This is a genomic window from Thalassotalea sp. Sam97 (assembly GCF_041379765.1).
Lineage (GTDB): Bacteria > Pseudomonadota > Gammaproteobacteria > Enterobacterales > Alteromonadaceae > Thalassotalea_A > Thalassotalea_A maritima.
Window position 1 is genome coordinate 402,951 of the sequence record NZ_CP166919.1, and the last position, 230,686, is coordinate 633,636.

A 230,686-nucleotide genomic window follows, 5' to 3' on the forward strand; every position below is an offset into this window, starting at 1 on the left:
GTCAGGATATAACCCTTGCTGTCCATGATGACACCAGAGCCTAGCTTTACATAGGTACGGGCACTGCCTTGATAATAATTCCCTGTTTCTGTTTCTGAATAGATATTGACGACAGCAGGCGCAGCTCTTGCAACCGCTGGCGCAAAAGATAGCGGCTTGGGTTTATCGTTGTTGGCTTTGAAAATATTTAATGAGAGGTTGTTACCATCGCGCAACTCTGGCACTAACATGAGTAAGACAATGGCGGTAAGTAAGCCATAAAAAATCGCTCGTAGTACGTAAGAAAGCGCAGGGATGATTTTCATGTAAGTTAACGGCGTGATTATTTATTAGTGTTCAAATACTAGCACTTTTCTTTATGCTAACAAAGGTTTATAAGGTGGTGAGGATGAGAGAAGCTATCTTCTCCCATCCTTTATGGTGTTAACGGATCATCAAATACAGTTGATCATTTCCGCGTAACACTTGCAGAGCAATAACCCCGTCGATTTGGCTAAGGGTGTCTCGTAGCTGAGCCATGTTTTTAATTCGCTGGCGGTTTACGGCTACAATAATATCGCCTTGTTGCAATCTCGCTTGTGCTGCCGGCGAGTTGTCTGCCACTTCTTCGACTAGCACACCATTACCATTACTTTTGCTGATCAGCTTTGCACCGCGCAGTGCCGGATGTAGGTTAGCGGCAGCAATATTGCTTTCTGGCGCAGGCTTTAAAGTAACATCAAATGTTTTGCGTTTACCGTCTCGTAGTATGGTAATTTCTACTTCATTACCAGCTCCAATTGAGCCAATTTTTCCTCGCAATTCATTAAAGCTACGTACTGTTCGGCCATTCACTTCAACGATAATGTCGCCTGCTTTAATACCAGCTTCATCGGCTGCTGATTTTGGTGTAACTTGTGAGACAAAACCACCTTGGTTAATGTCCAGATCCATGGCTTTGGCAAGTTCAGCATTAATTGAGTTGCCGGTTACCCCCAGTACACCGCGTCGCACTTCACCAAATTCAATGATTTGTTTGACTAAGTTTTGCATCATGGTTGATGGGATAGCAAAGCCGATACCCACATTGCCACCATTGGGCCCTAATATAGCGGTGTTAATGCCAATTAACTCACCGTGAAGATTCACCAAAGCGCCACCTGAGTTACCACTGTTAATAGCCGCGTCAGTTTGAATGAAATCTTCGAGTTGTTCGACATTTAAACCACTGCGCCCTAGGGCACTAACGATACCCGAGGTGACTGTTTGCCCTAAACCAAAGGGGCTACCGATAGCCACGGCAAAATCACCGACGCGTAAATTATCTGAATCAGCGATTTTGATCTCTTGTATGTCATCGGCAGAGATTTGGATTAAGGCAATATCACTTTGTGCATCTGCGCCTATTTTTTTTGCCTGAAATTGACGACCATCTTTTAAATTAACCAATATTTCATCAGCTTCATCAATTACGTGGTTATTGGTGACGATATAGCCTTTGTCGGCATCGATAATAACCCCTGATCCTAAACCTCTAAATGGTCTTTCTTGGGGTTGTTGACCTGCACGAGGTCCAAAAAAGAATCGAAATGCGTCGGGTACTTGCTGTACTTGTTGAGTGCCTTCAACGCTGATACTGACAACGGCTGGTGTAGCTCGTTCCAGCATAGGTGCTAAAGATGGTAGCTGTTGACCATCAACGGCTACAGGCAGTGCCGCTGAGGCACTCATAGGTAAACACGATAAACAACCAATCAGTAACGCGACTGGGGTCAATGAATACTTCTTTTTCATACTTTATAAGACTCCAAATATCATTGCTTGCTTGACATAACCAGTCCATAGCTGAGCATAAAAACCATTAAAAATGATTCACACCCAGTTATTGACTGGCATATATAAAACCAGTTAACAAAGAAGACCTAAGCAATCAGGCAAAGTTCAAGGCCTGTTATGGGTTAGCTGGCGTTATTTGTAACAACTTGTTTCTCATCACCGAATAAGCCACTTGGATCGTCAGCATAGTCTCTTGGCGCTTCAGTTAAGTCGGTTACTGATGAACGCACTGTGCGTTTGCTTGCTTCTGGATTCGCACGTAAGTGAGCATCTGCTTCGGCTGAGAAAAAAGGCATATCACTGGTACGCTGATTAGCACGATCGAGTAGGCGCGTACTTTGTTCCATTTGTACCATAGCCGCACTGCATGCTTGCTGCATTTGCGATAATAATTGTGTTGAGTTTTCCAAATGTGAGGCAACGTCTTGTTGATATTGTTGCAGCGATTGCTCTGATTGCTCTACTTGTTGCTGCATTTGTTTTAGCTGCTGTTCTGATGCAGAAAGTTGCTTGCGCATCAATACACCGACTAATAAGCCGATAACTAAGCCAACGAAAAGATAAATGAATTCCATAGTGTTTCCTTAATACGGAGAATGACGACACGGTGAGCAATGCATTTCTAATTATCGTTTGATATATCAATGCCAAGAGTTTTCTAAGCGCTTTACAACGACAGACTTTGTTGCGGGTAAATCATCTGTTGTTATGCAAAGCAAAAGATGCCGTGGCAGTATTGATCACCTTCTTTTATAATAACCGCAATTTTGCCTTTTCACACCTCTGATCTGGTGATTAACGACAATAATTCAAGGATCTAGACAATAACAATAACGATAAATGTTTCGCATGGTTATCAGTACGCTGATGTTCGTTAAGCGGAGCTTTGTTATTATCTGGCAGAGCGTAGCAGTATTTTAGATTGACAACATTATGATTAAATTAAGCCCCTGGCAGCAATACCAAGAAGATTTAAACACACAAGGATTTAGTTACGACGCTGCGCAGGAAAATGCGGTAAAACATTTGCAGCGCCTTTATAACGATTTAGAAAATAAACCTCGTCCGGTTAGTGGTTTTAAAAAAGTCCTTAAGGGCTGGGTGAAAACGTTTGCGCCAGTAGAGCAAAAAAGCGTAAAAGGTTTGTATTTTTGGGGGGGCGTAGGTCGTGGCAAAACCTATTTAGTCGATACCTTCTATGATAGTTTGCCGTTTGATAACAAAATGCGTGTTCACTTTCACCGTTTTATGCATCGCGTACACGATGAATTAAAGCTGCTTAAAGGACAGGCCGACCCGCTTAAACTGATAGCGAAAAAATTCGCGAATGAAGCTTGTATTATTTGTTTCGACGAATTTTTTGTATCGGATATTACCGATGCGATGTTGCTTGGTACCTTATTTGAAGAGTTGTTCGCTCATAATGTCACATTAGTTGCAACATCGAATATTGTTCCTGATGAGCTTTATAAAAATGGCCTGCAACGGGCCCGCTTTCTTCCGGCTATTGAGTTAATCAATACCCACTGTGAAGTCGTTAATGTTGATAGCGGTATTGATTATCGACTGCGTACTTTAGAGCAAGCGGAAATTTATCACTGGCCGCTTGATAGCGCAGCAGATGCTAATATGCAGGTGTATTTTCGCCAGCTGGCGGCCGAACCTGGACAGCAAGAAAAACAGATTGAGATTAACAACCGCATGCTAACCACGATACGAGAGAGTGATGGTGTTGTACAATTTGATTTTCATCAGCTGTGTGAAACAGCGCGTAGTCAAGCTGACTATATGGAAATAAGTCGCGTGTATCACACGGTATTACTCGCTAATGTCAAGCAAATGGGCCGTGATAGCGATGACAGTGCACGTCGTTTTATTGCCCTCGTTGATGAGTTTTATGAACGCAAAGTGAAATTGATCATCTCGGCTGAAGTGGCAATGGAGCAGTTGTATTCTGACGGGGGGCTGGTCTTCGAATTCAAACGTTGCTTGTCGCGTCTACAAGAAATGCAATCGAAGGATTACCTTGCAGCCGAACATTTACCTTAGGGTAATAGTCATCGGCCAATCACATTTTTTAGTTAACCGATTGCGTCGCTTAGCAGGTATGTAGCGTAATGTCTTCATGGTTGCATCATGGCTTGCACCGGTTATTAAATCCGACTGTTTTTTTAGGTTTTTCAAAAAAATTCAAAAAAACAGTATTTGATTGAAAAATATACGTGATCTTTTGGAAAAAATTCTCTATAATTCGCGCCTCCCAACGTTACAATGCTTGTAAAAGCAACAGGCTCGATACTCGAAGGGGTAATAGCGAAGTCTTATTAACGGATTGTCTTTCTAGGCAATTTATTTATGTAACTTTAAATTTAATGGGTTTTTTTGATGAAAACTTTTGTAGCAAAACCAGAAAGCGTAACTCGCGAATGGTTTGTAGTGGACGCTGAAGGTAAAACTTTAGGTCGTATCGCTACTGAAATTGCTAGTCGTCTACGCGGCAAGCACAAGCCAGAATACACTCCTCACTGTGACACCGGTGATTACATCGTTGTTGTTAACGCTGAGAAAGTTAAAGTAACTGGTAACAAAGCGAAAGGTAAAATTTACTACTCGCACACAGAATTCCCTGGTGGTCTAAAATCAATTAGCTTCGAAAAGCTAATCGACAAAGCGCCAGAGCGTGTAATCGAATTCGCAGTTAAAGGTATGTTACCTAAAGGCCCTCTAGGTCGTGACATGTACCGTAAACTAAAAGTGTATGCTGGTCCTGAGCACAAGCATGCGGCACAACAACCTAAAGTATTGGAGTTGTAATCATGGCTGATACTCAATATTACGGCACTGGTCGTCGCAAGAGCTCAGTAGCTCGTGTGTTCATGAAAGCTGGTAACGGTGCTATCACCATTAACAATCGTGACATCGATACTTACTTTGGTCGTCCTACTGCTCGTATGGTTGTACGTCAACCTCTAGAGCTAGTTGACATGGTTGAAAAGTTTGACCTACACATCACCGTAGTTGGTGGTGGTATCTCTGGTCAAGCTGGTGCGATCCGTCACGGTATCACTCGTGCGCTAATGCAGTTCGACGAAACTCTACGTTCAGAGCTTCGTAAAGCTGGTTACGTTACTCGTGATGCTCGTAAAGTTGAACGTAAGAAAGTGGGTCTACACAAAGCGCGTAAGCGTCCACAATTCTCGAAGCGTTAATTTTACTCTTCTATATGCAAAAACCGGTCTATTGGCCGGTTTTTTTATGTCTGATCTATTTTAAATCTCATTCTCAGCTTGCATGTTTATTGTCTGTAGATGATAAATAAACGTACATGCAACAAGGTTTTATCTTGTAAAAAAACCTGCAATTCTTTATTATAAGCAAAATTTTTTAATGTGCATTTTGCTGTCTTTTTAAAGTCTCTTCTTATCGCCAGCGAGATGTAATAAAAACAATAACTTCCAGTAAGCTGTTGTTTGAAAATTACCCGTCAAATTTGATGTTCAGGTTTGGCAAGAAAATTAAGTGTCTAATAAAAGTATTGGAGAAATGAAATGAGCAATGCGCCCGTAGACAACGGCCGTCGACGCTTCCTAACAATCTCGACTTCGGTCGTTGGTGGTGTAGGCGTTGCTGGTGCAGCTGTGCCATTCATCGCTTCTTGGAACCCGAGTGCTCGCGCGAAAGCCGCTGGTGCCCCGGTAGAAGTGAATGTGAGCAAAATTGAAGCTGGCCAACTGGTACGTGCTGAGTATCGTGGTAAGCCAATTTATGTTGTGCGTCGTCCTAAAGAAGTAGTTGAAACCTTAGCGAATCACGATGACAAATTACGTGATCCAGAGTCGCAAGAACCACAACAACCAGCATACGCGCAAAATACACACCGCTCGATTAACCCTGAGTTTTTAGTAGCAGAAGGTGTATGTACTCACTTAGGTTGTGCTCCAACATACAAAAAAGGCGACTTTGCTGAACAAGTTGAAGGCGTAGATTACGGTTTCTTCTGTCCATGTCACGGTTCTAAATTTGATATGGCTGGCCGTGTATTTGCTGGTGTTCCTGCGCCACTAAATCTTGTTGTTCCTGAGTATTCTTTCCTAGGTGAAAACACCCTACTTATCGGTGTAAGCGAAGGAGAAGCCTAATGTTTGATAACTTTATGGCTTGGATTGACAAGCGTTTACCTGTTACCGATGCTTGGAACAAGCACGTTGGTCAATATCCAGCGCCTAAAAACTTTAACTTTTGGTACTTCTTTGGCTCGTTAGCTATGTTAGTACTTGTTAATCAAATTGTTACCGGTATTTGGTTAACCATGAACTACGAACCATCGGGTGCTGGTGCATTCGCATCGGTTGAATACATCATGCGTGATGTTGATTACGGTTGGTTATTGCGTTACATGCACTCAACTGGCGCATCAGCGTTCTTCGTAGTTGTATACCTACACATGTTCCGTGGTTTAATTTACGGTTCGTACCAAAAGCCTCGTGAGCTACTTTGGATCTTCGGTATGTTGATTTACTTAGTGCTTATGGCTGAAGCGTTTATGGGTTACTTATTGCCTTGGGGTAACATGAGTTACTGGGGTGCTCAGGTAATCATCTCGCTATTTGGTGCGATTCCAGTTATCGGTGATGACTTAACGACGTGGATCCGTGGTGACTATGTTATCTCTGGCGCAACACTAAACCGTTTCTTCGCATTACACGTTATTGCCCTACCATTAGTGCTATGTGCGTTAGTATTCTTACACATTCTTGCTCTTCACGAAGTAGGCTCTAATAACCCTGACGGTACTGATATTAAAAAGCCGAAAGGCAGTGTCCCTGAAGAAGAACAAAGCAAGTTTGAATTCCACGAGAGCTACACTAAGAAATACGACATCGTTGATGCGATTCCGTTCCACCCATACTACTCTGTTAAAGATATCATGGGCGTGGTTGGCTTCTTGTTACTATTCTGCTGGGTTATGTTCTTCTTCCCAGAAGGTGGTGGCTACTTCCTAGAGGCGCCAAACTTTGAACCGGCTAACGGTTTGAAAACACCTGAGCATATTGCACCTGTATGGTACTTCGGCCCGTTCTACACTATTTTACGTGTTGTTCCGGATAAGTTAGGTGGTATGATCTTAATGTTTGCGGCAATCGGTATGCTATTCGCACTACCTTGGTTTGACCGTGGCTCAGTTCGTTCATTCCGCTACCGTAGTAAGTTGCACTTAGCGAACCTTATTCAATTTGCCATCTGTTTTGTTGCATTGGGTGTATTAGGTACGAAACCTGCAAGTCCAATCAATAACTTCATTGGTACCGTTGCGACGATTGGTTACTTTGGTTTCTTCATTGTCCTTTGGTTCTACTCAAAAGGCGAAAACACTAAGCCAGTTCCAGAGAGAGTGACAAAATAATGAAAAAAACGATCATTGCATTATTAGCTCTAGTGCCTGTATTAGCGTTTGCTGCAGGTCCTAGCATCCCACTAGATAAGGCCAACAACGATTTAACGGATAAACAATCGTTACGTAATGGTGCAGAAACCTTTATGAACTACTGTTTAGGTTGTCACCAATTACAATATCAACGTTACAACCGTACGTTTGCTGATCTTGGTATTGATGAGAAAGAAGGTATCGCAACCTTAATGTTCACTGGTGAAAAGCCGGGTGATCACATCACCAATACCATGCCAGCTAAAGAGGCTGCGGCTTGGTTTGGTGCTGCGCCACCGGATTTAACATTGGTAACTCGTTATAAGAAGGATGGCGTAAACTGGTTATACACCTACCTACGCTCTTTCTATGTTGATCCAAACCGTCCGTTTGGTGTAAACAACGCAGTATTTAAAGATGTTGGTATGCCTCATGTATTCCAACAATTGCAAGGTGTGCAAGAGTTAACAGACGAAGCTAAAGCAATGTTACAGTTGCCAGCAACTGAACAACGTCCATTAACGACAGATGATTTGGTGTTAACTCAACCAGGTCAATTAACACCGCAAGAGTATGACGTACTGGTACGTGACCTTGTGAACTTCCTTGAATATACTGGTGAACCAGGTAAGGTGGAGCGCAAGCGTTTAGGTTACTGGGTAATGGGTTTCCTTGTGATCCTATTTATCTTCTCATACTTGTTGAAGAAAGAGTATTGGCGCGACGTTCACTAATACGGCTTTCTTAAGCTAACTTTTTGGGGCTATACTGATTACCTGCTAAGGTAATTAACGATAGCCCCTTTGTCGTACCTATAAGGTACATCATTGATGTCTCTCATCAATAACAAAATTGATACATTTGGAGGATATATGGCTGTAGCCGCCAACAAGCGTTCTGTAATGACTCTGTTTTCTTTAGCAGATGATATGTATTCACATCAGGCAAGAATCGTTCTTGCGGAGAAAGGTGTCGGTGTTGATATTCACTTGGTAGATCCTGACAATTTACCAGAAGATCTAATTGACCTAAACCCATATGGCACTGTACCTACCTTGATTGATCGCGAACTTGCTTTATATGAAGCGAAAATCATTATGGAATACCTGGATGAGCGTTTTCCGCATCCTCCTTTAATGCCGGTTTACCCTGTTTCTCGTGGTCGTTCACGTTTGATGATGCACCGTATTGAGCATGACTGGTATTCATTAGCGAAAGTTATTATGAATAGCGAAGGCGCAGAAGCTGACAAAGCTCGTCAAGAGTTACGTGAAAGCTTATTAAGTGTTGCTCCTATTTTAAATGAAGCGCCATACTTTATGAGCGAAGAGTTTAGCTTAGTTGATTGTTATTTAGCGCCGTTACTATGGCGTTTACCTGTGCTTGGTATTGAGTTATCAGGTCAAGGTAGTCGTGAACTGAAAACTTATATGTTACGTTTATTCGATCGTCAATCGTTCCAGGCATCATTAACTGAAGCTGAGCGCGAACTTCGCTTTGGTCATCCTGCGTAATTTCTGAGTTTTGGAACACGTCATGGACATAGAGATGACCTCGAATAAGCCATATCTGATCCGCGCATTTTATGATTGGATTTTAGATAATGAGCTTACACCATATATCGTGGTAGATACCGATTACCCTAATGTGATGGTACCGGTCAACTATATTGATAATGGCCAAATCGTCCTTAATATTGCCCCTGCCTCGGTTGGTTCAATCGCTATGGTGGGCGAGGTGATCGAGTTCACCGCGCGCTTTGGTGGTAAGGTTGAGCACTTGTATGTGCCATTTGAGGCCGTAGCAGCGATTTACGCACGAGAAAATGGTGTTGGTAGCTCTTTTGCTGTTGATTATCCTGAAGCCGAGGAAGTCGAGCCTGAGCCGCCTGCTAAGCCGCAAGTAAAAGGTAAGCCTAGCTTGTCGGTTGTAAAATAGATAAAAAACCAGCGCTACGCTGGTTTTTTTACCTCTACTGTTAACTGATGCCTTGTGCTTTAAACAAGCATTGATTAGCACCATCAGTGGCTTTGTACTAGCTCATCATGGTTGCAGATGATTAACCACATTGGTTAATAAAGCGATGCTCGGTCGACAGCTAATAAAAAACGGCTTACGCCGTTTTTTATCAGAGCGAAACGAGTGTCACGCTTATATTGCTTGAAATGCTTTATATACTCTAGCAACACCATTGATATTACGAACAATATCAACGGCAATGTTTGCTTCTTTGTTATTTACTAATCCCATCAAAAATACTTCAGAGTCTTCGGTTACCACTTTAATGGCGGTACCATCTATTTTGTCTGAGGCAAGTAATTCCGTTTTAACTTTAGTTGTTAACCACGTGTCGTTGGTACGTGTACCTAGACCGGTTTTTTGGGCAACGCGAATTTGGTTGTGAATTTTCTTAATACCTAAAATACCTTTAACGGTATCTTGAATTTGACGTCGAACTTGCTCACTCGGCGCCTGGCCCACCATTAGTACCGTACCATTGAGGCTGGTTACTTGGACTCGTGTTGCGTCTGTCACTAGCTTTTTATCGGCAAGTAATGCGTATGCTTTGACTTCGATGGCTTGATCATCGACTTGAGCGCCTATAGTGCGGCGGTCATTGATTGAGGCTGCGCCTGCACCAACGCCAGCGACTAATGCAACAGCACAGCCTTGAAGCAAAGACAGAGTTAGTAGCGCAATCGTTATTTTTTTCATTGGCCTTCCCAGTAGTTTAAAAAATTAATTATCAGCTTGCGGGAATAACGTAGTATCGATAATGTCACACAAGCAATGAATGGTTAATAAATGGACTTCTTGAATGCGACATGTACGTGCAGAAGGTACACGAATCTCGACGTCGCTTTCTCCCAATAACCCCGCAATTTCACCACCATCGTTACCCGTTAAAGCGATAATTTTCATATCTCTTGCAACGGCCGCTTCGATGGCTTTTATGACGTTTGCTGAATTGCCACTGGTTGAAATGGCTAATAAAATATCACCAGTATTACCCAAGGCGCGAACTTGTTTTGAAAATACTTCTTCGTAAGCGTAGTCATTGGCGATAGAGGTTAATGTAGAGCTATCTGTTGTTAACGCAATCGCTGGTAAACTTGGACGTTCTGTTTCGTAACGATTTAACAATTCTGATGAGAAATGCTGCGCATCACCAGCACTTCCACCGTTTCCACAACTTAAAATTTTATGGCCACCCAGTAGACACTCGACCATAGTCATGCCGGCACGTTCGATCGCTACTGGCAGTTCTTCGCTTGCTGCTATTTTGGTCTCAATACTTTCGCGAAAATTCTGTCTAACGCGTTCTAACATGTTTACTCTCCATAAAAGGCATTTTTATGCCAGTTGATATCGGGTGAATGCAAGTCGCCAGAGATGGTGATGACATCAAAACGACAGTCGCTATTATATTCACTCAAGTTATTCTTTTGCAGAAAAAATTGTGCTGTTTTGATGATTTTTGCCATCTTTCTCGAATCTACACTCGCTTCGGGTGCGGCAAATTGTCGATGGTGGCGATATTTAACTTCAACAAATACCCAACCATGTGGGGATTGCATAATTAAGTCAATCTCGCCCATCTTACATTGGAAGTTGGCCTGAATATATTTTAACCCTTGTTGCTTTAAATAGTTGAGGGCGACTTTTTCTGCTAATTGGCCAAGGCTGCGAGTTGAAGGCTTATTCCATATCAATCGGTACTATCCTAGACGCGCGAATTGTTGCCCATAATAAACTTCTATTAATCACACGGTTACGATTCATCTTCAGCTTTCCTGTTTCACCGGCAAATACCATGGAAGGTATCAGTGTCATCGGTTGCAATAGGTTACTAAGTTTAATACTGTCGATACCTAATGCATACAATCGCTCAGCTTGACTTGAACGGTTAGGCCAGATATCTCGCGCCTCGTTCACTAATCTAAGATTTTCGGCTTGCTCGGGCAGTAACCATGGCGCATCGGTGAAAGTGAGGCCACTTAAATCACGGCGACTGTTAGCATCAATGTTTTTATCATGACTTCTTGAGCTGGCGAACAATGGGATAACTTCAGCAGACGGACTTATATTCACGTCAATATAAGGCTTTATTAATCTCGCTTGGTCAGTATTGGCGATGATATAAATCATATCAATATCGCGACGATTGCGTGGCTGAACTTCAACCGGCGTATTAACGCCATTGCGTATTGCCTTAATACGCTCATCTGACAAATTCACATCTAAGCTGCGCTTCACCGCTGCTTGCATGCCTTTTCCTTCAGGGTAATAGACAACGGATGCTTTTTTTCCGCCTTGTTGCAACCACTCTTCGCTAAAGGTTTTCGCCATACGTTGACCTACGCTGCTGTCTTGGCTAAGCACCAAGGCATTTTCATAACCTTGTCTGCGCAAGGTAAATGCTGCTTGCCTAGCTTCCGCTTCAGGTAGCATGGAAATAGCGAATTGATCCGCTTGCAGTGATTGATTTTCTGGTAAATTTAGCAATAAGGTTTGCCAAGGAGAAGAGCGCTCACTATCAGCATGTGTTTGGTTGGCCATTAATCGTAAATAATCATCAACATGTTGCTTTAACAGCGGGCCGATAACCAGTTGCGGCGATAATTGTTGAAGTTGACTGATGATATCGGTCATTTGATACTTATTGGTATCAATAAAGTGCAATGTCGTGAACTCATCATTGCCTGCCAAGATCCCCGCTTGGATTGTTTGCCCTAAGCTTTTTTCACGATCTGATAGTGGTAAAAGTATCGCCACATCTTGGATCACGGATGGGTATTCCAAACGAGCAGCGATATCGAAAAAGTTAGAAACTAACCCATTTGCCAAATGGGTAGGGTAGTTATACTGCCATTGTGTAAGTAATTGGCGTACTTGACTGCCACTACCTTCGGATATCGACAAAGCTCTATCTAACGCTATCCAACCGTCAAGTTGAGGTATGTTTTGCCGCTTTAAATAATCCAACTGCCAAGGTTGTAGGCTAGCAATTAATTCATAGAGTTGCTGCAATTGTTCGATATCGTTGCTTGGATAAAGCGAAAAATATTCACTGTAAGCCATTACGGCATCAACGCTTAGGCCATATTGGTAGATAATTTCGGCACGTAATCTTAATAAACGACGTGAACGACTGCTGGTATCGATTTGCGCTATGTATTGGTAAGCCTTGTCGATTTCACCTAGCTCGAAAAGAGCATGAGCAAGGTTTAACTTGTTATAGGTTGCTTGGCTTTCGGTAAGAGGTAAGCGACTAAGTTGGTTAGATAAGTGTAAGCTTTTACTTAGTTGCTGTTCGTCAATATAACGCTTACTGGCTTGCAGCATATAGACAATTGCTAATTCATTGTCAGCGTCTGTTGCTAGCTCTAGTAAGTCATCGGCATCTTGCTGGCCATCTTCGATTATCGGTGGCTGCGGTGATGTTATTGGTGATTCAGGTTCTACGGGCTGTTGTGGCGTTGGCGTGTCAGGTTTGCTTGTACAACCTACGGCGAGTAGGGCAAGCAAGCTGATGAGCGCAAAATTCCTGCAATTTGAATACGTCGTTTTTATTGTCACTTGGTGCCAATTCCTAATAAGCTCGAAAGTTTGTGAGTATCGGGGAAAAGTCTACTCAACAAAAAATATTGGTATATAATAAACCGCTAGTTCAACTGTGAGCAACCACTTGTCCGGATACAGGCCGTTTTATATGCATCAATTTTCCGTTAATTCTAGCACTCTTTACATTGTTTCTACGCCAATCGGCAATTTACTTGATATTAGCCAAAGAGCGCTAGAGGTTCTTGCTCAGGTTGATCTTATTGCTTGTGAAGATACTCGTCACACCAATAAGCTACTTGCTTACTTTAATATTAAGAATAAAACCATTTCTTTGCATGATCATAATGAACGCCAGCGTCAAGTGCAGATCGCTAGTATGTTGCAAGAAGGCAAAACTATTGCCTTAGTAAGTGATGCCGGTACGCCACTCATATCTGATCCTGGATTTCATATTGTTCGCCATTTACGCTCGCTAAACTTGGATGTTGTGCCCGTTCCTGGTTGTTGTGCCGCTATCGCCGCGCTAAGTGTTTCGGGCTTACCGACCGACCGCTTTACTTTCGAAGGCTTCTTACCGTCTAAATCAGGCGCACGACAAGCAACACTCGCCGCGTTGGCAGGTGAAGCTCGCACTATGGTCTTTTATGATGCGCCCCGTCGCGCCATAGATACCGTGCAAGATATTCATGACGTATTAGGAGCGGATCGACATATTGTTATTGCCAGAGAAATAACCAAGACTTTTGAAACTGTACACAGTGATACGGCCGCCAATATGCTGACATGGCTGCAAGATGATCCAAATCAATTAAAAGGTGAAATGGTGCTGATGATCGAAGGTGCTAAGCACGATCCTGGAGCCATTGATGAGGCGGCCATAAAAACCTTAAAATTGTTACTGGTAGAAATGAAACCGAAAAAAGCGTGCGCTATTGCTGCTGAAATTCATGGTGTTAAGAAAAACGCCTTATATCAAGTGGCATTGCAAATGAAAGACTAGTTCGCTGAACTAGCTTAGGCCGACAGTTGCTATAAGTTTGGCTTCTTAATTATTTACGTTTTTTGGGTAATGGTTATCAGTTTGTTGATAAAAGCTTTAAGCGAGTCTTTATCATCAAATTCGATATCGTATTTGCCGTGAAACATTAACGTCATTAATACATCTTTGTAGCCCAAAAAACAGGTGTAACCGTCGAAGTCTTGCCAAGCAGCGATACCTTGGTACTCAAACTTATCATCGTGTTTGTCGCCTTTGTTAGTGATTTCTGCAAAGGCGGCAAGCGCTAATTTATTATCAATTAAATTTTCCATCTATAGCTCTTCGATATTTGCTAATACTGCGGCAGCGTGTTGCAATGTTTGTTGTTGATCTTTTTGCTTCTGCCAATTTTTGTATATTAGTGCCATTCTTGGATTGTTACTAAATTTATCGCTATGTTGGGCAATAAAATGCCAATAAAGGCTATTTAAAGGGCAAGCTTGGTCACCATGTTTTTGTTTGACGTTGTAATGGCAATGTTGACAATAATCGCTCATTTTATTGATATAATTGCCACAGGCAGCATAGGGCTTTGAAGCAATAAGGCCATCGTCAGCAAATTGACTCATGCCACGAGTATTTGCCAGCTCAACCCATTGCAACGCATCAACATAAATGCCTAAATACCACTCGTCAACCGCTTGAGGTTTAACACCAGCGATTAAGCAAAAGTTACCAGTTATCATCAAGCGCTGAATGTGATGTGCATAACCATATCGCAAGCTTTGTTGGATGGTGGTTGCCAAGCAATTCAACTTGGTATTGCCAGTCCAAAACCAAGAGGGCAATGAGCGTTTATGGTTTAACGCATTACGTCGCTCGTAATCGGGCATATTACGCCAATACATGCCCCGTACAAATTCGCGCCAACCAAGTATTTGGCGAACGAAACCTTCGATGCTGGCAATGCAGCAATCACCTTGTTGGTATACGTTTAACGCTTGAGCAATAACTTGCTGTGGCGATATCAGTTTGCTATTTAATGCAAACGATAGTCGGCAGTGGTATAAACTCCAACTTTTGTCTGCCAGCAAATCATTGCTGCTTTGAGTCATGGCATCTTGAAAACGACCGAAATTAGCTAATAGATTACGACAAAAGTAATCGAGCAACTGTTTTGCCTGTTGCTGTGATATCGGCCATAGTAGATTGTCACTTGAATTACCAAAGCTTGGAATAGCAAATTTGTCTAAACGCTGATTTATCGAGGTGACATCGTTGTTAAATAGCAAAGGCTCTGGAATCTCTGAAATGTCTTTGCCACTTAAGGCGTGTCGATTTTGCTTGTCATAATTCCACTGGCCCCCCTCGGGTTGGTCATTGCTCATCAGAATATTAAAGCGACGACGCATATTACGATAAAAATGCTCCATACGGTGTTTTACGTTTGGCTTAAACAGGGCTTTGAGATCTTGGTGATTTAAAAAGAAGTGCTCTGTATCGTCGCATTGATAAGGTATGGCTAATTGCTGACAAAAGTTTTGCATTTGCTTATGCAAGCGATATTCATCGGGTTGCATATAAAAAAACGCTTCAACCTGGTGTTTGCTTAGTAACTCATCAAGTAACGGTTCGATGCTCGGATAGTCGCCGGTTTGCTCAAGTGTTAAGTGCAGCACCTGAAAGCCTCGCTGGGAGAGTTCGGCTGCAAAGTTTTGCATTGCGGCTAAAAATGCTTGGATTTTTTGTTTATGGTGGTAGCAGTAACGCAATTCTTGTTGCAACTCAGCAATAACGAAAAGGTTGTCGTCGTTGCATTGTTTAAACCATGAGTGATCGATATTAAGTTGATCGCCGAATATCAAGTACAGACGTCTATATGATGAGTGCTGCATGGTTTTCCTTGTCTTGAAATCTGTGGCGTTGGTTGCGACAACGTCGTGAACAATAAACTATGTGGTGCCAGTTATTGCGCCAGTTATTGCGCCATTTTTTGCGCCAGGCAAATGGTCGTTGACAAACTGGACATTGTTTTTGAGGTAAGTCGCTCTTATTCAAAAGTATCACCACCAGCATTGGTTTTAGCATCTAGGCTGTCATCCTCATCAATCTTAGACGATGGAGCCGTTTGTGAGTGAGCATTCTCCACAGGCCAGTCAACGATATCGCTAAAATATGTCATTTGATGCGCCTTGCCCTGCCAACGCTGTACGAACTCACCATGTGGATCATAGAGCTGTTGTTGCTTGGCAATATTAAAGTGACGCCCACCGCGCGGATCGCTGCCAACGCCAGCAATATACTGCCAATTTCCCCAATTGTTTGCGACGTCGTAGTCAATCAAATGCATCTGAAAAAAGCGTGCGCCAAAGCGCCAATCTAGGGCAAACTCGTTAACAAAGAAGCTAGCAGCGATTTGCCTCGCACGGTTTGATATATAGCCAGTTTGCGTTAACTGGTTAATGATGGCGTTGACAAAAGCTGACGGTGTTTGTGCGCTACAATATGCCTTAAAGCGTTGTGGGTAAAAACTTGTTGCTGGACGCTTACCATTGATACCGGTAAAGCGAAAAAAATTGTCCTGAAATTTTAACAATAGCCAATGAAAATATTCTCGCCAAAGTAATTCAAACCCAATCCAGTAGGTAGATTGATTAGCACCATGCTCGTGTTCAAATGCTTTTAATGCCCACCAAACCTGCCTTGCAGATAATGCGCCTTGCGCTAACGCTGCGCTAAGTTTTGTTGATGACAGTGGCTTGTCTAGATCGTTACGAGTTTGCTTGTAGGTGAGTGCTCTATTTGAATTAAAGTAATTAGTAAGTTGTTGCTGCGAGTCGATCGCAGCACATGTATTATGGTGTGTAATCACTGGTTGATTAAGCAGTGGTGATGGGAGGCTTACTATTTGCAAGCACGGCTCGATGGGCGTAGCGTGCTTCTCGACAAGGCGTCTAAATTTACTAAAACTATCGGCAATGTCTTGTGGTGCAAATGGTAAATCACTCGCTGTGAACAACGTATGCTGATGGCTGGTGATGATGTTGATACCGCACATCTCTTTGAGCCGTCGCAATTTATTCTTTTCATAACTTGCAAGAGGCGCAGAACAAAACAAAGTATCTATGTTTAGTTCATTAATAAACTTTGCCAGTTGGTCAACACCGTCCGAGTCAATAATTTCAAGGTGTTGCCCAAAGTCGGCTAATTCTATTTGCAGTTGCCTTAGTAATCGCTGAATAAAATAGTATCGGTGGTTACCCATAAAGCGGCAATCACTGCTGTCGAGGCGTCGCTCGTTGGCATCAAACGCGTAAGCGAGACACAGTTTGCTCGAATGCCGCGCAGCGAGTTGTAAAGCTTTATTGTCTTGAATGCGTAAATCGTTACTAAACAAGAACATATTGTGTGTCATAGATTCACCTCAGCAAATTATACGTGACGAAACTTGTTCAGGTTTTCTTAGCTCACGTTGCTTACTTATAAAAATACATTTACCTCATAGGCCCATTCGATTAGAATGCTCGCTGAGTTGGCCAGACAATCGCTGCTCAATCGTTGTATGCTTGCATAGACGGATTGGGGGGAGGAAAGTCCGGGCTCCATAGAGCAGGGTGCCAGATAACGTCTGGGAGGCGAAAGCCTACGACAAGTGCAGCAGAGAGAAGACCGCCTAAGCACTTTACGTGCCGGTAAGGGTGAAAGGGTGCGGTAAGAGCGCACCGGGCCGCTGGTAACAGTTGGCAGCAGGGTAAACTCCACCCGGAGCAAGACCAAATAGGGTTCCGTACGGCGTGGCTCGCGTTGGAACCGGGTAGGTTGCTTGAGCCTTGGGGCGATCCAAGGCCTAGACGAATGATTGTCCACGACAGAACCCGGCTTATCGGCCAACTCAACAAATTCTCGAAAGCTCGGCTATAGCAATACAGTCGGGCTTTTCTTTTTTAAGCTGTCTAACAAGCTTGTAAAGACTGTCGGACAATCATCGTTTCGAAGGATTGTATTAATCCAAGCGCTAGAACCCGGCTTGTCAGCCAACTCAACAAATTCTCGAAAGCCTGATTATGGAAACATAGTCAGGCTTCTTTATCCGCCGGACAATCATCGTCTCGAATGATTGTATTAATCCAAGTGCCAGACCCCGGCTTGTCAGCCAACTCAATAAATTCTCGAAAGCCTGATTATGGAAACATAGTCAGGCTTTTCTTTTACAACATACAATTGCTACCAAGGACTAGAGGCCCGGTATAGCGACTTATTGTTGTAATGGATATACCGCTTTTAAATAATTATTTACATTTTATTTGAAGCTTGTGGTTGTTTATAAAACAGTAAAAACTTGCTAATCGGCTTTAGGTGTTTTAGCGTATCGTTAATAAAATCAACACTATAGTTTGAAGTTTTTAATCACGATTACAACGTTAGGGGAAATATTTATGAAAAAGTCATTAGTTGCTGTCGCATTGAGCACAGCATTGTTAGCTGCTTGTAGCGAGCAGCAAGTCGAACCAAAAGCTGCCTTAGCAGATACTAAACCGGCGGTAACTGAGTCAGCATCAACAGAAGTTGCGAGCACTGAGCAAGGTAAAGCTGAATTGGGTAGCTTTGGTGTAGATTTAACTGCACGAGATTTGAATGTAAAACCAGGTGATGACTTTTTCATGTACGCAAGCGGTACGTGGTATAACAATTATGAGATGCCTGCCGACAAAACGCGTTATGGTGCATTTACCGCACTCGCTGAAAAAAGTGAGGAGCAAGTCAAAGAAATTATCGATGATATTGTCAGCCGCAAAGATTTGAATGCTGAAGAGCAAATGATAGCTGATTTTTATCATGCCTACATGGATACCGAAACCATTAACAAAAAAGGTATTAAACCCATTCAGTCGCTACTTGATGATATTGCCGCTGTTGCATCTACGGATGATCTAACCAAAGTGTTTGGCAAATCGTGGCTAACCGGAGGGGCATCACCAATCGGTGGTGGTATGTGGTTTAACCGTCTTGATCCTGATAAATATGAAATGTCGCTATGGGCGGGTGGTCTTGGCTTACCAGATCGCTCGTATTATTTGGTAGATAGTGAGCGCTTTGCCAAAACACGTGATGCCTACGTTAAACACATTGCTGAAATGCTTAACTTTGCAGGCGTTGAAGCTACAGAACAAAAAGCGCAAGCTATTTTGGCACTAGAAACCAAAATTGCTGAAGGACACTGGCCACGTGAAAAACGTCGTAATCGCGACTTAACATTAAACCAAATTCAACGTGATGCGCTAGCAACGGAATACCCAAATTTTAATTGGGATCTGTATTTCGCACAGACGGGCTACCAGGTACCACAACTTAATGTATCGCAACCAGAGCCTATTAAAGCGATGATTGCTTTGATTAATAGCGAAGATCTTAGTGTTTGGAAAGACTACCTGACGTTCCATGCACTACGCGCGAATGCGGATTTGTTATCGGAAGATGTTTTTAATAGTTACTTTGCTTTCTATGGTAAAGAATTAAGCGGTCAGCAAGAGCCTCGTCCGCGCTGGAAACGCGCTATTTCAGAAATGTCAGGTACTCAATCACTGGGCTTTGCGATTGGTAAAGTATACGTTGATCGTTACTTCCCTGAGTCATCGAAGGCACAAATGTCAGAGCTTGTTGAAAATCTTCGTAAGGCACTGGGTGAGCGTATCGATAACCTTGGTTGGATGAGTGAAGAAACTAAGGTCAATGCAAAAGCAAAACTTGCAGCGTTTAATCCGAAAATTGGTTACCCAGATGTGTGGCAAGAATTTGACGGTCTAACCATTTCTAAAGATGACCTAGTTGGTAGTATTCATAACATGCGTGAATTTTTCCGAGCTGACAGTGTTGCTAAAGAGCTTGAGAAGACGGATCGAAACCGCTGGGGCATGACTCCGCAGCGAGTAAACGCTTACTATAATAGTTCGTTCAATGAAATCGTATTTCCTGCAGCCATTTTGCAACCGCCATTCTTTGATCCAAATGCCGACGCGGCAGTAAACTACGGCGCGATTGGCGCGGTAATCGGTCATGAAATGGGCCATGGCTTCGATGACCAAGGCTCTAAGTCTGATGCTAACGGTATCCAACGTAACTGGTGGACAGATGAAGATCGTGCTGCATTTGAAGCCAAAGCTGATAAGTTAGCCGAGCAATACAGTCAATACGAACCGATCCCTGAAAACTTTGTAAATGGTCGCAACAGTTTAGGTGAAAACATTGGTGACGTTGGTGGCCTGGCTATGGCATACCATGCTTATAAGCTGAGTTTAAATGGCAAAGAAGCCCCTGTGATTGATGGCTTAACCGGTGATCAACGCTTCTTCTTAGCTTGGGCACAGGTTTGGAAAGAAAAACGCACCGAGCAAAGCATGCTAAATCAACTGCGTGCAGGTACGCATGCGCCAGGTCGCTACCGAGCACTTGCGCCACGTAACCACGATGCGTGGTACAAAGCGTTTGATGTGAAACCAGGTGATGAGCTGTACTTACCAGAAGATCAGCGCGTACGTATTTGGTAGTGATATCCATACGTTAAATGACAATAAAAAAATCCAGTGCTAGTCACTGGATTTTTTTATTAAAAGAGCGGTGTGATGAATAACATAAGTCGTATGTTATTCATCCGTGTAATATTGTCAGCTACAAGTATTGTTTTACAAACTTATCTATTGCTTCCAGTGTAATTGCTCGGTTGTGCGGTTTTTCAATATCATGATTTTCGTTTTCTAATTCGATAAAGGTGACCTTTTTACCCGCATCACCTAATTCGTCGTACATTTCTTCAGATTGGCGAATCGGTACCACTAAGTCATGTTCACCATGAATAAGGAGTACCGGAATCTTGACTTTATCAACAAAATTTACCGGTGATATATTATGTAAGTGGTCATCGTCTAGCGTGCCGTTAGAAATAACTTTATCCCAATAGCTAACAACCCAGTGGTTACGGCCATATTGCTGCTTCTCAACACGCATCATGTGTTCAACATTTGCAACACCGTTTATCGATACGGCACACTGATATACATCAGGTGTAAATGTTGCACCGGCAAGAGCTGCATAACCGCCATAACTGGCGCCCACGATACACACTTTATCGGCATCGACTAAGCCTTGTTTGGCGAACTCTTGCACCGCATCGGTTAAATCATCTTGCATTTTACGACCCCACTCACCGCGACCTGCAAACAAGTGTTTGGTGCCAAAGCCTGTTGAACCTCGAAATTGCGGCTGAATAACCAGGTAACCTTGACTGGCAAAGTATTGCGCTAACCAATCAAATTGAATTTTATCATAGGCTTCTGGGCCGCCGTGTGGCAGCATAATGGTCGGCAGTTTCTCCGCAAGCTTGTTATTCGGAAGGGTTAGCAAGGTTGGAATAACTAGGCCATCTCGGGCGGTATAGGATGTTTCTTGTATATTGTGAACGTTATCGTCAGTGATATGTGGTCGCACCAGGCCGAGAGAAGATAAACCGCCTTGGCTATATTTTACAAATTGCCCAGAGCTACCTTCACCATCGATATGCAAGACGATATTAGACCAATCACTGGTGTAATCTGCGATCGTTATGGCGCTATTAGGTAGGGCTTTTTGGATCCCTTTTAAACGAGCATTAAGCTTTTTATCAAAAAATTCATAACTGGGTTTAAAGCCCGAGTATTGCACCCCGTAAACAACGCGATTAACGTCGCTAAGCACATGTTCAATGTCACGGTCTTCACGGCTAAATAAAGGCCCAGCTTCGGTACCGTCTGTTAATGACAAAGTATAGTAAGCCCAACGGCCATGCTCTTCATCTTGGCGGATCATCACGATGTGTTGGTAGTCAGCAGTAATTCCAGCGAAATTTACATGACGTATGTCGGTTTTTTCTTCAAAGATTATTTTCCATTCACCATCGTGCCATGCTTCGAGTCGATGCCTGTTTAAATTATTATTAAATCGTTCACGAGCTAGCAGTTCACCATTGGCATCAACAAAAAAATCTATGGTATCAGGTGTACCTTTTTTGTGGATTTTAGGTGAGCGTCTTTTGCTTATATCTACTTTAAACAGGCTGTATTTTTCTCTTTCATCCCAAGCAGGCATATAGGCATATTTTTTATCAGGTGATACACCAACGACCCGCCCTAAGGCCGTTTGTGGTGCGTAAATACCTTTTCCTGCTGTTAATAATTGATGCAAACCGCCTGTTTCTAAGTTGAAAGAAAAAGCCACACTCACATCATAACGACCAAACATGCCTAGTAAACGGCTACTCTTTGAGACCAATAAAATTATTTTATTTTCATCAACAAAGTAGGCAAAATCGGGATTAACACTGGCAACATCAACGGCGCGGATCATGTCACCTTTTTCAAGATCAACAACAATCAAATAATCTTTGTCATCTCCTGTTAGCCGATAGGCAATTTTGGTACCTGAGGGGGATATTGCCATTTTACTTTTTTCTGGCAGCTTGGCGTAATCGGCGTAAGTTAAACTGTATGCCTTTACGTGGGACGTGGTAAACAATAACAACATCCCGAGGCTTAATAATAAAGCGCGCATTTAAGTCCTTAATTTATAATTTTTTTTAGTTTCGTTGCCTTATGCTATGTTAACTGTAAATTAAGTCAATATTCTCTGTTGTTGATTTATAAAAGATCACAATTACAAGTCGCTGCATGACTAGAGGATTTACGGTATTGAAAAAGCAGGTGAAGGTTTAGTTGTTATCAATCGCTTGCCACTACCTCAATAAGATAATAAGGGGAATGTCATATGAAATTAGCTAAAAGCGCTGGTGTTGTTTTATTGTTACTGTCGACATCGGTACGTGCCGAAGAAGCCCTGTCTCCTTGGTCTGGAGATGTTGATTTTGGCTACACCAAATTAACGGGCAATAGTGATGATAGTACAATGACCGGCAAGATTGCCGCGGTATGGGAAAGTCAGCCTTGGAAATGGGGTGTTCAGGCTGATGCGTTAGGGTCTAAATCAGAGCAGCAGCGTACAGCCGAAAAATACGGTTTGCTAACGCGCTTATCCTATAACTTTACCGATAAAAACTATGTATTTGCGCGTGCGACTTACGAGTCGGATAAGTTTAGTGGCTACGATTATCAGGCAACGGCAACCGCAGGTTTAGGCTGGAATTTATATGATTTACCGACCTTTTCATGGGATGTGGAGTTGGGCGCAGGTTTTCGTACCTCCAAGGTAGATCAAAATGCCTTAGGCGAAGATGAAAACGAGCCTATTGTGACAGCGGGTACAGTCATTAATTACCAGCTTTCGGACAGTGCCGACTTTAATCAGTACCTAAGTTATGAAAAAGGCAGTGATATTGATATTTTTTATTCGTCCAGTGAATTAGCGGTTAAAATCATTGACGCTTTAGCAATGAAGTTAAGTTATAACTACAAATACACGTCTGATGTGCCTGTTGGCACGAATGACACTGATACCGAAACGATTGTGAGCCTAAGTTATAGCTTTTAAGTCGCTATATAGAACAAGTTCGAATTTTCAATGGTTTACTAAGCTTGGTGGCAAGGTTAGGTAATGTTGTTTATGAGTATTATTGGTTTTATCAGATAGGTGGTCTATGCGTTTGGCTCATGTTTATCAACTAAGCTACTGACGAACCTCTTAGGCGACAGGCTAAATCATTTTAGCTTGCCGTTGCAGGATGGAAGGTACCTAATACCAATCACATTAAGTTATTGCTCACCCGTAGAGAGTTTACCAGAGGCCCATTTACGGCCCTATATTTCATTAATATAGAATGACTATATCAATGAAATCTATGTTGTAACTGAACCTCTGCCCTAACTCTGAGTTGGGCACAAACTTAGTGTAATTGGTATAATTGTCGCCGATGTTAGCGAATGTACATTACGCTCAAGGTCGAATTTATGCTACCTTTTTTGCTCAATACAAACTTTACCAGCATATAGAAAAATTATGGCATATTGGCTTTTTAAAACCGAACCCGATGTATTTTCCATCAATGATTTGCACGCGCGCGGTGCCGATGGCGAAGTTTGGGATGGGGTGCGCAATTACCAGGCCCGCAATTTTATGCGTGATCAAGCAAAGATTGGCGATAAGGTATTTATCTACCATTCCAGTTGCAAACACGTTGGTATCGCCGGTATTGCCAGTATTATTGAAACTCAAGTTATCGATCCCAGTCAATTTGATCAAACTAGTCAATATTTCGATGAAAAGTCGACGCAAGATGAGCCGCGCTGGATTTGTGTTAAGGTTGCTTTTGAGCAAAAATTGCCGCGTTTAATATCACTTCAACGACTCAAAGCTCATCCTGACCTTGTTGATATGCCACTGTTGAAAAAGGGCAGCCGTTTGTCGGTGATGCCCATATCTGCTGAGCATTGGCAAGCAATATTGGCTATGGCATAGCAATGGCTAGCGTTGCTCATTATTGAGGTATGGCTGCAGTAGAGCAAGAGCTTGTTCAAAGTCATAGCTGTCGATTGCTTTATTTAAGGACTTGAACCAATTGCTGTCGGCTAAATGCTGCAAGGTTATCTCATGTTGCAGTAAATAGTCTGCTGCTGCACTGTCATAATCAGCCAACATGCTATAAAGGTGCTGAATAACAGAATGCTTATCTTGAACTTCGGCTTGGTTTTTCTCGGTTGTCTGTTCTGTGGCGGTTGGCGCTATCGTTTGCTTAACAATAGGAGATATCTCGGTAATAACTGCGGATAAGCAATGCTGCAGATGAACTACACTATCATGACTTACATTATTGTCTGAACTTTGCTTTTCAATGTCGGCAGCCGCATTTTGCAAGCTCTTGGCTGCAATATTACCTGCTAAGCCTTTTAAGGTATGAGCCAAACGATTAGCAAGTGCATAATCGTTATTGGCGAGGGCTTGGGTAATATCATTAGCTGCATTTAAGTGGCTATCGTGAAACTTTCTCAGTAATTTCAAATACAGATCTTTGTCGCCAAGCGTACGCCGTAAACCGTCACTGACGTCTAAGTTATCCATATGCTCAGGCAGGTAACGATTACTCGTGATTGGTTTTGTTGGTTCAATATCGGCCTGTTTATTACCTTTAATCCATTTTGCCATAGTTTTAAACATATGATTAACGTTTACGGGCTTGGCAATATGATCGTTCATACCGACAGCAATAGCTTTCTCTCTGTCACCAGTCATGGCATTTGCAGTCATGGCAATAATGGGAAGTGCTTCATATTTGCTCTGCTGCCTTATTTTTTTTGTTGCTGTATAGCCATCCATAACAGGCATCTGACAATCCATTAAAATACCATCATAATGTTGATGGGTGAGCTTTTCTAAAGCTTGTTGACCATCATCCGCCAAATCACAGGTCATGCCATTTTGGGTTAGTAAAGCAAAAATAAGCTCTTGATTAATTTCATTATCTTCAACCGCTAGGATATGGGCTCCTTGCAGTTGAGCTAACGCTTCTTGAGACTCGTTACGGCGACTAATTGACGCATCGTGTTCTATTGTGTGGCCAAAACTGTTACTGATGGCGTCATGTAAACTCGATGCCGTTACCGGTTTGGTTAATACATCATCAACGTGTATATCGCCGATGCGCATGTTGAGCTCTTCGCGACCATAAGCAGTAACCATAAAGACAATGGGTTGATGTTGTAACTTCAAGTCATTGCGTAATGCTCGCACCGCTTCGATGCCGTCCATTGATGGCATTTGCCAATCCATAAGGACCAATTGGTAGGGTTGCTCGGCATCAGCGCTTTTCAACATTTGTAGTGCCATGGTCGCATTGTCACAAACGCTGGCTTCGTAGCCAAGGTTATTAATAATCTTTTGAAAAATTTCCAGCGCGTATTGGTTGTCGTCGACAATTAAAACTCGACTGATCTTTTTGTGCGCTAACATAGGCTTGCGTGTTGCTGATTGTTGCCGTTGAAAGGTAAGTGCAAAAGAAAAGTTACTACCGACATTCAGCTCGCTGACAAGGCGAATTTCGCCGCCCATTAATTTCACTAACTTGTTGGATATCGCCAATCCTAAACCGGTACCACCATGCTTACGCGTTGTTGATGCATCAGCTTGTGTAAACGGTTGAAATAATCGGGCTTGTTGTTCGGGGCTAATACCAATACCAGAATCGATGACTTGAAACTCAAGCTCGGCATATTGTTGATTGGCAAATTTTCGAGTTATCTTAATAATCACCTCACCTTTGTGGGTGAATTTTACCGCGTTGTTACTTAGATTGATCAGTACTTGGGTTAATCGCAACGGATCACCGATCAGGTTCATAGGTAACTCAGGTTCAATATCAAATAATAACTCCAGATGTTTTTCTTCAGCTTTTATGCTGACAAAATTGGTTAGACTTTCAAGCACATCGCCAAGATTGAAGTCTATGGCTTCAACTTCTAACTTACCAGCTTCAATCTTGGAAAAATCGAGGATGTCATTGATGATCCCAAGTAAGGATTCGGCACTTCGGTGCACTTTATCAATATAATTACGTTGTTGGCGATCGAGTTCTGTTTCCAGTGCCAAATGTGACATACCAATAATGGCATTCATTGGCGTGCGTATTTCGTGCGACATATTGGCGAGGAAATCTGATTTGGCTCGATTAGCTTCTTCTGCCTGTTGCTGCGCTTGAATGTAATCAAGCTCAAGTTGTTTACGTTCGGTAATGTCGATATGAACGCCAGACACTCGGCTGGGTTTGCCCTCGTGATTGGTTTCAGTGATGCGGCCGATATCTAAAATCCATTTGGTACTTGCTGAACCTGATTCAATCCGCATTTCTTCTTTAAACTCGCTGCGCTGACCATGCAAGTACTCGAGCATATGCGACTCTATCGTTTCCCTGTCATCGGGATGCACATACTTAGTCCAGTTTTCTAAACTGTTGCGCAAGGTAAACCAGTCTTTTTCTTCCTCGACAAATTCACTGTCTTGGCCTAAACCGAGCATATTTGCACTGACACGATTAATTTTGATGACTTGCTGTTCAGGGAAAAACTCCCACAAGCCTATGCGAGCACCATAGGTTGCCGCGTCTAAACGCTCCTCACTTTGCTTAAGTCGCAGCTGTTGTTCATGTCGCTCAGTGATATCACGTAAAATGCCAATAAATACCATTTCATTATCGAGGACGCTTTCACGCACAGAAACCTCGAGCGGGAAAATATCGCCATTTTTTCGTTTACCATAAACCGTGCGTACGCTATCAACGGCATTGGCTTGATAATCACTAAGAATATTATTGTCTTGCTCGGCAAAATCATCGGCCTGAATGGTGGTAATGTGCTGTTCAATAATTTCGTTGCCAGCAAAGCCAAAAATGCGTTGTGCGGCACTGGAAAACTCTAAGATGTTACCGCTTTTATTAATGACAACAACACCATCGGCTACGCTGTCTAAAATTGTTCGATAACGACTTTCGCTGTCTAAAAGCTCTGCCTTTAAGGTTTCTTGCTTAGTGATATCAACCATGACGCCATCGAAATACTTACATTGGGCAATAGGATCTTTCACTGTGGTTGCTTTTAGTTGAACAATCTTTATTGAGTCATCACGGTGTTTGATTTTAAAGGTCGATAAAAACGGTTTAAGCTCTAGGTTGGAGCTTTTGATTTGTTTACGCAAAAGTTCAAGATCTTCAGCATCGATAATCTCGTAAAAGCGATTTAATGGCTGTTGCTGCTGAAATTCGTCTACATCAAAGCCAGTAATATCGGCAATTTTATCGCTGATAAATACCAACTCGGCATCACTATTGAAGCTTTTACTAAATTGAAAGCGAAACACAGCGCCAGGGATGTTGGTCACCATAGAACGAAACAACATTTCGTTTTGGGTGAGTTGAGACAGTGCTTTTTCACGTTCGGTAATGTCAATTAACGACAGTCTAACCTCATGACCGTCGCTGGATCTAATCGCCGAAGCGGCGATCCGTAACGGTGCACCATTAGCATTAACAAGGTCGATATTCACATCGCTTTGTTGCTCTCCAGCAAGTGCGTTTTCAAATAAACTAATGCCGGCTTTGTTGGCTGGTTCGGCAGGTAAGAGATTAGCCCAGCGCATATCTTCTAGCTCAAAAGATGAATAGCCGGTGAGTTGTAAAAAGACTTTGTTGTGCTTACCAATATAGCCGTCGGGAAGCAAGGTCGCATGAGCAACGGGAGAGTTTTGGTAGAGATCAGAAAGCCTGGCTTCTCTATCTGAGAGTTCTTTTGTTCGTTTTTTAACCCGGCTTTCCAGCTCATTATTGGTTTGTAGCAATCTGTCGTTCATGCGGGTCAACACATTAACAGCCATTTTTGCCAAAATCGCCATTAACAGAATAACGCTAATCAGCACCAGTAAAATAGTAAGCCGCAGTTGATCATAACCTGCTTTTATTTCATCTAAGTCTATTTCAGAGATGACGCCCACACCAAGCTCATCAAGCCAGCGCCACGCACCTAATACCTCAATGCCACGGTAGTCCGTGTAAGCTTTGCTGGTTTGTCCATCTTGTTGCGATAATACTTTCTCAGCACTGTAGGTTAATGGCAGTTGGTTTGGTGAGGTATCGTCATTAAATGGTATGTCAGCACTCAGTTGTCGACCGGGGTTGCGTAATTCAATGCTTAAGATACTCGACTGGCCGTCAGCTATTAGACCTATCTCTGCTAAACGTTTCTCAAAACGACTGGCAGAGACCATAACACCTTGTTTATTAACTAGATAGGTTTCGCCACTTTTACCAACTCGAGCACTGGCGATAATTGGATATAGTTCCTGGTAAGGGTCGATGCGCAGCGCCATCACCGCGATAATATTTCGTTGTTGGTCATAGACGGGACCAACAACAAACATTGTGGTGTTATGGGCGCCTAAGCCTTTTTGCACATCATGCAAGGAGACATCACTGCGCAAAGGACCAACGACAACATTCTTGCCAGCAAAGGCCTGAGCGAGTAATTCTGGTGCTTGTGTGCTAAGTAGGTTTGTTTCACCAAGGTTACTATCACGTAGAGAGCCATAGTTAATATGATCTTTACCAATCACGAAGAAACCAACATGGCGATTTTCAAGGGAGAGATCATTGTAGAGTTGGCGTAACTGTTGTAAATCACTGTTGGTAACTAACTGCTCAGCATTAGCCGTGAGTAAGCTTTCAATTAGCGTAGTGCTCAATGGGTCATCGGCAACAATACGCAAGGTGGCGATTTGTCCGTGATACCAGCTTTGTAATGATGAATGAGTGGTTTCAGCAACGGTTGCTAATGACTCACTGGCTTGGTGCTGCATCTGCTTGCGCATGGTATGCAAGCCATAATTAATCAAAATAGAGATGATTAATAGAAAAATCATCAATACGCCGGTGATCAACTGTTTGGCTTGGCTATTAGCGAGAAGTAGCGACAACTCCTGTTGCGTTTGCTGGCGCACTTTATAAACAACGAAAACTAGCAAGCCAATGAGCAGGACAACGGCAGCTAAAATAGATTCGTTATACATATAAACATTCTATCGTTAAGTTGTGCTTAATCATTTAAAATAAGCATAGCAGTAACAACTGTGAATGGTATTCGCAGCGACTTGCTTTAGGGGAGTTGCTTGATAGGTTGTTTAGTCGTCGAGTTGATAACAGAGCTGATGGCAAAAGTCGCACCGTAGATTGCACACCTTGCTTAGGCAAACGTGATAACTAGGCGAAAGTAAAAACGACGCCGTAGCGTCGTTTTTACTGGTCGGTCATAGATGATTTGCTTATGACGACTTATTGTGTCGATAGTAGTTTATTAAATGACGCGTCGAGCTGTCATGAGCAGTACTGTCGCTATCACTGATAATTTCTGCATGAATATTGTTTGCCAGTCCTTTGCCAAGTTCTACACCCCATTGATCAAACGAGCAAATGTTCAATAGTATCCCTTGGCTAAATATTTTGTGCTCATACAAAGCAACCAATTGGCCTAGCGCGTACGGGGTTATTTTATCGAATAAAAATGTTGAGCTTGGGCGATTGCCTTGATGTACTTTGTGCGGTGCAATCATATCAATGAACTCTGGTGATTTACCTTGTTTGGTTAAGGTGTCACGTACTTCTTGCTCGCTAACACCCGTCATAAACGCTTCCGCTTGCGCAAACATATTGGCCATTAAGATATCGTGGTGAGCAGCCATTTCGCGAATCGGTTGCACCGAGCCGATAAAGTCGGCAGGGACAATGTTATTGCCTTGATGTAGGTATTGATAAAAGGCGTGCTGACCATTAATACCTATTTCACCCCAAATGGTTGGAACGGTGTTGTAATCTACCACGTCACCTTGCATGCTGACATGCTTACCATTACTTTCCATTTCCGCTTGCTGCAAATAAGCGGTTAAGCGATGCAGGACTTGATCATACGGTAAGATGACCTGTGATCGAGCGTTTAAAAAGGTGCAATTCCATAAGCTTAAACACGCCATAATAAATGGGATATTCGTTTCTAACGGAGCGCTTTGAAAATGATCGTCCACTTCGCGCGCACCCAGTAACAAACTTTGGAAATGTTCAAAGCCTAAATACAGAGCAATCGGTAAACCTATGGTTGACCATAATGAGAAGCGGCCGCCTACCCAGTCCCACATGTCAAAAATGTTTTGCGCATCAATTCCAAATGCCGTTACTTTTTCAATATTGGTTGAAACCGCAACGAAGTGTTTGGCTACAGCCGCTTTATCACCAAGCTTGTCAACTAAATGACGCATTGCGGTATTCGCATTAGTCATGGTTTCTGATGTGGTAAAAGTTTTACTGGATATAACAAATAGTGCTGTTTCTGGGTCAATACGATCAAGCACGTCAGCAATTTGGTTGCCATCGACATTCGATACATAATGTACATTTAAACCTGTGGTGCTATAGGCCTTAAGTGCATTGGTGGCCATTTCTGGACCAAGATTTGAACCACCAACACCAATGCTGACAATATCGGTAATGGCTTTGCCAGTATGGCCGCGCCATTCTCCTGAATGGACGCTTAGGCAAAATTGTTGCATTTTATCAAGTTGCTGTTGAACTTGTTCGCTTACGTTAACCCCATCAACGACCAAAGGCTGTGTTGTATCACGACGCAATGCGACATGTAACACGCTGCGATCTTCGGTGACATTAATACGTTCGCCGGAGAACATTTTTTCACGCCAATCATTGAAGTTACATTGCTCGGCGAGTTGCAAGAACAAGTCCATGGTTTGTTCATCAATATTTTGTTTTGAATAATCAAAAAGCAAACCCGATAACGACGCACTGTATTTATCAAAGCGCTGTGGATCTTGTTCAAACATCGCTTTAATCGAACGATTAGGTGCAGATTTAGCCAGTTGATGCAGTTGTTGCCATGCAGGTAATGCAGAACGAGTCATAATATAATTCCTTTCATTGTAATCGATCAGTAAACAGCTATGGCGCAAATATTAGCAGAGCTACCTGCAAAATGCTGTAAATAACATTCACTTAGCCAGCTGTAGTGGTTATCCAAGAATATTCGTGTTGATAGTCGCATTCTTTCCCATAATCCCACTCGGCTTTACCTGTTATTTACAAAGGCTGACTTTATGTTGATTTGCTCCTGCTTTAGTGGTCGAGATAGGGTAAAATGCGCACGGATATCCACAAATCTCCACATCATTATAAAAATATCTGAGCGAGTTTCGTTGAGCCTTGATCCTTCTGCTTTTGCTTACTGTTGTTATCCTGTTACGGTGCTTGACAATGGTTGACACAAATCACTAAACTGTAGTTTGGTGGGAAAAAGTGGAGAATTGTGGATCATTACGCTATTGTTTAAAAATTATACAATGGCGTCTGTAGCAAACAACTGACAATAATTATGTTTATAGGTTCGAACAGCATTACTTTAGATAGCAAAAATCGGATCACGATACCCACCAAGTACCGTGACGGTTTGTTTGTTGATTATCAAGGTAAAATGGTCTGTACCGTACATACCGAAAGTCGCTGTTTATTGCTGTATCCACAGGCTGAATGGGAAGAGCTGGAACTTAAGCTCAGCCGTTTATCCGATATGCACCGCAGCGAGCGCATTATTAAGCGTTTGCTTTTAGGTAACGCCACAGAATGTGACCTCGACAAAAATGGTCGCCTGTTACTTAGCCCGGTATTAAGACAGCATGCCAACCTAGAAAAAAATGTCATGCTTGTCGGTTTGCATAATAAGTTTGAAATTTGGAACGAAGCCGATTGGTACGCGGAAACGCAACAAGGTATTGCTGACAATCAGCAAGGTAATTTAGAACCAACTGAAAGATTATCAGATCTATCGCTTTAGCTTTGCCTGATAGCGATAGGAGAATATATATGGCAACAGAATTTGCACACATATCGGTATTACTACAAGAAGCCGTTGACGGTCTGGATATAAAACCAGATGGCACCTACATCGATTGTACATTTGGTCGTGGTGGTCACTCTGGATTGATACTTAAAAGCCTAGGCGAAAACGGACGACTGATAGCCATTGATAGGGATCCGCAAGCAATAGAGTCTGCGCAAAAATTTGCTGACGATCCTCGATTTCAAATCGTACACAGTGGCTTTGCAGACCTGCAGGAAATTGCCGTCGACTTAGCATTAGTGGATAAGGTCGACGGTATCTTGCTTGATCTTGGCGTTTCTTCACCGCAACTTGACGATGCGAGCCGTGGTTTTAGCTTTATGAAAGACGGACCGCTGGATATGCGCATGGATACTAGCCGTGGGCAAACAGCTGCCGAATGGTTAAGCCGAGCCGATGTCGAGGATATCACGTGGGTATTACGTACCTTTGGCGAAGAAAAACAGGCATGGCGTATTGCTAATGCCATTGTTGCCGCCCGAGAGGAAGAAGAGCTTACCACAACAGGGCAGTTGGCGAGAGTGATTAAGCAAGCCGCCCCACAAAAAGAGATCAAAAAACATCCGGCGACGCGCAGCTTTCAGGCAATCCGCATGTATATCAACTCGGAACTTGAACAAATTGAAAAGGCCTTGGCGGCATCGCTTGACGTGCTCAGAGAAAATGGTCGTTTGGTGGTGATTAGTTTTCACTCTCTGGAAGATAGATTGGTAAAACAATTTATGAAAAAGCACAGTACCGCGAAAAAGGTGCCTCGTGGTATGCCGATTACCGAAGATGAGTTAGATAAAACCAAGAAGTTGACCTTAGTCGGTAAAAAGTTGAAACCGAGCAAGCAAGAGGTATCTGATAACGTGCGTTCACGCAGTTCGGTATTGCGTGTTGCTAGTCGGTTGGCAAAACAAAGCGACTAGCATAGCAAATTAGGGCAGTGAATTAGCATTTTGCTTCGACATGATGAGCGTAAAAGGATAACAGCATGGCTCTGCCGAAGTTTATATTGGCACAACAGATTTGGCAGGATATACGGCGCTATAGCTTCACCTATGTGCTAGCAATCGCGGTGCTTTTGTCCGCTTTTTCGGTTATTTATATGAGCCACTTAAACCGGCAAGCGACCATCCAACTTGAGCGCTTATACAGTGAGCGCGATGAGCTAGACGTTGAATGGCGTAATTTACGACTCGAACAGCACTCACTAGCAGAGCACAGTGACATTGAAATAAAAGCGAAACAACATTTAAACATGTATCGCCCTAAGGCGAGTGAAGAAATAATAATAAATGTACCATGACCAATAACCGCAACGCGCGCAATACAAGTAAGTCGAAACCCACAACCATCGCTTGGCGATTTTATACGGTTGTGGGTTTGATCTGCTTGGTGTTTAGTGGATTAGTTGCTCGCGCTGCCTATATTCAAGTGCTAGAACCCGAACAGTTAATAAAACGGGGTGATAACCGCACGATTCGTAATACATCAAAAGATTCTCATCGCGGTGCGATTGTTGACCGCAACGGTATTGAGCTAGCGATTTCCGTTCCTGTTCGCACGATTTACGCCGATCCGCGTGACTTTCTGCAAGGTGGCGGAGCATCGATGGAACGTAAGTTAAATGCATTGGCGCAAGCTCTTGAACAAAATGTTGCGGACATTAAAAAGCGCATTGGTACTAACGAAAAAAGACGTTTTGTTTATTTAGCACGACAGATTTCACCAGCAACGGCAGAATACGTTCAAAAGCTAAAAATTCCCGGTATTCGCACGCGTAAAGAGTCAAAACGCTTTTACCCAGCTGCGGAAATCAGTGCTCATCTTGTTGGCTTTACCAATGTTGATGACCAAGGTATCGAAGGCATTGAACGTCAATACAATGATGTATTAACCGGCGTTGATGGCAGTAAGAAGTACATAAAAGACGCTAAAGGCAATATTATCGAGGTGATTGAACGTCAAGAGCCTGTACCTCCACAAGATGTGCAGCTTTCTATTGATCAGCGTATTCAAGCGTTAGCTTATAAAGAATTAAAAGCAGCAATTACCTCGTTCCAAGCGACCTCAGGATCGGCTGTCGTTGTTGATATCCACACCGGTGAGGTGCTGGCAATGGTTAATGGCCCATCGTATAACCCAAATAACCGTAAAGGTACGGCCACGCATCGTTTTCGCAATCGTGCCATTACCGATATTTTTGAGCCTGGTTCAACCATGAAGCCGCTCACGGTGTTAACGGCATTGGAGCTTGGCTCAGTAGATAAAGACGCCGTTATTGATACATATCCGGGTTGGATGCGATTAGGTGGTAGACGTATTAGTGATGTGCGTAATCATGGTGAGTTAACGTTAACTGAGATTTTAATAAAATCGTCAAATATGGGCACCACTCGCCTTGCCCTTGATATCCCGAAGGATTTTTTACTTGGTAAGTTTTTCGAAATGGGCTTTTCGGAAGATACCGGTACCGGGTTACTTGGCGAATCATCAGGGCGATTATCCGATCGTAACCGTTGGTCGCAGTTTGAATTGGCGACTTTATCTTGGGGCTATGGCTTAGCAATTAGTCCGTTACAGTTAGCACGCTTTTATGCGACGATTGGTAATGGTGGCATAAAACGACCATTGTCTGTACTTAAAAATCCGCAATTTAACCATGGCGAACGCGTGCTTGATGAAAAAAATGCGCAAGCTGTATTAGCGATGATGGAACAAGTAGTGTTAGAAGGTGCTCCTAAAGCCAAAGTGGAAGGCTATCGTGTTGCCGGTAAAACGGGGACAGCCCGAAAAGCCGTCGCTGGTTCATACGGTAATGAATATGTTGGCTTATTTGCTGGCGTTGCACCGGTTTCAGATCCGAAGATAGCGGTTGTTGTTATTATTAACGAGCCCGGCGGTGACTTGTATCATGGTGGCGAAGTCGCCGCACCAGTATTTTCACGTATTATGGGAGGCAGTTTGCAGTATTTAAACATTGCCCCAGATGACCAAACGCAAATTACTCAAATTAATGGTAAAGGAGGCAATGGTGCCTAACTTTTCTATTAATAAAACACTCGCAAATTTTGCGATTAATTTAGCCGCAACGGGCTTTGATGATAGCCGTTGTGGTAACTTAGTAAACGATTCACGGCAAGTTCAGGCTAACGACGTATTTGCCGCTATTGTTGGTACTCAACAAGACGCCAGTCAATTTATTACCGCGGCGATAGCTCAAGGTGCTAGTGTTGTCATCCGTCAATGTGACGAAGCATCGATGCACGGCCATGTTGAATATCAGCAAAGTAACCGTGCTCCTGTGCCTGTGGTGAGCTTTTATCAACTGGCTGATAAATTGCATCAAGTGAGTGCTCACTATTATCAGATGCCAAGTAATGATTTGACAATGATTGGCGTAACGGGTACCAATGGTAAAACCAGTTGCTGTCATTTGTTGGCACAATTGTTTACTGCCAACCAGGCAAAAAGTGCCATCATTGGTACGTTAGGCGCGGGACCGTTAGATGACTTACAAGATGTAAATAACACCACACCAGGGCCGACGTTATTGCAACAACTGCTACTTGGCTTCAAGCAGCAAGGCATAAGCAACGTGGCGATGGAAGTATCGTCCCATGCACTTGCGCAAAAGCGTCTCGATGCCAATATGATCGATATTGCGGTATTTACTAACTTAAGCCGAGATCACCTTGATTATCATGGTGATATGCAATCTTATGCTCGTGCAAAGCAGAAGCTGTTTGTTAAAAATAGCGACCAGCGTTGGGTGATTAACGGTGATGATGCGGTTGGCAGACAGTGGCTTGAACAAGATGATGTCTGTAATGACACTTTGGTTTACGGCCTAGAACAAAGCATTAGCGCGCTGCCGGCGAAATTGTATGTTTGTGCCGATAACGTCAAATGCCATCAAGCAGGGATCAGCTTTAATGTTCATTCAAGCTTCGGGCACTGCCATATTGATAGCAGTTTGCTTGGTAAATTCAATGTTAGCAACTTACTGGCAGTGATCAGTGTCGCGTTGTCATCTGGGGTCGGTATTGATGAGATGCCTAGCCTTGTTCAACAACTTCAATCGGTGGCTGGCCGCATGGAATTATTTAGTGCTCATGGCAAAGCCAGTGCCGTTGTTGATTATGCGCATACACCTGATGGCCTAGAACAAGCGTTGCGCTCGGCGCGGCAACATTGTCAAGGTAAACTGTGGGTTGTGTTTGGTTGTGGCGGAGACCGTGATAAAGGTAAGCGACCGATGATGGGCGCCATTGCTGAACAATTCGCAGATCACATCGTGCTGACCAATGATAACCCGCGTAGCGAATCTGCTGAGCAAATTACTGATGACATTGCCGCAGGCATTAAAGATTTATCAAACACCCAAGTGATCATTGATCGCCAACAGGCGGTGCTCACGACCTTGGCTAAAGCCAACGCCAAAGATATGGTATTATTGGCGGGCAAAGGTCACGAAGATTATTTAATTATTGGCGAGCAAACCATCGCTTATAACGAGCGCGAAGTCGTACGTCAATTTTATACTCAAGGGGATGCTCGATGATCCCATTATCAATTAATATCATTGCTGATGTTGTCGACGGTGTGCTGAGCGACAGCAGTAAGGCTGAGCGCATAGTTACCAGTGTTAGTACTGATTCAAGGCAATTACAAGCCGATGACATGTTTATTGCCTTAAAAGGGCCTAACTTTGACGGTCACGGTTTTGTTGCACAAGCTGCAAGCCTTGGTTGTCCTGCAGCCATAGTCGAAGTCAAACAAGACGCCGATATCGCGCAAATTGTCGTTGCTGATTGTTATCAAGCGCTCGGCAAATTGGCGGCTTATGTGAAGCAGCAAGTTAATCCGAAAACTGTCGCTATTACCGGTAGTAGTGGTAAAACAACGGTGAAAGAAATGGTCGCGGCTATCTTATCACCATTAGGCTCTGTACTTGCAACGAAAGGTAACTTCAATAACGAAATTGGCGTACCGCTAACCCTATTGCGATTAGAACCACACCATCAATACGCTGTCGTTGAACTCGGTGCCAATCACCTTGGTGAAATTGCTTACACCACCTCGTTAACCAAGCCGGATGTTGCTCTGATTAATAATATTGCAGCAGCCCATTTAGAAGGATTTGGCGATTTAACTGGTGTTGCTCGTGCTAAAGGAGAGATTTTTTCAGGTCTCGGTGACAATGGTGTGGCTTTGTATAATCAAGATACACCGTTTACGGATAAATGGCAGTGGCGCCTACAAGATAAATCGGTACGTCGTTTTTCTTGTGTTAAACAAGCCGATTGTTATTGCACTGATGTCGAGTTAAGCGAGCAAGGCTTCTCGCGTTTTTGTTTAAATACCTACAAGGGCAATATTGATATTACCGTGCCAGTGCCGGGTCGTCATAACGTTTGTAATGCTGTCGCAGCAGCAGCCATTGCCCTAGAGTTTGGTGCCACATTAGAGCAAATTCGAGATGGCCTTGAGAATATGCGCCCCGTAAAAGGTCGTCTAAACATTACCCGTTTAGCGGGTACTGTTACCTTAATTGACGATACCTATAATGCCAATGTGGAATCGACTAAAGCAGCCGTTGATTTATTGGCGACTTACCAAGGGCACAAGATTTTCATCCTTGGTGATTTAGCTGAGCTTGGTGCTGATGCACGAGCCTATCACCAGCAAATTGGCGAGCACGCTTTAACGAGTAATATCGATAACATGGTTACCTTAGGGGTACTAAGTCAAAGTGCTTCTGATGTGTTTGCCGCTAATGGCCAACACTTTTCTAACCGCCAAGCATTATTAACAAAGCTAGCAGCATTGATTGATGAACTCGACTCTGCAACTGCCATAACCATTTTGGTAAAAGGTTCACGCAGTGCCCGCATGGAGTTGGTTGTCGAAGATATTAAACAGTGGCGAAAAGCCACACAAGAGGAACAGGGCACATGCTAGTTTGGCTAGGGCAGTACCTAACAGAGTTTTATTCCGGTTTTAACGTTTTTTCTTATTTAACGTTTCGCGCGATTGTATCAACGTTAACCGCATTGATTGCGTCATTGTATTTCGGTCCTAAGTTAATTAAATACTTACAGACCATGCAAATCGGCCAAACGGTTCGGGATGATGGCCCACAAAGCCATTTGTCAAAATCCGGTACCCCAACTATGGGCGGTCTCCTTATTCTCGGCACAATTTTGCTGAGCGTCTTGCTGTGGGCTGATTTATCAAATCATTACGTATTAATTGTGTTATTTGTGATTATCAGCTTCGGCCTAATTGGCTTTATCGATGATTATCGTAAAGTGATCCGCAAAGATCCCAAGGGCTTAATCGCTCGCTGGAAGTATTTTTGGCAAACCGTTGCCGGTTTAGCGGTCGCGTTTTATTTATACGCGGTATCGCAACCGCAAGACACCGCACTGTTAATCCCTTTTGTTAAAGATGTAATGCCGCAATTGGGCATTTTGTACATTGGTTTGGTGTATTTTGTCATTGTCGGTACGTCAAACGCGGTTAACCTAACAGATGGCCTTGATGGCCTGGCGATTGTGCCTACTATCTTGGTAGCCGCTGCCTTTGCTGTTTTTGCTTACGTTACTGGTAATGCCAACTTCTCTGATTACTTGCAGCTGCCGCACATTCGTGAAGCCAGTGAGTTAGTGATTGTTTGTACGGCGATCGTTGGCGCAGGTCTTGGCTTTTTATGGTTCAATACCTACCCTGCACAAGTTTTTATGGGCGATGTTGGTAGTTTAGCGTTAGGTGCGGTACTTGGTGTTATCGCGGTATTGGTTAAACAAGAACTTGTGCTGTTTATTATGGGTGGTGTTTTTGTTGCAGAAACATTATCGGTTATTTTACAGGTGGGCTCGTATAAATTACGAGCAAAGCGTATTTTCCGCATGGCACCTATTCATCACCACTATGAATTGAAAGGCTGGCCAGAGCCACGCGTCATTGTCCGCTTTTGGATAATTTCTGTGGTACTGGTGCTTATTGGCTTAGCGACCTTAAAGTTACGATAACGGTCAGAGAAAGTGATAATGCAAACACTATTTGAGCATAAAAAATATGTTGTTGTTCTGGGGCTAGGTGCTACAGGGCTATCATGTGCTCGCTACTTGGTTAGTCAAGGAATTGATTTTGTCGTTATCGATTCTCGCCCAGCGCCAAGTGGTCAACATCGTTTGCAGCGAATCGCACCAAACGCAACGTTATATAGTGGCGCTTGGCATAGCGATATCATCGCCAAGGCTGATCTTATTATTGCCAGTCCAGGGGTGGATATTAATCAGGCTGAAATCGCCGATTATGTACAAGCTGATGCTGAACTCATTGGTGATGTTGAACTTTATTGCCGTATTAATCGTTCGCCGAAATTAGCGGTCACGGGCTCAAATGGCAAGTCAACAGTGGTGAGCTTACTCGATCATATCGCTAAACATTTGCATATAGATTCTGTGTTAGCCGGTAATATTGGTGTTCCAGTACTCGATGTGATCGAGCAAGATTGTGACATGGTGATCCTTGAATTATCGAGTTTTCAATTAGAAACCATGACATCGCTGAACGCGGTGGCGGGCACCGTGCTAAACATTAGTGACGATCACCTTGACCGTCACAAAACAATGGATAATTACCAAGCAATAAAGCATCGGATTTATCAACAAAGCCAACGTCGAGTATATAACCGCCATCAATCTAACACTTATCCAACAGAATTACGTGTTGATGACATCAGTTTTGGCATTGATGCGCCGGCACACGGCCATCTAGGCATTATTAAAGACGAGCAGCACTGTTATTTAGCCTTTGGTGAGCAGCGCTTAATTAACTGTGACCAATTACCATTAGCTGGCCAGCATAACTATTTAAACTGTTTGGCCGCCTTAGCATTAGGTTATTGTGCAGGCTGGTCGATGACAATGATGGCTCGCGCATTATTGTCGTTTGAGGGGTTAGCGCATCGCTGTAAACAGGTTGACAGTGGTGATGACATTATTTGGATAAATGACTCTAAAGCCACCAATATTGGCGCAACCTTAGCCGCTATAGAGGGACTGGTGCACCCACGCCGACGTTTAATCTTAATTGCGGGCGGTGATGGTAAAGGTGCCGATTTTAGCGAATTACAGCCAGGCATTAGCATGGTCGATGAGCTCATCACACTAGGTAAAGACGGTCCTGAGATTGCTCAATTAAAAGCCAATAGTATTGAAGTACATAGTCTTGAACAAGCGGTACAACAAGCGCGCAATATAGCCGAGCCTGGTGACATGGTGCTATTGTCGCCGGCGTGTGCAAGCATCGATATGTTTAATAACTACATGCAGCGTGGCGATATGTTTATTGCGGCCATTCGAGGTGAGCAATAATGAGCTCGACCGTGCCTGAAACCATACGAGATAATATGCGTCAGTTATCGTTACCATCATGGCTGTTAAACTCGCATGAGCAGCAACGTCCGGCGATGTTTGACCGCGGCTTTGTGGTGATCGCACTGGCTTTGTATGCAATTGGCCTGGTTATGGTTGCCAGCGCTTCGTTACCTATTGGTGAGAAACTGCATAACAACCCGTTTCACTTTATGTTTCGCCATTGTTTTTATGTGGTTTTGAGCTTGACTCTTGCTGCCGGCGCACTGCAAGTAAGCATGGCGACGTGGCAAAGAGTGAGCTGGTTATTGTTACTGCTGGCGATTGCATTATTGGTGGCGGTACTCTTTATAGGGCGCACGGTTAATGGCTCGACACGCTGGATAGCTATCGGCCCTATTAACATTCAAGCGGCAGAACCTGCCAAATTATTTTTCTTTTGTTATTTATCTGCTTATTTAGTGCGCAGACGAGACGAAGTGATGGATAATTTATGGGGCTTTTCAAAACCGTTCTTGGTATTATTCGTGCTTGCTTTATTGTTATTAGCCGAGCCAGATTTAGGTACGGTTATTGTTATGGGCTGTACAGCGCTAGGCTTGTTATTTCTTGCTGGTGCTAAGCTATGGCAATTTGGTGCCATTGTAGTTGCGGTGTTTTCTGCGTTTTTCAGCTTGGCTTATTTTGAGCCATACCGATGGCGTCGAGTGACGTCGTTTTTACAACCATGGGCTGACGAATTTGGCAGTGGTTATCAATTAACCCAGTCGTTAATGGCATACGGACGTGGCGAAGTGTTCGGTATTGGCTTGGGTAATGGTATTCAAAAACTCGATTACTTACCTGAAGCGCATACCGATTTTGTGATGGCTGTGGTGGGTGAAGAATTTGGTTTTATGGGCATCGTATTATTGCTCGCGGTGATTTTGGCGCTGGTTATTAAAGCGCTGTTGTTAGGTAAGCGTGCGCTTGCCAATGAAAAATATTTTGAAGGATTTTTTGCTTACGCTATTGGTATCTGGCTGAGTTTTCAAGCGGCAGTTAATGTAGGAGCAAGCGCAGGGGTATTCCCAACCAAAGGTTTAACCATGCCTTTGATAAGCTACGGTGGTAGTTCAATGCTGGTTATGACACTGGCGATTGTGGTGTTAATCCGCATCGACCATGAGCTGAGACTGCAAACGATACAAGCGACAGTTAAAAACGACGCTGGCGGTAATAAAAGTCGGCGAGTGAAAACAACAAATAAGGAAGAGGGCGTCAGCAGTGAATAAACGTCCAACTATTTTAATTATGGCCGGTGGTACAGGCGGTCACATTTTTCCAGGACTTGCCGTTGCTGAATACCTTCAGCAGCAAGGCTGGCATGTGCACTGGTTAGGGACGGCAGATCGCATGGAAGCCGATATTATTCCCGCCCATGGCATCGATATTTCATTTATTAATATTGCTGGATTACGCGGCAAAGGCTTGAAATCTAAATTAACAATGCCATTTAAGGTGTTGCAATCGGTGATCCAATCACTACGCGTTGTGAACAAAGTGCGTCCTGATGTGGTTTTAGGCATGGGTGGCTATGCTAGCGCGCCGGGGGCAATTGCCGCTTGGTTAAAGCGTATACCTTTGGTGCTACACGAGCAAAATGCCGTTGCTGGTATGTCGAATCGCTACTTAGCGAATATCGCCAATAAAGTGCTGAGTGCATTTGCCGGAGCGTTTGCGAGCAATGTAAACGCCGAAGTCGTTGGTAACCCTGTGCGTGGCAATATTAATTTATTGGCAAACGACATTGAGCCAATGCGCAAACGTGTGCTTGTTGTTGGTGGTAGTCTGGGTGCCAAAGTGCTTAATGACACCGTACCTCAGGCAATTTCTCAGGTTAAGTTACTTGGTTTGGACGTATGGCATCAAACAGGCAAGGACAACGCTGAGGTTGTGGCGGCTGCATACGATAATTACAAGCTTGATGCAGAAAAAATTAAAGTTACTGAATTTATCGATGATATGGCCAGTGCTTATCAGTGGGCTGATGTGGTGATTTGCCGGGCAGGCGCATTAACGGTTTCTGAATTGGCGATGGCAGGCAAGCCGGCGATATTGGTGCCGCTACCACATGCGGTCGATGATCATCAAACGAAAAACGCCCAAGTTTTGGTAAATGCAGGCGCAGGCTTCTTGTTAGCGCAACAAGAGTTAAATGCGACCGTGTTATCGAGAAAGTTAAATATGTTATTTAGCTCTGAAAGTACCTTACAAAAAATGGCGAAAGCGGCAAAATCTGTTGCTCGCCCTGATGCAACCGAGCGAGTTGCTATGACATGCAGAGCGTTGGCGGACAAATGAAAAGAATAATGAATGTACCAGAAATGCGTCGAGTAAAGAATATCCATTTTGTCGGCATTGGTGGCGCAGGCATGGGTGGTATCGCTGAAGTGCTACTTAATGAAGGCTACCAGATCAGTGGTTCCGATATAAATGAAAATGCCGTGGTTCAGCGCTTACGAAAGTTGGGCGCCACTATTGCTATTGGTCACGACAGAGCTAATGTCACAAACGCCAGTGTGGTGGTTGTTTCAACCGCTATTGATTTGCAAAACGTTGAAATAAGCGAAGCCAAGCAACGTCGCATTCCAATCGTTCGCCGTGCAGAAATGCTGGCGGAATTAATGCGTTTTCGTCATGGCATTGCTATCGCTGGGACCCATGGTAAAACAACCACAACCAGCTTAATTGCCAGTATTATGGCAGAAGGTGAATTAGATCCAACGTTTGTGATTGGCGGTTTGCTTAATAGTGCGGGCACCAATGCCTATCTGGGCCAAAGTCGTTATTTAGTAGCCGAAGCCGATGAAAGTGATGCATCGTTTTTACACCTACAACCTATGGTCGCAGTGGTTACTAATATCGACGAAGATCATATGGATACCTATGACGGTGACTTTGAAAAATTAAAAGACACTTACGTCGACTTTTTGCACAATTTGCCATTTTACGGTTTAGCGGTTATGTGCATTGATAACCCTGTGGTTAAAGAAATTTTGCCACGTGTTGGTCGTCAAGTGATCACCTACGGTTTTAGTGATGATGCTGACGTGCGTGCCATAGACTATAAGCAGCACGCAGGCATGAGTGAATTTACCGTACAGCGCAAGGGTAAAGAAGACTTACATATTCGTTTAAATCTACCGGGTATGCACAATGCGGCCAATGCACTTGCGGCCATTGCGGTTGCATCTGACGAAGGTGTTGCCGATGAGGCGATTGTGTGTGCCTTGCATAAGTTTGCTGGTATTGGTCGTCGCTTTGAACATTTAGCGAATATTTCTACAGCGAATGGTGAGATGACGGTGATTGACGATTACGGCCATCACCCAAGCGAGGTGGATGCAACCATAAAGGCGATGCGCAATGGCTGGCCAGAGCGTCGTTTGGTGATGATGTTTCAACCTCATCGCTATTCACGTACTCGTGATTTATATGAAGAGTTTGTGCAAGTGCTGTCACAAGTTGATCAACTGATCTTATTGGATGTTTATGCTGCTGGCGAAGAGCGCATAAGCAATGCTGATTCGAAAGCGCTGGCGCGCAGTATTCGTTCGCGTGGCACCATGGAACCAATTTACGTCAGTGCGCCAGATGAGTTACCCGCTATTTTGGCCAATATCCTTGAAAATGACGATATGTTGATCAGCCAAGGCGCTGGCAATGTTGGCGCGATTGCAAGAAAGCTTGTTAGCGCTGATGAATTGAACGTAAAAGGGCAGAGCTAATGGGCATGTTAATTGATGTCGCTGAGTTAAAAAAACAACATGTTGCCGTACTTTATGGTGGCAACAGCGCTGAGCGCGAAGTATCGCTAAAGTCTGGGCAAGCAGTCACTGAGGCGCTGAGCCAAGCTGGATTTCAGGTAACTGCAATTGATACCGCCAAGCAACCTCTGTCAGCGCTAATCGAGCACGGTATAGACCGTGTATTCATTGCCCTGCACGGTCGTGGCGGTGAAGACGGTTGCGTGCAAGGTGCACTGGAGTATATGCAAATCCCTTACACCGGCTCTGGTGTTCTCGGCTCTGCATTAGCGATGGATAAGGTTAGAAGTAAACAAATTTTTGCCGCCAGTGGCTTAGCCACCGCTGATTTTGTGGTGCTATCAATAGAGCAGCAACATAGCGCCGATTATCAAGCGATTATTAATCAGCTTGGTGGCAAGGTTATGGTTAAGCCGGCGAAAGAAGGCTCAAGTATTGGTATGAGTATTGCGGATAATGCCGAGCAATTAACTCATGCTGTTAGCGAAGCGTTTAAGTTTGACCAACAAGTACTGGTTGAAGCTTGGCTTAGTGGCGCGGAATATACCGTGGCGATATTAGGTGATGAAGCATTGCCGCCTATTTCAATGGTAACGCCAAATGAATTTTATGACTATCAGGCAAAGTACCAAAGCAATACGACTCAATACTTATGTCCTTGTGGTCTAGAGCCAGCATTAGAACAACAGTTGCAAGAGTTAGCCCTTGCAGCGTTTAAAGCAACTGGCGCAAAAGGTTGGGGCCGTGTCGATGTGATGCAAGATGCATCTGGTAAGTTTAACCTGCTCGAAGTCAACACGGTACCGGGCATGACGCAAACGTCGTTAGTCCCTAAAGCCGCTAAGCAAGCCGGTTTAGACTTTGGCCAGCTTGTAGTGCGGGTATTGCAATTAAGTGGAGAGGGCGTCAGCTAATACAAAAATGAGCGAACGGCAAAACATAGACAGCAAGGTAAATAACGCTAACGGCACATATTGGGCTGGTTTGGTGTTTTTTGTGTTGGTCTGTGTGCTGATGGTTTATGGCGCAAATAAGGTTCATCACCTTATGCAGCAAGATAAAGCGTTGCCCGTGTCGCATCTGCTGATTGAAGGTAATACGCCTTATACCAATAAGGTTGATATTGTTACGGCGTTAAAGCAGACTCGCTTGGATAACTTTTTCCAACTCGATGTCAATAATGTGCAGCGCCAATTGGAAGCGTTACCCTGGGTGTATAGTGCATCGGTACGCAAACAATGGCCGAATACATTAAGTGTGTATGTGCAAGATCAAGTGCCTGTTGCGGTTTGGAATGGTGACGACTTAATCAACGAACATGGGCAAATATTTCGTGCTGATCAAGGGCGTTTAACATCAAGGTTACCGCAGTTGTTTGGTCCTGAAGGGCGTGAATTGACCGCACTTGAGAATTATAGAGATCTAAACAAGTTGCTTAAATTCATTGATGCTGAAATCGCTCAAATTGAATTAAGTGAGCGTAATGCATGGTTGTTAACGTTAACCAATGGCATCGCCCTTAACCTTGGTCAAGAAGATCGGGTGATGCGCATTCAGCGCTTTATGGATGCATATTCGCAAATCAAGGCGTTGGTTAAGCAACAGCAACAAGTAGATTATATTGACCTTCGCTATGACACAGGCATGGCAATTGGTTGGAAACCGCTAATAGAAGAAGAGCAAACAAATGTCTAAAGCAGTGGAAAGAAATTTGGTCATTGGCCTAGATATAGGCACCTCAGAAGTTGTCGCTGTGGTTGGTGAAGTGACTCCAGATGACAAATTATGCATTATTGGGGTTGGTACTAACCCAGCTCGAGGCATGGATAAAGGTGGCGTTAACGATTTGAATTTGGTCGTTAAGTCAATTCAACATGCCGTTAGCGAAGCTGAAATGATGGCTGACTGCAAAATTGGCTCGGTATATTTAGGCATTTCAGGTAAGCATATTCATTGTCAAAATGAAAATGGTATGGTGCCAATTAATGACCACGAAGTGACTCAGGTTGATGTAGATAATGTAATGCACACGGCGCGTTCAGTACCTATTTCAGCGGAGCGTAAAATGCTCCATGTCAGACCGCAAGAATTTAGTGTCGACGTGCAAGAGGGCATTAAAAGCCCAATTGGTATGTCGGGTGTACGCATGGAAGCTAAAGTGCATATTATTACCTGTGCTAATGATATGGCGAAAAATATCGTCAAATGCGTTGAGCGTTGTGACTTACATGCCGACCAACTGATTTTTTCAGCGTTGGCGTCAAGTTATGCGGTGTTGACACCTGATGAAAAAGAGCTTGGCGTTTGTGTCGTCGATATGGGCGCTGGCACCCTAGATATTTCTATATTCGCTAATGGTGCGATACGCCATAGCGCGGTTATTCCGGTAGGTGGTAACCAAGTGAGCAATGATATTGCCAAGATTTTCCGTACGCCATTAGCGCATGCTGAAGAAATTAAAGTGCAATATGCGTGCGCGTTGCGCCATATGGTCAGTATGGAAGAGAATATTGAAGTGCCAAGTGTTGGTGGTCGACCAGCACGCACTATGTCTCGTCATACATTGGCGGAGGTTGTTGAACCACGTTACCACGAATTGTTTGAGCTTATTCAAGAAGAAATCAAGCAAAGTGGTTGGGAAGATCAAATCGCCGCCGGTGTGGTCTTAACCGGCGGGACCTCGAAAATGGAAGGCGTGGTTGAATTTGCTGAAGAAGTATTCCAAATGCCAGTACGTATTGGTAAGCCTATCGATATTGAAGGCCTTACCGAGTATGTTGACGATCCAAGTTACGCAACCGCAGTTGGCTTATTGCGTTATGGCCTTGAGTTAAGAGCCGAGAAAAATAAAGAACAAGAACATCACGATGGCGTCGTAAGTATGTTGTCGCGAATGAAAAACTGGTTTCATAACCAGTTTTAATACCCAGATGAGTAAGTTTAAAAACAGATTTTTTGGTGGAACAAAAATACCTAGAACGGAGAGAAAATTATGTTTGAATTAATGGAAGAGCACAACGAAGAAGCGGTGATTAAAGTCATCGGTGTTGGTGGCGGTGGTGGTAATGCCGTTGAACACATGGTGGTACAAACCATTGAAGGTGTTGAATTTATTACTGCAAATACCGACTCGCAAGCGTTGCGTAATTCATCAGCAACAGTGACCCTACAAATCGGTGCTGATGTAACTAAAGGTTTAGGGGCTGGCGCTAACCCAGAAATCGGCCGTCGCAGTGCGGAAGAAGACAGAGAGACCATCCGTCAAACCCTACAAGGTGCTGACATGGTGTTTATCGCTGCCGGTATGGGCGGTGGTACAGGTACTGGTGCGGCACCTGTCGTGGCAGAAATTGCTAAAGAAATGGGTATATTAACGGTGGCGGTTGTTACCAAACCATTCCCATTTGAAGGCAAAAAGCGCATGAACTACGCCGAGCAAGGCATTGAGTTCTTATCAAATAATGTTGACTCATTAATTACGATTCCAAACGAAAAACTACTGAAAGTATTAGGCCCAGGTACGTCATTGCTTGATGCCTTCAAGGCTGCCAATAATGTTTTACTTGGTGCGGTACAAGGTATTGCGGAATTAATTACTCGCCCAGGTCTAATCAACGTTGACTTTGCAGACGTACGTACGGTTATGTCTGAAATGGGCACTGCAATGATGGGCTCAGGTTCAGCAACCGGTGAAGATCGCGCAGAAGAAGCAGCAGAAGCGGCGATTTCGAGCCCGTTACTTGAAGACGTTGATTTAGCAGGGGCACGTGGTATTTTGGTAAATATTACTGCAGGCCTAGATATCTCAATTGATGAGTTTGAAACAGTTGGTAATGCAGTGCGTGCATTTGCTTCAGAAAATGCCACGGTTGTGGTGGGTGCGGTAATTGATGCTGAAATGAGTGATGAATTGCGTGTTACTGTGGTCGCAACAGGTATCGGTCAACAGCAAAAACCTGAAATTTCAATTGTACCACCAGTTCAAAAGCCTGAGCCAATTGCGGTTAATGCACCATATACGCCAGAGCCAGAGCCGACGCTATATACGGAAGATCGCCCTGTTAGTAACCCTGCGACAGCGCCACAAACGGCACCCGATGCAGATTACTTAGATATCCCAGCGTTTTTACGTAAGCAAGCGGACTAATTGTTGTAACGCAAAGGTATCGATAGCATTTTCGATGTAATCAATCGGTTGTTACCGATTGTTATAATCGTGTTTAGATTTGTGGTTTTGTTAGGTTATTGGTTGGCGACAGGCTAAAATAGCTCGTTCATTCAAAGAATATTAGTCATATTTATGACGTGCTTTGTAAACGAGGTAGTAAAAGTGATAAACGGTCGTGACTATTTACCATCACGTAATCACTATGTAACCATAACATTGAGATTCGATGAGTTACGCAATTATCGGGCCAATAAGCTATGGTTTTGACCCGTAACGATATTTTTGCTAAGATCCTGCCGGTTTGAAGTAGTAATATGCTTTGAATTAGGTGGAAGAAGTTTTTTAAGGCGATATATGATCAAGCAACGTACATTAAAGCAAGCTGTAAATGCCACAGGCGTTGGCTTACACAAAGGTGAAAAAGTGCAGATTACTCTCCGTCCTGCACCGGCCAACACAGGCGTAGTTTTCCGCCGTGTTGATCTTGATCCTGTAGTTGATATCCCTGCAACTCCTGAAGCTGTGGGCGAAACAACCTTGTGTACATGTTTGGTTAACCAGCAAGGCGTTCAAGTATCCACCGTTGAACATTTGCTTGCTGCTGTTGCTGGCTTAGGTATTGATAACCTAATCGTAGAAGTCGATTCACCAGAGATCCCTATTATGGACGGTAGTTCACTGCCGTTCGTTTATCTGATTCAGTCAGTGGGCGTTGAAGAGCAAAACGTTGCTAAGAAGTTTTTACGTATCACCAAAACCGTTCGCGTTGAAGAAGGCGATAAGTGGGCTGAGTTACGCCCGCACGAAGGCTTCAAGGTAAACTTCGCCATTGACTTTGATCATCCGGTGATTGCCAATACAACACAAACGATGTCGCTCGATTTATCAAGTAATTCATTCGTTAAAGAAATCAGCCGTGCTCGCACGTTTGGTTTTATGAAAGATATTGAGTTTTTGCGTTCACATAACCTTGCCTTGGGCGGTAGCCTCGAAAACGCCATTGTGCTTGATGAATATAAAATGCTTAATAGTGAAGAACTACGTTACGATGACGAATTCGTTAAGCATAAAATTCTTGATGCTATTGGTGACTTATATATGGGGAGCTGCAGTATTCTCGGTGAGTTGCGCGCTTATAAGTCAGGGCACGGCTTAAATAACATGCTATTGCGTGAAGTATTTAAACGCCAAGACTGTTGGGAGTGGGTCACTTATCAAGACGAACAAGGTGCACCGATTACCTATCAAGACGCCGTTTTTGCCTAATGACTATATTTGTCTCATAAATTAGGCAAGCAGAAAATCAATGAAAAGGAGCTATAATGGCTCCTTTTTTAATGCGATTTGATGAGTGATTTAATCGAGTTGTGGTTGTTGATAATGGCCTGACTTATATCGCGTTGGCTAGGTAGCCGAACAATGCACGCGAACGAGCACTAATCATTATCTTTTTTCTTTACATGCGACGCCAACTTTAATAGCTTTTCTTTTAAACCTGGCGGTGCAGACTCGGCTACTTTAAGTAACTCATCGGCGCTTTGTTGTGACATACTTTTTTTCGGCTTTTCCACCTTCACAGGCTCAGCCTCACGTTTGACACCATGCGGATTGACTTTGATGTCAATGCGCTGAAATATCCCATGAGTTTGCAATTGCAGTTGCTTCGCAATATTATTGCGTTCAAATTGTAAACGCTGTCCCCAGACGGCAGATTTGGCTTCGATAACGACAAGGTCATCTCGGCAATTGGCTATTTGCCATGCTTTCTCTGGTAAATCGGGACAGGTTTGCCGTACAATCTGAGCCAAAATTTGCAATGATTGTGCTTTTACAGATATCGAAGCCATCGAGTTACTGGCATTTTGCAGTAAACTTTGCAGGTCTTGTGGCGCTTTAATGATGGGTTTCATAATACCTGTGTTAAATTTGTGTTTTTGTGATAAAGTGGCAAACGATCGCGTAATACGAAGTTGAGTATATGAGTTTAACATTAATATACCGCGGACAAAATGTTCGTTTTTCAATGAAGCTAACTAAACCAAAATGGCTTGCCATTGTTGGTGGCTTTGCCGTGGTATCTGGGTTGATCATGCATACCGCACTTACTGACAAAGAAGTGCCTGCTCACTTACAAGTAAACCAAGACAAACCTCAGCCGTCGTCGACATCGATAAGTGAACAGCAAGTCGTTGCGCTAACAGCGCGTATTGCCGAATTGCAGTCTCACGTATCACGATTAAATGCCTTGGGCGAGCGTTTAGCCGATGAAGTGGAGATCCCAAAAGACGAATTTAATATGGTCACTTTGCCATCGTCGGGTGGACCACTACACAATCAAGAGCTAACGCCAAGGGTATCGGTTTCTCAGTTAGAGCAACAGATTACTGATCTCGGTTTAAGCTTAAATCATAAAGAAAATCAGTTTAAACTCATCGAATCCCTGGCACTTGGTCAGCATATATCTAACAGTAGTTATTTATCAGGCCGACCGATAACCCGTGGTTGGCTGTCGTCGTATTACGGTGTCCGTAATGACCCGTTTACGGGTAAACCAGCCATGCACAAAGGTGTTGATTTCGCCGGTAAAGAAAATGCCGATGTGATAGCGACAGGCTCTGGTGTGGTTAGCTTTGTTGGTCAGCGTTATGGCTATGGCAATATGGTTGAGATTGACCATGGTAATGGCTATAAAACGCGCTACGCTCACAATAAAGAAAATTTGGTTGAGTTAGGCGAGGTGGTTAATAAAGGCCAAACAGTCGCCAAAATGGGCTCGACCGGTCGCTCGACAGGACCTCATGTTCATTATGAGGTGCTACGTAATGACAAACAACTTAATCCTGCAAAGTACGTTTATCGCAAGCCAAAAACGTAGCCTAGCCGCAATAATAATTTAAATCCTAATCCCTTATCTTAATCGCCACAACAGTTGAATAGTTGGTTAAATTAACATGTTTGTAAAATTAATGACGAAGCTGTTCGGTAGTCGCAATGATCGTCTACTGAAACAATTAAAAAAAGAAGTACAAAAAATTAACGCGCTTGAAGATACCATCAAGGCTTTGCCCGACGATGAACTAAAAGCAAAAACAACCGAGTTTAAAGAGCGTATTCAGGCTGGCAGCTCACTTAATGATATTTTAGTCGAAGCTTTCTCCGTCGTTCGTGAAGCCAGTGTACGTGTATTTGGTATGCGCCATTTCGATGTGCAAATGATCGGTGGTATGGTGTTACATCAAGGTAAAATTGCCGAGATGCGTACCGGTGAAGGTAAAACCCTTACCGCAACATTGCCAACTTACCTTAACGCCTTATCTGGTGAAAGCGTTCATGTTATTACCGTTAACGACTACTTAGCCAAACGTGATGCCGATTGGGCGCGTCCATTATTCGAATTTTTAGGGTTAACCGTTGGCTGTAACATTCCTGGCTTAAGTCCTGAAGAGAAACAAGCGGCCTATGCAGCGGATGTTACTTACGGCACCAACAATGAATTTGGCTTTGATTATCTACGTGACAACATGGCCTTTTCCCCTGAGCAACGTGTACAGCGTAAATTAAATTTTGCGGTAATCGATGAAGTGGACTCGATCTTAATCGATGAAGCGCGTACGCCGTTGATTATCTCAGGTGCAGCAGAGGATAGCTCTGAGCTATACCGTATGGTTGATCAAATCGTACCATTGTTAGAGCTACAAGATCGCGAAGATGAAGAAGGCGTAGAAAGTAGCGGCGACTTCACCATTGATGAAAAATCAAAGCAAGTTTACTTAACCGAGCGTGGTCAAGTTCGTGTTGAGGAAATCCTCACTGAGCGCGGCCTGTTAAAAGATGGTGACTCGTTATACGGTGCCAGCAATATTTCGTTATTGCACCATGTCATGGCGGCATTAAAAGCGCATAAGCTGTTCGTTAAAGATGTTGATTACATTGTTAAAGACGGTGAAATTGTTATCGTTGATGAGCACACTGGCCGTACTATGGAAGGCCGTCGCTGGTCTGAAGGTTTACACCAAGCGGTTGAAGCAAAAGAAGGCGTGAATATTCAAAATGAAAACCAAACGCTAGCCTCGATCACTTTCCAGAATTACTTCCGCTTGTACAATAAACTGTCGGGTATGACAGGTACCGCAGATACCGAAGCGTTCGAATTTAACCATATTTATGGTTTAGAAACGGTGGTTATTCCAACTAACCGTCCAATGGTACGTAAAGATTTACCGGATTTGGTATACCTTACTCAACAAGAAAAATTTGAAGCGATTTTAGCGGATATTAAAGATTGTGTTGAGCGTGGTCAGCCGGTGCTAGTCGGTACAATCAGCATCGAAACCTCAGAGTTTTTATCGCAATTCTTACGTAAAGAAAAAATCAAACACAAGGTTCTTAACGCTAAATTCCATGCTGAAGAAGCGGAAATTGTTGCTAATGCCGGTAAAATTGGCGCGGTAACCATTGCTACCAACATGGCCGGTCGTGGTACCGATATCGTGTTAGGTGGTAACTTGGCTGCGGAAATCGAAAAGCTAGCCAATCCTACAGCTGAACAAATTGAAGCGGCCAAAGTGAAATGGCAAGAAGAGCACGAGAAAGTGCTTGAGTTAGGTGGTTTACACATCGTTGCCACAGAGCGCCACGAATCGCGCCGTATTGATAACCAGTTACGTGGCCGAAGTGGTCGTCAGGGTGATCCTGGTTCAACGCGTTTCTACTTGTCGATGGAAGATGGCTTAATGCGCATTTTCGCTTCAGAGCGTATTGCCGGCATGATGCGTAAACTGGGTATGGAGCACGGTGAAGCGATTGAGCATCCGTGGGTAACCAAGTCGATTGAAAACGCCCAGCGTAAAGTTGAAGGTCGTAACTTTGATATTCGTAAGCAACTACTTGAATATGATGATGTTGCAAACGATCAACGTAAAGTGATTTACGAGCAACGCAACGAGCTATTAGACGAAGGCGATATTGGTGAAACCATCACCGCGATTCGCGAAGACGTTATCAATGGTATTATCGATGGTCACATCCCGCCACAATCACTTGAAGAAATGTGGGATATCAGCGGCCTAGAAGAGCGCTTAAAAGGCGATCTAGCATTAGAGTTACCTATCGCTAAGTGGTTAGAAGAAGACGACAAGCTTCATGAGGAGTCATTACGTGACAAGATCCTTAGCGAGGTAAACAATGCCTACAAAGCCAAAGAAGAGCAATTAGGTGCTGACGTACTGCGCCACTTTGAAAAAGCAGTAATGTTACAAACGCTTGATAACCTTTGGAAAGAGCACTTAGCGGCGATGGACCACTTGCGTCAAGGTATTCACTTACGTGGTTACGCACAGAAGAACCCTAAGCAAGAATACAAAAAAGAGTCGTTCGCATTATTCTCAGAAATGCTGGATAACTTGAAATACGAAGTGGTTAGTTTGCTATCTAAAGTTCGTATTCAACGTGAAAGCGAAGTTGAGCAAATGGAGCAGCAACAACAGCAAAAAGCTGAAGAAGCGTCAAAGCAGTTTACCCATCAAGGTAGCGGCGATGCGACACAAGAGAACGCTGTACCTCGCGTTGGCCGTAATGAACCGTGCCCATGTGGTTCGGGTAAAAAATACAAACAATGTCACGGTAAACTAACCTAATCGTTAGTAGCGTAATATTGTTTGCTATTGATAAGGGCGGTCTACCGCCCTTATTTGTATTTGTTGTTTCGTAAAATCATAATTTTCATAGGTAAGGTAATGATCATGAGTGAAGTCGTTCATGTCGCCGTTGGTGTTATTTATAAAGACCAACAGTACTTTTTAACTAGACGCCACCAAAATGTTCATCAGGGCGGTAAATGGGAGTTCCCTGGTGGAAAGGTAGAGCAAGGCGAAACCGTGCATCAAGCGTTGCACAGAGAGCTTCAGGAAGAGATTGCCATTGATACTCTAGCGATGATGCCATTGGTTGATATCAGCCATGACTATGGTGATAAGCAGGTCCGCTTAGAGGTATTTTTGGTCGATCAGTTTATTGGTGAGCCAAATGCACAAGAAGGCAATGAGCAAGGCTGGTTTAGTCTTGAGCAACTTCAGCAATTAGAGTTTCCTAAAGCCAATGTTGCGATTATTGAAGCACTGTTAAAACGTTAATAGCGATATCATACCCGTAGCGTTAACCTCTTGCTCGCTACAGTATATTGGCTTCAAGGAGCAAATAGCAGTGATTGAATTTTATTAAGCCATAAGCTGATTTTTTCTCGTTTGTCAGTAACACAATAAGCGATTACTGTTAACTTGCTTTTGTTGGTAACGATTCCCGTCGAAGTCAACAGCTCTCCCCAAGAGCACATACTAATGGCAGTGAATAATTGGTTGCTTCAGAGCTACAGCAGTGAAGCTATTACTTTGATGATGAGCTCCTTAAAGGCGAGTTTAAAAGACGAATTTACAAGGCTAATGAGCATAGATTTTGTGTTGTGTCTTGTCTTTTAGTCTCGCTGAATCAGCAATTATTTATTGGCACTGGTATAGAGTATCATTTGGTTATTTTAGGGCACCATTTTGGTGCCCATTTTTACTTTCTGTCGCCCACCAGTGGTGCACATCTTCCTGAATTACAGCATAAATACTCATAAATTGCCTTATCAGCTTAATGTATAAATTGGCGCATAACTTGCTTTTATTTAGATGTTTTCAGTTTTTTAGGGAAAGTTTATGGCAGTTCAAACTCCCATACGTGGTTTACGCTCATTTTGCATTGCCGCAAAATGTCTTAGCTTTAAACACGCGGCATCTAAGTTATTTTTAACCCCATCAGCGGTTAGCCATCAAATTAAACAACTCGAAGAGCAGCTCGGCTTTTCGTTGTTTAAACGTCAAACTCGTTCGATTGAATTAACACCCGCGGGTAAGCGCTTTTATATATCGGTAGAGCCGATAGTCACCAGTTTAGAGAATACCATTCGTGATTTTGCTAACAGCAAACAAAACAGCACCATAACCGTCAGTTTGCCAGAGTTCTTTGCAAGCGAGCTATTTGTTCCGAGCTTAAGCGAATGGACCGAGCAGCACCCGCACATTAATTTACAGCTTGATACGGTAAAAAGTGGCAGTGATCCATCGCCAGCTGCTGATTTATCGATAGTGCTGGCCAATAGCAAACCCAACCATCCGGTGATCAGTGAGTTGTTTGCTGTGCGCTATGTGGTTGCTTGTAATAAGTCTATGTACCGTAAATGGGTAAACCAAGGCTATAAAGCGTTACAGGCAGTACCGCTCATTTTGCATCAATCAAGGCCATGGGCATGGCACCAGTGGGCGGACAGAGTCAATATCGACGATTTTGATCCTAAGCAAATCATTCAATTTGATAGCATGTTTGGTGTTGCACGAGCGGCACAGCAAGGCATGGGTATTGCGCTTGTCCCTATGCCAATAAGCCAAACATGGTTTAAAGAGCAATCCTTGGTGCGTTTATTTGATCAAGAATTAGTGAGTAACGACAGGTATTACCTAGTACAACATGAGAATATTGAACAATCAGAAGAGTTAAGTTTGTTTGCTGATTGGGTACAAAACAAATTCAGTGATAGGTAATAGGCTCACCTAATACGACAGTACAACAAGTGTTGACTAGGTCTCTAAAGTTGTCAAAGATGGCAATACAGCGAGTTAGCAGATAATTAATGACAAGTGCGCAATACATGCGCACTCAAGTCATATTCAAATACCTTAAGCAAGGCGTGGGTTATTCCGAGTCAACAAAGAACTTATTGCTTTGTAAAAACTGCTCTTCTAAGGCATCGAGCATGTCTTCATTTAGGGCATCCGCCCCTTGAATTGGCTGAGATATCTTATGGTTCTCTTCCGCCCAATCGCCTAAGTCAATCATTTTACAGCGCTCAGAGCAAAATGGACGAAACTTAGCGTCTTGATTCCACACAACGTCTTTGTCACACGTTGGGCACTTTACTTTAGTAATCATAGCTTTTATAAAAATATTACTGTTACAATAGTTGGCATTATAACAATAAATGAGGTGTCGTTGTGGCTTTTACACCCTTTAACTTTTTTAAAATTTGCCTTTTCTTGTATTGTTTAATTGGGATGCACATAGCGCTACCGGGGCCTGGTGGCAGTGGGTTGTATTTAGCTCCTAATATTATTGGTTGGATGTTTATTTGCTTGCTTTGTATTAGTGGTATTTGGCAAGCAATGCGTAACGGATATATTCGTTTAATTAAGCCGATTTATTACTTGGGCCTCGCCCTGTTTTTTTTATCGATACCTGCTTTTTATCCTGATTCTAGTTTTGATGCGTCGCTACTTAGGTTATCGGCCCTGGTCATTATTCTATTATTTTGTATAACCTTACTGCAGTTTGAATGGACAAAAGAAAATAAAAAATTCGTGCTGTACTGTTTGTTTATAGCATTTTTTATAGAAGCATTAATTGGCGTCGTCCAATTTTTTGTCTTGATGCAGTTTGATGTTTACGTTGTCGCATATACGCCCGTTGCGAATAGGCCCTACGGAAGTTTTACTCAGCCAAATGTTATGGCGTCATTTATGGCTTGCCTAGTGTTACTTTCATTGTATATGAACTTCAAAAATAGCGATTGGCGCTTCAATCGGCATTTTCTTACTTTATCTAAGTTAGCAATTGTCTTAGCATCTTTGTTGGTTGTTGTGTTGCAATCGAAAACTGGTTATATCGGTTTTCTAGTGGGCACCTTGGGGTTCATGGCTCTTTATCGTAATAAGTTAGCGAAGCATAAAAAACTCATTATTATGCTGTTTGCTGGTATTTTGTTAGGTATCATATCGATAAGCACATTGAAAGTAGTCGACCGTGGTGAAGGTGTTTATACGGACAAAGGGGTAAGAACCGATATTATATTTGTTTCTTCACAATTATTTGCTGAGAATGCGATAACTGGTGTTGGTTACGGTAACTTTGAAAAAGCTTACCGCCAAAAACATCTAGAGTTATTGAATGAGCATCAATTCCTTAAAAAACCATTGTCTAGATTAGGACATCCGCATAATGAAACACTATTTTGGTTAGTTGAAGCAGGTATATTTTCAATATTGGCGATGTTAGCTATTTTTTACAGTGCTTGGATTGGCGTTAAGCATGCTCAAGCTAAGCATATTATGGCGCTTATTTTGTTAATGTTTCCAATTTTATTTCACACACAAACAGAATATCCATTTTATCATTCAATAGCGCATTTACTTGTACCTATTCTTCTTATCTTAGTCTGGTTTCAAGTGACCGAAGTTCGTATATTTAAAATGAATAAAGTGCTTGGTTTTACTGGTGCTGTGTGGCTTATTCCATGTTTTATCTATTGCGCTACCACATTACATACAATGCGGATTATTGGAGATTATCATCGCTTTAAAGAACCTCAGATATTGGATTCAATTATTAACGCACACTCATGGCAAGATTTTATAGAAGTCACGGTATATAACCAGTCACTGCAGAATGCTTTTAAAAACAGAAATTCAGATGCTGTCGAACGGTATGTATTATGGGGGCGCGAATTTGTACAAGACATGCCCAGACCAGGTTTATATCAAAACATGTTAGTCGCGTTAGGGGTACTAGAAAAAGTGAAACCTAGTTTTCGAGCTGTGTCTAAAGAAAATGTGTTGAAAGAAGCTGAATTACTTTATCCAGATCAGGATTGGAAACGGTTTAAAACATCGAAAGAAATTTAGATGACACTAGCACTTGGCTAGCTTAAATATCACGTTATCAGTGATATATTGCTGGCCTTTTTCTTGATCCAATTGCATAAAACGAATCGAATAACGGTAGCGATTACCGCTAACTGACGGGAAAAAGTCAGAAGAGGATTCTAGCTCTATTCTTAACAACAACAAGCCTTCGCCGGTATCTTGATAAAAGCTTTTATTGGCGGTAATGGTTTCAAAAGGCGACTTTTGGCGAATAAAGCGAAGTACTAAGGCAATGCTTTTTTCAATAACATTGACAGATGCTAGCCAGCGTTCGATATCTTGTTGTACAAATAACGGTGGCAGGCTTAGCCAATGTATTAATGATGGTAAATCAAAGCCGCAGTAGGCGCCAGATACGGAAAAGCGCTTACGAATCGCATCTAGAAACTTATCTTTTTTTAGCGCTCCCCACAGCGGTTGTTTAGAGCGTAGCTCGACAGATAGTTGCTTAGCTTGTTTTAAATTAACTTCTAACGCCTTGTTATTGACATCAGGCGACTTTGACCAATGAATAAGGTTGTTTTCCAGTTTTTCTAAATCTTTAATGATGTCACCGCGTACATCGGTTCTATCAAGGGTGTCTAATACCGAGAAAAAGGCATTAAAAAAACAGGTGTGATTGACGGCAAAATCATCATTGAGGCAGCTACGTGCTTGGGCAAATAATTGCTCAAGTCGTAAATAGTTGCGGATCCGCTCATTAAGCGGGTGCTCATATAAAATGCCAGTCATAATACCTTAATGCTTGAGTTGGTTATTATTGGATTTTTCTATACTATCAAAGTTATAGGTAAAGGCAACTAGCTAAGTGCAAGTAGAATGATGTCGCCATTGTAATGACGTTAAATTTCTAATTCAGCCACTAGTTTTAGAAATTGGCGATGCAATAATTCGACTTGGTTTTCGACAGATTGCAAATTACTATCGTTGTTATCAATCACAAAATCTGCGTGTATTAATCGATGATCGCGGTTGGCCTGTGCCGCCATGATCCTTTTTACCTGAGCAGGTGAGTTGTTATCACGTGATGTTGTGCGGGCCACTTGTGTTTCTGGCGAAACATCTACGACCAAGACTTTATCAACGTTTCGGTTAATACCGTTCTCAATAAGTAGCGGTGCCACCAATAAGCAATAAGCACTTTTAGCTTGCTTACATTGTAACTGCATTTGCTCGCGAATTAATGGGTGCAATAGGGCATTTAACCAAGTTTTATCATCATGGTTACTAAATACGCGTTGACGCAATTTGGCTCTATCTAAATTGCCATCGGGCAAGATAAAGTCGTGGCCAAAATGATTGGCTATGTCATTTAACGCTTGGCTACCAGGCGCAACGACTTCGCGAGCGACAATATCGGCATCGACAATGTCAATGCCGTACTTAGCAAACATATTCGCCACGGTGGTTTTACCGCTACCAATACCGCCGGTTAAACCGATAATAAGCTTTGCCACACGATAATTTCCTTGTTGCTTATTGGACTGTGCCATTAGCCTACTAGCCTATTAGACCTATATACCAAGCCCAAATACCTTCACCCCATAATGCGGTAATCCAACCAGCTACGGCTAAATAGGGACCAAAAGGAATTGGCTTTGAACGCTCATGATTACTTAATACCATCATACTAATGCCGACAATGGCGCCAACAAGTGATGCCATTAAAATCAATAACGGTAATAACTGCCAGCCAAACCATGCACCAAAAACGGCAAACAGCTTAAAGTCGCCATAGCCCATACCTTCTTTGCCAGTAATCAACTTAAACAGCCAAAATACTGACCATAAACTCATGTAGCCAACAATAGCGCCAATAACCGCTTGCTCAAGTGGAACGAAAACATTGAATAAGCCCAATATCAAGCCAAGCCACACCAGCGGTAGCGTGATTTGATCAGGCAAAATCATTTTATCAAAGTCGATCATGGTTAACGCGATTAAGCACCACGTTAATACTAGCATTACCGCTGCTTGTACACTCACACCGTAATAACTCACCACAATCAGTGAGGCAATGCCAGTTACGAGTTCAATAATAGGATAGCGTGCTGAGATTGGCTTAGCGCAAGAGGAGCATTTACCGCGTAAAAACAACCAAGAGATAACCGGAATATTTTCCCAAGCGCGAATTTTATGTCCACAGTGCGGGCAAGTTGATGCTGGTTTTGATAGGGTGACTTGCTCCGTAGGCTTAATTTTCTTCTTATCGATTTCATCGGCTAAAAATTCGCGACATTCACATGCCCATTCTTGTTCGAGCATTTTTGGTAAACGATAAATCACCACATTTAAAAATGAGCCAATAAGCAAACCTAAAATAGTGATGGTAGTATAATAAACAGCAGGTTGCTGTTCGAATAGAGATAAAACGTCAGTGAACACAGTAAAGTCCATTTAAATAAGAGCATTAAAGGTTATTATTTTAAGCGCATGTTAATATTTACTAAATTTTAACATGCGCTTGTTAGTGATCTAAACAACTGCGCCTAGTTCGAATATTGGCAAGTACATTGCGATGATCAGGCCACCGATGACAACACCAAGCACGGCCATAATAAGGGGCTCTAGCAGTGATGTTAAACCATCTACTGCATCGTCAACTTCTTGCTCATAGACGGTTGCAACCTTGGCAAGCATATCATCTAATGCACCAGACTCCTCACCTATAGTTACCATTTGCACTACCATATCAGGAAATACATCGGCGTTACGCATTGCCAAGTTCATTTGCATACCAGAGGACACCTCAACTCTTATATCTCGTATAGCATTGCGATAAACAGCATTACCAGCAGCGCCTGAGGCGGAATCTAGCGCGTCAATTAATGGGACACCGGCTGCAAAGGTGGTGGACAATGTCCGAGCAAAACGCGCAACGGCTGCCTTGTTTAGGATTTCGCCAATAACTGGGAGTTTTAAAACTGCCGTGTCAACTTTATCACGCAAGTCTTGGCTTTTTCCATGAGCTTGTTTAAACATCCACCCACCGCCGAAAATAGCTGCAAGCGCGATATACCAATAGGCCACCATAAAATCAGATATGCCTATAACAAACTGTGTAAAAGCAGGTAATTCAGCATCAAAGCTAGCAAAAATGTCAACAAAGGTTGGTACGACAAAAATCAATAGGATAGAAGTTACAATCGCAGCAACGACTAATACTGCCACAGGGTAAAACATCGCTTTTTTGATTTTTGATTTTAATGCTTCTGCTTTCTCCTTATAAAGAGCTATTCTATCGAATATTGCTTCTAGGGCACCAGATTGTTCACCAGATTGCACTAGGTCACAATATAGCTCATCAAAATATTTCGGATGTTCACGTAAACAAGTAGAAAGTGGTAAGCCAGATTGCACTTGGTTACCTATTTCTCCAAGCAGTTTGCGAATATTGCCATTATCATTACCCTTGCCAATCATTTCAATACTTTGTACTAAAGGAACACCCGCATTAAGCATTGTTGCTATTTGTCTCGTAACAATGGCCATATCTGCAGGTTTGATTGGTTTATCGCCACCACCAAGACCCAGAAATGGTTTGGGTTTTTTACGTGTTCTAGACGGTGTAATACCCTGTTTGCGAAGTTGTGCTTTAACTTCCATAACATTGCTGCCTGGCATTTCGCCTTTGACTTTTTTGCCTTTGGTATTCACCCCCTGCCATTCGAATAGGTCAAGCGGCTTTGCTTTAGCTACTTTTTTTGTTTGTTGCGCTAATGCCATAAAATTGCCCTTGTTAGTTATTTTGCTATGCCGTTACACGACTTACTTCTGCCAGTGAGGTAACGCCACTTTTTGCTTTCAATAACGCCGATTGTCGCAAGTTGTTGTAGCCTTCTTTTTGAGCTTGAGCAGCAATATCCAGTGAGCTACCACCATCCATAATGATGGTTGCAGTATCTTGACTGATTTTCATTACTTCATATATACCGACACGGCCTTTATAACCTTTAGTACATTCATCACAACCTATAGGCTTGTATATTTGTATATCGGCAACTTCGCTGGGCTCAAAGCCAAATTCTATAAGGGCTTGCTCCGATATGTCATCCACTTCTTTGCACTTATTGCAAAGTCTTCGAGCAAGACGTTGAGCGATTATTAAGCTTACCGAACTTGCAACGTTATAAGAGGGAACACCCATATTTAAAAGACGTGTAAGTGTTTCTGCCGCAGAGTTAGTGTGCAGTGTAGATAAAACCAAGTGACCTGTTTGTGCGGCTTTAATAGCGATTTCTGCGGTTTCTAAATCACGGATCTCACCAACCATGACAATGTCGGGATCTTGGCGTAGGAACGATTTCAGTGCTTCGGCAAACGTCAAACCCGCCTTATTGTTAATTTGAACCTGGTTAACGCCCTCAAGGTTAATCTCCACAGGGTCTTCGGCGGTTGATATATTGCGCTCTTCTGTATTTAGAATATTTAAGCCAGTATACAAGGATACGGTTTTACCAGAACCCGTTGGACCAGTAACTAGAATCATGCCTTGCGGTTTAGATAGCGCATCCATATAAAGTGCTTTTTGGTCGTCTTCATAACCTAAAATATCAATACCCAGTTTGGCACTTGAGGAGTCTAGTATACGCATTACCACTTTTTCGCCCCACATAGTTGGCAGGGTGGAAACACGAAAATCAATGGATTTGTTTTTAGTAACCGCTAATTTTATACGACCATCTTGTGGTACTCGGCGCTCGGCAATGTCTAGTTTTGACATTACTTTTAAGCGGGCTGTCATACGGCTCGCTAGGTTAACTGGCGGTGTGGCGATTTCGGTTAAAATACCATCGACACGAAAGCGAATTCTAAAGGTCTTTTCAAAAGGCTCAAAGTGTAAATCGGATGCGCCGCGTTTAATCGCATCTAATAGAATTTTATTGATGTAGACAACAATAGGCGCATCATTTTCTCCGCCATCTGCGTCGTCTTCTTTTTCGGTATCTTCAACATCGATGTTACCTAACTCAGCAGCATCTAAATCGGTTATTGCCAATGCGGAATGATCATCTTCAAGCAGTTGCTCAATCGTTTTTTGTAACTGCTCGTAATCAGCCAACACCATCTCGGTGTTGTAACCTGTATTAAATTGAAACTCTTCTAGTGCATCGATATTTGTAGGGTCAGCAACGGCAACGAATAAAATGCCACCACGCAAGTATATAGGTAACGCGTTGTGCTTCTTAATGAGTTTTTCGTCACGTAAACCATCGGGCAAGTTATCTAAGTCAATTGACTTGAGGCTAGTAATAGGCAATGCAAAAGACTTCGATAAAACTCTGGCAAGAGCTTCAGGTTTTATAATCTGCTCTTTATTGATATGCGACAATAAGCACACTTGTTGCTTTTGGCAAAGCTCGAAAATATCGGCAGCTTGCTCTTTGCTAATTAAGTTACTTTTTACTGCCGCAGACAAGATCGGTGATTGGCGGTGAATACCTTTCATAACACACTTTTTATTATTGCTATTATTCTCAGTCTACTCATTTAATTTGACAAATAAAAGCTAAAACCATACTAAAGTGAACAGGATTAACCAATCAACATAAATCGGATAGCTTACAGCCACTTGTTTTGTCGGACCATGTAACGGTTTTATTATTAACAACACCGGCTAAAATGTAGGTGTCGCTTGCTGTGATTGAGCCGATCGGTGTGGGCGTTACTCGAACGATAATATTGTTAGCGTCACCACTGATTGCCACGTTATCTACAAATGATGAAGTTGTCCAAATATCATGTGCGCTAATTTGAGAACAGTCACTTAACGCATTGGTTTGCACGCAAACATCAATGTGCTTTCTCGCAGGTCCTGCTGCCGAAATAATCGATACATAACGGGACTTGTCAGCATATTTTTGATAGCTAGGCAGTGCCATGCTTGCTAATAAAGCGACAATAGCTAAAACTATCATCAGCTCGATGATGGTAAAGGCTTTACTGTATTTCATATATAAAAAAGCCTCCTAAAGGAGGCTTTATGCACGTTGAATAATTAACAGATACCTTCGTTAAGGCACGTACTAATAGTTGTCGTTTGGTCTATATTCCAGTTAATCGCACCACCGCTAACAGGGCCATTAAATCGAATAGCAAGACCGCTAAGTTCAGAAGTAGCTGTAGCAGTAATATGGTATGCAGATGAGTTACCACCGATTACAACAGTGTTAACTAAATCTGCTGATTCCCATTTAGCACTGCTCGCGTTAAGTGCTGTACAATCTGCTGGAGTACCTGTTTGTACACACAATTCTACAGCTGTTTTTGCTGGGGTAGTTGCTAATACAACTTCTGAAAACTTAGCACGATCTGAGTATGTTTTGTATGCAGGTAAAGCTACAGAAGCTAGAATACCGATAATCGCAACAACGATCATCAATTCGATAAGGGTGAAACCCTTAGATGAGTTTAAGTTTTTCATAATGAACATCCATTAATGTTATTTTTGTTATGGGGGCTAACTGTTAATATGTAGCAGAATTTTACAAAAGTAAATGAAATTTTCAAAAATTGTACAAAAAATAGCAAGTCATTGATGTGTTTGCTGTTTTGTTAGTCGTTGTAAGCTAGATAAATACTAGCTTTGGGTATCCTGTGTTTACTGATTTAAACTTTATACAGGCAATGTGTTTTTAAAAATAACGTATTTTGCAAAGTCTTGGGATAACTCTAAGCGGAAAGGTCATTCCTACCTCGCGCGTAACAATAAATTTTAATGCCCCTCTTGTCAGGCTTCTTGAATATGACTATTAAATTGAAAATGCGCTCACAGAGAGGCAAATAGTAATAGCATGCGTGAACAAGTGCGATATTAAAAATTAAGCGGAAAGTGGTATCAACCTCTTCCGCATAATTAGATTAGTGAAATTGTTTAGATGACTTAATGGTGGGGGCTTTGGCGTTAATCAGGTGCTTTGGCGTTAAATAGCCCAGCGTTCATCTGCTTTTCTGCTTATTTAAATAAGCCCTTAAAAATTTGCGTTCACTATTTTTTAGCTTGCACTTGTTAGCTTGCAAAAATATTAAAGAATTAACTTTTAATTACTGAAAGCGCATCGACAAATCAATGGCTTGTACGTGCTTAGTTAATGCGCCTACGGAAATAAAATCAACTTTTGCTGCGGTATACGCTTTTAAGGTTTCTAGAGTCATATTGCCGCTGACTTCAAGCTTGGCTTTACCACGAGTTAATGCCACGGCGGTTTCAATCATTTGCGTGCTGAAGTTATCGAGCATAATGATATCGGCACCGGCTTCGATCGCTTGTTCTAGCTCATCTAGGCTTTCTACTTCTACTTCGACGGTTTTACCTGGGTTGATTTGCTTCGCTGTTGCTACCGCGTTGGCAATACCACCACAGGCATTAACGTGGTTTTCTTTAATCAAGTACGCATCAAATAAACCAATACGATGGTTATGGCCGCCACCACACGTAACGGCGTATTTTTGTGCGCTACGAAGCCCTGGTAGAGTTTTGCGGGTATCTAATAGTTTGGTGTGACCACCTTCAAGCTCGGCAACATATTTGCTGGTAATGGTTGCCGTGCCTGATAAGCTTTGTAAAAAGTTTAAGGCGGTACGCTCACCGGTTAGTAGTAAGCGGGCATTACCTTGCAGCTCACATAAGGTGGTGTTGGCTTTTACGGCTTGACCGTCTTGCACAAACCAAGTGATGTTTGTTGTTAAGCCACTGCTTGCATCAAGCTGCTTAAATACTTCGTTTACCCATGCGACACCTGAAATCACACAATCTTCGCGGCAAATAATGGTCGCTACCGCATGGTTTTCTGCCGGGATCAACTGCGCCGAAATATCATTTGCTGCATCTGCGGTATCACCTGGTCGTGCGCCTAAGTCTTCTGCCAACGCCCAAGCGATGGTCGCGGTGATGTCTTGTTGTAATTCAGGGCTAATAGTTAGCGTCGCGTTAGACATGGAGTTTCTTCTCTTTATATTTGTGTGTATTTGTGTGCCTACGATACGCATGCAGTATCGTGTGCTAATAATTGTAGCCAGAAATCAGCGTAACGAATACTACGTGGCCACGACAGTAATTATACTTATTTGCGATTAAGATCACGTTAGTCTTACCCAATTACCTTAAGGGTACAGCTAAATATAAGTTTAAAGGCAAGCCCAAGTGTAAAGAATGTAAAGCTATATCTAGGAGCAAAGCAGCTAGATACGCCATAGCTCAGGCGGTGCTGGCTATGTAAACTCTACAGCGTTGTTATATCAATTACTTATTGGGTTAGCGTTAGGTATTTACCACTTTGACTAAATTCTAATTGTTTTAGGGCGCTCATACCTAACAGTATTTCGTTACTTTGCATGCCTGGGTTTATATTCGCGGCAACATTATACAAAACAATGTTACCAATGCTCAATTGCTCTATTTCGGTGCGCTGCACTTTTACCGAACCGTTGGCTGTATTGACGTAATGGCTACCAAGTATAGGGAGATTTAAATTACGCGCAACAACGGCTGGGATGGATACATTGGTCGCGCCGGTGTCCAATAAAAACACCACGTCGTTGGCATTAATACTACCTGATGCCACATAGTGCCCCATGCGATTGCGCTCTAATATGACTTGGCTTCTGCCGTCTTCGGTTAATGCAAGCTCAGGACGTTGGTTTGGGTTGGCTTGCTTTTCTAGCGTGTTTTGAAAAAACATAAACGCTAAAATGAAAAACAGTAGCCATGCGATCCACATCATGGTTTTACCGATTTTTTTACTTTGGTCTATGTCATTCATAACTTTTGCTCGTTAACTTTTTGCCAGTTTCTCTTTAGCTTATTTCAGCTTATTTTCGGCTTGTTCTGGGGTTGTCTTTGGGTGGCTCGTCGCTTGCTCATTTAAGCAACTTTATACATTGCCTTGTATACAGATTATCACTGTGCGTTGTAGCTGTGCTAATCTAACGACCTGTTATTACACTATATGGTATTCAATTTGTGATTAACAATGGTTGGCTCCAACAACATGCGTGCCCAGTATATATCGAGCATATTGCCTCGCCTCATTATGATCAACGAGAAACCAACGATATAAGTTTACTGGTGATCCACAATATTTCGTTGCCGCCTGGCGAGTTCGGTGGTGATTATATTAGTGATTTATTTTTAGGGCGGTTAGATCCTAATGCACACCCATACTTTGAAGATATCTATCAACTGCGGGTGTCAGCGCACTGCTTAATTCGCCGTGATGGCGCTATTATTCAATATGTGCCTTTTAATAAACGCGCATGGCATGCTGGGGTGTCTCAATTTGATGGCCGAGATAAATGCAACGACTTCTCTATTGGTATTGAATTAGAAGGTAGCGATGATGTGCCCTATACAGAGGCTCAGTACCAAACTTTAAAATGGTTAACCAAAGCAATAAAGAGTGAATATCCCGGTATCACTAAGCAACGGGTTACTGGTCATTGTCATATTGCGCCCGGGCGTAAAACAGATCCAGGTGAAAGCTTTGATTGGCAAAGATATTTATCGTCTTTTGACTAAAATTATTGCAAAATGATATCGATTATTGAATAACAAAATAGCAAGGGTGTGCTAATGAGTCTTATCAGTTTGCTTATCGCGTTGGCGAGTGAGCGCATGGTAACGTCGAAAACATGGCGATTTAATCATTATTTTCTTCATTATTTGCAGTTCGCACTAAAATTTGTCAGTAAATACGAAATCAGCAAGAGTCGTGTCAATCTATTGGCCTTTGCGGCGATTCCCGCCATTGCTGTTTGGGCTTTATTAGCTTTTATTGACAGCAGTCTTGTAACTTTTGTTACCTCAACCTTGTTATTGGTTGTCTGTATTGGCTGCAGCAGTGCTAAAGAGTCATATAAAGGCTTTTTAAACGCCGCGATGCGTGGCGACGATGTTGCCCTTGACTATCACCAGTTGCAATTACAGCGCAATCAGCAATTTACTGGTGAGTCCTTTGGTCAAAGTCTGATTTGGGCTAACTTTCAATACTTTATGATGATTATTATGCTTTATATAGTCTTTGGTATTGTTGCTGTGGTGTTTTATCGCGTGCTACTGGCATTGCATTCACAGGTCAAAAATGACGACGAACAACCAGTGCTAGATGAATCCTGCAGTAAAAAAGTCACCAGTTTATTAGAAGTTATTGAATTTATACCGGCGCGCTTTGCTGCGTTTGGTTATATGTTGGTGGGCCATTTCTCTAAAGCGTCAACCTATTGGCTTGAAGGTTTATTAAATACCCAGATCAGCAGTCGCCAATATTTGTGTATGGTGGCTAAATCATCCGAAGAATACGAAATCGCGGAAGGCGATTTAACCGCCGAGCCGAGCTTGCTAGTACGCTTAGCAAAACGTAACTTATTGTTATTACTTGCCGCTATTGCGTTTATGACCTTAGCAGGTGTTATTTCATAAGCCATTTTTACGGCAATAGATAACGCCAATCACCTTTACTGATACTTAATTAAAAAGCTGGCTTGCCAGCTTTTTTTACATTTGTATGTTTATTGTAAGCTTGCTCGCTCTAACTGTATGTTGTTTTATTTCCGTTTTTGCTGTTTTTAAAGTGGCTTAGTGCTTGTTTATTCAACTGTTCTTTCATGTGATGAATCACGTTATTGGTCTTACCAATACGAATTTGGTCGCTTTCCCTTGCATTAATAGCGTAGCTGTCACCAGTGGTCTAATATGTAATTATTTTACATTATTGCTTAACTCTGTTATTTTAGAGCGTACTTTTATGAAATTGGTCATACCAATTTACCACTTTGTTTAAGTGCTTGTATTTACAAGTAAGGTTAAAATACAAACTCATGGCGTACAAAAAGATTCAGCAAGCGAAGTTATCCGATGTGATCACTGCCCGTCTAGAAGAAATGATTTTAGAGGGAAGCTTTGCCGCAGGACAAAAGTTACCAGCAGAGCGAGAGCTTGCTGCAGAGTTTAATGTATCACGACCATCGCTGCGTGAAGCCATTCAAAATCTTGAAGCAAAAGGCTTAGTAACCCGTCGCCAAGGTGGCGGTACCTTTGTTAGCGAGACATTATTAAGTGGTATGGCAGACCCGTTGTTTGCCTTAATGGCCAGCAAGCAAGAATCACAGTTTGATTTACTGGAGTTTCGTCACGGTATCGAAGGGATGGCTGCTTATTATGCGGCGATGCGCGGTACTCAGGCAGATTTTCAGGTGATCAAAGAAAAGTACGAAGCGATCAGCGTTGCACAAATTGAAAACACCTCATTGAGTGAGAATTTTCGCGCTGAAGCTGAAAGCGTATTTGAATTTTATCTATCTATTTGCCAAGCCTCGCATAATGCCGTGATTTTGCAACTTGCCAAAGCGATGAGCAGTTTATTAATAGATAATATTGAAAAGAATTTAAAGGTATTGGCTAAGCGTCCGGAAGTACCGGGACGTATCAGTCAGTACCGTAAAAAATTGTTAGAAAGCATTATCAGTGGTGAGCCGAACAAAGCATGGGGAGCAAGCCATAAAAACCTTTCTTATATAGAAGAGGTAATGCTTAATTTAGCAGATGAAAATTCACGAGTAACGCGCTCTTTACGCCGTTTGCAGATGCAATAAGCATTGCAAAGACAAATGCAAAGATAAATGCAACAAATGTTGCGTTAATCATTGCAGTAAAAAGAGCACAAAATCGTTACCCGTATTTATTAAATCTAGCCTTTAACAGTAAACGTTTTCCGCTAATTTGGACTACCTTTAAGGCTAACTCAAAATTAAAAGTACCTTCCACTATGGTAAGGTGCCAAAACTTGGAGATAAACATCGTCATGACTGAGCAAATCAATCACGATATCGATCCACAAGAAACGCAAGAATGGCTTGAGTCATTAGAAGCTATTCTTGAGCAAGATGGACCAGAGCGTGCGCATCAGATCCTTGAATCACTTATCGAAAGAGCTCGCCGTGGTGGTACTCATTTGCCATTTGAGGCAACGACCGCTTATGTGAACAGTATTCCTCCTGGGCAAGAGCCTAATATGCCAGCGGACCAAACCATTGAAGCACGCATTCGTGCGGCTATTCGTTGGAACGCGATGGCATTGGTACTGCGCGCGTCTAAAAAAGACTTAGAACTAGGTGGTCACATTGGTTCTTTCGCATCAAGTGCAACATTATACGATGTTGGTTTTAACCACTTCTTTAAAGCGGCCAGCCCTGCTGACGGCGGTGACTTTATCTTCGCTCAAGGTCATATCTCTCCAGGTATCTACGCTCGTGCGTTCCTTGAAGGCCGTTTAACTGAAAAGCAAATGGACAACTTCCGTCAGGAAGTTGATGGCGAAGGTTTATCGTCATACCCGCACCCACACTTAATGCAAGACTTCTGGCAGTTCCCAACTGTTTCGATGGGCTTAGGTCCATTGCAAGCGATTTACACTGCGCGTTTCCTTAAGTACTTAACTGACCGTGGTATTAAAGACTGTTCAGGTCAGCGCGTATACTGTTTTCTAGGTGACGGTGAAACCGATGAGCCAGAATCATTAGGTGCTATCGGCCTTGCTGCACGCGAAGGTCTAGACAACTTATGTTTCGTTATTAACTGTAACTTACAACGTCTTGACGGCCCGGTACGTGGTAACGGCAAGATCATTCAAGAGCTTGAAGGTACCTTCCGTGGTGCTGGCTGGGAAGTATGTAAAGTGATTTGGGGTTCTTACTGGGATCCACTTATTGCTCGTGATACTTCAGGCAAGCTTTTACAACTAATGAACGAAACCGTTGATGGTGAGTACCAAAACTGTAAAGCTAAAGGCGGTAAGTATACTCGCGAAAACTGGTTTGGTAAGTACCCAGAAACGGCACAGTTAGTTGCTAATATGTCAGACCATGACATCTGGCGCTTAAACCGTGGTGGTCACGATCCAGTAAAAGTATACGCAGCTTACGACAAAGCGATGAAGACCAAAGGTCGTCCAACGGTTATCTTAGCGAAAACGGTTAAAGGTTACGGTCTAGGTCAATCTGGCGAAGCACAAAACGTAGCTCATAACGTTAAGAAAATGGACATTGAATCAATTAAGCAATACCGCGATCGTTTCAATATGCCAATTTCTGATGATCAAATCGAAGATTTACCATTCTTCCGCTTTGCTGATGACAGCCCAGAAATGCAATACATGCGTGCTCGCCGTGAAGCATTAGGCGGTTCATTACCGGCACGCCGTGTGCAAGCTGATGAGCAATTAGAGATCCCATCATTAAAAGCGTTTGAAGCAATCACCAAAGGCAGTGGTGGTCGTGAAGTGTCTTCAACCATGACATTTGTACGTGTACTTAATGCACTACTGAAAGATAAGAAAATTGGTGATCGTATTGTACCTATCATTCCTGATGAAGCGCGTACTTTCGGTATGGAAGGTTTATTCCGTCAAGTAGGTATTTACGCGCACGAAGGTCAAAAATACGTACCACAAGATGCTGACCAAGTTGCTTACTACCGTGAAGACAAAAAGGGTCAAGTATTACAAGAAGGTATCAATGAGCTTGGTGCAATGGCATCATGGGTAGCGTCAGGTACCTCTTACTCAACCTGTAACGCGACAACCATTCCGTTCTACATCTACTACTCAATGTTTGGTTTCCAACGTGTTGGTGACTTAGCGTGGGCAGCAGGTGATAGCCAAGCGCGTGGTTTCTTATTAGGTGCAACAGCCGGTCGTACCACACTTAACGGTGAAGGTTTACAACACCAAGACGGTCATTCACACGTTCAAGCAGGTTTGATCCCGAACTGTTTAACCTACGATCCAACGTACGGTTACGAAGTTGCTGTGGTTGTTCGTGAAGGCTTACGTCGCATGTACCAAGAAAATGAAAACATTTTCTACTACTTAACGCTAATGAACGAAAACTACGAGCACCCAGCAATGCCAGAAGATGCAGAAGAAGGCATCATCAAAGGTATTTATAAACTAGATCGTGTTGAGCCAAGCAAAGACGCAGTGGCTAACGTACAGCTAATGGGTTCAGGTACTATCTTATTACAAGTACGTCAAGCAGCGCGTATTCTTGCTGAAGACTTCGGCATCTCGTCAGATGTTTACTCAGTAACATCATTTAACGAGCTAGCGCGTGACGGTCAAGAAGCAGCACGTTGGAACATGTTGCACCCTGAAAGCGATGCGAAAGTGCCGTACATCAGCACTGTGATCAGCAAAGGCGCAGGCCCTGCAATTGCCGCAACCGACTACGTTAAAGCATACTCAGATCAAGTTCGTGCCTTTATCGATACTGACTACCGTGTATTAGGTACTGACGGTTTTGGTCGCTCTGATAGCCGTGCAAACTTGCGTCGTCACTTTGAAGTAAACCAAAACTACATTGTAGTAGCGGCACTTTATGAATTAGCACAACGTGGCGAGATCAAAATGGACGTAGTTACTAAAGCGATTAGCGACTTTGGTATCGACGCTGACAAGATCAACCCGTTATACGCGTAAGCTAGCAAATTAAAGGATAAAAAGATGTCTGAAATGAAAGAAATTCTAGTTCCTGATGTTGGCGGTGATGCTGTAGAAGTTATCGAACTTGCTGTTGCAGTCGGTGATACTGTCGCAGTTGAAGACGCGTTAGTAAGCGTTGAAACCGATAAAGCATCGATGGATATCCCATCACCAGAAGCGGGTGTGGTTAAAGAAATTAAAGTTGCTGTTGGCGACAAAATTTCTGAAGGCGATCTGATCGTGATTATCGAAGTAGCGGGTGCAGCAGATGCTGCGCCTGCACAACAAGCAGCGACTGAAACTGCAGCACCCGTAGCGGCACCAGTGGCTACTCCGGCGGCAAGTGCAGCACAAGTTATTGAAGTAACCGTGCCAGATATTGGTCAAGACGGCGAAGTCGACGTTATCGATGTGCTTGTATCTGCTGGTGATGTCATTGAAGCCGAGGATGGCTTGATCACGCTTGAAACTGACAAAGCCACCATGGACGTTCCTGCGCCACAAGGCGGTAAAGTGGTTGAAGTAAAAGTTGCCAATGGTGACAAAGTTGGTGAAGGTTCATTAGTACTACTTCTTGAAGTTGGTGCATCAGCCGAGGCAACAGCTCCAGCAGTTGAAGCCGCGGCACCATCTGCATCTGTAGCGCCTGCAGCTAGTGCGCCTCAAGCGTCACAGATAGTTGAAGTAACCGTGCCTGATATTGGTCAAGACGGTGAAGTCGATGTTATTGACGTACTTGTTTCAGCCGGTGATGTGATTGCTGCTGAAGATGGTTTAATCACCCTTGAAACTGATAAAGCGACTATGGACGTACCAGCGCCACAAGGCGGTAAGGTTGTTGAAGTAAAAGTCGCTACTGGTGATAAAGTGGGTGAAGGCTCTCTTGTATTATTACTAGAAATTCAAGCAGCAGCGCCAGCAAGTGCTCCGGCACCAGCGCCAGCCGCTGTGGCAGCTGAAAAAACGGTTGTTGCAACACAAGCACCACAAGAGAAAAAAGCAGCACCAGTGCCACATCACCCAAGTGCGGGTACTAAGGCAAGCCAAGGTCATATCTATGCGTCACCAGCGATTCGCCGTTTAGCGCGCGAGTTTGGCGTTGACTTAACGTTAGTAAAAGGCACCGGCAAAAAAGGTCGTATCGTTAAAGAAGACGTACAGTCTTATGTTAAGTACGAATTATCGCGTCCAAAAGCTACGGCTAGCAGTTCAGTTTCTGGCGGTCAAGGTGGTTTACAAGTTATCGCTCAACCAAAAGTAGACTTTGCTAAGTTTGGTGAAGTAGAAACGGTACCACTAACGCGTATTCAAAAGATTTCGGGTCCAAACTTACACCGTAACTGGGTAACCATCCCACATGTTACCCAGTTTGATGAAGCCGATATCACCAATGTTGAAGCGTTCCGTAAAGAGCAAAACGTACTGGCTGAAAAGAGAAAGCTTGGCTTTAAGATCACACCATTGGTATTTATCTTGAAAGCCGCAGCAGCTGCGCTTAGAGAATACCCAGTATTCAACTCAAGCTTGAGTGAAGACGGCGAAAGCTTGATCATGAAGAAATACGTGCACATTGGTGTTGCCGTAGATACGCCAAACGGTTTGGTTGTACCTGTGGTTCGTGACGTTGATCAAAAAGGTATTTACGAACTATCAAAAGAGCTTCTTGAGATTTCAGCGAAAGCTCGCGATGGTAAGTTAACTGCGAAAGATATGCAGGGTAGCTGTTTTACCATTTCATCACTTGGTGGTATCGGTGGTACGGCATTTACACCAATCGTTAATGCCCCAGACGTTGCAATCTTAGGTGTATCTAAATCTGAGATGAAGCCGAAGTGGAACGGTAAGGAATTTGAACCTCGCCTAATGTTACCGCTAAGCTTGTCATACGATCACCGTGTGATTGATGGCGCGGTTGCGGCTCGCTTTAGCGTGTACTTGTCATCAATGATGACAGACATTCGTCAACTGATTTTATAATCAGAATAAACCGGTGGCTTTGCCGCCGGTTTTGTTTGTCTATTGGAACGTTTCTTATCAGCAATTAGTGTTACGCAAACACAGATGTTGCTGAGATTGTTGCTGACTTTGGGCAAACAATAAAAGTTATTAAGAAAACTTTACCAACCGTAGTCAAAATATGAGCGAAGTTGGTAATTTTTTACGGAATTATTGGCGATTTTTTGTTACACACTGTAAACTTGCCAACCGTTAAAAAAATAAAGTGCGTTACGGTGAATTTTTACGGTAACGACTATACAGAAATTGAATTTCAATGCATGCCCAAAGGCGACAATGGGGGTGCAAATGAGGGGTCAGTTACGGGCTCGTAACTGGCGCTAGATAAAAGTATTTGAGGTAAACATGAGCAACGAAATTAAAACACAAGTTGTGGTTTTAGGTTCTGGCCCTGGTGGTTATTCAGCGGCATTTCGCGCGGCTGACTTGGGTATGGATGTTGTATTAATTGAAAAATACAGCAATTTAGGTGGTGTATGTCTAAATGTTGGTTGTATTCCATCAAAAGCATTACTGCACGTTGCTAAAGTGCTTGATGATGCCAAAGATATGGCTGCTCACGGTGTTACCTTTGGTGAGCCACAAATCGATTTAGAAAAAATCCGCGAGTGGAAAAACAAAGACGTTGTTGGCAAGTTAACGCAAGGCGTTAGCGGCATGGCTAAAATGCGTAAAGTTAACGTTGTTACGGGTTACGGTAAGTTCACTGGCCCTAACTCAATTGCTGTTGAAGGTGAAAACGGCTCAACAACCGTTAACTTCGATAACGCTATCATCGCTTGTGGTTCATCAGTAGTCAACCTACCGTTTATCCCTGAAGACGAGCGTATCATCGACTCAACGGGCGCACTAGAGCTTAAAGACGTACCAGCAGAAATGTTAGTACTAGGTGGTGGTATCATCGGTCTAGAAATGGGTACCGTATACAGCTCACTAGGTTCTAACGTATCTGTTGTTGAGTTTGCTGACCAATTAGTACCAGCAGCTGACGCTGATGTTGTTAAGATTTACACTAAGCACAACAAGCCACGTTTTAAATCAATCATGCTATCTACTAAAGTAGTTGCCGTTGATGCGAAAGAAGACGGTTTATACGTAACGTTTGAAGGCAAAAACGCACCAGAAGGTCAAGTTCGTTACGACAAGATCTTAGTAGCGGTTGGTCGTAAGCCAAACGGTCACTTAGTTGCTGCTGATAAAGCAGGCGTTAACGTTGACGAGCGTGGTTTCATCAACGTAAGCAACGAAATGCGTACTAACGTTAACCACATCTTCGCTATTGGTGATGTTGTTGGTCAACCAATGCTTGCACACAAAGCGGTTCACGAAGCACACGTTGCTGCGGAAGTTATCGCTGGTAAGAAGCACGTGTTCGATCCACGTTGTATTCCATCAATTGCTTACACAGATCCTGAAATTGCGTGGGTTGGTGTTACTGAGCGTGAAGCGAAAGAGCAAGGTCTTAACATTGAAGTAGCGAACTTCCCATGGTCTGCATCAGGTCGTGCGATTGCTTCAGCTCGTACTGAAGGTAAAACTAAGCTTATCTTCGACAAAGACAGCGGTCGCGTACTAGGTGGTGCGATTGTTGGTATCAACGCTGGTGAAATGTTAGGTGAAATCGGTCTAGCAGTTGAAATGGGCGCTGATGCAGAAGATGTTGGTTTAACTATCCACGCTCACCCAACGTTAAACGAATCAATTGGTTTAGCGGCAGAAATCTTTGAAGGTTCAATTACTGATTTACCTAACCCAAAAGCGGTTAAAAAGAAGAAGTAATTCGACGCTTTAATTAAAAGCCTAAAAAGCGCTTGCTGACGTTGTTAGCAAGCGCTTTTTTCTTAATAGGGGTTAAGGCAACGCGATATGCTCGTTTCTTGATGACAGTAGAGAACAAATATGCATTGGTCGTTAAGCCTATTGAAAACTCACTATCACTCATCGATATACCATTATCATTTTTATGAATAGTAGATATAAACTTGAACAAGTCATACTTGTGTTCAGTTTTGAACAGCTATCCCGTATAATTTATGCGGTTAAAAATTTATTTCCCAAACAGAATGCTTGTTCGTCGAAACAAGCGAATTGTTGAATTCATGAGAGGAAAGCACAGTGCTTCAAGAATATCGTAAACACGTAGAAGAACGTGCAGCTGAAGGTATTGTTCCAAAGCCTTTAGATGCAGAACAAGTAGCGCAATTAGTTGAGCTAGTTAAGAACCCACCAGCAGGTGAAGAAGAGTTTTTATTAGACCTATTAACCAACCGTGTACCACCAGGCGTAGATGACGCGGCATACGTTAAAGCGGGTTTCTTAGCTGCTGTTGCTAAAGGTGAAGCAAGCTCGCCAATTTTAAGCGCAGAGCGTGCGGTTGAACTATTAGGTACTATGTTAGGTGGTTACAACATTCAACCTATGATTGACCTATTAGATGACGAAGCGTTAGCGGAAGTTGCCGGTAAAGGTTTATCAAAAACCTTACTAATGTTCGATGCATTCTATGACGTAAAAGAAAAAGCAGAAGCGGGTAACGCACAAGCGAAAGCGGTTATGGAATCTTGGGCAAACGGTGAATGGTTCACTAACCGTGACAAAGTTGCTGAAAAAATCACTGTAAAAGTATTTAAAGTAACTGGCGAAACCAACACCGATGACCTTTCTCCGGCACCAGATGCATGGTCTCGTCCTGATATCCCTCTGCATGCAAAAGCAATGCTTAAAATGTCTCGTGACGGTATCAACCCTGATGAAGACGGCACTGTTGGTCCAATAGCCCAAATCGAAGAGCTACAAAAAGACGGCATTCAACTAGCATACGTTGGTGATGTTGTGGGTACCGGTTCATCTCGTAAGTCAGCGACTAACTCTGTTCTTTGGTTCATGGGTGAAGACATCCCTTACGTACCAAATAAGCGTGGTGGCGGTGTATGTTTAGGTGGCAAAATTGCGCCAATCTTCTACAACACTATGGAAGACTCAGGGGCACTACCAATTGAGCTAGATGTGCAAGCGATGAACATGGGTGACGTAATTGACATCTTCCCTTACGAAGGTGTTGTTAAGCGCTCTGGTACTGACGAAGTTATCTCTACGTTTGAACTAAGCCCGGTACTTCTTGACGAAGTTCGCGCGGGTGGTCGTATTCCACTAATCATTGGTCGTGGCTTAACTGGCCGTGCTCGTGAAGCGTTAGGTCTAGGTGAAACTGACTTATTCGCAAAACCTGTGGACGTAGTAGATTCTGGTAAAGGTTTTACCCTTGCTCAGAAAATGGTTGGTAAAGCATGTGGCGTTGAAGGTGTTCGCGCGGGTCAATACTGTGAACCGAAAATGACTACAGTAGGTTCGCAAGATACCACCGGTCCTATGACGCGTGACGAGCTTAAAGACTTAGCATGTTTAGGTTTCTCTGCAGACTTAACGATGCAGTCTTTCTGTCACACCTCTGCATACCCTAAGCCAGTTGACGTGCAAACTCACCACACCTTACCGGACTTCATCATGAACCGTGGTGGTGTATCGCTTCGCCCAGGTGACGGTGTAATCCACTCTTGGTTAAACCGTATGTTGTTACCAGATACTGTTGGTACTGGTGGTGACTCTCACACCCGTTTCCCACTAGGTATTTCATTCCCTGCGGGTTCTGGCCTAGTAGCATTTGCCGCAGCAACAGGTGTTATGCCTCTTGATATGCCAGAATCGGTATTGGTTCGTTTTAAAGGTGAAATGCAGCCAGGTATCACGTTACGTGATCTTGTACATGCTATCCCTTACTACGGTATCAAGAACGGCCTATTAACGGTTGAAAAAGCAGGTAAGATCAACGAATTCTCTGGTCGTGTACTAGAAATTGAAGGTCTTAAGGGCTTAACTGTTGAGCAAGCGTTCGAATTATCAGATGCATCTGCTGAACGTTCAGCTGCAGGTTGTACAATCAAGCTAGAAGAAGACGCAGTTAAAGAATACCTTGAGTCTAACATCGTTATGCTTAAGTGGATGATTTCTGAAGGTTACGGTGATGTTCGTACTATTGAGCGTCGTATTAAAGGTATGGAAGAGTGGTTAGCGAACCCGTCTCTGATGGAAGCTGACGCAGACGCTGAATACGCGCATGTACTAGAAATCGACCTTGCTGACATCAAAGAGCCAATCGTTTGTTGTCCAAACGATCCAGATGACGCTAAGTTATTGTCAGAAGTTGCTGGCGACAATGTTGATGAAGTATTCATCGGTTCTTGTATGACCAACATCGGTCACTTCCGTGCGGCAGGTAAACTACTAGAAGGCTTTGGTGGTGCGTTATCTACTCGTATGTGGGTTGCTCCTCCTACTAAGATGGACCGCGATCAGTTAACTGAAGAAGGCTACTACTCAATCTACGGTAAGTCAGGTGTTCGTATTGAAACTCCAGGCTGTTCACTGTGTATGGGTAACCAAGCACGTGTTGCTGATAAAGCAACGGTACTATCTACCTCTACGCGTAACTTCCCGAACCGTCTAGGTACAGGTGCGAATGTTTACTTAACGTCAGCTGAACTTGCGGCAGTAGGTGCAATCGTTGGTCACTTACCAACTGTTGAAGAGTACATGGAATACGCTAAGAAGATCGATGCAACAGCAGCCGATACTTACCGTTACCTAAACTTCCATAAGATGGAAAGCTACACTAAGAAAGCGAAAGAAGTGGTTATCGCACAAAACGTTGCGTAATAACTATTGTTACATGATTAGCTAAGGTTTTTAGCTAACATTTATTCGTAAAAAGGTCGCGTAAGCGACCTTTTTTATGGGCGAAATTTATCAGGCTGTAATATTGTGACACTCATACCTGTAGCAGTGTGAGCAAAGTACTTTTTAGCTGCCATATGCTAGCCTGTTTCCCTTATAATATAAGACGCTACCCCTTTACCAAATTTACGTGGACATCATGGAATATACTTTTCGTTCTGACTTTATTACGGCTAAAGCCACGGCTGAATTTAACTATGAGCATCAAATCATAGCCTATTGGTTGGAAAATGAAGTTGCTGACAATAAGCTAAAGTTAACCGAAATCATTGCACAATTAGAGCAATTAACAGAGAATAATCAAGAGCTTGAGTTGCCTGGGCAAGAGTACTCAATTTTGATCGAAGACGGTGAGGTTTACGTATCAGCTAACGCAACCTTACATGCCGAATCATTACCTGAGCATTTGCCCGAGTATTTACAAAGCGATGTTGATGACTTTGAACAAAACCAACAGGCATCATGTGGTTTAGAAGACTTTTTACAGATGTTGAACGATTGGCGCGAATTTTTATTAAATTATCATCGTTAATGACGACTGATTTTTATCAACCCGATGCAGCAAATACTTACCAAAACGTTTCTTTATTCGATATGTTTAGGTAAACATGCAATCGCTAGGTGCTCGAGTGACAACAGGTAGGCTATCAACCTATAAGTGGGACTAACTAGGTAACAGATTTTAATACTGGATAACATAATGACACAACAACCTCAGACACAAACCAGCAAGCCATCTCGATTAAAGCGTATTGTTTTACCAATCATCATTGTTGTTGTTGGTTTGCTGGTGATGGGGGTATTGTCATCGATGGCACCTGCTCCCGAGAAAAAGCCAAGCGATGCTAAACCACCATTGGTATCGGTAATGGATATTAAAACGGATGATGTCACATTTTATGTTACCAGCCAGGGTAGCGTCATGCCACGAACCGAAACACTGTTGATTTCGGAAGTGGCAGGGCAAGTGATTTATGTGTCTGACAAGCTAAGAGTCGGCGGGTATTTCAGTAAAGGTGAAATATTACTTGAAGTTGACCCTATTGTTTATGAAGTAAATGTGCTGCAAGCACAATCGCGATTAGAGTCAGCGCAAGCTTCTTTCATAGAAGAGCAGGCTCGCGCAGAGCAAGCCAAACAAGAATGGCAATTAACTGGTAAGCCATTATCTAAAGCGCCTATATTAGCGTTACGTAAACCACAAGTACAAAAGGCGCAAGCCGATGTCAAAGCAGCTAAAGCCGATTTAAAAGAAGCACAAACCAAATTAGCCCGAACGAAAATTAAAGCCCCTTATGATGCGCTGATAGCAGAAAAACATGTCGATATCGGTCAGTACGTGTCAACGGGAAGTCAATTGGCGAAAACGTATGCGATAGATTACGCAGAAGTTCGCTTGCCAATTAAACAAGCTGATTTACAGTATTTACGCTTACCAAAGCTTAATCGCCCGACTGAGCAGATCAGTAAGGTAACCCTCAGTGCACAACAAGGCCAAATAGCTCAGCAATGGTCATCGTTTGTGGCTCGCTATGAAGGCGTAGTGAGTAATGAGTCTCGGGTACACTACCTCGTTGCGCAAATTGATGATCCGTATAATTTGAATAACCAAGAAAGCGATAGCGAAGCACGTATGGGCATGTTTGTTCGTGCCAGTATTGAAGGCAAGTTAGCACGTAATGTGGTGATCTTACCTCAACAAGTTATTCATGGCGCTGATACCGTCTATGTCGTTGAGAAGGATAATACTTTAAGCGTGGTTAATGTTGATATTTTGCGTGCCGAAGGCAATCGAGTCTACGTTAAGAATACTTTTACCCCCAAGCAACGCATTATTACCAGTAATTTGCGTACCGCCATACCGGGGATGCCTGTGCGTATCGAGGGTGAAAAGCAAACAACGAACGATGATACCTTGCTAGCGGGAGAATAACACAATGGCCGCCATACAAGAAAAGTTAACAGGATTAATCGCTTGGTTTGCTAGAAACCACGTTGCCGCCAATTTATTGATGATATTTATCATCATTATGGGTAGCTATTCCTACAGTACCATCACCAAGAAAATGTTTCCCGAGTTTAGTCCCAATACCATTATGATCCAGGTGGTGCATTTAGGGGCGTCACCCGCCGATGTTGAGCAGTCAGTTGTTTTGCAAATTGAAGAGAAGCTGGAAAACATCCAAGGCCTTAAACGTATCACCTCCGAAGCCACCGAGGGCTTGGCATCGATCACCATTGAAATAAATTCGGGCTATTCGTTGCAAGATAAACTCGATGAAGTACAGATGCAGGTAGATACCATTACCACATTTCCAGCCCAAATTGAGCGCCCGTTGGTGATGAAACAAGAATTTCAAATGGATGTGATGTGGGTGTCGGTTAACGGCGATATGGATCGACGCACTCGCCAAGAGCTGGCGCAAGACATTAAAGATGAAATCATTGCCTTACCTGATGTTAATATTGCCGAAGTTGTCGGCTTGCGTGATTATGAAATTTCAGTGGAAATCTCTGAACTTAAATTACTTGAATACGGTTTAAGTTTTGATGAAATATCACAGGCCATTAAGCGTTCATCACTGGATTTACCCGGTGGTACTATCAAATCGTCAGGCGGTTACATTCAATTAAGAACGGATGGCCAAGCCTACACCGGCAGAGAGTTCTCGGATTTGGTACTGCGCACCAACCCAGACGGTACCCGTTTAACCTTAGGTGATATTGCTACCGTTAAAGATACCTTTGTTGAGGATGAGGGCTTCGCTCGGTTTGATGGTAAAAACACCACCAGCATTCGTATTCGCTCGACCAGTAACCAAAACGATTTAGCCATCGCTGAACAAGTTTATGATTATGTCGAACGCAAACAGCAAACTTTGCCTCCTGGGGTGAATATTGATGTATTCGCCGATTCATCATTTTATTTATCAGAACGCTTAAATATGATGATCAGTAACTTAGCATTGGGTGCCTTGTTAGTATTCATTGTTCTAACACTGTTTTTGCGAATACGCGTTGCTTTTTGGGTTATGGTCGGTATTCCCATTTGTTTCTTGGGCGCATTTACCTTTATGCCACTGTTAGGTGAATGGTCAGTGACCATTAACTTACTGAGCTTGTTCGCCTTTATTATGGTGCTTGGTATTGTTGTTGATGACGCGATTGTTATTGGCGAGAGTGTTTATAGTGAAATTCAGCATAAAGGTCACAGTGTCGATAACGTCATTCGCGGTGCTCATCGAGTTGCTATGCCGGCAACATTTGGTGTACTAACGACTATCGCGGCCTTTGCGCCATTATTATTTATCGATTCCAATATTAGTGGCTTTTTCCGAGCCATCGCCATTGTGGTGATTTTGTGTTTATTGTTTTCGATTATCGAGTCAAAATGGATTTTGCCGGCGCATTTAGCACGGATGAACTTTAAAGAAATCGACCCAGACAATGCGCATATTGTCCACAGAGTGCAATTACGCTTTAAAGCATGGCTAGATAAATTTATTAAAACCCGTTACCAACCATTGCTGCGCACCGCATTGCGTGCTCGCTATAACACCATGGCAGTGTTTATTGCTTTGTTCTTTATTTCCATTGGGTTGATTCAAGGTTCATTAGTCAAAACAGAGTTTTTCCCAACGGTACCAAGTGATTTTATTCAAGGTCAGTTAGTCATGGAAGATGGCACCGCGCCAGAGCGTCGTAATGCGGCACTGGAACGTGTAGCCCAAGCGGGGTATCAAGTTGCCGAAAATAATGTCCATAACGGTGAAGGCTTCTTACAGCACTTAATGGTGTATACCAACGGAAACTTAGCAGGCGGCTTTATGATGGAACTTAATAAAGCCGAACAAAGGGAGTTAGATGCCTTTGCCATAGAAAAATTATGGCGCCAACAAATTGGTGAAATCCCGGGGGTTAAAGAGTTGCGGTTATTTGCCGGTACAAACACCGGCGGTGGTGCGGCGCTTGAATTTCAACTAAATGGTAGCGATGAATATCAGCTTGAACAGGCGGGTATTGAAGTACAAGAAAAACTGGCGGAGTACGATGGTGTTTATGATATTCGCAACTCATTTAGCCGTGGTAGTGAAGAAATTAAGTTGTCGATTCGCCCAGAAGCAGAAGTACTTGGGATTAGCTTATCGGACTTAGCCAAACAGGTACGCCAAGCGTTCTATGGTGATGAAGCACAGCGTATTCAGCGTGGTCGCGATGAAGTCAAAGTCATGGTGCGTTATCCTGAAAGTGATCGTCGCTCACTGAGTGATTTAGAGAACATGTGGGTGCGTACACCAACCGGTAGCGAGGTGCCATTTTATCAGGTAGCGGATATTGAAATAGGCCAGGGCTTTTCAAAAATCACTCGTATCAACAATAAACGTACCGTGGTGATCCGTGCCGAAATCGATAGTGAAAAAGTAGAATCTCGGAAAATTTTGGCGGAATTTAATAATGATATTATCCCCAATATTTTGGCTCGTTACCCATCGGTTGCCTACGGCATGGAAGGGGCAACCAAAGAGCAACAAGACTTTGCCATGCAACTTGGCTTTTCCGCAGCAACGGCGCTGTTTTTAATATACTGTTTAATCGCTATTCCAACCAAGTCGTACAGCCAACCATTGGTGATTATGTCAGTGATCCCATTTGGGATTATTGGCGCTATTTGGGGGCATATGATTTTAGGCAAAACCATCAACATGATGTCAATGTATGGGTTTATCGCACTTTCTGGTGTTGTGGTGAATGATTCGTTGATTTTGGTCGATTTTATTAATCGCGCCAAGCAGTCAGGCAAGCGCATGCATGACATTGTTGTTGACGCCGGTATGCTACGTTTTCGGGCAATCTTGTTGACCTCATTAACGACATTTTTCGGTATTTTGCCGATCTACTTTGAAACCAGTTTGCAGGCGCAATTTATCATTCCTATGGCGATTTCATTAGGCTTTGGTATTATGTTTGCAACCGTTATTACACTGTTCTTAATTCCGGCGTTGTATATGATCCGCGAAGATATTCGCCATAAACTCAAGCGCACTAAGGTTAAGGTTGCAGAAATAGCGGGTTAACATGGTCATCACAGTATGAATAAGCAAGTGAATATCAGGGGCGTATAATGAAAATAGTCATATTACATGGGTTGTTTATGAATAAGCTCATTATGGCGCCGCTGGCGTTACGTCTCGAGCAGCTTGGCTATAATGTCGTTAATATTTCATACCCGAGCACTAATGCCGATAAATCACGTTTATTCGAGCATATTGACGAGCAAGTAGGTGAGGGGCCGGCGGTACTGCTTGGCCATTCATTAGGTGGTTTAGTGATAACGGACTATCTTGTTCATCAAGATGTGTCGGTTGAGCGTGTGCCTATGGTCATTACCTTAGGCACGCCACATCAAGGCGCACAAATTGCCAAAGACATGAAGCGGGTGAATATTGATAACCTACTAGGTTCATCAACCCAATTTGGCTTATTACCAACCGATATGTCAAAAACTTGGCCGGTTCCGCAAAAATTGATATCGATCGCCGGTAAGGTAAAACTCGGTGCAAGGCCATTACTCGATCGAGTATGGCGCGACGAGATTGAGGAATCGGATGGTACGGTAAGCATTAATGAAACGCAAATTCCCGGTATGAGTGAACACATTGTCGTTAAGCACTCTCATACCTCGATGGTATACTCTCGAGAAGTGGTGAATATTATCGATAAACAATGTAAAGCATTAAATCTAGCTTAGTTACTCTTACTAAACACAATATAGCGTGGCCTTAAAATCCACCTCTTAATACCTCTGTGCCATTTTTGGTACGTCTCTTTTACAGTTGATATTTTCAGCTTAAATGTTACACCCGCAAGTTCCGCTATTCTCCTACTTGTTCAAATATCCTGCACTTTGTTTGTGATTCGCTGCGCCAATACGGTGCAATAGCGTTGGTGATATATGTTTCTTTGGTCTTAAGTTGTTGATTTTGTGTGTTTTTATTTTGTGGTACGTAACTTGTAATAGTTGTCCTAGCAACTACCTAAGGGGGCGATAATGAAATTAATCAACGCAATAATTAAACCATTTAAATTGGATGACGTCAGAGAAGCCATCTCTGAAGTCGGTGTCGAAGGCTTAACCGTATCAGAGGTACGCGGTTTTGGTCGTCAAAAAGGTCACACTGAGTTATATCGTGGTGCTGAGTATCAAGTAGACTTTCTGCCAAAAGTAAAGCTAGAAATCGCAGTAAAGGCTGAAGACGCAGAACGCGTCATTGAAGCAATTAGTAAGTCTGCTCATACCGGTAAAATCGGTGATGGTAAGATTTTTGTTTACGACTTAGAACAAGCGGTACGTATTCGTACTGGCGAACAAGACACTGCAGCACTTTAATAGGGGGATACAATGGAAGAGTTAACTGCATTATCAGGTACTGTTACAGAGCTGCGCTTTGCACTAGATACCTTTTACTTTTTATTATCGGGCGTATTGGTTATGTGGATGGCAGCAGGTTTTGCCATGCTAGAAGCTGGTATGGTTCGTTCAAAAAATACCACCGAAATCTTAACTAAAAACATCGCATTGTATTCAATTGCTTGTGTGATGTTTTTACTGGTTGGCTACAACATTATGTACGTCGACAACGCCGAAGGTGGTATTTTACCATCAATAGCTACCTTAATTGGCACCCAAGCAGCTGACGCTGATCACTCATTAGAATCAGACTTCTTCTTCCAAGTTGTGTTTGTTGCAACGGCTATGTCGATTGTTTCAGGTGCGGTTGCTGAGCGCATGAAGCTTTGGTCATTCTTAATTTTCACTGTTGTTTTAACCGGCTTTATTTACCCTGTTGAAGGTTATTGGACTTGGGGTGGCGGTTTCTTGTCAGAAGCTGGTTTTAGCGACTTCGCCGGCTCAGGTATTGTTCACATGGCCGGTGCTGCTGCTGCATTAGCGGGTGTATTACTGCTTGGTGCACGTAAAGGTAAATACGGTAAAAACGGCGAGATTTACCCAATTCCTGGTTCAAACATGCCATTAGCCACATTAGGTACATTTATTCTATGGATGGGTTGGTTCGGCTTTAACGGTGGTTCACAGCTACTTGTTTCTGATGCTGAAAATGCGACTGCGGTAGGTCAAATTTTCTTAAACACGAATGCCGCCGCCGCCGCGGGTGCCGTAGCTGCATTACTACTGAACAAAGCTATTTGGGGTAAAGCAGATTTAACTATGATCTTAAACGGCGCATTGGCCGGTCTTGTTACAATCACTGCAGATCCATTATCGCCATCACCGTTATTTGCCAGTTTATTAGGCGCACTAGGTGGTATGCTAGTTGTATTGTCAATAACGTCTCTAGACAAGTTAAAAATCGACGATCCAGTTGGTGCAATATCAGTGCATGGTGTGGTTGGTTTCTTCGCTCTTATGGTTGTTCCGTTTAGCAATGGTGACGCAACATTTGGTGCGCAGTTGTACGGTGCATTCGTTATCTTTGCATGGGTGTTCGCAGCAAGCTTTGCGGTATGGCTAGTATTGAAGAAAACCATGGGTATCCGTGTTAGCGATGAAGAAGAATACAATGGCGTTGACAAATCGGATTGTGGCATTGAAGCCTATCCAGAGTTTGTATCACTGAAGGGCTAAGCTCCTAACAATAATAACGACGCGTTGTTAAATTAACGGGGGAGCTAAAAGCTCCCCTTTTTTTATGATGACAGGCAACACTGCCGCTGACGCTGATCTTTTTGTGTAACGGCTATTTGCGACTAGAACGGCTAGTACGTGTTATACCAATTACACTAAGTTTGTGCCCAACTCAGAGTTAGGGCAGAGGTTCAGTTACAACATAGATTTCATTGATATAGTCATTCTATATTAATGAAATCTAGGGTCGTAAATGGGCCTCTGGTAAACTCCCTACGGGTGAGTTTTAAAGGTTTTTATGCTGCGTAACTGATTTTGACAATGGAATAACCATTCTCTGCAATCAAAGCCTTTAAATTCTCACTGAGTGAGCAATAACTTAATGTGATTGGTATTAATGAAAGTGTATTTGCTCGATGTTTAAGCAACTGATAGTCTTAGTAGTAATATCAATCGTGCGACAAGTAATTGATATAAACGCTCCATTTTCGAAGATAACAAGTAAAACAGGATCGTATTTATGAAAACCATTTCAATAACCGTTCCGCTGGTTATAATGACATGTTTAACGGCGTGTTCAACAGGGCAGCAAGACGCATGTGAAGATGTCGTGTATACGGCCGAACAACGTCAACATTGCACATCTTTACAACGACAAATATCTAACGCTAAAAATAACCTGATAAAGCGCACTGAGCTTGAACGACGTTACCAAAAAGATTGCATTGATATTCGTTATTATCGAGATGATAAAACTGACCAACGTTGTAATAATCAAACCTCTGTTGATGAAGTGATCCGCAAATTGCAATCGAGCGAACAAAAACCACAAACAGGAGCCAACTAGTGCTAAGAGTCGCGCCAATGTTAATGCTGTTATTGAGCGTTTTTTCTACTCAGAGTTACGCTAATTCAGCCAGTATCGAACAATTTAAGCAACTAATGCAGGAGAACAAAGGCAAGGTAGTATATATCGACTTTTGGGCTTCTTGGTGTATCCCCTGCAAACAGTCTTTTCCATGGATGAATAAGATGCAGCAAAAATATGCAGAACGAGGCTTGAAAGTGGTTACCATTAATTTAGATATGGAAAGGTCGTTCGCTGATGAGTTTTTGCGACAAACGCCTGCAGATTTTACCGTTATTTATGACCCTAAAAGTCTGATAGCTCGTAAGTTTGATTTAAAAGGCATGCCCAGCAGTTATATTTATAATCGCCAAGGGAAAGCGGTAAAAGCGCATGTTGGCTTTCAACCAGAGCGCCAGGATGAGTATGAGGCTGAACTTGTTGCTTTGCTAGCGCAATAAACGGCAATGCGATAAGTTCTGAATCAATGACTGGTTTAATAAGTGAGTCATCGTATCAGTATCAAATGGCAATAAAAAACCGAAACGTGATGTTTCGGTTTTTTATTGCTAAAGCTTATTAATAAGCTTTGTCGCTATAGCTCATTATGCGTTGATAAAGTCTACGCCTTCTTGAATATCTTTATTCAAGGTCGCTAGCATGTCATCTTTTGCTTTTTGCTCGTATGCGCTTAGTTCACCGTATGATAGGTACTCTTCAACACCGTTTTTACCAAGGCGTACTGGTTGTGCAAAGTACTCTGCATCGCCGGTGTTACCTTGAACGTATGCGTAATCTACAACACCTTCTTCACCTTGTAAGCCACGAACTAGAGACATACAGAAACGAGCTGCAGCAGCACCCATAGAAAGTGTCGCTGAGCCGCCACCCGCTTTTGCGTTAACAACTTCAGTACCGGCGTTTTGGATACGAGGTGTCAATGCATCGATTTCTTCTTGAGTAAACTCAACACCTTCAACTTGTGAAAGTAGAGGTAGGATAGTTGTACCTGAGTGACCACCGATAACTGGTACTTTAACGTCTGCAGTAGATTTGCCTTTTAACTCAGCAACAAACGTTTCGCTGCGGATAACGTCAAGAGTGGTAACACCAAATACGCGATTTGCTTCGTAAGTACCTGCTTTTTTGAATACTTCAGCAACGATTGGTACAGTGCCGTTTACCGGGTTAGTGATAACACCAACAAGTGCTTTTGGACAGTTGGCAACGATGCCTTCAGCTAATGTTTTTACGATACCTGCGTTTACCGCAAATAAATCAGCACGATCCATACCCGGCTTACGTGGCATACCAGCAGGGATAATAACAATATCACAACCTTGAAGTGCCGTGGCTAAGTCGTCAGCACCGTAGCCTTTTACAGTAACGTCAGTTGGGATGTGAGACAAATCAACAGCAACACCAGGAACAACTGGTGCAACATCGTATAACGATAATTCAGAACCAGCAGGTAGTTGAGTTTTTAACAATAGTGATAATGCTTGACCGATACCACCGGCTGCACCTAAAACGGCTACTTTCATTGAAGATCTCCAATTAATGATGTTTTTTTGCTCAAAAACCGAGGTTGCAGGTCGAGCAAATACTTTAAATTTTTGTGCCCAAACCATACCAAAATTACGGCTGAAAATACAAACAATTTTGTCATTCAAACGGCTTAGATGGTATGATATTGGCGTTTTGGCATGGTAATTTTGTAATCTAATCTGAACACTTACAAAACCTGCTACTACGATTAAGGCAAATATTATTGCAATGCCAATAAATATCCCCATGTAGAATAAAAATCGACAGACAAGAAGAGTGTATGAGTACACAACAAAAGCAAGAAGCATTATTAAATGCTTTTAAAGAATTATTAAAACAAGAACAATTTGGCTCACAAGGTGACATTGTTGACGCCCTCAAGGCGCAAGGCTTTGACAACGTAAGCCAATCAAAAGTATCTCGCCTGTTAAGCAAGTTTGGCGCGGTACGCACCCGCAATGCACGTCAAGAAATGGTCTACTGTTTACCAGCTGAGCTTGGCGTGCCAACCGCTAAAAGTCCATTGAAGCAGTTGGTTTTGGATATCGAGAGCAACGAAGTGATGATCATTGTTCGCACCAGCCCTGGCGCAGCTCAATTAATTGCTCGCTTACTAGACTCGTTAGGTAAAGCCGATGGTGTATTAGGAACCATCGCCGGTGATGACACGATTTTTATTTCGCCAACGTCGGTAAAAGATATTAAACCGATAAAAGACAGATTATTTTTGCTATTTCAAAAAATGCAGTAATGACAGCAGTAAGACGCGAATACGAAAAAGGCACTTAAGTGCCTTTTTTAATGCCTCTGCCCTAACTCTGAGTTGGGCACAAACTTAGTGTCATTGGTGTAAACACCAAGACTAATGCCGATGACTACATAGTTGCCGCTTTTTCCAGTAAGTCACGAGATGGCACGAAAAAAGACGCCCCGGTTTCTGCTTGGGTATATTTTAGTAAATGATCGAAGTTACCGTGTTCATCCCCTTCAATCATACTTTTTAGCTGAATTTCAAAATGTTTTGGCGTATGACAAAACGACACAAAGAACAGTCCTTGTGTTTTCATATGACCATAAGGCATGCTTTGACGTAAGATTTCCATGGTATTACCATTTAAATCTTTTAAATTGGTACGTTTAGTGTGAGCAGTGGGGGCTTTGTCGGCACTCGGGTACTCGATATCATCACGCTTTGTGCGACCAATAATGTCTTCTTGTTGCTGTACACTGATGCTATCCCATAGTGGCATGTTGTGGCGGTAACGTTGAATATGTAAGTAGCTGCCTTTATCCATGTCATCGCTGGGCTTATTAACCAGCGCGACTTGGCGCTTGGCGATACCTTTAGGGTTTTCACTACCATCAACAAACCCTGTTAGATCACGACCATCAAGATAGCGAAAGCCTTTAACTTGTTCGACAAGCTCGACCGCGTCATTGAGCATGCTACATACTTTGCTAGCAACAAGGTGATTAACGTCAGCACGATCGCTGCGGATTTGAATAAACAAATCAAAGTTATTAGCCGGCGCAATTCGATCATCCACTTGCAGATGAGCGAATGGCTTTAGCTCACTAGGTCTAGCCTTGGGGTAATACTCATCCCAATATGTCGCTCCGATTGCAATAACGGTATTTAGGTTCGCCTCAGAAAACTGATCGTCATATTGTTCAAACAGTTCAGGGAGGGTAGCTAAGGTTTTGCGGATAAAACGATTTTTATTATCAACTACATTGAATAGTAAATAATAGCTGTGCAGGTTCGGCTCGGCGCAAATACCAAATTGTTCTATTGCCATAAGGACTTGTGTTAACTTCTTGTTGCACGGGATGGTCTAAGTATATGAATTAATGGACCATTAGAAAAGCTTTAAAGAACAGTAGCTTGATATAAAGTAATTAAGCCGGAACCGAAAACAGTTGTTTATCGTGCCAACGTAACGCTGTTAATGTACCGCCCCATACACAACCGGTATCTAAAGCGAAGACATGCGGGTTTGAAGCTTGCCCTTGCAGTGCCGCCCAATGACCAAAAACCCAAGGTGATTGACTTAAATCGCCATGCAGTTCAAACCACGGTTGCAGATGTTTATCGGTATTCGCACTCGGCGATGCTTTGCTAGAAAACTCCAGTGCACCATCTTGGTAACAAAAGCGCATTCTTGTCAATGCATTGATTGAAAAGCGAAACTTCTCTATGTCAGAGTGAGCATGACACCATTTTGCTGGCAGATTACCGTACATTTTGCGTAACCAGCGCTTGCGCTTTTTACTGGCTAATTTTTTTTGCACAAAATCCGACATCAACAATGCTGTATCGGCATCCCATTCAGGCGGTAAGCCAGCATGAGAAAGGTAACCACTATAATCTGGTAACGCTAACACTAATGGTTGAGCAATCAACCAATCGATTAATTCGTGGCAATCGTCAGCGTTTAACAGGGCTTCAAGTTTATCTTTACGGTTTACCTTGCCAATGCCATGGTAGGTGGCAATTAAGTGCAAGTCATGGTTGCCAAGCACGGTTTTGGCGCTATCGCCAAGCGATTTTATAAAGCGTAATGTTTCTAATGACTGTGAGCCACGAGCGACGAGATCACCACAAAACCACAGTTGATCTGTATCTTTATTAAAGTGAATCGTATCAACAAGCTGTTGTAACGCGGTATAACACCCCTGTACATCACCGATTAAGTAAATAGCCATAGCTGTATATTGTGCTCTAAATTAATTAACAACGTTTGGTACAGCGAGACTAAATACAGGAATATCCACTCGGTAATGTTGATTGTCCATATCTTGCATAGTGTAAAAGCCTTCCATGGTGCCAATAGGTGTTTTTATGATCGAGCCACTTGAGTAACGGTAACGCTGACCAGGCTGTAATATCGGTTGTTGGCCGACAACACCATCCCCCTCAACGGATACTTGTTGGCCATTGGCATCGGTGATGAGCCAGCTACGAGACATCAATTGCAGCGTCAGGTCGCTATTGTTTTCAATTGTTATTGTGTAACTAAAGACAAAGCGATGCTGATAAGAATCGCTTTGCTCTTCAATAAAGTCGACCGTGGTTGCGACTTTCACTAATTTGCCGGGATCGCTACTGCTCATGATAGTGATACGCTACTCAACAGGATTATCAGCTAAATAATTAGCAATATTTACATATTCTTGCAAGCTGATGTTTTCTGGACGTAAACCTGGATTGATTCCCAAGGCTTCTAATTGCTCTGCCGAAATGAGCTTTTTAAAACTATTACGTATGGTTTTTCGACGCTGATTAAATGCTTCTGTACACACTCGATTCAACCATTTGATATCTTTCGCAGGATAAGCAATTTTGTCGTGAGGTACTAGACGGACAATGGCGCTATCGACTTTCGGTGGCGGCTGGAAAGCTTCTGGACCAATCTCCATTACCGGCATTACTTTACAAAAATACTGACACATAATGGATAAGCGGCCATAAGCTTTGCTATCAGGCCCTGCAGCCATGCGATTAACCACTTCTTTTTGCAACATAAAATGCATGTCTTGGATCTTATCGCCAAAGCTTAATAAATGGAAAATTAGCGGCGTTGAGATATTGTATGGTAAATTACCAAACACACGCAGTGGTTGCTCATTAGCTAGCGAAGCAAAATCAAACTTTAGTGCATCGGTTTCGTGAATGGTTAAGTGCTTAGCTAAAAACGGATGGTGGCGTAACCGATGGGCAAGATCTCTATCGAGTTCAACCACGCTGATATCACCAGCGCGTTCAATAACCGGTTCTGTTAGAGCACCTAAACCAGGGCCAATTTCAACTAAGTTTTCACCTTCTGACGGGTCGATGGCATCAACAATACGGCTGATCACGGCATCGTCGTGCAGAAAGTTTTGGCCAAAACGCTTTTTCGCTTGATGACCTAAGTGGGATTTATTCATTGCTGCTATTCACCAATTCTATTGCTTGCGACAAGGCAGCATGGAAACTGCCTGGATCGGCTTGGTCTGTACCTGCAAGTTCAATGGCAGTGCCATGATCAACAGAGGTACGAATAAAAGGTAGTCCTAACGTAATGTTAACTGAATTACCAAAACCTTTATATTTTAGTACAGGTAAGCCTTGGTCGTGATACATGGCTAACACGGCATCAGCGTCTTTTAAGTATTTATTTTGAAAAATGGTATCGGCAGGTAGCGGACCGATAAGATCCATACCTTCGCTACGAAGCTGCTCTAAGGCTGGACCTATGGTAGTCAGTTCTTCGCTTCCTAAGTGACCATCTTCCCCGGCGTGAGGGTTAAGACCACAAACGTAGATTCGTGGCTTCTCAATACCAAACTTTTGTTGCAGGTCTTCGTTAAGAATACGCGTGACCATTAAAATTCGCTCAACCGTAATCGCTTTAGAAACATAGGCTAACGGTATATGAGTCGTCATTAGTGATACTCGTAAGCCCTCGGTTGCCAACATCATGACAACATCGTTACAGTTGGCTTGCTGAGCAAAATACTCTGTGTGACCAGAAAATGGGATACCTGCTTGGTTGATTAAACCTTTGTGCACGGGACCTGTACATACGGCTTTGAACTCTCCTGACATATTGCGTTCCGAGGCAATACGTAAGGTTTCCACGACATAAGCGCCATTACCGGCATTTAATTCCCCTGGCACGCATGGCTCAGCGAGAGGTACCTCAATGACATCGATATGGCCTGCTTGATGCTGTTTTTCTGGCTTGCTTTCATGATATTCATGGATGGTTAATGGTAAACCCAGTTTAGCCGCACGCTGGCGCAACATGTCTGGATCAGCTACAGCGACTAACTGAGCTGGCCAAGCATGCTGTACAAGGCGGATTAATAAATCAGGGCCAATACCGGCTGGCTCGCCAGGGGTAATAGCAATGCGATTAATCATTACTCACCGTCTTCCAATATTTCAATATAGGCAGTATCACGAGTTTCTTTCATCCAACGCATGGCTTCAGCGCCAAACTTGCGGTTAAATAACAATTGATATGCTTTGTTCTCATTATTTTGTGCGGTTGCATCTTGGGTGCGACGCCCGGTCACTTGCACTAAGTGCCAACCAAAAGACGAGCGGAATGGTTTAGCGTATTCATCGACTTCTAAGCTTTCGATCACTTCTTTGAATGCAGGATCGTAGCTACTTGGATCTGCCCAGCCTAAATCACCACCACGAGTTGCGGTTGGTCCTTCAGAGTGTTCACGTGCTAGGGTGTCAAAGTCTGCTTCACCAGCTTTGATTTTATCTAGCATGTCTTGCAGCATTTGCTCTGCTTTAGTTTCTGATAAGATAATCGATGGCTTGATTAAGATATGACGTGAGCGAACTTCGGTAATTTCAACTTTCTGTTTACCACGAATTTCGAGGATTTTGACGATATTAAAACCTAAACCGGTACGTACAGGGCCAAACACCTCACCTTCGCTTTTACCATCTACCAGCTCAGCAAATAAGGTTGGCATTTCATTGATACCGCGCCAGCCTAAATCACCACCTTCTAGTGCAGTTGATGCACTTGATGAAGCAATGGCGATTTTTTTGAAGTCAGAACCATTTTTCAGTAATTCAATAACCTTATCGGCTCGTTCTTTGGCTTGCTCTAAATCGCTTTGCGTTGGTTCATCAGGGAAGCCAATTAGAATATGACCTAAGCGATATTCAACATTGGCATTGGTTTGGTCTTTCATCATATCCACAAGGTTGTTGATTTCTTGCGGGGTAATATTAATACGACGGCGGACATTAGCGCGACGGACCTCATTAACAATCATGTCGGTACGGATATTCTCACGATAGCGCTCAAAGTTACCGCCTTGCGCAATGATCGCTTGACGTAACTGAGATACGCTTAGGCCACCATTTTCACGGGCAATTTGGGTTATTGCTTGATCAAGCTGTGCATCACTAATTTGCATACCCATGCGTTCACCAAGTTGCAATAATAAGCTGTCATTGATCAGTTTTTCTAAAGCTTGGGTGCGTAATGCATTATCTGAAGGCAAACTTTGATTTTCTGCTTTCGCTTGCTGTTTGACGTTTTCGATTAGGTTGTTAATTTCTGATTCAAGCACTACGCCTGAGTTAACAATCGCTACTACACGATCAAGTTCTTGTTGTTCGGCACTAACACTTTGTAAAAGTGTGAAACATAGGCCGGTTAATGCAATAGCCGTCTTTATTATCGTTTTCATTGATTACATCTTTATTGGTGTTAAGCGAACAAGTCGCTATTAATTACTTAAAAAATAGGGGCGTTTATAGCCAAAAATTCCCGTATCTAACATATCATCGATCGGCAACGAACGTTGATTGCCACCCATACCTTTGAGCACAAACTGTACCATAAAACCACTGTCAAATTCACCGCGATTTTGTTGTTGGGTACCATCATCAATTAGGTTGGTATTAATATCACGATGATAAGCAAAACGCACGGCCCAGCAACAGCTTTCGTATTGGAAACCAGCAAAGGTTTCTAGGGAACGCTTGCCGACTATATCTTGGGTCATATGACCAACAAACTGCCATTTATCATTTATTGGAAAACTGGTTAGCAAACGAAATTGTTCGATGCTTTGTCCCGAAATATTGTTTAAATAACGATGGCTTAGCTGGACAAGATTACGCTCATTGTGGCGATAGTCAACGCGAATTTGACTTCTCGCTGTTTCGCTCTGATCGGTGTTGTATTGGATATCTGATTGCAGTTGCCAGCGCTGTGCAAGTTGTATAAACAATTCCGCCGCCAACGCTGATTTGTCGACGTTGACTTCCGAATCGCTAAAGTCGATATCAGCATTATCCAAGTAGAAAATACGACCTAAACTCAGATGGAAAAGTTCCGAGTTATTCGAATTTAATATTCGTGTTGTCGCACCAACCGATAATTGATTAGCAGCTGCGATACGATCTAAACCGCTGAAGCGTCTGTCACGGAAGATACCATCAAAGTCGTCTTGCAATGGCGAAGTATCGTAAATAAAAATCTTGTTTTGCTCTTTCTCGGGGATATATAAATACTGCAGTTGAGGCTCAAATGTTTGTATTTTATTGTCGAAAAACAGTGATGTATCTCGATCAAAATTTAGCCCTGCATGCAGGCGTATTTTAGGTAGGGTACGCGAGACCGATTCGGCTAAGCTTAAGCCGTCACTTTGAGGAATGAAGTCAATATTATCTTGTTGATAATAGGTATGCATTAACCTTGCATCCGTATCAATAAACCATCCAGGTTTACTAAAAGGTAAAGAAATGCCTGCTTCTAGATGAAATCGGTCAGCTGTTGGCAGTTGAGGATTTGAAATATCAAAACGACTGTACTCACCATAAAGGTTGAATGTTGTTTGATAGAAGCCAAGTGGCAAATACATTTGCGCTTCAAGTTGTGGTACCGTTTTATAGCTTTCATTGTTGGTACCAAGTACCTTAAAGTCTTGAACTTTTAATGTCGAATGCCAAAAATCATCAAAATAAGATACTTCACCAATGCGCCATAAGTAGGCTTCGGTTTTACTAAATTGATTGCTACCGATATCGACTAGATAATCATCATCGCTGATGGTGCTGTAGTCAACGTAAACACGATAATTGTCAGCCAGCGTACCAAAGTGTTGAAATCGATGCAGGTACCGGCTAGCGTCGGGATTGAAAAACTCTTTATCCTTGTCTAAATATTCGATGTTCAATTGACCAAATTGACCGTCAATAAGGTAGCGAAATTCACTATTTAGTTGCAGTCCGCGTTTGGACATGTAGTTAGGGGTGATAGTTGCATCGAAGTTAGGCGCAATGTTCCAATAAAATGGCATGCCAAATTCAAAACCAGAGTTACTAGAGCTGCCTATCTTTGGATATAAAAAGCCTGTTTTTCGCTGATCGGTCAATGGGAAATTAAAATACGGCAAGTAAAAAACCGGAATATCTTTGACTCGAAATACCGTATGCCATGCCTCGCCAGAATTATCTTCAACCGATAAATTAATTTCGCTGGCACCAATTTGCCAATCGGGTACGGCACCTGTACATGTTGTAAATGTTGAGTCGGTTAACAACAACCCTTGCTCATCGATGGCTAATAATCCCGCACCACCTCGACCATTGGTTGGGTGTAATTCATATTGGGAGTTCACCAGTTCTATGGTCTTATCTTGGTTGTTAGCGGTTAGCCGATCGGCATCAACGGTTAACCCTTCACTACGAAAACGAGTCATTCCTTTGGTTTCAATAATGCCGAGCTCTTTATCGATAACAATCTCATCGGCACGAATTTGGTTGTTATTGGTGGACAAAACAACGTTGCCAGAAAGGCTGACTTTGCGATTTTTTTCAACCACTGAATGCTGTGATTCGATTAATATTAGCTTGGGATCGATAAGTTGCTCTGAACGCATCTCAATAGGTAAGGGGGAGGCTGCCTGACACTCTCGTTGTTCTGCTTGTGATAAAGCATTATCGCGAGCTTGTTGCTCGGCGAATGCAGAAACAGGCAACAAACCAATAGTAAGCAGGTAATAGGGTATGTATTTGAGCATTCACAGTCCGGTAAAAATGCGTGAAGTGCCGTCTAACGCTTATATCACGACACACTATACCAATTTAAGTCGTTTATTTTTTAGTCTCGGTAGCGAGGATTAAGTAATTGGTATAATTAATATTATTGTTGCTTTATAGTTTAACATAGCTTGACGGTATTTTGCTCCCAATTTTACCGTGCTAAACGGAGAAAACAACAGGCGCTCGCTATCGAGCATAAGCGTCAAGCCTAAACATCATAAAGGATATAACAAACGAGCGAAATAATCCTGTTAATCCAGCGCGATAATTTTGCCAACCATCCGTGTGATAGAGCTAACAATTTTATATAAAAAAGAGTAACATAGCTGTTAGGGAGATCACTACATCAGTGACCACACTGGGAAATGATAAATAGAGCAAGGTAGATAGATGCGAATTTGGGGCAAAGTCATTGGATTTTTACTGGGGTTTTTAGCCGGGCGATTATTCGGTGCTCTCCTTGGTCTTTGGCTAGGTCATAAATTCGATAAAGGTTTAGATTTTGACTTCAGCACTTTTGGTAAACAAAGCGAGCAAGATAGACAGAATACTTTTTTTAATGCAACTTACTCCATTATGGGGCATATCGCAAAAGCCAGTGGTCGAGTGACTGAAGAAGAAATCGCTTTTGCACAAGCTTCTATGCACCGCTGGGGTTTGAATCAAGAAACGAAAGAGCTAGCGCAAGAAGCGTTTCGCCAGGGCAAAGATGTGTTTTTTGATGTCGACAAAACCATTCGTCAGCTTCGCGTCGCCTGTTTTGGTCGTCATGACCTATTGCAAATGTTTATTGAAATTCAGATTCAAGCTGCATTTGCAGATGGCGAATTACACCCTGAAGAACGAAAAATTCTCCATAAAGTCGCGCGTGGTCTTGGTATATCGGCGCGTGAACTCGATATGCTGTTAGATCGCATTGTTGCCGGTGAGCAATTTCATCAACATAGCGGTCCCCAAGGTCCCCAGCAAGCTCAATACCAACTTGAAAATGCTTATAAAATTTTAGGTGTGAGTGCAACGGATGAGATGGCTGTGATCAAAAAGGCGTATCGAAAGCTCATGGCGCAGCATCACCCTGATAAGTTACTTGCTAAAGGCTTGCCGCCGGAGTTAATGCAAGATGCCAAGCAAAAAGCACAAGACATTCAAGCCGCATACGAGTTAATTAATAAGCAGCGCGCGCGCTCGTAAATGGATTAAAGCTTAACCCGTAAATGGGCAAGTTTTGAAAAAGTCATTTAACAGGTAAGCCGTGATACTTAAACCAACACTGTGTCGAATAACCGCTAATTAAATGGGCAGTCAGCCTGAAATTCTAACAAATCTCCGGTTTTAGGGTGGCGAATCGCATAATAGCCAGAGTGTAGTTGTAAGCGCTCACTCATCGTTAAGGCCTTTTTGTGAGCGTATAAGCGATCGCCTAAAATAGGATGCCCTAACGATAACATATGCACTCGCAGTTGATGCGAACGCCCTGTAACAGGCATTAACTTAACTAGGGTGGTGTTATTTTCATAGGCAAGCACTTGATAGTGCGTCAGTGCTTGTTTGCCTTTATCAAAACATACTTTTTGTTTTGGGCGATTGGGCCAGTCACAGACTAACGGTAAATCTATACTGCCATGTTGTTGATCAAGATGGCCATAAACTCGAGCAAAATAATATTTGGTTGTTTGGCGTCTTTCAAATTGCTGAGAAATGGCGACATGGCTAGCCTTATTCAGCGCCATAATAATAATGCCTGACGTTGCCATGTCTAATCGATGCACTATGGTGGCAGTTGGCAACACCCGCTGCACCCTTGTTTGTAAGCAATCTTGATGCTCTGCTAAGCGTCCTGGTACAGTCAGTATTCCACTGGCTTTATTGAGCACAACAAGGTCATTGTCTTGATAAATAATATCAAGATACGGCGTTAACGGTGGCTTATAAATAAAGTCGGGGTTGGCACTCATGAATTCATTTACTGTCAGATGATTAAGTGACGCTTACTATGCTTTGAGGCATATAAGCATTGATATTATGCCATCGGAGGTAGCATGTGATGAGTCTACTGACTCACCACAATAAGGCGTACCGCTTCAAAGTTTAATTGCGCATGATCAATCACATGTGTTAATTCTTGCTGTTGGTGCACAATAAAATCAAGTTCTGATTGGCGCACGCTTGGATTGATTTTCGCTAATGCCTGTAAACGCTGATGTTCTTCATTCAGCGATTGCTGCATGGTTTGCTTCGCTTGACTAATTAGCGTATCAATTTTGCCTTTAGCGTGCTGCTCGGCTTTCTCAATTAAACTAGGGATCTGTGGTTTCAATGCCTTGACTAATTGCAGGCCCACTTGTTTTTTCACTGGTGATAATTGGTTATCAAATACCGCTTCAGCTACTTTAGCCGCTAAGTCATTACCGTTTTTATCAACCAATACTCGCACCGGAGTGGTTGGTAAATAGCGACCGACTTGCAATTGACTTGGCGCCATAGCGGATAGGGTATAAATACATTCAATGAAAAAGGTACCAACCGGGATGGCTGGGTTTTTTAATAGGCCAATACTGGCGTTACCAATTTCGTCACTGAGTACCATATCCATTGCACCAGTCACCATAGGGTGATCCCAGGTTAATAATTGATAATCTTCACAGCTTAATGCGGTATGACGATCAAATGTTATGGTTGTACCATCTTCAGGTAAGTTCGGGAAATTGCTACTTAACATATGCTCGCTTGGCGTTAAGGCAATGGCGTTGTCGGACTTATCATCTTGGTTTAAGCCAAATACATCAAATACTGAGAACATGTATGATGCAAGTTCAAAGTCATCATCGATGTTGGCTATTTTCGTAACTAACGATTCAGCATGACCTTGCCCAGAAGAGTTTATTTCGAGCAGTTTATCACGACCCTGTTCAAGCTCGGTTTTAATCTGTAAGTGCAGTTGTTTGCTTTGCTCAATAACATTATGTAAGGCATCATCTTGCCATACACCTTGCAAGGCGAGGGTAAATAATTCGCTTGAGAATTTATCATATACGGCGCGCGCGGTAATGCAGGTATGCTCAAATGCATCTAAGGCATTGTGGTACCAGTTAAGTAGCATCGACTGTGGTGAGTTACTAAAATATGGCACGTGAATGGCGATGTCTTGCGTTTGACCAATTCGGTCCAAACGGCCAATTCGCTGTTCTAATAAATCAGGGTTGGTTGGCAGATCAAATAATACTAAATGATGTGCGAATTGGAAGTTACGTCCCTCAGAGCCTATTTCTGAACACAGCAATACCTGCGCTGCGTCTTCTTCTTGGGCAAAGTAAGCAGCGGCTTTATCACGCTCAAATATACTCATGCCTTCGTGGAAAACCGCGGCACGTATACCTTCTTTGACGCGTAATGCTTGTTCTAAGTCTTTCGCGGTTTGTGCGTGAGCACAAATAACCAATACTTTACGCTGACGGTCTTGGTTAAGTAAATCAATAAGAAATTCGACACGGCTGTCAAACTCATACCATTGCTCGGTTTGCGAATTCAGCTGATATAGCATTTCAGGGGTGAAAATCTTTTGGCCAATAGCTTGTTCTCGCAATGATGACACATCGCGTTCGCTGATCAGCTCATTAATTGCTTGTTCGTATTGTGCTGGCAACTCGAGCTGTATGGCATGTAAGTGACGGCTAGGGAAACCGCTAATGGTGTTACGTGAGTTACGAAACAAGATACGGCCTGTACCGTGGCGATCCAACAACATATTGACCAGTTGCTGTTTACTGTCTTGGGCTTTTTCAGCATCGTTTAAATTTGCGAGTAAATCGCTGATATCCGTTTCGTTAATTAATTCGACTAGCGTTTTTTGCTGTGCTTTGCTCAGCTTTTTATCACCCAACACACTATTGGCAGCGTTTGCGACTTCGGCATAGTGTTGTTCGTCATTTAGAAATTTCTGGTAGTCATAAAAACGGTTACTGTCGAGCAAGCGCAAGCGCGCGAAGTGGCTTTCGTGACCAAGCTGATCTGGTGTTGCGGTTAACAGTAGTACACCTGGAATATTTTCGGCAAGAATATCAATGCATTGGTACTCAATTGATGGCTGTTGTTCGGACCAGTGTAAGTGGTGAGCTTCGTCAACAACCAACAAGTCCCAGTCTTCATTAGCGATGTTTTCAAACTGCTCTGCATTGTTAGCTAGAAAATCTAAGTTAACCAATACCAGTTGTTCACTGCTAAATGGGTTTTCATCAATATCGTACTGTTGACAGCGCTCTTCATCAAAAATACTGAATTTGAGATTAAAGCGACGTAGCATCTCCACCAACCATTGGTGCATTAACGATTCTGGTACTGCAATTAATACTCGTTTGGCTCGACCTGACACCAATTGTTGATGAATGATCAAACCGGCTTCAATGGTTTTACCTAAACCAACCTCATCGGCAAGTAACACGCGAGGCGCGAAACGTTTACCGACTTCTTCAGCGATATGCAATTGATGTGGAATTAACGATACTCGGCCTCCTACTAAGCCTGTTAGTGGTGATTGCTGCTGTTGATATTGATAGTTTAACGATGATTTACGCAGTTTGTACCAATCTAAACGATCAAACTGACCATTGAGTAGACGGTCGTGTGGTTTATTGAACTTGATGTAATGGTCAAGCATCATCTCTTTTAAGACAACTTCTTCACCGTTATCAATACGCTCGCCACTGTAGGTGTATAGCTCGTTTTCAAAATGCACATTGGTAATGCGCATGCTAAAGCCTTCGTGTGATGGTACTTGGTCACCAACAGAGAATATGACTCGAGTCAAAGGTGCATCTTGAATCGCATATTGGCGTGATTCGCCGGTTGCGGTAAATAGCACAGTGACAAATCGTCCAGATACATCGACCACAGTACCAAGACCTTGATCCGATTCACTGTCGCTGATCCATCGCTGACCCAAAGAAAAAGTCATATTACACTCCAATTAATAAGGCTTTGAAAAAAGGGGCGCTATGGTACCCATTTACCCACCAGTTTTCACCCTTTATTTCATGTGTTGCGGATAATTGCTCAAAAAGCCAACTCTGTAGAATTCTTCTGACTTACAGCGCAGTGATGAACAGTGTAAATGGGTTGTGTAGTAAGCATAGAATCTATTTAAAAATCTTCATCTATATTTCAGAAATAGCTCTTGTAAAGTGGTTAAAAAACTGTCAGATTGAACTTATGGTTAGGTTAAATTAACAAGGAGGCTAAGGATAATCTTTGCGTTTATCAGATGATGCTCTGCCATAAAGGTACTCAGCATTGCGTAAACATTAATACAGCTGTAGGACACAATATGACCGAAAAAAAAACCATCTATGTATTAGATACAAACATTCTTTTACATGAACCTTTCGCTTTTCTTTCCTTTGACGAGCATGAAGTCGTTATACCAATGACGGTACTTGAAGAGCTCGACAGCATTAAAGATAGAAACAAAGACGTAAGTCGTGATGCACGTGTTGCCATCAGAGCACTTGAAGATATCTTCAAGGATGCCTCCCCAGAGCAAGTGTTGGCCGGCGTTGAGTTACCAAATAACAACAACCAACAACAACAGCAAGCCGGAACTCTATCGATTTTTAACGATTTTGATTTAGAGCAACATCAAGGCGGCCTGTCACACAATGTCAACGATAACCGTATTATTGGTACCGCTTTGCACTTGCAACAACAATGTAAAGATAAAAAAGTGGTATTGGTCACCAAAGATATCAATATGCGCTTAAAGGGCAAAGGCGCAGGTGTTGCTTTTGTTGAAGATTATCGTACCGACCAATTAGTCGATGATATTAAATTTTTAACTAAGGGTTACCATAAATTTAAAGGTGACTTTTGGCAGCAAGTGCAAGAATGTGAAAGCGAAACCGATGGTCGCTATACCCAACATTTTCTTGACAAAGATCTGGTCCCTACGGCTTTTATTAATGAATACTTAATTGATGAAGAAAAAACCTTTGCCGGTAAAATCGTCGATATACAAGACGATAAATTGGTAGTCCAAGATTTGGGCTACGAACGTTTGATGGGGCGCAGCGCATGGGGTATCCACCCGAAAAATATCTATCAAGGGATGGCGTTTGATTCATTACTCGATCCTAACATTGACCTCGTTATCCTGACGGGCCCTGCAGGTTGTGGTAAGACACTTTTAGCTCTTGCGAGTGCTCTTGAAAGCGTCGTTGAGCGAGGTCAGTACGAGAAAATTATTGTCACCCGCTCGACTCCAGAAATAGCAGAATCAATTGGCTTTTTACCGGGCACAGAAGAAGAGAAAATGGCGCCTTGGTTAGCATCTATAACCGACTCTTTAGAGGTGTTGCACAAGCAAGATGAAAGTATGCATGGTTCGATGAACTATATTATGGAAAAAGCCAATATTCAGTTTAAATCGGTTAACTTTATGCGTGGTCGTAGCTTGCAAAATGCTTATGTTATTTTGGATGAATGCCAAAACTTAACGGCAGCTCAATTAAAAACCATTATTACCCGTTGCGGTGAAGGAACTAAATTAATTTGCGCAGGCAACTTGGCACAAATTGATAGTAATTACCTAACGGCATTAACTTCTGGCTTAACGTATATTGTCGAGCGTTTTAAGGATTATTCGGGAAGCACCACAGTTAACTTAAACGGTGTTGTACGTAGCTCGTTAGCATCATTTGCCGAAGAGAATTTATAACTCTTAAGTCACATTTAAAGCCAGATAGCCATGTTGAAATTTCGCGCTCACATTGCGCGCGATAGCGGCATGGTTTTCTGGTTTTTTGTTTCAAGTATCTTTTCAATTTATGCCATACCTAGGCAAATCTAGGTGAGTCTTGTTGTGTCGATTTAACTGTGCTTTGTTCAGTAATAATATCCTTTCATTCTGCTAAAGCTCTGCAGTCAGTATTTCTTGTCACCTTGGTGCGGTTTACTTTTTCTTTACACATCGGTCCAGTTGATGCATTATTCAAACATGTGTTTTAATTGGTGGTTTTAATTGTGGGTTTAAATTATGAACTATAGTAAAACTAAACTCGTAACAATGAATAGTGAACAACACCAGCAGCAAACAATAATAACTTTGAATTAATAGCATTAGGAGGCCGTCGTGGCTGAGTTTCAAGTACCATTACAAGATATGAACTTTTTGCTTTATGATGTTTTTGAGGCCGATAAAATGTGGGCAGAAATGCCTGCGCTGGCAGACAATATTGATAAAGATACTGCTGATGCCATCTTGCAAGAATGTGCAAAAATTTGTCAGCAAGTAATTGCGCCGATTTCCCGGCAAGGTGATGAAGTAGGAGTACAGTGGCATGATGCTAAGGTAACTACGCCTCCAGGTTACAAACAAGCCTTTGAGACTTACGCCGAAGGTGGCTGGGTAGGTCTTGGTGGCGATGTTAATTTTGGCGGTATGGGCATGCCGAAAATGCTTACGGCGTTGCAAGAAGAAATGGTCTGCGCGGCCGATATGGCATTTTCTTTATATCCGGGGTTAACTGCGGGGGCTTGTTTGCTGTTGGCCAAACACGGTAGTGAAGATCTTAAAAATACCTATTTACCGCGTATGTACAGTGGTGAATGGGCGGGGACCATGTGCCTTACTGAAGCCCATGCTGGTACCGATCTGGGTATGATCCGCACTAAGGCTGTGGCTAGTGGCGATGGCAGTTACACACTATCTGGTTCTAAGATATTCATCACTGGCGGTGAACAAGATCTAACCGACAATATTATTCATTTGGTGTTAGCTAAACTGCCTGATGCGCCGGCTGGTTCGAAAGGCATTTCGCTGTTCTTAGTGCCTAAATTTAAAGTTAATAGCGACGGTAGCTTAGGCGAACGCAATGGCGTTGAATGTGGCAGTATTGAGCACAAAATGGGTATCCATGCGTCAGCAACATGTGTGTTAAATTTTGATGAAGCTGAAGGCTACTTAGTTGGTGAGGCCAATCAAGGTTTGGCTTGTATGTTTACTATGATGAACTATGAGCGAATTGGTGTCGGTATTCAGGGCTTAGGTGCAGGTGAACGCTCCTATCAAAATGCACTTGAGTATGCAAAAGAACGCATTCAAGGTCGCAGTTTAACTGGTACTAAACAAGCAGATAAAGCCGCTGATTCATTAATGGTTCACGGTGATGTGCGTCGTATGTTGCTTAACATGAAAGCCCTTAATGAAGGTAACCGCGCGTTAGCTATGTACATTTCGAAGCAACTTGATTTAAGTACCTATGCAGAAGGGGCTATGCAGCATCATGGTGAGATGCTAACAGCGCTTATGACTCCGCTTGCTAAAGCATTTTTTACCGATATCGGCTTAGAAAATACAGTTGCAGGTCAACAAGTTTTTGGTGGTCATGGTTATATTCGCGAGTGGGGTCAAGAGCAATTAGTCAGAGATTGTCGTATTGCCCAGATATATGAAGGCACAAATGGCGTCCAAGCAATGGATCTTATCGGCCGCAAGCTTGCCGCAAATGGTGGTGAATTCATGCAAGCTTTTGGCAAAGAAGTACAGCTATTTATTCAGGATAATCAAACCCCTGAAATGACAGAGTTTGTCGAGCCGTTAGCAAATGCGGTTGCTGACTTTAGCGAGTTAACGCAAAAAGTATTAATGGGCGCACAAAAAAATCCTGAATACTTGGGAACTGCCGCCAATGACTATTTGCACGTATTTGGTTACACCTCGCTTGCTTATATGTGGGCGATGATGGCCAAAGCGTCGTTAGCAAAATCCAGTGAAAGTGATTTCTATCAGGCGAAACTTATTACCGCGCGCTACTTCTTCGCTCGCATACTGCCGCGTCGTCACTCTTTATCAGCATCGGCCTTATCAAAGCCAGAGCTTCTGTTTGATTTGCCAGACGAACTGTTTTAAATATTATATCGTTTAACTAAAAACCGATGCTTAGCATCGGTTTTTAGTTTTTAAGCAGTTGATTAATCTGCTTTGTTTAGCCAAGTCTTAGCTAATTCGCTATCCTATGTTCAGCGACTTATACAAGGGAGTGTTTTGGTTCGCTCGATTTGTTGGTGTTTTATTGCATTAATGCTGACAATTGTTGTCTACACTTAGTAGGCAATTGTATAATGTTCGGCTCAGTTACAATTGTAAACAGTATTAACGTATAACTTGGTTTACTATCGCGAAAATAGCAGAAATTTTAACCTACCCTTAAGTTCAAAAGATGAGCAAAGAATTTAAACCTGTGAGTGAGTTTTCATCCATCATGATTGTGGAAGATGATAAGGTATTATCGTCTTTGCTTAAATCATTTTTGGAAAAGTCATCGCACGTGGTGCATCAAGTATTCCGTGGCGATCAAGCTGTGCGCAGCCAAATTAAAATTCAGCCGGATTTAATTATCTTAGATATCGCTCTGCCAGGAAAAGATGGTTATAAAGTCTGCCATGAAATGCGTTCAACCTATTCCGGACCTATTCTATTTTTAACATCGAGTGCCAGTGAGGCTGAGCAGCTTGCTGCCTTTAACGTTGGTGCGGACGATTATCTGGTAAAGCCGTGCAGTCCTCAGTTAATTTTGGCGCACATTGAAGCTCTGTTACGACGCACGAAAAATAAATCTCCAGCTGGCTCTCGGCAAAAGCTAACCGTTGGTGAGATCACCTTAATTCCAAGTGAGCAACGTTGTGAAGTAAACGGGCAACAAATATCCTTAAGCGTTTTCGAGTTTGAGCTATTGAGTTTGCTTATGTTCAATGCGGGTAAAGTGTTAACCCGAGACGATATTTATAAGCTATTGCTTGGCCGTGAATACGATGGCTCAGAACGTTCTGTCGATGTCCGTTTATCTCGCCTGCGCGATAAACTAGTCAGTCAAGGTGTTGAAAAAACCCAAATTAAAACCATTTGGGGGAAAGGCTATTTGTTATCGGCAGGTGATGAACACTGATTTAGTTGTGTAGACTGTATTTATTCTAAACATACTAACATTTGATAAAACCGAGGCTTAAGCCTCGGTTTTGCTTTGTAGCATGGTAGCTTTTAGCCGAAATGACAGCCAAGAGATATGGTTTGCAAGGTTATTCATTTGAATCGTCGCGATTGTCTTTTATTGATAATAATTTAGCGAAATTATCGTATGGTTATATAGTTAAATAATTGTGAACTAGATATTTGTGATGGGCTTAACGTATGGCAAGAAGAAAACGCGACGGTATGGAAGAAGAAGCTGGTGTTGATATGACTCCCATGCTCGACATTGTATTTATTATGTTGATCTTTTTCATTGTGACAACCTCGTTTGTTAAGGAGCAAGGCTTAGATTTGCAACGCCCAGAGTCAGCACAAAAGAAATCGGATAATAAAAACCCTTCTATTTTAATTAAAGTCGATAGCGTTGGTACCATCACCATTAATAATCGAGTGACAGATGTTGAGCGGATAAGTGCAAACTTAGAGTTTTTGTTAGCGGATATTAGTGTGTCAAATATATTACTGACTGCAGATGAAGATACTAAGCATGAAACAATCGTGGCGATTATGGATCAGATAAAAGATATTGACGGCTTACGGGTATCGGTGATAACCAAGTCTGATTAGCGTTTTTAGGTAACGCTAAAGTGCCTCTAAATGACGAGAGAATACAGAAAACGCTTTTGATACAGTTAGTGCTGCTGATTATTCAGCGCATCAAGGTCTTTGTTTAACGTAACCAGCACAGTTACTGATAAAGCTAAGGCGATTATAGTGTTTAGGGCGTAATCGTAATGAACGCAGACAAGTTCGATTAATTCAAGCATATGCCAAAGGCAAGTGGTTAAACCAAACATCAACAAGAACAACGCCGTGCTGTATGTATAAGGAGAGCGATCGAAGCGAGAGCTTTCTTCTTGTCTTAGTTTCTTAAACAACATTACCAGTTCCTTGGGTAAATAGAAGTTAACGAGACATGATTGCCATTGTTATTCAGTAGATACAAAAAGCGAAGACATTGTCTTCGCTTTTTGATTTATATACTAATTGGCTTAGAACTTCAACGAGGCTTTAACGAAGAAGTAGCGACCCATTGTATCGTATGAGTAAGGGTCAGTATTCGCGTCGTTATTACCTGTGTAGTAAGGCGCTGCTTTATCAAGTAAGTTGTTAACACCACCTGAGAAGGTTACGTTCTCGCTGTAGTGATAAGCACCGTTTAAGTCATGATAAATCACTGTGCCAGTAGCTGGAGCTAAACACTTCGAGGCATCAGCTAAACACTTGAAGCTGTCCATACCTGAGATGTAACGTGCTTTATAGCCAGCATCCCAGTTTGAACCACGAGCATTGATGTTCAGGTTTGATTTGAATTCAGCGTAACCACCGATACCACTAGTGATGATGCCTACGTAGTCGATAGCATCGCCAGTTGTTTGTTGTTCAAACTCGTTTAACCATGTTGTATCAAGGCTTGCATTCCAGTCTAGACCTGCCGCTTCAAAGCTGTATGCAATGTTTAAGTCAACACCAGAGCTGTTTTCTGCACCAATGTTTTGTAATTGGTTGTTGAAGCTGATGCGACCTGTGTTATCCATCGATAAGTTCGCAGACTTACACAATGCAGTTTCTTGGTTAATTAGCGAGCCGTTAGCCGCTAAACACTGATCTGCAATGTATTGTGAATCAACTTCAGCAATCGCGTTTTCGATTTGAATATCGAAGTAGTCTGCAGTGATTGATAAACCGTCAAACCACTCTGGCTCGTATACTACACCTAGAGTGAAGGTTTCCGCTTCTTCAGGTGTTAGGTCTTGGTTACCACCAACAGTTACAATCGCTTGTTCTTGATCTGTTGCTGGGTGAACAACTTGGTCAAATGATGGTGATGCACCACCGAATAGCTCGCCAACTGACGGTGCACGGAATGCCGTCGATGCTACTGAACGAACCATTAGTTCATCGTTTACTTTCCACGTTAAACCAAGTTTCCAAGTTGCATCGCTACCAAAAGTAGAGTAGTCAAATGCACGAACAGCAGTGCTGATTTCGATGTTATCAGCAAATGCAACGTCTTCTAAAACAGGGATAGCAAGCTCTAAGTACGCTTCGTTTACGTCGTACTCACCAGCTGTTGGCTCTTGTTTTGGATCGTTAGCCATACCTTGGGCAGTTAGTGAATCTGGTGTGTACCATGCTTTTTCAGTACGTGATTCGATACCCGCTGCAAAACCAATGTAACCAGCTGGTACTTCCATTAGCTCACCGCTCAATGACGCTGCGATGTTAAGCATTTCGCTACCGCCGCTGTTGATTTCGGTGTATACGTACTCACCCATAGTCTCTGGCAACCAAGAAGCTTGCTCCATTGGGTTGAATGTACCCGCTTGGATATCTTGCTGAATTAGACCCATGTTGTGTAGGTTAGCAACTGAATCTACAGAGTCGTTACGACCAAACGTGATCGATGCATCCCATGACCAACCGTTATCGAACTCGCCTTGTAAACCAGAAGAAACACGCACTGTATCTACTGCTTGAGCGAATTTACGAGGACCAGTATCGGCCATACGACGACCATAAGCGATATCATCACCGTAGCTGATGCCACTGTCGATTAGTGAGTCACCCATCCAATCTTCATAAGTGAAGTTGAACCATACAGGTTGTGGTGCCATTTGTTGTTTTGACCAACGCTTAGAGTACATCATTTCAGTGAAGAACATGGTGTAATCAGACACTTCATACGTACCAACACCTGTTACGTTTAACTTCTTCATTGGTGTGTATAAGAAGCTTTCAGGGTTGTAGTTGTACTTGTCAGTAGCTGTGAAGTCTTTCCAAGTGCCGTCAGCAGCACCTTGTAAGCTTTTCGCATCATCACCTTTACCAGACCAAATATGACCGTAAGGCGTGTAGCTAGAACCACCACATACTAATTGAATGTTACCTTCGTCATCTTTTGACTCTGTGTAATCACATTGGCTACCGTCACGATCAGCCATGCCAACAGAACCACGATCTACGTATGATAGACCAACAACGGCGTTACCTTTATCGAATGAGCCACCTAGAGTGATGTCTAAGCCCATTTCTTCACCGTCAGCTTCACCTGACATACCGCCGTTAACGTTTACTTCAAAACCTTCGTAATCGCGTTTTAGGATGATGTTAACAACACCCGCAACAGCATCTGAACCGTAAACAGCAGAAGCACCATCTTTTAGCACTTCAACACGTTGGATCATTGATACAGGGATAGTGTTCAAATCAACAGTCGATGCAGCACCAGTACCAGAGTTGATCATACGACGACCGTTAACCAATACTAGGGTACGGCTAGAACCTAAACCACGTAGGTTGATGCTGGCATTACCGCCTGAGCCGTTGTTGATGCCTGGATTGGTCATTGCACCGCTAGCAGCAGTGGTTTTTTGTAGTACTTGGTCGATCGATGTTGCACCAGACTGTAGAATTTGCTCTGCACCGATAACGGTTACAGGGCTTGCAGTTTCCATGTCCGCACGTTTGATGCGTGAACCCGTAACTTGAATTCGTTCTACATCTTTTGCACCTTCTTCGGCTTTTGCATTTTGTGCAAAGGCAGCCGTTGTCGCTGCAGCACTAAACATAAGTGCTTTTGTAATTGCGTTTTTGTTAAACATTTTTACTCCTGGATTTTTCAGTGAGGACAATGGAAATTATTCTTGTATTTGTCCATGACATCCCTTCATATTAGGGGAATCTAGGGAGCGAGGAGAACAACATGTAACACATAGTTAAGGAGTGTAAACGGAGTGTCTACTATGTTAATTGTGTGTTTTATTGTTGTGCTCTTTGTGTTCTTATTTGGTTGTGGATATGTGTCTGTCGAGTGATTTAGCCTCTTTAGGCCAAATTAGGGGAGATTGGCTAATGATAAATGAGCGACTTAGGCGAAAGCAAGTGTGTGCATTTATTAGACTATTTTGGTTGCGCTATATCTATTTAGCTATATCCATCGCAACACTGTCATAAAAGATCGCCATAGTATAAATGGCGTTATTTTTATAGCCTTGCTTTTAGATTTTTGTGCCATTGGCCATTAAAACAAAGCCCGCACAGTGAGCGGGCTTTGTGATATATAGAAATTTACTATTTAATAGCTTGGCTTTTTGTGATGTTTACCGACAGCCTCTGCGACTTCTTTTGGCATGTATTCTTCATCATGTTTCGCTAACACCTCACTGGCTTCCAATACCGTTGGTTCGATTAAAATTCCTTGAGCGACGATACCTTGGCCTTCTCTAAATAGATCTGGCAGAATACCATCGTATTTAACGGTGATCATTGGGCCGGTATCAATCAGTTTAAATGCGACCTTTAAGCTTTCGGCGTCGCGTTCTACACTACCATTAACGACTAGACCGCCAACACGGATGCGTTGACCAACCACCGGCTTTTCACCGGTTTTTTCCTTGCCTTGGACAATTTCACTTGGGGTGAAGAATAAATCAATGTTGGTGCTTAATGCATACAGTGATAAACCTGCAACAATAGCAATACCTACAATAATGGTCGTTACTATCGTTAATCTCTTTTTACGACGAGGATTCATAACTATTCACCTTTAATACGACGTTGAGCTGCTTGCTTGAGCTTTGCTTCACGTTTTAGACGGTTGTTAATTTTTTTGAACTGAGCTTGCTGTAACCCGAGGCTGTTAATGGTTAACACACTTAAGGTTACTGCACAAAATGCATAAGATAGCCAAACAAAGAAACCGTAGCCACCCATATTGATAAAGTCAGCAAAAGATTCAAATGCCATGATATTACTCTCCACTTGCTTGCTTAGCCAGTGCTTTTACCCATGGGCGCATGGCATTTCGTTCAATAATTTGTGCTCTAAAACGCAAGCAAAATAGGCTCGCTGTCATGAACGCGAAACCGATAAAACAAACTAAGAATGGGATTAACATCTCTGTGGAAATTGATGGTTTTTCCAATTTCGAAATTGTTGCGCCTTGGTGCAAGGTGTTCCACCATTCAACGGAGTAGTGAATAATCGGCAAATTCACCACACCGACTAACGCCAAAACGCTCGCAGCCTTTCCGGCTAAAGCACGATCGTCAAAGGCATTATCAAGAGCGATAACACCAAGATATAAAAACAATAATATAAGCTCTGAGGTTAAGCGAGCATCCCAAACCCACCATGTTCCCCACATAGGTTTACCCCACGCGGCACCGGTAAATAAGGCAATGGCGGTGAATATAGCACCGATTGGCGCGAGTGCCGCTATTGATGCTTCAGCAAGCTTCAATTGCCATACCAAGGCTGATAGAGCGGCAATGGCCATGCCTAAGTAAATACCCATAGACAGCATGGCTGATGGTACATGAATATAGAAAATACGTACGGTTTCACCTTGCTGATAATCGGCAGGTGAGAACAATAACGCTAACGCTAAACCAGCCGTCAACACGATAGTGCTAATTACTGCTAACCACGGCAATAAACGGCCGCAAAAATGATACGACGTTTCTGGGTTTGCGTACGGATGAAGCCACTTCCACATATTAATTGGTACTCACTTTTAAAGCTGCGCTCACGGCAAATGGCGCGAGGGTTAAACTTGCAAAAAATAGGGCAGCGATAATCGCTAGTTGACCATCGTATGCCAAATTCATACTGGCGGCATCTATCGCACTGGTAGCAAAAATAAGTACTGGAATATACAAAGGTAACACCAGTAAGCTTAATAGCACCCCGCCTTTTTTTAATCCGACAGTTAATGCGACGCCAATAGCCCCTAATAAACTCAATACGGGGGTACCCAACAATAGGGTCAATAATAAGGCGATATAACTTTGTTCGTGTAAATTCAGCAATATGCCTAATAATGGCGCTATTATGATAAGTGGTAAGCCTGTAATCAACCAATGAGCGCTAATTTTTGCCAATACTAAGATAAAATTAGGGCATGGACTTAGAAGCATTTGTTCTAAGGAACCATCTTGGTGGTCGTTTTTAAATAAGCGTTCGAGTGATAACAATGTAGCAAGTAACGCCGCGACCCAAATCACCCCCGGTGCTATTTTCATTAGAGTGTTACTGGCAGGTCCAATTCCTAATGGGAATAATGACACAACGATAATGAAAAATAATAGAGGGTTGACGATATCGTCTCGGTGACGCAACGCTATGGTTAAATCGCGCTTTAAAATAAGCATAAAGGCATGACGGTAAGATAATGACATGCGTTAGCCCTCTATGCCATTGTATTCAAGACGAATTTTACGATACAAATTGCTATCCATCTGTAAATCTTGGTGAGTTGTCATGATAACACAGCCACCTTGTTGTGCATGAGCTTGTATCAATGATTCCAACTGGCGAACCCCTGCTTTGTCGATCGCGGTAAAGGGTTCATCTAATATCCAAATTTTTGCATTAGTTTGCCATAGGCGCGCCAAGGCAATTCGGCGATGTTGACCGGCACTGAGGTGACTGGCTTTGGCATCTTCAAAGCCATATAAGTTAACGATATCGAGAGTTTGCTCAGCACGTGCAGGATCTTGACCATGCAGGCTAAGATAAAATTGTAAATTTTCTTCACTGGTCATTTCCCCTTTCACACCCGGCAAATGACCTAAAAATAACAGATCCTGATAATACTCTTCACTGATATCGTTAATGCTCTGCTGTTGATATAACACATCACCTGAGTAGGGCTGTGATAAACCAGATAAAATACGCAATAAGCTGGTTTTGCCGGTACCATTAGCGCCTTCCACTTGAATAATATCACCAGCGCTCACCGTAAATGACAACTCGTCAAATAATATTCGGTCTTCGCGAATGCAAGTGAGCTGTTCTGCTTGTAATAAATAAGGAGTATTTGCCAAAGCTGTCAAAACCATTGAAATATATGTTATTAGCCAAAGATTTTACTTGTTTGTGGGCAGTAAAAGAAGACTGCAGCGGAAATTATTCACGAATCCAAGCTAAATCCTTATGATATTTATGGTAATAAGGTGGTGATAATTCATCTAAAGGAATAGTACCGGGTTGTCATAGAATGCCCCTGATTATTTAGGCTGCCGGCGTGTATATTTTAATAACAACAGCAAATGGCGATAAAATTAAAACTATCGTTATATGGTATGCGTATAACTACAGAGAAAGTTTGGTTTTTGTTAACACAAGGTTTCTCTTGAAAGTTAAGGTTTTTTCGTTGTGATAGCATTTTATTCCGCGCCGGTGTTGCTATAATAACGTGATTTTTGTGCGCGCCTGTGCGTATGTCCATAGCCCCAATGGAGTTATAAATGATACCTGAGTTAGGTTTGTTGTCTTTGATTATTGCCATGGCCTTCGCTGTTTGCTTGTCTGTTATTCCGTTAATTGGGGTGTATAGTCAAAATCAACGGCTGATTAGTTATGCAAAACCGCTCACATCGGCAATGTTTATTTTTACAGCCATCAGTTTGGTAATTTTGGCTTATTGCTTTGTTGTTGATGATTTTTCTGTTCGTTATGTCGCTGGTCACTCCAATACGGCGCTACCTTATTACTTTAAAATAAGTGCGGTGTGGGGTGGTCACGAAGGCTCGTTATTGCTTTGGGTGTTTTCACTAACCGCCTGGACCATGGCGGTTGCGCTATTTTCTAAGAATGTAGACCAAGCTTTTGTATCACGTGTGTTAGCGGTTATGGGCATGGTTGCTGTTGGCTTTATGGCTTTTACCATTTTAACGTCGAACCCTTTCGAGCGATTATTGCCTAACGCCCCATTGGAAGGGCGCGACTTGAACCCGTTACTTCAAGATGTCGGTTTAATCATTCACCCACCAATGTTGTATATGGGCTATGTTGGCTTTTCGGTTGCCTTTGCGTTTGCTATTGCCGCATTAATGTGTGGCAAAATGGACGCAGCTTGGGCGCGTTGGTCTCGTCCTTGGACATTGGCAGCTTGGATGTTTTTAACCTTAGGTATCGCGCTTGGTAGTTGGTGGGCGTACTACGAACTTGGCTGGGGTGGCTGGTGGTTCTGGGATCCTGTTGAAAATGCTTCGTTTATGCCTTGGTTAGTGGGTACCGCGCTGATTCATTCGTTAGCGGTGACCGAAAAGCGGGGAGCGTTTCGTAACTGGACAGTACTACTGGCGATATTCACCTTTAGCTTAAGCTTGTTAGGAACTTTTTTGGTACGCTCTGGTGTACTAACGTCTGTGCATTCGTTTGCCGCAGATCCTACCCGAGGTAGTTTTATCTTAATGCTCCTTGCCATTGCGGTAGGTTGTTCACTGCTGCTTTATGCTATCCGTGGGACAAATGTTGGCAGCTTTTCTCGTTTTGAATTAGTGTCGCGTGAGTCAGCGATATTAATCTGTAATATTTTCTTAGTCGTTGCTGCAGTAACGGTGTTACTTGGCACCTTATACCCCTTGTTAGTTGATGCTATGGGCTTAGGCAAAATATCGGTAGGTCCCCCGTACTTTAATGCGGTGTTTGTGCCATTAATGAGTGTGATGTTTATCTTTATGGGGATAGGGCCGCTTATTCGTTGGAAAAAGGCGAAGAAAGGCGAACTCAGTCGTCAGTTAAAGTGGATCAGTATTTTCGCCGTTGTGTTTGGTTTTGCTTTTCCGGTGATGTATGGCGGAGAATTTAATTGGTGGGTTGCCTTTGGTATGTCGCTCGCAACTTGGGTTATTTTAGTCGCTGGCAAAGATTTGAAGAATCAAATTAATCCGCAACCTGGTCATTGGCAATTGAAACGATTAAGTTTGAGCCACCTTGGTATGGCGGTAGCCCATATTGGTATTGGCGTTACCGTCATTGGGGTAACACTGGTTTCCATTTATGAATCTGAAAGTAATATAAAAATGATTCCTGGCTCGCGCTTTGAAGTCGCCGGTTATGAGCTCGAATTTAATGGTGTTAAGCCGGTCGAAGGGCCAAATTACTCAGCAGAGCAAGGTCAAATCGCCTTATACGATGGCGATGACATGATTGATTTATTGCAGCCTGAGCGACGTACCTATCGAGTACAAACCATGGGCATGACCGAAGCAGCCATTAATCCAGGGTTATTTAGAGACGTATATGTCGCCTTAGGCGACCCGCTTGGTGGTGGCGCATGGGCCGTACGAGTCTATTATAAGCCGTTTGTACGTTGGATTTGGCTTGGCGCCATCTTTATGTCGCTTGGTGGTATTTTTGCGATGATGGATAAACGCTATCGTCGTCGCAAAGCTCATGAAAAAGCGTTGTCATCTAATGTAGCAGCCACACATGCTAAAGCAGGAGTGTAACTGATGAAGATTGTTGTTCGTCTTATTCCTTTATTTTTGTTTCTTCTGTTAGGTGTGCTGTTATATCGTGGCTTGAGTCTGAACCCGCAAGAGCTACCATCTGCACTTGTCGGTAAAACTTTCCCGGAGTTTTCGCTACAAAAGCTTGGCGATGAAAAACAAACACTATCGTCGGCAGACTTTAATCCAGGCATAAAAATTATTAATGTCTGGGCGACATGGTGTCCATCGTGCAAAGTCGAGCATCCATTTTTATTGAAATTGTCGAAAGATACTCGATTTTCAGTTTATGGCATTAATTATAAGGATGAGCGGCAAGCGGCCAAAGAGTGGCTTGCGTATTATCAAGACCCTTATGTTTTTTCTATTTACGATGATAACGGCCGATTAGGCTTAGATTTAGGCGTTTATGGTGCACCCGAAACCTTTGTGGTTGATCACAACAACGTCATTCGTAAACGCTTTGCTGGTGTATTAGAAAAAAATGTTTGGCAACGTGAATTTATGCCATTAATTAATAGCATCGAAATGGAAATGGCAGGAGAATAATGATGAAAAAAAATCATGGTTTTGCAAGCAATATCTTGCTTGTACTTGCGTCGGTTGTATTGATGCTTGTCAGTGCCAGCATGGTTAGTGCAAGCCCTATTGATACCTACCAGTTTCCTGATCAAGTGACTAAAACACGTTTTGATGAATTGGTTTACGAATTACGCTGCCCTAAATGTCAAAATCAGAACTTAGCTGACTCAAATTCGCCAATTGCCGAAGATTTACGTAAAGAAGTTTATGACATGCTTATGGATGGTCGTAGTGACCAAGAGATCATGAATTTCATGGTTGAACGTTACGGCGAGTTTGTACTTTATCGTCCTAAAGTTAATTCATTAACGTACGCCTTGTGGTTTGGGCCAGTAATATTTGTACTGATAGGCTTGATCATCATGGTGGCGTTATTGCGCAAAAGACAACGTAAAGAGCAAAGCTTAACACCAGAACAGCAACAGCAATTAGAAGATATTCTTAAGGATTAAACGATGACCTTGTTTTATGTTTTTTCGGCATTATTGCTGGTGTTGGCGGTGCTGTTTATTTGGCGACATTTTTTTACGCAAAGTTTGTATCAGGCTGATCAGTCAAATATGCGAGGTCAAACCAACAAAGAGCTTTACTATGAGCACTTAGCAGAATTGGAAAAAGATTTGCAAGAAGGCGGCATTGATAAAGAAAGCTTTGATTACCTGAAACAAGAATTAGATCGTTCGTTAGTTTTAGATATGAGTGCCAGTGAAAAACAAGCACAAATCAAAGATAAATTGACCTCGAAAATATGGCCACTAATGATGAGTGTATTTGTTTTGGCTTTTTCGTTCGCCATGTACTGGCAATACGGCGCCCATGATGACGTAAAGTTGGCGCAGACAATGCCTAGCGAACACCCCCGAGGTGAACAGTCTCAGGCGCAAATCATTATTGCACAATTGCAAAACTTGCAAAAAGAAGTAGAGACTAACCCTGATAACTCAAATGCTTGGTTTCAATTAGGGCAAATTCTTAGCAATATTGGTCAGTTCGACAGTGCCTATGTTGCCTTTGGTAAAGTCAATGAGATAGAGGGCGATCAAGCCGATGTACTCGCACTGCAAGCGCAAACGATTTATTACAAGAACAACCAGCAGCGTAATGAGCAAGTCGATGCTCTGTTAGCTCGAGCATTAAGCATTGACCCAAATGATGCTACCACCTTAATGTTAATTGGTATGGATCATTATCTTAATAACCGTTTTGCTCAGGCAGCAACAAGTTGGCAGCAAATTATCGATGCAGGTACCGCAGGTCCTAACGCGATGGCGCTTATTGAGGCGATTAACGACGCCAAAGCCAAAGCATCTGACGCAGATATACCAGTGGATGAGGTGAAACCAACGATCGCAGGTGCCAGCTTGCAAGTTAGCGTGACATTGGCAGACAATATTATCGAACGATTACAACAAGAAGACGATAAGGTTGTATTTATTTATGCGGTCGCTAGCGCTGGTCCGCGTATGCCACTAGCAGCGATGAAAATTCGAGCCAGTGATTTACCAACATCGATCACGCTAGACGATAGCTTAGCAATGACGCCACAAATGGCTTTATCATCGGCTGAGCAAGTCAACGTATATGCTGTTGTGTCACAGTCAGGAACACCAGGTCAAAAGCCTGGTGACTATGTAGGGCAAGCAACGCAAATTACCTTGAGTGAGCAAGACTCGGTAAACCTTATTATCGATACCGTCGTAGAATAGCCATCATAAGGTTTAACAAACAGAGAGAAGGTTATGATTTTTAGAAATATATTAGCGGCGGTGAGTCTTTCAGTAGTGGCTTCGTTAGTTGCCAATTATGCGATCGCTCAACCAATTCCAGCTGACAATGCTGGTGCTGACGTCGCATCAACAAGTTGCCCTGCATTTTTAGAGCACACAGTAAAAAAATTAAACTCGGAGCAAACTGTCGATGTTTGTCAGCAATTTGCAGGCAAAACGCTATTGATTGTAAATACCGCAAGTAAATGTGGCTTCACACCGCAATTTAAAGGCTTAGAAGCCTTATATCAAAAATATAAAGACCAAGGCTTAGTGATCTTAGGGTTTCCTTCAGACGATTTTTTCCAAGAAGAGGACGAAGAAAAAGATACCGCGAAAGTATGTTACATCAATTACGGGGTAACGTTTCCTATGTTTACTACGGTTGCGGTTCGCGGTGACGATGCACACCCTATATTTGCCCACTTAGCCGAGCAAACTGCAGCACCATATTGGAATTTTTATAAGTATTTAGTCAGTAAAGATGGTAATAGCATCGAGCGATTCAATTCTAAAGTATCGCCGGATTCACCTGAACTGATACAAGCTATTGATAAACAACTCAACGCCGATATTTAGGCGGTGGTCAGGAATAAGCGTTAATGTCTCGATTTAAAGCCAATAATAAAAATTTGCACGATGCTAATCTTAGCAAAGGTCCTGCGAATATAGGCCAAGCGAAAGTAGGTGTTTTAGTTACCAATTTAGGTACACCCGCTGAGCCTAATGCCTCTGCGCTGAGAACCTATCTACGTCAGTTTTTAAGCGACCCTCGTGTTGTAGAGATCCCGCGTTTACTATGGATGCTTATTTTACACGGTATTATTTTGCGAGTGCGCCCAGCTAAGTCGGCCAAACTGTATCAAAGTATCTGGACTGAGCAGGGCTCACCACTGATGGTCATATCAGAGCAGCAAAAAACGAAGATTGCTGAGAAATTAAAGTATGAGTATGGTGAGCAAGTTGAAGTGGCGTTGGCTATGCGTTATGGCCAACCAGCGATTAGTGAAGCATTAAAGGCTTTCCAAGCTAAAGGTATTGGTAAAATCGTTGTACTACCTTTGTACCCACAGTACGCAGGTCCGACAACCGGCTCCACCTTTGATGCGGTAGTTGCTGAGGTCAAAACGTGGCGTTGGATACCAAGTCTACATTTTATTGGCACTTATCATGACAATCCGGGTTATATTCAAGCCTTAGCAAACTCTATTAATGAGCATATTGTAGAGCATGGTAAACCAGAAAAATTGTTATTGTCTTATCATGGTATGCCGAAACTGTTTCATCGAAATGGCGATCCATACTACTGCTTTTGCGCTAAAACCACGCGTTTGTTAAAAGAACAGCTCAACTTAGATGATGATGTGGTGAGTATGAGTTTCCAGTCACGCTTTGGTAAAGCGGAATGGTTAAAGCCATATACTGATGATTGTATAGAAGAGTTTGCTAAGCAAGGCGTTAAACATATGGCGATTGTTAGCCCAGCGTTTAGTGCTGACTGTTTAGAAACGCTGGAAGAATTAGACGTTGAAAGCCGCAGTGTATTTACAGACAACGGCGGTGAGACATTCCATTATATCAAAGCATTAAACGATCGCGATGATCACATTGATGCCATTGTCGCATTAGTTAAGCCTCATCTATAGTTGCTACTAAAATTTAGCTATTGAAGCGTTAGATAATACTGGTTGACATCACCTTTATGGCTAGCGCTTAATCGGCGTTATAATTGACAAAACGCCGATTAATCTTTACTATCCCCCGCTTGTTTTTTATACCAATTACCGTAACTTATTGCCCCAAAGAGTTGGGCAATAGTTAGTGTAATTGCTATACCCATATCTAATGCAGCAACAGTTATCTCGCTTAACTGTGTTCAAAGGCTGCCATAACTTGTGAGAAAGTCATGATCGAATTACGTGCTAGTAAAATCACTAGCTTAAAAAATGACGTCCTTTCTGGTATTACCGTGGCTTTAGCCTTGGTACCAGAAGCGGTGGCATTTGCATTTGTTGCTGGTGTTGACCCGTTAGTGGGCTTATACGCGGCCTTTATGGTGGGTTTAATTACCTCGGCATTTGGTGGGCGTCCTGGCATGATTTCGGGTGCTACTGGTGCAATGGCTGTGGTCATGGTGTCGCTAGTTGCATTGCATGGGGTGCAGTACTTATTCGCCGCAGTGTTGTTAACCGGTATTATTCAGATAATTGCCGGTATATTTAAGCTCGGTAAGTTTATTCGTCTGGTGCCACATCCGGTTATGCTGGGTTTTGTTAACGGTCTTGCTATTGTTATCTTTTTGGCACAATTAGGGCAATTTAAAGTCTTAAATGAGGCCGGTGACCTGGAGTGGATGAGTGGCGCTGCGCTATACACTATGCTTGGTTTAGTTGCTTTAACAATGGCAATTATTCACTTTTTGCCTAAATTAACCAAAGCGGTGCCTTCTTCATTGGTAGCTATTGTGGTTGTGACCTTAATCGCATTGTACACCGATGTCGATGCGCGCACGGTTATTGATTACGTTCGTGATATGACCGGCGACCCAACTCGTACCCTAGAGGGTGGCTTACCAACATTCCACATCCCAGAAGTGCCGCTTACGCTAGAAACGTTAATGATAATCTTACCATTCTCTTTGGTACTAGCTGCAATCGGTTTAATCGAGTCATTACTAACACTTAGCCTAATCGATGAGTTGACAGAAACCCACGGTCAAGCAAACCGTGAATGTGTAGCACAAGGCGCTGCAAATACGGTTAACGGCTTCTTTGGTGGTATGGGTGGTTGTGCGATGATTGGTCAGTCAATGATTAACGTCAACTCAGGTGGTCGTGGTCGAGCATCTGGTATTACCGCAGCACTTGGCTTACTTGGCTTTATTATGTTCGCTTCAGGGCTGATTGAAATGATCCCACTCGCCGCACTCGTTGGTGTTATGTTCATTGTTGTTATTGGTACTTTTGAATGGTCATCATTCAGAATTATGCGCAAGATCCCAAAAGCCGATGCCTTTGTCATCGTACTAGTGTCTGCGGTTACTGTTATCTCTGATCTTGCGGTTGCTGTCATTGTTGGTGTGATTGTTTCTGCGTTAGTTTTTGCATGGCAACACGCAAAACATGTAGTTGTGAAGCGTACTGTTTGCCAGCAAACGGGCTGGACTTTATATGAAGTGAATGGTCCATTATTCTTTGGCGCGATTACTAGCTTCTTAGAGCAATTTGAACCTCAAAATGACACAGACGATGTTATTATCGAGTTTAAAAATTCACGTGTAGCAGACCACTCTGGAATTGGTGCTATTGATACCTTAGCAGAGCGTTACAAAAAACGTGGTAAAACACTGCATTTACGTCACTTAAGCCAAGAGTGTAAGTTATTGCTTAAGAAAGCTGGCGATTTGGTTGAAGTGAATTACTTTGAAGATCCAAAGTATCACGTAGCGTCAGATAAGTTAGATTAATTAACTATTCTTTTAAAAAACGGCCATTAGGCCGTTTTTTTATGCTTGCTTATTACCCCAACGATTAATGGCAAACGACATGAGAACGTGTAATTTGCTAACGGTGTTGATAACCAGTACATTTAAGTTAATGCTGAATATTTAAACGTTTATATAATGGGCAATGCTGGTTATTGCACCTGTGAGTAGCATGAAAGACCAACAACTTGATTTTTTCGACATTCCTAGTCCGTGTATTGGTGTCTGCCAATCAGATAATCGTGGCTATTGTTTAGGATGCTTTCGCTCAAGGGATGAACGCTTTGGTTGGTTAGAGTTTAGCAATAGTCAAAAGCAACACATTATTAAATTATGTAAACAACGAGAAAAACGTCGCAATGCGCCAGTAAAGCCGAAGAAAGTGATTAAAGAGGAAAATAACCAGCAACCATCCTTATTAGACTTTAAGCCAGAACAATATATTTGTAGCTCAGTTAAGGATGATGACTTTAATGACTTTGAGCTCGATTAAACTTGCTTTGGTGAATAAATGCCCGGTTGGTATATAAACTGTGCAATCAGTCATTTTTATTTAAAAAAGGTCTTGCGCCTCAAAACGAAGCACTATACTATACGCGCACTTCAACGCAAAAGCGTTAAAGCCCAGATAGCTCAGTCGGTAGAGCAGGGGATTGAAAATCCCCGTGTCGGTGGTTCGATTCCGCCTCTGGGCACCACATTTAGAAAAACCAGCCTTATGGCTGGTTTTTTGCTTTCTGGCTTTTGTAAAACTCCAGCAGTACCCCCCTTATTTCATATGTTGATCTTTAAACGTTATTTGTTCCGAAATTGTACACTTACTGATTGGTTTTTTATTCAAAAAAAATAGGTTAAATGGCATGGTTTATGCCGATTTAAAGATATTTAACTGTATTTTTTATGTTTGTTTAAATGATTCGTTACGTTGCTTTAACTTGGTTTTCTTTTTTTGTCAAAAGCGAACCTCAACAATGAGTTACGGTTTTTTTGTTTTTTTTGTTGTGAGTGCTCGCTTACCTTTTTGGTTTTGTATTTGTTGTGAAATGTTCGTTTGGGAAAGGAACTTTACTGAACGTGCCTTTTGTCAATGTGTTCTATTTGAAAGTTGTTGTCATTTTTTGTACAAAAAGGTAAACTCACTGGTCTAATGTGGGTGCAATTTGTACCGTGAAGCACGAAAGTGTCAACGAAGTTCAACACGTAGAGTGATAACAACAATGAATGCCGTTTTTTCCTTACGACTGATCTTAAAGTTATTTATTGGCTTTTTATTAGTATCAACCGTATTTGCTAAAGCAAATGCTGCTACTGTTTCAGTAAGTTTTAATCGAGGTATTGTTGGAGAGTATGGTGCAACCCCTTCTCATGCTCCTACAGATATCAAAACATTTAAGAGCCTGGGTATCGAGCAAGCCTTCCTATCTCAAGTAACTGCGGATGATCAGTTTTTCGCTCCTCAGGGCAACGACGCTCCGATGGAGATCACTTTTAAATTTACGGATGGTCGCGAAGCAACATTTAATGCTACTCTAAACTGGCGTAATACTAGTAATGAAGGCTTTCATGGCTTTGGCTTCGTTGTAGACCCGCGTGAGGCGGTTGCAGGTTCGGGGCGCGATGATGGTGTCGATTACACGCCATCATCCCCAACTCAATACATAACATACATGTTACAACCAGATTATAGTGCCCAATCGTTTGTCGACCAAGTTGAAAAGCAAGCTGGTGGCAATGCAGCAAATTCACAAACTTTAACCGAGCTAAATAATTATCTAGCTATGACGGCTATCGGAACTGCAACTATCTCAGCTGACCCATCAGAAATTATTGCCAATGGAATCAGCGAATCAAATATTACCGTTCAATTGAAAGATGCTAACGGAAATCCACTAGTAACAGGCGGTGACGAGGTTGTTCTAACTACAGATAAAGGCACTTTAATTGGAGCAGAAACGAATAGGGATGGTTCTGTTATCGCTAACGATAACCTAGATGGTACTTATAGTGCTGTATTAACTTCATCAACTATTGCAGAAATAGCAACGATTACCGGAACTAGAAATGGTGAACTTATAGCGACTAATGCACAAGTGATTTTCACTGAAGTGACTGTCGCGCCGAATGTTGCTCCAGTAGCGCAAGTGGCTACTTACAGTACAAACGAAGACGTAACACTAAGTGTTACTGAGGCTGACGGTCTTGCGAATTATGTTACGGATGGTGATGCTAATGAGACATTCACGTATCACTTAGTGAATGGCTCGGGCGGCAAGGTTACAACGCTTACCGATAGTAATGGTAATATAATCTCGTTGACTGTAGCGACGGGAGACATCAGCTTTACGCCTACAGCAAACTTTAATGGTGAGGTTACGTTCCCTTATATAGCGAATGATGGTGATGCGGATTCGAATCAATCGACTATCAAAATCATAGTCAATTCCGTGAATGACGTGCCGAGTATCACGAATGCAACGGGCTCAGTCACCGAAGACGCAGCGCCAACGTTAACCACATCGGGTAGTATCTCGATTTCAGGTGGTGATACAGGGGAAGATCAGTTCCAGGCTGAGACATTAACTGGCATCTACGGTGCGCTTAACATTGCAGCAAATGGCTCATGGTCTTACTCTGCGGACAACGCACAAGCGGATATCCAAGCACTTACATTAGGTCAAAGCTTAACGGATGTGTTTACAGTTACGTCTACCGATGGCGTGACGACCGGCACCATCACGATAACGATTAACGGTGTGAACGATGCACCGAGCATCACGAATGCAACGGGCTCAGTTACCGAAGACGCAGCGCCAACGTTAACCACATCGGGTAGTATCTCGATTTCAGGTGGTGATACAGGGGAAGATCAGTTCCAGGCTGAGACATTAACTGGCATCTACGGTGCGCTTAACATTGCAGCAAATGGCTCATGGTCTTACTCTGCGGACAACGCACAAGCGGATATCCAAGCGTTGACATCCGGTCAAAGTTTAACGGATGAATTCACAGTTACGTCTACTGATGGCGTGACGACCGGCACCATCACGATAACGATTAACGGTGTTGATGATGCACCGAGCATCACGAATGCAACGGGCTCAGTCACCGAAGACGCTGCGGCAACGTTAACCACATCGGGTAGTATCTCGATTTCAGGTGGTGATACAGGGGAAGATCAGTTCCAAGCTGAGACATTAACTGGCATCTACGGTACGCTTAACATTGCTGCAAACGGCTCATGGTCTTACTCTGCGGACAACGCACAAGCGGATATCCAAGCGTTGACATCCGGTCAAAGTTTAACGGATGAATTCACGGTAACGTCTACCGATGGCGTGACGACCGGCACCATCACGATAACGATTAACGGTGTTGATGATGCACCGAGCATCACGAATGCAACGGGCTCAGTCACCGAAGACGCTGCGGCAACGTTAACCACATCGGGTAGTATCTCGATTTCAGGTGGTGATACAGGGGAAGATCAGTTCCAAGCTGAGACATTAACTGGCATCTACGGTACGCTTAACATTGCAGCAAACGGCTCATGGTCTTACTCTGCGGACAACGCACAAGCGGATATCCAAGCACTTACATTAGGTCAAAGCTTAACGGATGTGTTTACAGTTACGTCTACCGATGGCGTGACGACCGGCACCATCACGATAACGATTAACGGTGTTGATGATGCGCCGAGTATCACGAATGCAACGGGCTCAGTTACCGAAGACGCAGCGCCAACGTTAACCACATCGGGTAGTATCTCGATTTCAGGTGGTGATACAGGGGAAGATCAGTTCCAGGCTGAGACATTAACTGGCATCTACGGTGCGCTTAACATTGCAGCAAATGGCTCATGGTCTTACTCTGCAGACAACGCACAAGCGGATATCCAACCGTTGACATCAGGTCAAAGCTTAACAGATGTGTTTACAGTTACGTCTACTGATGGCGTGACGACCGGCACCATCACGATAACGATTAACGGTGTGAACGATGCACCGAGCATCACGAATGCAACGGGCTCAGTCACCGAAGACGCAGCGCCAACGTTAACCACATCGGGTAGCATCTCGATTTCAGGTGGTGATACAGGGGAAGATCAGTTCCAGGCTGAGACATTAACTGGCATCTACGGTGCGCTTAACATTGCAGCAAATGGCTCATGGTCTTACTCTGCAGACAACGCACAAGCGGATATCCAAGCGTTGACATCAGGTCAAAGCTTAACAGATGTGTTTACAGTTACGTCTACTGATGGCGTGACGACCGGCACCATCACGATAACGATTAACGGTGTTGATGATGCACCGAGCATCACGAATGCAACGGGCTCAGTCACCGAAGACGCTGCGGCAACGTTAACCACATCGGGTAGTATCTCGATTTCAGGTGGTGATACAGGGGAAGATCAGTTCCAAGCTGAGACATTAACTGGCATCTACGGTACGCTTAACATTGCTGCAAACGGCTCATGGTCTTACTCTGCGGACAACGCACAAGCGGATATCCAAGCGTTGACATCCGGTCAAAGTTTAACGGATGAATTCACGGTAACGTCTACTGATGGCGTGACGACCGGCACCATCACGATAACGATTAACGGTGTTGATGATGCGCCAATTGCTTACAACCAAACGGTTAAAGCGACTGAAGAAACTTCGGTTGCTATCACGTTAACAGCAACGGATGCAGATGAGTCAGATGTATTAACTTACAGCGTAGTGACTAAACCTGTTAATGGAGCCTTAGACGTTAAAGGTGCAGAGGTAACCTACACACCAAATGCAGATTTTGTGGGTAAAGATACATTTACTTTCAAAGCCAATGACGGTGCTGAAGATTCGAATGTCGCTACCATTACCATTGATGTGAGTAATATTAACGATGCTCCGGTAGCGGATGATAAAACCATTACTGATGCGAAAGAAAATTCAGCATATGATATCACCTTAACAGGCCGCGATATTGAAGACGGTACCAATGTGACGTTTGAAATCGTCACTCAGCCAGCGAATGGTAAGGTAGTATTGGAAGGTGATGTTGCGACTTATACACCTAATAAAGGCTACTCGGGCCCAGATAGCTTTACCTATAAAGCCAAAGATGCACAAGGTTTGTTATCTAAGGTTGAAGCTACGGTGTCAATTAACGTTAATGACATTGTCCCTTCACCTGACAAATCAACCATCAAAGTATCTGAGGAGACAATCACTGCAGATGGTCAATCTACCTCGATTGTAACCGTGCAGTTAGTCGATGCTAATGGTAATAATTTTAGCTCTGGTGGTGATACCGTTACTTTAGTGACTGATAAAGGTACGCTAAGCAATGTGAACGACAATGGCGACGGTACTTACACGGCAACACTGACGTCGTCAACTAACGCAGGTACAGCAACTATTACGGCAACGGTTAATGGTTCTGTTATGACTAGCAACCCAGAAGTTATATTCGTAGTTGGTGCAGCATCAGCTGACAAATCAACCATCAAAGTATCTGAAGAGACAATCACTGCAGATGGTCAATCTACCTCGATTGTAACCATTCAGTTGGTTGATGCTAACGGTAATAAGCTAAGTTCTGGTGGCGATACCGTTACCTTAGTGACTGATAAAGGTACGCTAAGTAATGTGATTGATAACGGCGATGGTACATATACTGCTACGTTAACCTCTTCAAAAGAAGCGGGTAAGGCAAGCATTACAGCAACCATTAATGGCGCTGAAAAAGCAGATAAAGCAGAAGTTACTTTTGAAGTTGGCGCTGCATCAGCTGAAAAATCAACCATCAAAGTATCTGAAGAGACAATCACTGCAGATGGTCAATCTACCTCGATTATAATCGTTCAGTTGGTTGATGCTAACGGTAATAAGCTAAGTTCTGGTGGCGATACCGTTACCTTAGTGACTGATAAAGGTACGCTAAGTAATGTGATTGATAACGGCGATGGTACATATACTGCTACGTTAACCTCTTCAACAGAAGCGGGTAAGGCAAGCATTACAGCAACCATTAATGGCGCTGAAAAAGCAGATAAAGCAGAAGTTACTTTTGAAGTTGGTGCCGCATCAGCTGACAAGTCAACCATCAAAGTATCTGAGGAGACAATCACTGCAGATGGCAAATCTACCTCGACAGTGACTGTTCAGTTAATAGATGCTAATGGTAATAAACTTACTTCTGGCGGAGACACTGTTATCTTAGCGACCGACAAAGGTTGGTTAAGTGATGTTAAAGATAATGGTGATGGCACTTATACAGCCACACTAACGTCAAGTGTTGAGGCTGGCAAGGCGACCATTACCGCAACTATCAATGCTGTGGTAATGATTGAAAAGCCAGTAGTAAACTTCGTTGCAGGTGCTGCAGTAGCTGACAAGTCTACTATTTCGGTATCGAAAGAAAAGATTACCGCAGACGGTAAGTCAACCTCAACAGTAACGGTACAACTCGTCGATGCTAACGGTAACAAGCTTACTGCAGGTGGAGATACTGTTACCTTAGTTACCGATAAAGGCACATTAAGTGATGTGAAAGATAATGGTGATGGCACTTATACTGCGACGCTAACGTCTGCAACTGAAGCTGGTAAGGCAACCATTACGGCAACCGTTAATACCGTTGAGATGTCAAATAAGCCAGAAGTGATCTTTGAAGTTGGTGCTGCGTCAGCGCAAACGTCAACGATTACGGTTTCAGAAACCGAAATTGATGCCGATGGTACATCAACATCAGTGATTACGGTACAGCTTGTGGATGAGCATGGTAATAAGCTAACAGCCGGTGGTGACACAGTTACTTTAGTAACCGATCGAGGCACTATCACCGAGGTTATTGATAATGGCGATGGTACTTATACCGCTATCTTAACTTCGGCAACTGAAGCTGGTACGGCAACGATTACTGCTACAGTCAATGAAGATGTGATGGCTAATAAGGCGGTAGTTAAGTTTATTGAGTTGCCTAATAATGCCCCTGAAGCGAATGCACAAAACCTGGAAACATTGGAAGACGGAGCGCTTGAAATCATTCTAACAGCCTCGGATATCGATGAAGGTGATGCGTTAACCTATAGCGTTGTTGCACAACCTGAAAACGGTACGTTAACCGGTTCTGGTGAGTCATTAACTTATACACCGGAAGCTGACTTTACTGGTAAGGATAGCTTTACCTTTAAAGCAAATGACGGCGAAGATGACTCAAATGTTGCGACAATCACTATCGAGGTAACGCCAGTTAATGATGCACCAGTAGCAATGGATGATTACATCGAAGTGTTACAACGCAGTGTCGATAATGACATCGACGTGCTTGCTAATGACAGCGATGTGGACGGCGATGAGTTATCAGTATTATCTGCAAATGCTGAAAACGGTACGGTAGCCGTTCTTGATGATGGTCAGTTACGTTATACGCCAAATGCATCTTTCTTTGGTGAAGATATCATTACTTATGAGCTTACAGACGGCCATGAAGATGGTATTGACATCGGCTTTGTTTACGTCACGGTAATTGAAGTAGAGAATCTACCACCAGTTGCAGTGAAGGATGAATTCACATTGACTTCAAATGCGTCGATTGTCTTAGATGTATTAGCAAACGATTCAGATCCTGAAAACGATGAGCTTGTCCTTGTTGCCGCATCAACGGCTAATGGCACCGCTGAGATTGTTGATGGCGAACTTTGGTTCACGCCAGCTGAAGAGCATTCAGGTGTTTATATTCTTGAATACAGTATCCGTGATAGCGAAAACAATACCGCTAAAGCAGAAGTCGAAGTTTATCTTGAAAGCGGTAATGGCCCGTTTATCACTATTCCAGCTGATTTATGTGGCGAAAATATGGTGAATAGTGACGCGCTATATACCCGTGTTGATTTAGGTGTCGCGACAGCTGTTGATCGCTTTGGTAATGAATTACCTGTGTCGCTAATTGACGGTACCGCCTTATATCCAGCAGGTGTAAATAAGGCATACTGGCAAGCAACAGACTCAGAAGGCAATACCAGCACTGAGATACAACGTGTTTGTATTATGCCACTGGTATCAATCCAAAAGGATCAAACGTTACTAGAAGGCGAGTCAGCTACAGTAAGTGTTCACTTAAACGGTCCATCACCGGTGTATCCGTTAGTAATCGGCTATACCGTTGCAGGTGAGGCAAGCGATGAAGACCATAACTTGGTCAATGGTCAAGTCGTGTTTACTGAAGGCACAACGGCATACATTCCTATTGAAACGTTTATCAATGAAGCAGTTAACGACAATAGGAATGTTGTTATCAGCCTAAGTGATGAAGCAAACTTAGGTGCAAAATATGTTCATACGCTTACAATTTCTGATGGCAACATTGCCCCAGAAGTTGGTATTACAGTTGAGCAACAAGGCGATAAGCGTTTAACAGTATCGCAATCTGGTGGCATCGTTACTTTATACAGTAACCTATACGATCCAAATACCGTTGATATGCACGACTACACATGGACTTCAGCAAGTGACTTACTTGTGAACTTATCGGCGGCAGATACAGAGTATCAATTTGATCCTGTTGATTTACCTGTGGGCGTTTATGAAGTCGCGCTAGAAGTTGCTGATAATGGTAGTCCGAGTTTAGCTGATATCGAGACGGTATACATTGAAGTGGTCGCTGAACTTGAGTCGTTTGATGACCTAAGTAAAGATAGCGATGGCGATCTTATCCCTGATTACCTTGAAGGTTATCAAGATTCTGATGGCGACGGTACACCAGATTATCTTGACCGTATTGCTGAATGTAACGTGCTGCAAGAAGAAGCGGACGTTCATAACGCATACCTTATTGAAGGTCAGCCTGGTGTTTGTCTTCGTAAAGGTAAATTTACCTTCGGTGGTGAAGCGGGTGGCGCATTAATCACTGACAACGACTTTGTTGCCAATGACTACGTTGAACTAGAAGAAGACACTGAAGCCATTAATATTGGTGGGACCTTCGACTACATTGCTTATGGTTTACCAGAGCAAGGTATGCAATTTGCCATCGCTATTCCACAGCGAAAACCAGTACCTAAGGACGCTGTTTACCGTAAATACCGTGAAGACTTAGGCTGGGGCTTCTTTATTGAAGATGGCAACAATAGCTTATGGTCATCCAAAGGTGAACCCGGCTATTGTCCGCCTCCAAATGCGAAACCAGACGGCACTGTGTGGACCCCTGGCTTGACCGAAGGGCACTGGTGTGTACAGCAAATCATAGAAGATGGTGGTGTTAACGACGACGACGATATTAGCAACGGTATTATTGTTGATCCGGGTGGAGTAAGCATCATGATCAATAATAACGCTTTACCAGAAGCAAGCGATGATCAACTTACTATGAGTATGAATAGCCAAGCGACCATAGATGTTATTGCTAACGATACCGATGCTGACGGTGATGCTTTATATATCACAACAATTGACGCGAGTATTGGTGAGGTGCAGCTTGTTGATAATCAGGTTGTGTACACATCACCACATAATTTGGTCGGATTCGTAACGGTTTATTATGGTATTACAGATGATAATGGCGGAACGGATCTCGCACAGATTGATATCGAGATTGTTGATAACCGCGCACCAGAGTTGTTGTCAGAGCCTGAAAGTGACGTTGAAGGAAGTGAAAGTGTTGAAACTAACCTTCTTGATGATGTTATCGACCCAGAAGGTGACGATGTACGCCTGATTGAGGTAGACCACCCTAACGTCTCATTTGCGGAAGACGGCACGGTTGTATTTACACCTGAAGAGGGATTCTCAGGAGAGGTTGTGATTAATTATGTTGTTGTTGATGAGTACGGCAATCGTACAGAAGGTCAATGGACGATTCATGTTGTGGCTATCAACAAAGTTGAGTCGGTAACCTCGGGCGGTGGTAGTTTATTCTGGCTACTGTTACTTAACGTCGTTGCTTTGTCGGCTCGATTAACTATGCAATTGAAGCGTAAGGGATAAGAAATGCACTTCAACTTAAAAATTACCTTAATTGCGGCAACACTAATGTGTGTTGCTGCTAGTAACTCTGCATTAGCGCAGACAACACATTGCACAAACTCTGAAAGTAGTAATCAGTGCGGTAAGCTAAAAGGTTGGTATATCGGTTCAGAGTTCAACTACAACAATACCAACTTAAGCTCAGCGGATGTCGAGGAATATTACGATGCTAACGGCATTACTGCTGATGCCATTAGCTTTGATAAATCTGATTTTGGCTACAAAGTATTTGCCGGTTATAAGTTTGATTCATTGTGGTCTGTCGAAGGCGGTTATTTAGATATTGGCGATCGTCAATTACGCTTTTATGGTGAATATACTGATCAACAAACCTTCTATGATACCGCGGAGGATATTTATCCTGAATCGGGTAAAGGCTTATTTATATCTGTTTTAGCATCGTATGCTTTATTTGAAAACATCGATATTGCGGGCAAACTTGGTGTATTTAATTGGCAAGGTAAGTTTGCAACGTCTGAGTTTAGTACTCAGGTAGGTAGTAGTGAAGTATCGGGTACTGATATTTTTTACGGCGCGGAAATTAACTATCAACTAAACCACGATTGGCAGCTATACGCAGCCGCAAATAATTTCCATTTAAACCGCGATACCAACCAACAGCTAGCCGTTGGTGTTCGTTATTTCTTTGGTGTTGCACAAGAGCCAGAGATTATTGCACCAGTCGTTGAACCACCGAAAGATACTGATCAAGATGGCGTTATTGACCCTATAGATCAATGTCCAGGTAGTGATATTCGTTATATCGTTGATGAGCTAGGTTGTACAATTATGGAAGAGCGTCGTGAGCAGTTTAAGTTAGTCATATTATATGCTAACGATAGTGCCTTAATTGATGAGTCTTATAACGAGAAAATTAACGATTTAGCCGAGTTTATCAAAACCTACAATGTGAAACAGCTAACCGTATACGGCCACACCTCGGCACCTGGTAGTCGCTCATATAACCAAGCGCTATCGGAGCGTCGTGCGCAATCTGTTGCTGAAGCACTACATAGTCAATTTGGCATCGCAAAAGACGTTATTAAGCCTATCGGTCGTGGTGAAAATGACTTAATTGACGAAGGTGATAATGAGCAAGCTCATACACTTAACCGACGTATCGAGTTAACCATAAACGAAATTTTAGTGTTGCCTGTAGCTAAACAATAACAATTTAGTTTCAGCAGGAGGACGCAGCAGAACTGTTCCTCGCCGTTATATTCAAAAGCCACCGATTAATCAGGTGGCTTTTATGTTTTTAGGCCTATGGGGGAATATCATTTACTTTGCTAGCACGTATTAAAATAAGCGATTAAGTAATACCAACATTCCATATACAATGCCAATGGTTGTTATCGGAAAATGGCTTGTTAAATATTGTTTGTTCACTTCTAATAATGCTTTTCCTGACAAATGTTCGGTGCTAAACTGAGCTTCTTCGGTTGAATTTGAAACACTATTTCAATTCACATATAGATACAGCGTTATCGCAAGCGTAGCTCGTTTTTCAAACGTCAACGGCGAGCTATTTAATGAGTAAATGTAAATTTTAACAGGACTTTTCACATGGCCAGTCGTGGTGTAAATAAAGTAATTATTGTTGGTAACTTAGGGCAAGATCCTGAGGTACGTTTTTTCCCAAATGGTGGTGCTGTTTGTAACGTAACAGTGGCAACTTCTGAAAGTTGGAAAGATAAGCAAACTGGTGAGCAGAAAGAGCTTACCGAATGGCACCGTATCGTATTTAATGGTCGTCTAGCTGAAATTGCTGGTGAATACTTGAAAAAAGGCTCAAAGGTTTACATTGAAGGTAGCTTGCGCACCCGTAAATGGCAAAATCAGCAAGGCCAAGATCAGTACACCACAGAAATCCGTGCTAATGAAATGCAAATGCTAGACTCTCGTGGCGCAGGCATGAATGCCGGTGGTAGTCAGCAGTTTGGTAATGCCGGTGCTGCAGCTGGTGGTTTCGGGGCGAGTCAAGGTGGTTTCAATAACCAACAGTCTCAACCACAAATGCAACAAGGTGGCTACCAACAAGGCGGTCAATCTAACCAAGGTGGCTTTGGCGGTAACTCAGGTGGTTATCAGCAAGGTGGTCAATCTAATCAAGGTGGTTTCGGCGGTCAACAACAAAGCGGTTTTGGTGGTCAGCAAGCAAGCTCGCAACCAGCGCAACAGCCTAGCCAACAAGCTAAGGTTAACCCACAAGAACCATCAATGGACTTTGATGACGATATTCCGTTCTAAGATCCAAGAAATTTAAAACGTCTTATGTACGTAAAAAAGCCCTGACTGTTCAGGGCTTTTTTGTATCTGGCTGTTTATCTTAGAGCAATAAAGAGTAGCTTAAGGTTACTGCAAAACTTAATTGTTGAGGGCTGTCACATTTGCTTACAAGCTAGATTTGGGTGAACTAGTAATAACCCCAAAATATAGTTAGAGTTATGCTTTAAACTATTAATAAAAGAGAATAAATTTTGAAAATTTTTTGGTCGCTTTTGTTGTTATGTTTATCTACATCAACTTGGGCTCGCAATGAGTCAAAGGTTGATATTTCCATTGTGAAGTCTAAAGACGGTAAGTGGACATTAACATATCAAACACTCGAGCCTGCATCGCGCCTGAGCTTTATTCGAAACCCCGATGATTCTCGAATTGAGCGGTGGCAACCGAAAACCTCAGATTTTGAGATGGTTGTTATTGAAAGCCAGGAGTTTTTGGTTAAAAAAGATGGTTCCAGTTTTACAAAAGTGAGTTTAGAGTTAACGCCAACATACAAGCACCTTAGTAAAGACTATGCACCGTTTTCACCGTATTCAGATGGCGGTACATTAATATACACTGGCCGCTTATTTGCCTGTGTGGAACGTTGTGGGGTTGATGTTAATCAGTGGCATTTTTCACTGCAAGCACCTGAGGGTGAACATATTATCGTTGCGGGTAAGGTGCATACAGGAACGGTGAACTGGGTAGATAGTAATGATGGCATGAATGTCTATGTTGGTTCTCAACATCCGATCGTTACAGACAATGTGATTGCAGTTATTGATCGTGGGTTACCTGAGAGGATAAAGCTTTCATTAGACGCAGATATTCCCAAATTAATGAATTATTTCGAAAACAAGTTAGGAAAACTTGAAGGAGAGAAACCAACCTTATTTGCATCATATGCCAATATTAACGGAAGCTCATCTCAAGGTGGTACCTTGCCAAATCAGATTTTCATGCATTGGAATTTAAAAAACCTAGATAAAAAAGTTAACGATCATACCTTCATTAATGACACGATTTGGTTTTTTGCGCATGAAGTCGCTCATTTATACCAAAGAAGTAGCAAGAGTGAACTTTATGGAGAGGTATCTGAATCATGGCTTCACGAAGGTCATGCAGATTGGTTGGCTGCATTGGCTCTACTAGAACTGTACCCTAACACTGATGCATACGTTAGCGACAAAGTCGACAGATTTAGAGCGCACTGCGCTAAAGGATTAGCCGATTTTCCACTGGCTAAGGCCGCCGATAAGGGACGCTTTGATTTATATTATACCTGCGGATTGCTTATTCATCAGGCTATTGATTTAGCATTGAAAAAAGACAGTAATGAAGATATTTATTCTTTATGGGTAGCGTTTCGTAAGCAGGTTGAGCAGGGTGACCTTAAAGGTAGAGAAACATTTTTAGTTCAGGCTGAACAGTGGACGTCGGCAGATCTTATGAATAGAATCAAGCAGCTAATAGATACGAAGGTTACTCGTCCTGAGGATATACTTAATCAACTCAACATTACACAGTAGTAACACGCCGAATGATCTTGACGTATTCAAGAGTTGATTCATCCCTTATAGAACACAAAACCCAGTCTAATGCTGGGTTTTGTGTGTGTATATCAGCATAGATACACGGCGATGGCGAACACCATGCTGATCATAATATCTTAATGATCATATCTTTATTTAAGCGAGATTTGGGTAGGGCAGCATTATAATCTTCGGCTTGGTCATGATAGCCCATCGCCAAGGCAACATCACAAACATAGCCATCTAGTTCATCTGCAAATACTTGACTAATTAAGTCGCTATCAATACCTTCCATTGTCGTTGAGTCAATTTTTAAGCGTGCTAAGGTGTGCAAGCAATTGCCAAGAGCAATATAGGTTTGAGCTTTAGTCCATGCTGAGGTATTACCTTGCTCATCCATATTAAGTTCAACAAAGGCAAAGGCCGCAAATGCAGCGTCTTTATCCTCCGCAGGGAGTCGGCCATCGGCAATACTTTGTTCAATGACATTGGCAAAGTCATCTCTTGAATATTTGGGGTTATGAGCAAAGAGAATGATATGCGATGCCGTCATTACATGCGGTTGGTTAAATTGAAATAGGTTGGCAAATGTCGAATCTAGGCGATGTTTGGCATTATCGCTCTCGATAACTATAAACTTCCATGGCTGCGAATTAATAGAAGAGGCACTTAGCCTGAGTGCTTCGAGAATAACATCTAAATCTTGTTGAGAGATACGTTTGCTGCTGTCATAGCGTTTTGCTGTATAGCGTTGCTCAAGGTCGCGAATAATGGCATGTGTCATAGCTATCCTCTGTGAGTCATCATTTTTCAGTGCTGATGCTATGAAACTATAGTTGCTTTTTGGGCTAATCGCTCGCAGACGCTTATCATTAAGTTAGTAAAGTAGACTAAGGATTAAAAATAAGCGTGAACACATCACTTTTTCGCTATTTATAGACGAGTCCGAAGTTCTAATAATTCTGGGAAAAAATTAATATCTAAGGCTTTTTTCAAAAATGCCACTCCAGATGAGCCACCTGTGCCCATCTTGTTACCAATTATCCGCTGTACGGTGTACATATGTTTAAAGCGCCAGTTTTGAAATGCATCTTCAATATCCATCAGCTTTTCTGCCAGCTCATACAGTTGGAAGTGGGTTTCGCTGTCTTGATATACGCCGAGCCAAGCTTGCAATACAGATTCGTTAGCTTGATATGGTTGCGTAATATCGCGATTGAGGTGCGCCTTATCGATGTCAAACCCTGCATTTGCAAGCGCTTTAATTGTTTGGTCGTACAAACTCGGTGCGTTAAGTGTGTTATTTAGTTCGATATAAACGTCGCTATCGGCTTGGTGGACTTTGAGCATATCGGCATTTTTGTTGCCGAATAAAAACTCTAGCTTACGATAACCGTATGATTGAAACCCAGACGAATGGCCAAGTGAGTCACGAAATTTCAAGTAATCGACAGGTGTTAGTGTTGATAACACCGCCCACGACTGCGTCAGTTGCACAAAGATTTGCTTAACCCTGGCGATCACCTTGAAGGCGTGGCCAAAATCGCCATCTTGGATGTTTTTTATGGCTGCACTGAGCTCAAATCCGGCGAGTTTTAACCACAATTCGCTCGCTTGATGAATGGTAATAAATAGCATTTCATCATGTTCAGCGGATAATGGTTTTTGCGCACTTAAAATTTGCTTCAAGCACAGATAGTCACCATAGGACATATCATCACTAAAGTCGGTATGAATACTTTGCTCTAAATCGCGGACATTACTCTGTAAATCAGATGACTCACTTTGGGACGAAGGTGACTTATGGTACGGGCAAGGCATTATGCAGCCTCCAATTTAGCGACAGCTAATGAATGGAGTTGTTGATAAATGTGTTCTTCTTGCCAGCATTGTTCAATATTGGGTATAGCCATGATTTCATCCATGATTTGCTTTTGAATATCGCCAGTGCGCAATGCGTATTCATAGGGAATATGTGGTGAAAACGTGACCATAGAATACAGCGGCACCCATAACTCAGGATACATCTCATTAAACTTCGCTTCAATTTTTTTACGTAGTAAAAAGTTTTTATCGCCACTTAACTTGCTCATTTCAATAAAGTTTCGTTTCGCGAGTTCAATGATGGCGTCACCATTTACTTTGCGTTCATCTTGATACGCCGTAAGTATGCTTGTCCAGTCACCATGGTATTTACTTTCGAGCTCTGCCAGTATTCGGCAGTCTTCAAAACCACAGTTCATGCCCTGCCCGTAAAATGGCACCATCGCATGCGCAGCATCGCCTATTAGCGCTACTTTATCGTTAAATACCCAAGGATAGATGTGCACTAAACACAATGATGCAGGGCGTTTTCTGAGAAATTCATTGATAGGATCATTAAGTAGCGGCATGACATCGGCAAAGTTATCGTTAAAAAATGCGCTGGCTTTAGCTTTTGTGTCGAGCGACTCAAAACTTAGTTCGCCTTGATGATTAAGAAACAAGGTACAGGTAAACGAGCCATCATTGTTGGGTAAAGCAATTAACATAAACTCACCACGGGGCCAGATATGCAGCGCATTTTTCTCTAACTTATGAGTGCCATCTGGATTCGCAGGAATCGTCAGTTCGATGTAACTTTGTGGCATATATTCTAATGAGTGGCTAACGCGCTGTCCGGGCAGCTCTTGAGCAAGGCGACGCACTTTAGAAAATGCGCCATCGGCACCGATGAGAATGTCACTGTTGTGTTCGATAACCTTATCGTGATGCGTTAACTGGCTACATGGCTCTGTAAAATTGACGTCAGTTAATGGATGTTGAAAATGTATATTTACGTTGTTGTGTTGCTCCGCTTGGTTCAGCAGCAGCTCATTAATGCCTGCACGGGATACCGACCAAATGGCTTGCCCTTGCTTGCCATAAGCGAGCTTTGTTAACTTACCTTGTTTGTCATGCATAATACGACAATACATCGGGATGGCCTGTTGACGAACTTGTTCATCAACGCCGATTGCTCGCAAGGCCAGCCAACCACGATCAGATAAGGCTAAATTAATCGACTTACCTTGGTATATGTTGTTCTCTCGTGAATCGGGACGAGCTTCAAAAACATCTACGTTATAGCCTTTTTGAGCAAGCATTATCGCTAATAAACTACCTACGGGGCCCGCGCCGGCGATAGCAATATTCTGAGCTTTATTGATACTGTCCATCCGCTACCTCCTTAATTATGCTGCCAGTGCTCTAATAACTGGTGCAATACCTGTCCGAAGTGATATATATCACTAAAGCTGTTATACAGGGGCGCGGGGGATAAACGCACTACATCGGGTTCACGAAAATCGGCAATTACGCCAGAGTCTGTTAGAGCATCAAAAAAGGCTTTATCGGTACCTAGCAGCTTAACCGAAAGTTGACAGCCTCGCTGGTTGGCATTGGTTGGGGTGATAATCTCAAGTTGTACGTTATCAAACTGGCTAACAACGTCGTTAAATACAAACTCAAGGTAACTGGTGAGTTTTAAGCTTTTGCTGCGAAGCTTTGCCATGCCTACATCTGCAAACATATCCAATGATGCTTTTAGTGCTGCCATGCCTAAAACAGGCGCGTTGCTTAGTTGCCAGCCCTCGGCACCAGCCATCGGTTGAAAATTATTTTCCATCAAGAATCGGCGCTGTTTATCGTGTCCCCACCAACCGCCAAAGCGGTTAATATCGGTGTTTTGGCCATGCTTATCATGAACAAAAATTGCTGCGGTATTACCTGGACTGGCATTGAGGTATTTGTAGGTACACCACGCGGCAAAATCTACCTGCCAATCATGTAATTGCAATTCAATATTACCCGCGGCATGAGCCAAGTCGAAACCCGCTAAGGCGCCCACATTATGCGCTGCGCGAGTGAGCTTTTGCATATCAAACACTTGCCCAGTGAAGTAGTTTACGCCGCCTAAAAATACTAAGGCGACTTCGTCACCGTGTTGGCTAATGGTATCGATAATATCTTGCTCGCGAATTAAATGCTCACCAGTACGAGGGGCGACTTCAATAATTGCCTGTTCAGGATCTAAGCCGTGATGGCGTACCTGGGTTTCTAATAAATAGCGATCAGACGGAAACATTTTTGCTTCGGCAATAATTTTAAAGCGCGTGTCGGTCGGCTGATAAAAGGAGACAAACAATAAATGTAAGTTGTTAGTTAGTGAGCCCATACAGACAACTTCAGAGTTATTTGCGCCAACCAGTTGTGCCGATTGAGGGGTAAGTAATTCATGATAACTTAGCCAAGGATTTTTACTATGAAAGTGACCCTCTACGCCCCATTGCGCCCATTGTTCCAGTTCTTCATTTACGTAGTCTTTTATCGCCTTTGGCTGTAGCCCTAAAGAGTTACCGGTAAAGTAAAGAACGGGCTTGTTATTAATTACAGGATGATGAAATTGCTGACGATAACCTTTGAGGGGATCGGTTTCATCCATGGCCGTTGCACATGCCAAGCTGTTTTCAAATGTTTTGCTAGGTAGGGTATGAAAACTACAACCGCCTATTCCTTCAACCGCCACACTAATATGTTGCCCAGGCTCTAGCGCGACGGCTGCTGTGGCCGCACCTGCGAGGATTATTTGTCCAGGCTCTAGTTGTTCACCGCTCTCGGCAATACAACGAGCGGCTTCTATTAACGAGTTTATTGGGTGATCCAAAATAGCCTGACTTGATCCTGTTTGTTGCGCTTGGCCATTTACTAACAGTGTCATCGATAAATCACTGATATCGGTATCAGCAGACTGCCACTGGCCAATAATAAAACCAGTACTGGAGCAGTTATCGGCGATGACATCAGACAAAGAAAACTTAAAATTGCGATATCGTGAGTCAATAATCTCAATAGCTGGGGCGATGGCTTCAATGGCATCTAACGCTTGTTGCTTAGTGACCTTTCCTGATAATGGCGCTTTAAGTTTAAACGCGATTTCTGGCTCGGCTCTTGGGTGCACATAATTGCTTAAGTCAATGCATTGACCTTGTTTAATGCGCATGGCATCGGTTAGTCGGCCCCATATTAAGTCGTCGACACCCATTTGTTGCATTTTGGCACGAGAAGTGAACCCCATTTTATAGCCAACTAAGCGCTCTCCCCGTTGATAGCGTTGTTTAATACTCAACTTTTGTACTTGATAGGCATCGGCTAATGATAACGAACAGTGGTTTGATAATTGCTCAATGCTTTCTGCGTTTAGCGCCGCATTATCAAGCTGTTCGGCGAGTTGGTGTAACATCATAATTAGGCTTCACTTCTTTGTTGTTGGTACTTTTGCGTCTATATATCGCCAAGGTTTCTAAATCGAAAAGAACCGTTCGGCGTTGTTGGCGAGCAACTGTTGTTTTTGTTTATCGCTTAGACTGTTCGCTGTCTTTATTAGCTGCCCCATTTGTTGTTCTCCTAGGGGAAAGGGGTAATCGGTGCCGAACATCAAACGTTCGCTCCCCATTTTTTTAACCAATAAATCAAGGGCATCATGGTCAAATACCGCGGTATCTAAATAAAAGCGATTGAGGTAATGACTTGGTGGGTAAGCTGACTTGCCACGAGCGATATCACGGTGATGCCAAGCGTTATCTAAGCGTCCAAGTAAAAAGGCAAAAGCACCACCGCCATGGGCAAAACAGATTTTGAGACTGCTTGGTAATCGGTCAAAACCGCCACCTAAAATTAATGAGACAATGGATAGCTGTGTTTCAGCTGGCATGCCTACTGTCCAACCCATCATGTAGTCTTTGGTACGCTCACTCGCCATCATATCCCATGGGTGAACAAACACGGCAATATTCTCTTCGGCACAGTGTTGTAAGAAGGTCAGGATGCCTTCGTCATCCATATTCTTAAGACCAACGTGATTGCCAATTTGTACACCAACATGACCAATCTGTTTAGCACGGCTAACCTCTTTACAGGCAAGATCTATGTCTTGCAGGGGGACCTGAGATAAGGCAAATAAACGCTCGGGTGCATGAGTGCAAATCTCAATAGCAGCATCATTAAACATTTGCGCGCAATAATGCGCTTGCGTTGCGGGTTTCTGATAGGCAAACAAAATAGGTGTTGCGGAAATGATTTGTTTATCGACACCAGCATTATCCATCTCTTCAAGTCGAAGTGCAGGATCCCAGCAAGCAGAATAAATCGGTCGAAATGCTTGTTGGCCTTTCATGAGCATCGCTTTACCACCACCTTGGTGTTGTAACCAAGGCCAATCATCGCCACCAAACTTTGCTTGTAGATCGGGCCATGTTTTTGGAAAAAAATGGGAATGAATATCAATAACTCGCATCAATTAACCCTCGCCATTCGCTTGGACGCTAGCCTGCCTGTCATTATTATTAGACGCTTGTTGATCAGGCATTCGCTGTGGGATGCGCACCCAACCTTCGGGAGGTTGTTTACCAGGGTGGCGCTCGCCACATTGTGGGCAAGTACGTGCTTGCTCGTCTTGGTAAAATGCTTGATAAACTTTCGGTAAGTCATCGACAATCGATTTAAGCAATACTTCCGCGCGATGCACCAGTGATTGACAGTTGAAACAATACCATTCAAACGCATCTTTCATCCCCTCGGGGCGTTTTGGCTCGATAACAAGCCCAATGCTGTCTGCTTGGGGACGTTGTGGAGAATGGCGTACGTGCTTAGGGAGAAAAAAGATATCGCCTTCACGAATAACCACATCTTTGCATTGACCGTCTTCGATAATCTTTAGCACCATATCGCCTTTAAGTTGATAGAAGAATTCTTCAACGGGATCATCGTGAAAGTCAGTACGCTGATTAGGGCCGCCAACCACGGTAACCATCATGTCGGTATCTTGCCAAATTTGAACATTACCAACCGGAGGCTTTAACAAATGTCTATGTTCATCAATCCATGCTTGAAAATTAAAGGCTTTTAATTGACTCATGTTGTCCTCACTTGAGCGGTTTATAGGCAACCGCTTTACACTCTATCAATAGGTGCGGATGCGGTAACTGATGCACTGCAACGGTGGTGCGAGTTGGGCCGTCATAGTCAAAATACTCAGCGTAAACTTGGTTGTATCCCGCAAAGTCATTCATATTGACTAAAAACGTGTTAATTTCGACTAAATCTTTAAGACTGGCATCAACCGATGCCAGTAAGTCTTTTATATTTTCGATTACAGCTCGGGTTTGTTCGCGAATATCAAGGTCGGTTGCACCCATGTCATCAACAACTACCCCTGCAAAACTGTTGTCTGCTCGACGCGACGATGTCCCGGAAATAAAAATAAAATCTCCTGCGCGTTTCACATGCGGAAACTTACCTCGCGGTGTGGCTTTGCCGTCGACGACTTTCGCCTTGATGGTCATGTGTTTGATCCTTGTGTTATCGGTTATTTTCAAACTAGGGCTTGTGAGCTGTTTGCAAACGATTGATCATTGTTGCATTAAGTCTTGTGGTCAATCTGGATACAAATATTGCTAGGCTCGGTATAAAAATTAAGTGAGTGTTGGCCGCCTTCACGGCCGATGCCTGATAACTTCGTGCCGCCAAAAGGAGTTCGTAAATCACGTAAAAACCAGGTATTGACCCAGACTAAGCCCACCTGCATTTGTGCTGCGGTACGATGTGCACGGGCTAAGTTCTCGGTCCAAATCGATGCCGCTAAGCCGTATTCTGTGGCATTGGCACGGGCAATGACTTCGTCTTCATCATCAAATACAGAGATGTGACAAATGGGGCCAAAAATTTCTTCTTGATTGGTGCGTGCGTCATCGGCAAGGCCGCTAATGATTGTCGGTTCGATAAAGTAGCCCTGATCACGCTCGTCATTAAATTTAGGAACACCACCGCCGGTGATGAAAACGGCCCCTTCGTGTTTTGCTAACTGATAGTAGCTCAGCACTTTTTGTTGATGCGCTTTTGATACTAACGGCCCCATAAAGACGTCTTTATTGTCTGGGTAGCCAATACAAAGCGATTCCGCTTGTTGTTTTAATTGGCTAACGAAATCCTCGAAAATACTCCGATGTACGAACACTTTTTCAGTACACAGACACACTTGGCCGCAATTGGTAAAACTAGAACGCGCCACACCTTTAACGGCTTTGTTGACATCAGCATCATCAAAAACAATGGCTGAGTTCTTACCACCAAGTTCGAATGATATTGGTTTCACGTGATGCGCAGCATTATGCATGATGCGTTTACCTGTTGCCGATGCACCGGTAAAAGTTATGGCATCAATGTCAGGATGACCGGTTATGTGGTCGCCAATGACGTTACCCCTGCCAAGCAATAAATTAAAAGCCCCTTTAGGAATACCTACCTCATCCATGATCTGGGCTAGCAAGTACATGGTCGATGATGTTTCTTCTGAAGGTTTGACGATAACCGAATTACCACAGGCCATGGCTGGTGCAATCTTCCAAGTGGCCAAAAGCAGCGGTAAATTCCATGGCGAGATAATCGCAACGACGCCTAGCGGCTTATTTACCGTGTAATTTAGTGCGCTATCGCCATTGCTTTGTTCGCTAATGAAGGTTTCGCCACCATGAAATTTCACCATGTCAGCGAAGGTGCGAAAATTTGCCGTACCGCGCGGGATATCAATGGTTTTTAATTGATGCAGTGATTTGCCGGTATCACGCATCTCCGCTTCGATAAATTCTTGCTCGCGTTCAGCCATTTTATCGGCAACTTGATGCAATAGGGCGCTACGCTTAGCCGTACCCATTTTGCCCCAAGTATATTGCTGTGCATATTGGGCGGCGGTGACAGCTTGGTCGATGATTTGTGCGTTTGCTTCGCTAATAGTGCCTATTTTGCTGCCATTAACCGGATTAATGTTGTCGAAATAGACTTGGCTATCGATAAACTCACCATCGACATAACAAAACAAATCGTTGCTATTGGCCATAAAATCAAAGTGTTAATAAATAATAATTAACTCTAGCGTGTTTATTTGGATAACAAAAATTTTGAAAAATGACTGATTTAATAAAAAAAATGAATGAATAATGATTCAAAATTTGTATTAAACAATAAAATTTATTCAATTAATTTATGTTGGTAATAATCGGTATATTGAAATAAACGCACCAGTGGTGGTGCGACTTATTGGGCATTGAGGTTATGGCATGGATATGATTTATCGGCAATTTAATAAGCAACAGCTAGAAACCGAGTACTCGCCAAGCAGTTGTGTTGATGACATTGCCCCCTTCATTGGGCAGTACATTAAGCAAAGTGAAGCGGCCGAGCAACTAGCCGTGGCAAAACAGCGGGTGCTAAAAGATATTGCTTATGGTGATAATCGCGATCAAGTGTTGGATTTATTCCTACCAATGGACGAAGAATCAAATCAAGGCTGTTTACATGTCTACATTCATGGCGGTTATTGGCAAGAGTTGAGCAAACAAGAATCGAGTTTTGCTGCAACCAACTTTCAGCGCCATGGCTGCCATTTTGCGGTAATCAACTATAGCTTAGCGCCATCGGCAACGTTAACAGAAATTGTTGAGCAAAATCGACGCGCTTTGGCTTATTTGTATTTACACGCCGAACACTATGGCTACCGTCGCGATAAAATTTATGTAAGCGGTAGCTCTGCCGGTGCACACTTGGCAATGCTCATGGCGCAAACTCATTGGGATGGCTATTTATCTGTGGAAGCTGACGCCTCAATAATTGCCGGTATCTGCGCAGTAAGCGGTATCTATGATATTGAACCGATCGTTCACACTTACGTTAACGAGCCATTACAACTGACCGTTACCGAAATTGAAAAGCTTAGCCCGCTCGCCTTGCCATCGAAAGTACAGTGTCCCGTGATCATTGCCTATGGGGATAATGAAACCAGCGAATTTAAACGACAAAGCAATCATATGGCAACATTGCTCAACGTTGTGCCAGAGTGCATTAAAGGTCGCAACCACTTTGATGTCATTCTTGATTTAGCGGATAGCAGCAGTACATTATTTGAACTTGTGGCTCGGCAAATGCGGCTATAGCTTATCCCAACACGTGCTTCGTGATTTGATGAGTTGGCTGCCTGGCACTAACAACGGCCAAAATTAAGCACAACGAAAGCTAAGTGAAACTAAAGTCATTATTGCTGCTGTAACACGTTAATTAGCTCACTAGCAGCGCTGCAAATCGCCGGTTGTTTGCCATAAGCCACATGCCAGTATATAGCTAACCCAGAATTTGTCAGTGTGCGGTTGCTTACTTGGTGTGTCAAAAGGTATGGCTCTAGTAAAGTTTTAGCCATTATCGTTACCCCTAGGTTTACATTGACTAAGTCGACAATGGCCTCGTTAAAGCCGACCTGCATGACTTTTTTGGGAATGACATTGGCCGGTTTAAAAAACAATTCATATTCACGGTCCTTTTCCGGCACCGTGCTGTTGGTTATGTAAGTTGCTTGCCGAAAGTCCTCGGCGACTAAGTAATTTTTTTTCGTCAGGGGATTATCCTTCGCTAACAGCGCTTGTAATTCATCTTTTACAACACATTGAGACTTATAGGTGTGGTCATCTAATTTAATGCTGTCATGTGCACTGCATATTAGCGCCACATCAACATCACCGTTGTATAAGGCTTGAATTGGCTGCTGCTGAGAGTTGGCGATGATTTCTAATTCAACGTGCGGCAGGGTTTGCTCAAAATGGTTAATGGCTTTGGGTAGCCATTTGAGTGATGAGTAATTAGGCACCCCTAAACGCACGACTTGCTCAACGCCATCAGACAGGCGAGAAATGTCATGCTCTGCGCGAGCTAACTCTTCGAGTATTTTATTGGCAGAATACAGCAGTCGTTTACCCGACGAGGTAATAATTAACTTTCTGCCACGGCGCACAAATAGCTCTGTGTTAAGGCGTCGTTCTGCCTCGCGAATGCGGTTTGTTAGCGCTGGTTGGGTGATGAATAATCGCTCTGCTGCTTCTTTTACGGTATCGGAGCTGGCGATGGTTGAGATCATCTTAAGATGACTTACGTTCAATTGACTTTTTGCAAAATTCATACGCTAACAGGCCTATAAATTATTGAAATAATTTATGATTAAAGACAGAAAGATAATATTATTTAAACAATCTAAAGGAGTCGATAGTGTTTCGCAATAGCTAGCGTCTATTAGCTGATACTGATGACGAACCAAACCGTGAACAGTGCAATAAAAAAAGCGACTATCCTAGCCGCCTTTTTCAAGTGAATTGCTGTTTTCGCGTTAGTAACCTATTGCCATACCATCTTTGCGCATTTCGCTGGCGCCATGGTATACACCCGTTTGTGGATCGCGCCATATCGCTTGATAACCACCAAACGGACCAGAGGTCACATCAATTTTATGGCCACGGCGTTGCAACTCGCGCACAACATCGGCGTTAATGCCACTTTCTAACTCAAGCGTGCCACCGTCTTGCATACGTCCTTGCCACGTCGGCTCGGTTGAACCGCGATGGTGATAACGTGCCGCATCGCCAGATTGTTGTACCCCCATACCAAAGTCGATGATATTCGCCACCATTTGTACATGTCCTTGCGGTTGCATCGCCCCGCCCATCAAACCAAAGCTCATCAATGGTTGTCCGTTTTTACTTAAAAAAGCAGGAATGATGGTGTGAAAAGGGCGCTTATTGGGTGCGTAAACATTAGGATGACCTTCGCTTAAGGAATATTGGGCACCTCGATTTTGGAAAATAAAACCTAAACCATCGGCGACTAAACCCGATCCCATACCACGATAATTACTTTGAATAAGCGACACCATCATGCCATCTTTATCGGCCACCGTAAGGTAAATGGTATCGCCATCAATCAGCTTAGGATCGCCATGCTCTACTTGGTTTGCAGCGCTATTCATATCGATAAGGTGACGACGCTCGGCGGCATACTGTTTTGATAACAACCCGTTAAGGGGGATATCGTAATAGTCTGGGTCGGCATAGAAACGAGCACGGTCTTCAAAGGCTAGTTTTTTTGCTTCGGTCATAACGTGCAGGTAATCGGCGCTATTATGGCCCATTGCCTGTAGGTCGTAGCCTTCAAGGATATTGAGCATTTGTAGTGCGGCAATACCTTGTCCATTTGGTGGTAGTTCCCAGACATCGTAGCCGCGATAGTTAACCGAAACAGGCTCTATCCAAGTGCTGGTGTGACTGGTAAAATCCTCTTTGCGCAGTGCGCCGCCAATACGCTTGAAATACGCATCCATGATATCGGCAATATCACCTTGATAAAATGCATCGCGACCACCTTGGGCAATTTTTGTAAGGGTGTTACCTAAATAAGGGTTTTTGAATATTTGTCCCTCTTTGGGATACTTGCCATCGATAAGAAAGGTGGCTTGATAATTGGCGATCTCTTCAATTTCTCCTGCTTTAAATAAACGTTCGTATCGCTCTTGATAAATGCCCATGTAATACGAGACAACTTCGGTTACAGGGAAGCCTTGGTAAGCGTAATCGATAGCGGGCTGTAAGTTATCGGTCATGGCTAACTTGCCAAACTTGCCGTGTAATTCAAACCAGGCATCTACAGTGCCAGGCACAGTTACCGGAGCGCTACCCCAATTAGGAATTTCTTTAACATCACCTATTTTTTGTTTAAGTTGTGCTAAGGTTTGTCCTTTTGCTGAGCGACCAGAGCCATTTAAACCGTATATTTTCTCGGTTTTTGGATCCCAGACAATAGCAAATAAATCCCCACCTATACCATTACCTGTTGGTTCCATTAAACCGATGGCAGCATTGGCAGCAATGGCCGCATCAACGGCGCTACCACCTTGTTTTAGAATATCGATGGCAACTTGGCTAGCCAAAGGGTGTGAAGTCGCGGCCATGCCATTTAGGCCTAAAACTGCCGAGCGAGTAGCGAATGGCGCGCTGACGACACGGTCTCCACGGCCGTCTTCGCGCATTTGTACAGGACGATTATCGTCGCCTACATAGACAACTCTAGGGTCTTGAACGCTGGTTTGCGAACTGCAAGCAGATAAAAAGTTAACGGCACTTAGACCTAACAGAAATGATTTTTTACGCATATGCTGAGATTCGTTTGTCATTATTGTTGTTAATGCAATCACAATGACAAAAAATGCATACAAGGTAAAGAAGGCGCAATGAAATATAAGTCGAGAATTAATCTCTGTATTAACGGCAATGCGCTTGACGTTTTTTTACTAATGCTGATATCGAATGCAGTCATCGCGTTCGCCTCTGCGCGAAAGGCGAACTTAGCTATTTAAAAAGTGATGGGCTGATCAGACAAAATCTGAAGTAAAAATGGTGTCAGACCAAAAATACCTAATGACATAAAAATAGTAAGGGTTATTAGCGCGCTACTCGCCAAATATTTTAATTTAGTACTAGGTCTTTCACTGGCGTAAAAATACAACTGTGCGACAGCGAGCGGAATAAAGAAACAACCAAAAGTCCAGATGCTGAAGAATGGATCACCAAACGCAGGTTGAGCGCCAATTAAGCTGCCCGAAATCATGTAACTGAAAGTGCCCACTCTAAGGAACCACTGAGCATTAGAGACTAAAAACAGTCTTATAGCCCATTTTCTATGCTCTGCTAATTTTCTACGGCGAGCACTTTTAACCGTTAAGTATGCAAAAGCAATAATTAACAAGCCGTTTATCGTGGTTCCGGTGGCAGAAAGAGTACCTGGACTCGCATCTCTAATCCAAGATAAATAGAATCCTGAAAAGGCTAATAATAAGACGGTGATTAAATATATATATCCATTTATTTTATGAAACTTTGGCAGTAAAGCTCTAACTTTGGGAATCAGCTGTAGAGCACCGCCAAATGCGACAATTCCCGCCCCTATCGCATGAAATGCAAAAGCTGTGTTACCTAGCGTGTCTCCTTCTTTATAGGGGCTGCTCCCCATCGCCTCCCATCGGTTCCAGATTTGAAGGTTATTTTCAATAACCGAGAATCCATAAAATGCCATGATGTAGTAAAAGAAAAGCCACTGACCAACGAAAACAGCAATAAACCAAAATGTTGCTGAATGCGTTAACAGCTTCTTTGCAAATTCTGTATTGCCTTGCTTTGATTGCGGTGTAGAGCTAGTGACTTTTTCATGCTTTTCTTCTAATGAAATATTCTTCGATAGGGTTTCCAAAATACGTACCTGTATAAATTGATGTCAGTTGCCATCAATTTATACAGGTACGCATGTGAACTATCGTCCGAATGGGCATATCTGGACGAATTAGCTATTTGTTTGTCTGTTATTTGTACTAATTTAAGGCTTTGTAGGCTGTTGGCGTTTCACCGACTAATTTTTTGAATGCTGAGTTAAAAGTAGATTTTGACTTAAATCCCACTTCAAAAGCGATAGATGCTACGAGCATTTCACTATTGCGTAGAAGCTGTTTTGCATGCTCAATTCTGTAGCCGTTTACAAATAAAAAGAAGTTCGTTTTCAGATATTGAGAAAGTGTCTCGGATATATGATTTTCTGATTCACCAATAGATTTCGACAACTTATTTAACGACAAGTCATCTTGCAAAAACAGTTTATCCTCAGTCATAGCGGATTCCAGCTTTGCCGCGATTAATTGCATTTTTTCATTAGATAAAATTGCCGCTCTCGTTTTAACAGCTTTAGATTTGCCTTTGTCTGATTCTTTCAATACTTTTTGAGCAAGAGCACTGTGAATAAAAACGGCTAGAGCAATCGCAGTAATTACCGGCAATACAGTACCAGTTCCAAACCAATGAAGCCCAAGTGCATTTAGGGAAAATTCCAACGAGTACATTAACCAAGCTGTTCCCCATATAAACAATACGCTTTTAAACCAACCAACTGAGCGTTGCTCAATTTCAGAAAATCGCTCCATTAACTGTTTAACATGAGAATTGTGTAATTTTAACGCCATCGCCAAGAATGACAGGGTATACACAATAAAGATGATGGTAGTGGATAAACAGGTTAATACGGCTATTTTCCATAGCTGTGGATCTCTAGTTTCAGGATTGGCTAACGCCAGCTTTTGTGCAGGTGTAATCATAAAGATAAATGGCAACATCACAAGAACGACTATGACCGGGCCTGATACTGCAAGTAGCGTTACCCCCTTATTTATTGCCTTATCAGCAGACATAGTCGCATGAGCATAAAAATAAAGTGCAGGCCCAAGTAATACTTTGAAAGGCAATTCTAATCCGGCTATTCCAGGTGCATGTACATATGCCGCCGAAGATATAAAAAGCTCACCAGCTAAATGCACCATTAACAGCAACAAAATCCCTTTAAGAAAAGTATTCTGACGATCATTGGGTCTTTTGAATACATCTATGGAGGCAAGTATGACCATTCCCATCATGCAAGAATATAAAACTGTAGGAAAAACGTTAACCATTGATGTACCAGATAGAAGCGATTGTATTTCGTCGCTAACTATAAAGCTCACACACAACGTCAGTCAAACAAGACAATAGTATTTGAGCAATATGAGGGGTATAAAATAACCGGCTATTTAAGTCAGCTTTCATTGAACTGCTTGTTTACCTAAAAATAGTGACGAATTAATTTTATTTTTCGTCTTCGAACTCAAATAAGGTAACAAGCTTTTGTCGATTGCCTTCAAGCTCCGCTTTGCCATCTTGATCGATACAGGGGGGCAAATATTCAACCGTAACGGCATTTAATCCTTCGATGATATTTAATACTTTGATATCGCATTTTCCATATTTGCCTAAATAGTAAAGTAGGCCTTTTTCATATTCACTTTTTGACTGAACGGCATCAAAACTAGGGTGCTCAAAAGTCGCATCCATGGTTAACAGTGACAAAAGTTTTGCAACATCAGTTTCAGTTGAGTTCTTATGTTCAACAGCTTTTTGCGCTTGAAAATATTCATTTACTTTGTCTGTTAGGGGGTGTGCATAGCTAGCGTTTGAGAACAGCAACAGACATATTAATCCATGTTTTAACTTCATTGTTTTTTCCTTTGGATATAGACATTAGTTTTAATAACAGAGATTTAGATAAAGGGGAAGTTAAATGTCGGCAGATACGAACACAATATAGAGATGCATTGTAAAAGTTAACGAGATGACAAAGCAGAATTAAATCACGACGGTGAGGTTATAGCTTTGAAACAGCTGCGCCAAATTATCTAAGCTTTCTTGGCTCGGTGGTTTGGTATCGGCCAACTCATAAGTGTCATTGTATTGCAGCCACTTATATGAGCCAGTGTCGTGATAAGGTAATAGCTCTAAACGTTCAATATTTGGCATTGGCGCAATGAATTCGGCCAATAGTTTTGCCGATGCTTCATCATCACTATAACCTGGCACGATCACGTAGCGGATCCAAGTCGGTTTGTTAATCTGTGCTAGGTGCTGAGCAAAGGCAATGGCGTAACGGTTACTGACTTTAGTTAAGTCACGATGAATTTCACGATTCATTTGTTTTAAGTCCAGTAACACTAAATCGGTCACGGCTAACAAATCATCTATTGTTTGGTTGTGATTACGGACAAAACCGTTGGTATCAAGGCAGGTATGTATGCCTTCAGCTTTACAGGCCTTAAAAAGCTCAGTGACAAACGGGGCTTGTAATACGGGTTCGCCGCCAGATACGGACACGCCGCCACCTGAAAACTTGAAGAATTGCTTATAGGTGCGAATTTGCGCCATCAGTTGCTCAACCGTGAGCTGCTGACCAATGTCTTCATCCCAGCTGTCACGGTTGTGACAATATTTACAGCGCATTAAGCAGCCCTGCATAAAAATGATAAAACGCAGACCAGGACCATCAAAGGCACCGCATGTTTCTACTGAATGAATACGACCAAGTAGTTCAGACACTATGTTACCTCTTACTGATTACCTTACTTATCAATACTCCATTACAGCGGATATGGATTAAAAAAGGGTGGTTATCTTGGTTTGTTCAATAAGCCACCCTTTAAATCACTGATTACATGTGATCGACAAAGGTACGATTTACCACGTCCAGTTGCTGCTCTTTGGTTAGCGAGTTAAAGCGCACCGCGTAACCTGAGACACGTATGGTAAGTTGTGGATACTTAGATGGGTTTTGCATTGCATCTAATAACATCTCACGATCGAGCACGTTAACGTTAATGTGCTGACCGCCTTCGGTGTCACTATCGTGATGGAAGTAGCCATCGAGCAGCGCTGCAAGGTTCCGTTGCTTACTGTTGTCATCTTTACCTAGGGCATTTGGTACCATAGAGAAGGTATATGAAATACCATCTTTTGCTGAACTAAATGGTAATTTCGCCACTGAGCGCAGTACCGCGAGAGCCCCTTTGGTATCTCGGCCGTGCATTGGGTTGGCACCCGGTGCAAACGGCGCACCGGCTTTACGACCGTCAGGGGTTGAGCCTGTTTTCTTACCGTAGACAACGTTCGAGGTGATGGTCAATACAGATTGGGTCGGTGTCGCTTTGCGATACATAGGTATGCGTGCAACTTTCGCCATAAACTCTTCAACCAACTGGCAAGCAATATCGTCAACACTATCGTCATTGTTGCCAAACGCAGGGAATTCACCTTCAATCTCAAAATCAATGGCAACGCCTTGCTCATTTCGAATTGGTTTGACTTTGGCAAACTTGATTGCTGATAAGCTATCAGCAGTGACCGATAAACCAGCGATACCGCAGGCCATGGTGCGTTCAACATCACGATCATGCAACGCCATTAGTGATGCTTCGTAGCTGTATTTATCGTGCATTAGGTGAATACAGTTTAACGCCATAACGTAATTCTTAGCTAACCAGTCAGTCACCTGATCGAAGTTGGCTTTGACGGTGTCGTATGACAATACTTCGTCGGTAATTGGCGCCATTTTCGGACCAACTTGGGTGCCGAGTTTCTCGTCAATACCACCATTGATTGCGTACAGCAATGCTTTTGCTAAGTTGGCGCGGGCGCCAAAAAACTGCATTTGCTTACCGACAATCATCGGGCTCACACAACAAGCAATCGCATAATCGTCGTTGTTAAAATCAGGGCGCATTAAGTCGTCGTTTTCGTATTGAATAGAGCTGGTATCAATCGATACTTTAGCGCAGTAGTTTTTAAAGTTTGCTGGCAGTTGCTCTGACCACAATACGGTAATGTTCGGCTCTGGGCTAGCACCCATGGTATATAAGGTATTAAGGAAGCGGAAACTGGTACGCGATACTAAAGTACGACCGTCTACACCCATACCGCCGATTGATTCTGTTGCCCAAATAGGATCGCCTGAGAATAATTGATCATATTCAGGTGTACGTAAGAAACGCACCATACGTAATTTCATAACCAAATGGTCAACGAGCTCTTGCGCTTGTTGTTCGGTTAACTGACCACGTTTGATATCACGTTCAATGTAGATATCTAGGAAGGTCGATACGCGACCAAACGACATTGCCGCACCATTTTGCGATTTAATTGCAGCAAGATATGCAAAGTAAGTCCATTGAATCGCTTCTTTTGCATTTTTAGCTGGCACTGAAATATCGAAACCATAGCTTGCGGCCATGGTTTTCATGTCAGCTAACGCACGGTGCTGATCAAAGATTTCTTCACGTAAACGAATAATGCGCTCAACCTCTTCTGCAGAAGTCGCATCATATAAGTCTGCCTCTAAAGAAACGTGTTGATTGGCTTTGTCTTGCATTAAAAAGTCAATACCATAAAGTGCCACACGACGGTAATCACCAATGATACGGCCACGACCGTAGGCATCAGGTAAACCGGTGATAATGCCTGATTTACGCGCTTTTAAGATGTCTTTGGTATATACATCAAAAACCCCTTGGTTGTGGGTTTTACGGTATTTATTAAAGATTTCGCTAACTTGTGGCGATAACTTTTTGCCATACACTTCAGCACTAGTTTCCACCATACGGATACCACCATTACAAATGATGCCGCGTTTTAGCGGTTGATCCGTTTGTAAACCGACAATGGTTTCTAAGTCTTGGTTAATATAACCTGGGCCATGTGAAGTAATGGTCGAAGGGATCTCGGTATCAAAATCCAACGGTGCCATGGTTTCATTTTCTTTTTTGATACCTGCAGCAACTTTTTCCCACAAGGTGTTGGTGGCATCAGTTGGGCCCGCTAAAAAGCTTGCATCGCCTTCATACGGTGTGTAGTTTTTTTGAATAAAGTCACGGACTTTGACTTTTTCTTGCCATTCGCCGGGAGTAAAATCACTCCACGCGCTGTTTGGGTTGTCAGATTGCATACTAAGTGCTCCAATATCATAAACAAAATTGTTATCCATGGCTCATTAACTTGAGCCATGTTTAGTGAGCTGCTGGCTTACGTAAATAAATTGCCCAGTAAGTCAGAGCCACTAAAATGCCACCACCGATAATGTTGCCGATGGTGACAGGTAATAAATTATTAAGTAGAAAATCGCCCCAAGTGAGCTGGTAAAATTGTTCTATTTGCAGGCCGTTCTCAATCCAAAAGCTTTCTGGGGCAATGTTTTTGATAACGATCGCCATTGGGATCAAGAACATATTGGCGATACAGTGCTCAAAACCTGCGGTAACAAACATCGATATTGGCAAAACCAAAACGATCACTTTGTCGGTAACCGAGCGGGCGCCAAAAGACATCCAAATTGCTAAGCAGACCATTAAGTTACATAAAATGCCCAATGCTACTGCTTGCAAAAAATCATGCCCTAGCTTGGCTTTTGCTACGTAAAGGTAATTGGCACCGACGGCACCATTAGCTTGGAAATAGTGTTGTGAATAGAACATTAAGGCAACAAGAAACATGGCCCCGGTGAAATTACCAAGATAAACAATTGCCCAGTTTTTGATGAAGGCTTTGTTGCTAATTCGGCCACTGGCTCTGGCGACCGTGGTTAACACCGATGAGGTAAATAACTCCCCTCCACAAACCACGACGAGAATGATGCCGAGGCTAAAGGCGATGCCGCCAATAAACTTATTTAAACCATAAGGAAGTGCAACGCCACCGGTGGTGACACTAATATAGAAAACGAAGGCAATACCAATGAAGACCCCGGCAGTCAGGGCCAAAACAAATGCTGATAAGCCATCTTTATTGGCTTTTACCACACCGAGATCTTCGGCTTTTTTCGCCATGTCTGCTGGCAGGATGGCGTCAAACGGGTTGACTTGCATTTTTTTACCTTACTTTAACAATGTCGGAAACTTTCAGCCGAAACTGTCAAAAGTGATGGAGAATGATCAAATTGTAGTTGCTATATGTAATAAATTTAGCAAATGCTAATAATTTAATCTGTTAACAAGCGCGATTGAATTGTGGTAAATGTGTAATACGCTATTGGCGATCACCTGTGGTGATTAATAATAATGGTCTTCGTGATTGTGAACTTGTGGATCATCAATAAGTTCATCAATACCTACTTGTACGGCGTTATTACCGACCATATCTTCGATGTAAACTGTACGTGTTGTACCATCTATCCAGGTCACTCGACCACTGCCTTTCTCAGAGCTACATAACATGCCAATACGGATTTTATCAATGTCCATAATGCCCCCTTTCGGATAAGGTTGAACAATTGTCATAGCAATTGAAGAAATTACCGCACGAATCAGACGTGACGGACAGGCTCAGGTTAAGACTGCTTATTTTATAGACAAGGTTATACGCGGGGAGTTCAGCTTTTGATCAATCGTTGCAAAGATTATCGGGGGTTACGGCGTGAAGTTGATACCCAACGGTACGGCTTTTTGGGCACCCGTAACGGAGGGTAAGTTGGATGGAATTCGCTGATCAAAGGCATAAGCCAGCCATGCAAATACCAATGCCTCAAGGCTATCGCTTGGTATACCGAGTTTGTCAGCTCGGGTTACATTATGACGATACAATCGTTGCTCAAGCTGGCGCATCATCTCACTGTTATGAGCACCGCCCCCACAAATAATGACTTGGCTTTGCAGAGTTAACTTGTCTATTGCAAAGCCGATAGACTCAACGGTTAGTGATAACAATGTTGCTTGTACATCAGCAGGGCTGAGCGTTTGCTCGGTGAGTTGTTGGTCAAGCCAATCTAGATGAAAGTACTCTCTGCCACTACTTTTGGGGTATGGCTTATGAAAATAGGGATCGGCAAGCATGGTAGTAAGTAATGCGTTGTTTGTCACGCCGTCACTTGCCCAGCGGCCGTCTAAGTCCATCATATATTCTGCATTAGCGTGATGTTTGATATACCAATCATCGAGTAGCGCATTTCCTGGGCCAGTATCGAAGCCTACAACGTTTTTGTTTGTATCGGCAGGCAAATAAGTAATGTTACTGATGCCACCAATGTTGACGACGATGACATCGTGTTCACTGCCGGCAAACATTGCTTGGTGGTAAGCTGGTACGAGGGGGGCGCCTTGACCGCCAAGGGCTATATCTTTATCACGGAACTTACCAACAACGCGAATACCTGTGAGGCAGGCAAGGGTTTGATTACAGCCAATTTGCAAGGTGAAAGGCGAGTTAAATTCAGGTCGATGCCGCACCGTTTGACCATGATTACCGATGGCACAAATTTGCTCGGGCGCGAGATTGTGTTGCATGAGAAAGCTATTAATTGCTGCTGCGAAGTGATGAGCTAACTGTTTGTCCAGTTGTCCCAATAAATCGATTTCGTTAAAGCCAGGCGTATACAGCTGTTGGATTTGTTGACGCAGCTTTGCGTCGTATGGTTGATAATAACTGGCCTTTAGCTGATGACCGGTTTCGGTAAATTGCACCAGAGCTAAATCGATACCATCGGCGCTGGTACCAGACATAAGGCCGATATATAGGTTGTCGGCCTTGTTCATCATCTGCTTACTCAGCAACGTCAACCGTGTCGCCACCTGTAGCTGCGACTAAGGTTTGTTTAGAGCCTTCTAACTGGGCAAACATTTGTTGCGCCATTTGCTCAAATTTACCACGGTGTTTTTTACCGATAGGCTCTGCGTCCGGTAATTTAACCGTACGTGGATTGCGGTGCACACCATTAAGCAGGAATTCATAGTGTAAATGCGGTGCTTGTGACAGTCCTGTCGAGCCCACTAAACCAATGATATCACCCTGTTTAACACGCTGACCTTTTTTCACTTTACGTTTGGAAAAGTGTAAGTACTTAGTGACGATGTTATTAGCGTGCTGAATAAACACATAATGACCATTATATTTGTTATAGGTCGAGGCAATAACTCGGCCATTACCAGCTGCTTTTACCGGCGTACCTTTGGGGGCTCGGTAGTCGGTACCATTATGTGCTTTATAGCGTTTTAATATTGGATGATAGCGTTTCGGTTTAAAGTTTGAGCTGATGTATTGGAAACTAACCGGCGCACGTAAAAACGATTTGCGCATGCTATTACCTTGCTCATTATAATATTCGCCATCGTCAAAACGAATGGCTTTAAAGACTTCACCTTGGTTAATAAACTCGGCCGCTAAAATATTACCGTGGCCGACAAATTCACCATCAATGTATTGATCTTCAAACATTACGGCAAAGCTGTCGCCTTCACGAATGTCTAAAGCAAAATCGACATCCCAGCCAAAAATATTAGCCAAATTCATAATTTGGCTATTGGTTAGGCCAGCTTTAAGCGCAGCGTTCCAAAAGTTGCTAGTGATGGTCGCTTGGGCATAGCCGATACGTGTATCGACTTGTTTTTCAACAACATCGCTGACAATACCACCGTCTAGATTATTAATAAGTAACGTTTCTGTTGTTGATAATGGGTACTTAACTGCAGCAAACTCACCGAATTCATCACTGGGAATTTCCAGCTTATCGCCTACCTTTAAGGTTCTGAAAATATTACCGTGCTCACTGTTACTCACCGCATGTGTGGTTTGCGCGTCATAACCTAAGCGATTAAATATTTTTGCTAGGGTATCACCGCTTTTTACGGTGGTTTTTTGCCAGTTTAATTGGCTTGGCTTTTGCTCTGCGACTTGCGATAGTTGCTGTTGGGTCGTTTCAGGAATGGTTAAACGATAGGTTTTACCAACCTCAAAAGCAGGCATTGTAGCCTGCGTCGAAGACACTGCTTTTTGACTCGGTAAAAGCAGCAAAATGGCGATAAAAAAGACACCTAAAACAATTAATAACTGGTGCTTTTTGGGTAGCGCTGAAAATAAATTTGTTATTTTTATCAAATTGTTACTGGCTTGCATTAATAAACATCTACAACTACACGCTACGACTATAGCAAAAAAATTAAAAAACTCGCAACTGCGGGGTTTTCACTAACCGCTATTTTGCAGTAAAATCTGCGCCATTGTACAAATTTAATCCCATCGACATCAAGCTAATTTTTAGCCAATGAGCGCAGGGAAAATGCATTAATCAGCGAAAAGGCAACAGCATGACCGATATTCAGCAGGCGTTTGACGAATTGAAACGCGGCGCAGAAGAGATTCTGCTAGAAGATGAACTTCTGGAAAAACTTAAAACAGGTAAGCCACTTAAGATCAAAGCAGGTTTTGATCCAACGGCACCAGATTTGCACTTAGGTCATACTGTTTTAATCAATAAGCTGCGTCAGTTTCAGCAGCTAGGGCACGAAGTAATTTTCCTTATCGGTGATTTTACTGGCATGATTGGTGACCCAACCGGTAAAAACGTAACTCGTAAGCCGTTAAGCAAAGAAGATGTTCTTGCCAATGCTGAAACCTACAAAGAGCAAGTGTTTAAGATCTTAGATCCAGCAAAAACACGTGTTGAGTTTAACTCGACTTGGATGGAAGCACTTGGTAGCGCAGGTATGCTTAAATTGGCGTCTCGCCAAACTGTTGCTCGTATGATGGAACGCGATGACTTTAAAAAGCGTTATAAAGAAGGTCAGGCGATTGCTATCCATGAGTTTATGTATCCACTTGTACAAGGCTGGGACTCAGTCGCTCTAGAAGCGGATGTTGAGCTTGGTGGTACCGATCAAAAGTTCAACCTATTAATGGGCCGAGAGTTACAAAAAGCCGAAGGTCAGCGTCCACAAACCGTTTTAATGATGCCATTACTTGAAGGGTTAGACGGCGTGCAAAAGATGTCTAAGTCGTTAGGTAACTATATTGGTATTACCGACGCGCCAAATGATATGTTTGGTAAAGTAATGTCAATCTCAGATGATTTAATGTGGCGTTACTACGACTTATTAAGCTTTAGACCATTAAGCGAAATTGACGCATTTAAACAGCAAGTTGCTGATGGCGCTAACCCGCGTGATATCAAGATTGCTTTGGCGAAAGAAATTATCGCTCGTTTCCATGACGAAGCAGCCGCAGAAGCCGCACACCAAGAATTTATTAATCGTTTTCAAAAAGGTGCTATGCCTGAGGACATGGAAGAAAAAACGATTGCAACCGAAGATGGCAGCATAGCCCTAGCTAACTTGTTAAAAGAAGCTGGTTTAGTGGCAACCACTTCTGATGCTCGTCGTATGGTGAAGCAAGGCGCTGTGAAAATTGACGGTGAAAAAGCGACTGACGCAATGCAGGCATGTGCTGCAGGCAGCACAGCGGTTTACCAAGTAGGTAAACGTAAATTTGCAAAAGTAACGCTAAGCTAAACGATATGCCGGTAGGCGTTTATTGTTAACCATTAAATCCAAAGGCCAGTTTATATAACTGGCCTTTTTTATGGCTAGGCATTTGTTGGGATTTCACGTAGATTAATGGGAATAAACAATAAGTGGTAAATGGTATGTATTTTAGGTGGATATTCATTGTTCTTAGCGTAGTATGGGGCTCAGCTTGCAGTAATCAAATTAAACCCCAGTTAATGGCCGGCTATGATTTTAATCGCGTGTCCAGCTATGGCCTATATCCTCGCGATTCTGATTTTACTCAATTACAAAGTTTGCCATATTATCAACGCAGTCGAATAGAAATCGCCATCGAAAACAAGATGCATGACTTAGCGATGAATTATCAACCGGTCGAGCAAGCTGACGTCATCATTACCTACTTTGTGGTTCAATCAGATCCGAGTGAGCTCTGGCAATATAACAAGCAAGTGCGTGCCTGCCTTGGTTGCACGAGCAAGGAGCAGCGCCAGTTAACCAAAGGGCTTCGCTCATCGACATTAATTATTGATATCCTTGATGGTCAAACAGAACGCTCTGTATATCGTGCGTTTAGCAAACTTGAGCTTAACCCTAAAGATAACAGCGATGAACAACAACAAATGATTGTTGCAGCGGTCGATAATATCTTAAATCAACTCCCCAATAAGCGATAAGCGAGGTACAATAGGGGAAGTTGAAAATAATGCACAAAGAGTAGCAAATGACCCTACCTAATGATGAGCACGGCAGTATATTAGCCGAGATGCAAGAAGCTGGCATCGATTTAAGCCAACCTATTGATGTGGTTTTCTATCAGTTATTTGAACAAGAAGATAATGCGCGAGCGTTAGCTGCTGACATTGAACAAAGCGATATGCAAGCTAGCGTTAAAGTTCATGCTGATCAGACGCCTGGCGTTTGGGATGTTGATTGCACGATCCAAATGATCCCAAGCTACGAAAATATTGTGGCAATGGAAGAAAAATTTGAAAAGCTTGCACGAAAATTCGATGGCTACAACGATGGCTGGGGTGTGGAGTGTGACGGTTAAATCTAGCTTGCTTGGTAGTCGTCAGTATTATTAAGGACTGGTGTCGTCATCAAAATTGAAAGCGGGCAACGACATATTCCAGTAAATACTCGCTAATCGCAACATCAGAGCACAGAGCATGGCAATAGTGCCTGCGATGGGTTCACTCAACTGTAAATAATCTAATAGCACAAATATGCTACTGCCCAGTAAGGCGGCGGTAGCATATATTTCCTGCCTTAAAATAAGTGGAATTTGATTGCAAATAATATCGCGGATCATGCCACCCGCTACCCCCGTCATCGTGCCGAGAATAATTGCGGCAGTCATGGTCTGCTCATACGCTAACGCTTTTTGGGTGCCGAGGACGGCAAACAAAGCTAAACCAAACGCGTCAGCCACTAACATAAAGCGTCTTGGTACGTGTTTCGGTTCACGAACAAGAATGATGGTGATCAAGGATGTGGCTAATATCGCGAAAATATATTCGGTTTGCACAGTCCAAAATACTGGCACGCCGATAATAATATCGCGGATGGTACCGCCACCGACGGCGGTGATTGCGGCAAGGACGATTACGCCAAAAGGATCAAGGCGGTAGCGACCAGCAACCAAGGCACCTGATAGGGCAAACACAATTACACCGAATAAGTCGGCAAGATAAACGAAGGTGCTCAGGTGCTCGCTAACCGCGATATCGGTCACGTGATTATGGCTCGTTATTGCTGCTCTTTTTGTTCAGGGCGTTGATTTTTACGCCATAACTGCATATCACCCTCAAGGTGAGTGAGATTGCTAAAGCCAAGCTTTGTTAGCTCGTCGATGGCGATACCAGCACGACGACCAGAGCGACAATAGACGACAATATTTTGCTCTTTATATTGGTTAAGGATCTCTAGATTGTCGCTCAGCTGACGAAAATCAATATTGATGGCTCCTGCGATATGGCCTTGCTGATATTCTTCTTCACTGCGCACGTCGAGTAGTAAAAATGGCAATTGAGACTGTTGCATCGCAATTAATTGTTGTTGGGTTATTTGCTCGGGTAACTCGGCAGAGCTATCCGCAAAACTGAATGTGCTAAACAACAGTGAAGATAGCAACAATAGGGTGATGGTGAGTTGTTTCATAAGAACCTCTTAGTTTAGGTAAAAACGTATCTAAACAATACTGTTATCATTCATGGGTTTAATGCTTAAAGCAATAGATTTTTTGCCAAGAATACCAATCCACTGAAATTGCTCTGAACAGACTAAATGTTTATGCGAATAGGTATAAGCCATTACCAACTAGTTTAATTGAAAAAAAATCCTGAACAAGTTCAGGATTTTTCTAAAGGGTTGGCGCTTGTTAACTAAGCGGCCTAGCGAACGAGTTAATCAGTCGTTCTCGACGTTGCTTGAGTACAATAATTTGCCAATATTAGCTAAGCTGTTTGCCTTTTAGTGCTTCAAGCATGTTCAAGACAAGTTCTGATGAGTTAACCGATGCCGTTTCAAGGTATGCTTCAAACGAGGTTGGTGACTCTTTACCCGCTATATCGCTCATTGAGCGAATAACCACGAATGGTACATTTAATTGATGACACGTTTGTGCAATGGCTGCGCCTTCCATTTCAACGGCAGCCATATTAGGGAAGTTGGCTCGTGCTTTGGCAATATCATCATCTTTGGTCATAAAGGTATCACCCGTGGTGATTTGTCCCGTTAAGGTTTGAATGCCATCAAGCTTATCAATACCTGATTGTGCTGCCTCTACTAACATGGGGTGTGGCGTGAATGCCGCAGGCATGCCGGGTAATTGACCAATTTCGTAGCCAAAGGCTGTGACATCAGCATCGTGGTGGCGAACTTCAGAGCTGATAACGATGTCACCAACACGTAATGATTGATCAAAGCCACCAGCGGAACCGGTATTAACAATGTAATCTGGTGCAAACTTTTCGATCATCAGTACCGTTGCGATGCTTGATGCGACTTTACCGATACCAGATTGAACTAAAACAATCTCAGTGCCATTAATCTCACCGGTGTAAAAGGTGTAGCCAAAATGGGTATGTTCCGCCAAATTATTTAATTTGCTTTTTAAAATGGCGATTTCTGGCTGCATAGCGCCGATAATGCCTGCTTTCATAGTGAATTTCCGTTGTTAAAAAAGGTGACTTAATAAATACCTAAATAATGCGGCAATTATAGTGAGTTTCTTAATAAAACCAAGTCTTGTTGTCACTAAATAATGCGTTGCGAAACCTGTTTTTCAAGCAATACGGCGATAGATTTTGATGTTGGTGTATCAGAACGATCGCCGACGCTATCAAGTGGTATTAATGGGTTGGTTTCGGGATAATAAGCAGCGACATTTCCTTGTGGTATATCGTAAATATGCACTTTAAAGTTTTCGACCTTACGCTCAATGTCATCAGGCCATAGCGAACGAATGGTGACAATATCGCCATCGCAAAGATTCTGAACTTTGGCGTCTTTGGCGTTTACAAACACGACATTTCGACCACCTGATATACCACGGTAGCGGTCATTCATACCATAAATCGTGGTGTTGTACTGATCATGGGAGCGCAACGTTTGCATGGTTAATAGTCGCTGTTTTTGCTGCTTGTTCATCGCTAAATGATCAAGCGCGATGATCTCATTAGGCAATGGCAATGCACTGAATAATGCTTTACCTGCTTGGTTTAACCAACGATGTTCAGCAGCACTATTGCCTAGATAAAAGCCACCAATATGGTCTAAGCGTTGTTCATAATCATTAAATTCAGGCAACGTTGCCGAGATGAGTTGACGAATGTTTTTATAGTCAGCGGCTAATTCAGACCAATCAATAATGTCATTACCTAACACCGCGTTGGCAATACCCGCGATAATGGCGACTTCTGACTTAAGCGCTGTTGATACCGGAGCTACATTGCCTTGTGAGGCGTGCACCATGGAAAAGGTATCTTCGACGGTTATGTATTGCGCTCCAGACTTTTGTTGGTCGATTTCTGTTCGGCCTAAGCATGGCAATATCAGAGCTTCACCACCCGTGTATAAATGGCTGCGATTGAGCTTAGTGGCAATTTGCACGTTCAGTTCGGTATTACTCAGTGCCTGGTAAACTCGCTTGCTATCGGGGGCTGCTTGGGCAATATTGCCACCAAGACTGATGAATATCTTACTTTGTTTTGCTAACAGAGCCTTTAGGGCATGGTAGACATTGTGACCATGGTCGCCTGCCACCGGTGCACCAACTACGCTGGCTAATCGCTCGATAAACACTTGCGGTGGCTTTTCATTAATACCCACAGTACGGTTACCTTGCACATTACTGTGACCACGTACTGGACACAAACCTGCACCAGGCTTACCAATATGACCACCGAGTAATTGCAAGTTGGTCATTTCTTGAATGGTCGCGACTGAATGTTTGTGCTGGGTGATCCCCATCGCCCAGCAACAAATAACCTTGTCACTGCTCGCCCAAATTTTTGCAACTTGCTCTAATTCTGCTTGACTAAGCCCTGATTGATCGCAAATTTGTTGCCAGCTCGTGGCGGTAACTTGTTGAATATATTCATCAAGGTTAGAAGTGTGCTGACGAATAAACTGCTCGGCAAAAACGCTGTCGCTACCGGTTTGTTGACGATGTTCGTCCATAGCCAATAGTGCTTTTACTATGCCTCGCACCGCAGCCATATCACCACCTAATTTAGGGGTATAGTAAGCATGACTGATATTGGTTGCTTTCGGTGTCAATAGCTCTAGGGGATCTTGTGGGCTAGCAAATCGCTCAAGCGCCACTTCTTTTAAATTGTTAAAGGTAATGATTTTACAGCCATTACGAGCCGCTTTGCGTAAGGCGTTTAGCATCCGAGGGTGATTTGAACCAGGGTTTTGGCCAAAGACAAAAATGGCATCGGCGAGCGAAAAGTCTTTCAAGGTGACGGTACCTTTACCAACGCCAATCGATTCTTTTAACGCGACACCACTGGCTTCATGGCACATATTCGAGCAATCTGGGAAATTACTGGTGCCATATAATCGGCCAAATAACTGATAGATAAATGCAGCTTCATTTGACGCTCGACCTGAGGTGTATAACTCTAATTGATTTACGTTTTCAAGCCCATTTAGATGCTTAGCAATTAACGCAAAGGCATCTTTCCAGCTTATGGGTTGGTATTGATCTGCGGCTTCGTTGTAGCGCAGTGGTTCGGCTAAGCGGCCTTGGTACTCTAGCCAGTAGTCGCTTTGTTTACGTAAGCTACTCACACTGTGTTCGGCAAAGAAATCTGCACCAACGGTTTTGGTGGTCGACTCCCATGCAATAGCTTTTGCGCCATTTTCACAAAACTGGACTAAGCCTTGTTTTTCATCCCCCCAAGCGCAACCCGGACAATCAAAGCCCTTATCTTGATTAGCCTTTAACAAGCTTTTAATGTTGGTGCTGGGTTGTTGACTCTGCACTATGCTTTTTAAGGTAGATTTAAGCGAGTTAATGCCACCTGCTTTGGCGGGTTTCGTTGTGAATTTTACCTGCTGGCGTTGTTTATCCATGACAAAAATATCTCTTAACCATAATAATTATAGTGCCGCAATGGCGCTTTAGATCGCTAGATGTAGATGAGTTGCTCTAAAAAAAGCGTATAAAAAAGCCAATTGAGTTATCACCATGAGGGCTTCTAACTAATTGGCTAGTGTCAGTAAATAGCTTGTATTTAAGGTATTAAATTAAGCAGGGTAGGCCGCTTTTAAACCTTGATATACATTACTTTGAAAATCGTCGCTGTTGGTATCTAACGTGCTAACTAGTTCTGCAAGTACTTCATTATCTTCTTTTCCGTGCCACACCTTAATATAGCTACCATCTTTGTAGCCGTGATCTTGACGGAAAAAGTTAAGGGTATTTTTGCCAACGTATTGACGGAACAGATCTTCTAAATCCATGTTCATCAAACGCATACATGCTGCAAAACTGTGTGCATCGAATGCTTTATTAGTTACTGCTGCGCTCGCTAAGTCTTCCAGTGCTAATTTAAAGTCACTGTAACTTGCTGCTTTGTCACTGCTGATAAGGTCATTAGCCAATTCTTCAGCAATAACGTTTACGTCTGTTACTTGCATTAAGCGAAGGGCTAAGCCGAAGTGGAAAATATCAACCAATTCAAGCTGAACTTGAGCAACATCACATTCTTGATGTTTCCACCATTTCCAACCGTGGTGGTCGAGCATTTCAGCGCACTCAACCCAAATAGCGCGATACCATTCGTAATTATTGGCTCGCCACGTCTCGCTAACGCGAGTGTTCATAGCGTCTTGCATGGTAAGCATTTGTTTAATTTGCTTGATAGCGATAGATAAATCAGACATGAATGTTCCTGAAACTGTAATCATTTATTAGCGGTATATAGCGCCATAGTTTGCCCGAATTTTAGGGCAAAATACAGTAGTTATCGCAATTAAACCTCAAGCTGGTTGCAGTGTGAATTTAGCGTTTAGTGTTGCTCAACCATATGCTCTGGTAGGGCGCTAAGATGATTAGTTGATGTACGTCGTTGTATCCTGTACCGCTGATTAAGTCAGTCCAAGTATCAAGTTCAATCAAGTTCAAGTCGCTTAATAACAGCTTTTGCGGTTGGTCAGTAACATTATTAACGGCAAATATGCTTTGCTTGCGATCAATACTTTGTCGCCAAAAGGCAAACAAATGAACACCTAAGTGCAGGGTGTACTGGGTTGCATTAGGATGGAACGCGGGTTGTTTTTTACGAATAGCAATCAGCCTGTTTAGGTGCTCAAGGACCTGCGCATGTTGACTATAGGGGTTGTCTAGTAGTGCACTAAGTTGTGGATAGTCCCATCGATGTCGATTTATAGCGCGGTTTTGATTACTTAATCGCACCTTATCGTGGTCATTATTGGTCGCGATAAAACTGTGAATATAAATCGCCGGAATCCCTTCAATGGCAAGCATAATCGCATGCGCACAAATAAAGCGGGCAATTTGCAAACTGTCATGGCCTTTAATGGTGCCAGATAAGGCATCAAATAGGGCGATGTTGATCTCATAGGGCTGGTTTTTGCCACCTTTTAACGCGCGCCAACTGACACGACCACCAAAATTGATCATGGTATTGATCATCTCATCGATTTCTTGTTGGCTAAGTATGCCTTCGACAGGGCGCAGCCCAATACCATCATGAGAAGCGATGAAGTTAAAATATGCTGTACCATTTTGCGCTGGGGGCAGTGACATTAACCATGTTTTTAGATGGGCACAGTTGCCGGTTATTAGGGTATTAACCAATAACGGAGGCAGGGAGAAATTATATATGGCATGAGCTTCGTTGGCATTGCCAAAATACATTAAGTTTTCCCGATTCGGGACATTGGTTTCTGTAATGATAATGGCATCATGGCGATAGTGTTCAACCAGCAAACGCAACAGTTTAACTGCTTCATGGGTTTCTTTTAAATTGATGCAACTGGTACCTGGGACTTTCCATAAAAAAGCCACAGCATCAAAACGGAACACACTAATACCTTTATCAAGATAAAACTTTAGGATTGATGCGAATTCAATTAATACCTTGGGGTTGGTAAAGTCAAAATCGACCTGATCGTGGCTAAATGTGCACCACACATAACGTGTGCCATCGGGGGTTTCAACTTCTTTTAATAAATCATGAGTTCTTGGCCTGACAACCTGACTCGTGTCAGTATTGGGCGCGACATGGAAGAAAAAGTCTTTGCCGGGGTGCTTATTCGCTTTAAAGTTTTCAAACCAACCACTGCGTGCTGAACAATGATTTAGTACAACATCTGCCATCAACTTGTAATCTTGTGCTAATGATTGAATATCGGGCCAGTCACCAACACTATGATTAACTTGATAATAATCAATAACGGCGAAGCCATCATCAGAGCTATAGGGGTAAAAAGGTAGTAAGTGTATGGTGCTAACACTGTTTGACAAGTACGTATTTAAAAATTGATGCAACGTCGCAAGCGGGACTTGTTGTTCGTCGATAATGCTATCGGCGTAGCTAATTAAATATACATCGGCTTGATCCCAATGATTTTGATACGGCTCAGGCCCTAGAGCATCATCGGTTAACGTCATGGTCTTTAGTAGAGCATCGGCGATATCATCAAGCTTATCAGGGGAGTATAAATGACGCAGATGAGTCTTTATTCGAAACAGTAGGCCTTGACGGTTTTCTATTATGGGTTGATGCCCTGCGTCATTCATTATTGTTCCCCAAGCTGTCTGGCTACCGCAAGCCTTATGTGAGATCAGATCAAGCCGTTTTATCAAGGGCTCTTATTGTTGCGCTAAACTCTTCATGGTCTAGCTCAACAGCTTCTTTTAATCGTTCAAAAATATCCGGAATGGCATTAACCACGCGATTCCAGCTCGGAATAAATGGCGTTTCCATAGGATCTTCTAAAAACTTATGGCCGGCCTTTATGATGTTTTCAGCAAATAATTCCACCGCTTGTTCTTCTTTATGAATATCTAATTCAAGGCCGTTAATAATGGCATCGTTTTTATAGGTCTCAATAAAATCGAGGGCCATACGATAGTAGGTTGCTTTAATGGTACGGAAAGTGCCTGCATCAAACACCGTACCTTGAATGGCGAGTTTGCGAAACAGCGCTTTTGCAATATCGATAGACATTTTCGATAAGCCACCAGTTTCGTCATCTTTGCTCAGATTTTGATGCTTATGATCGTAAACATCGGCAATATCAACCTGACATAAGCGGTTGGTTGAGTAGTTACGATACATCTCGGCCAGTACGCCAATCTCTAACCCCCAGTCACTTGGGATTCGAAGATCGTTTAACACATCAATACGGAATGAGAATTCACCAGCTAAGGCATAACGATAACTGTCTAAATATTCGAGATATTCATCGTCTTTAACCAATTTTTTGAGTGCTCTAATTAATGGCGTTACCAGTAAGCGACTGACGCGGCCATTTAAGGTGCCGTTAGCGATGCGCGAGTAGTAGCCTTTACAAAATTCATAGTTAAATTTAGGGTTCGCGACAGGGTAGATAAGCCTTGCTAACATTTGTCGATCGTAAGTAAGAATATCGCAATCGTGCAGGGCAATCGACTCAACTTGGTTACATGCTAAGGTATAACCAAAGCAGTACCAAACGTTACGCCCTTTACCCAATTGCTCTGGCGCGAGACCTTTTTCTTTAAGCTCTTTATCAATCGCTTTTAAACGAGGACCATCATTCCATAACACCCTGTGGTGTTGCGGTAACTTGGAGAAAAATTGCAGAGCATGACGATACTGTGCTTCGTCGGCTCGGTCGAGGCCGATAACGATTTGCGACAGGTACGGTACTTTACATAACTCATCAATAATATTGGGTAATGCTTCGGTTTCAAGCTCACTATACAAGCTTGGTAACACTAAGCCCATCGGCCTTTTTTGGCTAAATTGACAAAGTTCTTGTTCAACTTCATCAATTGAACGCTTACCTAAGTTGTGTAATGTGGTGATCACACCGTTTTGATAAAAATCGCCCATGCTGTCTCCTTACTTACTGCAATGATTAAGAGGTTATGCTTCTAATAATTCAAGAATGGTATCGTTCCAACCTACCGGTCCTTGATAACGAGAGCGAATTAACCGAGGGTGTACATCGAGTACAGGGTTTTGGTGCGCAGGCGACTGAATAACAACAGCAATGTCAGCACGTTCTAACATGGCTTTATCATTGTCGCTATCACCTAGCGCTATAAGCGTTTTTTCACAATCATTTAAGGCATATAGTGCCTTTAGATAAGCTAATGGCTTGCCTTTATCGACCATGCCGATAAGGTGGACGAAGCGACCACCTTTAATGACATTAATACCAAATAATTGCATGTGTTTGGCAAAGCGTTCTACGCGACTAGGTTGGTCTTGCCATAGCAAAGGTTCTGAAAATTGACGCTCTTTGGCTTCAGCAGCTTGGTCTAAAGTAAGCCCGGTATAACGTGACAGCTCGCGCGTAGTCATTTGTGAAAAGCCAATAAAAGAAAACTTGTGTTCACTATTAAAGGTGGTTAAACGCGATAGAATTTCACTACGGTTTAACCCAAATTTATAGAGCCAATACGCGCCGGCATCGTAGCGTGGTACTTGGCTATCAAGCTCTTTAGCGAAGTAGCCCTTTGGCACGTATAAAGCCGAGCCATTTTCGATTATAAAAGGGTGGTTATTATCTAGCACTTTGGCTAAGCGTTCGGTTTCACCAAAGGTTTTGCTAGTGTTAAAAATAACCGGAATATTGGCTTTATCGCAATGCTCAAGTGCTGGTGCAGCTTTATGGAATTTATAGGTCGTATGATCGAGTAAAGTACCGTCTAAATCTGTGGCAATGATGTATTGACTCACCTGAAAACCCTCGAGTTGTTATTAGATACTAATAAATATAGGCAACATATGTACCAATGTGTAAGTCTATATTTTTTAAGGGCTACTCAAACAAAGCTTAAACAAAAGTAGAGTGAAAAACGTCCAGATTGGTGCATTGCACCATTGTGGTGAGGTTGTGTGAACTAATATCGAATTCCTCACTTGAGTACGGGCTCCGTCATCAATATGAGAATCTAAATTAATGGATTAAGTTTAATTGCTTAAAGTTTGTTAAAAACTCACAGCGATTTCAGTAAACGTTAAAATGCTCAGCAAGTTTCGTACAGCCAAGCTGTGGTAGCTCATAAATCCGAAAGACTGAACGGTTATTGTGTTATGAGGTGGGATGTACTTTTTCCAGTATAGGAGGCGTCTCTTTACGGCCGAGTTGTGCCATTAGGCGACATTAACAAATCTAGTTAATCTCTCCAATATTTGCCTGAAACCAATATAGTATTGATGTCTGGTTCGAATGCTTTTTCAGTGAATACTATTTGAGGCAAATCAGAAACTACTTCTCTAACTTGATTAACTAACAACTTGCTTGTATCAACCTTATTGTTACATCCTTGAGTGTACTGTAAGTAGATATATTGCTGCTTATCGCCTTGAATGGCAGAGCTTGGTGGGATAGCATTTTTATGGTTATTTTTAACGTACTGTCTAGTAAATTCATCACCAAAATTTGAAATAATTTTAGCTCTATCCTCAGCACTCTGCTCAGACCATTTAAGTTCTATTCTTGTAATACATTCAGAGCGGGAGGGGGCAATATTATCGGTACAACCAAATATAATGGTAGGCAGGCTTAGCAGTAAAATCCGTAACTTCATCTCTTCAAATCCTTTTAACACGGCTATGGCTAATTATCGCTCTTCAGAGACATAAATATTGAACATCATATAAGCGACAAGTGGTTCTCTCGAACTTTTTTGCCTATCTTTTCGATATAATAAGCTCCAAAGCCGAAAACTACCGCCAATGAAATCAAAGCCGACTCAGTAGGTGCAACTCCTAAAATCACGGGAAGTCGAGCTACTGTCGCGGCGAGAACACCAAGATAGGCATATGAAATGTAGTAATAGTGATTCACTAGCCAATTATTGTTTGGTTTTTTATAAGCATAATAATAACCAAGCAATACCCAGGTCAAATTCCACAATGCCAGCACCTGAAAGAAAGTGAAACCATATTTCGGCCAAAACGAGAAAGCCGATAGGTTAACTAGAATCATGCTTATAACGAAAACTTTTCCCAGTGTTGTATGAGAAATATCGCCTTTTCTACGGGCTAATACGAATGCTCCGGTGATTGTAGCAAGAATTGCTAATGCAGCATGAATAATTGTAATAAATGCCAATTTCCTTCCTTAGATTTGCTAGTCATTCTTTTATGCGAATGATTAAACTTGTATTTAGTTACTTTCCATGAAAATGGCCGTTGTTCGCTCATTACAGCCTCAGGCTCTTTAGTTAAATTACCCTATAGCATCGACTGATATAAACGAGTCATCACCTACACTCTAATATACAAATTTACTCGGATACTCAGATTTTCTGCTTGAGTATTACAAGTTGATTAATCACTGATACTACAACGATACAACTAAGTGAACCGTAGATTATTGGGGGAGTAATAAAATTGAAAACAAACCCCATGCTTGCATACTGGCTAATATCATCACCTTCAAAATAATCCAGGATAATATTTAGAGGCAAGATACCTAATAGCATGAAAAAATAAAACTGAATAGCGGCAAGAACCCCTTTCTTAATAGCTTCGAGCATTTTCATCATCACACCCAATTTTATTCAATACGCGTGTCTACAAATCGCTCTAAAGCGGCTAAATATTTATTGATTCACTCTTTGTTAAAGCGACGATATTAGATTAAAAGTAGTGCCTAATCAGTTTTATTTTTTCATCTTTAAATTCGAACAAAGTGACCAGTTTTTGTTTGTTGCTCTGCGCATCCATATTCCCTTCAGAATCTATACAGGGATGCAAATATTCGACAGTCACAGCGTTCAGTCCTTCTATGATGTTTGATACCTTAATATCGCACTTACCATATTTCCCTAAGTAGTAAAGTAGACCTGTCTTATATTCTTCTTTCGTTTGAACAGCATTGAAGCTAGGGTGTTCAAATGTCGCATCATCTGTTAATAGTGAAAGGAGCTCCTCTACATCACTCTCTTGAGAGCGCTTATGTTCAACTGCTTTTTGAGCATCAAAATATTCAGTAACTTTAGCGGTTAAGTTTTGTGCATAGCTAACAGTTGGGAGCAGCAACAACCCCATTATTCCATATTTTAAAATCATATTTATCTACCAATAATTAGTACTTCAGTTGGTTGTTAATTGTCTCTTGCTCACTTACAGCAGTCGTACAAGACTGCATCTTATTCAATAACTTACGCTATATAATCGAGCGACGCAAACTAGCCAAAATAATAACGGTAGGGTTGATTGGTTGCGGAGGTATAAATAAATGCATGTAAAAAAGCCTTCTATTAAAGGTGCAATAGAAGGCTTATTGATTTTAGCGCTTTAGGTCTGAGATGCCATCCATAGCGCATCTAGTTTCGATGTCTTTGGATGAAGCGATTTAGCTCGCTATTAGAACCATTACTTTAAGTTTGCTTCGGCATAGATCTGAATAGCGTTAGCAAAGTGTTCAGCGGTACCAATACCGTGCTGGTCAAATGCGGCTTTTTGATCGTTATCGTTGGCAATTGATTCAGCCATGTTTATAAAACGTTGGTAATCAACAACAATAGATTTACCTTGTAATTTGCTTAACGCAAAATTGGTATAGAACAGGTACTCTTTTACAATCGCTTGCATGTCATCTGAATCCGCTGCTAGGTTCTTGCACGTTGAAATTTTCATCATAACAGCATCGGCTTTTTCTTTCAGAGCCATGGTATCTTCCATACTCATGTTAGCCAGTTGCTCCATGCGCTCGTCAACTTTGTCATCACCAACACGCTCTCTGGCAAGTTGCTCTTGTTTTTCCAGCTCTGGGTTTTCTTGAAATTCGTTTTCAGTGGTCATTATTAACTCTCATCCTCTTAAACTTTTAAGTAGGTGTAGCCAGCAAGGCAGTCTTCGTAAAAGTCTATCAATTGCACGCCTTGGCGAGGTTTTATCTTGCCACGACTGATTTCTTTGTCGATTTCTTTCTTCACTGCTTGTGCCAAAATTGCTGGCGTGTATTGCATGGTAGATAATACGCCTTCTACAGACGTACCATTAACGACCTCTTCCATATAGAAGTCTTTTGGATCATCGTCATAACTGACAATGTGCACTTCGTTTAAGCGGCCAAATAAGTTGTGCATATCGCCCATCACATCCTGATAAGCACCAGTAAGGAAAATACCAATAAAGTAATCTTCACCTTGGTTAAGCTTATGCATTGGAATGTGATTCGCGGTGACTTCATCACCAATGAAATTATCTATTTTACCGTCGCTATCACAGGTGATATCCACAAAAGTACAGCGCTTGGTTGGGCGCTCATTTAAACGTGACATAGGCACAATTGGCAATACTTGGTCAATCGCCCACGAGTCGGCGGCCGATTGGAAGACAGAGAAGTTCGCCAAATATTGTGATGATAATTTATCGCCTATTTCGCGTAATTCTTCCGACACAAACTCTTGTTGTTCAACAAAGTCGTTAACCTTATTCAGTGTTTGCCAATATAAGGTTTCGATTTTTGCCATTTCTTCTAAATCAAGCACGCCAAGTTTAAACGCTTGTTCGGCTTGCTCTTTAAGCTGACTAATATCGTTGTAAGTTTCTTGGAAGTTGTGTTGATCAAGCGTGGCTTTGTAGTCGCGCATATTACTTACCATAATATGCTCACCAGTTGCTTTACGTGTATTGTAACCATTAACACCTGGGGTTATCTCACCGATAACTTTAGTTACCACACAAGAGTGGTGGGCGGTAATCGAACGACCACTTTCACTGACTAAGTTAGGGTGTGGTACCGATTGTAAGTCACAGGTTTGCTGAAAACCATGAACAATATCCGCAACATATTCGTGCAAGCCGTAATTGCAACTCGAATCGTTGGTTGATTGGGTGCCATCATAATCAATCGCTAAACCACCGCCAACATCAACATACTCCAACTCAACGCCAAGTTGGTATAAACGCGAATAAATAAGCGAAGCTTCTTGAACAGCCTCTTTAACTGCGCGAATATCGGTTAGCTGACTGCCAATATGGAAATGTAGCAGTTTTACGCAATGCAGTAAGCCTTCTTCTTCAAGGTACTCTTTTGCATTGAGCATTTCACTAATACTTAAACCGAACTTAGCGCGCTCACCACTGCTGCTTTCCCACTTACCACGGCCTTTAACCATCATCTTGGCGCGAAAGCCAATCATTGGCTCAACATCTAATTCCTTGGCTAACTTAACCAGCGTGATAAGTTCTGAATATTTCTCAATAACAACAATGACTTTTCGACCAATTTGGGTACCTAATAAGGCTAAACGTAAGTATTCTTCGTCTTTGTAGCCGTTAAGAATCGTTAACGCTTTTTTATTGGTGTTATAGGCAAGAGCCGCTATAAGCTCAGGCTTAGAACCAGCTTCTAAACCATAGTTAAAACGATTACCTGCAGAAACGATTTCTTCAATCACCTCTCGCATTTGATTCACTTTAACCGGGAATACGCCTTGATAAATCCCTTCGTAATTGGCTTGCTCAATCACTTCGCGGAAGGTTTTATTGAGTTGCTCTACTTGTGAGCGCAATACATCATGAAAGCGAATAACAGCAGGGAATTCAACGCCTTCTTGCTGCATTTCTTCAATGACTTCTTGCATATTAATTTTTAAATTGGGCTGGTCATAACGAGGCGTAACCATTAGGTCACCCGTTTCACCTATTTCAAAATAGCCATTACCCCAACGTTTAACGCGATAGGTACGCTCTGCATCTTCAATCGTCCAAGATGATGCAGAAAGTTGCTCGGTTTGCTTGTTCAAATTGTTATTTTCCTGCTAAACACAATAATAATTCGCGAACGACCTTGGCCGCGAATACATCACTATTACCTGTGCTGTCGATGCTCGGCGATAATTCAACCACATCACAGCCGACAAAATTTTTGTTACGTAAGATCTTACAGAGGCTGACAAAAGAATGAAAATCTTCACCACCTGGCTCAGGCGTGCCGGTACCAGGGAAAAAGCTCGGATCAAAATAATCTAAATCAAAGGTTAAATAGATAGGGCGTTGATCATCTATCGCACTCACCATATCTAAAAACTGTTGGCGAGATGTCGCCAGCGTGTTGTGCTCACGCATATATTGATATTCTTCTTTGGTACCCGAACGAATACCGTATTGAATTAAACTGTGACCAGCTTGGAAGTGGTCTAGGCTGCGGCGAATAATCGACGCGTGCGAATAATGATAGCCTTCGTAACCGTCACGTAAATCAGCGTGCGCATCTAAATGAATCAGTACCATATTAGGGTACTGTTTTAGGTAAGTTTTGATCGGCGCATAAGAAATAGAATGCTCACCACCTAAGGTCATCACTTTAACATTATGCTTGTTTAAGTCGACGTTGCTAAAAAGTTGCTCAAAGTCGTCGCTTGCCGATTGCCATTGCTGCTCGGTGTGCTTAGAGTCATCGTAATTGACACCACCCAGTAAACGTAAGTTACCTAAGTCTACAAAGTTGACATCTTCAATGTCAGCATCAAGGTATGGCGAATAAGACTCAATACCATCAGACACGGCGCGAAGGGCGTCCGGACCATCTTTGGTGCCTTTGCGAAAACAGGCGGTACCATCAAAACCAAAGCCAATTAAGTGGGTATGATTGGCGTAAATACCATCACCCGCTTTGGCAAAATCGTATAAACATTCAGGTGCATTTAGAGGCACAGTGATATCAGCTACTTTACTTGTCATAACACAGTTACATCTATGAAAATAATGGGCGGCAATTATGCGGAAATTTCTCTTAAAGTATAGCGTTTTTTTTCATCTATAATACATAAAGCTATTTTATTGGCTTTATTGTTAGTGCTTAGCTTAACTGTACTTTTTTAATGACAAAATATCTTGCCTATCAGCGAACAAAACGTACAATGCGCGGCGAAGCAATTTAGCTAACAATAACAACCATTCTGTAAACCCTTTTATCTTTGAGGATCCGCTATTGTTTTTCGAAGGTTCAGAAAAAAAAGCCGAAGTCACCATACAGCCAGGTAGCATGTCATTATTAACTGACGTTGATGATAACTTTTGGGCTGAATTGGTAAAATGCTGTAACGCACAAATTCTTTCTTCTATTAGCAACGACGAATGCAAAGCCTTTTTGCTTTCTGAGTCGAGCTTGTTTGTTTGGCAAGATAGAATATTGATTTTAACGTGCGGTGTTACCCATTTGGTTAAGTCGGTGGAATACTTTATCGAACACATTGGCATGGAAAAAATTGCCCATGTGTTTTATCAACGTAAAAACGAATATTTCGCACAAGCACAATTCAGTGCCTTTGGCGACGATATTAAGCTTCTTAACAAATACATGTCGGGTAAGGCGTATCGTTTTGGCGAGCTAGATGGGCATCATAATTATGTATTCCATCAAGATAACAATTATCAAGCGGACAGCGAAGATAAAACCTACGAGTTATTGGCTTATCAAATCAGTGAAAAAGCATCGACCATGTTAACTTTGCCAGGTTTGAGCTCTCGTCAAATTCGGAATTATTTGCAACTAGAGCAAATGTTACCAGGATTTGAACTCGATGATTTTGTCTTCGATCCGTTCGGTTATTCGGTTAATGCCATTAAAGGCAGTGAGTATTTAACGATTCATATTACCCCTCAAGCGGGCAGTAGCTATGTAAGCTTTGAATCGAACTTGAATTTAATCGAACTTGCACCGCAAATTTTGCAGATATTAGAGCCAAACTCGTTCGACTTACTGGCGTTTAATGAACCCCAGTTTGCGACCATGATAGAGCAACATATTCCGGCGCATTATGTAAGCCAATCGAAGGTGGCTGATACACTTAACAATGGCTATCAGCTGAGCTTTGTTAATTATATTGTCCCGCAACAAGAATTTGCCAAGCCAAGTGAGCTTGATGTTACAGGAGAGAACCATGCACTCTGAGTTATGGATTGAAGAAAAGTTTGAAGACTTTCTTGGCTTGCGTATCAAAGTCGAAAAAGTATTGTTTTCGGGTAAAAGTGAATTTCAAACCGTTGACGTGGTAGAGACAAAAGCGCACGGAAAAATGCTATTAAACGATGGCCTGATTATGGTTACCGAGCGTGATGAGTTTGCTTACCATGACATGATCGCCCACGTGCCTTTATTTGTTCACCCAAATCCAAAAAATGTTTTGGTTATCGGCGGTGGTGACGGTGGCACAGCTCGTGAAGTGTTGCGCCACAAAAGCGTTGAAAAATGCACCATGGTAGAAATCGATGGCATGGTGGTAGATGCCTGTAAAGAATTTATCCCGCAAACCTCGTGTGAGCTCGATAATCCAAGACTTAACTTGATCATTGGTGATGGTGTTAAGTTTGTTAAAGAAACCACTGAAAAGTTTGATGTGATCATCGTTGATAGTACCGATCCGATAGGTCCGGCAGCGCCACTATTTGGCCCTGAGTTTTATGCAGACGTATACAACTGTTTATCTGAAGATGGCTTAGTCGTTTCACAAGGCGAATCATCTTGGTATGCCTTAGAGATTCAACAATCATTATTAAAAGTACTTAATGATGCATTCCCACAAACTTACTTATATAGTTTCAGTAACTTAACTTACCCAGGTGGTTTGTGGAGCTTCTCGTTCGCTACGAAAAAGTATCACCCAATCAAAGACTTTGACGCCGAGCGTGTTAAAGCCAGTGGCTTAGACTTTGATTACTACAATGCTGAGTTGCATACCGCAGCATTTGCACTGCCAAGCTTCGCTCGCAAAGGTTTAGCAGGCTTAATTGGTAACGATTAACTTGCCAAACGTATGAGATAAGGGAGCTTCAACGCTCCCTTTTTTATTGCTATTTGGGTTGTGCATGTAATAGTGTAATGAACATCGTATACGTCTAATCATCGTCATCTTTTGGAGTTATTATGCTACTTTACGGGTCAACCACATCGCCGTTTGTTCGCCGTATTCGCTTGTTCACCCATTCGATTCCATTGCCCTTCAAGGCCATGGATATCTTCACGGAACAAGACAGAGCCCAATTACGTGCCAAGAATCCCACCTTAAAAGTGCCGTTTTTACTGGATGATGAACAATGTATTTATGACTCGCGGGTTATTTTTCGCTATTTGGTCGATAAGTTTAAGCTGAAGCCGTTGTCATGGTCGCAGGAGAATCTATTAACCATCATTGATGCCATTAATGACTCACTGGTTTCATTATTTTTATTAAAACGCAGTGGCATTGATAGCAGTCAAGATAAGTTGTTTTTTAACTTACAAAAAGAACGAATAGAGCAGGGCATGCAAGCATTAGAGGATGCGTGTATGCAAGGGGATTTTAACGACTGGCATTATCCAAGTATTTGTTTGTTTTGTTTATTAGACTGGATCAGATTTAGGGAATTATTAGACTTAGCGGCATACTCAAAGTTAAGCCAATTTCATCATGGTCATCTAGCGCGAAAAGAAGTGATTGATACCGATCCTAGATAGATACGCCGAGTATGCTGTGCTGGACACTGTGGCTAGGGAAAATAGGGTGGCTAAAAAAGAACAAGCCGCTTAAAAGCAGCTTGTTCATTATGCGGCATCCGATGTTAATAGGTGCAATCAGTAGTATGCTAGAGGTTCACTTTCACACCAACCGCAATGTCATTGTTGTCATTACCTTGGCTACCGTCGGCATTGGTACTGTCATTGAAACGCATTTCAAAAAACATCACGCCAACGTTATCCATAAAAGGATAGTCAGCACCAATTAATTCATAGTTGATTTCATATTGGTTTTCAGAGCCATCTGAAGTTAGGCGATTTGCGCCAGCGTATACACTGGTACCATAGTCCATGGTATAGCGTATGATAATCTCGCCACCTTCGGCATCAATTAGATTACCGGCATTGTCGATTTCATGAAACTCTGAATTAGCATAGGTGATAGCGGCATATAAACCGTCGTTAAAGGTACCATAAGAGGCAGCAAAGACGTTAACAACGTCATCCTCATCACGAGAGATACCAAATATGTCTTCGTTATCAGCACCCGCTTCTAGCTCAGCAATATTTGAAGAGAAGCCGAGCCAAACGGTATTATCAAACTGATAAGAAAGCGAGATACCATAGCCATTACCTACAGTACCTAAATCGGCACCATTTAATAACGAACATATATCGGCAAACTCACCATCGGGTAGTGCTGAATCACATTCAGGAACATTTAATACAACACGTTCATCTTGCGCTTGATATTGTAAGCCAAGGTTGAAGTTACCAAAGCTTTTGCGCCAAGTGAGAGCTTGCTCGGCACGACCGGTACCTGATAAACCACCGTCACCTGCAAAGTTATATACGCCAGCGGCACTACCACCCCAATAGTTGAACATATCGGTTCTACCGGCGACATCATAGTAAACCCCCCACTGCTTACCAACAGCGATTTTGCCCCAATGATCGTGAGTAAACGTTAAGTGGCCCAGTCGAGAAGAAAAGGTATCGCCAGAATCTCCCGCAGCTAAGTTGGCATCATTACCAACGACGCTTACCGAAAAGTTTTTGTTGTTTTCGAAGCTCATCGCCCATTCAGTGGTAATTCCAGCAGTCCAACCAGAGCCGATTTCCCGTTTGACATCAAACCCCCAACGAGAGCCACCATCGGTAATTTCATCGCTGCTTGAGTTACTTTCAAAAACGAGGCGTAGGATGCCTCGCGTGCTTACAGAGGTTTTTTCATCTTTGTAAATTTCGATGGCGCTAACAGTGCCAGACAACACACAAGACAACGCAGCAACTATAATAGAAAGCTTTGTTTTCATTCCTGAACCCTTTTTAATCTTCAATTTTTCTTTATATCAATCAAGTATATGCAACATTGATGATTTTTCCTGCGATTAACTAAATAAATGAATAACGGTATCAGAAGTCGACTATTGAGCAGGGATCTTGCCATAGCAAATAAGTATAAGAGGAAGACTTGTTAATACATTTTTATCTGCTTATAACCTAGAGTTACATCTTATGTTCAGTTATTATATGGCGGAATTTTTATACGGGGTTTGTTGTTTTTGTAACTCAGTTACGCATCCGCAAGTACATCTTATTGAGTTAAAACGGTGAACGCATTTACTGCACTAAACCGTGCCAATGAGAGAGCACTGACGGCGTAACAAGGCTGGGTTGACGGCACCAATAATAGTTAGAGATCTAAAGATCCACACAACAGAGTAAGAAGTCGAATATGTTAAATCTCACCGATATTCAGGTAGCTCAAAACGAAATTTATCTTGATAACAACGCCACTACGCCGGTTTTACCTGCAGCTGCGCAAGCTGCTATTCATACCATGAATCTTTGTTATGGTAATCCAAGTTCTTCGCATATGACCGGCATTAAAGCTAAGTATATTTTAGAATCTACCCGTTCTCTTGCTCGTCAGGTGTTAGGTGCTGATACTGGCAATATTATTTTTACCTCAGGGGCAACTGAAGGTATTCAAACATCGATTATTTCTGCTTTAAACGCCGTCCGTGACAAAGCGAAACAAGTCGAAAACCCTATTTTGTTGTACGGTGCAACGGAGCACAAAGCGGTACCCGAAACCTTAAAGCATTGGAATCTTATGCTTGGTATCGAAGCCGATGTTGTCGCCATACCTGTTGATAGTAACGGTTTGCTTGATCGTCAGTTTATCGCGAATCACGCACCGCAGGCTCTGATGATTTGCACCATGATCGCAAATAATGAAACTGGCGTGATTCAAGATCTTAGCGAGCTTGAAAAAGTGATTCGAACTCATAATCCAGACATATTATGGATGGTAGATTGCGTACAAGGCTTAGGTAAAGTTGATTTACTGCTATCGACAACCAGCATCGACTATGCGCCATTTAGTGGCCACAAGTTGTATGGTCCTAAGGGCATTGGTTTGTTATACGTTCGCGAAGGTGCACCGTATACACCTTTTATTGCTGGCGGTGGTCAAGAAAGTGGTTTGCGTTCAGGCACCGAAAATTTGCCGGGAATTGCCGCTCTTAATGCCATATTTAAACTGTTAGTTGATAAAAATGACGATACCTTTAAATCGCATGAGGTGTTAGTTGCCTATCGTCAACAATTGGCAGAGACCCTAAAACAGGCATTTCCAGCAATTGTGTTTAATCACGACTTTAACTACTCACTACCGACAACCTTAAACTTTTCGGTTAAAGGCTTATCGAGCAAAGATATTATGGATTTGTTCGATGCGGCAAAAATTCGTGTTAGTGCGGGCTCGGCGTGTAGCTCAAAAGTGACAGGTAGCTTCGTGCTTGATGCTATGGGCAAGCCGACGTGGCAAAGTGAAGGGGCTATCCGTATGTCGTTTGGTCCAGCCACCACACAAGAAGAAATTGATCAAGCATGTGACGCGATTTTAAATGCGGTACGTGCGCTGCGTAATTCATGCTTATTACTTTCCGACAGTAATGAAGAAATAGACAGCAAAGTAGATGGCTTACAACAGTGGGTTTATGACAACCAATGTACATGGTGCTATGTAGATAAAGCGACTAAAGAAGTCGTGCTTATAGATCCTGTGGCGGCACTTTCGGAAAAATTCACAACGTTTGTTCAATGCCAAAATTACAGGGTTAAAGCCATTATTAATACCCATACACATTTACATCAAGCTGATAGTGACTGTGCGGCAATGTTACGTGAAATTGTTAGTAATAATATGGCGACGTTAGAGGTAGACGAACATGGCTGGCCACAAGATTTATGTGAGCAAGTAACACTTGCTGATGGCTCTTTAGCACGAGCGATTAGCGTTGGTGATAAGCAACTGGTACGCGTTAATACTCCTGGTCATACCGACAACAGCATTGCTCTGTTACTAGTCAATGGCAGCGCAAGCTCGATTAACGTAGACAGCGTTGAATACGTATTTGTTGGCGACACCATTCAAATTGGTGGTATTGGTCGTTCAGATTTCATTAATAGTGACAGCGCTGCATTGTATGACAGCTTGCAGTTACTCAATAATAACGTCAGCGATGCGGCTTTGTTATGTCCTGCGCATGACTACACTCAGTTTTTTACCACCACGTTTGCAATAGAAAAGACAAACAACTCACTACTTGCGGATGTTTGCAACGAGCAAATCAGTAAAGCGGATTTTGTTCAGGCAAAAGCTAAACTCGATGCACAAATCGAAGTGAGTCAGCAATCACAATATTGCGGCAAAATTGAACTGAACCGAGCGACTGGCTTTGATGTGGCGCCGGAAGAGTTAAACCAATTTTTAGCCAACCACCCTGAGGTTACGGTCGTTGATGTACGTGAACCACATGAATTTGCAGCGTTTAAACAAGAGTATTGGCAACAACAAAAGTTGATCAATGTGCCGTTAACGCAGCTAACGCAGTTTGTGCAAAAAAATATTCGCAATCAGCCGCAACATGGGTTTATTTGTGTGTGTCGCAGTGGTAGTCGCTCAGACGCTGCCGCAAAAACACTTAAACGCATGGACTTTGATAATGTCTACCATGTACCGGGTGGTTTTGCGCTAATTAGCTAATAGGTCATAGTCGTTTGCAGACCTTTAAGTGAGGGGCTCGATCTGTTTAAAGTCATCTATAGTTAAATAATTAATAATGACAAGACAAAAGAGAGCTCCCTATGTCGCTAAAATGGACCGATTCGCTAGAGATTGCCCTGGATTTAATTGAACAACACCCTGACGTTGATCCCAAGCAAATTCGCTTTACCGATTTGATGGACTGGGTGTTGGCATTAGAGCGATTTGATGACGATCCTAATCATTGTGGCGAACGTGTGCTAGAAGCGATCCAGCTGGCTTGGATCGATGAAATGGACTAGCAGGTCTGATCAGTTATCTTTTTGTAATCATAGAGTAATCTATATTGCCTAATTAGTATAAAAATCTGTACAATATCCGCCATTTTGAAAATCGCGGATAACCAGATGAGCGCAGACAGCAGAAAAAGACCGATTTATATACCTTATGCAGGCCCAACACTATTAGAAACCCCATTGTTGAATAAAGGCAGTGCCTTTAGTGCCCAAGAGCGCGTAAGTTTTAATTTAACTGGTTTGATCCCACCGCGTTTTGAAACGATCGAAGAGCAAGTAGAGCGTGCTTACATGCAATACTCAAGCTTTGAAAAACCTATTCATAAACACATTTATCTGCGAAATATTCAAGATCAAAACGAAACCTTGTTTCATGCGTTAGTACAAGCGAATCTTGAAGAGATGATGCCAATTATTTACACGCCAACCGTTGGTGATGCGTGTGAGCAATTTTCTGATATTTATCGCTCAAATCGCGGTCTATTTATTTCATACTCTGAGCGCCACCAAATTGACGATATTTTACAAAATGCTACTAAGCACAAAGTGAAAGTTATCGTAGTAACGGATGGTGAGCGTATTCTTGGTTTGGGTGACCAAGGTATTGGTGGTATGGGTATTCCTATCGGTAAGCTGTCTTTGTATACATCATGTGGTGGTATCAGTCCTGCGTATACGATGCCAATCATGTTAGATGTTGGTACCAATAACGAAGAGCTACTTAACGATCCTATGTACATGGGCGCTCGTCATAAACGTATTAGCCAAGAAGAATACGATGAATTTGTTGATATGTTCATTAAGGCGGTTAATCGTCGCTGGCCTGGTGTGTTATTGCAATGGGAAGATTTTGCTCAAGCCAATGCAATGCCGCTGTTAGAGCGCTACCGTAATGAAATTTGTTGTTTTAATGACGACATTCAAGGAACAGCCTCAGTAACGGTTGGTACCCTATTAGCAGCATGTCGCACCAAAGGTCAAAAACTGTCTGAACAGCGTGTCGCGTTTGTTGGTGCTGGCTCTGCGGGCTGTGGTATTGCTGAGCAAATTATTGCGCAAATGGTAAGCGAAGGCCTTCCAGAAGCTGACGCGCGTAGCCGTGTGTTTATGGTTGATCGTTTTGGTCTATTAAGCGAAGGCATGGAAGGCTTACGAGACTTCCAAGAAAGGTTGGTACAATCTCAGCAAACATTGCAACAATGGACATTCTCTGGTGAATTCCCATCATTGCTTGATGTTATTAACTGCGCACAACCAAGTATTTTAATCGGTGTTTCAGGCCAAGCTGGCTTATTTACCGAGCAAGTTATCAAGGCCATGCACGCTAACTGCCCAACGCCGATTGTGTTCCCGTTGTCGAACCCATCGAAACAAGTTGAAGCGCGTCCGGAACAGGTTATCGAATGGACTGATGGCGATGTCATTATTGCCACAGGTAGCCCGTTTGAGCCGATTGAATACAAAGATACTGTTTACGATATCGCTCAATGTAATAACTCATACATTTTCCCGGGTATTGGTTTGGGTGTATTGGCAGCTAACATTAAGCGCATTAGCGATGAGATGTTAATTGTTGCAAGTACCACATTGGCTGAAGAGTCGCCACTAGCGAATACAGGTCGTGGTGGGTTATTACCGCCGATTACAAAGATTGCTGAAATCAGTAAGAAGATTGCCTTTAACATTGCTAAACTAGCGATGCAGCAAGGCCTAGCGCTTGAAATCAGCGATGAAGAATTACTTGAGAGCATTGAAGATAACTTCTGGACCCCAGAATACCGTCAGTACAAGCGCTCAACGATTTAATTGTTAACACGTCTTTCGATCTAAGATTAAAGCCTCGATTTATCGAGGCTTTTTTGTACCAATGAAACTTTCCTCAGCTAAATAACATTAAAGGTCGCGTTAAAAATAAAAAAGCACGGTTAGTACCGTGCTTTTATCGTTAAATGAATGCGAAATTTTAGTTGTTAATCCGCTTTCTTCTCGCGATACGCTTCGCCTTCGGTCATCCAGATTGGTGCAGGCTTACCTTTTAAGTAATGATCAAAATATTGCATCATCTTAATGGTGTAGTCGACCTTGTTAGGGTACTTCTTAAGGTGATGTGGCTCACCTTCGTATTGCAGTAAAATCACGTTTTTATCTAATCGACGCATAGCCAAATACATTTCTACACCTTGTTGCCATGGTACCGCATCATCGATATCACCAAACTGCATTAACAGTGGTGTGGTAATACGATCGGCAAAAAATACCGGTGAGTTTTCAATGTATAAATCACGACGTTCAAACATGCTGGCGCCAATGCGACTTTGACCTTGCTCGTATTGGAACTGACGTGCTAAACCGGTGCCTAAACGAATGCCAGAGTATGCACTGGTCATATTCGATACGGGCGCGCCAGACACTGCTGCTGCGAACATATCGGTTTGGGTAATCGCTTGTAGGGTTTGGTAACCGCTCCAGCTATGGCCGTGTAAGCCAATAGCATCTGGATCGGCAACGCCCATGTCGATGATTTTCTGCAGGCCCGGTAAAATCGATTTGTTGGTCGAGTCACCTGGGGTACCTATATCAAAGTGCACATCCGGTAAGAAGATGGCATAGCCATTTGATGTATAAAGTGGGAAGTTCGGACGATGGTTAACCTTCATTTGGTTAAACTCGTACATACGTTGGCTAAATAAGCGGTAGTAGTACACCACAACAGGGTATTGCATGCCTTCAATGTAGTTGGCTGGCTTGATTAAAATACCTTGATGCTTTTCACCATCTAACGAATTCCATTCAACAAGCTCTGGAGAACCCCATAAAAACTCATCAATTTGGGGGTTAACATCGGTAATTTTTTTACCATTGGCTGGGTTTAAGTCTGATACCCAAATATCAGGAAATTCGTTAAAGTCCTCGCGACTAAAGATGATTTTATCAGCGTCTTTTGCTTTACCAATAAAACGATATCTTTTGTTATCTTCAACAAGTTTGCTCGGCGCGTCATCACCGTCTAATGTTAGCTGATAAAAACCGTAGTTTTTCAGTTCATGGTTGTAGCTTGTTAGCAGCAACGACTCATCTTCAGCAAAAAAATCATTTTCTTTATCAAGGTCATTAATACGAAAACGCAGTGAGTTTGGTCGACCAACAGTACAGGTTAAACAGCTGGCATCGTCACCATCGATAGGTAATAACCAAATATCGTATTTGTCGTAAACCAATACGCCCTCATCGTCTTCTAACCAGCCGGCAATGCCATAACCAGGCGCTTTCGATGGGTAGTCATGATCTTCATCAGCAAAGCTGACATTGATGTTCGCGGTTAAGTTGGCTCGGGTGTCTTTTTTGCTGTCATACGACCAATAGGCACCATCTTGATAGTAAGCAGCGTAACGACCAGATTCACTAACTTTTACTGGGGTATAGCTGCTTAACTTTTCAGCGATAAGGTGCTTATCACCGTCGTCCAAATCGACCAAGTAGAAATCAGAAAAGAATCCTTCCCAAGTCCGTAGTTTACGGTATTTTAAATCAGACTGACCAACAACAGCATGCTCATTGTTTGTCGCTTTAACGTTAATCAGTTGCTTATCAGCAAGCATCACCACGTCTTTATCATCAACATGATATACCGCGGTAAAGAAGGCTTTTTTATCGTGATCGTATTGATATTTTTCATTGGTCTTAATCAATGGATCGTCGCCATGCCAAACTTGCAGATCACGTTTTGAGGTGATTTTTTCTAGGTTATATAAGTCTTGTTGATTTTCTGGTTTGGCATCAATATCCTCGCTTGCTGCAACCACAGGTTTAAAACCAAAGAATAAGCGTTCGTCATCGGCCGACCATGTCAGCTTATTAGTATTGCTAACAAACCAGTTTTGTTGCTCACTGATGTCAACGCTGTTGATGCGTTGTTTGTTGGCATCCCAAATGTATACACTATGCTGGCGAACATCTTTCTTGTCGATAAAGCTGCCTGCTAAAAACGCTAGCTGGTCGCCATTGTGGCTCCAAGTTAAGTGATCAAAGCTTGCTGCATCGGTTTTGGTGATTACAGAAGTACTGTTATCGGCAAGGTTGAGCACATATAAACCGTTGTCTTTGCCGTCTTCTGTAGAGATCGAATAAACCAATAGATCTTTGTTAGGTGAGAAACTATAAGCGTCAACATTTTGTATTTGTTGGGTATTCGCGTTAGCTAAATTGGTTATCGTTAAATCGAATTTAATACGCTTGCTGTTATGCAACTTGGCAGTTTCTGTTTTATCTGCCTTCTCAGTGGTCGTTGATGACACTTGCTCAGCATTTTTTTCTGCTGACTCTTTAGTTGCCGTTGTTTCATCTTTGTCGCTTTCTGGTTCTGTCTGCTTGTTGGTGAAGGCCACAAAGCCAATGACATCGCTTAGTTGATAGCTTTCAACTTTGTCAGCTAGTGTTTCTGCACCCGTTGCTAGGTTGATAACCTTCAATTGGTTTTTAAGCTTTTTCTTTTCTTTTTTACTGGCTTGCTCGGTTGCAAGTAAACTAGGCTTGATAAGCGTCGCAGCGTATTTACCATCGCTAGATACGTTACCAGAACTACCTAGTTCAACGCTAAAGGCTTTATCATTTATAGTCGATATCACATGAAAGCTACTATCACCACGATCTGGCTTTGCTACATATGATAACCAATTACCATTGTCATTTAGCTGTGGAGATTTAATCTCTTTAAACTTCATAACATCGGTAACTTCTAGAGGGCGTTGCTCTTCGGCCATGGTAATTGGACTTAAACAAGAGGCGATACTTACGGATAGTGCCAAGCTGAGTTTTGGCATAGTTAACAGGTTTTTTGTTTTCATAATTTGCCTGATCATCAATGGTTTGTTCCGATTATGCGGTTTCACCGTAACAAATCAACCTTATTCCCGATTAACAGCAGAAAATTGGCGATAAATAGGGTAAGGTTGAGGCATAAATTTGCACAAACCATAAATTGATAATTTGCCCATGTATCACAGACAACAAGCCATTGGTAATTGGCATCGCGCCGAGCATGATAGCGATGAAAACTACAGTGAATTTGCCCAACTATTTGCCGACGGCAGCTTCTCGTTTACGTTTTATACCTATAAAAAAGACGGCACGTTAATTGAAGAAATGACCGAAATTGGCGACTGGGGCATCGTCGGTAATATCCATTTCACCATCACTAAAGGTGAGATAATTGATCGCAAGCAGTATGATGCGGATATGGATAATGAAGACAATTATCAGGCTTATAAAATTGTTGAATTAACCGATAAAAAATTCACCTACCAACATGTGATTACAGGTGAAAGCTACACCCTGCAACGGGTAGCGGGTGATTAAGTAGAATTAAAAAGTTCTGCTAAACTTACGTTAATATCTTTAAAGTTAATAACTTAAGTTGCACTGCGGGGAAAAACCCAAGCAACAACGGCTCATAGTAGGTCAAGTCTAAGTTAAGTGAAAAGTAAGGCAAATCATGGAACAATCCAGTAAAAGTAGCGCTGTTAGACGCGATCCATCTAAGTTCCCAAGTGATGCAAATGGCAATATGTTGTGGCATATGGCGCTCGAAGGAGACGACTTAAACCGCCCTCGAGAAATTCAATTTTCGGTTATTTTCCCATCGCAAGAATTAGCGCTTAAATTTGGCGGACTGTTGCTTGCTAATAATCAGAAACTTTCGTTTTGCCCTTACCTTGAAAATCCTGAACACCCATGGGAGATCACTGCTTATCCTGAAATGGCGGCCAGTTATGACAACATAGTCGCTTATCAAAGTTTACTTGAAACTCATGCAAGAAAATTTGATGGCGTTTACGATGGCTGGTATTGTCCTCCACAAGGTTAACTATTTTACTTGCTAGAACTACAGCATGTCACAAATCGATGTATCAAAACTGAAGTCGTTTAATAAGCTAACGGCGAAATCGTATAACGATCAAAAAGCCCTCATTAAAAAGGTATTAATGGGGCGCGTCATGAATTGCCAAGGGTGCAAGCAAGTGATTAAATTTCACGAAAAACAAGCCAACAATCCGGCTAAAATTGCTTGTACTAAGGGGTGCACAGATATAGAACTTGATATCGACCTTTAGGTAAGCTGTGAATTATTTAGCTCATCTTTATTTTGCCAAGCCCACGACATATTCGATGGTTGGCAACTTAATGGGCGACTTTATGAAAGGGGTCGATATTACTGAACTGCCCACGGCAACCGCTAAAGGCGTCCTTAATCATCGCTTAATTGATAAATACACTGATAACCATCCCATTGTTCGCCAGTTAAAACCACGCATAACCACTGAGCGTCGCCGCTTTGCCGGACTCATTATTGATGTGGCTTTTGATCATTTTCTCGCTCGCCATTGGCAACAATATCACTCCCAGCCTTTGCCTGATTTCTGCCAGCAAGTTTATGACTTACTTAACCAATATCCACACTCATTACCTGGGCGCATGCCTAGGGTTGTAGAGTCGATGAGCCAAGATGATTGGCTGTCTGGATATCATCGCATGCAATTAACAGGGCAGGCGATAGACTCAATCGCCAAGCGCATTCGTTTTAACAACAATTTAGCTGGCGCGATTAGTGAAGTAGAGCTGCACTATCAAGCATTTGAACAGGCTTTTTTGACGTTTTTTCCGCAGTTGCAAGCGCATGTGCAACACCATAATATTGAACAATAGCATTCACTAACTGCGCAGTTATTATCAGCGAGCCGTTTGTTTAGCGGCTATACTGACATGCAATTACTGCACATTAAAGGAAACTTAATACCAAGGTGACGGTTTTGCAAAGTTTGGTTTTAGGCTTTGATATAAGGCTTTATCGTTGTCGGTGTTGAGCTATTTTTATATACTGCACAACCTAACACTATAACGATAAGAGTCACTATGAACTCATTTATAAAGAAAATCGCTGGCGTTTGCTTGTTTGCCATTGTTATGCTGATTATTGGCAAACTGGTTGATAACGATCCGGCGACCCATCAAATTAGCAGTTTTATCACTGAACAACGCATTGATAAAACCGTAGAAGGCTGGAAGCAAAACCTACCTAAACCTCCGCAAGTTGCCTTTGCTGAAAATAAAAACTACATATGGCGTTTAAGAACCAACCAAGGCGATATCACCATCGAGCTATGGCCACAATATGCGCCAATGCATGTATCAAGCACCATTTACTTAAGTAAGTTAGGCTTTTACGACAATTTGACTTTCCACCGCGTGATCCCTGAGTTTATGGCGCAAGGTGGTGATCCTATGGGGACAGGCCGTGGTGGCCCTGGTTACCGTTATGACGGTGAGTTCCACAAAGATGCCACTCACGCTGAAGCGGGTATTTTATCAATGGCAAATGCAGGTCCGGGTAGTGATGGCTCACAATTTTTTATTACCTTTGAAGACACTAAGTTTTTAGATGGTCGTCACACCGTATTTGGTAAAGTTATTACTGGTATGGAAACCTTAAAGAAAATCGAAGCGTTAGGTAGCCCACGTGGTAAACCACAAAAAGAGATTAAAATTTTAACGTCTAGCATTATTGTAAAAAACAAAAAGCAAGATTAGTTAAAGCTCTAAGGTAATCAAAAAGGGTGTGTCAGTTTAATTACTGCCACACCTTTTTTTATGTCGCGACTCTAGCTGTTTTAGCCCTTATAAAAAACTGCAAATATCGTCAAATGGCTTTTTAGTTTGCGCGTGTTTAGGGATGGTAGCATCATCGGCTGGGTAGCCAGCAATTAACAACATATAGGCGCGCTCGTTATCATCGCGCTGACAAATCTTATTTAAAAACGACATTGGCTTTGGCGTATGAGTTAGGGTTGCGAGGCCTGCATTATGCAGTGCAGTAATTAAAAAGCCGGTAGCAATACCAACCGATTCATGCACGTAGTAATTGGTGTTACGATCGTTAACATCAAGGCCACCTTTTTTCTGGCTAAAAATAGCAATCAGCCAGGGTGCAGTTTCTAAATAAGGTTTACTTGCATCGGTACCTAATGGTTTTAACGCATCTAACCATTCATCACCCGCACGACCATTATAAAAGCCTTGCTCGTGTAATTCTGCTTGCTGGCGAATTTGCTTTTTCACATCGCTCGATTCAATCGCACAAAAATGCCATGGCTGGTGATTGGCGCCACTTGGCGCACGTCCTGCCGCTTTAATGCAGTTTTCGATAATTTCCCTAGCAACAGGCTTATCGCTAAATTTACGAATGGAATGACGGCGTGAAATATCGGCAAGAAATTGCTCTGAGCGCTGTCGCATTTGCTCTGGTGGGTATTCAATAAAATCGCTAAGCGGTGAACAATCATGATCTTGCATGGTAAAAGCGTCCTGTTGTTATTGTATTGGTGATCTCTAGCGCATACACAAAGGTATACTGCCAATAAAATCACTATAAACAGGAAATGGTCGTTAATACAAGAAGCTAGTGCAGCAAGCAAATACAAGAAATAACAACGACAATCAACAATGCCGTTTAGTCATAGTAAGTGAGTGATGTTCTCTGTGTGCCCCGTCGCGACAGGTTTTTTAGTCGATTTGCTAGGGGCGCGAGTTTTTATTTAGACCTGATATGTGAGAATTTTGTTAGTAAATGCTTACCAAAGTAAAGACAACGAAAACAGAATAAAGCTGGCACCAAACGCCATTTTTATGCGCGCTTTATTCGTATCGCTTATCGCTAACGCATTGGACTTTTTGCCCACATAGGCATACAGCATTGGAAAGGTAAACGCAGAACACATGCTAATGCTCATTAGCGGGATAAACTGCTCCGCCATAGGTTTAGATGCATCAACAAACTGCGGCAACAGTGCACTAAAGAACAACAACGCTTTAGGGTTAGTAATCGCCACAGTAAAGTGTTTACGCCACATATGGCGACGTTTAATCGAGCGAGCCACCATTGCAGCTCCACTAGCCTGAGCTCGCGCAGAGCGGATGATATTCACGCCTAAATAGCACAGGTAGCTACAACCAAGTAGCTTTAACAGTGTAAATGCCGTTGGTGAGGCTAGCACTAAGCTAGTTAAGCCCATGGCTGATAGCGCCGCCAATATCAATATCGCCGCCATATGACCGGTTACCGCCACACCCGATTTACGCATACCCGCCATTGCACCATTTTCAGCGGCAACAAAATTCGATGGACCAGGCAAAGCAGCAACTAAAGCTGACATGGTGGCATAAGTAAGGTATTCAGTGATCATACAGGCTACAAAAAAAAGAGGACAACAAACAAAATCAGCGCGCATTATACGGATATTTACGGCTATGTCTGCCTTTGTGATGTTAAAGTTTGTGGCGAGTTAGAGGATAACGGCGGATGTGGAAGATTTAGATATAACACTACAGCATGATTGAAGAGCTGAAAGCCATTTACAGGCTAAACAAATAGCACAAATGATATTAATACTAACAAGTTACAAATTAAACCAGCTTCTTTTTCAGAAGCTGGTTTAGAAAGCTGACTAAAGAAGTGCTGCTTTCTTTTCTTCGTATTGTTCCTTGGTTAGGACACCTTTTTCGAAAAGTCCGTGAAGCTTTTCTAAACTATCAAGATCTGAGCTTGTGGTATTTTTATTCAAGCTAATAGTTGAATTTTGTACACCTAGCTTTTCATTTTCTTCTTGTACAATTTTGTATGTAAAATATGCATCTAAGCACCACCATACAAATAAAGCGATCAGTAATACATAACCTATTACGATGATCAATGTAGCAAAGCCTAGTGCTAAAAGTACTAACTGAGCAACACCGGACTTTGGGCGACCTAAATAAAAACGATGAACGCCTAAAAACCCTAAAAACCACCACAGTAAATATGCAACTAATATATTTTTGCCTTCAATATTCATTTGAACGCTATAGTTTTGTTCACTCATGAACCATTCCTTATTATTTTATATATATCCTACCCTCGATCATTTTTGATTAAGGGAAACTGGATTTTTACATTATTTTAACGGTGTTTCAATCTAGGTTTTTATGTGCCGAATTTATGAGTGGTAATGTTTGTTATTAAGATTAGTTATGACTTAGGATTTAAAATAAAAAAGCGCCTTGCGGCGCTTTTTTAGTATCTAGTAGTTAGTGATTACCCAACAAACTTACGGGCGTTGCGGAACATGCGTACCCACGGTGAGTCTTCTAACCACTCGTCTGGGTGCCATGAGTTAGCAACCGTTCTAAATACTCGCTCAGGGTGCGGCATCATAATGGTTACACGGCCATCGGTAGTTGTTAGAGAGGTAATACCGTCAGGTGAACCGTTAGGGTTCGCAGGGTATGTCTCAGTTACATCACCGTAGTTGTTTACGTAACGCATTGATACAGTGCCCGAGTTATTTGCAACGCCAATCGCGTCTTCTGAAGCGAACTCAGCACGACCTTCACCGTGAGATACAGCGATAGGCATACGTGAACCTTCCATACCTTTGAAGAAGATTGACGGCGACTCTTGGATCTCAACTAATGAGAAACGTGCTTCAAAACGCTCTGAACGGTTTTGTACAAAGTGTGGCCAGTGGTCACTACCTGGGATGATTTCTTTTAAGTTAGAAAGCATCTGACAACCGTTACATACACCTAATGAGAAGGTGTCTTCGCGGTGGAAGAAGGTCTTGAACATTTCACGCGCTTGGTCGTTGAACAAGATTGATTTCGCCCAACCTTCACCAGCACCTAGTACGTCACCGTAAGAGAAGCCACCACAAGCAACTAAGCCTTTGAAATTGGCAAGATCTACACGGCCACCTAGGATGTCTGACATGTGAACGTCAACAGTGATAAAGCCAGCACGGTCGAAAGCTGCTGCCATTTCAACGTGTGAGTTAACACCTTGCTCACGTAAGATAGCAACTTTCGGGTTGCTTTCTTCGGTTGCGTCTTTCGCGATTAAGTCAGCAACGATGTCTTCGTTGATGTCGAAGGTTAAGTGCGCGTTTAGACCTGGATCTTCGGTATCGAACTTCTGTGCGTGCTCTTGTTCTGCACACTCTGGGTTGTCACGCATTGACTGCATCTTGAAGGTCGTTTCTGCCCAAACGGTACGGTAGTAAGTACGGGTGTTAGCTAGTACTTCTTCACCGTCACGAGTAAAGCGGATAACGTCTTCGTTGTTGATGCGACCAATATCAGTGAAACATTCCATTAAGCCGTATTGCTCAATGATTGCGTGAACTGCGTCAACGTCGTCTTCACGGATTTGGATTACCGCACCAAGCTCTTCGTTAAATAGTACGCTTAGGTTGTCACCAGCAAGCTTGCTGATATCAATATCAACACCCGTGTGACCAGCAAACGCCATTTCAGCTACGGTTGTGAATAAACCACCGTCTGAACGGTCATGGTACGCTATTAGTTTTTCATCACGTACTAAGTGTTGAATTAAGTTGAAGAAGTTCTTTAAGTCTTCCGCGTTATCAACGTCTGGTGTCTCAGTACCTAATTGCTTGTAAACCTGAGCGATACATGAACCACCTAAACGGTTCTTACCTTTTGAAAGGTCAATCGCAACAATGCGAGAATCGCCTTTGTCAGTGCGAAGCTCTGGGGTAACGGTTTTACGGATATCTTCAACACGACCGAAAGCAGTAATAACCAATGATAATGGTGCAGTAACAGCTTTTTCTTCGCCGTTCTCTTCCCACTGAGTTTTCATACTCATTGAGTCTTTACCAACAGGAATGGTTAGGCCAAGAGCTGGACATAATTCTTCACCAACGGCTTTAACCGCTTCGTAAAGACCTGCATCTTCACCTGGGTGACCCGCTGCTGCCATCCAGTTAGCAGAAAGCTTGATGTTGTTTAAATCACCAATATCGGCACTTGCGATGTTGGTTAATGACTCAGCTACTGCTAATCGTGCTGATGCACCGTAGTTAAGTAGTGCTACAGGTGTTCTTTCACCCATAGACATCGCTTCACCGTGGTATGAATCAAGCGCTGCTGCAGTAACAGCACAGTCGGCTACAGGAACTTGCCATGGGCCAACCATTTGGTCACGAGCAACCATACCAGTTACTGAACGGTCACCAATGGTGATAAGGAAGGTTTTTTCAGCGATGGTCGGTAGACGTAATAAACGGTCTGCCGCATCAGCTAAATCAACATCTGCTAGCTCAAGTTCTTTACCTGTTTCTGTGCGTGACTCAACATCACGGTGCATTTTCGGTGTTTTACCTAGTAATACGTTTAGTGGTAAATCAATTGGCTTAGCAAGTGACTCGTCATCAGCAAAGTGGCTGTCAGTTAGTGTTAAGTGCTCTTCTTCGGTTGCGTAACCTACTACCGCAAACGGTGCGCGCTCACGCTCACAGATTGCACGGAACTCTTCTACACGCTCTGGTGCTACCGCTAATACGTAACGTTCTTGTGATTCGTTACACCAAATTTCTAGTGGTGACATGCTACGCTCGTCGTTTGGTACGTTGCGAAGTTCAAAGTTACCACCACGGCCGCCGTCAGATACTAGCTCTGGGAATGCGTTTGATAGACCACCTGCACCCACATCGTGGATGAATAGAATTGGGTTATTTTCACCTTGTTGCCAACAACGGTCGATAACTTCCTGACAACGACGCTCCATTTCAGGGTTATCACGTTGTACCGAAGCAAAGTCTAGATCTTCGTCTGATTGACCTGATGCCATTGAAGACGCAGCACCGCCACCAAGACCGATGTTCATTGCTGGGCCACCTAGGGCGATAAGCGCTGCACCAACAACAATTTCACCTTTTTCAACGTGCTCGCTACGGATGTTACCTAAACCACCTGCGATCATGATTGGCTTGTGGTAACCACGTACTTCTTCACCGTTGAACGAGTTTACGTTTTCTTCGTAAGTACGGAAGTAACCTAAAATGTTTGGACGACCAAATTCGTTGTTAAACGCTGCGCCACCTAGTGGGCCTTCCATCATAATGTCTAATGCATTAACGATACGGCTTGGCTTACCAAAGTCGGTTTCCCACGGTTGTTCAAAACCAGGAATACGTAGGTTAGATACAGAGAAACCAACCAAACCTGCTTTTGGTTTAGAACCAATACCGGTTGCACCTTCGTCACGAATTTCACCACCAGAGCCTGTTGCCGCACCTGGGAATGGTGAAATGGCCGTAGGGTGGTTATGAGTTTCAACTTTCATAAGAATGTTGATGTCTTCAACGTTGTAGGCGTACTCGTTAGTTTCTGGATCTGGGAAGAAACGACCAGCTTCTGAACCAACCATTACTGCAGCGTTATCTTTGTAAGCGCTTAGTACGTTATCTGGGTTGGTTTCGTAGGTGTTTTTGATCATTTTGAACAGCGATTTAGGCTGCTCTTGACCGTCGATAGTCCAATCGGCGTTAAAGATCTTGTGACGACAGTGCTCTGAGTTTGCTTGCGCGAACATGTAAAGTTCGATGTCGTTAGGGTTACGACCAAGCTCAGTGAAGTTCTCTACTAAGTAGTCAATCTCGTCTTCAGCAAGAGCTAAGCCTAACTCGATGTTGGCTTTAACAAGTGCGTCACGACCACCAGTTAAAATATCAACTGATTTTAATTTACCCGGTTCTGCTGTGGCAAATAGTACGTGTGCATCGCTGCTATCAGTAAAGATGGTTTCCATCATACGGTCGTGAATTAGCGAGGCAAGATCAGCGCTTTGTTGTTCTGTAAGTTCTGCTGATGTTGTTACGTAGTACGCAAGGCCACGTTCAAGACGGATGATTTTATCAAGGCCACAGTTGTGGGCAATGTCGGTCGCTTTAGAAGACCAAGGTGAGATAGTGCCTGGGCGAGGGGTTACAAGGAGTAAAGTACCTTGTGGTTCGTGCTCTTCAATTTTTGGGCCGTAGGTTAATAGCTTTGCTAGCTTGCTTAACTCGTCAGCTGAAAGCTCGGCGCTTTGATGACTGAAGTGCATGAACTCGGCGTAGATATCTGTCACCGGTAGGTTCAGTTGCTCGCACTGTTTTTTAAGCTTATTAATTCTGAAATCAGAAAGCGCAGGAGCGCCACGTAAGATTTCCATAGTTTCTCTCACCTAAGTTTTATTAATGAATATCGATTCCACTGCTTATACTTATATAGGCAGTGGAATTGATACTCATATCGATATTTATTGCTTTAGTTAGCGCGTTATTATTATTGGGCGATCGCGATGCTGTTTTTTCGCGCGCATTATAAAAGAAAACCGCGCAATTAGTAAGAGGGAAAGCCTTTGAATACGGTTAATTTAAAAAAAAGCTGTAAAATTTTTTCAAATGACATCACAATGACTTTGTTATGGATACGATTAATACGAAACGCAACATCAGAAATGCCTTAATTTTCAGCTTTTTGCTTTTGTCAGCGCTACTGCTTGGCAGTTGTGAGCGTGAGCAAACCGATGCTGGCTTAGCGGCAATTATTGAGCGCGGTGAATTACGCGTTGGCACCTTATATGGTCCTCACAATTATATTGCGGGTGCTGATAGATCAACAGGATTTGAATATGAGCTCGCTAAAGCCTATGCAGACTATCTAGGTGTTAAGCTAACGGTTGTGCCCACATACTCTCTTATTGAACTCTTTAATTTACTCGAAACTGAGCAAGCCGACTTTCTCGCCGCCGGTTTGTCGGTTACAGAAGAGCGTTTAAAAAAATATCGCTTTAGTCCAAGTTACGCCAAAGTCAGTCAAAAATTGGTATTTAAACAGGGCAAAACGTGGCCTCGTAAGCTGGAAAATTTAAAAGGTGACTTGCGTGTTGTGCGCTATTCAAGTCACGATGAAAACCTCACAAAGCTAAAAGAAACTCACCCTAACTTAACTTGGGACGCAACTGATGAATACGATGCTGATGAGTTATTACAACAGGTACTAGACGAGGAAATCGATTTCACGGTAGCAGATTCTAACGCACTGGCGTTAAATCGCCGCATGTATCCTGAGTTGGCGGTAGCATTGACACTGCAAGAGGAAAAACCCATTGCTTGGATGCTCAATAAGAACGCCGATGATACCCTGTTGGCCTCATTGATCGAGTTTTTTGGTGAAGCTATCCATGACGGTACAGTATACAAAATCGAAGACAAATATTATGGTCATGTTAGGGAGTTTGATTATGTCGATAACCGTGCATTTATTCGTGCGATAGAATCTAAACTTCCTAAATATGAAGCCATGTTTAAACGCTACAGCGGTGAATTAGACTGGCGTTTTATTGCCGCGGTTGCTTATCAAGAATCCCATTGGGAGCCACTGGCTCGCTCTTATACCGGGGTGCGTGGCATGATGATGTTAACCATGCCAACAGCAAAAGAAATGGGGGTTACCGTTCGTACCGATCCCGAACAAAGTATTCGGGGTGGTTCGAAGTATTTAGCGTCACTTATCGAGCGTATTCCTGAACGAATTCAAGAGCCCGATAGAATTTGGTTTGCCTTGGCGTCATACAATGTTGGTTTAGGGCATGTTAATGATGCACGTAAATTAACAGAGCAACAAGGTGGTGATCCTGACCGCTGGTTGGATGTAAAACAGCGCTTGCCATTGCTAAAACAACGTAAATATTATAAACAAACTAAATACGGTTATGCCCGTGGTGATGAGGCGTCCAAATATGTCGAGAATATTCGCGCTTATTACGACACCTTAGTGTTTATGGAAAACCAAAAAAATAGCCGTCCTGAAGGTGAAGAAAAAAATAATTTAATACCACAGCCTAAAGGAAGCGAAGAAACCGAAGAAGCAGAGGAAGCCGTACCTGCAAACTAATTGTGTATGGCCACCCTTGCTTAGTTGAATTTGATGGGGAGCTGTCATCATAGTGTCATCTTGAATAGATACACTGCATGACAAGGAGAACACAATGAAATTAAAAATGAGAAAGCGCAGTGTTACGTCGAATGCGCGACGTCGCTTAACCAAAACTCAGCAACGCAAAATCAATGGTCGTTATCGTCTTTATTTTCGCGCGGAATTGGCGGTAAAAGACGACGACCAGTAACCCATATTACGCGACACTAGCCGCATAGATGTGCGCAGTGATTGCTTTACTTGTTATTATTCACCTGTTCGAGCGCCTGCTGTGCTCGTAACGCTTTCTTTTTGGCTTTTTTTTCTGCTCTGCGACGTTTAAAGAAGTTCGACAATTTATCTGCGCATTGTTGCTCTAATATACCTTGCTCTATGTCTACCTGATGGTTGAGTTGTTGATGTTGAGCCAAATTAAAAATACTGCCACAGGCGCCGGTTTTTAAGTCTTTGGCACCAAACACCACGCGCTTTATGCGGCTGTGCACTAATAACCCCGCACACATCGGGCAAGGCTCTAAGGTGACGTACAAGGTGCAGTCGAGCATGCGATAATTTTCAATCACTTTACCAGCAGCACGCAAGGCGATCATTTCAGCATGTGCAGATGGATCATGGCTAGTTATCGATTGATTAAAACCTTTGGCGATGATTTTGTCATCGCAAACGACAACCGCGCCAACGGGGATCTCACCTATTTGCTCTGCTTTATCAGCTTGCAATAATGCTTGCGCCATAAAGTATTGATCGGTGCTTAGGTTTGCTTGTTGTATTTCGCTCATGATTGGTCAATTTACATAAAAGTTAGTGTGCTTTCGCGCTGTGAATACCTGGCAATTATATAAGTCTCTGATAAAAATATACATTTATTATGGCTTAATATTTGCTACTTTTTAGTAAGTAATAACCAATTAGATATTTGTTGGCATACCGTTATAGCAAAGGTCGTGGAGGGATAAGGTGCATATATTTGAATTTATTATTTTCGTTGTCATTATTGTCAGTGTATTTAAATTTTTGAAGCAATATTTAAATACACAAAACTCGAATCAACAAGAACAAACATCGCAAGCGAACAATGAGTTGACGCAAGAAATCGAACAGCTTAAAGAACGTGTCGCGACCTTGGAAAAAATTGTTACCGACAAAGCCTATAACTTAAAGCGAGAAATTGACGATTTGTAATATCACTGGGTAACCGGCGCCAATCTCACCAGGCTATTTTTTTAATATGTAACTACGTTGTGCAGGTTGCACTCTACCACTACTTATCGCTTGGACCATGTGCGCTATGATGGGGCTGACGTCTCCTGCAGTGTTATCTAAAAAGTAATGATGACCTTTTACATCAAACTGTTGATTAAACTCATCACAGTCTACTTCGTACACGGATTTAGGTAATTGCAACATATCTTCTGGCCCCGTCATTCCCATGCGTCTAGACAGCGTTTTATTCCGTAAATTAGCCAGTTTTGATGCTGGCATTGCTAAGTCATCGCTGGCGTAATAAACAACGACATTGCGACTGGCATCGACAATGTAGCGACCGTTTTGGTGTTTTTCTAGCGCTTGGTTTTCTATATCGGCGGCGATCATAAAGGTATTACGAAACAGCATAGGCATGTTGCCAGATGAATATTTTATTGCCCAGTCATGTAAGGCATTTTGTAATACCCGGTTACCCATTGAGTGAGCAACGATATTTATACGTCGTAAGCAAGGTAATTCAAGTTGTGGTTTGTCGTGGCGCCAGTCATCAAATTTACCTATTAATCGTGAAAAAGCCGGGCCACTCGCATCGGCAGCATCTTGGTCGTCCCAGTAATCATCAATAAAGGCTAAGGGATTGTCATCATCACATGGCCAGATAATGGGGATCACGCAGACTAAATTCTTACTTTGCTGGTTGATAAGCCGCTCTAATTTACGGGCACTATTGAATATCTCAGGTTCCATATTGTTATTAAAACCATGGATATAAAATAGTAACTGGGTTTGTTTGGGAAGGTCTTTTAAACGTTGGAAAAACGCTGGGCTCATAATCTCAGTATATTTGCCGTCGCCTGTACGCTCACAAAAATACAAAAACTGTGATACAGCGGTGTTGTTGTAATCGAAATTAATGTTACGGCCTTTGCGAGAGCGCGCAGACTGTTTGGGTGTTCTATTGGTAATAAATAGCATGCCAAGCTCCCTTTCCGTGCAATTGTTATTATTCGTGTCTTATTCATTTTCAGCTTAGCGCATAAAGCTTAAAAAACAATGCCTGAAACGATAGATAATACAATGGGTTATGGTAGGAAGAGAGAGGGCGAGAAGTTGACAGGTTATCGTTTGTATAAATGGCGCTTTTGTTTGAAACAAAAGCGCCATTTATACCAATCACATTAAGTTATTGCTCGCTCAGTGAGAATTTAAAGGCTTTTAGGCAAGGCTTTGATTGCAGAGAATGGTTATTCCATCGTCCAAATCAGTTACGCAACATAAAAGCCTTTAAAACTCACCCGTAGGGCGTTTACCAGAGGCCCACTTACGGCCCTATATTTCATTAATATAGAATGACTATTTCAATGAAATCTATGTTGTAACTGAACCTCTGCCCTAGCTCTGAGTTGGGCACAAACTTAGTGTAATTGGTATTAGTTATAAGAACATTTCCAGTAGGTCATTAAGGTAGCGTTTACCTAACGCTGATACTTGCCACTGGTTTTGCTCATAGCTAAGTAGCTGTTTATTGACGGCTTGTTGCAGCGCTGGCTCTATTTTGCCAATGCTAAGGCCAGTGTTTTGTTCAAAGTCTTGAGCAGTAAATGGCGTAAATAGACGTAATCGATTCATCATGTATTCAAACGGGCGCTCTGCATCAGCTACTTGATGAATATGATCAAGGTATTCTCGCTCATCATCCATATAACCTTTTGGATGTTTCACCTTTACGGTGCGAGTTATTGTATTGGTACTGGCATCGGTTATTTTGCCGTGGGCACCGCAACCGATGCCTAAGTAGTCACCATTTTGCCAGTAGTTTAAGTTATGTCGGCAGCGTACGTTCGGTGCTTTGCTATAGGCTGATACTTCGTATTGTTGATAACCATGTTCTGCTAATAGTTCTAAACCTTGCTCTTGGATCTGCCAAAGTACATCATCATCAGGTAACGTTGGTGGTTTAGAGTAAAATGATGTGTTCGGCTCTATGGTGAGTTGATACCACGACAAATGATCTGGCTCTAAGGCAATGGCTTGTTTTAAGTCGTCTAAAGCGCCTTCAATACTTTGCTGCTCAAGGCCGTGCATTAAATCCAGGTTAAAGCTTTTTACGCCACATTTTTTGGCAATTTCAGCCGCACGAATCGCTTGCTGGTTGTCATGAATTCGGCCGAGCTTTATTAACTTGTCTGATTCAAAGCTTTGTACACCAATAGATAAGCGGTTAACCCCAGCATTAGCAAAGCCTTTAAACTTGTCGGCTTCAACGGTACCAGGGTTTGCTTCCATGGTGACTTCCATATCGTCAACACAAGGTGCAAAGCGCTGTTTAACACCGGTTAATAGCGTACTAATAGCTTCAGCCGATAACAAACTAGGTGTGCCACCACCAATGAAAATCGAATATAGTGGGCGGTTAATCGAAAAGCGTTCGATATCCTGGTCGAGATCATTTAACAAATGTTGAATATAAGCTTGCTCGTCAATGTCATTTTTTAAGGTATGTGAATTGAAGTCACAATAGGGACATTTTTGTACACACCATGGGACATGGATATAGAGCGACAATGGCGGATTTTTTAGCACGTTGTCTTCCCGATTAGGCTTGTAATGCTTGCACAAGTTTTGCTAAAGCTTTACCACGATGGCTTAAGCTATTTTTGATGTCGCGCGATAATTGCGCCGACGTTTGCTGGTACTGTTCAACCCAAAACAGTGGATCGTAGCCGAAGCCTTGTTCACCATGTTTTTCGTTAGTGATGCTACCCTCCCAAGTACCTTGGCAAATAATCGGTGTAGGGTCATCAGCATGGCGCATATACACTAATACACATTGAAAGCGAGCTGTGCGTTGGGCGTTTGCGACACCTTCTAATTCGCTCAGTAATTTGGCGTTGTTTTTGTCATCATTACCCGCATCACCAGCAAAACGCGAAGAGTAAATCCCCGGAGCACCATTTAAGTAATCTACCTCTAAACCAGAGTCATCAGCTATCGCCGGTAAGCCAGTAATTTTTGCTGCATGACGCGCTTTGATAATCGCGTTTTCAACAAAGGTAGTACCCGTTTCAGGTACATCAGGGACGTTAAACTCACTTTGTGGTACAACTTCAATGTGTTGCTCAGCAAGCAATGTTTGGAGTTCTTTTACTTTACCAAGGTTACCTGTGGCAAGGACGATTTTTTTCATGGTGTTCACTTTGCGGTATGTTTAACTTGAAAAAAAAGTGCGATAAACGCACTTTTTTACGGCGATATATTGGCGACAGTTAATCACTGCTCAACATAAAATTTCTGGGTGAATTTTAATGTGTGCTGGGTGCCGTTGTCATTAATTAAAATATCAAATTTGTAGGTTTCATCATTTGGGTAGTCGACAATGGCAATATAATAAATGGCTTTGCCTTCTTTGATTTGTTGAAACTCTAACGGCATTTGCTGACCTACAAGGTTGGTCGCTGTCCCTGAAATACCGACTGCTTTGGCTGGGTTGCCTTGTTGGCTCGTATCTAATACCGAGATATTAACAAAACCTTTGTAGCGACTACGTTCAATGCCATAGCTGGTAGCAATATCAGGCTGTAAAAAAGAGGTCGACAGGCCAATGTAGTGTACTTCTAAATCGCCCAATTTTTGCATGTTTTCTGCATGAGCAGGGGAGATTGCCAACAACATCAATAATGCCATTAAGAGTGGCTTTAGTGTTGCATTTAACATAACGGTAGCTCCTGTTATCGTGTTTGCTAAGTATAGCTTATACCATGAACCAATACGGAATATTGGCGCTCAATAGGGCGTTTAGCATCGATAAACCAAGGAAAACGACAACCACCGATAAATCTAAACCACCTAAATCAGGCATTATTTTGCGAATAGGACGCAAAAATGGCTCGGTTAATTGGTGGAAAATCATTTGAATTGGTGTTGGGTGTTGTACTACCCAGCTCATTAACGCCATGATCAGCATCACCATAAACAGCAAATAACCACTTTCTTTAATTAAAAACAGTAAGCTGATATAGGCAATAAAAGCGCCGTCTAACGGTTGCTCTTGCAAGCTCAGTAAAGCGACAAACTTTAATACGGCCACCAGATAAGCAACGACAATGGTCGCTACGTCAATACCTGCAAAGCCTGGAATAAAGCGACGAAACGGCACAACCACAGGGTTAGTGGCTTTTACCACAAATTGACTTAGTGGATTGTAAAAATCGGCGCGTACTGCTTGCATCCAAACACGTAAGATAAGCATCATAAAATACGCGTCGAAAACAAAGTTTATTAAAATGATTAATGCATCCATGTGCACTCCAGGCTACTGATTATTATGGTTATATCGTTGTTTATCGAATAAGCCGTGTAAATGCACAAACCATGCTTACGGCTTATTGGGTTATATTATGCCAGCATCGTAACCTTGCAGGCTAGTCATTACTTGCCGTCATTTCTTGAGCTCGGGCTTTACAGTTTTTCATGGCCTCACTGACTAAATCATCTAAGCCACCCTCTAACAGGGTTGTGACTGCTGCATGTGTGGTGCCACCCTTTGACGTGACATTAGCACGTAAGGTGTCAATATCTTCGTCGTTTTCGACAACCATGCGAGCCGCGCCCAAGGCAGTTTGTTGCACAAGTTGGCGAGCTGTTTGTTTATCAAAACCAAACGCCATCGCTTGTTTTTGCATCGCTTCCATAAATGCGAAAAAATATGCAGGCCCAGAGCCTGACACCGTAATTAGGTTATCAATCTCTTCTTCATTTTTAAGCCACAGGGTTTGCCCTACCGCTTTAAAAATTGAGTCAATAAACTCTATATCATCTGTGGTTGCATTATTGTTGGCTAACAAACCGGCCATGCCAACCCCCAGCTGCGATGGGGTGTTCGGCATACAGCGTACTATTTTGGCATCATCGCCGAGTACTCTTTGCATTTGCTCGATTGATACACCCGCTGCCACCGAGACAAAACACTTACCGCTGATATCGACATTGGCTTTAATGTCGGCACAGACGCTTTTAATCAGGTGGGGTTTTACACCTAAGATGATTACATCGGCAAAGCTTACCGCTTTGTGATTATCGCTATCTTCTAATACGCCATAGTCGTTAGCTAATGCTTGGCGTTTCTCTGGGCTTGGATTGGTGACCATAATGGATGACGAAGGAAAGTTGCCATTGATCATGCCAATTAATATGCAACGGTTCATGTTGCCTGCACCAATGAAGGCGACGTTTTTATTCATTATGTTCTGCTCCCAAAAATCGCGGTACCTATTCGTACCATGGTACTGCCGCAGGTAATGGCTTGTTCAATATCGCCACTCATACCCATCGACAAAGTATCTACAGTGGGATATTGGGACTTAAGCTGGTTAAACAAGGTTTGCATCGCCAAAAAACTGTCGCGGCTGTCACCTTTTTCGGGGATACACATTAAGCCACGTAAGGTAAGTTGCGGGCAATCGTTAACATATTGAGCTAACTCGGATATTTGTTGCGCAGTCACACCGGATTTGCTGTCTTCACCACTAATATTCACTTGTAAACACACCTGTAGCGGGGTAATGTTACTATCACGTTGATCGTTAAGGCGTTTTGCGATTTTAATGCGGTCGATAGTGTGTACCCAGTGGGCATGCTCGGCGACTAATCGTGATTTATTGCTTTGAATCGGGCCGATAAAATGCCAAACAATATCTTGATTCGCGAAGTTCTGTAAGGCACTGGCTTTTTCGGCTAGTTCTTGCACGTAGTTTTCGCCAAATTGACGTTGACCAGCTTGATACGCTTGTTTTATATCGTCAATAGGTTTGGTTTTACTTACAGCAAGCAGAGTGACGCTGTTTACATCGCGTTTCGCGCGCTGAGTGTATTGCTGTATCTGAGTGAGTGTGTTGCTTAGGTTATCGGCGATTAAGGTCATGTTTTTATTTTATAACAATTATAAATTTTAGGAATATTATGGATATTACCGAGCTTTTAGCATTTAGCGTTGAGCACAATGCTTCCGACTTACATCTTTCTACCGGTATGCCACCAGCTATTCGTGTCGATGGTGACGTACGTAAGATTAACATTCCGTCGCTCGAAGACAAAGACGTTAATGCTTTAGTCTACGATATCATGACAGATCGTCAACGTAAGGAATACGAAGAAAACCTTGAAGTGGACTTTTCATTTGAAGTACCAAACTTGGCACGCTTCAGGGTAAATGCTTTTAATCAAAACCGTGGTCCAGCAGCGGTATTCCGTACTATCCCTAGCACTATTTTATCAATGGAAGAGTTAGGCTGCCCTGATATTTTCCGTGATATTGCTGATAACCCTCGCGGCCTAGTGTTGGTTACCGGTCCAACGGGTTCTGGTAAATCAACAACGTTGGCCGCTATGGTCGATTATATTAACCAAAACAAACGTCATCACATCTTAACCATCGAAGATCCGATCGAATTTGTTCACGAAAACAAACAATGTTTGATTAACCAACGTGAAGTTCATCGCGATACGTTAAGCTTTAACGCAGCACTGCGCAGTGCGCTTCGTGAAGATCCGGATGTGATCTTAGTTGGTGAGATGCGTGACCTTGAAACGATTCGCCTAGCGATGACAGCGGCAGAAACCGGTCACTTAGTATTTGGTACTTTGCATACCACCTCGGCACCGAAAACCATTGACCGTATTGTCGATGTATTCCCAGGTGAAGAAAAAGATATGGTACGTTCAATGTTATCTGAGTCGTTAAAAGCGGTTATCTCGCAAACCTTATTAAAGAAAGTTGGCGGTGGTCGTGTGGCGGCGCATGAGATTATGATCGGCATTCCAGCAATTCGTAACCTGATCCGTGAAGATAAAATTGCGCAAATGTATTCAGCTATCCAAACCGGTATGTCACATGGTATGCAGACCATGGATCAGTGTTTACAAAATCTATTAAGCCGTGGCCTTATCACCCGTGAAAACGCAATGGCGAAAGCGGTTGATAAAAACCAGTTTAGAGTTTACTAAACGCTTGCGTTTAAAGAGGTAGCACGATGTATTTACACACGTTACTCGAGTCGATGGTAAACCAAGATGGTTCGGATATGTTCATTACCGTGAATATGAATCCAAGTGCCAAAATCAATGGCGAGCTTACCGCTATTGATGACAAACCATTGAGCTTTGACGATGCCTTAGAGCTCGTCGAAAGCTCTATGAACGACAAGCAAAAAGACGAATTTCATACCAGCAAAGAATGTAACTATGCGATTGCTGTTGACGGTATTGGCCGGTTTCGTATTTCCGCATTTTGGCAACGAGAAATGCCAGGTATGGTGGTGCGTCGTATCGTCACTGATATTCCCGATGTTGATAAGCTAGGCTTGCCATCGGTACTCAAAGAATTGGTGATGTCAAAGCGTGGTTTAGTATTGTTTGTTGGTGGTACAGGTACCGGTAAATCAACGTCGATGGCATCACTGATTGGTTATCGTAATAACAATGCTCGAGGACATATATTAACCATTGAAGATCCAGTGGAATTTGTCCATGAGCACGGTAGTTCGATGATCACCCAACGTGAAGTTGGTATGGATACGGAGTCGTTTGAATCGGCTCTGAAAAGTTCACTCCGTCAAGCACCAGATGTGATTCTAATTGGTGAGATCCGCTCACAAGAAATCATGGAACATGCATTGAGCTTCGCTGAAACCGGACATTTGTGTATTGCGACCCTGCATGCCAACAACGCCAACCAAGCGATTGACCGTATCATGCACTTAGTGCCTGCTGAACAGCACCAAAAACTACAGTTTGATTTAGCACTTAACTTACGCGGTATTGTTGCTCAACAATTAGTACCAACCCGTGATGGTCAAGGACGCCGAGCGGCGATTGAGATTTTACTCAACTCGCCATACATTGCGGAGTTGATCAAAAAAGGGCATGTCGGTGAGATCAAAGAAGTGATGTCAAAATCACGCGAGCAAGGCATGCAAACTTTTGACCAAGCATTGTTTGACTTGTATGAGTCTGGTGATATTAGTTACGCTGATGCCTTGCATCATGCTGACTCGCCGAATGATTTACGCTTAATGATTAAGTTACGCACTAATGAATCGGGCGGTATGGGCGGCTTACGTGGTGTCACTTTAGATGGTGATGACGCGGAGTAATCTGTCGCTTTGAGTTGTTTCGAATAATAAAACGTGGCTACCGTTATGGTGCCACGTTTTTTTTAAGTTACTGAGCTCTGCTAACTTAGTTTTTAGCTAACTTGTTAACCTAGTCTTTTGGCTTAGCGCGGAGGATCTAATTTATTGTCTATCGATGTATTGACTCGGTACCAGCCGGCAATAGAATAGCGATCTCGATTTGCAGGCAATACTTCGTGCGGAAACTCTTCGCTCAAAAACACCACAATAGTTCCGTATAACGGGATAACTTTTATGCCTTGTTTGTCGTCATCATCTCGATAAAGAACTAACTCACCCTTATCGCTTGCTTGCCAGTGCGGATTTAAGTAGGTGACCATCGATAGCACACGATTGGTCTCACCCCGAAAGGCATCGTAGTGACGCTTATAGTAATCTCCTGGCGCATAGTGGGCGAAATGACTTTCAAATGAGAATAAGCCAAGGAACAGGCGGCGATTAAGGTAGCTTTGCAGCTCGGCAGCCCAATCTAACCATAATTTTCCGGCGTCAGATTCTCCGGTAATCCAGCATATTGCATCGGTACGAACAAACTCATTTTTCAGATAGTCCCGATTGCGACCGATGCCAGCATCGAGATACTTATGAACATGTAAGTTTTGTTGATAACAATATAAGGACTCAGCGATGTCTTCAGGTAATGCTGAGGGTTGAATGCTATAACCATGTTGCCAAATGTCATCAGCTATTTTAGCAAACAGCGCTTGCCAGTGATTATTGCCGTTTTTGGCATGATTCAAAGTGTGTAATGCGGCCAATATTATATTCCTAATATGCACATTGTTATTATTGATAAATACACATATAGCGACAATGGATCGCGCTAATTCATTGCCCCAGACACGCAAGTTAATCTGAGCTTTATCCTCAACATCTATAGTTTATGCATCAGTTTAAAGTGATGAGTAAACACGAGTAGGTATGAGGCAATTGCTAGGGTGGGCTGGGGTTAATCTTTAGTTTACAGGCAAATATTAAAAAGCGTTATTTATTCTGTCACTTACTTCGTTTTAGCGATCTATATAAAAATATAAAATATTACTGCCACAGGGAGAAGCAACAGGGCTAATTAAGGGGCACTAATAGTGCGAAAATTTAGGGGGGATATTTACCTTTATCGACCCGGTATGCTGCAACGACTGGTTTACTAAGAGCAAAAATTATCTGCTATCTTTCTTGGTTGTTTTGTTTTTAGACGTCTAGACGTAAAAGTGTAGATTTATTTTCAAATCCTGTGTAAAATTCACCGAAATTTACAATCTTGTCTATTATTTATTCACTTAATTGTTTTGCTGCTAATGACAGCAACCAGCTCGTGATAAATTAGTTTAAGTAGAGGCGTTATGGCTAAACATTATTTTACCTCTGAATCAGTTTCTGAAGGTCATCCGGATAAAATTGCCGATCAAATTTCTGATGCGGTGTTAGATGCGATTATTGCACAAGACAAACATTCACGTGTTGCGTGTGAAACCATGGTTAAAACCGGTGTTGCAATCATCTCTGGTGAGGTGACGACAGAAGCATGGGTTGACCTTGAAAAGATAACTCGTAAGGTTATTACCGATATTGGTTACACCTCGTCAGAAGTTGGCTTTGACGGTGAAACGTGTGGCATTATGAACCTTATTGGTCAGCAGTCACCTGAGATTGCCCAAGGTGTAGACCGTGCAAAACCTGAAGAGCAAGGTGCCGGTGACCAAGGTTTGATGTTTGGTTATGCAACAAACGAAACGCCATCATTAATGCCAGCTCCTTTGTACTACTCACACCGTTTGGTTGAGCGTCAAGCTGAAATGCGCAAATCTGGCGTATTACCATGGTTACGTCCTGATGCTAAATCACAAGTAACGTTTATTTATGAAGACAACAAACCAGTAGCAATCGATGCGGTTGTTTTGTCAACGCAACACGCTCCAGACATCAGCCAAGAAGATTTGTATGATGCGGTAATGGAAAACATTATCAAGCATACCTTACCAGCTGATTTGTTAACGGAAGATACCAAATACTTTATTAACCCAACCGGTCGTTTTGTTATTGGTGGACCGGTAGGTGATTGTGGTTTAACTGGTCGTAAGATCATCGTTGATACTTATGGTGGTATGGCACGTCACGGTGGCGGTGCGTTCAGTGGTAAAGATCCATCGAAAGTAGACCGCAGTGCAGCCTACGCAGGCCGTTATGTCGCGAAAAACATCGTTGCAGCGGGTCTTGCTGATCGTTGTGAAATTCAAGTGTCTTACGCGATTGGTGTTGCTGAGCCAACATCTATCTCTATCGAAACATTTGGCACGGGTAAGTTAGAAGAAGAGAAGTTGATCGCATTGGTACGTGAGCACTTCGATTTACGTCCTTACGGTATTACTAAAATGCTGGACTTGTTGCACCCAATGTACCAATTAACAGCAGCATATGGTCACTTTGGTCGTGAACCTTTTGAAATGACCGTGGGTGACGATACCTTTACTGCATTTAGCTGGGAAAAAACCGATAAAGCTGACGCTTTACGCGCTGCTGCTGGTTTATAATTACCGCTGAATTTATTAACGAAAAACCGGCATTTGCCGGTTTTTTTATGCCATTCAAACAGCATGCGCTTATTCTTTAAGCGAGCACCCTCATCGCTCTTGTTTTTTGTCACGACAAGCCCTATCTTGTATGCATAACTTGATTACCAGAAAAACGTGTGAGTAACGCAAGATTTTATCAGGCTGGCGATTATACGGTCGGCCAAACAATCACTTTATCCGATGATGTGTTTGGGCATGTTATTCGGGTTCTTCGCTTAAAACAAGGCGATACTATTTATCTTTTTAACGGCGATGGCCACGATTATCAAGCGACGCTGGTTGAGGTTAGCAAAAAACAGGCTGTGGCGGATATTACGCAAGCGATAGCTATTGATAATGAGTCACCACTGAGCATTCATTTAGGCCAAGGTATCTCTCGAGGCGATCGTATGGACTTTACTTTGCAAAAGTCGGTTGAGCTCGGTGTAACCAAAATTACCCCTTTGTTTACTGAGCGTTGTGGCGTCAAACTCAACGCTGAACGTCTTGAGAAAAAACGTCAACAGTGGCAAAAAATAGTGATCAGTGCTTGTGAGCAAAGTGGCCGAGCGGTGGTGCCTGAGGTAATGCCAGCGATATCGCTACAAGAATGGTTGGCGCAGCCGACTGCAAGTTTAAAGTTGAATCTTCATCCTAAAGCGCAATATTCAATTGGTAATTTACCGCATCAGGCAAGCGCCACGCGCTTGTTGATAGGCCCTGAAGGAGGTCTTTCCGATGATGAAATTAGCGAAGCAAACGACAGTGGCTTTGTTGATGTGCTATTAGGGCCGCGTGTACTGCGCACCGAAACCGCTGCTTTAGCAGCAATTACCGCCTTGCAGTGCAAGTTTGGCGATATGTAATAAAGGAAAATTTATGTCTTTACGTATTGGGGTCGTGATGGACCCAATTGAAAATATTAACGTTGCCAAGGATTCGTCATTAGCTATGATGCTCGAGGCACAAAAGCGCGGCCATCAATTGTTTTACATGAAAATGGAAGACTTGTACCTTGAGCAGGGAGAAGCTCGTGCTGAGGTTAGCAAGGTGACCGTTTATGATGACGAAAGCCATTGGTATGATATCGAATATAATGACGATATCGCTTTGCATGAGATGGACGCGATTTTAATGCGCAAAGATCCGCCATTTGATACCGAATATATTTATGCGACCTATATGCTGGAGCGGGCAGAAGAAAAAGGTACTTTGATTGTCAATAAGCCGCAAAGCTTGCGCGATTGTAATGAAAAATTATTTACCGCATGGTTTAGCCAGTTCACGCCAAAGACCATAGTGACCCGCAGTTCGACCCGTATTCGAGAATTCCATAAGCAGCACCAAGATGTGATCATTAAGCCGCTTGATGGCATGGGTGGTTCATCTATTTTCCGCATGGGCAAAGGTGAAGCGAATGTCGGAGTTATCATTGAAACCTTGACCAATCACGGTAGCATGTATGCCATGGTGCAAGAATACATGCCTGAGATTGTCGATGGCGACAAACGAATTCTGATTGTCAACGGCGAGCCTATGCCATATTGTTTGGCGCGAATCCCTGCGCAAGGTGAAACTCGTGGTAATTTAGCCGCTGGCGGTCGTGGTGAAGCGAGACCGTTATCGGCGGCAGATCGATTGGTCGCTGAAACCATTGGCCAAGAGTTGAAAAAGCGTGGTTTGTATTTTGTTGGTTTGGACATGATCGGTAATAAAGTAACCGAGATTAATGTCACCAGTCCTACCTGTATTCGCGAAATTGAAAAGGCTTATCCAATAAGCATTAGCGGTAAGCTATTCGATTGTATTGAAGAGCTCGTTAGCACACAGTAGTGGCGGCCTCACATCCATATCGCTATTTTCTGCGATAATCATCGATAAAAGGCAAGGGTTTATACTCTTGCCTTGCAAAATTGCCATTTTGCCCCCATGGTTAAGTAATGGCACGATAAGCATACTCATAACAACCTTTATCGGCATCACCCAGATAGACACAGACGTTTTATTTTTTTTGATGCACTAAATTTGAGGAGGGCTTATGGACAGCTTAGAAAACCATCTACTGATTGCTATGCCCAATATGCAAGATACCTATTTTCATAAAACGGTTACCTACATTTGTGAGCATAATGAACAGGGCGCGATGGGCTTGGTGGTTAACATTCCCGTTCGTATTACCTTGCATGAACTGCTGGGGCAAATTGATGCCGACAGTCGTATCACCGAATCTTTAACTCAGCGTGTTTTAGCTGGCGGTCCGGTATCGCCAGACCGTGGCTTTGTACTGCATAACACCCAGCCCGGGTGGACCAGTTCAATGGCGCTTAATTCGGAAATTATGATCACCACATCAAAAGATATTCTCGAGTCGTTAGGTACTGACAAAGCGCCACAGCAGTTTTTGGTTACCTTGGGTTATGCTGGGTGGGGACCAGGTCAACTTGAGCAAGAAATTAAAGACAACTCGTGGTTGATAACCCGCGCTGATAAACAGATCTTATTTGATACACCTGTCGAATTACGTTGGCAAAAAGCTGCGGAAAAATTGGGCATTGATTTAGGCCATCTATCAACCCAAGTAGGGCATGCGTAAGGCTAGATAAGCAGGACAATCTGAGGATAAATAATCCCGAGTCAGGGCTCGGGATTATTAAGGGCTAAGCCACAATCTCGATACGTTCTCGATACGTTGTTAACGGCTGATATTGAAGCCTAGTAGATCTACGAACAAGTTAGTCGTGGTGGTGACCACAACCACCTGCACCATGCACGTGACCGTGAGCTAACTCTTCGTCAGTAGCATCGCGAACTTCAATAATTTCAACATCAAACTTAAGATCAATACCGGCCAATGGGTGGTTACCATCAACGGTAATTTCATCATCTTCCATGCCAATAACGATAACGGTTTGCTCACCTTCATCGGTTTGTGCACGCAATTGCATACCCACGTCTAAATCTTCAATGGCTGAAAATAGTGCTTTTGGTACTGTTTGTACCAGACCATCGTGGCGCTGACCATAGGCATCATCGGCGCTCACGTCAACGATAAAGGTATCACCGACCTGTTTGTCATTCAGCTCATTTTCTAAACCAGGAATTAAAAAACCTGTACCTTGAATGAAACTTAGTGGTTGGTCATCGTAAGAGCTGTCGATGAGGTTTTCTTCACTGTCCATCACCGCGTAATGCATGACGACGACTTTGTTGTTTGCAATTTTCATAATGTTTCCAATTAGTGTTCATTCAAAGAATAAGGTAGAGGTGCTATTGTTAAGGTCACCTCAGGATTGTCTTTTAGACGCAGTACAGCATCATCAGGGGTATCACTTGCCAATACCGCTTGAATTTCTAACGCACCGCTATCGGCTTGGTAATGGGCAAGGATATTGCCACCACGGCGCCAATTATCACCCAGTTGTACTTCGATAAGGGTATCATTAGCAATAGTTAGCGCTAGCTCTGTCTGACCTTGTAAGCGAAATAAAGCACGTTTGTTTTTACCTAAATATTTCATCCGAGCAACCGTTTCTTGGCCCATGTAACAGCCTTTGCTGAAACTAATGCCATTAACGCACTGTAAATTAACCATCTGTGGCACGTACTCGCCAACCGCCGCTTCATTTAGATGCACAAAACCCGATTGAATTTCTAGTGCAGCCCACAGTTGGCCGTCAAATTTTGGTAGCTCAGACTGTGCTTGTAAATCGGCAATGGTTTGCTCTGTTGCGACAATTAAATAACGTGGCAGATCACCTGCTAAATAAATAATCGATGTTTGCTGGTGTTGCACAACAGGATTAAATGAGTCAGGCACTTTGCCAAATTGTTGTTCGATAAGCGCCACTCCTTGCTCGCCAACGAGCGTTAAAAACGCTAATTCGTCGCTTTGCTTGATGTCGACCTTAGCAAACACGCCATACTTTTGTAGTTGTGCCATAGATGCCGCGATGCTGGCTTTACTTTGAATAAGTAAGCGTTGGCCAAAGTGATTAATGACTCGAAATGCAGCAAACATTTTGCCTTTGGCGTCACAGTGGGCACCAACAAGCAAGCCTTTATCACTGAGTTTATTCATATCACAAGTGACTTGACCTTGTAGGTATGTGTCGGCTTCATCACCGGCAATGCTGATGGCAGAAATGTTATTACAGTCGATGGCAAAACTGTCAGGAAGCGAGCTTAAGTCAGGTCGCTGAGTTTGAAGATTCATAAGTTTTTACTATGGTTAGTTTATGCCTAATAGTAAGGAAGTTAAGTACATAACCACCACGCTATCCAGTGCATATGGGTATTTTGTTTAGCTGCAGTTAGTAATTGGGGCAAGAGGATTTAAAATCAAGCCACGGGTATCTTCAAGCCATAATTTTTGGTGGTGATTCCTTAGGGTTAGGGCTACAATAGCGGCAATTTTTACAGTGTCTCGGAAAATGTATGTCACTAGCAAACAATAAAGCCCGTTTACGTTGGGCCTGTCGTCGCGGTATGTTGGAACTAGATGTGTTGTTTCTACCGTTTGTTGATGAGGCTTGGGATAATTTGACTGACCAGCAAAAAGTAGACTTCGAGCGTTTACTTGAATGTGATGATCCAGAGCTTTTTGCTTGGTTTATGGGACATGAGGAATGCAAGGATGAAGCCCTCAACGCCATGGTACAACACATCCTCAACCGAGTTAAAGTATAAGCTCGTCTGCTGTCGTGCTGCGCGCTGCAATCTCCTAGCATGTTGCGCAGCTTTGACTTTCTATATCGTCATGGCGTCATATGCCATTGCTCTACATTTGTTTTCCAGTTTGTGGTTAGCCCTTTTCACTGTCGCAATCATGAGTCTATTGCTGTTTTTGGTGTTGGTGTTGCTACAACAACCGCTCCCCATGGGGAGCTATGTGTTAGACCAGCAAGGGTGTTTGACGATCAGTCCCTGGCATCATTATCAATTACTCACGGCTAGTCGAGTGTTACCTTTTGCTTTGTGTTTGGTGGTTAATGAACGCATAAAGTTTGTTGGCCCTAGAGAGCCAGAATCCGCGTCGTCAACCCCCAATGCAATGGTGTGGGGCGCAAAACAGCGTCGATATCAAACCATAAAAAAGCGCTATTTTTTGCTTAGCAAGACCGCGATGGCAACGCAAGACTATCGACGTTTAGCGCGTGTTATTGTTCGGTTATCCATGGCGCCAGATGATAAACTACGCCATGAATAAAACCTTGAGAGATTCAAAAGGAAGGGCTTTTAGTTGTTTGTGCTGTTAGGCGTTAGTACTGTTGGCCCTGACTGTGGCAGCTGCTCGGGGTAATCTAAGGTGTAGTGTAAACCTCGTGATTCTTTGCGTTGCATCGCCGAGAGAATGATAAGTTCTGCGACTTGCACTAAGTTACGTAACTCGAGCAAATTATTACTGACGCGAAAGTTTTTATAGTACTCTTGGATTTCTGTATTGAGTAAGTTAACGCGATTTAAGGCTCGCTCTAAGCGTTTTGTGGTGCGCACAATACCAACGTAATCCCACATAAACAAACGCAGTTCATGCCAGTTATGTTGAATCACGACTTCTTCATCGGAGTTTGTCACACGGCTTTCATCCCATGCTGGAATTTGTACAATTTTCGCTTTGTCCGATAGCTTCTGTTGAATATCTTGGGCAGCACTGCGAGCAAAAACGATACACTCAAGCAACGAGTTACTGGCCATGCGGTTAGCACCATGCAAACCGGTATAGGAGACTTCACCTATGGCATATAAATTGGCAACGTCGGTTTGACCAAACTTGTCAGTCATTACGCCACCACAAGTGTAATGTGCCGCAGGTACCACGGGTAATGGCTGTTTCGTCATATCAAAACCAAGCTCGCTGGTACGCTGATAAATGGTAGGGAAGTGTGACTTGATAAATGCCGGCTCTTTATGGCTGATATCAAGATACATGCAATCGGCACCTAAGCGTTTCATTTCATAGTCAATTGCTCGAGCAACCACATCGCGCGGTGCGAGTTCGGCACGGTCATCAAACTCAGGCATAAACCGGCTACCATCAGGGCGACGTAAAATGGCCCCTTCACCTCGTAATGCCTCGGTAAGTAAGAAAGTCCCCGCTTGTGGGTGATATAAGCAAGTGGGATGAAATTGATTGAACTCCATATTTGCTACCCGACAACCCGCTCGCCACGCCATGGCAATACCATCACCGCTGGCAATGTCAGGATTAGAGGTGTATTGATACACCTTTGACGCACCGCCGGTTGCTAAAATGGTTTGTTGTGCATATATCGCCTCAACCTTTTCTGCATTGCGATTCCAAGCATAAGCACCAATGCATTGATTTTTACCGTCAACCTGTTGCTTAACCAAATCAACGGCATTAAAACGTTCAAACACACGAATGCGAGAGTGATTTTTTACTTGTTCGCCAAGGGTGAGCTGAATCGTTTTACCGGTTGCATCCGCAGCGTGCAGAATACGGCGATGGCTATGGCCGCCTTCACGGGTTAAATGATATTCTGGTTTACCATCGGCATTGATTTGTTGATCAAAGTCTACGCCCTGATCAATCAACCATTGCATTGAGTCACGGGCATTCTCAGCGGTAAAGGTAACAATGTCTTCATCACAAATGCCATTACCTGCAATAAGAGTATCTTGGACATGGGATTCTATCGAGTCGTTTTCGTCAAATACAGCGGCAATGCCACCTTGAGCATATAGTGTTGAGCCCTCATTAATAGGGCCTTTGCTGAGTAATATGACGTCGGCATTAGCGGCGAGTTTGAGTGCGAGGGTCATGCCTGCAGCGCCGCTGCCTATAATTAACACGTCGCAATTATGTTGCTGTTTCATAAACGGATGTTGTGCTTATATCACTTGTTATGTTAACAATTTTAACTTAATTTAAGCGCAAGTAATAACTCAAATTGTCTTCAAAACAACGATTTTCATTATTTACAGAGTAAAAAAATAAAAACAGCGCGAACTTTTTGGCAAATGCCCAGTCCTAAAGGTTGTGTTTGTTAGGAGCCATATTTCCCTACAATTTGCTAAGCAAATACAGGGGGATAAAGCAGTATCTTGGTCAGATGTGCATTCCCTGACTAATGACAGTAAAGGAGAAATGGCTCGGATGAGCAAACAAAATGTTGACCAGATGTTGGTACAGCAAGTACAGCAAGGGGATAAAAATGCCTACAATGTACTTGTGCAAAAATATCAACAGAAAGTAATGAATCTGGTTTCAAGGTATGTGAAAAACCAAGCAGATGTAGCAGACGTTACACAAGAAGCTTTCATCAAGGCGTATCGAGCCTTAGCCAATTTCCGGGGTGAAAGTGCATTTTATACTTGGTTATATAGAATCGCGGTTAATACTGCAAAGAATCATTTAATGGCAAACTCGCGCAAGCCCCCAGGTAGCGATGTTGAGGTAGAAGAAGCAGAATTTTACGATAGTGGTGATGCATTGCGAGAGAATGCCTCACCTGAGCGAATGTTATTGACGGAAGAGATCCGCTCAATGATATTCAACACCATTGAGCAATTGCCAGAGGAATTACGAGTGGCAATTAATTTACGCGAGCTTGATGGATTAAGTTATGAAGAAATTGCACAAGTAATGGATTGTCCTGTTGGCACCGTGCGTTCGAGAATATTTCGTGCGCGTGATGCGATAGATAAGAAAATCAAACCATTACTACAACGTTAATTGCGATATGCGATAATAACGAATAGTAGCAAGAATTGAATGTAACATTACCCGTGTAATATTAACTACGGTGATATCTTTTAAGTAGGGTGTCTTGAACCGCAGTTATCAGCGACGTAGTGTGAGTAATAGCAATGGTTGCTGCCTTTTGCAACAGAGTGTTGAGGCGTTAAGCGACAATATTTATGAGTATGGGTATGAGTGAAAATAAGTTCGAGTCGGTATCGGCAGTGGTTGATGGTCAAGATACTGATTCACAAACTCTTGAGCAGTTAAAGCACGATGATAACTATGCCAACACCTTTGGTCGATATCAGCTAATTGGCGATGTACTGCGAGGAGATTGCAGCCAGTATTTGGCACCAAATCTAGCCGCTGATATAGCATCGGCTATCGCTGCTGAGCCAACTGTGCTAGCGCCCGTGCAACGTCCAAGTGTTGGGCAACGTTTGAAAGCCAAAGTGATTCAGCTTGCTCGTCCTGCAGGACAAATGGCCATTGCAGCAAGTGCCGCAGGATTGATGGTACTTGGTGTGCAACATGCCAACCAAACCGATGAACAACCTATTGCGCCGGTACAAGTATGGCAACCTCAGTATTCCGCGGGGGTGGCCGACCCAGTGAGTTATAACTATTCAACCTATAGCGTTGATCAGCAGCGCCAACAAGCCATTCAACATCATAAAAAATTACAGTCTTTGCTCAATGATCATCAAGCGCAAATTAAATTACAGCAACGTGAAGAATTGAACAATCAGCAACCGCGACAAACCGAACAACCAGAGGGCGTCGAAAAGTAGTTTATGAAATCTGTTTATTTGTTTTTGCTGGCGGCGATATCTATCGCCCCTGCAGTTGCCCAGCAAGCCGTAAATGACGCGCCTGTAGAAACCCCGTCTAACTCATCTGAAGTCTTAGTATCGTCGCCTAATCAAACATTGAACGCAGAGCAATGGATGCAGCGGTTAAGCAATGCGATGCGCACCTTAAGCTTTGATACATCGTTTGTCGTTGTACGAAACAACCGAGCTGAACCTTATCGTTGGCTACATGGCGTGCAAGGTGAACAGCAAATAGAGTTTCTTACCTTGCTTAATGGTGCTCGCAGTGAATCGGTACGCCTTAACTCGACGGTGAGTTATTTTGAGTCCGATAAACCTCCCTATTCTGTACGTAGTCGCACTATCCGTGGCCCAGTACCCGCAGCGCTGTTTACCGATGTCGACAAGTTACAGCAAACCTATCATTTTATTTTAGGCGGTAAGAGTCGTGTTCTTGGTCGCCAAGCACAACTGATCCGCTTGGAAAGTAAAGATAAAAACCGTTATGGCTATTGGTTCTGGCTCGATATTGAAACTGGCTTGATGTTGCGCGGTGCGATTGTCTCAAAAGAGGGCGAAATCCTTGAACAAATCCAGTTTACCCATTTGCAGTTAAGATCTGACGCATCAGAGCTATTTTCACAAGTGGCAGACATTAATTTACCTGAGGTAGTTACCAGTAACGCGCTTGAGGTCACTTTACCTTGGTCGGTAACCTATTTGCCACGTGGTTTTGAGCAAGTGAGTTCAGCCGTCCGTTATATACCCAATGTCGGTAATCAGGTACAATCTAAGATGTTCAGCGATGGACTGATTGATGTTTCTGTGTATGTTGAAGCAAGTGAACAACCTGCCCGACAAACAACGCTCAATCAAACGGGCGCAACCGTGTTACTTACTATGTTACGCGACGGACATGAAATTACTGTCATAGGTAAAGTTCCAGCGAAAACCGCAGCCCATATCGCTGATTCGATAGTCTTTAACGAATAACACGAGTATTGAGTACACATGTTGGTAGAAGAAATCGCAACAGTCGTCCATGTTGATGGAGCCTTAGCGGACGTAGAAAGTCTGGTAAAATCATCCTGTCATGGCTGTAAGCAGCAAGATAGTTGCGGTAGTGGCCAAGTCGCTAAGGCATTCCCATCTCGTCGCCTACAATTGCGAGTAACTCATCATTATAATGATTTAAGGGTTGGCGAGGAAGTTGTGGTTGGCCTGCAACAAAATTCATTATTATCATCCGCTGCCATCGTCTATCTATTGCCATTGTTGTTTATTATTGTTGCTGGCGGATTTGCTCAGTCGTTAATGGTTGAACAATGGCAAATGGCCGAACCTTGGGCGTTACTGGTTACCGCCATCAGTGGTGTTTGTGGTTGGCTGCTAGCTCGTTACCATCAACAACAACACTTGGTTAAGCAAGGCTTACAAGCGCGTATTGTGCGTCGTTGTAGCCAAGCTGTTGTCGTCGAACCGTACAGAAATATTGACTTAATCAATTAGCGTAAATAGCTGTCTGATAAATCACCGTCTCAACATCATGTCTTAATTTAAGTGAATCGGTTGCCAGATTTAGACTGGCTTTTAAGAGGGTCTAAACAGGCTAACCGATCTTTTAGTTACGTTTGTTTACTGTAGCTTCTTTAGTTGCAAGAGCTGCATCGGTGTAAAGGTTTGTAGCAGACAATTGCCCGCACTCTATTTCTTTTGTGATATAGGCACTTGATATTTTTGTAATGTTCAAGTGTGCAAATGAAACTTTAATTAGCGCCATGGGCCTAATTAATGTAAAATTCGCGCAACAGTTTAATTTAAACTGGCTAAGGCTGTGAGCGCAATATGCTCGGCTGGTAAACCGCTTTGTCTTTTGGTTTGTCACATGCCTCTCTAAATCCATAAGCTTAGCCGGTTGCTTTTTCAAAAGTTATATAGATGAAGAACATACGCAACTTTTCAATTATTGCCCACATTGACCACGGTAAGTCGACGCTGTCAGATCGACTAATTCAACACTGTGGTGGTTTATCTGATCGCGAGATGGCAGCGCAAGTTCTTGACTCCATGGACTTAGAGCGTGAGCGCGGTATTACCATTAAAGCGCAAAGTGTTACCTTAGATTATACAGCCAAAGATGGTGAAACATACCAGCTTAACTTTATCGACACCCCAGGTCACGTTGACTTTTCTTATGAAGTTTCTCGTTCGCTAGCAGCATGTGAAGGTGCGTTATTGGTTGTTGATGCAGGCCAAGGTGTCGAGGCACAAACACTAGCGAACTGCTATACCGCTATTGAAATGGATTTGGAAGTGGTGCCAATTTTAAATAAAATTGACTTACCACAGGCTGATCCTGATCGTGTATCAGAAGAAATCGAAGACATCATTGGTATCGACGCAACAGACGCGGTGCGTTGCAGTGCAAAAACAGGTATTGGCATTGAAGATGTACTAGAAAGTATTGTTGCTAATGTACCACCACCAGTTGGTGAACCAGAAGAAAAACTGCAGGCACTTATCATCGACTCTTGGTTCGATAATTACCAAGGTGTTGTGTCGTTAGTGCGTATTGTTAATGGTCAGCTGAAAAAAGGCGACAAGATGACCGTGATGTCGACAGGCCAGAGCCACATTGTCGACAAAGTCGGTATTTTTACACCAAAACAAACCGACACAGGCGTGCTAAAAACGGGTGAAGTGGGTTTTGTTATCGCCGGTATTAAAGACATTCACGGTGCACCAGTGGGTGATACCTTAACCTTAACGCGCGATCCTGCTGATAAGCAACTACCGGGTTTCCAAAAAGTAAAACCTCAGGTATATGCGGGTATTTTCCCTATAAGCTCAGATGACTTTGAAAACTTCCGTGATGCGTTAGGTAAGTTAAGCTTGAATGATGCATCGTTATTCTATGAACCAGAGAGTTCAGGTGCATTAGGTTTTGGTTTCCGTTGTGGCTTTCTTGGTATGCTGCACATGGAAATTATTCAAGAGCGTTTAGCTCGTGAATATGATCTTGATTTGATTACAACGGCACCAACGGTAAACTACGAAGTATTAAAGACTGACGGTACTGTCGTAACCATTGATAATCCAGGTGACTTACCAGCGGTTAATAATATCAGTGAAATTCGTGAGCCTATTGTTGAGGCCAATATTCTCGTGCCACAAGAACATTTAGGTAACGTCATTACCTTATGTATAGAAAAACGTGGTGTGCAGAAAAACCTGACTTACCATGGTAATCAAGTCGCGGTGAAATATGAGCTGCCGATGGCTGAAGTGGTGATGGATTTCTTTGATAAGTTAAAATCAACCAGTCGTGGTTATGCATCACTTGATTATAACTTTGTTCGTTTCCAAGCATCGGACATGGTTCGCTGTGATATCTTAATTAATGGCGATCGCGTTGATGCGTTAGCGATGATAACTCACCGCACTAATTCAGTAAGCCGAGGTCGCGAGCTGGTTGAAAAACTGCGTGAGTTAATCCACCGCCAAATGTTCGATATTGCTATTCAAGCAGCGATCGGTAACAACATCATTGCTCGTACGACAGTGAAACAGTTACGTAAGAACGTTATTGCTAAATGTTACGGTGGTGACGTGTCTCGTAAGAAAAAACTATTACAAAAACAAAAAGAAGGTAAAAAACGCATGAAGCAAGTTGGTAATGTTGAAGTACCACAGGAAGCGTTCTTAGCCGTTCTAAAATTAGGGAAATAAATAAAACATGGCAGCGTATTTTTCAATATTACTGGTCGTTGTGACTTTCATTACCGGTGTGGTTTATTTTGTCGATAGATTTGTCTATTTACCAAAGCGTAAAGCCGCGCTACAAGCAACACAGGAAAAGTGCGCGCAGCCACTTGATGACGCTGCCGTGGAAAAAATCATGACACCTAATGCGTTGGTGGATACATCGGTACAAATATTTCCGGTGATCGCTTTCATTATGGTGTTAAGGTCGTTTTTGTGGGAACCGTTTCAAATTCCGTCGGGCTCAATGATGCCAACGTTGTTTGATGGCGATTTCATTTTAGTTAATAAGCACAACTATGGTTTACGCGATCCAATTGCTCGCCATAAGTTTGTCGATATCGGTGCTCCTGAACGTGGCGATATCATCGTCTTTAAATATCCTTTACAACCGAACGTTGATTACATCAAACGTGTCGTAGGGTTACCAGGCGATCGCATTGTTTATAAAGACAAGTATGTCTATGTGCAGCCAAAATGTGACAGCCAACCGTGCCCTAAATTGGAAAAAATTGCCGTTGAATTCAAGCAAAGTGGCGAGTTTTTCCAACAAGGCATTCCTTTATCACGTTATCAATCACAAACCGGTGAAAAGAACCACGATATCTTAGTCAATAATGCAACACCACAACAAACCAATCGTTTTTACACACAGGCTGGTATGCGCCGTGGCGAATGGTTAGTGCCTGAAGGTGAGTACTTTGTTATGGGCGATAATCGCGATAATTCGCTTGATGGTCGCTTTTGGGGATTTGTACCTGAGGAAAACTTAGTCGGTGAGGCTGTGGCTATATGGATGAGCTTCGACTTTGAACGTGATGAAAGCGACTTTTTACCAACGTGGGTACCATCAGGTGTCCGTTTAAACCGTATTGGCGGAATCGAATAGTTTGAATAAAAGTTTAATGCTGCAACGTTTGCAGAAAAAATTAGGTTACCAGTTTCGCGATCAGCAACTATTGGTGCGGGCGCTAACGCACCGCAGTGCCAAAGGTGAAAATAACGAGCGCTTGGAATTTCTAGGCGATTCAATCCTTGGTTACATTATTGCTCGAGCGTTATTCGAGCAGTTTCCTAAAGCCAGTGAAGGTGAACTTACTCGTATGCGCTCAACACTTGTTCGAGGCGTTACCCTAGCACAACTCGGTCGTAGCTTTGAGCTTGGCGAAACTTTGATTCTCGGCCCAGGTGAATTAAAAAGTGGTGGCTTTCGTCGCGATTCCATTTTGGAAGATGCGGTGGAGGCGATTATTGGTGCCGTGTTTGTTGACTCTGACATGGATACTTGTCGTGACTTAGTGTTGACTTGGTTTGCAGCAAAACTGCAAAGCATTACTCCGGGCAAGTCGCAAAAAGATCCGAAAACACGCTTACAGGAATACTTACAAGGGCGCAAAATGGCGCTACCTAAATATGAAGTTACCGAGGTAACCGGTCAGGCACATAATCAGCAATTTACTATCAGCTGTGAAGTGCAGGGCATTGAAGGTGTTATTATTAGTAAAGGTACTTCAAGGCGTAAGGCCGAACAGGCTGCCGCTGAGCAGGCATTGGAGCAGTTAGATGTTAAATAGTGAACAATATTGTGGCTTGGTAGCCATCGTTGGTCGCCCTAACGTGGGTAAATCGACCTTACTAAATGCATTGCTAGGGCAAAAAGTAAGTATTACTTCGCGTAAACCACAAACCACGCGTCACCGTATTTTGGGTATTTTAACAGAGGGTGATCGCCAAGCTGTATTAGTCGATACTCCTGGTCTGCATCAAGAAGAAAAGCGCGCTATTAACCGCTTAATGAACCGAGCTGCATCGAGCTCCATTAACGAGGTTGAACTTATCATTTTTATGGTTGAGGGAACCCATTGGACCAGTGATGACGAAATGGTGTTGAACAAAATCAAACAGGCAAAACGACCAACGGTGTTGGTGGTTAATAAAGTTGATAATGTTCAAGATAAAGAAGAGTTATTACCACACTTGCAAAAGCTAGGGGCGATGTATGATTTCCAAGAAATCGTGCCGATCAGTGCCTCGAAAGGTGACAAAGTAGATAAGATCAAAGAAATCTGTCTCCAGAGCTTACCTGAAGGCGATTTTTGGTTTCCTGAAGACTACATCACCGACCGTTCATCACGTTTTATGGCGTCAGAAATTTTACGTGAAAAACTAATGCGTTTTACCGGTGATGAGCTACCGTATTCAACGACAGTCGAAATAGAGCAGTTTCAATCGGATGAAAAAGGCACCTTACATATTAATGCTTTGGTATTGGTTGAGCGTAATTCTCAAAAGCGCATGATCATTGGCAACAAAGGCGAGAAAATGAAGGTCATTGGCCGAGAAGCCCGCCGCGATATGGAAGAGTTGTTTGAGCGTAAAGTGTATTTAGAAACCTGGGTTAAAGTGAAATCTGGGTGGGCTGATGATGAACGTGCTTTACGCAGTCTTGGCTACGGAGACGATTACTCGGGGTAATCATGGCCTATCGGCAAGAGCAATATCAACGCGCTTATGTACTGCATTTAAGGCCATATCGAGATAATGCTCGGCTGGTAAATTTACTGACGGAAAACGACGGCCATGTTAGTGCCGTCGTTTATACATCCAGCAGTGGCAAAAACAGTAAATTGGGTTCTTTACAACCATTCTCGCTGCTACAAGTCTCTCTGCAAGGGGCAGGTTCGTTGCCTATTTTGAATAAAATAGAGCGAGCTGAGAAAAGCCTTAATTTGCAATCTCAATACCTTTATAGTGGTTTTTACCTCAATGAGTTGTTAGTACGGTTGTTACCGGAAAATATTAGCTTAGACTGCTTATTTGCGGATTATCATCGAACGTTATTAGCGTTTACTCAACAAAACACACTTGAGCCACTATTGCGTCAATTTGAATTGGCGCTACTTGAAGAATTAGGCCTAGGGTTAGACTTCTCCACGTTAGAATCCAGCCTGGCTGAACCAGAGCCAACCCAGCAGGCAGTATCACTAACTCACCCCATTCAATGGTACTGTTATCATAAAGAACAGGGCTTCTTATTAGCCTCTGCTAATGCCAAAATGGCGGTCTACAATGGTCAACATCTGTTGGCTATCGCCCATGGAAATTTAACCGAAGGCGACGTATTATTAACCTGTAAGCGACTGATGCGACAGGTGTTATTTGAACTTCTTGGCGGCAAACCGCTTAATAGCCGACGTTTGTTTGCCAGTGCATTTAAACAATAAATTAGGGTATCTCAATGAAAGACATTCTGTTGGGCGTCAACGTTGACCACATTGCCACGCTACGCCAAGCACGTGGTACAACTTATCCAGATCCTGCACATGCGGCCAGTGTTGCTGAACACGCTGGTGCTGATGGCATCACTATCCATTTGCGCGAAGATAGACGCCACATTACCGATCGCGATGTTGAGGTAATGGCCCATACGATTCAAACTCGCATGAACTTAGAAATGGCCGTAACCGATGAGATGCTCGATATTGCTTGTCGTATTAAGCCTGCTTTCGTGTGCTTGGTGCCTGAAAAACGTGAAGAATTAACCACCGAAGGTGGTTTGGATGTAGCAGGGCAGTTAGATAAAATCACCGATGCCGTTAAACGATTAATGGCGCAGGGTATTACTGTCAGCTTATTTGTCGATGCGGATAAAGCACAGTTACAAGCTTGCCAACAATCGGGTGCCGAATTTATTGAAATTCACACCGGCCATTACGCAGACGCAACCAGCGAGCATGAGCAACACGCGGAGCTCGATAAAATCAAACGTGGTGTAGAATTTGCGACTGAGCTCGGTTTAAAAGTCAACGCCGGTCACGGTTTACACTACTTTAATGTTAAACCAATCGCAGCGATAGACGATATTATCGAATTAAACATTGGTCATGCCATTATTGCTCGCGCGGCCATTGACGGTTTAGACAAAGCCGTGCGCGATATGAAGCGTTTGATGCTTGAAGCGCGCCAAGCATAATGATTAGGAAGTGATATGTCGGTTGTCGGTATAGGAAATGACATCGTAGAAATCGCTCGTATTGATACCATGAGCGAGGCTGCGCGCGAGCGTCTTGCCAGACGGGTGTTAACCGAACGTGAGTATCAACATTATCAAAGCTTAAATTTTAAGTCGCCTTATCTTGCCAAACGTTGGGCAGGAAAGGAGGCCGCTGCAAAGGCGCTAGGAAGAGGTATCGCCGATGGCATTTCTTTTAAAGATTTTGATATCGTCAGCTTGTCCACCGGTCAACCAACATTGCAGTTAACCGGAAGGGCAGAGCAAATTGCTGAAGATATGCAGGTAAGCTCGGTACACATCAGCTTATCCGACGAAAAACATTACGCCCTAGCCTTTGTGGTTTTATCTAAATAGCGCGGTTAATTTGAAACGCTTGTTGGCGCATCGAGGCAATATGGTTTGTCGGCAATGCGCCTCTGAGCAAATGACCGCTATTTCGTGCTAAACTGACACATCCGTTACAACTCTAAAGGTAACGGTTTTATCCTCTAACACCTAACATTGTCATGTACTTATGGTAAAAATATTTCAGCAAAAAAAAGACGCGAGTCTTGTTAAGCAACGCAAACGTCTAACCATCGAACGGTTAGATATGAATGGTGACGGTGTTGGCAAACTTGCCAATAAGCCAGTGTTTGTCAGTCAATCCTTGCCGGGTGAAAGCGTTGAAGTTGTTATCACGGAACAAAAAAGTAAGTACTTACGCGCACAGTGTAAACAGGTAATTGACGCTAGCTCTCAAAGAGTAGAACCTAAGTGTCCACACTTTTATCAATGTGGTGGTTGTGATTTGCAACACATGTCTTATCAGGCTCAGGTTGACTATAAGCAGCAAAAAATATCGCAACTATTTCGTCGCAACGCCAATCTTGAACACTTGCCTTGGCAAGCTCCATTGTTAGGTAACGGTTGGCATTATCGTCGCAAGGCACGTATCGGTGTGCAATATAATAAGCATGGCGAGCCCATTGTCGGTTTTCGTCAGCGCGGTAAAAACGTGTTAACACCAATTAAGGTGTGCGCTGTTTTACCTGATTCGCTACAAAACATATTTGTACCATTACAGCAGCTATTAAAACAACTACCGGCACATGCTGTTGGTCATTGTGAAGTGATTCATGCCAATCAACAGGTGGTGATTTTACGGGTATTAATATCGCTATCGTCTGAGCAGTTGCAATCTATTGAACAATTTGCCGAGCAGCACCAGTTGGCAGTATGGTTACAAACCGATAAGGAAACCATTGACCTACAAGCACAACCTGTGCCGGCAATGAGTTATATTATTGACGACAAAACCTTACAGTTTCACCATAATGATTTTTTACAAGTAAACGCTGTACTTAACAATAAAATGGTTGACCAAGCGATGACTTGGTTAGATATTGGTACGGACGATCAAATTCTTGATCTCTTTGCTGGGTTCGGTAATTTTAGCTTACCAATGGCGGCACGAGCTAAAGCAGTTATTGGTGTCGAAGGGGTTGAGACTATGGTTGCGCGAG

General features: G+C 42.8%; 198 protein-coding genes, 1 tRNA gene and 1 other RNA gene (2 of these 200 only partly in view). 106 read left to right on the top strand and 94 right to left on the bottom strand.

All coding sequences use genetic code 11. The features are described 5' to 3' along the window. From ACAX20_RS01770 to ACAX20_RS01780, 3 genes are all read right to left on the bottom strand, one after another. On the bottom strand, nt 1–305 hold the start of the coding sequence (locus ACAX20_RS01770) for a trypsin-like peptidase domain-containing protein (RefSeq protein WP_371188068.1). 757 nt of this gene lie to the left of the window's left edge; 305 of the gene's 1,062 nt are visible here — the first part of the coding sequence; it begins with the start codon at nt 303–305; its stop codon lies beyond the left edge, outside the window. A 118-nt stretch (nt 306–423) separates the two neighbouring features. Next, nucleotides 424–1,773 carry a Do family serine endopeptidase gene (locus ACAX20_RS01775; RefSeq protein WP_371188070.1) on the bottom strand — a complete coding sequence of 450 codons (1,350 nt, stop codon included), beginning with the start codon at nt 1,771–1,773 and terminating at the stop codon, nt 424–426. Between the two features lie 164 nt (nt 1,774–1,937). Next, complete coding sequence (locus ACAX20_RS01780) at nt 1,938–2,390, bottom strand: ZapG family protein (RefSeq protein ID WP_371188072.1); 453 nt, start codon at nt 2,388–2,390, stop codon at nt 1,938–1,940. Nucleotides 2,391–2,748: 358 nt separating this feature from the next. Here ACAX20_RS01780 and zapE point away from each other — a divergent pair, with 358 nt between their 5' ends. The 8 genes from zapE to ACAX20_RS01820 all read left to right on the top strand — a co-directional run bounded on the left by zapE (nt 2,749) and on the right by ACAX20_RS01820 (nt 9,178). Further along, complete coding sequence (zapE, locus tag ACAX20_RS01785) at nt 2,749–3,864, top strand: cell division protein ZapE (protein WP_371188074.1); 1,116 nt, start codon at nt 2,749–2,751, stop codon at nt 3,862–3,864. Between the two features lie 336 nt (nt 3,865–4,200). After that, nucleotides 4,201–4,629 carry a 50S ribosomal protein L13 gene (rplM, locus tag ACAX20_RS01790; RefSeq protein WP_371188076.1) on the top strand — a complete coding sequence of 143 codons (429 nt, stop codon included), beginning with the start codon at nt 4,201–4,203 and terminating at the stop codon, nt 4,627–4,629. Nucleotides 4,630–4,631: 2 nt separating this feature from the next. Further along, nucleotides 4,632–5,024: a 30S ribosomal protein S9 gene (gene rpsI, locus ACAX20_RS01795; RefSeq protein ID WP_371188078.1), complete on the top strand. Its 393-nt coding sequence runs from the start codon at nt 4,632–4,634 to the stop codon at nt 5,022–5,024. A 339-nt stretch (nt 5,025–5,363) separates the two neighbouring features. Continuing rightward, on the top strand, nt 5,364–5,954 hold the full coding sequence (petA, locus tag ACAX20_RS01800; protein WP_371188080.1) for a ubiquinol-cytochrome c reductase iron-sulfur subunit: 591 nt from the start codon (nt 5,364–5,366) through the stop codon (nt 5,952–5,954). After that, complete coding sequence (locus ACAX20_RS01805; protein ID WP_371188082.1) at nt 5,954–7,219, top strand: cytochrome bc complex cytochrome b subunit; 1,266 nt, start codon at nt 5,954–5,956, stop codon at nt 7,217–7,219. Before petA ends, ACAX20_RS01805 begins: the two co-directional genes overlap by 1 nt. Next, nucleotides 7,219–7,974 (top strand): cytochrome c1, encoded by a 756-nt coding sequence (locus tag ACAX20_RS01810; protein WP_371188084.1) that lies wholly within the window; start codon nt 7,219–7,221, stop codon nt 7,972–7,974. The genes ACAX20_RS01805 and ACAX20_RS01810 overlap by 1 nt, the downstream gene beginning before the upstream one ends. 138 nt (nt 7,975–8,112) lie before the next feature. After that, the gene (gene sspA, locus ACAX20_RS01815) at nt 8,113–8,754 is read left to right on the top strand and encodes a stringent starvation protein SspA (RefSeq protein ID WP_371188086.1); all 642 of its coding nucleotides are present in this window, start codon (nt 8,113–8,115) and stop codon (nt 8,752–8,754) included. A 34-nt stretch (nt 8,755–8,788) separates the two neighbouring features. Continuing rightward, nucleotides 8,789–9,178, top strand: a complete 390-nt coding sequence (locus ACAX20_RS01820; protein ID WP_371189549.1) for a ClpXP protease specificity-enhancing factor — start codon at nt 8,789–8,791, stop codon at nt 9,176–9,178. Between the two features lie 213 nt (nt 9,179–9,391). On the opposite strand, the gene ACAX20_RS01825 is transcribed toward ACAX20_RS01820, so the two are convergent. The 4 genes from ACAX20_RS01825 to ACAX20_RS01840 are packed head-to-tail and all read right to left on the bottom strand — an operon-like array spanning nt 9,392 to nt 12,820. Further along, nucleotides 9,392–9,955, bottom strand: a complete 564-nt coding sequence (locus ACAX20_RS01825) for a BON domain-containing protein (protein ID WP_371188088.1) — start codon at nt 9,953–9,955, stop codon at nt 9,392–9,394. Nucleotides 9,956–9,979: 24 nt separating this feature from the next. Next, nucleotides 9,980–10,570 carry a phosphoheptose isomerase gene (locus ACAX20_RS01830; protein WP_371188090.1) on the bottom strand — a complete coding sequence of 197 codons (591 nt, stop codon included), beginning with the start codon at nt 10,568–10,570 and terminating at the stop codon, nt 9,980–9,982. A gap of 2 nt (nt 10,571–10,572) precedes the next feature. Further along, complete coding sequence (locus ACAX20_RS01835) at nt 10,573–10,953, bottom strand: YraN family protein (protein WP_371188092.1); 381 nt, start codon at nt 10,951–10,953, stop codon at nt 10,573–10,575. After that, nucleotides 10,940–12,820 (bottom strand): penicillin-binding protein activator, encoded by a 1,881-nt coding sequence (locus ACAX20_RS01840; protein WP_371188094.1) that lies wholly within the window; start codon nt 12,818–12,820, stop codon nt 10,940–10,942. The genes ACAX20_RS01835 and ACAX20_RS01840 overlap by 14 nt, the downstream gene beginning before the upstream one ends. 133 nt (nt 12,821–12,953) lie before the next feature. Here ACAX20_RS01840 and rsmI point away from each other — a divergent pair, with 133 nt between their 5' ends. Beyond that, nucleotides 12,954–13,805 (top strand): 16S rRNA (cytidine(1402)-2'-O)-methyltransferase, encoded by an 852-nt coding sequence (rsmI, locus tag ACAX20_RS01845; RefSeq protein WP_371188096.1) that lies wholly within the window; start codon nt 12,954–12,956, stop codon nt 13,803–13,805. A 53-nt stretch (nt 13,806–13,858) separates the two neighbouring features. Here the strand turns inward: rsmI and ACAX20_RS01850 are convergent, their stop codons facing one another. The 4 genes from ACAX20_RS01850 to ACAX20_RS01865 are packed head-to-tail and all read right to left on the bottom strand — an operon-like array spanning nt 13,859 to nt 17,199. After that, on the bottom strand, nt 13,859–14,116 hold the full coding sequence (locus ACAX20_RS01850; protein WP_371188098.1) for a DUF3081 family protein: 258 nt from the start codon (nt 14,114–14,116) through the stop codon (nt 13,859–13,861). Further along, nucleotides 14,117–15,679 carry a cryptochrome/photolyase family protein gene (locus ACAX20_RS01855; protein ID WP_371188100.1) on the bottom strand — a complete coding sequence of 521 codons (1,563 nt, stop codon included), beginning with the start codon at nt 15,677–15,679 and terminating at the stop codon, nt 14,117–14,119. It lies immediately after the preceding gene. After that, on the bottom strand, nt 15,660–15,872 hold the full coding sequence (locus ACAX20_RS01860; protein WP_371188102.1) for a DUF2256 domain-containing protein: 213 nt from the start codon (nt 15,870–15,872) through the stop codon (nt 15,660–15,662). Before ACAX20_RS01860 ends, ACAX20_RS01855 begins: the two co-directional genes overlap by 20 nt. Then, on the bottom strand, nt 15,835–17,199 hold the full coding sequence (locus ACAX20_RS01865; protein WP_371188104.1) for a DASH family cryptochrome: 1,365 nt from the start codon (nt 17,197–17,199) through the stop codon (nt 15,835–15,837). Before ACAX20_RS01865 ends, ACAX20_RS01860 begins: the two co-directional genes overlap by 38 nt. Nucleotides 17,200–17,312: 113 nt before the next feature. Here ACAX20_RS01865 and rnpB point away from each other — a divergent pair. Together rnpB and ACAX20_RS01875 are read left to right on the top strand one after the other, a co-directional pair. Beyond that, nucleotides 17,313–17,683, top strand: an RNA gene (rnpB, locus tag ACAX20_RS01870) — RNase P RNA component class A. Nucleotides 17,684–18,220: 537 nt separating this feature from the next. After that, the gene (locus ACAX20_RS01875; protein ID WP_371188106.1) at nt 18,221–20,329 is read left to right on the top strand and encodes a M13 family metallopeptidase; all 2,109 of its coding nucleotides are present in this window, start codon (nt 18,221–18,223) and stop codon (nt 20,327–20,329) included. A gap of 121 nt (nt 20,330–20,450) precedes the next feature. Here the strand turns inward: ACAX20_RS01875 and ACAX20_RS01880 are convergent, their stop codons facing one another. After that, the gene (locus ACAX20_RS01880) at nt 20,451–22,364 is read right to left on the bottom strand and encodes an alpha/beta hydrolase family protein (protein WP_371188108.1); all 1,914 of its coding nucleotides are present in this window, start codon (nt 22,362–22,364) and stop codon (nt 20,451–20,453) included. Nucleotides 22,365–22,577: 213 nt separating this feature from the next. On the opposite strand from ACAX20_RS01880, the gene ACAX20_RS01885 reads away from it, so the two are divergent. Next, nucleotides 22,578–23,297: a YdiY family protein gene (locus ACAX20_RS01885; RefSeq protein WP_371188110.1), complete on the top strand. Its 720-nt coding sequence runs from the start codon at nt 22,578–22,580 to the stop codon at nt 23,295–23,297. 465 nt (nt 23,298–23,762) lie between these two features. Further along, nucleotides 23,763–24,221, top strand: a complete 459-nt coding sequence (locus ACAX20_RS01890) for an EVE domain-containing protein (protein ID WP_371188112.1) — start codon at nt 23,763–23,765, stop codon at nt 24,219–24,221. Nucleotides 24,222–24,227: 6 nt separating this feature from the next. Here ACAX20_RS01890 and ACAX20_RS01895 read toward each other — a convergent pair whose 3' ends face one another. Both ACAX20_RS01895 and pgi read right to left on the bottom strand, forming a co-directional pair. Beyond that, complete coding sequence (locus tag ACAX20_RS01895; RefSeq protein ID WP_371188114.1) at nt 24,228–29,309, bottom strand: response regulator; 5,082 nt, start codon at nt 29,307–29,309, stop codon at nt 24,228–24,230. 252 nt (nt 29,310–29,561) lie between these two features. Beyond that, nucleotides 29,562–31,208, bottom strand: a complete 1,647-nt coding sequence (gene pgi / locus ACAX20_RS01900; RefSeq protein ID WP_371189551.1) for a glucose-6-phosphate isomerase — start codon at nt 31,206–31,208, stop codon at nt 29,562–29,564. Nucleotides 31,209–31,672: 464 nt separating this feature from the next. On the opposite strand from pgi, the gene mraZ reads away from it, so the two are divergent. From mraZ to lpxC, 16 genes are all read left to right on the top strand, one after another. After that, the gene (gene mraZ, locus ACAX20_RS01905) at nt 31,673–32,131 is read left to right on the top strand and encodes a division/cell wall cluster transcriptional repressor MraZ (RefSeq protein ID WP_371188116.1); all 459 of its coding nucleotides are present in this window, start codon (nt 31,673–31,675) and stop codon (nt 32,129–32,131) included. A gap of 29 nt (nt 32,132–32,160) precedes the next feature. Further along, the gene (rsmH, locus tag ACAX20_RS01910) at nt 32,161–33,111 is read left to right on the top strand and encodes a 16S rRNA (cytosine(1402)-N(4))-methyltransferase RsmH (protein ID WP_371188118.1); all 951 of its coding nucleotides are present in this window, start codon (nt 32,161–32,163) and stop codon (nt 33,109–33,111) included. Between the two features lie 65 nt (nt 33,112–33,176). Next, nucleotides 33,177–33,491 carry a cell division protein FtsL gene (ftsL, locus tag ACAX20_RS01915; RefSeq protein ID WP_371188119.1) on the top strand — a complete coding sequence of 105 codons (315 nt, stop codon included), beginning with the start codon at nt 33,177–33,179 and terminating at the stop codon, nt 33,489–33,491. Further along, a complete protein-coding gene (locus ACAX20_RS01920) occupies nt 33,488–35,227 on the top strand; it encodes a peptidoglycan D,D-transpeptidase FtsI family protein (protein ID WP_371188121.1) in 1,740 nt (579 codons plus the stop codon). The genes ftsL and ACAX20_RS01920 overlap by 4 nt, the downstream gene beginning before the upstream one ends. Continuing rightward, complete coding sequence (locus tag ACAX20_RS01925) at nt 35,175–36,749, top strand: UDP-N-acetylmuramoyl-L-alanyl-D-glutamate--2,6-diaminopimelate ligase (RefSeq protein ID WP_371188123.1); 1,575 nt, start codon at nt 35,175–35,177, stop codon at nt 36,747–36,749. Before ACAX20_RS01920 ends, ACAX20_RS01925 begins: the two co-directional genes overlap by 53 nt. Beyond that, nucleotides 36,746–38,149, top strand: coding sequence for a UDP-N-acetylmuramoyl-tripeptide--D-alanyl-D-alanine ligase (gene murF, locus ACAX20_RS01930; RefSeq protein ID WP_371188125.1), 1,404 nt, complete (start codon nt 36,746–36,748; stop codon nt 38,147–38,149). Before ACAX20_RS01925 ends, murF begins: the two co-directional genes overlap by 4 nt. Further along, nucleotides 38,143–39,222 carry a phospho-N-acetylmuramoyl-pentapeptide-transferase gene (mraY, locus tag ACAX20_RS01935; RefSeq protein WP_371188127.1) on the top strand — a complete coding sequence of 360 codons (1,080 nt, stop codon included), beginning with the start codon at nt 38,143–38,145 and terminating at the stop codon, nt 39,220–39,222. The genes murF and mraY overlap by 7 nt, the downstream gene beginning before the upstream one ends. 18 nt (nt 39,223–39,240) lie before the next feature. Further along, a complete protein-coding gene (gene murD / locus ACAX20_RS01940) occupies nt 39,241–40,572 on the top strand; it encodes a UDP-N-acetylmuramoyl-L-alanine--D-glutamate ligase (protein ID WP_371188129.1) in 1,332 nt (443 codons plus the stop codon). Next, entirely contained in the window at nt 40,572–41,846 is a 1,275-nt protein-coding gene (ftsW, locus tag ACAX20_RS01945; protein ID WP_371188131.1) for a cell division protein FtsW, read from the top strand. Before murD ends, ftsW begins: the two co-directional genes overlap by 1 nt. Next, entirely contained in the window at nt 41,839–42,915 is a 1,077-nt protein-coding gene (gene murG / locus ACAX20_RS01950) for an undecaprenyldiphospho-muramoylpentapeptide beta-N-acetylglucosaminyltransferase (RefSeq protein ID WP_371188133.1), read from the top strand. The genes ftsW and murG overlap by 8 nt, the downstream gene beginning before the upstream one ends. Continuing rightward, nucleotides 42,891–44,342, top strand: coding sequence for a UDP-N-acetylmuramate--L-alanine ligase (gene murC, locus ACAX20_RS01955; RefSeq protein ID WP_371188135.1), 1,452 nt, complete (start codon nt 42,891–42,893; stop codon nt 44,340–44,342). Before murG ends, murC begins: the two co-directional genes overlap by 25 nt. Beyond that, nucleotides 44,342–45,295, top strand: a complete 954-nt coding sequence (locus ACAX20_RS01960; RefSeq protein ID WP_371188136.1) for a D-alanine--D-alanine ligase — start codon at nt 44,342–44,344, stop codon at nt 45,293–45,295. Before murC ends, ACAX20_RS01960 begins: the two co-directional genes overlap by 1 nt. Nucleotides 45,296–45,302: 7 nt before the next feature. Further along, nucleotides 45,303–46,076: a cell division protein FtsQ/DivIB gene (locus ACAX20_RS01965; protein WP_371188137.1), complete on the top strand. Its 774-nt coding sequence runs from the start codon at nt 45,303–45,305 to the stop codon at nt 46,074–46,076. Continuing rightward, nucleotides 46,069–47,304: a cell division protein FtsA gene (gene ftsA, locus ACAX20_RS01970; protein ID WP_371188139.1), complete on the top strand. Its 1,236-nt coding sequence runs from the start codon at nt 46,069–46,071 to the stop codon at nt 47,302–47,304. The genes ACAX20_RS01965 and ftsA overlap by 8 nt, the downstream gene beginning before the upstream one ends. A gap of 69 nt (nt 47,305–47,373) precedes the next feature. Next, complete coding sequence (gene ftsZ, locus ACAX20_RS01975) at nt 47,374–48,528, top strand: cell division protein FtsZ (RefSeq protein WP_371188141.1); 1,155 nt, start codon at nt 47,374–47,376, stop codon at nt 48,526–48,528. 375 nt (nt 48,529–48,903) lie between these two features. After that, nucleotides 48,904–49,815, top strand: coding sequence for a UDP-3-O-acyl-N-acetylglucosamine deacetylase (lpxC, locus tag ACAX20_RS01980; protein WP_371188143.1), 912 nt, complete (start codon nt 48,904–48,906; stop codon nt 49,813–49,815). 170 nt (nt 49,816–49,985) lie between these two features. On the opposite strand, the gene ACAX20_RS01985 is transcribed toward lpxC, so the two are convergent. Then, the gene (locus ACAX20_RS01985) at nt 49,986–50,459 is read right to left on the bottom strand and encodes a DUF721 domain-containing protein (protein ID WP_371188145.1); all 474 of its coding nucleotides are present in this window, start codon (nt 50,457–50,459) and stop codon (nt 49,986–49,988) included. A gap of 68 nt (nt 50,460–50,527) precedes the next feature. Here ACAX20_RS01985 and ACAX20_RS01990 point away from each other — a divergent pair, with 68 nt between their 5' ends. From ACAX20_RS01990 to ACAX20_RS02005, 4 genes are all read left to right on the top strand, one after another. After that, complete coding sequence (locus tag ACAX20_RS01990; protein ID WP_371188147.1) at nt 50,528–51,424, top strand: M23 family metallopeptidase; 897 nt, start codon at nt 50,528–50,530, stop codon at nt 51,422–51,424. A gap of 76 nt (nt 51,425–51,500) precedes the next feature. Continuing rightward, the gene (gene secA, locus ACAX20_RS01995) at nt 51,501–54,185 is read left to right on the top strand and encodes a preprotein translocase subunit SecA (RefSeq protein ID WP_371188149.1); all 2,685 of its coding nucleotides are present in this window, start codon (nt 51,501–51,503) and stop codon (nt 54,183–54,185) included. Between the two features lie 105 nt (nt 54,186–54,290). Continuing rightward, complete coding sequence (mutT, locus tag ACAX20_RS02000; protein WP_371188151.1) at nt 54,291–54,680, top strand: 8-oxo-dGTP diphosphatase MutT; 390 nt, start codon at nt 54,291–54,293, stop codon at nt 54,678–54,680. Nucleotides 54,681–55,244: 564 nt separating this feature from the next. After that, on the top strand, nt 55,245–56,126 hold the full coding sequence (locus tag ACAX20_RS02005; protein WP_371188153.1) for a LysR substrate-binding domain-containing protein: 882 nt from the start codon (nt 55,245–55,247) through the stop codon (nt 56,124–56,126). Between the two features lie 151 nt (nt 56,127–56,277). On the opposite strand, the gene yacG is transcribed toward ACAX20_RS02005, so the two are convergent. After that, nucleotides 56,278–56,514, bottom strand: coding sequence for a DNA gyrase inhibitor YacG (gene yacG, locus ACAX20_RS02010; RefSeq protein WP_371188155.1), 237 nt, complete (start codon nt 56,512–56,514; stop codon nt 56,278–56,280). 62 nt (nt 56,515–56,576) lie between these two features. Between yacG and ACAX20_RS02015 the strand changes: the two genes are divergently transcribed. Beyond that, nucleotides 56,577–58,259, top strand: a complete 1,683-nt coding sequence (locus tag ACAX20_RS02015; RefSeq protein ID WP_371188157.1) for a Wzy polymerase domain-containing protein — start codon at nt 56,577–56,579, stop codon at nt 58,257–58,259. Between the two features lie 6 nt (nt 58,260–58,265). Here the strand turns inward: ACAX20_RS02015 and ACAX20_RS02020 are convergent, their stop codons facing one another. The 9 genes from ACAX20_RS02020 to ACAX20_RS02060 all read right to left on the bottom strand — a co-directional run bounded on the left by ACAX20_RS02020 (nt 58,266) and on the right by ACAX20_RS02060 (nt 67,042). Further along, entirely contained in the window at nt 58,266–59,012 is a 747-nt protein-coding gene (locus ACAX20_RS02020) for a cell division protein ZapD (protein ID WP_371188159.1), read from the bottom strand. A 110-nt stretch (nt 59,013–59,122) separates the two neighbouring features. Beyond that, nucleotides 59,123–59,737 (bottom strand): dephospho-CoA kinase, encoded by a 615-nt coding sequence (coaE, locus tag ACAX20_RS02025; RefSeq protein WP_371189552.1) that lies wholly within the window; start codon nt 59,735–59,737, stop codon nt 59,123–59,125. Between the two features lie 43 nt (nt 59,738–59,780). Then, nucleotides 59,781–60,665 carry an A24 family peptidase gene (locus ACAX20_RS02030; protein ID WP_371188161.1) on the bottom strand — a complete coding sequence of 295 codons (885 nt, stop codon included), beginning with the start codon at nt 60,663–60,665 and terminating at the stop codon, nt 59,781–59,783. 90 nt (nt 60,666–60,755) lie between these two features. After that, nucleotides 60,756–62,006 carry a type II secretion system F family protein gene (locus ACAX20_RS02035; protein ID WP_371188163.1) on the bottom strand — a complete coding sequence of 417 codons (1,251 nt, stop codon included), beginning with the start codon at nt 62,004–62,006 and terminating at the stop codon, nt 60,756–60,758. Between the two features lie 25 nt (nt 62,007–62,031). Further along, complete coding sequence (pilB, locus tag ACAX20_RS02040; protein ID WP_371188165.1) at nt 62,032–63,729, bottom strand: type IV-A pilus assembly ATPase PilB; 1,698 nt, start codon at nt 63,727–63,729, stop codon at nt 62,032–62,034. Between the two features lie 94 nt (nt 63,730–63,823). Further along, the gene (locus ACAX20_RS02045; protein ID WP_371188167.1) at nt 63,824–64,234 is read right to left on the bottom strand and encodes a prepilin-type N-terminal cleavage/methylation domain-containing protein; all 411 of its coding nucleotides are present in this window, start codon (nt 64,232–64,234) and stop codon (nt 63,824–63,826) included. A 44-nt stretch (nt 64,235–64,278) separates the two neighbouring features. Further along, nucleotides 64,279–64,704, bottom strand: coding sequence for a prepilin-type N-terminal cleavage/methylation domain-containing protein (locus ACAX20_RS02050; protein ID WP_371188169.1), 426 nt, complete (start codon nt 64,702–64,704; stop codon nt 64,279–64,281). Nucleotides 64,705–65,324: 620 nt separating this feature from the next. Continuing rightward, nucleotides 65,325–66,218: a carboxylating nicotinate-nucleotide diphosphorylase gene (gene nadC, locus ACAX20_RS02055; RefSeq protein ID WP_371188171.1), complete on the bottom strand. Its 894-nt coding sequence runs from the start codon at nt 66,216–66,218 to the stop codon at nt 65,325–65,327. A 308-nt stretch (nt 66,219–66,526) separates the two neighbouring features. Further along, nucleotides 66,527–67,042: a TIGR02281 family clan AA aspartic protease gene (locus tag ACAX20_RS02060; protein ID WP_371188172.1), complete on the bottom strand. Its 516-nt coding sequence runs from the start codon at nt 67,040–67,042 to the stop codon at nt 66,527–66,529. Between the two features lie 200 nt (nt 67,043–67,242). Here ACAX20_RS02060 and ampD point away from each other — a divergent pair, with 200 nt between their 5' ends. The 6 genes from ampD to lpdA all read left to right on the top strand — a co-directional run bounded on the left by ampD (nt 67,243) and on the right by lpdA (nt 76,549). After that, on the top strand, nt 67,243–67,797 hold the full coding sequence (ampD, locus tag ACAX20_RS02065; protein ID WP_371188174.1) for a 1,6-anhydro-N-acetylmuramyl-L-alanine amidase AmpD: 555 nt from the start codon (nt 67,243–67,245) through the stop codon (nt 67,795–67,797). A gap of 54 nt (nt 67,798–67,851) precedes the next feature. After that, on the top strand, nt 67,852–68,697 hold the full coding sequence (ampE, locus tag ACAX20_RS02070; protein ID WP_371188176.1) for a regulatory signaling modulator protein AmpE: 846 nt from the start codon (nt 67,852–67,854) through the stop codon (nt 68,695–68,697). Between the two features lie 398 nt (nt 68,698–69,095). Then, on the top strand, nt 69,096–69,869 hold the full coding sequence (pdhR, locus tag ACAX20_RS02075; protein WP_371188177.1) for a pyruvate dehydrogenase complex transcriptional repressor PdhR: 774 nt from the start codon (nt 69,096–69,098) through the stop codon (nt 69,867–69,869). Nucleotides 69,870–70,078: 209 nt separating this feature from the next. After that, nucleotides 70,079–72,751, top strand: coding sequence for a pyruvate dehydrogenase (acetyl-transferring), homodimeric type (aceE, locus tag ACAX20_RS02080; RefSeq protein WP_371188179.1), 2,673 nt, complete (start codon nt 70,079–70,081; stop codon nt 72,749–72,751). Nucleotides 72,752–72,775: 24 nt separating this feature from the next. Further along, a complete protein-coding gene (aceF, locus tag ACAX20_RS02085) occupies nt 72,776–74,731 on the top strand; it encodes a pyruvate dehydrogenase complex dihydrolipoyllysine-residue acetyltransferase (protein WP_371188181.1) in 1,956 nt (651 codons plus the stop codon). Nucleotides 74,732–75,115: 384 nt separating this feature from the next. Continuing rightward, on the top strand, nt 75,116–76,549 hold the full coding sequence (gene lpdA, locus ACAX20_RS02090; protein ID WP_371188183.1) for a dihydrolipoyl dehydrogenase: 1,434 nt from the start codon (nt 75,116–75,118) through the stop codon (nt 76,547–76,549). Between the two features lie 13 nt (nt 76,550–76,562). On the opposite strand, the gene ACAX20_RS02095 is transcribed toward lpdA, so the two are convergent. Next, nucleotides 76,563–76,712 (bottom strand): hypothetical protein, encoded by a 150-nt coding sequence (locus tag ACAX20_RS02095; RefSeq protein WP_371188185.1) that lies wholly within the window; start codon nt 76,710–76,712, stop codon nt 76,563–76,565. 173 nt (nt 76,713–76,885) lie between these two features. On the opposite strand from ACAX20_RS02095, the gene acnB reads away from it, so the two are divergent. From acnB to ACAX20_RS02140, 9 genes are all read left to right on the top strand, one after another. Next, nucleotides 76,886–79,483 (top strand): bifunctional aconitate hydratase 2/2-methylisocitrate dehydratase, encoded by a 2,598-nt coding sequence (gene acnB, locus ACAX20_RS02100; RefSeq protein ID WP_371188187.1) that lies wholly within the window; start codon nt 76,886–76,888, stop codon nt 79,481–79,483. Nucleotides 79,484–79,700: 217 nt separating this feature from the next. After that, nucleotides 79,701–80,093 carry a YacL family protein gene (locus ACAX20_RS02105; RefSeq protein ID WP_371188189.1) on the top strand — a complete coding sequence of 131 codons (393 nt, stop codon included), beginning with the start codon at nt 79,701–79,703 and terminating at the stop codon, nt 80,091–80,093. 168 nt (nt 80,094–80,261) lie between these two features. Continuing rightward, the gene (locus ACAX20_RS02110) at nt 80,262–81,494 is read left to right on the top strand and encodes an efflux RND transporter periplasmic adaptor subunit (RefSeq protein ID WP_371188191.1); all 1,233 of its coding nucleotides are present in this window, start codon (nt 80,262–80,264) and stop codon (nt 81,492–81,494) included. Nucleotides 81,495–81,498: 4 nt separating this feature from the next. Continuing rightward, nucleotides 81,499–84,636, top strand: coding sequence for an efflux RND transporter permease subunit (locus tag ACAX20_RS02115; RefSeq protein ID WP_371188193.1), 3,138 nt, complete (start codon nt 81,499–81,501; stop codon nt 84,634–84,636). 47 nt (nt 84,637–84,683) lie between these two features. Then, nucleotides 84,684–85,310 (top strand): esterase/lipase family protein, encoded by a 627-nt coding sequence (locus ACAX20_RS02120; protein WP_371188195.1) that lies wholly within the window; start codon nt 84,684–84,686, stop codon nt 85,308–85,310. 300 nt (nt 85,311–85,610) lie between these two features. Next, nucleotides 85,611–85,949: a P-II family nitrogen regulator gene (locus ACAX20_RS02125; protein WP_371188197.1), complete on the top strand. Its 339-nt coding sequence runs from the start codon at nt 85,611–85,613 to the stop codon at nt 85,947–85,949. A 12-nt stretch (nt 85,950–85,961) separates the two neighbouring features. After that, entirely contained in the window at nt 85,962–87,206 is a 1,245-nt protein-coding gene (locus ACAX20_RS02130) for an ammonium transporter (RefSeq protein ID WP_371188199.1), read from the top strand. A 520-nt stretch (nt 87,207–87,726) separates the two neighbouring features. Then, entirely contained in the window at nt 87,727–88,053 is a 327-nt protein-coding gene (locus tag ACAX20_RS02135) for a hypothetical protein (RefSeq protein WP_371188201.1), read from the top strand. Next, nucleotides 88,053–88,514, top strand: a complete 462-nt coding sequence (locus ACAX20_RS02140) for a redoxin family protein (protein WP_371188203.1) — start codon at nt 88,053–88,055, stop codon at nt 88,512–88,514. Before ACAX20_RS02135 ends, ACAX20_RS02140 begins: the two co-directional genes overlap by 1 nt. Before the next feature lie 144 nt (nt 88,515–88,658). Here the strand turns inward: ACAX20_RS02140 and mdh are convergent, their stop codons facing one another. After that, nucleotides 88,659–89,597, bottom strand: a complete 939-nt coding sequence (gene mdh, locus ACAX20_RS02145; protein ID WP_371188205.1) for a malate dehydrogenase — start codon at nt 89,595–89,597, stop codon at nt 88,659–88,661. A gap of 284 nt (nt 89,598–89,881) precedes the next feature. Here mdh and argR point away from each other — a divergent pair, with 284 nt between their 5' ends. Continuing rightward, a complete protein-coding gene (gene argR, locus ACAX20_RS02150; RefSeq protein ID WP_371188207.1) occupies nt 89,882–90,352 on the top strand; it encodes a transcriptional regulator ArgR in 471 nt (156 codons plus the stop codon). Between the two features lie 124 nt (nt 90,353–90,476). Here argR and ACAX20_RS02155 read toward each other — a convergent pair whose 3' ends face one another. The 7 genes from ACAX20_RS02155 to lptD form a co-directional block, all read right to left on the bottom strand. Further along, on the bottom strand, nt 90,477–91,400 hold the full coding sequence (locus ACAX20_RS02155) for a Dyp-type peroxidase (protein ID WP_371188209.1): 924 nt from the start codon (nt 91,398–91,400) through the stop codon (nt 90,477–90,479). A gap of 100 nt (nt 91,401–91,500) precedes the next feature. Further along, a complete protein-coding gene (locus ACAX20_RS02160) occupies nt 91,501–92,307 on the bottom strand; it encodes a symmetrical bis(5'-nucleosyl)-tetraphosphatase (protein ID WP_371188211.1) in 807 nt (268 codons plus the stop codon). Nucleotides 92,308–92,328: 21 nt separating this feature from the next. After that, entirely contained in the window at nt 92,329–92,715 is a 387-nt protein-coding gene (apaG, locus tag ACAX20_RS02165; protein WP_371188213.1) for a Co2+/Mg2+ efflux protein ApaG, read from the bottom strand. A gap of 12 nt (nt 92,716–92,727) precedes the next feature. After that, nucleotides 92,728–93,531, bottom strand: a complete 804-nt coding sequence (gene rsmA / locus ACAX20_RS02170; RefSeq protein WP_371188215.1) for a 16S rRNA (adenine(1518)-N(6)/adenine(1519)-N(6))-dimethyltransferase RsmA — start codon at nt 93,529–93,531, stop codon at nt 92,728–92,730. Beyond that, nucleotides 93,524–94,510, bottom strand: coding sequence for a 4-hydroxythreonine-4-phosphate dehydrogenase PdxA (gene pdxA / locus ACAX20_RS02175; RefSeq protein ID WP_371188216.1), 987 nt, complete (start codon nt 94,508–94,510; stop codon nt 93,524–93,526). Before pdxA ends, rsmA begins: the two co-directional genes overlap by 8 nt. After that, entirely contained in the window at nt 94,510–95,811 is a 1,302-nt protein-coding gene (gene surA / locus ACAX20_RS02180; RefSeq protein ID WP_371188218.1) for a peptidylprolyl isomerase SurA, read from the bottom strand. Before surA ends, pdxA begins: the two co-directional genes overlap by 1 nt. Nucleotides 95,812–95,850: 39 nt before the next feature. After that, on the bottom strand, nt 95,851–98,151 hold the full coding sequence (gene lptD, locus ACAX20_RS02185) for an LPS assembly protein LptD (protein ID WP_371188220.1): 2,301 nt from the start codon (nt 98,149–98,151) through the stop codon (nt 95,851–95,853). Nucleotides 98,152–98,563: 412 nt separating this feature from the next. Between lptD and djlA the strand changes: the two genes are divergently transcribed. Then, entirely contained in the window at nt 98,564–99,364 is an 801-nt protein-coding gene (gene djlA, locus ACAX20_RS02190; RefSeq protein WP_371188222.1) for a co-chaperone DjlA, read from the top strand. 95 nt (nt 99,365–99,459) lie between these two features. Here djlA and rluA read toward each other — a convergent pair whose 3' ends face one another. Together rluA and rapA are read right to left on the bottom strand one after the other, a co-directional pair. Further along, nucleotides 99,460–100,128: a bifunctional tRNA pseudouridine(32) synthase/23S rRNA pseudouridine(746) synthase RluA gene (rluA, locus tag ACAX20_RS02195; protein WP_371188224.1), complete on the bottom strand. Its 669-nt coding sequence runs from the start codon at nt 100,126–100,128 to the stop codon at nt 99,460–99,462. A 95-nt stretch (nt 100,129–100,223) separates the two neighbouring features. Further along, a complete protein-coding gene (rapA, locus tag ACAX20_RS02200) occupies nt 100,224–103,124 on the bottom strand; it encodes an RNA polymerase-associated protein RapA (RefSeq protein ID WP_371188226.1) in 2,901 nt (966 codons plus the stop codon). A 369-nt stretch (nt 103,125–103,493) separates the two neighbouring features. On the opposite strand from rapA, the gene ACAX20_RS02205 reads away from it, so the two are divergent. The 4 genes from ACAX20_RS02205 to ACAX20_RS02220 all read left to right on the top strand — a co-directional run bounded on the left by ACAX20_RS02205 (nt 103,494) and on the right by ACAX20_RS02220 (nt 108,758). Continuing rightward, nucleotides 103,494–104,879, top strand: coding sequence for a PhoH family protein (locus ACAX20_RS02205; RefSeq protein WP_371188228.1), 1,386 nt, complete (start codon nt 103,494–103,496; stop codon nt 104,877–104,879). A gap of 414 nt (nt 104,880–105,293) precedes the next feature. After that, on the top strand, nt 105,294–107,072 hold the full coding sequence (locus tag ACAX20_RS02210) for an acyl-CoA dehydrogenase C-terminal domain-containing protein (protein ID WP_371188230.1): 1,779 nt from the start codon (nt 105,294–105,296) through the stop codon (nt 107,070–107,072). Nucleotides 107,073–107,382: 310 nt separating this feature from the next. Then, on the top strand, nt 107,383–108,108 hold the full coding sequence (locus tag ACAX20_RS02215; RefSeq protein ID WP_371188232.1) for a response regulator transcription factor: 726 nt from the start codon (nt 107,383–107,385) through the stop codon (nt 108,106–108,108). A 242-nt stretch (nt 108,109–108,350) separates the two neighbouring features. Further along, the gene (locus ACAX20_RS02220) at nt 108,351–108,758 is read left to right on the top strand and encodes an ExbD/TolR family protein (protein WP_371188234.1); all 408 of its coding nucleotides are present in this window, start codon (nt 108,351–108,353) and stop codon (nt 108,756–108,758) included. A 65-nt stretch (nt 108,759–108,823) separates the two neighbouring features. On the opposite strand, the gene ACAX20_RS02225 is transcribed toward ACAX20_RS02220, so the two are convergent. From ACAX20_RS02225 to ccmA, 7 genes are all read right to left on the bottom strand, one after another. Next, entirely contained in the window at nt 108,824–109,072 is a 249-nt protein-coding gene (locus tag ACAX20_RS02225; protein WP_371188236.1) for a hypothetical protein, read from the bottom strand. Nucleotides 109,073–109,183: 111 nt separating this feature from the next. Then, nucleotides 109,184–111,796 carry a TonB-dependent receptor gene (locus ACAX20_RS02230; RefSeq protein WP_371188238.1) on the bottom strand — a complete coding sequence of 871 codons (2,613 nt, stop codon included), beginning with the start codon at nt 111,794–111,796 and terminating at the stop codon, nt 109,184–109,186. Nucleotides 111,797–112,269: 473 nt separating this feature from the next. Then, nucleotides 112,270–112,728, bottom strand: coding sequence for a cytochrome c maturation protein CcmE (ccmE, locus tag ACAX20_RS02235; protein WP_371188240.1), 459 nt, complete (start codon nt 112,726–112,728; stop codon nt 112,270–112,272). A 2-nt stretch (nt 112,729–112,730) separates the two neighbouring features. Further along, nucleotides 112,731–112,940, bottom strand: coding sequence for a heme exporter protein CcmD (gene ccmD, locus ACAX20_RS02240; RefSeq protein ID WP_371188242.1), 210 nt, complete (start codon nt 112,938–112,940; stop codon nt 112,731–112,733). A 4-nt stretch (nt 112,941–112,944) separates the two neighbouring features. Beyond that, entirely contained in the window at nt 112,945–113,691 is a 747-nt protein-coding gene (locus tag ACAX20_RS02245; RefSeq protein WP_371188243.1) for a heme ABC transporter permease, read from the bottom strand. Nucleotide 113,692: 1 nt separating this feature from the next. Further along, on the bottom strand, nt 113,693–114,373 hold the full coding sequence (gene ccmB, locus ACAX20_RS02250) for a heme exporter protein CcmB (RefSeq protein WP_371188245.1): 681 nt from the start codon (nt 114,371–114,373) through the stop codon (nt 113,693–113,695). A 3-nt stretch (nt 114,374–114,376) separates the two neighbouring features. Then, nucleotides 114,377–115,030 carry a cytochrome c biogenesis heme-transporting ATPase CcmA gene (gene ccmA / locus ACAX20_RS02255; protein WP_371189553.1) on the bottom strand — a complete coding sequence of 218 codons (654 nt, stop codon included), beginning with the start codon at nt 115,028–115,030 and terminating at the stop codon, nt 114,377–114,379. A 414-nt stretch (nt 115,031–115,444) separates the two neighbouring features. On the opposite strand from ccmA, the gene ACAX20_RS02260 reads away from it, so the two are divergent. The 13 genes from ACAX20_RS02260 (at nt 115,445) to ACAX20_RS02320 (ending at nt 137,072) form a co-directional block, all read left to right on the top strand. Further along, on the top strand, nt 115,445–117,433 hold the full coding sequence (locus ACAX20_RS02260) for a heme lyase CcmF/NrfE family subunit (protein WP_371188246.1): 1,989 nt from the start codon (nt 115,445–115,447) through the stop codon (nt 117,431–117,433). Nucleotides 117,434–117,436: 3 nt separating this feature from the next. After that, on the top strand, nt 117,437–117,982 hold the full coding sequence (locus ACAX20_RS02265) for a DsbE family thiol:disulfide interchange protein (RefSeq protein ID WP_371188248.1): 546 nt from the start codon (nt 117,437–117,439) through the stop codon (nt 117,980–117,982). Continuing rightward, the gene (locus ACAX20_RS02270; RefSeq protein WP_371188249.1) at nt 117,982–118,467 is read left to right on the top strand and encodes a cytochrome c-type biogenesis protein; all 486 of its coding nucleotides are present in this window, start codon (nt 117,982–117,984) and stop codon (nt 118,465–118,467) included. Before ACAX20_RS02265 ends, ACAX20_RS02270 begins: the two co-directional genes overlap by 1 nt. A 3-nt stretch (nt 118,468–118,470) precedes the next feature. After that, nucleotides 118,471–119,721, top strand: a complete 1,251-nt coding sequence (gene ccmI, locus ACAX20_RS02275; protein ID WP_371188251.1) for a c-type cytochrome biogenesis protein CcmI — start codon at nt 118,471–118,473, stop codon at nt 119,719–119,721. 33 nt (nt 119,722–119,754) lie between these two features. Next, entirely contained in the window at nt 119,755–120,360 is a 606-nt protein-coding gene (locus ACAX20_RS02280) for a glutathione peroxidase (protein WP_371188252.1), read from the top strand. A 23-nt stretch (nt 120,361–120,383) separates the two neighbouring features. Then, on the top strand, nt 120,384–121,427 hold the full coding sequence (hemH, locus tag ACAX20_RS02285) for a ferrochelatase (protein WP_371188253.1): 1,044 nt from the start codon (nt 120,384–120,386) through the stop codon (nt 121,425–121,427). Between the two features lie 260 nt (nt 121,428–121,687). Next, the gene (locus ACAX20_RS02290) at nt 121,688–123,247 is read left to right on the top strand and encodes a SulP family inorganic anion transporter (protein WP_371188255.1); all 1,560 of its coding nucleotides are present in this window, start codon (nt 121,688–121,690) and stop codon (nt 123,245–123,247) included. A gap of 190 nt (nt 123,248–123,437) precedes the next feature. Continuing rightward, a complete protein-coding gene (locus ACAX20_RS02295; protein WP_371188256.1) occupies nt 123,438–123,758 on the top strand; it encodes a DUF1289 domain-containing protein in 321 nt (106 codons plus the stop codon). Nucleotides 123,759–123,887: 129 nt separating this feature from the next. Next, a tRNA-Phe gene (locus tag ACAX20_RS02300) sits at nt 123,888–123,963 on the top strand. A gap of 519 nt (nt 123,964–124,482) precedes the next feature. Then, a complete protein-coding gene (locus ACAX20_RS02305) occupies nt 124,483–133,236 on the top strand; it encodes an invasin domain 3-containing protein (protein ID WP_371188258.1) in 8,754 nt (2,917 codons plus the stop codon). Between the two features lie 3 nt (nt 133,237–133,239). After that, entirely contained in the window at nt 133,240–134,445 is a 1,206-nt protein-coding gene (locus ACAX20_RS02310) for an OmpA family protein (RefSeq protein WP_371188259.1), read from the top strand. A gap of 396 nt (nt 134,446–134,841) precedes the next feature. Next, nucleotides 134,842–135,525 carry a single-stranded DNA-binding protein gene (gene ssb, locus ACAX20_RS02315; RefSeq protein ID WP_371188260.1) on the top strand — a complete coding sequence of 228 codons (684 nt, stop codon included), beginning with the start codon at nt 134,842–134,844 and terminating at the stop codon, nt 135,523–135,525. 230 nt (nt 135,526–135,755) lie between these two features. Beyond that, complete coding sequence (locus ACAX20_RS02320) at nt 135,756–137,072, top strand: hypothetical protein (RefSeq protein WP_371188261.1); 1,317 nt, start codon at nt 135,756–135,758, stop codon at nt 137,070–137,072. Nucleotides 137,073–137,202: 130 nt separating this feature from the next. Here the strand turns inward: ACAX20_RS02320 and ACAX20_RS02325 are convergent, their stop codons facing one another. From ACAX20_RS02325 to ACAX20_RS02360, 8 genes are all read right to left on the bottom strand, one after another. Next, nucleotides 137,203–137,859: a nitroreductase family protein gene (locus tag ACAX20_RS02325; protein WP_371188263.1), complete on the bottom strand. Its 657-nt coding sequence runs from the start codon at nt 137,857–137,859 to the stop codon at nt 137,203–137,205. A 149-nt stretch (nt 137,860–138,008) separates the two neighbouring features. Next, complete coding sequence (locus ACAX20_RS02330; protein ID WP_371188264.1) at nt 138,009–138,896, bottom strand: tryptophan 2,3-dioxygenase; 888 nt, start codon at nt 138,894–138,896, stop codon at nt 138,009–138,011. Beyond that, a complete protein-coding gene (locus ACAX20_RS02335) occupies nt 138,896–140,272 on the bottom strand; it encodes an FAD-dependent oxidoreductase (RefSeq protein ID WP_371188266.1) in 1,377 nt (458 codons plus the stop codon). Before ACAX20_RS02335 ends, ACAX20_RS02330 begins: the two co-directional genes overlap by 1 nt. A gap of 11 nt (nt 140,273–140,283) precedes the next feature. Continuing rightward, nucleotides 140,284–142,338, bottom strand: coding sequence for a kynureninase (kynU, locus tag ACAX20_RS02340; protein WP_371188267.1), 2,055 nt, complete (start codon nt 142,336–142,338; stop codon nt 140,284–140,286). Nucleotides 142,339–142,395: 57 nt separating this feature from the next. Further along, nucleotides 142,396–143,388: an amidohydrolase family protein gene (locus ACAX20_RS02345; RefSeq protein WP_371188269.1), complete on the bottom strand. Its 993-nt coding sequence runs from the start codon at nt 143,386–143,388 to the stop codon at nt 142,396–142,398. 3 nt (nt 143,389–143,391) lie between these two features. Continuing rightward, on the bottom strand, nt 143,392–144,009 hold the full coding sequence (locus tag ACAX20_RS02350; protein WP_371188270.1) for a 3-hydroxyanthranilate 3,4-dioxygenase: 618 nt from the start codon (nt 144,007–144,009) through the stop codon (nt 143,392–143,394). 7 nt (nt 144,010–144,016) lie between these two features. Then, entirely contained in the window at nt 144,017–144,436 is a 420-nt protein-coding gene (locus ACAX20_RS02355; RefSeq protein WP_371188272.1) for a RidA family protein, read from the bottom strand. 77 nt (nt 144,437–144,513) lie between these two features. After that, a complete protein-coding gene (locus ACAX20_RS02360; RefSeq protein WP_371188274.1) occupies nt 144,514–145,986 on the bottom strand; it encodes a 2-hydroxymuconic semialdehyde dehydrogenase in 1,473 nt (490 codons plus the stop codon). A gap of 220 nt (nt 145,987–146,206) precedes the next feature. Here ACAX20_RS02360 and ACAX20_RS02365 point away from each other — a divergent pair, with 220 nt between their 5' ends. Next, a complete protein-coding gene (locus ACAX20_RS02365) occupies nt 146,207–147,079 on the top strand; it encodes an alpha/beta hydrolase (RefSeq protein WP_371188275.1) in 873 nt (290 codons plus the stop codon). Between the two features lie 98 nt (nt 147,080–147,177). Here ACAX20_RS02365 and ACAX20_RS02370 read toward each other — a convergent pair whose 3' ends face one another. From ACAX20_RS02370 to ACAX20_RS02420, 11 genes are all read right to left on the bottom strand, one after another. Next, entirely contained in the window at nt 147,178–148,092 is a 915-nt protein-coding gene (locus tag ACAX20_RS02370) for a LysR family transcriptional regulator (protein WP_371188277.1), read from the bottom strand. Between the two features lie 204 nt (nt 148,093–148,296). After that, nucleotides 148,297–149,988 carry a gamma-glutamyltransferase gene (gene ggt, locus ACAX20_RS02375; RefSeq protein WP_371189555.1) on the bottom strand — a complete coding sequence of 564 codons (1,692 nt, stop codon included), beginning with the start codon at nt 149,986–149,988 and terminating at the stop codon, nt 148,297–148,299. A gap of 323 nt (nt 149,989–150,311) precedes the next feature. After that, nucleotides 150,312–151,205, bottom strand: coding sequence for a DUF2306 domain-containing protein (locus ACAX20_RS02380; RefSeq protein ID WP_371188278.1), 894 nt, complete (start codon nt 151,203–151,205; stop codon nt 150,312–150,314). A gap of 118 nt (nt 151,206–151,323) precedes the next feature. After that, entirely contained in the window at nt 151,324–152,448 is a 1,125-nt protein-coding gene (locus ACAX20_RS02385; RefSeq protein ID WP_371188280.1) for a helix-turn-helix domain-containing protein, read from the bottom strand. A gap of 172 nt (nt 152,449–152,620) precedes the next feature. Continuing rightward, a complete protein-coding gene (locus ACAX20_RS02390) occupies nt 152,621–153,028 on the bottom strand; it encodes a nuclear transport factor 2 family protein (protein WP_371188281.1) in 408 nt (135 codons plus the stop codon). A gap of 129 nt (nt 153,029–153,157) precedes the next feature. Then, the gene (pflA, locus tag ACAX20_RS02395) at nt 153,158–153,901 is read right to left on the bottom strand and encodes a pyruvate formate lyase 1-activating protein (protein ID WP_371188283.1); all 744 of its coding nucleotides are present in this window, start codon (nt 153,899–153,901) and stop codon (nt 153,158–153,160) included. A 112-nt stretch (nt 153,902–154,013) separates the two neighbouring features. Further along, nucleotides 154,014–156,299 carry a formate C-acetyltransferase gene (gene pflB / locus ACAX20_RS02400; RefSeq protein ID WP_371189556.1) on the bottom strand — a complete coding sequence of 762 codons (2,286 nt, stop codon included), beginning with the start codon at nt 156,297–156,299 and terminating at the stop codon, nt 154,014–154,016. A 61-nt stretch (nt 156,300–156,360) separates the two neighbouring features. Beyond that, a complete protein-coding gene (gene focA, locus ACAX20_RS02405; protein ID WP_371188284.1) occupies nt 156,361–157,215 on the bottom strand; it encodes a formate transporter FocA in 855 nt (284 codons plus the stop codon). 183 nt (nt 157,216–157,398) lie between these two features. After that, nucleotides 157,399–157,590, bottom strand: coding sequence for a hypothetical protein (locus ACAX20_RS02410; protein WP_371188285.1), 192 nt, complete (start codon nt 157,588–157,590; stop codon nt 157,399–157,401). Between the two features lie 165 nt (nt 157,591–157,755). Then, nucleotides 157,756–158,880 carry an anhydro-N-acetylmuramic acid kinase gene (locus ACAX20_RS02415; RefSeq protein WP_371188287.1) on the bottom strand — a complete coding sequence of 375 codons (1,125 nt, stop codon included), beginning with the start codon at nt 158,878–158,880 and terminating at the stop codon, nt 157,756–157,758. A 4-nt stretch (nt 158,881–158,884) separates the two neighbouring features. Then, nucleotides 158,885–160,084, bottom strand: a complete 1,200-nt coding sequence (locus tag ACAX20_RS02420) for a peptidoglycan DD-metalloendopeptidase family protein (protein ID WP_409351153.1) — start codon at nt 160,082–160,084, stop codon at nt 158,885–158,887. 341 nt (nt 160,085–160,425) lie between these two features. Here ACAX20_RS02420 and tyrS point away from each other — a divergent pair, with 341 nt between their 5' ends. From tyrS to ACAX20_RS02435, 3 genes are all read left to right on the top strand, one after another. Continuing rightward, entirely contained in the window at nt 160,426–161,625 is a 1,200-nt protein-coding gene (gene tyrS / locus ACAX20_RS02425; RefSeq protein ID WP_371188290.1) for a tyrosine--tRNA ligase, read from the top strand. A 212-nt stretch (nt 161,626–161,837) separates the two neighbouring features. Beyond that, entirely contained in the window at nt 161,838–162,296 is a 459-nt protein-coding gene (locus ACAX20_RS02430) for a DUF4136 domain-containing protein (protein WP_371189557.1), read from the top strand. Between the two features lie 47 nt (nt 162,297–162,343). Continuing rightward, entirely contained in the window at nt 162,344–162,673 is a 330-nt protein-coding gene (locus tag ACAX20_RS02435; RefSeq protein WP_371188291.1) for a ribonuclease E inhibitor RraB, read from the top strand. A gap of 30 nt (nt 162,674–162,703) precedes the next feature. Here the strand turns inward: ACAX20_RS02435 and ACAX20_RS02440 are convergent, their stop codons facing one another. From ACAX20_RS02440 to speB, 14 genes are all read right to left on the bottom strand, one after another. Continuing rightward, the gene (locus tag ACAX20_RS02440) at nt 162,704–163,357 is read right to left on the bottom strand and encodes a trimeric intracellular cation channel family protein (RefSeq protein WP_371188292.1); all 654 of its coding nucleotides are present in this window, start codon (nt 163,355–163,357) and stop codon (nt 162,704–162,706) included. A 14-nt stretch (nt 163,358–163,371) separates the two neighbouring features. Beyond that, a complete protein-coding gene (locus ACAX20_RS02445) occupies nt 163,372–163,782 on the bottom strand; it encodes a rhodanese-like domain-containing protein (RefSeq protein ID WP_371188294.1) in 411 nt (136 codons plus the stop codon). Between the two features lie 292 nt (nt 163,783–164,074). Next, entirely contained in the window at nt 164,075–164,785 is a 711-nt protein-coding gene (mtnN, locus tag ACAX20_RS02450) for a 5'-methylthioadenosine/S-adenosylhomocysteine nucleosidase (protein ID WP_371188295.1), read from the bottom strand. A gap of 95 nt (nt 164,786–164,880) precedes the next feature. Next, nucleotides 164,881–167,205 carry an FdhF/YdeP family oxidoreductase gene (locus ACAX20_RS02455; protein ID WP_371188297.1) on the bottom strand — a complete coding sequence of 775 codons (2,325 nt, stop codon included), beginning with the start codon at nt 167,203–167,205 and terminating at the stop codon, nt 164,881–164,883. 174 nt (nt 167,206–167,379) lie between these two features. Then, nucleotides 167,380–168,018, bottom strand: a complete 639-nt coding sequence (locus tag ACAX20_RS02460; protein WP_371188298.1) for a dUTP diphosphatase — start codon at nt 168,016–168,018, stop codon at nt 167,380–167,382. 118 nt (nt 168,019–168,136) lie between these two features. After that, nucleotides 168,137–169,900: an alpha-amylase family glycosyl hydrolase gene (locus tag ACAX20_RS02465; protein WP_371188300.1), complete on the bottom strand. Its 1,764-nt coding sequence runs from the start codon at nt 169,898–169,900 to the stop codon at nt 168,137–168,139. Nucleotides 169,901–169,949: 49 nt separating this feature from the next. After that, a complete protein-coding gene (locus ACAX20_RS02470) occupies nt 169,950–171,200 on the bottom strand; it encodes a glycosyl transferase (RefSeq protein ID WP_371188302.1) in 1,251 nt (416 codons plus the stop codon). Nucleotides 171,201–171,233: 33 nt separating this feature from the next. Further along, the gene (locus ACAX20_RS02475; protein WP_371188304.1) at nt 171,234–172,052 is read right to left on the bottom strand and encodes an HAD-IIB family hydrolase; all 819 of its coding nucleotides are present in this window, start codon (nt 172,050–172,052) and stop codon (nt 171,234–171,236) included. 440 nt (nt 172,053–172,492) lie between these two features. Continuing rightward, entirely contained in the window at nt 172,493–172,927 is a 435-nt protein-coding gene (locus tag ACAX20_RS02480) for a hypothetical protein (RefSeq protein ID WP_371188306.1), read from the bottom strand. 44 nt (nt 172,928–172,971) lie between these two features. Next, the gene (locus ACAX20_RS02485) at nt 172,972–173,433 is read right to left on the bottom strand and encodes a DUF2306 domain-containing protein (protein ID WP_371188308.1); all 462 of its coding nucleotides are present in this window, start codon (nt 173,431–173,433) and stop codon (nt 172,972–172,974) included. A gap of 530 nt (nt 173,434–173,963) precedes the next feature. Further along, a complete protein-coding gene (locus ACAX20_RS02490) occupies nt 173,964–174,395 on the bottom strand; it encodes a nuclear transport factor 2 family protein (protein ID WP_371188310.1) in 432 nt (143 codons plus the stop codon). Nucleotides 174,396–174,701: 306 nt separating this feature from the next. Then, nucleotides 174,702–175,130 carry a TipAS antibiotic-recognition domain-containing protein gene (locus tag ACAX20_RS02495; RefSeq protein WP_371188312.1) on the bottom strand — a complete coding sequence of 143 codons (429 nt, stop codon included), beginning with the start codon at nt 175,128–175,130 and terminating at the stop codon, nt 174,702–174,704. A gap of 17 nt (nt 175,131–175,147) precedes the next feature. Next, complete coding sequence (speA, locus tag ACAX20_RS02500; RefSeq protein WP_371188314.1) at nt 175,148–177,082, bottom strand: biosynthetic arginine decarboxylase; 1,935 nt, start codon at nt 177,080–177,082, stop codon at nt 175,148–175,150. 4 nt (nt 177,083–177,086) lie between these two features. Continuing rightward, nucleotides 177,087–178,019: an agmatinase gene (gene speB / locus ACAX20_RS02505; protein WP_371188316.1), complete on the bottom strand. Its 933-nt coding sequence runs from the start codon at nt 178,017–178,019 to the stop codon at nt 177,087–177,089. A gap of 250 nt (nt 178,020–178,269) precedes the next feature. Here speB and ACAX20_RS02510 point away from each other — a divergent pair, with 250 nt between their 5' ends. From ACAX20_RS02510 to ACAX20_RS02520, 3 genes are all read left to right on the top strand, one after another. After that, nucleotides 178,270–179,232, top strand: a complete 963-nt coding sequence (locus tag ACAX20_RS02510) for an adenosylmethionine decarboxylase (protein WP_371188318.1) — start codon at nt 178,270–178,272, stop codon at nt 179,230–179,232. Beyond that, nucleotides 179,222–180,082, top strand: coding sequence for a polyamine aminopropyltransferase (speE, locus tag ACAX20_RS02515; protein ID WP_371188320.1), 861 nt, complete (start codon nt 179,222–179,224; stop codon nt 180,080–180,082). The genes ACAX20_RS02510 and speE overlap by 11 nt, the downstream gene beginning before the upstream one ends. A gap of 122 nt (nt 180,083–180,204) precedes the next feature. After that, nucleotides 180,205–180,774, top strand: coding sequence for a glutathione S-transferase family protein (locus tag ACAX20_RS02520; protein WP_371188321.1), 570 nt, complete (start codon nt 180,205–180,207; stop codon nt 180,772–180,774). Between the two features lie 128 nt (nt 180,775–180,902). On the opposite strand, the gene ACAX20_RS02525 is transcribed toward ACAX20_RS02520, so the two are convergent. After that, nucleotides 180,903–182,090, bottom strand: coding sequence for a porin (locus tag ACAX20_RS02525; RefSeq protein ID WP_371188323.1), 1,188 nt, complete (start codon nt 182,088–182,090; stop codon nt 180,903–180,905). 422 nt (nt 182,091–182,512) lie between these two features. Here ACAX20_RS02525 and ACAX20_RS02530 point away from each other — a divergent pair, with 422 nt between their 5' ends. The 3 genes from ACAX20_RS02530 (at nt 182,513) to ACAX20_RS02540 (ending at nt 186,933) form a co-directional block, all read left to right on the top strand. Further along, entirely contained in the window at nt 182,513–184,831 is a 2,319-nt protein-coding gene (locus ACAX20_RS02530; RefSeq protein ID WP_371188325.1) for an aminotransferase class V-fold PLP-dependent enzyme, read from the top strand. 101 nt (nt 184,832–184,932) lie between these two features. After that, nucleotides 184,933–185,133 (top strand): Fe-S cluster assembly protein IscX, encoded by a 201-nt coding sequence (gene iscX, locus ACAX20_RS02535; protein ID WP_371188326.1) that lies wholly within the window; start codon nt 184,933–184,935, stop codon nt 185,131–185,133. A 105-nt stretch (nt 185,134–185,238) separates the two neighbouring features. Next, entirely contained in the window at nt 185,239–186,933 is a 1,695-nt protein-coding gene (locus tag ACAX20_RS02540) for an NAD-dependent malic enzyme (RefSeq protein ID WP_371188328.1), read from the top strand. A gap of 164 nt (nt 186,934–187,097) precedes the next feature. On the opposite strand, the gene ACAX20_RS02545 is transcribed toward ACAX20_RS02540, so the two are convergent. Then, nucleotides 187,098–189,971, bottom strand: a complete 2,874-nt coding sequence (locus ACAX20_RS02545; RefSeq protein ID WP_371188330.1) for a prolyl oligopeptidase family serine peptidase — start codon at nt 189,969–189,971, stop codon at nt 187,098–187,100. A 148-nt stretch (nt 189,972–190,119) separates the two neighbouring features. On the opposite strand from ACAX20_RS02545, the gene ACAX20_RS02550 reads away from it, so the two are divergent. From ACAX20_RS02550 to ACAX20_RS02570, 5 genes are all read left to right on the top strand, one after another. Continuing rightward, nucleotides 190,120–190,482, top strand: coding sequence for a hypothetical protein (locus ACAX20_RS02550; RefSeq protein WP_371188332.1), 363 nt, complete (start codon nt 190,120–190,122; stop codon nt 190,480–190,482). Nucleotides 190,483–190,618: 136 nt separating this feature from the next. Further along, nucleotides 190,619–190,990, top strand: a complete 372-nt coding sequence (locus ACAX20_RS02555; RefSeq protein ID WP_371188334.1) for a ribonuclease E inhibitor RraB — start codon at nt 190,619–190,621, stop codon at nt 190,988–190,990. A gap of 25 nt (nt 190,991–191,015) precedes the next feature. Then, a complete protein-coding gene (locus ACAX20_RS02560) occupies nt 191,016–191,237 on the top strand; it encodes a hypothetical protein (RefSeq protein ID WP_371188336.1) in 222 nt (73 codons plus the stop codon). A 7-nt stretch (nt 191,238–191,244) separates the two neighbouring features. Further along, nucleotides 191,245–191,829, top strand: coding sequence for an ACP phosphodiesterase (locus tag ACAX20_RS02565; RefSeq protein WP_371188337.1), 585 nt, complete (start codon nt 191,245–191,247; stop codon nt 191,827–191,829). 207 nt (nt 191,830–192,036) lie between these two features. Continuing rightward, nucleotides 192,037–192,711 carry a peptidylprolyl isomerase gene (locus tag ACAX20_RS02570; protein WP_371188339.1) on the top strand — a complete coding sequence of 225 codons (675 nt, stop codon included), beginning with the start codon at nt 192,037–192,039 and terminating at the stop codon, nt 192,709–192,711. 87 nt (nt 192,712–192,798) lie between these two features. Here the strand turns inward: ACAX20_RS02570 and ACAX20_RS02575 are convergent, their stop codons facing one another. The 4 genes from ACAX20_RS02575 to purL form a co-directional block, all read right to left on the bottom strand. After that, complete coding sequence (locus tag ACAX20_RS02575) at nt 192,799–193,473, bottom strand: nitroreductase family protein (protein ID WP_371188340.1); 675 nt, start codon at nt 193,471–193,473, stop codon at nt 192,799–192,801. Nucleotides 193,474–193,751: 278 nt separating this feature from the next. Further along, nucleotides 193,752–194,363 (bottom strand): LysE family translocator, encoded by a 612-nt coding sequence (locus ACAX20_RS02580; RefSeq protein WP_371188342.1) that lies wholly within the window; start codon nt 194,361–194,363, stop codon nt 193,752–193,754. Nucleotides 194,364–194,624: 261 nt separating this feature from the next. Further along, nucleotides 194,625–195,038: an NINE protein gene (locus tag ACAX20_RS02585; RefSeq protein WP_371188344.1), complete on the bottom strand. Its 414-nt coding sequence runs from the start codon at nt 195,036–195,038 to the stop codon at nt 194,625–194,627. 212 nt (nt 195,039–195,250) lie between these two features. Further along, the gene (gene purL / locus ACAX20_RS02590) at nt 195,251–199,171 is read right to left on the bottom strand and encodes a phosphoribosylformylglycinamidine synthase (RefSeq protein ID WP_371188345.1); all 3,921 of its coding nucleotides are present in this window, start codon (nt 199,169–199,171) and stop codon (nt 195,251–195,253) included. Between the two features lie 254 nt (nt 199,172–199,425). Between purL and mltF the strand changes: the two genes are divergently transcribed. Both mltF and ACAX20_RS02600 read left to right on the top strand, forming a co-directional pair. Further along, the gene (gene mltF, locus ACAX20_RS02595; RefSeq protein WP_371188346.1) at nt 199,426–200,898 is read left to right on the top strand and encodes a membrane-bound lytic murein transglycosylase MltF; all 1,473 of its coding nucleotides are present in this window, start codon (nt 199,426–199,428) and stop codon (nt 200,896–200,898) included. 94 nt (nt 200,899–200,992) lie between these two features. Beyond that, nucleotides 200,993–201,130, top strand: coding sequence for a hypothetical protein (locus tag ACAX20_RS02600; RefSeq protein ID WP_371188347.1), 138 nt, complete (start codon nt 200,993–200,995; stop codon nt 201,128–201,130). A 46-nt stretch (nt 201,131–201,176) separates the two neighbouring features. On the opposite strand, the gene tadA is transcribed toward ACAX20_RS02600, so the two are convergent. After that, entirely contained in the window at nt 201,177–201,719 is a 543-nt protein-coding gene (tadA, locus tag ACAX20_RS02605) for a tRNA adenosine(34) deaminase TadA (protein WP_371188348.1), read from the bottom strand. 178 nt (nt 201,720–201,897) lie between these two features. Between tadA and ACAX20_RS02610 the strand changes: the two genes are divergently transcribed. Beyond that, nucleotides 201,898–202,122 carry a hypothetical protein gene (locus ACAX20_RS02610; RefSeq protein ID WP_371188350.1) on the top strand — a complete coding sequence of 75 codons (225 nt, stop codon included), beginning with the start codon at nt 201,898–201,900 and terminating at the stop codon, nt 202,120–202,122. Nucleotides 202,123–202,155: 33 nt separating this feature from the next. Here ACAX20_RS02610 and ACAX20_RS02615 read toward each other — a convergent pair whose 3' ends face one another. From ACAX20_RS02615 to ACAX20_RS02645, 7 genes are all read right to left on the bottom strand, one after another. Further along, entirely contained in the window at nt 202,156–203,121 is a 966-nt protein-coding gene (locus ACAX20_RS02615) for an alpha/beta hydrolase (RefSeq protein WP_371188352.1), read from the bottom strand. Nucleotides 203,122–203,580: 459 nt separating this feature from the next. Then, nucleotides 203,581–204,729, bottom strand: coding sequence for a radical SAM family heme chaperone HemW (gene hemW, locus ACAX20_RS02620; RefSeq protein WP_371188354.1), 1,149 nt, complete (start codon nt 204,727–204,729; stop codon nt 203,581–203,583). 13 nt (nt 204,730–204,742) lie between these two features. Further along, on the bottom strand, nt 204,743–205,333 hold the full coding sequence (locus ACAX20_RS02625; RefSeq protein WP_371188356.1) for an XTP/dITP diphosphatase: 591 nt from the start codon (nt 205,331–205,333) through the stop codon (nt 204,743–204,745). Nucleotides 205,334–205,416: 83 nt separating this feature from the next. Next, on the bottom strand, nt 205,417–205,860 hold the full coding sequence (locus ACAX20_RS02630) for a DUF4426 domain-containing protein (RefSeq protein ID WP_371188357.1): 444 nt from the start codon (nt 205,858–205,860) through the stop codon (nt 205,417–205,419). A 37-nt stretch (nt 205,861–205,897) separates the two neighbouring features. Beyond that, a complete protein-coding gene (locus ACAX20_RS02635) occupies nt 205,898–206,446 on the bottom strand; it encodes a YggT family protein (protein WP_371188359.1) in 549 nt (182 codons plus the stop codon). Nucleotides 206,447–206,567: 121 nt separating this feature from the next. Continuing rightward, nucleotides 206,568–207,386, bottom strand: a complete 819-nt coding sequence (gene proC, locus ACAX20_RS02640; RefSeq protein WP_371188361.1) for a pyrroline-5-carboxylate reductase — start codon at nt 207,384–207,386, stop codon at nt 206,568–206,570. Beyond that, a complete protein-coding gene (locus tag ACAX20_RS02645) occupies nt 207,386–208,066 on the bottom strand; it encodes a YggS family pyridoxal phosphate-dependent enzyme (protein ID WP_371188363.1) in 681 nt (226 codons plus the stop codon). The genes proC and ACAX20_RS02645 overlap by 1 nt, the downstream gene beginning before the upstream one ends. Before the next feature lie 38 nt (nt 208,067–208,104). Here ACAX20_RS02645 and ACAX20_RS02650 point away from each other — a divergent pair, with 38 nt between their 5' ends. Both ACAX20_RS02650 and ACAX20_RS02655 read left to right on the top strand, forming a co-directional pair. Beyond that, nucleotides 208,105–209,148 (top strand): type IV pilus twitching motility protein PilT, encoded by a 1,044-nt coding sequence (locus ACAX20_RS02650; protein WP_371188365.1) that lies wholly within the window; start codon nt 208,105–208,107, stop codon nt 209,146–209,148. A 26-nt stretch (nt 209,149–209,174) separates the two neighbouring features. Next, entirely contained in the window at nt 209,175–210,296 is a 1,122-nt protein-coding gene (locus ACAX20_RS02655) for a PilT/PilU family type 4a pilus ATPase (protein WP_371188367.1), read from the top strand. Nucleotides 210,297–210,418: 122 nt separating this feature from the next. Here ACAX20_RS02655 and ACAX20_RS02660 read toward each other — a convergent pair whose 3' ends face one another. Beyond that, the gene (locus ACAX20_RS02660; protein WP_371188369.1) at nt 210,419–211,093 is read right to left on the bottom strand and encodes a 2OG-Fe(II) oxygenase; all 675 of its coding nucleotides are present in this window, start codon (nt 211,091–211,093) and stop codon (nt 210,419–210,421) included. 585 nt (nt 211,094–211,678) lie between these two features. Here ACAX20_RS02660 and metK point away from each other — a divergent pair. The 4 genes from metK (at nt 211,679) to ACAX20_RS02680 (ending at nt 215,480) form a co-directional block, all read left to right on the top strand. After that, nucleotides 211,679–212,866 carry a methionine adenosyltransferase gene (gene metK, locus ACAX20_RS02665; protein WP_371188371.1) on the top strand — a complete coding sequence of 396 codons (1,188 nt, stop codon included), beginning with the start codon at nt 211,679–211,681 and terminating at the stop codon, nt 212,864–212,866. Between the two features lie 158 nt (nt 212,867–213,024). Then, complete coding sequence (rsmE, locus tag ACAX20_RS02670; RefSeq protein WP_371188373.1) at nt 213,025–213,753, top strand: 16S rRNA (uracil(1498)-N(3))-methyltransferase; 729 nt, start codon at nt 213,025–213,027, stop codon at nt 213,751–213,753. 13 nt (nt 213,754–213,766) lie between these two features. Then, nucleotides 213,767–214,720 carry a glutathione synthase gene (gene gshB / locus ACAX20_RS02675; protein WP_371188375.1) on the top strand — a complete coding sequence of 318 codons (954 nt, stop codon included), beginning with the start codon at nt 213,767–213,769 and terminating at the stop codon, nt 214,718–214,720. A gap of 205 nt (nt 214,721–214,925) precedes the next feature. Further along, entirely contained in the window at nt 214,926–215,480 is a 555-nt protein-coding gene (locus ACAX20_RS02680) for a YqgE/AlgH family protein (protein WP_371188377.1), read from the top strand. Nucleotides 215,481–215,619: 139 nt separating this feature from the next. Here ACAX20_RS02680 and ACAX20_RS02685 read toward each other — a convergent pair whose 3' ends face one another. Continuing rightward, nucleotides 215,620–216,111 carry a peptidylprolyl isomerase gene (locus tag ACAX20_RS02685; protein ID WP_371188379.1) on the bottom strand — a complete coding sequence of 164 codons (492 nt, stop codon included), beginning with the start codon at nt 216,109–216,111 and terminating at the stop codon, nt 215,620–215,622. A gap of 11 nt (nt 216,112–216,122) precedes the next feature. Continuing rightward, the gene (gene ygfZ / locus ACAX20_RS02690) at nt 216,123–217,100 is read right to left on the bottom strand and encodes a tRNA-modifying protein YgfZ (protein WP_371188381.1); all 978 of its coding nucleotides are present in this window, start codon (nt 217,098–217,100) and stop codon (nt 216,123–216,125) included. 221 nt (nt 217,101–217,321) lie between these two features. Between ygfZ and ACAX20_RS02695 the strand changes: the two genes are divergently transcribed. Then, nucleotides 217,322–217,573, top strand: a complete 252-nt coding sequence (locus ACAX20_RS02695; protein ID WP_371188383.1) for a succinate dehydrogenase assembly factor 2 — start codon at nt 217,322–217,324, stop codon at nt 217,571–217,573. Nucleotides 217,574–217,712: 139 nt separating this feature from the next. Continuing rightward, nucleotides 217,713–218,093 carry a hypothetical protein gene (locus ACAX20_RS02700; RefSeq protein WP_371188385.1) on the top strand — a complete coding sequence of 127 codons (381 nt, stop codon included), beginning with the start codon at nt 217,713–217,715 and terminating at the stop codon, nt 218,091–218,093. Nucleotides 218,094–218,122: 29 nt separating this feature from the next. On the opposite strand, the gene nadB is transcribed toward ACAX20_RS02700, so the two are convergent. Further along, nucleotides 218,123–219,724: an L-aspartate oxidase gene (nadB, locus tag ACAX20_RS02705; RefSeq protein ID WP_371188387.1), complete on the bottom strand. Its 1,602-nt coding sequence runs from the start codon at nt 219,722–219,724 to the stop codon at nt 218,123–218,125. 280 nt (nt 219,725–220,004) lie between these two features. On the opposite strand from nadB, the gene rpoE reads away from it, so the two are divergent. The 12 genes from rpoE to rlmD form a co-directional block, all read left to right on the top strand. Further along, nucleotides 220,005–220,583: an RNA polymerase sigma factor RpoE gene (gene rpoE / locus ACAX20_RS02710; RefSeq protein WP_371188389.1), complete on the top strand. Its 579-nt coding sequence runs from the start codon at nt 220,005–220,007 to the stop codon at nt 220,581–220,583. A gap of 197 nt (nt 220,584–220,780) precedes the next feature. Further along, a complete protein-coding gene (locus ACAX20_RS02715; RefSeq protein WP_371188391.1) occupies nt 220,781–221,383 on the top strand; it encodes a sigma-E factor negative regulatory protein in 603 nt (200 codons plus the stop codon). Between the two features lie 3 nt (nt 221,384–221,386). Further along, nucleotides 221,387–222,397, top strand: coding sequence for a MucB/RseB C-terminal domain-containing protein (locus tag ACAX20_RS02720; RefSeq protein WP_371188393.1), 1,011 nt, complete (start codon nt 221,387–221,389; stop codon nt 222,395–222,397). Between the two features lie 18 nt (nt 222,398–222,415). Further along, nucleotides 222,416–222,913: a SoxR reducing system RseC family protein gene (locus ACAX20_RS02725; RefSeq protein WP_371188395.1), complete on the top strand. Its 498-nt coding sequence runs from the start codon at nt 222,416–222,418 to the stop codon at nt 222,911–222,913. 429 nt (nt 222,914–223,342) lie between these two features. Continuing rightward, nucleotides 223,343–225,133: a translation elongation factor 4 gene (gene lepA / locus ACAX20_RS02730; RefSeq protein ID WP_371188397.1), complete on the top strand. Its 1,791-nt coding sequence runs from the start codon at nt 223,343–223,345 to the stop codon at nt 225,131–225,133. A gap of 7 nt (nt 225,134–225,140) precedes the next feature. Continuing rightward, the gene (lepB, locus tag ACAX20_RS02735; RefSeq protein ID WP_371188399.1) at nt 225,141–226,055 is read left to right on the top strand and encodes a signal peptidase I; all 915 of its coding nucleotides are present in this window, start codon (nt 225,141–225,143) and stop codon (nt 226,053–226,055) included. 16 nt (nt 226,056–226,071) lie between these two features. After that, entirely contained in the window at nt 226,072–226,740 is a 669-nt protein-coding gene (gene rnc, locus ACAX20_RS02740) for a ribonuclease III (protein ID WP_371189559.1), read from the top strand. Next, a complete protein-coding gene (gene era, locus ACAX20_RS02745) occupies nt 226,730–227,641 on the top strand; it encodes a GTPase Era (RefSeq protein WP_371188401.1) in 912 nt (303 codons plus the stop codon). The genes rnc and era overlap by 11 nt, the downstream gene beginning before the upstream one ends. Before the next feature lie 2 nt (nt 227,642–227,643). After that, nucleotides 227,644–228,390, top strand: coding sequence for a DNA repair protein RecO (recO, locus tag ACAX20_RS02750; protein WP_371188403.1), 747 nt, complete (start codon nt 227,644–227,646; stop codon nt 228,388–228,390). Between the two features lie 14 nt (nt 228,391–228,404). Then, nucleotides 228,405–229,139 carry a pyridoxine 5'-phosphate synthase gene (gene pdxJ, locus ACAX20_RS02755; RefSeq protein ID WP_371188405.1) on the top strand — a complete coding sequence of 245 codons (735 nt, stop codon included), beginning with the start codon at nt 228,405–228,407 and terminating at the stop codon, nt 229,137–229,139. A 15-nt stretch (nt 229,140–229,154) separates the two neighbouring features. Next, nucleotides 229,155–229,535 carry a holo-ACP synthase gene (gene acpS, locus ACAX20_RS02760; RefSeq protein ID WP_371188407.1) on the top strand — a complete coding sequence of 127 codons (381 nt, stop codon included), beginning with the start codon at nt 229,155–229,157 and terminating at the stop codon, nt 229,533–229,535. A 160-nt stretch (nt 229,536–229,695) separates the two neighbouring features. Then, on the top strand, nt 229,696–230,686 hold the 5' portion of the coding sequence (rlmD, locus tag ACAX20_RS02765; RefSeq protein ID WP_371188409.1) for a 23S rRNA (uracil(1939)-C(5))-methyltransferase RlmD. Its footprint extends 341 nt past the window's final position; only the first 991 of its 1,332 coding nucleotides appear in the window; it begins with the start codon at nt 229,696–229,698; its stop codon lies off the right edge, out of view.

Coding starts and splice junctions, on each gene's coding strand:
- ACAX20_RS01775 (WP_371188070.1), bottom strand. CDS start 1,773: ATGAAAAAGAAGTATTCATTGACCCCAGTCGCGTTACTGATTGGTTGT.
- ACAX20_RS01780 (WP_371188072.1), bottom strand. CDS start 2,390: ATGGAATTCATTTATCTTTTCGTTGGCTTAGTTATCGGCTTATTAGTC.
- zapE (WP_371188074.1), top strand. CDS start 2,749: ATGATTAAATTAAGCCCCTGGCAGCAATACCAAGAAGATTTAAACACA.
- rplM (WP_371188076.1), top strand. CDS start 4,201: ATGAAAACTTTTGTAGCAAAACCAGAAAGCGTAACTCGCGAATGGTTT.
- rpsI (WP_371188078.1), top strand. CDS start 4,632: ATGGCTGATACTCAATATTACGGCACTGGTCGTCGCAAGAGCTCAGTA.
- petA (WP_371188080.1), top strand. CDS start 5,364: ATGAGCAATGCGCCCGTAGACAACGGCCGTCGACGCTTCCTAACAATC.
- ACAX20_RS01805 (WP_371188082.1), top strand. CDS start 5,954: ATGTTTGATAACTTTATGGCTTGGATTGACAAGCGTTTACCTGTTACC.
- ACAX20_RS01810 (WP_371188084.1), top strand. CDS start 7,219: ATGAAAAAAACGATCATTGCATTATTAGCTCTAGTGCCTGTATTAGCG.
- sspA (WP_371188086.1), top strand. CDS start 8,113: ATGGCTGTAGCCGCCAACAAGCGTTCTGTAATGACTCTGTTTTCTTTA.
- ACAX20_RS01820 (WP_371189549.1), top strand. CDS start 8,789: ATGACCTCGAATAAGCCATATCTGATCCGCGCATTTTATGATTGGATT.
- ACAX20_RS01825 (WP_371188088.1), bottom strand. CDS start 9,955: ATGAAAAAAATAACGATTGCGCTACTAACTCTGTCTTTGCTTCAAGGC.
- ACAX20_RS01830 (WP_371188090.1), bottom strand. CDS start 10,570: ATGTTAGAACGCGTTAGACAGAATTTTCGCGAAAGTATTGAGACCAAA.
- rsmI (WP_371188096.1), top strand. CDS start 12,954: ATGCATCAATTTTCCGTTAATTCTAGCACTCTTTACATTGTTTCTACG.
- ACAX20_RS01850 (WP_371188098.1), bottom strand. CDS start 14,116: ATGGAAAATTTAATTGATAATAAATTAGCGCTTGCCGCCTTTGCAGAA.
- ACAX20_RS01855 (WP_371188100.1), bottom strand. CDS start 15,679: ATGCAGCACTCATCATATAGACGTCTGTACTTGATATTCGGCGATCAA.
- ACAX20_RS01860 (WP_371188102.1), bottom strand. CDS start 15,872: ATGCTAAAACCAATGCTGGTGGTGATACTTTTGAATAAGAGCGACTTA.
- ACAX20_RS01865 (WP_371188104.1), bottom strand. CDS start 17,199: ATGACACACAATATGTTCTTGTTTAGTAACGATTTACGCATTCAAGAC.
- ACAX20_RS01875 (WP_371188106.1), top strand. CDS start 18,221: ATGAAAAAGTCATTAGTTGCTGTCGCATTGAGCACAGCATTGTTAGCT.
- ACAX20_RS01880 (WP_371188108.1), bottom strand. CDS start 22,364: ATGCGCGCTTTATTATTAAGCCTCGGGATGTTGTTATTGTTTACCACG.
- ACAX20_RS01885 (WP_371188110.1), top strand. CDS start 22,578: ATGAAATTAGCTAAAAGCGCTGGTGTTGTTTTATTGTTACTGTCGACA.
- ACAX20_RS01890 (WP_371188112.1), top strand. CDS start 23,763: ATGGCATATTGGCTTTTTAAAACCGAACCCGATGTATTTTCCATCAAT.
- ACAX20_RS01895 (WP_371188114.1), bottom strand. CDS start 29,309: ATGTATAACGAATCTATTTTAGCTGCCGTTGTCCTGCTCATTGGCTTG.
- mraZ (WP_371188116.1), top strand. CDS start 31,673: ATGTTTATAGGTTCGAACAGCATTACTTTAGATAGCAAAAATCGGATC.
- rsmH (WP_371188118.1), top strand. CDS start 32,161: ATGGCAACAGAATTTGCACACATATCGGTATTACTACAAGAAGCCGTT.
- ftsL (WP_371188119.1), top strand. CDS start 33,177: ATGGCTCTGCCGAAGTTTATATTGGCACAACAGATTTGGCAGGATATA.
- ACAX20_RS01920 (WP_371188121.1), top strand. CDS start 33,488: ATGACCAATAACCGCAACGCGCGCAATACAAGTAAGTCGAAACCCACA.
- ACAX20_RS01925 (WP_371188123.1), top strand. CDS start 35,175: ATGACCAAACGCAAATTACTCAAATTAATGGTAAAGGAGGCAATGGTG.
- murF (WP_371188125.1), top strand. CDS start 36,746: ATGATCCCATTATCAATTAATATCATTGCTGATGTTGTCGACGGTGTG.
- mraY (WP_371188127.1), top strand. CDS start 38,143: ATGCTAGTTTGGCTAGGGCAGTACCTAACAGAGTTTTATTCCGGTTTT.
- murD (WP_371188129.1), top strand. CDS start 39,241: ATGCAAACACTATTTGAGCATAAAAAATATGTTGTTGTTCTGGGGCTA.
- ftsW (WP_371188131.1), top strand. CDS start 40,572: ATGAGCTCGACCGTGCCTGAAACCATACGAGATAATATGCGTCAGTTA.
- murC (WP_371188135.1), top strand. CDS start 42,891: ATGCAGAGCGTTGGCGGACAAATGAAAAGAATAATGAATGTACCAGAA.
- ACAX20_RS01960 (WP_371188136.1), top strand. CDS start 44,342: ATGGGCATGTTAATTGATGTCGCTGAGTTAAAAAAACAACATGTTGCC.
- ACAX20_RS01965 (WP_371188137.1), top strand. CDS start 45,303: ATGAGCGAACGGCAAAACATAGACAGCAAGGTAAATAACGCTAACGGC.
- ftsA (WP_371188139.1), top strand. CDS start 46,069: ATGTCTAAAGCAGTGGAAAGAAATTTGGTCATTGGCCTAGATATAGGC.
- ftsZ (WP_371188141.1), top strand. CDS start 47,374: ATGTTTGAATTAATGGAAGAGCACAACGAAGAAGCGGTGATTAAAGTC.
- lpxC (WP_371188143.1), top strand. CDS start 48,904: ATGATCAAGCAACGTACATTAAAGCAAGCTGTAAATGCCACAGGCGTT.
- ACAX20_RS01985 (WP_371188145.1), bottom strand. CDS start 50,459: ATGAAACCCATCATTAAAGCGCCACAAGACCTGCAAAGTTTACTGCAA.
- ACAX20_RS01990 (WP_371188147.1), top strand. CDS start 50,528: ATGAGTTTAACATTAATATACCGCGGACAAAATGTTCGTTTTTCAATG.
- secA (WP_371188149.1), top strand. CDS start 51,501: ATGTTTGTAAAATTAATGACGAAGCTGTTCGGTAGTCGCAATGATCGT.
- mutT (WP_371188151.1), top strand. CDS start 54,291: ATGAGTGAAGTCGTTCATGTCGCCGTTGGTGTTATTTATAAAGACCAA.
- ACAX20_RS02005 (WP_371188153.1), top strand. CDS start 55,245: ATGGCAGTTCAAACTCCCATACGTGGTTTACGCTCATTTTGCATTGCC.
- yacG (WP_371188155.1), bottom strand. CDS start 56,514: ATGATTACTAAAGTAAAGTGCCCAACGTGTGACAAAGACGTTGTGTGG.
- ACAX20_RS02020 (WP_371188159.1), bottom strand. CDS start 59,012: ATGACTGGCATTTTATATGAGCACCCGCTTAATGAGCGGATCCGCAAC.
- ACAX20_RS02035 (WP_371188163.1), bottom strand. CDS start 62,006: ATGGCATTAGCGCAACAAACAAAAAAAGTAGCTAAAGCAAAGCCGCTT.
- pilB (WP_371188165.1), bottom strand. CDS start 63,729: ATGAAAGGTATTCACCGCCAATCACCGATCTTGTCTGCGGCAGTAAAA.
- ACAX20_RS02045 (WP_371188167.1), bottom strand. CDS start 64,234: ATGAAATACAGTAAAGCCTTTACCATCATCGAGCTGATGATAGTTTTA.
- ACAX20_RS02050 (WP_371188169.1), bottom strand. CDS start 64,704: ATGAAAAACTTAAACTCATCTAAGGGTTTCACCCTTATCGAATTGATG.
- nadC (WP_371188171.1), bottom strand. CDS start 66,218: ATGTCTAACGCGACGCTAACTATTAGCCCTGAATTACAACAAGACATC.
- ACAX20_RS02060 (WP_371188172.1), bottom strand. CDS start 67,042: ATGAATGACATAGACCAAAGTAAAAAAATCGGTAAAACCATGATGTGG.
- ampE (WP_371188176.1), top strand. CDS start 67,852: ATGAGTCTTATCAGTTTGCTTATCGCGTTGGCGAGTGAGCGCATGGTA.
- pdhR (WP_371188177.1), top strand. CDS start 69,096: ATGGCGTACAAAAAGATTCAGCAAGCGAAGTTATCCGATGTGATCACT.
- aceE (WP_371188179.1), top strand. CDS start 70,079: ATGACTGAGCAAATCAATCACGATATCGATCCACAAGAAACGCAAGAA.
- aceF (WP_371188181.1), top strand. CDS start 72,776: ATGTCTGAAATGAAAGAAATTCTAGTTCCTGATGTTGGCGGTGATGCT.
- lpdA (WP_371188183.1), top strand. CDS start 75,116: ATGAGCAACGAAATTAAAACACAAGTTGTGGTTTTAGGTTCTGGCCCT.
- ACAX20_RS02095 (WP_371188185.1), bottom strand. CDS start 76,712: ATGAGTGATAGTGAGTTTTCAATAGGCTTAACGACCAATGCATATTTG.
- ACAX20_RS02105 (WP_371188189.1), top strand. CDS start 79,701: ATGGAATATACTTTTCGTTCTGACTTTATTACGGCTAAAGCCACGGCT.
- ACAX20_RS02110 (WP_371188191.1), top strand. CDS start 80,262: ATGACACAACAACCTCAGACACAAACCAGCAAGCCATCTCGATTAAAG.
- ACAX20_RS02115 (WP_371188193.1), top strand. CDS start 81,499: ATGGCCGCCATACAAGAAAAGTTAACAGGATTAATCGCTTGGTTTGCT.
- ACAX20_RS02120 (WP_371188195.1), top strand. CDS start 84,684: ATGAAAATAGTCATATTACATGGGTTGTTTATGAATAAGCTCATTATG.
- ACAX20_RS02125 (WP_371188197.1), top strand. CDS start 85,611: ATGAAATTAATCAACGCAATAATTAAACCATTTAAATTGGATGACGTC.
- ACAX20_RS02130 (WP_371188199.1), top strand. CDS start 85,962: ATGGAAGAGTTAACTGCATTATCAGGTACTGTTACAGAGCTGCGCTTT.
- ACAX20_RS02135 (WP_371188201.1), top strand. CDS start 87,727: ATGAAAACCATTTCAATAACCGTTCCGCTGGTTATAATGACATGTTTA.
- mdh (WP_371188205.1), bottom strand. CDS start 89,597: ATGAAAGTAGCCGTTTTAGGTGCAGCCGGTGGTATCGGTCAAGCATTA.
- argR (WP_371188207.1), top strand. CDS start 89,882: ATGAGTACACAACAAAAGCAAGAAGCATTATTAAATGCTTTTAAAGAA.
- ACAX20_RS02155 (WP_371188209.1), bottom strand. CDS start 91,400: ATGGCAATAGAACAATTTGGTATTTGCGCCGAGCCGAACCTGCACAGC.
- ACAX20_RS02160 (WP_371188211.1), bottom strand. CDS start 92,307: ATGGCTATTTACTTAATCGGTGATGTACAGGGGTGTTATACCGCGTTA.
- apaG (WP_371188213.1), bottom strand. CDS start 92,715: ATGAGCAGTAGCGATCCCGGCAAATTAGTGAAAGTCGCAACCACGGTC.
- rsmA (WP_371188215.1), bottom strand. CDS start 93,531: ATGAATAAATCCCACTTAGGTCATCAAGCGAAAAAGCGTTTTGGCCAA.
- pdxA (WP_371188216.1), bottom strand. CDS start 94,510: ATGATTAATCGCATTGCTATTACCCCTGGCGAGCCAGCCGGTATTGGC.
- surA (WP_371188218.1), bottom strand. CDS start 95,811: ATGAAAACGATAATAAAGACGGCTATTGCATTAACCGGCCTATGTTTC.
- lptD (WP_371188220.1), bottom strand. CDS start 98,151: ATGCTCAAATACATACCCTATTACCTGCTTACTATTGGTTTGTTGCCT.
- djlA (WP_371188222.1), top strand. CDS start 98,564: ATGCGAATTTGGGGCAAAGTCATTGGATTTTTACTGGGGTTTTTAGCC.
- rluA (WP_371188224.1), bottom strand. CDS start 100,128: ATGAGTGCCAACCCCGACTTTATTTATAAGCCACCGTTAACGCCGTAT.
- rapA (WP_371188226.1), bottom strand. CDS start 103,124: ATGACTTTTTCTTTGGGTCAGCGATGGATCAGCGACAGTGAATCGGAT.
- ACAX20_RS02205 (WP_371188228.1), top strand. CDS start 103,494: ATGACCGAAAAAAAAACCATCTATGTATTAGATACAAACATTCTTTTA.
- ACAX20_RS02215 (WP_371188232.1), top strand. CDS start 107,383: ATGAGCAAAGAATTTAAACCTGTGAGTGAGTTTTCATCCATCATGATT.
- ACAX20_RS02220 (WP_371188234.1), top strand. CDS start 108,351: ATGGCAAGAAGAAAACGCGACGGTATGGAAGAAGAAGCTGGTGTTGAT.
- ACAX20_RS02225 (WP_371188236.1), bottom strand. CDS start 109,072: ATGTTGTTTAAGAAACTAAGACAAGAAGAAAGCTCTCGCTTCGATCGC.
- ACAX20_RS02230 (WP_371188238.1), bottom strand. CDS start 111,796: ATGTTTAACAAAAACGCAATTACAAAAGCACTTATGTTTAGTGCTGCA.
- ccmE (WP_371188240.1), bottom strand. CDS start 112,728: ATGAATCCTCGTCGTAAAAAGAGATTAACGATAGTAACGACCATTATT.
- ccmD (WP_371188242.1), bottom strand. CDS start 112,940: ATGGCATTTGAATCTTTTGCTGACTTTATCAATATGGGTGGCTACGGT.
- ACAX20_RS02245 (WP_371188243.1), bottom strand. CDS start 113,691: ATGTGGAAGTGGCTTCATCCGTACGCAAACCCAGAAACGTCGTATCAT.
- ccmB (WP_371188245.1), bottom strand. CDS start 114,373: ATGTCATTATCTTACCGTCATGCCTTTATGCTTATTTTAAAGCGCGAT.
- ACAX20_RS02260 (WP_371188246.1), top strand. CDS start 115,445: ATGATACCTGAGTTAGGTTTGTTGTCTTTGATTATTGCCATGGCCTTC.
- ACAX20_RS02265 (WP_371188248.1), top strand. CDS start 117,437: ATGAAGATTGTTGTTCGTCTTATTCCTTTATTTTTGTTTCTTCTGTTA.
- ACAX20_RS02270 (WP_371188249.1), top strand. CDS start 117,982: ATGATGAAAAAAAATCATGGTTTTGCAAGCAATATCTTGCTTGTACTT.
- ccmI (WP_371188251.1), top strand. CDS start 118,471: ATGACCTTGTTTTATGTTTTTTCGGCATTATTGCTGGTGTTGGCGGTG.
- ACAX20_RS02280 (WP_371188252.1), top strand. CDS start 119,755: ATGATTTTTAGAAATATATTAGCGGCGGTGAGTCTTTCAGTAGTGGCT.
- hemH (WP_371188253.1), top strand. CDS start 120,384: ATGTCTCGATTTAAAGCCAATAATAAAAATTTGCACGATGCTAATCTT.
- ACAX20_RS02290 (WP_371188255.1), top strand. CDS start 121,688: ATGATCGAATTACGTGCTAGTAAAATCACTAGCTTAAAAAATGACGTC.
- ACAX20_RS02295 (WP_371188256.1), top strand. CDS start 123,438: ATGAAAGACCAACAACTTGATTTTTTCGACATTCCTAGTCCGTGTATT.
- ACAX20_RS02305 (WP_371188258.1), top strand. CDS start 124,483: ATGAATGCCGTTTTTTCCTTACGACTGATCTTAAAGTTATTTATTGGC.
- ACAX20_RS02310 (WP_371188259.1), top strand. CDS start 133,240: ATGCACTTCAACTTAAAAATTACCTTAATTGCGGCAACACTAATGTGT.
- ssb (WP_371188260.1), top strand. CDS start 134,842: ATGGCCAGTCGTGGTGTAAATAAAGTAATTATTGTTGGTAACTTAGGG.
- ACAX20_RS02325 (WP_371188263.1), bottom strand. CDS start 137,859: ATGACACATGCCATTATTCGCGACCTTGAGCAACGCTATACAGCAAAA.
- ACAX20_RS02330 (WP_371188264.1), bottom strand. CDS start 138,896: ATGCCTTGCCCGTACCATAAGTCACCTTCGTCCCAAAGTGAGTCATCT.
- ACAX20_RS02335 (WP_371188266.1), bottom strand. CDS start 140,272: ATGGACAGTATCAATAAAGCTCAGAATATTGCTATCGCCGGCGCGGGC.
- kynU (WP_371188267.1), bottom strand. CDS start 142,338: ATGATGTTACACCAACTCGCCGAACAGCTTGATAATGCGGCGCTAAAC.
- ACAX20_RS02345 (WP_371188269.1), bottom strand. CDS start 143,388: ATGCGAGTTATTGATATTCATTCCCATTTTTTTCCAAAAACATGGCCC.
- ACAX20_RS02350 (WP_371188270.1), bottom strand. CDS start 144,009: ATGAGTCAATTAAAAGCCTTTAATTTTCAAGCATGGATTGATGAACAT.
- ACAX20_RS02355 (WP_371188272.1), bottom strand. CDS start 144,436: ATGACCATCAAGGCGAAAGTCGTCGACGGCAAAGCCACACCGCGAGGT.
- ACAX20_RS02360 (WP_371188274.1), bottom strand. CDS start 145,986: ATGGCCAATAGCAACGATTTGTTTTGTTATGTCGATGGTGAGTTTATC.
- ACAX20_RS02365 (WP_371188275.1), top strand. CDS start 146,207: ATGGATATGATTTATCGGCAATTTAATAAGCAACAGCTAGAAACCGAG.
- ACAX20_RS02370 (WP_371188277.1), bottom strand. CDS start 148,092: ATGAATTTTGCAAAAAGTCAATTGAACGTAAGTCATCTTAAGATGATC.
- ggt (WP_371189555.1), bottom strand. CDS start 149,988: ATGCGCGAAGACGGCCGTGGAGACCGTGTCGTCAGCGCGCCATTCGCT.
- ACAX20_RS02385 (WP_371188280.1), bottom strand. CDS start 152,448: ATGGTTAACGTTTTTCCTACAGTTTTATATTCTTGCATGATGGGAATG.
- ACAX20_RS02390 (WP_371188281.1), bottom strand. CDS start 153,028: ATGAAGTTAAAACATGGATTAATATGTCTGTTGCTGTTCTCAAACGCT.
- pflB (WP_371189556.1), bottom strand. CDS start 156,299: ATGCAATCTGACAACCCAAACAGCGCGTGGAGTGATTTTACTCCCGGC.
- focA (WP_371188284.1), bottom strand. CDS start 157,215: ATGCAAGTCAACCCGTTTGACGCCATCCTGCCAGCAGACATGGCGAAA.
- ACAX20_RS02410 (WP_371188285.1), bottom strand. CDS start 157,590: ATGGACATTGATAAAATCCGTATTGGCATGTTATGTAGCTCTGAGAAA.
- ACAX20_RS02415 (WP_371188287.1), bottom strand. CDS start 158,880: ATGATGAACAAGGCCGACAACCTATATATCGGCCTTATGTCTGGTACC.
- ACAX20_RS02420 (WP_409351153.1), bottom strand. CDS start 160,084: ATGCCTGCTTTTGAGGTTGGTAAAACCTATCGTTTAACCATTCCTGAA.
- tyrS (WP_371188290.1), top strand. CDS start 160,426: ATGACCGATATTCAGCAGGCGTTTGACGAATTGAAACGCGGCGCAGAA.
- ACAX20_RS02430 (WP_371189557.1), top strand. CDS start 161,838: ATGGCCGGCTATGATTTTAATCGCGTGTCCAGCTATGGCCTATATCCT.
- ACAX20_RS02435 (WP_371188291.1), top strand. CDS start 162,344: ATGACCCTACCTAATGATGAGCACGGCAGTATATTAGCCGAGATGCAA.
- ACAX20_RS02445 (WP_371188294.1), bottom strand. CDS start 163,782: ATGAAACAACTCACCATCACCCTATTGTTGCTATCTTCACTGTTGTTT.
- mtnN (WP_371188295.1), bottom strand. CDS start 164,785: ATGAAAGCAGGCATTATCGGCGCTATGCAGCCAGAAATCGCCATTTTA.
- ACAX20_RS02455 (WP_371188297.1), bottom strand. CDS start 167,205: ATGGATAAACAACGCCAGCAGGTAAAATTCACAACGAAACCCGCCAAA.
- ACAX20_RS02460 (WP_371188298.1), bottom strand. CDS start 168,018: ATGTCTGATTTATCTATCGCTATCAAGCAAATTAAACAAATGCTTACC.
- ACAX20_RS02465 (WP_371188300.1), bottom strand. CDS start 169,900: ATGAATGACGCAGGGCATCAACCCATAATAGAAAACCGTCAAGGCCTA.
- ACAX20_RS02470 (WP_371188302.1), bottom strand. CDS start 171,200: ATGGGCGATTTTTATCAAAACGGTGTGATCACCACATTACACAACTTA.
- ACAX20_RS02490 (WP_371188310.1), bottom strand. CDS start 174,395: ATGATTTTAAAATATGGAATAATGGGGTTGTTGCTGCTCCCAACTGTT.
- ACAX20_RS02495 (WP_371188312.1), bottom strand. CDS start 175,130: ATGACCACTGAAAACGAATTTCAAGAAAACCCAGAGCTGGAAAAACAA.
- speB (WP_371188316.1), bottom strand. CDS start 178,019: ATGACAAGTAAAGTAGCTGATATCACTGTGCCTCTAAATGCACCTGAA.
- speE (WP_371188320.1), top strand. CDS start 179,222: ATGCACTCTGAGTTATGGATTGAAGAAAAGTTTGAAGACTTTCTTGGC.
- ACAX20_RS02520 (WP_371188321.1), top strand. CDS start 180,205: ATGCTACTTTACGGGTCAACCACATCGCCGTTTGTTCGCCGTATTCGC.
- ACAX20_RS02525 (WP_371188323.1), bottom strand. CDS start 182,090: ATGAAAACAAAGCTTTCTATTATAGTTGCTGCGTTGTCTTGTGTGTTG.
- ACAX20_RS02530 (WP_371188325.1), top strand. CDS start 182,513: ATGTTAAATCTCACCGATATTCAGGTAGCTCAAAACGAAATTTATCTT.
- iscX (WP_371188326.1), top strand. CDS start 184,933: ATGTCGCTAAAATGGACCGATTCGCTAGAGATTGCCCTGGATTTAATT.
- ACAX20_RS02540 (WP_371188328.1), top strand. CDS start 185,239: ATGAGCGCAGACAGCAGAAAAAGACCGATTTATATACCTTATGCAGGC.
- ACAX20_RS02545 (WP_371188330.1), bottom strand. CDS start 189,971: ATGAAAACAAAAAACCTGTTAACTATGCCAAAACTCAGCTTGGCACTA.
- ACAX20_RS02550 (WP_371188332.1), top strand. CDS start 190,120: ATGTATCACAGACAACAAGCCATTGGTAATTGGCATCGCGCCGAGCAT.
- ACAX20_RS02555 (WP_371188334.1), top strand. CDS start 190,619: ATGGAACAATCCAGTAAAAGTAGCGCTGTTAGACGCGATCCATCTAAG.
- ACAX20_RS02560 (WP_371188336.1), top strand. CDS start 191,016: ATGTCACAAATCGATGTATCAAAACTGAAGTCGTTTAATAAGCTAACG.
- ACAX20_RS02570 (WP_371188339.1), top strand. CDS start 192,037: ATGAACTCATTTATAAAGAAAATCGCTGGCGTTTGCTTGTTTGCCATT.
- ACAX20_RS02575 (WP_371188340.1), bottom strand. CDS start 193,473: ATGCAAGATCATGATTGTTCACCGCTTAGCGATTTTATTGAATACCCA.
- ACAX20_RS02580 (WP_371188342.1), bottom strand. CDS start 194,363: ATGATCACTGAATACCTTACTTATGCCACCATGTCAGCTTTAGTTGCT.
- ACAX20_RS02585 (WP_371188344.1), bottom strand. CDS start 195,038: ATGAGTGAACAAAACTATAGCGTTCAAATGAATATTGAAGGCAAAAAT.
- purL (WP_371188345.1), bottom strand. CDS start 199,171: ATGGAAATCTTACGTGGCGCTCCTGCGCTTTCTGATTTCAGAATTAAT.
- mltF (WP_371188346.1), top strand. CDS start 199,426: ATGGATACGATTAATACGAAACGCAACATCAGAAATGCCTTAATTTTC.
- ACAX20_RS02600 (WP_371188347.1), top strand. CDS start 200,993: ATGAAATTAAAAATGAGAAAGCGCAGTGTTACGTCGAATGCGCGACGT.
- tadA (WP_371188348.1), bottom strand. CDS start 201,719: ATGAGCGAAATACAACAAGCAAACCTAAGCACCGATCAATACTTTATG.
- ACAX20_RS02615 (WP_371188352.1), bottom strand. CDS start 203,121: ATGCTATTTATTACCAATAGAACACCCAAACAGTCTGCGCGCTCTCGC.
- ACAX20_RS02625 (WP_371188356.1), bottom strand. CDS start 205,333: ATGAAAAAAATCGTCCTTGCCACAGGTAACCTTGGTAAAGTAAAAGAA.
- ACAX20_RS02630 (WP_371188357.1), bottom strand. CDS start 205,860: ATGTTAAATGCAACACTAAAGCCACTCTTAATGGCATTATTGATGTTG.
- ACAX20_RS02635 (WP_371188359.1), bottom strand. CDS start 206,446: ATGGATGCATTAATCATTTTAATAAACTTTGTTTTCGACGCGTATTTT.
- proC (WP_371188361.1), bottom strand. CDS start 207,386: ATGAATAAAAACGTCGCCTTCATTGGTGCAGGCAACATGAACCGTTGC.
- ACAX20_RS02645 (WP_371188363.1), bottom strand. CDS start 208,066: ATGACCTTAATCGCCGATAACCTAAGCAACACACTCACTCAGATACAG.
- ACAX20_RS02650 (WP_371188365.1), top strand. CDS start 208,105: ATGGATATTACCGAGCTTTTAGCATTTAGCGTTGAGCACAATGCTTCC.
- ACAX20_RS02655 (WP_371188367.1), top strand. CDS start 209,175: ATGTATTTACACACGTTACTCGAGTCGATGGTAAACCAAGATGGTTCG.
- metK (WP_371188371.1), top strand. CDS start 211,679: ATGGCTAAACATTATTTTACCTCTGAATCAGTTTCTGAAGGTCATCCG.
- gshB (WP_371188375.1), top strand. CDS start 213,767: ATGTCTTTACGTATTGGGGTCGTGATGGACCCAATTGAAAATATTAAC.
- ACAX20_RS02680 (WP_371188377.1), top strand. CDS start 214,926: ATGGACAGCTTAGAAAACCATCTACTGATTGCTATGCCCAATATGCAA.
- ACAX20_RS02685 (WP_371188379.1), bottom strand. CDS start 216,111: ATGAAAATTGCAAACAACAAAGTCGTCGTCATGCATTACGCGGTGATG.
- ygfZ (WP_371188381.1), bottom strand. CDS start 217,100: ATGAATCTTCAAACTCAGCGACCTGACTTAAGCTCGCTTCCTGACAGT.
- ACAX20_RS02695 (WP_371188383.1), top strand. CDS start 217,322: ATGTCACTAGCAAACAATAAAGCCCGTTTACGTTGGGCCTGTCGTCGC.
- ACAX20_RS02700 (WP_371188385.1), top strand. CDS start 217,713: ATGAGTCTATTGCTGTTTTTGGTGTTGGTGTTGCTACAACAACCGCTC.
- nadB (WP_371188387.1), bottom strand. CDS start 219,724: ATGAAACAGCAACATAATTGCGACGTGTTAATTATAGGCAGCGGCGCT.
- rpoE (WP_371188389.1), top strand. CDS start 220,005: ATGAGCAAACAAAATGTTGACCAGATGTTGGTACAGCAAGTACAGCAA.
- ACAX20_RS02715 (WP_371188391.1), top strand. CDS start 220,781: ATGAGTGAAAATAAGTTCGAGTCGGTATCGGCAGTGGTTGATGGTCAA.
- ACAX20_RS02720 (WP_371188393.1), top strand. CDS start 221,387: ATGAAATCTGTTTATTTGTTTTTGCTGGCGGCGATATCTATCGCCCCT.
- ACAX20_RS02725 (WP_371188395.1), top strand. CDS start 222,416: ATGTTGGTAGAAGAAATCGCAACAGTCGTCCATGTTGATGGAGCCTTA.
- lepA (WP_371188397.1), top strand. CDS start 223,343: ATGAAGAACATACGCAACTTTTCAATTATTGCCCACATTGACCACGGT.
- lepB (WP_371188399.1), top strand. CDS start 225,141: ATGGCAGCGTATTTTTCAATATTACTGGTCGTTGTGACTTTCATTACC.
- rnc (WP_371189559.1), top strand. CDS start 226,072: ATGCTGCAACGTTTGCAGAAAAAATTAGGTTACCAGTTTCGCGATCAG.
- era (WP_371188401.1), top strand. CDS start 226,730: ATGTTAAATAGTGAACAATATTGTGGCTTGGTAGCCATCGTTGGTCGC.
- recO (WP_371188403.1), top strand. CDS start 227,644: ATGGCCTATCGGCAAGAGCAATATCAACGCGCTTATGTACTGCATTTA.
- pdxJ (WP_371188405.1), top strand. CDS start 228,405: ATGAAAGACATTCTGTTGGGCGTCAACGTTGACCACATTGCCACGCTA.
- acpS (WP_371188407.1), top strand. CDS start 229,155: ATGTCGGTTGTCGGTATAGGAAATGACATCGTAGAAATCGCTCGTATT.